The 230,686-nt window shown below is 37.1% G+C and carries 175 protein-coding genes, 3 tRNA genes and 1 pseudogene (2 of these 179 cut by a window edge); 69 read left to right on the top strand and 110 right to left on the bottom strand.

The window, feature by feature from the left end:
* A protein-coding gene (locus DKG80_RS09585) for a glycoside hydrolase family 28 protein (protein ID WP_162555788.1) crosses the window boundary here: on the bottom strand, positions 1-1,483 show its 5' portion. It extends 20 nt beyond the left edge of the window; the window shows 1,483 of its 1,503 coding nt (coding positions 1-1,483); its start codon is at positions 1,481-1,483; its stop codon lies beyond the left edge, outside the window.
* Between the two features lie 99 nt (positions 1,484-1,582).
* Positions 1,583-3,139 carry a sulfatase-like hydrolase/transferase gene (locus DKG80_RS09580; protein WP_109831108.1) on the bottom strand — a complete coding sequence of 519 codons (1,557 nt, stop codon included), beginning with the start codon at positions 3,137-3,139 and terminating at the stop codon, positions 1,583-1,585.
* 257 nt (positions 3,140-3,396) lie between these two features.
* Between DKG80_RS09580 and DKG80_RS09575 the strand changes: the two genes are divergently transcribed.
* Complete coding sequence (locus DKG80_RS09575) at positions 3,397-4,971, top strand: tetratricopeptide repeat protein (protein WP_162555787.1); 1,575 nt, start codon at positions 3,397-3,399, stop codon at positions 4,969-4,971.
* Positions 4,972-5,152: 181 nt separating this feature from the next.
* Here DKG80_RS09575 and DKG80_RS09570 read toward each other — a convergent pair whose 3' ends face one another.
* Entirely contained in the window at positions 5,153-8,272 is a 3,120-nt protein-coding gene (locus tag DKG80_RS09570; protein WP_109831106.1) for a T9SS type A sorting domain-containing protein, read from the bottom strand.
* A 538-nt stretch (positions 8,273-8,810) separates the two neighbouring features.
* Here DKG80_RS09570 and DKG80_RS09565 point away from each other — a divergent pair.
* Positions 8,811-9,782: a GSCFA domain-containing protein gene (locus tag DKG80_RS09565; RefSeq protein WP_109831105.1), complete on the top strand. Its 972-nt coding sequence runs from the start codon at positions 8,811-8,813 to the stop codon at positions 9,780-9,782.
* An 86-nt stretch (positions 9,783-9,868) separates the two neighbouring features.
* Here DKG80_RS09565 and DKG80_RS09560 read toward each other — a convergent pair whose 3' ends face one another.
* Positions 9,869-12,262, bottom strand: a complete 2,394-nt coding sequence (locus DKG80_RS09560; RefSeq protein WP_162555786.1) for a TonB-dependent receptor plug domain-containing protein — start codon at positions 12,260-12,262, stop codon at positions 9,869-9,871.
* 151 nt (positions 12,263-12,413) lie between these two features.
* Between DKG80_RS09560 and DKG80_RS09555 the strand changes: the two genes are divergently transcribed.
* Positions 12,414-13,388: a YheT family hydrolase gene (locus DKG80_RS09555; protein ID WP_109831103.1), complete on the top strand. Its 975-nt coding sequence runs from the start codon at positions 12,414-12,416 to the stop codon at positions 13,386-13,388.
* Positions 13,389-13,402: 14 nt separating this feature from the next.
* Here DKG80_RS09555 and DKG80_RS09550 read toward each other — a convergent pair whose 3' ends face one another.
* Together DKG80_RS09550 and DKG80_RS09545 are read right to left on the bottom strand one after the other, a co-directional pair.
* A complete protein-coding gene (locus tag DKG80_RS09550; protein WP_109831102.1) occupies positions 13,403-14,185 on the bottom strand; it encodes a porin family protein in 783 nt (260 codons plus the stop codon).
* A gap of 91 nt (positions 14,186-14,276) precedes the next feature.
* Positions 14,277-15,584, bottom strand: a complete 1,308-nt coding sequence (locus DKG80_RS09545; RefSeq protein WP_109831158.1) for a sugar MFS transporter — start codon at positions 15,582-15,584, stop codon at positions 14,277-14,279.
* A 177-nt stretch (positions 15,585-15,761) separates the two neighbouring features.
* On the opposite strand from DKG80_RS09545, the gene DKG80_RS09540 reads away from it, so the two are divergent.
* The 3 genes from DKG80_RS09540 to DKG80_RS09530 all read left to right on the top strand — a co-directional run bounded on the left by DKG80_RS09540 (position 15,762) and on the right by DKG80_RS09530 (position 18,387).
* Positions 15,762-16,253 (top strand): KdsC family phosphatase, encoded by a 492-nt coding sequence (locus DKG80_RS09540; RefSeq protein WP_109831101.1) that lies wholly within the window; start codon positions 15,762-15,764, stop codon positions 16,251-16,253.
* 208 nt (positions 16,254-16,461) lie between these two features.
* Positions 16,462-17,334 (top strand): succinate--CoA ligase subunit alpha, encoded by an 873-nt coding sequence (gene sucD / locus DKG80_RS09535; protein ID WP_109831100.1) that lies wholly within the window; start codon positions 16,462-16,464, stop codon positions 17,332-17,334.
* A gap of 201 nt (positions 17,335-17,535) precedes the next feature.
* Positions 17,536-18,387, top strand: a complete 852-nt coding sequence (locus tag DKG80_RS09530; protein ID WP_109831099.1) for a hypothetical protein — start codon at positions 17,536-17,538, stop codon at positions 18,385-18,387.
* Positions 18,388-18,564: 177 nt separating this feature from the next.
* Here DKG80_RS09530 and DKG80_RS09525 read toward each other — a convergent pair whose 3' ends face one another.
* The 4 genes from DKG80_RS09525 to aspS all read right to left on the bottom strand — a co-directional run bounded on the left by DKG80_RS09525 (position 18,565) and on the right by aspS (position 22,279).
* Positions 18,565-18,957, bottom strand: coding sequence for a DUF2721 domain-containing protein (locus tag DKG80_RS09525; RefSeq protein ID WP_109831098.1), 393 nt, complete (start codon positions 18,955-18,957; stop codon positions 18,565-18,567).
* Position 18,958: 1 nt separating this feature from the next.
* On the bottom strand, positions 18,959-19,318 hold the full coding sequence (locus DKG80_RS09520) for a response regulator (protein ID WP_109831097.1): 360 nt from the start codon (positions 19,316-19,318) through the stop codon (positions 18,959-18,961).
* 80 nt (positions 19,319-19,398) lie between these two features.
* On the bottom strand, positions 19,399-20,511 hold the full coding sequence (locus tag DKG80_RS09515) for a BamA/TamA family outer membrane protein (protein ID WP_109831096.1): 1,113 nt from the start codon (positions 20,509-20,511) through the stop codon (positions 19,399-19,401).
* 16 nt (positions 20,512-20,527) lie between these two features.
* On the bottom strand, positions 20,528-22,279 hold the full coding sequence (gene aspS, locus DKG80_RS09510; protein ID WP_109831095.1) for an aspartate--tRNA ligase: 1,752 nt from the start codon (positions 22,277-22,279) through the stop codon (positions 20,528-20,530).
* Between the two features lie 166 nt (positions 22,280-22,445).
* Between aspS and DKG80_RS09505 the strand changes: the two genes are divergently transcribed.
* The gene (locus DKG80_RS09505) at positions 22,446-23,492 is read left to right on the top strand and encodes a bestrophin family protein (protein WP_109831094.1); all 1,047 of its coding nucleotides are present in this window, start codon (positions 22,446-22,448) and stop codon (positions 23,490-23,492) included.
* A 17-nt stretch (positions 23,493-23,509) separates the two neighbouring features.
* On the opposite strand, the gene DKG80_RS09500 is transcribed toward DKG80_RS09505, so the two are convergent.
* The 6 genes from DKG80_RS09500 to DKG80_RS09475 form a co-directional block, all read right to left on the bottom strand.
* Positions 23,510-24,685 carry a CobW family GTP-binding protein gene (locus DKG80_RS09500; RefSeq protein WP_262509897.1) on the bottom strand — a complete coding sequence of 392 codons (1,176 nt, stop codon included), beginning with the start codon at positions 24,683-24,685 and terminating at the stop codon, positions 23,510-23,512.
* Between the two features lie 165 nt (positions 24,686-24,850).
* The gene (locus DKG80_RS09495; RefSeq protein ID WP_109831092.1) at positions 24,851-26,905 is read right to left on the bottom strand and encodes a M48 family metalloprotease; all 2,055 of its coding nucleotides are present in this window, start codon (positions 26,903-26,905) and stop codon (positions 24,851-24,853) included.
* 278 nt (positions 26,906-27,183) lie between these two features.
* The gene (locus DKG80_RS09490) at positions 27,184-27,582 is read right to left on the bottom strand and encodes an acyl-CoA thioesterase (RefSeq protein ID WP_109831091.1); all 399 of its coding nucleotides are present in this window, start codon (positions 27,580-27,582) and stop codon (positions 27,184-27,186) included.
* Between the two features lie 176 nt (positions 27,583-27,758).
* Positions 27,759-28,412 carry a hypothetical protein gene (locus DKG80_RS09485; protein ID WP_162555785.1) on the bottom strand — a complete coding sequence of 218 codons (654 nt, stop codon included), beginning with the start codon at positions 28,410-28,412 and terminating at the stop codon, positions 27,759-27,761.
* 90 nt (positions 28,413-28,502) lie between these two features.
* Positions 28,503-29,387, bottom strand: a complete 885-nt coding sequence (locus DKG80_RS09480; protein WP_162555784.1) for a histidine kinase — start codon at positions 29,385-29,387, stop codon at positions 28,503-28,505.
* Between the two features lie 224 nt (positions 29,388-29,611).
* Positions 29,612-30,769 (bottom strand): aspartyl protease family protein, encoded by a 1,158-nt coding sequence (locus DKG80_RS09475; protein ID WP_162555783.1) that lies wholly within the window; start codon positions 30,767-30,769, stop codon positions 29,612-29,614.
* A 316-nt stretch (positions 30,770-31,085) separates the two neighbouring features.
* Between DKG80_RS09475 and DKG80_RS09470 the strand changes: the two genes are divergently transcribed.
* From DKG80_RS09470 to DKG80_RS09460, 3 genes are read left to right on the top strand one after another with little or no spacing between them, the layout of a single operon-like run.
* The gene (locus DKG80_RS09470) at positions 31,086-32,867 is read left to right on the top strand and encodes a multicopper oxidase family protein (RefSeq protein WP_109831087.1); all 1,782 of its coding nucleotides are present in this window, start codon (positions 31,086-31,088) and stop codon (positions 32,865-32,867) included.
* Between the two features lie 28 nt (positions 32,868-32,895).
* Entirely contained in the window at positions 32,896-34,371 is a 1,476-nt protein-coding gene (locus DKG80_RS09465) for a tyrosinase family protein (RefSeq protein WP_162555782.1), read from the top strand.
* A 5-nt stretch (positions 34,372-34,376) separates the two neighbouring features.
* Positions 34,377-34,688 (top strand): hypothetical protein, encoded by a 312-nt coding sequence (locus DKG80_RS09460; protein ID WP_109831085.1) that lies wholly within the window; start codon positions 34,377-34,379, stop codon positions 34,686-34,688.
* A gap of 153 nt (positions 34,689-34,841) precedes the next feature.
* Here DKG80_RS09460 and DKG80_RS09455 read toward each other — a convergent pair whose 3' ends face one another.
* Positions 34,842-35,846, bottom strand: coding sequence for a carboxylesterase family protein (locus tag DKG80_RS09455; RefSeq protein ID WP_109831084.1), 1,005 nt, complete (start codon positions 35,844-35,846; stop codon positions 34,842-34,844).
* Between the two features lie 696 nt (positions 35,847-36,542).
* Here DKG80_RS09455 and DKG80_RS09445 point away from each other — a divergent pair.
* Positions 36,543-37,154, top strand: coding sequence for a hypothetical protein (locus DKG80_RS09445; RefSeq protein ID WP_109831082.1), 612 nt, complete (start codon positions 36,543-36,545; stop codon positions 37,152-37,154).
* 79 nt (positions 37,155-37,233) lie between these two features.
* On the opposite strand, the gene DKG80_RS09440 is transcribed toward DKG80_RS09445, so the two are convergent.
* Together DKG80_RS09440 and DKG80_RS09435 are read right to left on the bottom strand one after the other, a co-directional pair.
* Positions 37,234-38,772 carry a T9SS type A sorting domain-containing protein gene (locus DKG80_RS09440; protein WP_109831081.1) on the bottom strand — a complete coding sequence of 513 codons (1,539 nt, stop codon included), beginning with the start codon at positions 38,770-38,772 and terminating at the stop codon, positions 37,234-37,236.
* 215 nt (positions 38,773-38,987) lie between these two features.
* Positions 38,988-40,094 (bottom strand): adenylate/guanylate cyclase domain-containing protein, encoded by a 1,107-nt coding sequence (locus DKG80_RS09435; protein WP_109831080.1) that lies wholly within the window; start codon positions 40,092-40,094, stop codon positions 38,988-38,990.
* 251 nt (positions 40,095-40,345) lie between these two features.
* Between DKG80_RS09435 and DKG80_RS09430 the strand changes: the two genes are divergently transcribed.
* Both DKG80_RS09430 and uxuA read left to right on the top strand, forming a co-directional pair.
* Positions 40,346-41,161: an SDR family oxidoreductase gene (locus tag DKG80_RS09430; RefSeq protein WP_109831079.1), complete on the top strand. Its 816-nt coding sequence runs from the start codon at positions 40,346-40,348 to the stop codon at positions 41,159-41,161.
* Between the two features lie 12 nt (positions 41,162-41,173).
* On the top strand, positions 41,174-42,367 hold the full coding sequence (gene uxuA / locus DKG80_RS09425) for a mannonate dehydratase (protein WP_109831078.1): 1,194 nt from the start codon (positions 41,174-41,176) through the stop codon (positions 42,365-42,367).
* Between the two features lie 112 nt (positions 42,368-42,479).
* Here the strand turns inward: uxuA and DKG80_RS09420 are convergent, their stop codons facing one another.
* From DKG80_RS09420 to DKG80_RS09400, 5 genes are all read right to left on the bottom strand, one after another.
* Positions 42,480-43,844: a DUF3526 domain-containing protein gene (locus tag DKG80_RS09420; protein WP_109831077.1), complete on the bottom strand. Its 1,365-nt coding sequence runs from the start codon at positions 43,842-43,844 to the stop codon at positions 42,480-42,482.
* A 2-nt stretch (positions 43,845-43,846) separates the two neighbouring features.
* The gene (locus DKG80_RS09415; protein ID WP_109831076.1) at positions 43,847-45,289 is read right to left on the bottom strand and encodes an ABC transporter permease; all 1,443 of its coding nucleotides are present in this window, start codon (positions 45,287-45,289) and stop codon (positions 43,847-43,849) included.
* 4 nt (positions 45,290-45,293) lie between these two features.
* Positions 45,294-47,807, bottom strand: a complete 2,514-nt coding sequence (locus DKG80_RS09410) for a TonB-dependent siderophore receptor (protein WP_109831075.1) — start codon at positions 47,805-47,807, stop codon at positions 45,294-45,296.
* A gap of 46 nt (positions 47,808-47,853) precedes the next feature.
* A complete protein-coding gene (locus DKG80_RS09405) occupies positions 47,854-48,546 on the bottom strand; it encodes an ABC transporter ATP-binding protein (RefSeq protein WP_109831074.1) in 693 nt (230 codons plus the stop codon).
* Between the two features lie 501 nt (positions 48,547-49,047).
* Positions 49,048-49,362: a hypothetical protein gene (locus DKG80_RS09400; RefSeq protein WP_109831073.1), complete on the bottom strand. Its 315-nt coding sequence runs from the start codon at positions 49,360-49,362 to the stop codon at positions 49,048-49,050.
* Positions 49,363-50,023: 661 nt separating this feature from the next.
* Here DKG80_RS09400 and DKG80_RS09390 point away from each other — a divergent pair.
* The 9 genes from DKG80_RS09390 (at position 50,024) to DKG80_RS09350 (ending at position 59,120) form a co-directional block, all read left to right on the top strand.
* Positions 50,024-50,392, top strand: coding sequence for a hypothetical protein (locus DKG80_RS09390; RefSeq protein WP_109831071.1), 369 nt, complete (start codon positions 50,024-50,026; stop codon positions 50,390-50,392).
* A 475-nt stretch (positions 50,393-50,867) separates the two neighbouring features.
* Positions 50,868-52,589 (top strand): T9SS type A sorting domain-containing protein, encoded by a 1,722-nt coding sequence (locus DKG80_RS09385; protein ID WP_109831070.1) that lies wholly within the window; start codon positions 50,868-50,870, stop codon positions 52,587-52,589.
* Between the two features lie 697 nt (positions 52,590-53,286).
* A complete protein-coding gene (locus DKG80_RS09380; protein ID WP_109831069.1) occupies positions 53,287-54,576 on the top strand; it encodes a hypothetical protein in 1,290 nt (429 codons plus the stop codon).
* Positions 54,576-55,106: a hypothetical protein gene (locus DKG80_RS09375; RefSeq protein WP_109831068.1), complete on the top strand. Its 531-nt coding sequence runs from the start codon at positions 54,576-54,578 to the stop codon at positions 55,104-55,106. Before DKG80_RS09380 ends, DKG80_RS09375 begins: the two co-directional genes overlap by 1 nt.
* 20 nt (positions 55,107-55,126) lie before the next feature.
* Positions 55,127-55,348, top strand: a complete 222-nt coding sequence (locus DKG80_RS09370) for a fibronectin type III domain-containing protein (RefSeq protein ID WP_109831067.1) — start codon at positions 55,127-55,129, stop codon at positions 55,346-55,348.
* 87 nt (positions 55,349-55,435) lie between these two features.
* Positions 55,436-56,716: a DUF1565 domain-containing protein gene (locus tag DKG80_RS09365; RefSeq protein ID WP_109831066.1), complete on the top strand. Its 1,281-nt coding sequence runs from the start codon at positions 55,436-55,438 to the stop codon at positions 56,714-56,716.
* On the top strand, positions 56,716-57,219 hold the full coding sequence (locus DKG80_RS09360; RefSeq protein WP_109831065.1) for a hypothetical protein: 504 nt from the start codon (positions 56,716-56,718) through the stop codon (positions 57,217-57,219). The genes DKG80_RS09365 and DKG80_RS09360 overlap by 1 nt, the downstream gene beginning before the upstream one ends.
* A 75-nt stretch (positions 57,220-57,294) precedes the next feature.
* Positions 57,295-58,626: a hypothetical protein gene (locus tag DKG80_RS09355; RefSeq protein ID WP_109831064.1), complete on the top strand. Its 1,332-nt coding sequence runs from the start codon at positions 57,295-57,297 to the stop codon at positions 58,624-58,626.
* A 29-nt stretch (positions 58,627-58,655) separates the two neighbouring features.
* On the top strand, positions 58,656-59,120 hold the full coding sequence (locus DKG80_RS09350; protein ID WP_109831063.1) for a hypothetical protein: 465 nt from the start codon (positions 58,656-58,658) through the stop codon (positions 59,118-59,120).
* A gap of 108 nt (positions 59,121-59,228) precedes the next feature.
* Here the strand turns inward: DKG80_RS09350 and DKG80_RS09345 are convergent.
* Positions 59,229-59,302, bottom strand: a tRNA-Ile gene (locus DKG80_RS09345).
* A gap of 77 nt (positions 59,303-59,379) precedes the next feature.
* On the opposite strand from DKG80_RS09345, the gene DKG80_RS09340 reads away from it, so the two are divergent.
* Together DKG80_RS09340 and DKG80_RS21360 are read left to right on the top strand one after the other, a co-directional pair.
* On the top strand, positions 59,380-60,003 hold the full coding sequence (locus DKG80_RS09340; protein ID WP_162555781.1) for an HAD family hydrolase: 624 nt from the start codon (positions 59,380-59,382) through the stop codon (positions 60,001-60,003).
* A 79-nt stretch (positions 60,004-60,082) separates the two neighbouring features.
* Positions 60,083-60,847: pseudogene (locus DKG80_RS21360) on the top strand (site-2 protease family protein); the annotation flags it as partial.
* A 395-nt stretch (positions 60,848-61,242) separates the two neighbouring features.
* Here the strand turns inward: DKG80_RS21360 and bshB1 are convergent.
* The 3 genes from bshB1 to trxB form a co-directional block, all read right to left on the bottom strand.
* On the bottom strand, positions 61,243-61,959 hold the full coding sequence (gene bshB1 / locus DKG80_RS09330; RefSeq protein ID WP_109831061.1) for a bacillithiol biosynthesis deacetylase BshB1: 717 nt from the start codon (positions 61,957-61,959) through the stop codon (positions 61,243-61,245).
* Between the two features lie 110 nt (positions 61,960-62,069).
* Positions 62,070-63,092: a peptidoglycan DD-metalloendopeptidase family protein gene (locus DKG80_RS09325; protein ID WP_109831060.1), complete on the bottom strand. Its 1,023-nt coding sequence runs from the start codon at positions 63,090-63,092 to the stop codon at positions 62,070-62,072.
* Positions 63,093-63,112: 20 nt separating this feature from the next.
* Positions 63,113-64,060 carry a thioredoxin-disulfide reductase gene (trxB, locus tag DKG80_RS09320; RefSeq protein WP_109831059.1) on the bottom strand — a complete coding sequence of 316 codons (948 nt, stop codon included), beginning with the start codon at positions 64,058-64,060 and terminating at the stop codon, positions 63,113-63,115.
* A 403-nt stretch (positions 64,061-64,463) separates the two neighbouring features.
* Between trxB and DKG80_RS09315 the strand changes: the two genes are divergently transcribed.
* On the top strand, positions 64,464-66,074 hold the full coding sequence (locus DKG80_RS09315) for a sodium/sugar symporter (RefSeq protein WP_109831058.1): 1,611 nt from the start codon (positions 64,464-64,466) through the stop codon (positions 66,072-66,074).
* A gap of 84 nt (positions 66,075-66,158) precedes the next feature.
* On the opposite strand, the gene DKG80_RS09310 is transcribed toward DKG80_RS09315, so the two are convergent.
* Together DKG80_RS09310 and DKG80_RS09305 are read right to left on the bottom strand one after the other, a co-directional pair.
* Positions 66,159-67,166 (bottom strand): sugar kinase, encoded by a 1,008-nt coding sequence (locus tag DKG80_RS09310; RefSeq protein WP_109831057.1) that lies wholly within the window; start codon positions 67,164-67,166, stop codon positions 66,159-66,161.
* 107 nt (positions 67,167-67,273) lie between these two features.
* Positions 67,274-69,058 (bottom strand): SLC13 family permease, encoded by a 1,785-nt coding sequence (locus DKG80_RS09305; RefSeq protein WP_162555779.1) that lies wholly within the window; start codon positions 69,056-69,058, stop codon positions 67,274-67,276.
* Positions 69,059-69,218: 160 nt separating this feature from the next.
* Here DKG80_RS09305 and epsC point away from each other — a divergent pair, with 160 nt between their 5' ends.
* Both epsC and cysM read left to right on the top strand, forming a co-directional pair.
* A complete protein-coding gene (gene epsC, locus DKG80_RS09300) occupies positions 69,219-70,025 on the top strand; it encodes a serine O-acetyltransferase EpsC (protein WP_109831055.1) in 807 nt (268 codons plus the stop codon).
* 2 nt (positions 70,026-70,027) lie between these two features.
* The gene (gene cysM / locus DKG80_RS09295; RefSeq protein ID WP_109831054.1) at positions 70,028-70,921 is read left to right on the top strand and encodes a cysteine synthase CysM; all 894 of its coding nucleotides are present in this window, start codon (positions 70,028-70,030) and stop codon (positions 70,919-70,921) included.
* Between the two features lie 344 nt (positions 70,922-71,265).
* Here cysM and DKG80_RS09290 read toward each other — a convergent pair whose 3' ends face one another.
* Positions 71,266-72,510, bottom strand: coding sequence for a molybdopterin molybdotransferase MoeA (locus tag DKG80_RS09290; RefSeq protein WP_245906985.1), 1,245 nt, complete (start codon positions 72,508-72,510; stop codon positions 71,266-71,268).
* A 10-nt stretch (positions 72,511-72,520) separates the two neighbouring features.
* Here DKG80_RS09290 and moaC point away from each other — a divergent pair, with 10 nt between their 5' ends.
* From moaC to DKG80_RS09270, 4 genes are all read left to right on the top strand, one after another.
* Positions 72,521-73,000: a cyclic pyranopterin monophosphate synthase MoaC gene (moaC, locus tag DKG80_RS09285; protein ID WP_109831157.1), complete on the top strand. Its 480-nt coding sequence runs from the start codon at positions 72,521-72,523 to the stop codon at positions 72,998-73,000.
* Positions 72,993-74,138 carry an NTP transferase domain-containing protein gene (locus DKG80_RS21300; protein WP_221409094.1) on the top strand — a complete coding sequence of 382 codons (1,146 nt, stop codon included), beginning with the start codon at positions 72,993-72,995 and terminating at the stop codon, positions 74,136-74,138. Before moaC ends, DKG80_RS21300 begins: the two co-directional genes overlap by 8 nt.
* A gap of 102 nt (positions 74,139-74,240) precedes the next feature.
* Positions 74,241-77,888, top strand: coding sequence for a T9SS type B sorting domain-containing protein (locus tag DKG80_RS09275; protein ID WP_109831052.1), 3,648 nt, complete (start codon positions 74,241-74,243; stop codon positions 77,886-77,888).
* Entirely contained in the window at positions 77,888-79,327 is a 1,440-nt protein-coding gene (locus DKG80_RS09270) for a type IX secretion system membrane protein PorP/SprF (protein ID WP_162555778.1), read from the top strand. Before DKG80_RS09275 ends, DKG80_RS09270 begins: the two co-directional genes overlap by 1 nt.
* Here DKG80_RS09270 and DKG80_RS21135 read toward each other — a convergent pair.
* Positions 79,312-79,572, bottom strand: a complete 261-nt coding sequence (locus tag DKG80_RS21135; protein ID WP_162555777.1) for a hypothetical protein — start codon at positions 79,570-79,572, stop codon at positions 79,312-79,314. The genes DKG80_RS09270 and DKG80_RS21135 overlap by 16 nt on opposite strands.
* A gap of 1,492 nt (positions 79,573-81,064) precedes the next feature.
* Between DKG80_RS21135 and DKG80_RS21130 the strand changes: the two genes are divergently transcribed.
* The 4 genes from DKG80_RS21130 to DKG80_RS09250 all read left to right on the top strand — a co-directional run bounded on the left by DKG80_RS21130 (position 81,065) and on the right by DKG80_RS09250 (position 85,994).
* A complete protein-coding gene (locus DKG80_RS21130) occupies positions 81,065-81,232 on the top strand; it encodes a hypothetical protein (RefSeq protein ID WP_162555776.1) in 168 nt (55 codons plus the stop codon).
* Between the two features lie 90 nt (positions 81,233-81,322).
* Positions 81,323-82,582 carry a tetratricopeptide repeat protein gene (locus tag DKG80_RS09260; RefSeq protein WP_109831049.1) on the top strand — a complete coding sequence of 420 codons (1,260 nt, stop codon included), beginning with the start codon at positions 81,323-81,325 and terminating at the stop codon, positions 82,580-82,582.
* Positions 82,583-82,645: 63 nt separating this feature from the next.
* The gene (locus DKG80_RS09255; protein ID WP_109831048.1) at positions 82,646-83,884 is read left to right on the top strand and encodes a tetratricopeptide repeat protein; all 1,239 of its coding nucleotides are present in this window, start codon (positions 82,646-82,648) and stop codon (positions 83,882-83,884) included.
* 1,135 nt (positions 83,885-85,019) lie between these two features.
* The gene (locus tag DKG80_RS09250) at positions 85,020-85,994 is read left to right on the top strand and encodes a hypothetical protein (protein ID WP_109831047.1); all 975 of its coding nucleotides are present in this window, start codon (positions 85,020-85,022) and stop codon (positions 85,992-85,994) included.
* A gap of 467 nt (positions 85,995-86,461) precedes the next feature.
* On the opposite strand, the gene DKG80_RS09245 is transcribed toward DKG80_RS09250, so the two are convergent.
* Positions 86,462-87,448: a hypothetical protein gene (locus DKG80_RS09245; RefSeq protein ID WP_109831046.1), complete on the bottom strand. Its 987-nt coding sequence runs from the start codon at positions 87,446-87,448 to the stop codon at positions 86,462-86,464.
* A gap of 184 nt (positions 87,449-87,632) precedes the next feature.
* Here DKG80_RS09245 and DKG80_RS09240 point away from each other — a divergent pair, with 184 nt between their 5' ends.
* Together DKG80_RS09240 and DKG80_RS09235 are read left to right on the top strand one after the other, a co-directional pair.
* Complete coding sequence (locus DKG80_RS09240) at positions 87,633-89,270, top strand: ABC-F family ATP-binding cassette domain-containing protein (protein WP_109831045.1); 1,638 nt, start codon at positions 87,633-87,635, stop codon at positions 89,268-89,270.
* A gap of 86 nt (positions 89,271-89,356) precedes the next feature.
* Entirely contained in the window at positions 89,357-90,526 is a 1,170-nt protein-coding gene (locus DKG80_RS09235) for a sensor histidine kinase (RefSeq protein ID WP_109831044.1), read from the top strand.
* A gap of 59 nt (positions 90,527-90,585) precedes the next feature.
* Here the strand turns inward: DKG80_RS09235 and DKG80_RS09230 are convergent, their stop codons facing one another.
* The 7 genes from DKG80_RS09230 to DKG80_RS09200 form a co-directional block, all read right to left on the bottom strand.
* Positions 90,586-91,863 (bottom strand): glycoside hydrolase family 117 protein, encoded by a 1,278-nt coding sequence (locus tag DKG80_RS09230; RefSeq protein ID WP_109831043.1) that lies wholly within the window; start codon positions 91,861-91,863, stop codon positions 90,586-90,588.
* A 21-nt stretch (positions 91,864-91,884) separates the two neighbouring features.
* A complete protein-coding gene (locus DKG80_RS09225) occupies positions 91,885-92,967 on the bottom strand; it encodes a nucleoside hydrolase-like domain-containing protein (protein ID WP_109831042.1) in 1,083 nt (360 codons plus the stop codon).
* Positions 92,968-92,994: 27 nt separating this feature from the next.
* The gene (locus DKG80_RS09220) at positions 92,995-95,538 is read right to left on the bottom strand and encodes a glycoside hydrolase family 2 TIM barrel-domain containing protein (RefSeq protein WP_221409093.1); all 2,544 of its coding nucleotides are present in this window, start codon (positions 95,536-95,538) and stop codon (positions 92,995-92,997) included.
* Positions 95,539-95,821: 283 nt separating this feature from the next.
* On the bottom strand, positions 95,822-96,502 hold the full coding sequence (gene elbB / locus DKG80_RS09215) for an isoprenoid biosynthesis glyoxalase ElbB (protein WP_109831041.1): 681 nt from the start codon (positions 96,500-96,502) through the stop codon (positions 95,822-95,824).
* A gap of 140 nt (positions 96,503-96,642) precedes the next feature.
* Complete coding sequence (gene mnmE / locus DKG80_RS09210) at positions 96,643-98,010, bottom strand: tRNA uridine-5-carboxymethylaminomethyl(34) synthesis GTPase MnmE (RefSeq protein ID WP_109831040.1); 1,368 nt, start codon at positions 98,008-98,010, stop codon at positions 96,643-96,645.
* A gap of 65 nt (positions 98,011-98,075) precedes the next feature.
* Positions 98,076-100,016, bottom strand: coding sequence for a threonine--tRNA ligase (gene thrS, locus DKG80_RS09205; protein ID WP_109831039.1), 1,941 nt, complete (start codon positions 100,014-100,016; stop codon positions 98,076-98,078).
* On the bottom strand, positions 100,016-101,098 hold the full coding sequence (locus DKG80_RS09200) for a tetratricopeptide repeat protein (protein ID WP_109831038.1): 1,083 nt from the start codon (positions 101,096-101,098) through the stop codon (positions 100,016-100,018). Before DKG80_RS09200 ends, thrS begins: the two co-directional genes overlap by 1 nt.
* Positions 101,099-101,494: 396 nt before the next feature.
* Between DKG80_RS09200 and DKG80_RS09195 the strand changes: the two genes are divergently transcribed.
* The 5 genes from DKG80_RS09195 (at position 101,495) to DKG80_RS09175 (ending at position 106,254) form a co-directional block, all read left to right on the top strand.
* Positions 101,495-102,073, top strand: a complete 579-nt coding sequence (locus tag DKG80_RS09195) for a SiaB family protein kinase (RefSeq protein ID WP_109831037.1) — start codon at positions 101,495-101,497, stop codon at positions 102,071-102,073.
* A gap of 95 nt (positions 102,074-102,168) precedes the next feature.
* Entirely contained in the window at positions 102,169-102,741 is a 573-nt protein-coding gene (locus DKG80_RS09190; protein ID WP_109831036.1) for a hypothetical protein, read from the top strand.
* A gap of 34 nt (positions 102,742-102,775) precedes the next feature.
* Positions 102,776-104,680, top strand: coding sequence for a sensor histidine kinase (locus tag DKG80_RS09185; RefSeq protein WP_109831035.1), 1,905 nt, complete (start codon positions 102,776-102,778; stop codon positions 104,678-104,680).
* A gap of 23 nt (positions 104,681-104,703) precedes the next feature.
* Positions 104,704-105,981 carry a response regulator gene (locus tag DKG80_RS09180; RefSeq protein WP_109831034.1) on the top strand — a complete coding sequence of 426 codons (1,278 nt, stop codon included), beginning with the start codon at positions 104,704-104,706 and terminating at the stop codon, positions 105,979-105,981.
* Positions 105,982-106,014: 33 nt separating this feature from the next.
* Entirely contained in the window at positions 106,015-106,254 is a 240-nt protein-coding gene (locus DKG80_RS09175) for a hypothetical protein (RefSeq protein WP_109831033.1), read from the top strand.
* A gap of 210 nt (positions 106,255-106,464) precedes the next feature.
* Here DKG80_RS09175 and DKG80_RS09170 read toward each other — a convergent pair whose 3' ends face one another.
* The 3 genes from DKG80_RS09170 to DKG80_RS09160 form a co-directional block, all read right to left on the bottom strand.
* A complete protein-coding gene (locus DKG80_RS09170) occupies positions 106,465-108,264 on the bottom strand; it encodes an acyl-CoA dehydrogenase (protein WP_109831032.1) in 1,800 nt (599 codons plus the stop codon).
* 106 nt (positions 108,265-108,370) lie between these two features.
* Positions 108,371-109,486, bottom strand: a complete 1,116-nt coding sequence (locus DKG80_RS09165; protein WP_109831031.1) for a TonB family protein — start codon at positions 109,484-109,486, stop codon at positions 108,371-108,373.
* On the bottom strand, positions 109,476-110,024 hold the full coding sequence (locus tag DKG80_RS09160; protein ID WP_245906984.1) for an RNA polymerase sigma factor: 549 nt from the start codon (positions 110,022-110,024) through the stop codon (positions 109,476-109,478). Before DKG80_RS09160 ends, DKG80_RS09165 begins: the two co-directional genes overlap by 11 nt.
* 101 nt (positions 110,025-110,125) lie before the next feature.
* Here DKG80_RS09160 and DKG80_RS09155 point away from each other — a divergent pair, with 101 nt between their 5' ends.
* From DKG80_RS09155 to DKG80_RS09145, 3 genes are all read left to right on the top strand, one after another.
* The gene (locus DKG80_RS09155) at positions 110,126-112,036 is read left to right on the top strand and encodes a vWA domain-containing protein (protein WP_109831153.1); all 1,911 of its coding nucleotides are present in this window, start codon (positions 110,126-110,128) and stop codon (positions 112,034-112,036) included.
* 94 nt (positions 112,037-112,130) lie between these two features.
* A tRNA-Asp gene (locus DKG80_RS09150) sits at positions 112,131-112,204 on the top strand.
* 48 nt (positions 112,205-112,252) lie between these two features.
* Positions 112,253-112,326: transfer RNA gene (locus DKG80_RS09145), tRNA-Asp, on the top strand.
* Positions 112,327-112,367: 41 nt separating this feature from the next.
* On the opposite strand, the gene DKG80_RS09140 is transcribed toward DKG80_RS09145, so the two are convergent.
* The gene (locus DKG80_RS09140; protein WP_109831030.1) at positions 112,368-113,243 is read right to left on the bottom strand and encodes a hypothetical protein; all 876 of its coding nucleotides are present in this window, start codon (positions 113,241-113,243) and stop codon (positions 112,368-112,370) included.
* An 89-nt stretch (positions 113,244-113,332) separates the two neighbouring features.
* Between DKG80_RS09140 and DKG80_RS09135 the strand changes: the two genes are divergently transcribed.
* Positions 113,333-115,357: a M13 family metallopeptidase gene (locus DKG80_RS09135; RefSeq protein WP_109831029.1), complete on the top strand. Its 2,025-nt coding sequence runs from the start codon at positions 113,333-113,335 to the stop codon at positions 115,355-115,357.
* Between the two features lie 78 nt (positions 115,358-115,435).
* On the opposite strand, the gene DKG80_RS09130 is transcribed toward DKG80_RS09135, so the two are convergent.
* Positions 115,436-115,963 carry a glutathione peroxidase gene (locus DKG80_RS09130; protein ID WP_221409092.1) on the bottom strand — a complete coding sequence of 176 codons (528 nt, stop codon included), beginning with the start codon at positions 115,961-115,963 and terminating at the stop codon, positions 115,436-115,438.
* A 213-nt stretch (positions 115,964-116,176) separates the two neighbouring features.
* On the opposite strand from DKG80_RS09130, the gene DKG80_RS09125 reads away from it, so the two are divergent.
* Positions 116,177-116,662, top strand: coding sequence for a thioredoxin family protein (locus DKG80_RS09125; RefSeq protein ID WP_109831027.1), 486 nt, complete (start codon positions 116,177-116,179; stop codon positions 116,660-116,662).
* Between the two features lie 79 nt (positions 116,663-116,741).
* A complete protein-coding gene (locus tag DKG80_RS09120; RefSeq protein ID WP_109831026.1) occupies positions 116,742-118,130 on the top strand; it encodes a sodium-dependent transporter in 1,389 nt (462 codons plus the stop codon).
* Positions 118,131-118,465: 335 nt separating this feature from the next.
* Here DKG80_RS09120 and DKG80_RS09115 read toward each other — a convergent pair whose 3' ends face one another.
* The 9 genes from DKG80_RS09115 to hemA form a co-directional block, all read right to left on the bottom strand.
* Positions 118,466-120,982, bottom strand: a complete 2,517-nt coding sequence (locus DKG80_RS09115; protein ID WP_109831025.1) for a DUF3857 domain-containing protein — start codon at positions 120,980-120,982, stop codon at positions 118,466-118,468.
* Positions 120,983-121,287: 305 nt separating this feature from the next.
* The gene (locus DKG80_RS09110) at positions 121,288-122,538 is read right to left on the bottom strand and encodes an outer membrane beta-barrel protein (RefSeq protein ID WP_109831024.1); all 1,251 of its coding nucleotides are present in this window, start codon (positions 122,536-122,538) and stop codon (positions 121,288-121,290) included.
* Between the two features lie 468 nt (positions 122,539-123,006).
* A complete protein-coding gene (locus tag DKG80_RS09105; RefSeq protein ID WP_109831023.1) occupies positions 123,007-123,726 on the bottom strand; it encodes a cytochrome c3 family protein in 720 nt (239 codons plus the stop codon).
* A 14-nt stretch (positions 123,727-123,740) separates the two neighbouring features.
* Positions 123,741-126,335 carry a cytochrome c biogenesis protein CcsA gene (ccsA, locus tag DKG80_RS09100; protein WP_109831022.1) on the bottom strand — a complete coding sequence of 865 codons (2,595 nt, stop codon included), beginning with the start codon at positions 126,333-126,335 and terminating at the stop codon, positions 123,741-123,743.
* A gap of 141 nt (positions 126,336-126,476) precedes the next feature.
* The gene (locus DKG80_RS09095; protein WP_109831021.1) at positions 126,477-127,538 is read right to left on the bottom strand and encodes a ferredoxin--NADP reductase; all 1,062 of its coding nucleotides are present in this window, start codon (positions 127,536-127,538) and stop codon (positions 126,477-126,479) included.
* A gap of 32 nt (positions 127,539-127,570) precedes the next feature.
* Positions 127,571-128,047: a hypothetical protein gene (locus tag DKG80_RS09090; RefSeq protein WP_109831020.1), complete on the bottom strand. Its 477-nt coding sequence runs from the start codon at positions 128,045-128,047 to the stop codon at positions 127,571-127,573.
* 171 nt (positions 128,048-128,218) lie between these two features.
* The gene (locus DKG80_RS09085; protein ID WP_109831019.1) at positions 128,219-129,049 is read right to left on the bottom strand and encodes a c-type heme family protein; all 831 of its coding nucleotides are present in this window, start codon (positions 129,047-129,049) and stop codon (positions 128,219-128,221) included.
* 196 nt (positions 129,050-129,245) lie between these two features.
* Entirely contained in the window at positions 129,246-129,719 is a 474-nt protein-coding gene (locus tag DKG80_RS09080; protein ID WP_245906983.1) for a globin family protein, read from the bottom strand.
* 12 nt (positions 129,720-129,731) lie between these two features.
* Positions 129,732-130,988: a glutamyl-tRNA reductase gene (gene hemA / locus DKG80_RS09075; RefSeq protein WP_109831018.1), complete on the bottom strand. Its 1,257-nt coding sequence runs from the start codon at positions 130,986-130,988 to the stop codon at positions 129,732-129,734.
* Between the two features lie 1,128 nt (positions 130,989-132,116).
* On the opposite strand from hemA, the gene DKG80_RS09070 reads away from it, so the two are divergent.
* From DKG80_RS09070 to DKG80_RS09055, 4 genes are all read left to right on the top strand, one after another.
* Positions 132,117-132,917 carry a helix-turn-helix domain-containing protein gene (locus DKG80_RS09070; protein ID WP_109831017.1) on the top strand — a complete coding sequence of 267 codons (801 nt, stop codon included), beginning with the start codon at positions 132,117-132,119 and terminating at the stop codon, positions 132,915-132,917.
* Positions 132,918-133,313: 396 nt separating this feature from the next.
* Entirely contained in the window at positions 133,314-136,376 is a 3,063-nt protein-coding gene (locus DKG80_RS09065; protein ID WP_109831016.1) for a choice-of-anchor tandem repeat GloVer-containing protein, read from the top strand.
* Between the two features lie 408 nt (positions 136,377-136,784).
* Entirely contained in the window at positions 136,785-139,145 is a 2,361-nt protein-coding gene (locus DKG80_RS09060) for a DUF2339 domain-containing protein (protein WP_109831015.1), read from the top strand.
* Complete coding sequence (locus DKG80_RS09055) at positions 139,129-140,355, top strand: hypothetical protein (RefSeq protein WP_162555774.1); 1,227 nt, start codon at positions 139,129-139,131, stop codon at positions 140,353-140,355. Before DKG80_RS09060 ends, DKG80_RS09055 begins: the two co-directional genes overlap by 17 nt.
* On the opposite strand, the gene pflA is transcribed toward DKG80_RS09055, so the two are convergent.
* Positions 140,356-141,105: a pyruvate formate-lyase-activating protein gene (gene pflA, locus DKG80_RS09050; RefSeq protein ID WP_109831013.1), complete on the bottom strand. Its 750-nt coding sequence runs from the start codon at positions 141,103-141,105 to the stop codon at positions 140,356-140,358.
* Positions 141,106-141,302: 197 nt separating this feature from the next.
* Positions 141,303-143,633 (bottom strand): formate C-acetyltransferase, encoded by a 2,331-nt coding sequence (gene pflB, locus DKG80_RS09045; protein ID WP_394342226.1) that lies wholly within the window; start codon positions 143,631-143,633, stop codon positions 141,303-141,305.
* Positions 143,634-143,842: 209 nt separating this feature from the next.
* Between pflB and DKG80_RS09035 the strand changes: the two genes are divergently transcribed.
* Entirely contained in the window at positions 143,843-145,129 is a 1,287-nt protein-coding gene (locus tag DKG80_RS09035) for an L-lactate MFS transporter (protein ID WP_109831010.1), read from the top strand.
* A 191-nt stretch (positions 145,130-145,320) separates the two neighbouring features.
* Entirely contained in the window at positions 145,321-146,115 is a 795-nt protein-coding gene (locus DKG80_RS09030) for an SGNH/GDSL hydrolase family protein (RefSeq protein WP_109831009.1), read from the top strand.
* Between the two features lie 3 nt (positions 146,116-146,118).
* On the opposite strand, the gene corA is transcribed toward DKG80_RS09030, so the two are convergent.
* Positions 146,119-147,090, bottom strand: a complete 972-nt coding sequence (corA, locus tag DKG80_RS09025; protein ID WP_109831008.1) for a magnesium/cobalt transporter CorA — start codon at positions 147,088-147,090, stop codon at positions 146,119-146,121.
* A gap of 258 nt (positions 147,091-147,348) precedes the next feature.
* On the opposite strand from corA, the gene DKG80_RS09020 reads away from it, so the two are divergent.
* Entirely contained in the window at positions 147,349-148,752 is a 1,404-nt protein-coding gene (locus DKG80_RS09020; RefSeq protein ID WP_109831007.1) for an Ig-like domain-containing protein, read from the top strand.
* Between the two features lie 19 nt (positions 148,753-148,771).
* Here the strand turns inward: DKG80_RS09020 and DKG80_RS09015 are convergent, their stop codons facing one another.
* From DKG80_RS09015 to DKG80_RS09000, 4 genes are all read right to left on the bottom strand, one after another.
* Positions 148,772-149,539 carry a type III pantothenate kinase gene (locus tag DKG80_RS09015; protein WP_109831006.1) on the bottom strand — a complete coding sequence of 256 codons (768 nt, stop codon included), beginning with the start codon at positions 149,537-149,539 and terminating at the stop codon, positions 148,772-148,774.
* A gap of 4 nt (positions 149,540-149,543) precedes the next feature.
* Positions 149,544-150,575, bottom strand: coding sequence for a zinc-binding dehydrogenase (locus DKG80_RS09010; RefSeq protein WP_109831005.1), 1,032 nt, complete (start codon positions 150,573-150,575; stop codon positions 149,544-149,546).
* A gap of 252 nt (positions 150,576-150,827) precedes the next feature.
* Complete coding sequence (locus tag DKG80_RS09005; protein WP_109831004.1) at positions 150,828-151,121, bottom strand: type II toxin-antitoxin system RelE/ParE family toxin; 294 nt, start codon at positions 151,119-151,121, stop codon at positions 150,828-150,830.
* Positions 151,121-151,360, bottom strand: a complete 240-nt coding sequence (locus DKG80_RS09000) for a hypothetical protein (RefSeq protein WP_109831151.1) — start codon at positions 151,358-151,360, stop codon at positions 151,121-151,123. The genes DKG80_RS09005 and DKG80_RS09000 overlap by 1 nt, the downstream gene beginning before the upstream one ends.
* A 720-nt stretch (positions 151,361-152,080) precedes the next feature.
* On the opposite strand from DKG80_RS09000, the gene DKG80_RS08995 reads away from it, so the two are divergent.
* On the top strand, positions 152,081-152,752 hold the full coding sequence (locus DKG80_RS08995) for a metallophosphoesterase (protein WP_109831003.1): 672 nt from the start codon (positions 152,081-152,083) through the stop codon (positions 152,750-152,752).
* Between the two features lie 40 nt (positions 152,753-152,792).
* Here the strand turns inward: DKG80_RS08995 and DKG80_RS08990 are convergent, their stop codons facing one another.
* Positions 152,793-153,596 (bottom strand): hypothetical protein, encoded by an 804-nt coding sequence (locus tag DKG80_RS08990; protein ID WP_109831002.1) that lies wholly within the window; start codon positions 153,594-153,596, stop codon positions 152,793-152,795.
* Positions 153,597-153,768: 172 nt separating this feature from the next.
* Here DKG80_RS08990 and DKG80_RS08985 point away from each other — a divergent pair, with 172 nt between their 5' ends.
* Positions 153,769-155,451 (top strand): hypothetical protein, encoded by a 1,683-nt coding sequence (locus tag DKG80_RS08985; protein WP_109831001.1) that lies wholly within the window; start codon positions 153,769-153,771, stop codon positions 155,449-155,451.
* A gap of 60 nt (positions 155,452-155,511) precedes the next feature.
* Here DKG80_RS08985 and DKG80_RS08980 read toward each other — a convergent pair whose 3' ends face one another.
* The 11 genes from DKG80_RS08980 to DKG80_RS08930 form a co-directional block, all read right to left on the bottom strand.
* On the bottom strand, positions 155,512-155,916 hold the full coding sequence (locus tag DKG80_RS08980) for a GNAT family N-acetyltransferase (RefSeq protein WP_109831000.1): 405 nt from the start codon (positions 155,914-155,916) through the stop codon (positions 155,512-155,514).
* 179 nt (positions 155,917-156,095) lie between these two features.
* Entirely contained in the window at positions 156,096-157,016 is a 921-nt protein-coding gene (locus tag DKG80_RS08975) for a formylglycine-generating enzyme family protein (RefSeq protein WP_109830999.1), read from the bottom strand.
* Between the two features lie 83 nt (positions 157,017-157,099).
* Positions 157,100-157,450 (bottom strand): hypothetical protein, encoded by a 351-nt coding sequence (locus DKG80_RS08970; RefSeq protein ID WP_109830998.1) that lies wholly within the window; start codon positions 157,448-157,450, stop codon positions 157,100-157,102.
* Entirely contained in the window at positions 157,450-158,010 is a 561-nt protein-coding gene (locus DKG80_RS08965) for an RNA polymerase sigma factor (RefSeq protein WP_109830997.1), read from the bottom strand. The genes DKG80_RS08970 and DKG80_RS08965 overlap by 1 nt, the downstream gene beginning before the upstream one ends.
* 3 nt (positions 158,011-158,013) lie before the next feature.
* On the bottom strand, positions 158,014-158,409 hold the full coding sequence (locus DKG80_RS08960) for a DUF6249 domain-containing protein (protein WP_109830996.1): 396 nt from the start codon (positions 158,407-158,409) through the stop codon (positions 158,014-158,016).
* A gap of 93 nt (positions 158,410-158,502) precedes the next feature.
* A complete protein-coding gene (locus DKG80_RS08955) occupies positions 158,503-159,204 on the bottom strand; it encodes an L-rhamnose mutarotase (RefSeq protein ID WP_109830995.1) in 702 nt (233 codons plus the stop codon).
* A gap of 135 nt (positions 159,205-159,339) precedes the next feature.
* Complete coding sequence (fucP, locus tag DKG80_RS08950; protein ID WP_109830994.1) at positions 159,340-160,596, bottom strand: L-fucose:H+ symporter permease; 1,257 nt, start codon at positions 160,594-160,596, stop codon at positions 159,340-159,342.
* 146 nt (positions 160,597-160,742) lie between these two features.
* Positions 160,743-161,765: a zinc-binding alcohol dehydrogenase family protein gene (locus tag DKG80_RS08945; protein WP_109830993.1), complete on the bottom strand. Its 1,023-nt coding sequence runs from the start codon at positions 161,763-161,765 to the stop codon at positions 160,743-160,745.
* 121 nt (positions 161,766-161,886) lie between these two features.
* The gene (locus DKG80_RS08940; RefSeq protein WP_109830992.1) at positions 161,887-162,831 is read right to left on the bottom strand and encodes an aldo/keto reductase; all 945 of its coding nucleotides are present in this window, start codon (positions 162,829-162,831) and stop codon (positions 161,887-161,889) included.
* Between the two features lie 58 nt (positions 162,832-162,889).
* Positions 162,890-163,651, bottom strand: coding sequence for an SDR family NAD(P)-dependent oxidoreductase (locus DKG80_RS08935; protein ID WP_109830991.1), 762 nt, complete (start codon positions 163,649-163,651; stop codon positions 162,890-162,892).
* Position 163,652: 1 nt separating this feature from the next.
* On the bottom strand, positions 163,653-164,735 hold the full coding sequence (locus DKG80_RS08930; RefSeq protein WP_109830990.1) for a mandelate racemase/muconate lactonizing enzyme family protein: 1,083 nt from the start codon (positions 164,733-164,735) through the stop codon (positions 163,653-163,655).
* A gap of 247 nt (positions 164,736-164,982) precedes the next feature.
* On the opposite strand from DKG80_RS08930, the gene DKG80_RS08925 reads away from it, so the two are divergent.
* Positions 164,983-165,834 carry an AraC family transcriptional regulator gene (locus DKG80_RS08925; protein ID WP_109830989.1) on the top strand — a complete coding sequence of 284 codons (852 nt, stop codon included), beginning with the start codon at positions 164,983-164,985 and terminating at the stop codon, positions 165,832-165,834.
* A gap of 81 nt (positions 165,835-165,915) precedes the next feature.
* On the opposite strand, the gene DKG80_RS08920 is transcribed toward DKG80_RS08925, so the two are convergent.
* From DKG80_RS08920 to DKG80_RS08845, 15 genes are all read right to left on the bottom strand, one after another.
* A complete protein-coding gene (locus tag DKG80_RS08920) occupies positions 165,916-167,751 on the bottom strand; it encodes a sulfatase-like hydrolase/transferase (RefSeq protein ID WP_109831150.1) in 1,836 nt (611 codons plus the stop codon).
* Positions 167,752-167,961: 210 nt separating this feature from the next.
* Positions 167,962-169,221: a competence/damage-inducible protein A gene (locus tag DKG80_RS08915; RefSeq protein ID WP_109830988.1), complete on the bottom strand. Its 1,260-nt coding sequence runs from the start codon at positions 169,219-169,221 to the stop codon at positions 167,962-167,964.
* 156 nt (positions 169,222-169,377) lie between these two features.
* Complete coding sequence (gene tsf, locus DKG80_RS08910; protein ID WP_109830987.1) at positions 169,378-170,208, bottom strand: translation elongation factor Ts; 831 nt, start codon at positions 170,206-170,208, stop codon at positions 169,378-169,380.
* 188 nt (positions 170,209-170,396) lie between these two features.
* Positions 170,397-171,167, bottom strand: a complete 771-nt coding sequence (rpsB, locus tag DKG80_RS08905) for a 30S ribosomal protein S2 (protein ID WP_109830986.1) — start codon at positions 171,165-171,167, stop codon at positions 170,397-170,399.
* Between the two features lie 29 nt (positions 171,168-171,196).
* Complete coding sequence (rpsI, locus tag DKG80_RS08900; protein WP_109830985.1) at positions 171,197-171,583, bottom strand: 30S ribosomal protein S9; 387 nt, start codon at positions 171,581-171,583, stop codon at positions 171,197-171,199.
* A gap of 5 nt (positions 171,584-171,588) precedes the next feature.
* Complete coding sequence (gene rplM, locus DKG80_RS08895; protein ID WP_109830984.1) at positions 171,589-172,032, bottom strand: 50S ribosomal protein L13; 444 nt, start codon at positions 172,030-172,032, stop codon at positions 171,589-171,591.
* Between the two features lie 257 nt (positions 172,033-172,289).
* Entirely contained in the window at positions 172,290-173,312 is a 1,023-nt protein-coding gene (locus DKG80_RS08885) for a hypothetical protein (protein ID WP_109830982.1), read from the bottom strand.
* Positions 173,313-173,348: 36 nt separating this feature from the next.
* On the bottom strand, positions 173,349-174,668 hold the full coding sequence (locus DKG80_RS08880; RefSeq protein ID WP_221409091.1) for a RagB/SusD family nutrient uptake outer membrane protein: 1,320 nt from the start codon (positions 174,666-174,668) through the stop codon (positions 173,349-173,351).
* A 14-nt stretch (positions 174,669-174,682) separates the two neighbouring features.
* Entirely contained in the window at positions 174,683-177,946 is a 3,264-nt protein-coding gene (locus DKG80_RS08875; protein ID WP_109830981.1) for a SusC/RagA family TonB-linked outer membrane protein, read from the bottom strand.
* Positions 177,947-177,954: 8 nt separating this feature from the next.
* Positions 177,955-180,465 (bottom strand): zinc-dependent metalloprotease, encoded by a 2,511-nt coding sequence (locus DKG80_RS08870; RefSeq protein ID WP_109830980.1) that lies wholly within the window; start codon positions 180,463-180,465, stop codon positions 177,955-177,957.
* Between the two features lie 90 nt (positions 180,466-180,555).
* The gene (locus tag DKG80_RS08865) at positions 180,556-182,184 is read right to left on the bottom strand and encodes a sensor histidine kinase (protein ID WP_109830979.1); all 1,629 of its coding nucleotides are present in this window, start codon (positions 182,182-182,184) and stop codon (positions 180,556-180,558) included.
* A gap of 54 nt (positions 182,185-182,238) precedes the next feature.
* Positions 182,239-183,012 carry a LytR/AlgR family response regulator transcription factor gene (locus DKG80_RS08860; protein ID WP_221409090.1) on the bottom strand — a complete coding sequence of 258 codons (774 nt, stop codon included), beginning with the start codon at positions 183,010-183,012 and terminating at the stop codon, positions 182,239-182,241.
* Between the two features lie 183 nt (positions 183,013-183,195).
* Positions 183,196-183,912, bottom strand: coding sequence for an RluA family pseudouridine synthase (locus tag DKG80_RS08855; RefSeq protein WP_109830977.1), 717 nt, complete (start codon positions 183,910-183,912; stop codon positions 183,196-183,198).
* Between the two features lie 607 nt (positions 183,913-184,519).
* Positions 184,520-186,529 carry an oxidoreductase gene (locus tag DKG80_RS08850; RefSeq protein WP_109830976.1) on the bottom strand — a complete coding sequence of 670 codons (2,010 nt, stop codon included), beginning with the start codon at positions 186,527-186,529 and terminating at the stop codon, positions 184,520-184,522.
* 70 nt (positions 186,530-186,599) lie between these two features.
* Positions 186,600-187,481: a DMT family transporter gene (locus DKG80_RS08845; RefSeq protein WP_109830975.1), complete on the bottom strand. Its 882-nt coding sequence runs from the start codon at positions 187,479-187,481 to the stop codon at positions 186,600-186,602.
* A gap of 198 nt (positions 187,482-187,679) precedes the next feature.
* Between DKG80_RS08845 and DKG80_RS08840 the strand changes: the two genes are divergently transcribed.
* On the top strand, positions 187,680-189,266 hold the full coding sequence (locus DKG80_RS08840) for a PAS domain-containing sensor histidine kinase (protein WP_109830974.1): 1,587 nt from the start codon (positions 187,680-187,682) through the stop codon (positions 189,264-189,266).
* 192 nt (positions 189,267-189,458) lie between these two features.
* On the top strand, positions 189,459-190,574 hold the full coding sequence (locus tag DKG80_RS08835) for a carboxypeptidase-like regulatory domain-containing protein (protein ID WP_109830973.1): 1,116 nt from the start codon (positions 189,459-189,461) through the stop codon (positions 190,572-190,574).
* A gap of 8 nt (positions 190,575-190,582) precedes the next feature.
* Here DKG80_RS08835 and DKG80_RS08830 read toward each other — a convergent pair whose 3' ends face one another.
* From DKG80_RS08830 to nhaC, 3 genes are all read right to left on the bottom strand, one after another.
* Positions 190,583-193,381 carry a PD-(D/E)XK nuclease family protein gene (locus DKG80_RS08830; RefSeq protein ID WP_109830972.1) on the bottom strand — a complete coding sequence of 933 codons (2,799 nt, stop codon included), beginning with the start codon at positions 193,379-193,381 and terminating at the stop codon, positions 190,583-190,585.
* 39 nt (positions 193,382-193,420) lie between these two features.
* Entirely contained in the window at positions 193,421-193,999 is a 579-nt protein-coding gene (locus tag DKG80_RS08825; RefSeq protein ID WP_109830971.1) for a 3'-5' exonuclease, read from the bottom strand.
* Between the two features lie 92 nt (positions 194,000-194,091).
* Positions 194,092-195,546 carry a Na+/H+ antiporter NhaC gene (nhaC, locus tag DKG80_RS08820; RefSeq protein WP_109830970.1) on the bottom strand — a complete coding sequence of 485 codons (1,455 nt, stop codon included), beginning with the start codon at positions 195,544-195,546 and terminating at the stop codon, positions 194,092-194,094.
* Positions 195,547-195,711: 165 nt separating this feature from the next.
* Between nhaC and DKG80_RS08815 the strand changes: the two genes are divergently transcribed.
* Positions 195,712-196,662: an aldo/keto reductase gene (locus DKG80_RS08815; protein ID WP_109830969.1), complete on the top strand. Its 951-nt coding sequence runs from the start codon at positions 195,712-195,714 to the stop codon at positions 196,660-196,662.
* Positions 196,663-196,735: 73 nt separating this feature from the next.
* Here DKG80_RS08815 and DKG80_RS08810 read toward each other — a convergent pair whose 3' ends face one another.
* Complete coding sequence (locus DKG80_RS08810; protein WP_162555773.1) at positions 196,736-197,995, bottom strand: glycosyl hydrolase family 28-related protein; 1,260 nt, start codon at positions 197,993-197,995, stop codon at positions 196,736-196,738.
* Between the two features lie 294 nt (positions 197,996-198,289).
* Here DKG80_RS08810 and DKG80_RS08805 point away from each other — a divergent pair, with 294 nt between their 5' ends.
* Both DKG80_RS08805 and DKG80_RS08800 read left to right on the top strand, forming a co-directional pair.
* Positions 198,290-200,815, top strand: coding sequence for a glycogen/starch/alpha-glucan phosphorylase (locus DKG80_RS08805; RefSeq protein WP_109830967.1), 2,526 nt, complete (start codon positions 198,290-198,292; stop codon positions 200,813-200,815).
* Between the two features lie 245 nt (positions 200,816-201,060).
* On the top strand, positions 201,061-201,564 hold the full coding sequence (locus DKG80_RS08800; RefSeq protein WP_109830966.1) for a DUF4442 domain-containing protein: 504 nt from the start codon (positions 201,061-201,063) through the stop codon (positions 201,562-201,564).
* A gap of 435 nt (positions 201,565-201,999) precedes the next feature.
* Here the strand turns inward: DKG80_RS08800 and DKG80_RS08795 are convergent, their stop codons facing one another.
* From DKG80_RS08795 to DKG80_RS08765, 7 genes are all read right to left on the bottom strand, one after another.
* A complete protein-coding gene (locus tag DKG80_RS08795) occupies positions 202,000-202,341 on the bottom strand; it encodes an L-rhamnose mutarotase (protein ID WP_109830965.1) in 342 nt (113 codons plus the stop codon).
* A complete protein-coding gene (gene fucP, locus DKG80_RS08790) occupies positions 202,341-203,654 on the bottom strand; it encodes an L-fucose:H+ symporter permease (protein ID WP_109830964.1) in 1,314 nt (437 codons plus the stop codon). The genes DKG80_RS08795 and fucP (DKG80_RS08790) overlap by 1 nt, the downstream gene beginning before the upstream one ends.
* A gap of 33 nt (positions 203,655-203,687) precedes the next feature.
* Complete coding sequence (locus tag DKG80_RS08785) at positions 203,688-204,482, bottom strand: SDR family oxidoreductase (protein WP_109830963.1); 795 nt, start codon at positions 204,480-204,482, stop codon at positions 203,688-203,690.
* Between the two features lie 7 nt (positions 204,483-204,489).
* Positions 204,490-205,320 carry an amidohydrolase family protein gene (locus DKG80_RS08780; RefSeq protein WP_109830962.1) on the bottom strand — a complete coding sequence of 277 codons (831 nt, stop codon included), beginning with the start codon at positions 205,318-205,320 and terminating at the stop codon, positions 204,490-204,492.
* The gene (locus DKG80_RS08775) at positions 205,320-206,756 is read right to left on the bottom strand and encodes a tagaturonate reductase (RefSeq protein WP_109830961.1); all 1,437 of its coding nucleotides are present in this window, start codon (positions 206,754-206,756) and stop codon (positions 205,320-205,322) included. Before DKG80_RS08775 ends, DKG80_RS08780 begins: the two co-directional genes overlap by 1 nt.
* 348 nt (positions 206,757-207,104) lie before the next feature.
* The gene (locus DKG80_RS08770) at positions 207,105-208,757 is read right to left on the bottom strand and encodes a UxaA family hydrolase (RefSeq protein ID WP_109830960.1); all 1,653 of its coding nucleotides are present in this window, start codon (positions 208,755-208,757) and stop codon (positions 207,105-207,107) included.
* A 19-nt stretch (positions 208,758-208,776) separates the two neighbouring features.
* Positions 208,777-209,790 (bottom strand): zinc-binding alcohol dehydrogenase family protein, encoded by a 1,014-nt coding sequence (locus DKG80_RS08765; RefSeq protein WP_109830959.1) that lies wholly within the window; start codon positions 209,788-209,790, stop codon positions 208,777-208,779.
* A gap of 315 nt (positions 209,791-210,105) precedes the next feature.
* Between DKG80_RS08765 and DKG80_RS08760 the strand changes: the two genes are divergently transcribed.
* Positions 210,106-213,288, top strand: coding sequence for a caspase family protein (locus DKG80_RS08760; protein ID WP_109830958.1), 3,183 nt, complete (start codon positions 210,106-210,108; stop codon positions 213,286-213,288).
* 40 nt (positions 213,289-213,328) lie between these two features.
* On the opposite strand, the gene DKG80_RS08755 is transcribed toward DKG80_RS08760, so the two are convergent.
* From DKG80_RS08755 to lpdA, 7 genes are all read right to left on the bottom strand, one after another.
* Positions 213,329-214,348, bottom strand: a complete 1,020-nt coding sequence (locus DKG80_RS08755; RefSeq protein WP_109830957.1) for an alpha/beta hydrolase — start codon at positions 214,346-214,348, stop codon at positions 213,329-213,331.
* Positions 214,349-214,417: 69 nt separating this feature from the next.
* Positions 214,418-215,095 carry an NAD-dependent epimerase/dehydratase family protein gene (locus tag DKG80_RS08750; RefSeq protein WP_109830956.1) on the bottom strand — a complete coding sequence of 226 codons (678 nt, stop codon included), beginning with the start codon at positions 215,093-215,095 and terminating at the stop codon, positions 214,418-214,420.
* Between the two features lie 205 nt (positions 215,096-215,300).
* The gene (locus tag DKG80_RS08745; protein WP_109830955.1) at positions 215,301-216,080 is read right to left on the bottom strand and encodes an SDR family NAD(P)-dependent oxidoreductase; all 780 of its coding nucleotides are present in this window, start codon (positions 216,078-216,080) and stop codon (positions 215,301-215,303) included.
* Between the two features lie 48 nt (positions 216,081-216,128).
* Positions 216,129-216,656, bottom strand: coding sequence for a TetR/AcrR family transcriptional regulator (locus DKG80_RS08740; RefSeq protein WP_109830954.1), 528 nt, complete (start codon positions 216,654-216,656; stop codon positions 216,129-216,131).
* A gap of 147 nt (positions 216,657-216,803) precedes the next feature.
* The gene (locus tag DKG80_RS08735) at positions 216,804-217,142 is read right to left on the bottom strand and encodes a T9SS type A sorting domain-containing protein (RefSeq protein ID WP_109830953.1); all 339 of its coding nucleotides are present in this window, start codon (positions 217,140-217,142) and stop codon (positions 216,804-216,806) included.
* Positions 217,143-217,698: 556 nt separating this feature from the next.
* Positions 217,699-218,037 carry a hypothetical protein gene (locus DKG80_RS08730; RefSeq protein ID WP_109830952.1) on the bottom strand — a complete coding sequence of 113 codons (339 nt, stop codon included), beginning with the start codon at positions 218,035-218,037 and terminating at the stop codon, positions 217,699-217,701.
* A gap of 298 nt (positions 218,038-218,335) precedes the next feature.
* Positions 218,336-219,730: a dihydrolipoyl dehydrogenase gene (gene lpdA, locus DKG80_RS08725; RefSeq protein WP_109830951.1), complete on the bottom strand. Its 1,395-nt coding sequence runs from the start codon at positions 219,728-219,730 to the stop codon at positions 218,336-218,338.
* A 258-nt stretch (positions 219,731-219,988) separates the two neighbouring features.
* Here lpdA and fabG point away from each other — a divergent pair, with 258 nt between their 5' ends.
* Both fabG and DKG80_RS08715 read left to right on the top strand, forming a co-directional pair.
* Entirely contained in the window at positions 219,989-220,735 is a 747-nt protein-coding gene (gene fabG, locus DKG80_RS08720; RefSeq protein WP_109830950.1) for a 3-oxoacyl-[acyl-carrier-protein] reductase, read from the top strand.
* A 62-nt stretch (positions 220,736-220,797) separates the two neighbouring features.
* The gene (locus DKG80_RS08715) at positions 220,798-222,909 is read left to right on the top strand and encodes a hypothetical protein (RefSeq protein ID WP_221409089.1); all 2,112 of its coding nucleotides are present in this window, start codon (positions 220,798-220,800) and stop codon (positions 222,907-222,909) included.
* A gap of 204 nt (positions 222,910-223,113) precedes the next feature.
* Here DKG80_RS08715 and DKG80_RS08710 read toward each other — a convergent pair whose 3' ends face one another.
* Both DKG80_RS08710 and pruA read right to left on the bottom strand, forming a co-directional pair.
* Positions 223,114-223,455, bottom strand: coding sequence for a hypothetical protein (locus DKG80_RS08710; protein ID WP_109830948.1), 342 nt, complete (start codon positions 223,453-223,455; stop codon positions 223,114-223,116).
* Positions 223,456-223,648: 193 nt separating this feature from the next.
* Positions 223,649-225,274 (bottom strand): L-glutamate gamma-semialdehyde dehydrogenase, encoded by a 1,626-nt coding sequence (pruA, locus tag DKG80_RS08705; protein ID WP_109830947.1) that lies wholly within the window; start codon positions 225,272-225,274, stop codon positions 223,649-223,651.
* Between the two features lie 229 nt (positions 225,275-225,503).
* On the opposite strand from pruA, the gene DKG80_RS08700 reads away from it, so the two are divergent.
* Positions 225,504-226,415 carry a dimethylarginine dimethylaminohydrolase family protein gene (locus DKG80_RS08700; RefSeq protein ID WP_162555770.1) on the top strand — a complete coding sequence of 304 codons (912 nt, stop codon included), beginning with the start codon at positions 225,504-225,506 and terminating at the stop codon, positions 226,413-226,415.
* 1 nt (position 226,416) lies between these two features.
* Positions 226,417-227,358, top strand: coding sequence for a citrulline utilization hydrolase CtlX (gene ctlX, locus DKG80_RS08695; RefSeq protein ID WP_109830945.1), 942 nt, complete (start codon positions 226,417-226,419; stop codon positions 227,356-227,358).
* Between the two features lie 703 nt (positions 227,359-228,061).
* Here ctlX and rocD read toward each other — a convergent pair.
* Complete coding sequence (gene rocD, locus DKG80_RS08690) at positions 228,062-229,306, bottom strand: ornithine--oxo-acid transaminase (RefSeq protein WP_109830944.1); 1,245 nt, start codon at positions 229,304-229,306, stop codon at positions 228,062-228,064.
* Between the two features lie 96 nt (positions 229,307-229,402).
* On the opposite strand from rocD, the gene DKG80_RS08685 reads away from it, so the two are divergent.
* Positions 229,403-229,858 carry an Lrp/AsnC family transcriptional regulator gene (locus DKG80_RS08685; RefSeq protein ID WP_109830943.1) on the top strand — a complete coding sequence of 152 codons (456 nt, stop codon included), beginning with the start codon at positions 229,403-229,405 and terminating at the stop codon, positions 229,856-229,858.
* 138 nt (positions 229,859-229,996) lie between these two features.
* Here the strand turns inward: DKG80_RS08685 and DKG80_RS08680 are convergent, their stop codons facing one another.
* On the bottom strand, positions 229,997-230,686 hold the 3' portion of the coding sequence (locus DKG80_RS08680; protein ID WP_109830942.1) for a TIGR00266 family protein. It continues 99 nt past the right edge of the window; only the last 690 of its 789 coding nucleotides appear in the window; its start codon lies beyond the right edge, outside the window; its stop codon occupies positions 229,997-229,999.

Raw genomic sequence — 230,686 nt, 5'->3', positions numbered from 1 at the left:
CCTTACTTCTATCTCCTTGGACTTCTATTAACCTCTCTACTTCTCCATTAGCATTCACTGAATTAAAGTGAAGTTTCGTACTGTTCTTGATTACAATTCCTGACTTTGCTTCTGATCTGATATCAAATTTGATATTTGAAAAGTCACTTTTTATCACATCATCCATCACTATAGCTTGTCTATCATCGTGATTTCTCAAGGTCATCCTAACATTCTTCATTTTTAATCCTTTGACATGACGCAGATACATTCCGTAGGATGGTAATACCCCAAAGAATAATTGCTCAGGGTAGCGGGCTTCATCTTCCAATACTTCCTTGTCTCTTACTCCTAGATCTCCAAAGCCTGTAAAAGAGAAATTTATATTCTCCAGTGTCACATCTTCTATGTAATGCCCTGGCAATCCTGTGAACATAACCCCTTCTGTAGGAGGGTCTATTCGACCTGTCAATCTGGCTTCAATATTTCTGAAGGTAACATTCTTGATTTGTCCCACTGGCCGACCTTCTGGTTTTGCATCAGCTTTATATACCTGTCTAATGGACTCTGAGTAGTCTCGACCTCTATTTCCTAACCTTAGAAAGATCGGGCCTGCACAGTTATATAATTTAATATTCGAGATTTCAACGTTTTCAATTATAGCTCCATCTACTGCAAGCAGTTTAATAGCACCATGTCTACTATCAAAGAACTGACAGTTCTCTACTTTGATATTTCTAAAACCGGTCTTTGAGGCTGTTCCAAACTTCAGTGAGGCCCAGTAGCTACTTACAGTACAGTTGGCCACATAAAAATTCTCCGTCATGCGATCTACACTGCTCTTCAAACAAATTGCATCATCCTCTACCTGAAGGTTGCAATCAGTTATCCTTACATTACTACAGCCGTCGAAGTTCATCCCATCGTTATTTCGGTTTTCTTTATTGTATAGCGCAGTATGATGAATATTGATAGAATCACATTCCCTGAAGTAAACACACCATGAACCTGAATTTTTAATGATCATATTATCAAATTCAATATTGGTACACTCTTCTATCCTAAACAGCTTAGGACGTTCCTTACTATGCTTAAAGAAATACCCACGACCATTTAATTCTGTTCTAGGATGACCGATGAACTTGATATTTTTTTCTCCTTTGGCATAAAACAAACACTTTGAAAAGCGAGGCTCTTCAGTTGCTATTGGAACTGCAGCATAGTCCTCCAGTGAAGTAGAACCGAATAGCTCCGACCGAGCTTCCATTTGGATGGTGACATTACTTTTTAGAAATAAAGTTCCTGTCGTAAATGTCCCTTTAGGTATAATAACTCTTCCGCCACCATTAGCGGAACATGCATCTATCGTTGCTTGAATAGCTTCAGTACTTGGAACTTCGTGTGACCGCTTAGCGCCATAGTCAAGAATATTGAAAGCCTTCTCTTCTGCTTTTGTTAAGAAAGTAATCAATACTACTAATAGAGTGATATATATATATTTCACTTTAATACTTATTTGCTTGAGTGACATATGCATTTGGCATATCTTTTCTCTTATCAATATTTCGTAAGGAATGTTTAGAATAAACTACTATTGTACTTGCTAAAAATACTCCCAGAAGTCCACTTCAGATCTTTTAGCATCAGGTACATCTCCTAACTCCTTGGCTCTAGATTTCATTTCCTTGCGCATTTCATCGACTTTCTCTTCATACTCTGGAAGAAAAGCGAGATTGATCGTTTCCCAAGGGTCGTCTTTTATATTAAACAACTGTGTGACTCTTGAGCCAGCTATATGTGCTTCTCTAGCATAATTCTTTGGAATAGGAGCTCTCACGTATTCTATGAGTTTAAAATCTCCTCTTCTATAGGCTCTTTGCACTTGTTGATAGGCATGATAGGTATAGCTCCTTACAGCTTTAGATTCACCATTTATTATTGGAACTAAGCTTTTACCAGTAACGCTTTTTGGGGTAGTCACTCCTGCAAGTTCACATAGTGTCGGCATGATATCGTAGTTATATACTAATGCATCTACTCTCCTACCTTTGTGACCTTTTTCAATCAAACCTCCTGATAAAATAAAGGGGATATGAATTCCGTCTTCATCGTAGACGCTTTGCTTACCAATCAACCCATGATTCCCAACTGCTAGCCCACTGTCTCCTGCCATGACTATGATCGTATTTTCGTACTGACCACTTTCTTTAAGTGCTTTGATCACACTACCTATCTGAGCATCTAAGTGTGTAATGATTGCATAGTAGTCAGAAAGGTGTTGTCTTGCTACTTGTTGAGTCCTTGGCCAGGGTGCTAGTTTCTCATCACGGAGATACATATGTCCATTGTCAAAAGGATGAACTTGCATATGCGAAGGAGGCAATGCAATTTCATTTTCTGGATACATGTCTTTGTACTTTTGAGGTGCCTGTCGAGGATCGTGTGGCGTAGGAAATGCCAAATACATAAAGAAGGGCTGCTTTTTGTTTTCATAATTTGAAATGAAAGTAGAGGCTTCACCTGCTAAAACTTCTGATACATGAGGGCCTGTTTTCTCTGTGGCAGTCGGTCCTCGTTTGTCACTCTTAATCAATGGTCTTTTTATCACTTCTCCATTCTCATTATACTCTAGCAAATAGCACTCTGATCTTTTGTACTTCCCATCTGCTTTCCAATCGCTATAAGGCATCCGATATTGATCTGTCAGATAGGCTGGCTTTCCCGAAACCTTGGCTCCATCATCAAATGACCTTGCTAATGATTCAAAATCGTTGTGCCATTTGCCAACATGATAGGAAAAATATCCAGCTTCCTTGAATGCCTCTCCCATAGTTTTATGCTCTGTAGGAATAGTTCTTCCTTGTCCCTCTCCTAACTGAAAAAGATTTCTTCCTGTCTGCAACATTGATCTACTAGGAATGCAGGTAGCTCCAGTGAATGCGCCTTGTAAATAAGCATTCGTAAAAGCGATACCTTCAGCAGCTAATTGATCTAAATTTGGAGTAAAGACGGCTTGACCTCCTAGGGCATGTACGCCTGTATATCTATGATCATCAGTGTAGATCATTATGACATTTGGCTTTACAGTTTTCTTAGCTTGAACTTGTGATGTTGTTACTACTACAATTAGCATTAGCATGCTTATTCTTATCATTCTCATATAGTATTCGTTGATTATTCCATCAAGCTTAACTTACCCTATTAGTTTCTAATCAGTTAAGTAACCCGCATTTGTAAATACCTGAATAGCAACAATCCATCTTCTAATAAGCTTGCATTTGATCAGTTCAAAAGTCAAAAAACAAAGGACAAACTCTGCTATATTCAACAACATAAGAACTATACACAAGTACAACCTCACCACATATAAACTATATTCACCATACTCTATCTGAGCCCAAACTGCGATTTGTACACATGTGCTGTAAAGTAAGACTACATATTCTCTTGATTTTTGCTACTCTCCTTGCGTGTAGCTTAAAAAGCTGGGCATCTACCTCGTACAGTTTTGATACTACAGTTTATCTCAAAAAACGATATGTAGATTATGGTTTTTTCCTATCAAGAAGGAATAATCTTGAAGGTCAGCAGTTCTTTATCAATGGTGCCGAATTCTTTTTGGATAAAGGAGATACAGCCTCCTACCTTAGGTGTAGAATAGAGCTATCCGATCTAAAGAGACGAGCTGGGGATTTTAATGGTGCATTCGATGTCCTTTCCGAAATCGAGCATGATGCCATTAGATCAACAGACTATATGGTTCAGATGAAGCTTCTCATCAAATATGGTGTAATGTATGGCGTTTTTGGTCAGGATAGTCTTTCGCTTTCTTACTTACAGAAGTGTCTTGATATAGCTAAATCAAAGGGCCGACCAAAAGATCTTTTACAACCTCACCTTTCGATCGCTCAGCAGTATATCAGCATGAATGAATATGACTTTGCTTTAAAGCATCTTGATTCTTGCTATTTACTATCTCCCAATACCAAACGCTTGCATTATGTTGATTGCTATTATGGTCATATTTATCTCTCTAAAGGTGACACTTACAAGGCTAAAATTTATTTAAGAGACTTGGTGAAGCATTTTGAAAAAAACAAACCTGCTTTTATAGTGTTGGTTTATGACTACATGGGGGATCTTAAAAATGCATTGAACGAAACGGATAGTGCAGTATACTTTTGGAATCAATCTATTGAGGCTATTGATACACTGAACGCTTACAAAGAGAGGAAGCCACGAGTCCTTGAAAAGCTAGCTTTTACCTACTCCCAACATGGACAGTATAAAACCGCTCTTGAATACATGAGTATGAGTAAGCGTATTTCAGATACACTATTCACCACTCAGAGTAAACAAAATAAGGAGCTATTCGAAATCAAAAGCAAATTCAAAAGGACTCTCTCAAGAAAAGATATACAGATAGCTGCTCAGCAAAACCTCATCGAAGAGCAAGACAAACAGAGCTTTAGACTACAATTGATCATCGGAATATTGATTTTAGTTTCTACAATCGTCTTCGTCTTCTATAGATTAAGAATCAAAATGCGTCAAATGATCTTGGAACAAGAAAAAAAGGATGAAGTACTAGAGATCAAGACCAAAGAGCTTACTGTCAACACGCTACAGCTTATTGAGAAAGAAAAGTCAATCAATGAATTATTAGAGTTGGTCAAAGAAAAGGCTCCAGAATTATATGTTTCAATCAGGAACAGAACCCGACAAAACGATCAAAAGATTTGGGAGGACTTTCATCGTAGATTTACTCAAACTAATACCACATTCTATGATAAGCTTCTAAAGACACACCCCTCTCTTACACAGAATGACCTTAAGCACTGCGCTCTAATAAAACTGAAATTTGACAGTAAAGAGATGTCTCATATTTTGGGTATTTCGGTTCATAGCGTCCATATGTCTAGATCTAGGATTCGAAAGAAGATGGGAATGGAGCGAGCGGAAAGTTTGAGTAATTATCTCGAAAAGATTTAACCCTAAACTATCTATATCATAGAGTTACGAAACAAGACAACCGCACTTAAATGATATTGGATGAGTAAAATATTGCTTAGTGAAAGGATGGAGTAGTTCAATTGCGGTTATTGTCACTCATCAAAAATTCGACAACTAGTCTTCACTGATAAGTGAAAACTAGTGTCAAATATTTACTGTATTATTTAATCATCAACTGCTTATTTACTGCATTACCATTAGTAATGAACTTTACTAGATACATCCCTTTATTGAGAGAGCTCAAATCAATCTGATCAACTGATGATGATTGATAGACTTTCTCTTCATACATTAATCTGCCGTTGACACTGTACACAGCGACTGTAGCTTGGTCTACTTCAGTTCCCCATTTTAGATTAATGATTCCTCTTGATGGATTAGGATATACTACAATTTCAATCTCTGATAGAGTTGTCGAAATACTTTCAATAGACCGTGCAGAAGAAGCTCCATTAATTTTGAATTTCTGCCAATCCGATGCTCCTGGACTGGTGCAGAGCATATTATTTCTTACGTATTGATCATTGTTCCCTTTCAAAGCATAGACATCATTACCATGGTCTTCCATGACAAATTTTTCCCAAGCTCCTATTGTAGTACGTGTACATGTCAATTCTTTTGTACCATTCTCTGAACTTACATATAGACCATTACTTCCTTTAAAAGCAACTGTACCGTCCCCATTATCGATAATTTCAAATAGTTCAGTAGATCCAGCAGAAGTTGCATTACAGTTTAGAACATCTGGGTTAGCAGAACTGATGTAGTTAAAGCTGCCTTGGTTCTGAAATGAATATAGTACCACCGATGGTGTGACATCAAAAAATACAGACTCATAATCAATGTTAGAATTAAAATCACTACCTACAGGTCTTATCGCAATGCCAAGCTTATAATCGTTTCCTACTGCCCAATCAATTGATTGAGTAACGGTTAAGGTAGCAGAACCAGACCCAGCATTGACAGTTAGTTTATCATTAGCTAACCAAGTACCTGAAGGAGCATTGACAATAGCAAATAATTCCAATTGTTGAGAAGCTGTATAATCGATTGTAACCTCGACGCTTTCTCCAGTCTTGACCGAGGTAGGTGCACTGCTAAAAGCTACGGTGCCACTTGGTGCTGCTGACACTATATCAAATAGTGCTGAAGTATAATCCAAATTGGAACCAAAGTTCCCTCCTACTGGCCTGAGGGAAATACCCAATTTATAATCTGTATCCAGTGCCAAAGGCGTAGACTGTGGGACGGAGATGGTCACATTACCTGTCCCTGCATTGACAGTTTGTTTGACACTGCTGATCCAGTTTCCTGAAGGGTCATTTACTGCTACTACGATCTCATTCTGAGCCGACGTTTCATAGGCGATTTGTACATTAAATGTTGCTCCAGTAACTACAGACTGAGGAGCATTTGAAATCGCTACGGTGTTGGCTCCAGGAGTATTATCAACAGGAGTCCAATCAGCTCCTGGAACCCATTTTGTCCCACCTCGCTCATATGCTCCAATGTCGGGTGCCGACCCTTTGAAACCGTCGGTATATCCCGGAATAACTTTACCTGCATCTACAAGGTATGAACCATTTGATGGCTCAAAGTTGAGAGCTGCTGGATTAATGAAAGGGTTGTTGGCATTGATAATATTTTCAGACTGGATATCAGTCCCATACCATGGCCCTACACTTGCATAGTTATTTATCAAGACTACATCGTCAAGAGTAAAACCATTTTCCCAACGTCCCATTCCTTCTAAAGCGTCGTAAATGGAATTATTGTATATATCAAGCCCCCAATTGTCCCAATTGATCTGGATACCTGACCAAGAAATTTTGTAGACTACGTTGTTATACACCTTGTATCCTTTACTATGGTTATCAAGATAAATACCGGCTACCTTGTACCCCGCATGTGGCGCTGCAGTAGAACTATGAAACCAGTTGTGATGAATCTCCGAGTTTTTATAATCATCGTTTCCTACGGTATAAAACACTCCTCCATCAGCATTGACTTTCATTACATCATATACATTGTTATAAGCCACAGTAGCATTTGATCCACTTGTATATATACCACTTCTACCACCACCACTGATCGTGTTGTATTCTACTACAGTACCTGGACAGCTTGACCTAACTGGCTCCGCATGATTACCAATTGTGTTGAAGTTTCTTATTACATTATTACGAATCGTGTTGTCTGACGACCCTTTCCATGCAGCCAACATTGAAATACCATTGGACGTACCGTTTTCTATCAGGTTTCTTTCAATAAGTGTATTACTCCCTTCTATAGTAATAGCTCCACGGCTGATCTGTGCATTGGTATTGTCTAGCTCATCCAAAATGGGAATACCGTGTCGAACCGTAGAGTTTCGGACAACATTATAGTCTCCATCTATCAATATGATTCCTCCAAATGTTTCAACCCCATCCAATACTATGTAGTCTTTCTTGATGTTAAAGGTGTATAAACGTGCTCTATATTCACATTTACCTGAAGCCGGATTGACACTACCTGGAGCCTTAAAATAGACCTCTTGGTTAGCTGCATCGTAATAATATTCTCGTGCAATATCTAAAGCATCTTTACTGTTAAAGAGGTAAAAAATCCCTTTATGACCATTTCTAGTGACGGTAGGGTTATGGACGCTAAATGGCCATTTTGAAATATCTACTGCTGGAAAGTCAATTCTTGACGTGGTAGCGTTTGTTATCTTTCGAGTAAAACTAGCACCTGAATGACCTCCCAAGTACCACATATAACCATCACTCCAGTCAAAATTAGGTATGCCTGAGTAGTTAATATGTGATGCAGAACCTCCCGTGATGTAATTGGCATTTGGAGTATATGGGTCATTGTCTGCGTTATTTGGCCAACGAGCGATATCCATCATATCTCCATCATAAAACAAAGCATTATCTTCGATACCAAGTGACATGGTCACATTCGCTTTGAAGATTCCGTTACCTGTTGAAGTCCAGCTATTAATTTCGTTAACTGCTGAAATAACGACCTTCTCTCCACTAGCTGCTTTGAAAGTAATTGGATTTCCTGAAGTACCATCATTCGCTGGCGTAACCGTTTCACGATACGTTCCTGCATGAATAATTACTACGTCTCCTGCTACGGCTACATTAGCGGCTTTTTGGATAGTGAGGTATGGACTGGAAGAAGTCCCCGAATTGGTGTCATTCCCATTTTTTGAAACATGAATCTCAGCGGCTGACACCGCTCCACTGAGTCCCAAACACATAATAAGGCTGAGTACTAGTCTTAGCATAGTTAATAATTATAGTTAATAAATCATCTTACTGGCACCCTTCATCTAATACTCTGCACGACGCTTAGATGAAAAGAATGAAGAACTCTAAATGATGCTTACATGAATTAAATAGTCCCTAGAATATAGGATATCTACTTCTGAGGTAAGTAGGGTCAATGAACCATTAAGATCTGCACTAAGGTTCGATTCTTGAACTCTACCTGATATAGATACTAATTAATCACACAAACAAAATCTAGGAATCCTTGAATTTGCCATTCGGAATTTAGGACTAATCCATTCTCAGAAACAAATTTCAAGCTGGGCAGAGAGCAGTTTTTAGAATATATACCTCTTGATTGAAATACTATGTACCCGTAGGTTCTTACTTAACAATAGGGTGGAAGCGTAAATTTTACGCAGAAACATAAGTAACTATAAAAGAAGTCTTTAATCAAAATTCAAATCTTCAGTCTGTTCCTAGCTAAGTAGTGAAGAGGTTTGAAAACCATCAATAAAAAAGTAACTTATAAAACAAGACTAAATTATTAATAATATGATTCCTTTCAGAACAGAGCTACATATCGATCCTAATCCAGATAAAATCGAGTATAACTCCAAGATCCTTTCAATTGGCTCCCAATTTTCGAATCTAATGATGAGCCAATTTTGCAAGTATAAGTTTCAAGTGAACTCAAACCCTTACGGAACAATTTACAACCCTATATCTATATTCAATCTTATCAAAACTAGCGTATACAATAGCCATATTAATCAATCACTTGTTACAGCGAACGAAGGCGTATGGAATCATTTTGACTTTCATTACCAGAGTCGAGCTCATACGCAAGCCGAACTAATGAGTAACCTTGAAGAGCGCATAGCCGATACTCACGACTACATGATGCAGACTGGTTTTCTTTTCATTACTATGGGTTCAGCCTATGTATTTAAGAGAAGAAAAGACGGGCACATTGTTGCCAATTGTCACAGAGCTTCTGCACAAGAGTTTGATAAGTCTTTGTTGACTCCTTCTGACATTGTAGATGGTTTTAGGAGTATCTATAATTCACTTAACCATGTAAAAAATATTATTCTAGTAGTGAGTCCAGTAATGCATTCTCGAGATTCTTTGACTTTAAATGAGGTAAGTAAATCTGTATTAAGACTAGCTTGTCACTTGATCATGGCAGAGTTTCCTTACGTAAAGTATTTTCCTGCATATGAGTTCCTAACTAGTGATCTTAGAGATTATCGCTATTATCAAAATGACTTAATGCACCCTTCAGAATCGGCTATGGAGTACATCCTTAGTAAATTCGTAGAGGCTTACATGCATGATGAGAGTAAAGAGTGTATTCAAGAGGTAGAAAGTATTATTGAGGCGCTGAACGCAAAACCTTACAATCCTCAAAGTGAAGAATACAAGAACTTTATTCAGGAAGCTATCCTGCGTATTGATAGGTTATCTGATAAAATGAATCTCTCCGAATGGACTAATACGCTAAAGGAAAAATTAGAAGCCTAATTACATTCTACTTCTAAAAAACAAAGATTATTTATTGATAATGGCACTGTAACATTTTCATAACCTCTAAATTGAAAGGCTTTAAATCAAAATTGATATCTCGCACTAAGTATTCCATTAACTCCTGCTGCGCTTATTCCTGAAGAGTAAGGACGATAATGTGTATCCATTAAGTTTTCTAATGCTGCAGTCACACTCCAGCTATCCGTAAACCGATATGCAGCACGAATGTTAAGCGTATACCATGATAGTGCTCCATCAACTGTATACAGGTGAGTCTTTTCTTGTTCTGAAGGCGCTAAGTCATCAAATTCTTTTTTAGCCTGAAAATGAGAATAAAACTCTGCTCTCAACTTATTACGTTGCCAAGTAATGGCTGCCTTGCCAAACATTGGGTAAGCATGTCTAAGCGGTACTTTTTCGACTTCATCCATTCCTTCACAAACATTGATCCGTCCTTCAAAGCCTAAGTTTTGATTAAAAGCAGCATTAAGACCTATTGAATACCCCCATACATATGCCTCTCCAGCATTATCTAAAGCTGACATGGCAAACTTATCATTGTCAAACATTATTGAATCCTGACCATTGAGAGAGAATGGTCTTCGAACCATTGCATTTTTCAAATCTGAATAATAAACATTTCCTTCAATTCGCAGGGCGTCTCCCACTACCCAGTCTACTCCTACTTCATAGTTATAGCTTTGTTCTGGTTTTAGATCTTCATTTGGAACTACTACGCTACCTCCATCGACTTCAAATACCTTACCCATATCATCTACATTTGGAGCTCGAAACCCTGAGGAGAATAGCAATCTAAAATCAAGGTTTGATGATGGGCTTACCACGACTCCAGCTGATCCACTGAGCGCTTGATTACTTTGGTTGATTTCGTAAAACGGCAAACTCATACCTTCGGTATCCAAGAAGAGTTCATTAAGTGTTACATATGTATAACGAGCACCTGCATTGAAAGCAAAGTATCGACTTGTCCGTTGATTGTACTGAGCATACAAAGCTGCAGAGCTATAATCACTACCTCCATTCGGGTAACGCGAATCAGTATCTGTTTTATTTCTCGTTATTATGTTTTCCCGAAAAGCAATAGATGTCACTTCATTTAGAAGAGCTTCTCCACCATAAAATAATCGACCTTGTAGTCCCAGTTTTTTTTCTGCATCTACATTAAGTGAATACACATCCACTTTCTCCTCCCTATGCCGTAAACTCTCCGATTGATATTTACGATCATGTCTCGATTCATCTACCATTTGGTTGGACAATGTAATTTTCAAGGTATTGAATGCGGGATTTACACTTGTATTTATATAAGAAAGTGCATTGAGAAGCATAAATTGTGGACCATAGTACCATTCCGCATTGATCAGTTCGCCAGTCTCACTATTTCGTTGCAGCAAACGATCATACCTCGGCACATCAGAACTATTGGAATAGTAAGTCAACAATTGAAACTCTGAATGTCTACCCATTTTGTAGGATAATTTGTTCATAGCATTGATTTGCCCATAGCCCGAAAACTTCTGAATATTTTCATCTGAATTTTGGACAAACACATCTTGATTACCAACGCGATCGATATACTTATACCTCTTTCCATAATCAGGAAATTTCCCCGTTCTATTTGCTCCCATTCTAAGGTCGTCAAACTGGCTAACTGTAATGCTTGTTACATTACTAATATTCTTTCCAGACAGTTGTAAAGAAGCTGAACCTGTTCGTTCATCATTAGCAGATGCGAATCGCAACATAGCAGACCCTCCAACGATCAATTTACCTTCTGAAGAATAATTAGTTTCCAAAGTCTTGAAATGCATTACACCGCCCAGCGCATCACTACCATACAGTGTAGAACTTGGACCGAAAATAACATCTGTCGATTCAAGCGAATTTGGATCTAGCGTAATGATGTTATGGAGATTCCCACTTCTATAAATCGCATTATTTATTCTAACCCCATCTAATACTATCAATACTGAGTTAGCTGAAAAGCCTCTGATCATTGGGCTCCCTCCTCCCATTTGACTCTTTTGGATAAAAACTTGTCCTGTCTGTCCCAGCATGTCAGCTGAAGTTTGAGGATTTCGCACCATTACATGTCGCCCTCCAATCTGAACAATTTCATTGGGAACATCTCTTTTATCTTGCAACCACCTATTTGCAGTAATCTGTACTTCATCTATTTCAATGACTTTCTCAGTCATATAAACCACTCTCTCTTGATTAATATCAGAAACAGAAAGGCTTTTAGTTTCATAACCGGGATGACTAAGGACAAATTGATTAACATCTTTGATCTTGCGCATTGAGATCTGTCCGTTATCGTCAGTAAGAAGAGGTTCTTCTTGATTCTTAATCAGTATGGATACATTAGAAATAGGTCGGTGAGTGAGTCCTTCTTTTATGGTTAAAATCTGAGCTTCAGCTATTGCACACACTCCTACCAACCAACAAAATAACATTGCAACCCTCGAGTTCAGAATCATGCCGTGAAATAAGCAAAAACTAAGCCATTAAAGCAGGTTATTACAATCAAATTGAAATTACTATGATCAAAGACTCTGAATTACTTAGAATATTTATTTTTATAAAATTATTTTTTGTCAATACTAAATGCCGATCATCAACTTTTCTTCTTACGGTGATTTCCTATATCCATTGCGAAATGGGCATTGGGAAACTATTATTCCTTCTGTATTTGGAAAGAAATTTGATCTCAATTACGATAGAGAAAGAATAGAAACTCCTGATGATGATTTTCTAGACCTAGATTGGGTTTATAACCAAAGCGAAAAGCTTGTAATCATTTCTCACGGACTAGAAGGGAGCTCTAATAGACCTTATGTACGAAGTATGGCCAAATATATGAGTGATCAAGGCTACGATGTCTGTGCTTGGAATTATCGCTCGTGCAGTGGCGACATGAATCGCCAGCTAAGGCTTTACCATCATGGTGTGACCGATGATCTTGAAACTGTCATCAAACATTGTGTAGATACCAGAAGATACAAAAAAATAGCGCTTATTGGATTCTCAATGGGCGGCAGCACTACATTAAAATACATCGGAGAACAAGGTACGAGCTACCCAAAACAACTTGTCGCTGCTGCTACTTTTAGTGTACCTTGTCACTTGTGGGATAGCGCTCTTGAGCTAACTTCTTGGAGAAATACATTTTACAGGAAAAGGTTTTTGAAAAAACTAATTGATAAAATCAAAAGAAAAAGCGAGCAGTTTCCTGGATATATTGACACCACAGATATTGACAAGATTAAATCATTTGGGATTTTTGATGAACGCTTTACAGCTCCTCTACATGGATTCAAAAGTGCAAGACATTTCTACAAAGACAGCAGCTCAGACCTATACTATAACAGTATCAAAATACCAAGCTTGATTGTCAACGCACTCAATGACCCTATGCTGGGAGAAAGATGTTTCCCTATAGAACAATGTAGGGATCATCAATTTTTGTTTCTGGAAATGCCTAAGTCTGGCGGGCATGTTGGTTTTAGTAGGAGGTTCAAAAAACACAATTGGATGGACATCAGAGCCCATCAATTTATTTCAGAGTTTATGGAAGAATAGAATAGTATTTCAAATCATTCCTCAGTTTTCTTACGTATTGAGCCAAACGAGAATAAATACCCAACCACTATACCAGCATTAATTTTTTTAGACACATTAGGAACTCCGGTAGAAAAATCCCCTGAATCAAAAACGTCCGAAATACTATAACCACCATTAATTTCTAACATTAAAGTTCCAAAATCAAAATCATAGTAAGCCCCCACTCCTCCCTTGAGACCATAATCGATTTTTCTATCTCGGTCTTCATCAAATGCAATAAAATCATCAGATGCAGTAGCTGGATCACCCAAATCATTTGTTGTTTGATAAACTAGTTGATATGGTAATATACGAGTTGATTCTGTTCTAAACTCTCTAAATTCTACTAGTCCGTCAGGGTCGGCGTCTATTTTGCTTTTAATCATATACCCAACAAAACAGCCTGCATTTGCAAAAAAATGAAGTCTCTCTTTTCCGGAATATACATGTACCAACATTGGTAGCTCTATATAGTCCAACTGTGTCACATGATTGGCAATACCTACTTCATCTGAAAATTTCTGCGACCACCCTTTCTGGATATAACTCAGTCCAAACTGTACCCCAATATGTTCTTCCATGAAATTCATCATTGTCAACCCGAACTGATATCCTGGTGTAAATCGTTCATCAATCTGAATTACATCAAATGAACTAAAGATATTGGCCGAACCAAAAGATGCCCCTGCATTTACACCAATATATGTTTTACTCTGTCCATATGATATTTGTACTGCTGAAACTAAAAAAATAATAAGAAAGAGTGCTCTTTTCATCTGTCAATATTCGTATTCAGCAGTAACATGAGCTTAGCTAAGTTCAAAGCACACTACACAAGCTGAATTTTGATGACGCTAAATTATGAAATCATTTCTTTTCTAGTCCTAACTTATGCCCCCATACTGCAAAATATAAAATCACCACATAGCATGGGATCAATATCCAATACGCCCCTCTTGCCGCAATTGATTCTGCTTGTTCGACTCCCTGACGCATCAATTCATCATTATTTAAATCTTCTATCTTGCCGTAAAGTGGAGGAATAATAGCACCTCCTGATATTCCCATGATCAATAATGCCGATCCTGTCTTTGTAAACTTACCTAGACCATCAATGGCTAAAGGCCATACTGCAGGCCAAACCAAAGCATTAGCAATACCTAAAGCAGCTACGAAAAGAACTGATGTAAATCCCTCAGTCATCAAAATGCCGATAGACAATAAAATTCCTAGAATTGCACTTAATTTCAACGCTGTTCCTTGACTAAGGAACTTAGGTATTAGTACCACACCAAGTAAATAAGTAAGAATCATCGCCCCAAGGGTGAAGGAAGTAAAAAACTTTGCATTATCTAACCCTAATGTAATTCCATACTTGATAATTGAATCTCCAGCTATTACTTCTGCACCTACATAGACAAATAGGGTTAGAACGCCTAGCCACAAATGAGGAAATTGAAAAATACTGGTTTTAGTTGTTTCTCCGACAACCACATCCTCTCCTGGCTCATCTATATCTGGAAGAGGCACGAAACGTATTAGAATAGCTAAAACAAGCAAAATCACAGCCATTAGTATATAAGGCATAACTACGCTTCCTGCCATTTCATTCAGCATCGACTGTTGCTCCTGCTCATTAGCAACAGACAATAAGTCCATCTTACTTTCAATCCCATCAAGCAATAAAGCTCCAAAAATCAATGAGCCTAAGGCTCCCGCTGCCTTATTACAAATCCCCATGATTGAAATTCTACTAGCTGCACTTTCTATTGGCCCCATGATCGTAACATATGGATTGACTGCTGTCTGCAACAATGTCATTCCAGCTCCTTGAATAAATATCCCGGTTAAAAACACAAAGTAAGTTCTAGATGAAGCTGCTGGAATAAAAACCAATGCCCCCAAAGTCATCAATAGTAAGCCTAGTGACATTCCTTTCTTGTATCCGATTTTTTTCAAAATAGCTGCTGAAGGCAAAGCCATAACACTAAAAGATATGTATGAAGCAGATGCTACTAGAAAAGACTCTGCAGAAGTCAGTTCACAGATAGATTTCATGAACGGTATCAATGCCCCATTTACCCAAGTGATAAAACCGAAAATGGCAAACAAGCCACCAATGATAACTATGGACAGAGTTGGGTTATTAGCATCTGACTGAGATGTATTTGGCATAACAAGATCTACTTTTTCAGTCACGCAATATAAGGCAGGCCTCTTGGTTACACAAAACGATCTCAGATGAGACAAAAACACTGACAAAAAACACAATTTCACATGTCATATTTTGTTAATCGAATAATAGCATGACTGAAGTTCTACTAATGAAAATATTAGCATATCATTGCTCACATGAACACAGACCACATAAAATTCCTAGTACTAGACGTAGATGGTACGATGACTGACGGCAGAATTAATGTTCTCTCTGATGGAAGCGTTTTCAAACAATTTCATGCAAAAGATGGGTTAGGCATCAAAATGCTAATCAAAAAAGGAATAGACGTAGGCATTATTAGTCATGGTACTGCTCCAGAAGCCATCGAAGCTAGAGCAAAAGTTTTAGGTGTAAAATATGTATATGCTGGACTTAGAGAAAAGGACGAAGTTTTGAGTGAGTGGTTAGGAGAAAAAGGGATCAAATTCAATGAAGTAGCATATATAGGTGACGACCTCAATGACCTTCCTGTAATGAATAAAGTTTCAATTTCAGCTTGTCCATCTAATGCCTCCGATGAAGTAATCTCTTTTGTAGATGTAGTTCTTAAAAAAGAAGGAGGAATGGGCTGTATAAGAGAATTTATAGATAGGTATATGGGGATTACTTACTTGGGTTTTCAATAATTAATTCACGCTTAATAGTATTCTGACGGCTCTATTTATGAATTAGATTCTTAATTATGATCATCTACTTCATACATTAGAATAGACTGGTATGAAACGGTAATCTCAATTTATTAAAACAAACCGACAAAAAGGCTTCCTTCCAACTGCTGCAGCTATCTTGCAATCGCCATTTATTCTTCTATTTTTGTGCCAAAATTGAAACACGATGAGCGTATTAGTTAACAAAGATTCTAAGATTATCGTCCAAGGTTTCACTGGTACTGAAGGTACATTTCACGCCTCGCAAATGATCGAGTATGGCAGTAATGTCGTAGGTGGTGTAACTCCGGGAAAAGGTGGACAAACACATTTGGACAAGCCAGTATTCAATACTGTGAAGGATGCTGTTGAGCAAGTTGATGCTAACGTATCTATTATTTTCGTTCCGCCAGCATTTGCTGCTGACGCGATCATGGAAGCTGCTGATGCAGGTATCAAAGTGATAATTGCTATCACAGAGGGGATTCCTGTGAAAGATATGATAGCTGCTAAAAACTATTTAAAAGGTAAAGATGTAACTCTTATAGGACCAAACTGCCCTGGAGTAATTACTCCTGGTGAAGCTAAAGTTGGTATTATGCCAGGTTTTGTTTTTAAGTCAGGAAAAGTAGGTATAGTGTCTAAATCTGGTACTTTAACATACGAAGCTGCTGATCAAGTTGTAAAAGCTGGATTGGGTATCTCAACTGCAATCGGTATAGGTGGTGACCCTATCATCGGAACTTCAACAAAGCAAGCAGTAGAGCTATTGATGAAAGATCCGGAAACTGAAGCTATCGTTATGATTGGTGAAATCGGAGGTAGCTATGAAGCTGAAGCAGCAAAATGGATCCAAGAACAAGGTAACCCTAAACCAGTTGTGGGTTTTATTGCTGGACAAACAGCCCCTAAAGGTAAAAGAATGGGACATGCAGGTGCTATTATCGGAGGCGCTGATGATACTGCTGAAGCTAAAATGAGAATCATGAAAGAATGTGGTCTTCATGTAGTAGAAACCCCAGCTGAAATCGGAGAGACTATTGCAAAAGCTTTAGCTTAATAGCTAATAATATAGAAGTTAAAAACATTTTTAAACCCTGGCTTGGTAATACCAAAAGTCAGGGTTTTTTATTTCCCAACAACTAAACAAGTCTTTATATAATATTAATTAGTAATTATATATTCATATTTTTACACCTCCATCCCATCCTGCTTATTATTTACTAACTAATTATTCATATACAATAAACCATAATCAGCTATGATTACAAAAATCAAGTCATGCCTTAATCTGACATTTCTTTCACTAATTTTATCATTGACAATTGTAACTTCATCTTGTGATACAGCAGAAGACAAACTAGACGAAGCGACTCAAAACGGAGAAGAAGGAGAAGGAAACTCTGAAGATGATAGCTCTTCTGAAGATGAAAATGGAGAAAGCTCAGGTAATGACGAAGATGACTCTAAAGCCTCTAGTATCAAGTATGGTGAAGATTTTATAGTCTTTGAGCCTCAAGTTACAGATTCTGAACTTGGTAATTGGGTTTACCGAAAAAAAGGAGATCCTGAATACTTTGATGGAAGTCCACTAGCACCGATCAATGATGACTATTTTGAATTTGAAGGGAATAAAAGTAGAGGTGGAAAAGAGGACTCTCCACTAGTTTTCAAGTTCACCGCACCAAAATCAGGTAATTTCTACTTTGCAGCCAGATTACTGCAAAACTTTGAAGAAGGTGATCATGATGATTATTGTAATGACATTTATGTCAAAATGGAAGGTGATTTTACATCTGCAACAGATTTTACAACTGATCAACTAAAGATCTTTCATAAATTTTATGGCCGAGGAAACAATAAACCTCTAGCTAACAGAGCCTTAGGAACTATGAGAAACTTAGAAATTAAAGGTAAACATGCTTTAGCAATTTATAATTTTAAAGAAGGTGAAGAATACACGTTGACGATTGCTGGAAGATCCAAAAATGCATGTATCGACTACTTTTTGTTTCACCATGAATCTCTCAAGCTAAACAGAAACATATCAAAGGTAAAAAAAGCCGATATGGCAGAAGTCTTACCAGAAGAATATAGACCTGATACTAAATAAGAGTCATAATTCATTAAAAGAACCTATGAGATTAGGCTTAATAAAACTCTAATCCCATAGGTTTTTTTATTAGAGAACGAATATTACACTAAACAATACCGTTGTTCGCTAAAAAGTTAAAAACAGCAAATTGAGTCTTTTAAAAAAGAACCAATTGTTGATATTAGGATATCGCTATTAATCCTCCATGTCACTCAACTCGAGATTAAGTGCTTTCGTTGAAATCTGGATTTCCCACAGAGAAAATATAAGAGATATGAGTAAAGAGAAAAGACTCAATCCAAAAAACACCTCTGCTACCATCTCCTTCTCTAAATAAAGAGCAAGCATGCATAGCACGGTAAGAACAAAACTCACCACTCCAAAAGCCTGCATTCTACGAGTAAGATTGAGTCGAAGTCTTAAATTCTTGATTTGGTCAACTACTATCGTTTTATCAGGGTCTGACTTATACTTTGCATGAAGACCACGCACTAAAGTAGCTAACGCCAAAAACCTATTGGTATAAGCTAGCATCAATAATGTAATGGCAGGAAACAAAAGTGCCGGTGTGGAAATGGCTAGCTCCACCTTAATTCTTTTCGATCAAGGCAATTAACTTCTCTGCATCCCAAGGTTTTCCGATGCTACCGTCCAAGTTGTAGGACTTGATAGCATGACGAATAATTTCATCATTTACATATTCAGAAATGATAATCCTTACTAAATGAGGGTATTTTTCTACTACGTGCTCCATCATTTGAACACCTGTCATACCAGGCATTCTATGATCCGCCACTAAAATATCTACAGGTTCGTTGGCAAGTATCTCTAATCCCTCCTCTGCACTACCTGCCGTAATTACTTTATACCTTCTTTTGAAAGCTATTCTAAATACATTCAGGTTAGCAACCTCGTCATCTACATAAAGTAGCGTCTTCTTGTCCGCCATAGTGGTAATGTGGTGTTAATCTCTCTATTATAACTGGTGCTTCTAAATTACACAAAATAATCATACTAGAACTAGATATATCAAAATGCCTCTCTAACGGATAGGTAAAAAGCCATGCCACCTTCGTCTGAAAACCCAAGATCCATTCTTACATTCATTTTCTGACCTTTGATTGCCTGAAACCTCCCCCCTAGTCCATAGACTATTCGTGTATTTTCAATGTTAAAATTTTGAAATTTATCAAATACTTGACCTGCTCCTGCCCATATCACTCCACCTAATCTCCAAAAAAGCTCTTGGCGACCTTCAACTTGAAAAAACATAGCTTGACGATCACGATACAAGTTTTTATGCCCTATACCTCGCAACCTTCGATTCCCTGCTATTCGGTTCAGCTTATAAAATGGAATATCATCCCCTGAGGTCAATTCTGATTTAAATTGAAACGCGAGTATGTTTTTAGGACCAAGAAATTTAAAATATTGTCTGTAATCAATTAAGTACTGCTGATAGTTATATTCACTACCGACAGCTTCACTAAATGCTGTAAACCCAACATTGATAAGTTTACCTTTCGTTGGATAAAGAATATCATTTCGCGTGTCAAATTGCAAAGCTGGACCGAAACCAATAGTACGTCCCCCTTTGATTCCTCGAGGAGAATCTGTTGCTAATAAACTATCAGTATCATATTTGGTGATATTGTTAAACTGAATATCATAGTAAACCCCTAAAAACAAGTTTTTAGACTGAGGTCTAGTGTACCTCCCATCGAGCCTGAAAAACCGATCTGTATAGGTATCTTCCACGTCTGCATCTGTCTCTGGACCAATACCAAAATATTTATCTGGGAAATCAAAATAGCGCATGGTAGAAAAGACATTATCACCATTCTTAAAATAGTAATCAGCATCTATTACAGCTTGTATCTGTTTATTGAGTGTATATATGAACGCTGGTGTAAGTGATGAATTTCTTTTAATTCCATCATCTATTTTGTCTTCAAACACAAAGAATGCTACTCCACCAAACTCACCTCTAGTTTCTGGTGAATATCCTAAAGCGGGATAAAAAGCGAAGTTTTTACTATTGACTTGGGTAGAATCAGACTGCCTAGAAACAGAATCAGCCTTCTGACCAAAGCTGTATCGTACTAGCAGCAAAGTGATCAGAAGGCTAAATAATAATTTCATAAGCTCCAAAAGGGTATTAATCTACTCTCAAATCAATACCTAGTTCCACTAACTGCTCTGAAGCAATCTGCGATGGAGACTCAATCATGACGTCTCTGGCAGAAGTATTTTTAGGGAATGCAATAAAGTCTCGAATCGAGTCAGATCCTCCAAACAAAGAACATAAACGATCGAAACCAAAAGCTATACCTCCATGCGGTGGTGCTCCATATTCGAACGCATCCATCAAGAACCCAAATTGCTCTCTCGCTTCTTCATCTGAGAATCCAAGATGTTTAAACATTAATGCTTGTGTTTCCTTATCATGAATTCTGATAGATCCTCCTCCGATCTCCACTCCATTAATAACCAAATCGTAAGCGTTAGCTTTCACTTTACCTGGTTCTGTATCTAGCATCGGAATTTCGTCCAATTTCGGAGATGTAAATGGATGATGCATTGCATGATATCTTTCTGACTCTTCATCCCATTCTAATAGTGGAAAGTCTAATACCCAAAGAGGTTTGAAATCTTTAGGGTCTTTTAAATTCAACAAATCTCCCATATGTAGCCTTAACTCACATAGCTGCTTTCTAGTCTTATCAGCCTCTCCTGAAAGAACAAGAATAAGATCTCCAGCTTCTGCTCCCATTTTGTCAGCCCAAGCTTTTAAATCTTCTTGAGAGTAGAATTTGTCCACAGATGATTTGAAAGTACCGTCAGCGTTACACTTTACATAAACAAGTCCTTTGGCTCCTATTTGTGGTCTCTTCACAAAATCCGTCAAAGCATCAACTTGCTTTCTCGTCCAATCAGCACATCCTTTTGCACAAATACCAACTACTAATTCAGCTTGATCAAAGACATTGAAACCTTTGTTTTGTGCTAAGTCATTCAACTCAACAAATTTCATATCAAATCTTACATCAGGTTTGTCTGATCCATAGTATTTGATAGCATCATCATACTGCATATGAACAAACTCTCCTACTTCCGTGTCTATTACTGCCTTGAATAAATGCCTTGTTAAACCTTCAAAGATCTCTAGAATATCTTCTCTGGTCACGAATGACATTTCGCAGTCTATTTGCGTAAACTCTGGTTGTCTATCGGCCCTTAAATCTTCATCTCTGAAACACTTTACTATCTGGAAATATCTATCAAACCCAGAAACCATTAAAAGTTGTTTAAATGTCTGTGGAGACTGTGGTAAAGCATAAAACTCTCCCTTATTTACCCTAGATGGAACAATAAAATCCCTTGCTCCTTCAGGAGTAGACTTGATCAAAACAGGAGTTTCTACTTCCATAAAACTCTGCCCAGATAAATAGCTTCTAGTTTCTTGAAGCATCTTGTGACGAAGCATTAACTTCTCTCTAACCTCTTCTCTTCTCAAGTCAAGGTATCTATATTTCATTCGAAGCTCCTCCCCACCGTCAGTTTCATTCTCTATAGTAAAAGGAGGTGTTTTCGCTTCATTTAAAATCTCCAACTCCGAAACTTTTATTTCTATTTCACCCGTAGGGATTTTATCATTCTTAGCATATCTCTCTACGACCTCTCCAGAAGCTTTCAGTACAAACTCTCTACCAGTACCTTTAGCAATCTCTAAGACTTCAGCAGCAGTAGATCCTTCTTCGAAAATCAACTGAGTCACCCCATATCTGTCTCTAAGGTCTATCCAAACCATTCCACCTTTATCTCGAGTCTTTTGTACCCATCCACAAAGTGTCACTTGTTTACTAGCATCGGCCAACCTTAGTTCGCCACAAGTATGAGTTCTTAGCATTGTACTGTTGTGTTGTATCTGTATTTAAATTGAGGCGCAAATGTAGACTTTTTTATACAAGAATTTATTTTTCATTTGTTTAACATCTTCAATACCACAATCTAACTAACTAGTTAACTAGATTACTGTACAAATAATTCCAACTCGTTTATTTTAGCACCTGATTATGTACACACAGCGCAGATATCCCTTCAAAGGATTATTAAGATGGACGAAAAGAGAACTTATTTTCTTTACTGTTTTTACTACCGTCACTACATTTCTTTATGAAGTCCTCAATCTAAAATGGCTCCAGATTCCTTTAACTCCTGTAGGGTTGATAGGTACTGCGGTGGCATTTATGATTGGTTTCCAAAACAATGCTGCCTATGATAGAATTTGGGAAGCAAGAAAAATATGGGGCGGAATAGTGAACACTTCTAGATCACTAATCATCATGGTAAAAGATAGTTTGTATTTAAACCATAAGAATCTGTCTGGAGATGAAAAAAGTATCATAAGAGTAATTACCAACAGGCACATAGCTTGGTTGACAGCCTTACGATATGCAATGAGAACCAAAAAACCTTGGGAAACTTCATATGATAATTTGAAGAAAAAAGGATTTGATATGATGGTTCCAGAGCATGAAGAACATTTGGAAGATCAGATAAAAACGCATCTTTCTGAAGAAGAATATCAATATGTCATGTCTAAAGAAAACAAACCCAATGCTATCATCAGTTTACAATCAAAGCACCTAAGACAATTAACTGATGATAGAAAATTGTGGGATTTCACTTTCTTAAACCTTCAACAGATACTCAACGAATTAACAACTCTGCAAGGAAAAACAGAACGAATTAAGAACTTTCCATACCCAAAGCAATATGGAAGTGTCGGCTATCACTTTGTACACATATTCATGTGGCTTCTTCCATTAGCTATTATTCCTACTTTCGCTAATATGGCTTCTAAACTGGTGGAATCTCATCCGATGATCATGGAGTACTTTGTATGGTTCAATATTCCATTCACAGTAGCGGTAATCTGGGTATTCAATACTATGCTTAGAATTGGCTTGGCTGGTGAAAACCCTTTCGAAGGTTCTCCCAACGATGTCCCAATATCAAATATCTCAAGAAGTATCACCAGAGACATACTTCAGATAATTGATGAGGATGAATCTGAAATCCCAAAGCCTTTCGAAAACATCAATAACATACAGATGTAAAGAGTAGAAATAGTCTATTAACTAACCACTTTCACGAGCTTTTTAGGCCATGGATCTGGAAATTGATAGCCATTCTTCCAAAGATCAAGTTCTTCATCTGTAAGAAAGCAGGCCTTAAGAGCGTCAGTAAATCGATCTACTTGTCCCTTTCCTCCTATTACCGTAAGGTCACAGTGACGATCTCCGAATCGGCCTGTTTCCTTGGCTAATAACTCCTTGAGTTGTTCTATTTCAAAATCCGAAATCCCATGATCTTCATCTTCTACTACACCTGCCCTCCATGAACCTATTAACTCTAAGCTAATACTCCCTGCAGCTTGATTCCAAAGTAGAGAATGCTTGTCTCTTGTACAAAGCCAGAAAAAACCTTTGCTTCGATAAATCCGCTTATCTAGATAATTATGACAGGCATCCCAAAGTCTTTGAGGGTGAAAAGGGCGATCATCTTTAATCACTCTAGTTGCCAAATCGTATGGACGATCTTTGTCTTCCTCTTCCTCTAATACAGGCTTGAGTTCTGTTACTAACTTACTCACCTTATGATAATTGTACTCCTCAAGATCAAACAATGATTCAATGGTCAGTTTACCAAACTGTACTGAATGCGTTGACACGTATGGATTGATTTGCTGTACATACCCAGCTATGGTTGGAAGCTTACCTTCTTCTATTCGATCAGATTTAGTCAATAAAAGATGGCTACAAAACAGTATTTGCTCGACAAGCAGGTTGACTGTGTCTCGCTTGGATTCCGCCATATTCTTTTGCATAGCAGGTATTAGCCCCTTCCCATATTCATAGTCGTGAGACAGCATTAGACTATCTACCAATGCAAATACACCTGTCAACTTTACCTGATTCTTATTCTTAAAATATTCTATCAGCGGCATAGGGTGACAACTTCCCGAAGTTTCTATGATAATCAGCTCTGGTTCTTGTCGAGATATAAGCTTATTTAAAGCTAGATCCAGTTTTTTAATACCTTGTTTACTACTAAGCACACAGGAATGGATAGACTCCATGATCTGCTCATTCTCTTCTACGATGCTCATTCCTCCTATCAGCTCGCCATCGACATCAAGTTCGCTCATATCATTGACGATGGCACAAATAGGAATCTCTTTCTTCTTAGATTGAGCCAATAGTTTTCTAAAAAGGGTAGTCTTTCCTGAACCTAAGAATCCGTTAAGGATAACTACTGGAATACGATAAGGGGAGTCAACTGTGTTTTGTCGGGTAGTATCGATGATGCTAGAATTTATATTGATAATTCAGCCTCAAAACTAATTCCGAATACATTTCAATGAATAATGAATCTAAAATAATAATTACCAACCCTTATCTAGGTTTTGATTGTACTACCCTACTTTATCAAAAAGGCTCTTCTGATATTCTAACAACCCTTTTTTCTTGATAAAATAACTTCTGGACAAAATGTAGTTGTAGTTATGAATTGCAGCAAAAAGAACTTCTAGATTTGAATCAATATATTGTTCGTCACGGAAGTAACGCAGATCATTTTCAATAAAAGCTTTGAAATTGGATTCTATATCTGGAGTAATTTCTTCTTTGTAATCCTCATTATTTAAAATAATCTCTATCTCATCTTTGAGTTTGTTCTCTCGATGACTCAGTGCACCGAAATTGGCTACTATTTGATCAAATGGAGTATTCATTTGGATAAATTCCAAATCATTCATCATACTATTAGTCAACTCATATTTCTCATCAATTACTTTATCATAGTCAAAAAATGACTCATATAAAGAGGTAAGTAATTGACTATCTCCATACTCTTTTTCGAGCTTAAGAAAGTAACTGTAAATATGCTGATCATTAATTTTTATTAATGCCTGTAGTTTTTCGAATTTAACCTCAAGTTCTTTTGCAATGGTTTTTGCATTCTTTCTACGGTATTTCCTACCATCATAATCAAAGGACTTAACATCGATATTCTTAGAAGCAATCTGCTTAAGGGTTTCAATATCACCTTTCATTGAAATACTCGTATAAACCAGATCTATTACATCTTGAGAAAACAGATCTTCTATCGCTTTATCTGTAGTCTCCTGTTTTGTAAGGTCTATTGGGATAGGGTTCTTATCATCATAATAACCATTGTACAACTTAGAAAAAGAGTTTGAGTCGAGTTGCTGTTTATATTCTTCTTTAAACCTCTGATCATCAATATTGATTTTCTCTTCTTTATATTGAACTGTACTAAATATTAAATCGGTTAGCTGCTCATTGCGCAAGGACCAATCTTTAAACAATGAAGTAGCAGGAGACCAATCAATTGAAGTTGCCTTTAATATAGTTTTTTCAAGCCTATCAACTCGATCTTCTGTACTTGGGTGTGAAGCCCATTGATCTTCAATAATGAGTTTTGATTTGTTATACCGATTTTCGTCCTGAAGAGTCACATTAGGAAAGCCATTCTCTATCTTAATTTCATACTCAGAAGCCATAAAACTCATAACAGATTCATGATTCTGATATAAATTGAAAGCCTTGTAATTATCCGAAATCTTCCCGTCATAAAAAGACAGTACGGATTGATATGCATGTTCTGCAAAAGACAATCTCATTAGAGAAGACTTCAAAGGTTCATATCCTGTGACACTAGCGGCTATTTCATCTGCATGAAACTCCATTTCTCTCGACAAGGCCATGTAGCTCTTGTTTACTACACTATAAAGTTGTTTAAGAATCCATTGTATGACTCCTACTATTTTCACTGCCAAGAACACAAATATGAAGAAATAACCACTGACACTTGCCCATCCCTGTATAGCTTTATCATATGAGTCATTTTCATATAGCATATTGAATATTACTTGATTCACATTATACACAAAGCTTCCTACTTTCATGGTTCGCTGTGAAAAGTGCCCAAATTCATGTGCAAGAATTGCTTTCAACTCAGATTTGGAAACACTGTTAACAAGACCTATTCCAATCATCAAGTTTTTCTTAACTGGGAAAAACATACTCCAAAAGCTAGAATCATAAAATACAGATGCATTAACATCTGCAGATAAATATACACGCTTGGGAAAACGTGTATCAACTCTCTGAACTATGTCATCTATCATAGCAAATAACTCAGGCTCATCTGACCTTTTTATTTCTAGAAGATGTGACCTATCTACCTTATTGGTTTTAAAAATAAATTTGACTAGAAAAACTAAAACCAATATTCCTAAACTTGCCAATCCTACTCCTAATGCGAGAGTAACGAACTTAGGGATTTCAATCACAAGTGCTATTCCTCCTGTTACACAGGCTACAGTTAAGACTAATGCTAGTAGAAACAATAAAATGTAGGTAATAGCAAATAAAGCTATGGCAAGAATCGATCTTGTTGTTTGGGCTTTAAATTCGGCGGTTAGTTTTACCTCAGACGCTGACATAGTGATTAGATTAAAAATTTAAAAAAAAGAAAATTAATACCTCACCACTGATTTTGCAATATTGATACACTTTGATCTTATCCCTGAGTAGTTATAGTTGATTAAAAGGCAGTTACCTATTATTGAATGTAACTCTTATTCTACTTTTTGCTATCCAAAGATACTTATAGGAAATTTCTGTCAACTCGACTTAGCATTAGCTTAATAGTCAACGAAAGAACGAAACAATCATATCTCTTTTCAAATCATTTTCAATCTTTAACCATCCAAAAATCAATTTATGCCTTCTCTTTTTCTAATCTGTCTTTGACATATTCTACTTGAGTCTTTCCATGAGGTTTAGGATGTCCTGCTTCATCAAGGCTTACCATTACTATTTTATCGACTGTTAGAATTGTTTCTCTGGTCATTTTATTTCTGACTTCGGACCGGAGTGTCAAAGAAGTACTGCCAAACTTGACCACTTCTATGCCTATCTCGATGATTTCTCCTTCCTTGGCACTAGAGCGAAATTCTATCTCACTGATAAACTTGGTAACTGTTCTTGGGTTTTCTAATTGGATAATTGCATACAGAGCCGCCTCTTCGTCTATCCATTCTAATAACCGTCCTCCAAACAAACTTTTATTTGGATTTAAGTCTTCTGGTTTTACCCATTTGCGTGTATGAAAATTCATGCTTTTAACTTTATAGTGAAATGAAAATTTTTAAGTTTCTGTTAATAGAAACCTCACCCACTTATACGTAATACAGGCACAAATTCCTTATCAATTTATTCGATTAGATTATAGACTCACAAGTAATAAAAGGTCTAAAATTCTATAGACTTAGGATTGGCTGAAATAAGAAATAGTTAATCGAGAGTGTAAGTATCAATATCTTCGTATCTGTAATATTCATGCTGATGAATACCATCTCCGGTATCTTCGAATCGAAGTAAATCTATCCAAGGTCCTTTGTAGTCCTTTTGTAAAAAATTTGGAAGGATCTTTCTTAAAGTAGCAGTCGTCTCGCCAGAAGCTGCGAAAGCTTGGGACCAGTTATTTTTATAATATGCTTCCTCAGTATCTGGATCTATCAAGGTTAGATCTAGACATAATACACCTTCTCCAATATCATCGATCTCCACTTCGATCTCAAGCCCTCCTACCTGCTCAGATACATGCTCTGCAATCAAAGTTGCGATTTCTATCAAAGGTTTGTCTTTGTCAATTATCTCATAGCGATCTATGACATGTGTAAACAAATATTCGTTTTCTAGGTAATGATTAGTATATAGTGGCAAAATATACTTTTCATCTCCACTCTGCTGAAATCTAAATTGCTTTATAACTACATTCTCTTCTGTAGATTCTACTATCTCTAATTCCTCAATTTCTTTAGATAAATTGGCTTCGTCTACCATCTCAACAGTAGGCTTAGTGCTATTAAAATAATTATTACAACTGTAGAGACTGACTAATAGTATAATGACTAGTGGTTTTGATAGCGGCTTAAGAATTGTCATGAAATACAAACTTTGAGTGACTATTATTGATTATCGAGGGATAAGACATCAAATAATTTCTTGGACCGGTAGGGTGTCCCTATTGTTAAGTTATTTGTTGTCAATATAAAGATCTTTCGATACGTTTTGTATTACTTCATCCAACTTTTGAGCACTTTGATCTATTAACTCAAATAATTCTTCCTTAGAGGTGGGATCATCTGTAGCGTTGTACAAATTAACTGCTCCTAAAATGTTCGCTAATGGTGCCCTTACTATATGTGAATTCATAAAGGCATACTTTTCTATTTGCTTATTTTTTTCTTTCACATCCGCTACCTGCCCTGCTACTTTTTCCTCTAAATCAAGCTTTACATGATTCAATTGTTTATTCAAGCTATTAGCTTCTTCTCTTTTCTTTTGCTGATCAAGGTAATACTGGCCGATTAATCTATACATCATTATGTATGACATATAATTGGCCAATAAGAAGATAATACCTCCTATGGCAAACGCTATATAGCGAGCTTCTATATAGTATTTTTCTCCTATGGTAACATACCCAAAGTAAGCATTGACAAAAACTGCGATAAGAGTTATTAAAAGCCATATCAACGATGCCCTTAGACTGGCAAGAAAAATACTCAGCATAGGTATCAAAGGCATCCAATAGATAAGAGTATGAAAAAACTTAGGATTACTAAAAAAATGAAGCTGTATTAAGAGAAAAAATAAGAATACCATAGCCTGACCGTACCAATAGGTATTAGAACTATACCTTACCAATATGGCTAGTATAGAATTCAATATTAAAAAGGTCCCCAATAGCATTGGGTTACCTGTATTGAAATCAACAATGAGTTCCATGAGCAACATCAAAAAGTTGACTGCTGTCACTATGTAGATTGTTTGCCGACGTGTACGCATGGCAAACTCAAGGTCAAAGTTTTGTTTTTGGTGGATAGAAAACTGAGTTATTATTTCACTGTCTATCATAAATGGGCGTCTTCACGATACTTTACAACATATATTCTTCTGGTACAAATGGATTAGAATTCACTTTTGCAAAGCAAAAGAAAAGCTTATCATGCTGAAACTTTAAAACGAAATTATATGAATGATATTTTACCCTCACTGAAAGGGTAGAAAGGAAGGTCTAGACCTATTCTTTTCATAGGAGGAAGATAAATTCCAGACAGATGATAACCTAATACAAAAAATTACTCTAATATTAACTGAGGAAGTAACTGCTTCTTAGTCAGAGTAACGGTTCTTTTCTTACCGTTTTCTAATATCTCAATGTCTACCTTATTTGTTTTAAAATCTTTGCTTTGATTCTCCCAAATAGAGCATAGTTGTTCGTCAGTTAAATCGGTCAATTCTATACCATTTATTGATAGAATATCGGAGTTCAAGTCAATAGGTTGATTTAATCTATGGTCATTCCACGTATTATAAAAGACAACTTTGTTTTTGATATAGTTAGGAGCGAAAGTGTATTCATATACTTTCAGCGAGCCATTTTTAAATTCATCTACAGGCTTCAAATAAAACAGTTCATTGGTCCAATCTAGAGTCACCAGATAGTTGTCAAAAAACTTATTCCCTAAAAGTTTTGCATGATTTTCACTAAATGCAATCACCTGATTGTGTACCTGAATATTATTTACTTCGATATCTTCTATGTAGGCGTAGTTTTTTACTTTCAAGTTCTTACCACTTGCTGTAAATGAAGACACCGTTGCCTGTGTACTCTGGATTTGAGTATTTGTTTTAAGCTTATCAAACGTCTTCAAATCAGATGATATAAAACCAGATGAACCTGTATCAAACTTGTATTTGGCTTTAACATCATTGAGTGCTACCTCTATTCTGGCACCACCATGTTTCCCTGAATTAGTTTCAAACACCACCGCGTCTTGAATATCAAAAGCGTCTATTTTGTCCGATACTCTTAGTACTCTGTTCTTATAGTCGATCTGCCATTTTGCTTTTCTCATTAAATTATTTCCGATAATGCCTGAAACACTTTGGCCACAACCCCAAACTTGCTCAAAAGGTGAATGATCAAACACTTGAGCACCTATGTTGGTAAACTCTACACCTGCGATAGAAAGGCTCTCTATAGATACAAACTCGGTAACAAGCTTGTTTTTTTGAGCATCTGATACTTTTTGACTGTGATTGTTTGATTTGACACTTATCTCTGACATCAGACCATCATCAATGCTAGTCAAGTCATTGCCAGTATCGAATATGAAATTGTAATTACGACCATCTATTTGTACCTCGATGATAATTGTATTGTTTTGGTAATAAAATGGAATTTCTGTCAAGAAATCTTCCTGCTTCACTTCTCCTTGTTTTAGCGTTTTCATCTGCTTCATGGATGAACATGAGACGAGTAAAATGAACAAAAAGGAAATTGGATATATCGTATTTTTCATAAAGGATCAGAACATGAATCACATCTACTTTTAGCTGTGTATCAACACAATACTAATAGTCTAAACCTCTAAATACAAACAGAACTATAGGCATCAATGGTTTTCTATTCTATCCTTGATTCAAGAATCATAAATACAATCATCTATATTAAGTAATTGTTAACAGCTGAGAAATCAAGATACTGTACTTCATTATTGATTGGGAAATTCCTAGTTTTAAATAGAGTACTCACCAATCCAACTTAATATGCCAACTATCTACCAATGGCGCCTTTGCGCTTTTATCTCTATTATTCTCTTCTCAGGATGTATCGAAACGAACCAGTCGTTTAAAACACTAGAGCTAGAAAAGACCCAAATACTAAAAGATCTAGCCAACCGATCAGATCTCAGTAAGACGTTAAAAAATTCAAAAACTGACACTCTATCTCTCGAATCAGTTTCTGGTAGTGTTTATGAATATTTTCAAAACCCTACAGAAACAATAGCTATTGATAGTGTATTGAATACTGAGTTGAATATTGGATACTCTGATCAGTATATATGGAATGTAAATCAGTCAAAAATGCTCAAGGTACGATTGAGAAACTATAATGGGTTATTAGTACCTCCTACATTTAGAATCAAACCTGGAGACCTCCTACGAGTCAAACTAAACAACAATCTACCTGTATTGACAGATAATGTATCTTGTGATCCATTCGGTCACAAGCATGGTGATTTTGCTGATTCTTGCAATCAAAAAAATCCTGCGACCTTTAATACAACTAATCTCCACACCCATGGTTTACATGTAAGCCCAAAGGATAGTAGTGACAATGTACTGGTACATATTGCACCTACATGTGATTTCCAAAACCATATATTACTACCCGATAATCATCCGCAAGGTACATTTTGGTATCATGCGCACGTACATGGCTCTACGGCTGTACAAGTATCTTCTGGTATGGCAGGTGCAATTATCATTGAAGGAGGCTTAGATACTTTGGCTGAGATTAAAGCTGCTGAAGAAAAGATCTTTGTTTTACAGCAAATTCCATACACCTATGATTCTGCAAATAATGTATATTCAGTAGAAGACTTCGACGCATCCTTTGGCCCGGGGACTTGGGCTAAGGGGGTTGAAGAAAATGGTTGGAGAACCACTATCAACGGTCAAACATATCCTATCATCCAAATGAAGTCTGGCGAAGTACAACGATGGAGGTTCATCCATGCTGGGGTCAGAGAGTCGCTTGAATTACAACTAGAAGGGCATACCATGCACGAGATAGCGTTAGATGGTATTAGCTTAGGCCGAATGGAGTCCAAGGACAGTATCCAGATGGAACCTGGTTATCGATCTGATGTACTAGTCAAAGCGAATCTAGTATCCGAAAGTGACACTGTCTTTTTGATCGATAGAGAGGCTCCTAAAGATGCTTCTCTTTTACAAGAATATGAAAGCCCTAAGGTTTTGGCAATAGTTATCATATCACCTGAAGTGAATGATATGCCTCTACCTACCAGCAATCAATTGAAACCATACGCTCCCTTTAAATCCATCTCCAGCAATGAACTAGAGCCTCCTATACAGAAGGTGTGGTTTAATATAGATATCAATAGCAGCCCTACTTGTTTCACGGTCAATGATCAGCCTTTCAGTATGGACAACCCTCCTAGAAAGCTGCTCTTGAACTCTGCCAATGAATGGATAGTGACCTCTAATTTTGTAAATCACCCTTTCCATATTCATGTCAATAGTTTTGAAATATTCAAAATAAAGAAGGCCAATGGTACAATTCAGGAATTTGATCCTCCGATATGGAAAGATACTTATCTGATCATGCAAAATGATTCTGTGCACATGAGATCACGATATGAAAACTTCGATGGAGAATTCGTATTACACTGCCATATTCTGGATCATGAAGATCAAGGGATGATGGAATTGGTAAAAATCGTTAAGAGCGAAGACGTTTTATCTTCCATTAATCAAAAAGAATTATTGACCAGTGGGATCGCCTTCTGTGGCCCTACTCAATAAAAACAACTCACTAAATATCCACCTTATCATGAATCAAATCCACAAATGGGTACTATCGGGTATCATCATCTGCTCTTTAGTATTAGTAGCTAATGCCCAAGTAACACGAAAAAACATAGATCAACTAACACCAGAGGAACTGGGAGCGTATGAGCATGCAATACAACTGCTGAGAGATCGAAGTGCAAAAAACCCATACCTACTCGACGGGTATGCCTGGCAAGCATGGGTACATAATAAAAACAGAGTATCTGTACCAAAGAAAAATACCTTGAAGCAGGGAAAAATGAATCCTACTAGGTTCTATGAAAAAGCTGCTTCTCAGACGTACTCAGATGGAACCTATGGCTACCCAGGCATGTGTGAGCATGGCAAGGATATCTTCCTTGTGTGGCATAGAGCACAGTTCTATTACTTCGAACAGATTCTACAAAACACTGATCCAGAAGGTACTATAGTAGACAGTAAAGGCAATAAGTATCCTACAAAAGACATAGGCGTACCGTATTGGAATTTCACCCAAAAACCAAGTGGAAAGAAGTTTCCGAAAGCTTATGAAAACAAAAAATCTGTTCTATTTCATGAAGGAAGAAACCTCGAAAACAATCCCGAATACAAAGAGTTTACTTCCCCTGAGCTATTAGCCAGTTTATTAGACGAGCCTGATTGGCCCACATTTGGTGGATATGTCAATGCCACTAATGGAGGCTACGGAACTTTCGAAGCTCAAATGCATAACCCCATGCATACTCCGTTTATCGGTGGAGATATGACTTATCCATCTAGAGCCGCTTACGACCCTATTTTCTATTCCTTTCATTCATACATAGATTATGTTTTTGAAGCATGGATCGAGCGACATGGTACAGACGACATTACTTCTACTGACTATTTTTTAAGAGCAGAACAACCACAAGAATTTAATTTACCAGATTTCAATCCCGGTATGGGTGATCGCCCCAATATGGGACAAGCAAAACTGTATTTCGATATCAAAAAGCTAGGGTACCAGTTCAAGAGTGAACCAGATGATACCATATACACTAAACAGCAAATTGAAACTTTCCTTCAAGACGAAAACGGAATGCCTTTAGAGTTAGCCAAAAGTGACTTAAGTCCCTATTACAAGCTTTTTTATGAAGGAGTGTCTAGAAAACCAGAAGCAACTGTAGGCAAACTCATTACCAACGATGTCACTGTAAAACCAGCGAGTAAAAAGCAACCTTACCTATATACCTATACAGAACCTAATGCATCTTCGTCCTACCAAATAGACTTATATATGCACCCTAAAAAGGTTAAAGCAGAAATATCATCAGAAAAATTTCGTAAGAAGTATTTCGTAGCAACATCTACAGCTTGGCTAGACCCTGAGCATCACCATGGAAGTAATGGTATGATGGATCACAAACTCAACGTAGACCTTACCAAGGTCATGAACGACCTCGATAAGAATTTTGACAAACAAGCTTTTCAACTAACTATAAACCACACTAAACTATAATTGCCATGAGCGTATATTTCGATCCAGATATCAAAAACATCTTTGCACCCTATGTACAACCCATGTTAGAAGTTTCTATCGCTACTGATCAGGGTACTTTCAGTTTGGACCTGAGCAACTACGAATCCGTATGTAGACTAAGCCAACGCATCAAGATTGCTATAGAGGGGTATATGCCTGGTAAAGAAACTGCCCACCCAATGCCTCCTGGGAATAACCCTTTGCCAGACAGAGATATTCAAAAATACAATGATTGGTTAGATGCTGGCATGCCTGAAAAAGAAGGTGCAGAAACGTTTGAAGGAGTAATAGTATAAATTCCACGATCAAGATCGAAAAGCAATCTTGAAGACTAGATACAAAAAGAGTGTCTATTGATATTGAAAACTATTTATCAATTAGACGCTCTTTTAATTAATGGTCTTAGTAAAGAATTAATTCTGTAAAGTCAGCATATTTTTTTAGCGTGATCACCCCTTCCTCTGACTAAACAGCCATTTGAAAAGATAGTCTTGTTTGAGGGCTGTGGTCATGACGTAATGACAATCGTCACCGCAATCATATGCGTACTCTGAATAAAAGTACTTTTTATTATTACCTATTGCTGTTTCGATAGCTGCGTCTGTCAGGCTAAACTCTTGATCATCATACCAGTGTGTATAAACAGGACTATATCCCTTACTCTGTAATCTACTAAACATCATTCTTGATGTTTTTGCACCTCCTACTTTGTCATCTTGATGAATAAACTCCCATATTGGGATATTTTTGAAGGTGTCATTGTCAATATTGGAAAGCACTTCTTGAAATCTAGAATTGTTAACAGACAGTGACTGTGCAAATGGCACAATGGCCGCCAGTCTTTCTTTCATCTGAGTAGCGATATACCAAGTAGCCCCACCTCCCATAGAATGACCCGTTAGGTAGATTCTATTTTCATCTATGTTAGGATAGTCCGCCAATAGAGTAGTTAAAAGCTTTTCTATAAAATCAATAGACTCCTCACCTGCCCAACCATCATTATATTCAAAGTGTTTGGTCCATAGTCCATTATTGAGATTGGGCGCGACGACGTAGGCTGGATATTGTTTTTGATTTTCTTTTTCTATCCAAGCCAGTGCCATGTAGCCCGTCTTTGAATCATTGAGAAATTCAGCTTCGGATTTTAGGTAATACTCTGTACCATGTAGAGCGATAATCAAAGGGTATTTTTGATCAGAAAGAATATCGGCGCCTTTTGGTTGAAAGAAACTATAAGGAAAAGATGCTCCTGTCAAATCGTGTAAGAAGTGCTGCTTAGTAAATTCGTAGTTGAAATCTTCCTCATCGATCGTTTCTCCATCATCATCTGTCTCTACTTCGTCTATGGTTTCTTCAACCGTTATCTCCTCGATGGTTTCCTCATCTCCTTTTGAACATGAGAATAAAAAGAACAAGAGAATGTATATCTGAAAATAAACAATAGCTGTTTTCATGTATGGTGCAATGAGGATAAAACCCTATTCAATTTCCTTATAGTATGAAGGTGCAATTCTAAACTAATTACCAAAAGATCTAAACCTCTTTTATTTATACATTGAATTAAGAAATAGTTAAGCAAAAGCAATTCTCTAGAAAGTCACTTCATTTCCATTGGCTAGTAAATAGACAACTATATGAAGGATTAAGTAATAAAAAGACAACTCCAAGAAGGACTAAAACCAATCCTGTCTACTCTTCATAGGACTAAGCAGAGCTCTGTAAAGTACAATTAGGATTAATGAGTTCATTGTAAACTCATATTAGTATTAGTGTTAAACCTGTCAACTTATTTAAGGAGGTTTTGCAAATAGCCCTTGAGTCTCTGCAAACTTCCCTGATTCTATTGCACAGCATGCTTTGAGTATTGCATAGGTACCTTAACAGTCTGCACAGTGCTCCAAACGCTCTGCATAGGCCTTCGAATACTATGCACAACTATCTCAAACGTCTGCACACACGGCCCAATGCTCTGCACAGACATCTCAAATGACTGCACAGATACCTTGAGGCACTGCATAGATATCTTTAGACGCTGCACATGATTTTCATCATTATGCATAGATTATTAAACCGTTATATTTAAATTTCAGCCATTATTAAATCAATATTTTTAAAAAAGTATGCAACAATCGCAAATTAACCGCCTTGAAATGTTCGAGGCTACAAACCTGTATCTAGACCATAATGCCGCTATTTGGAACGCTATCCCTATCCTTACTAAATACAAAACGGCTTTGAATCAAGTTATCGAGGGCATCAAGCAAAATGCGTTGGATCAAGATTCTGCTCAAATAACTATCGGAGGGTCAATCAGGGAACTAAAACAAGTCATAGCTGATAAAATGGATATTTTGGATGATTCACTTGAGGCTTATGCAGACGATATGAATGACTCTGAGTTACTTGCCCAAGCTTCTAATTCTAAGTCAGACTATTTCAGATTGTCACATGAAGAATTCGAAACTAAGACCAAAAATGTAATTGGTCTACTTGAGAAAAATGTGGACGCTATGGCGGATTACGGAATGACGGTAGAGCAAATCGAGGATGTAAAAACTAACTTCAATTCTTTTCAGGAAAAACGTGGTATGCCTAGGGCCTATCAGATTGCTTCTAGAATCGCTACCCAAAGCTTGGAAGAGCTATTTGAGGAAGGTAACAAAGCCTTGACTAGATTGGACAAGGTAATGTCGAGGTTCCGTAGATCAAATGTAACTTTCTACATAGGCTACGAAGCTGCACGTCATATCGTGAAGAGCTAAACCTCAAGGTTAAAATCATATTGAAAAAAGCACTCTCATTCGAGTGCTTTTTTCATATCATGTAATCAGTGATTATTCATCACCGAACTATCAACTTCTTGATCGTTGATTTCCCAGCCGTATAGACTTTCACTAGATATATGCCTGCTTTCAGATTTCTAGTATCTATAGACAATTGTCCCTCTGAAATTGAACGCTTATAAACTTCTCTTCCTTGAAAGTCTGAAAGTGAAACTTCCGCATTGTCAACCAGTCCTTGTACTAGTACCTTCACATATCCTTCTGCGGGGTTGGGAGCCAAACTAAAATCAACATTGGCTTCTGTCGATTCAACTTCACTCAATGCTGTCAATCTGAAATTACTTACTGGAATCAAAGCCCACTGTGTCCAGTTGCCATTCCATGATGATGGCTTCTGGATGATATCACTATAATTGGCACTAGTCTCAGGACGGAAATAATCTCCCGTAGCTCTGTTCTCTAAGTAAAAATATCCTCCCGAAGAAGAGACTATTTTCCATTGGGTCCAGCTACCGCTGTATGAAGTTGGTTTCTGAACTAGCACACTATTTTCAGTATCATCTATTGGTCTAAAATACATGCCATTGCTTACATTCTTAAAATAGAAGTAGCCATTATCAGTATTGATTTTTTCCCATTGGGTAGAAGCGCCATTCCATGTAGAAGGTACCAATTCCAAAGGAGTGTTTTCCGCGTTTCCTGACGTACGAACTTTCTTACCCGTTTCTCTATTTACTAGAAAATACTTAGTCGAACCACCGCTAGGATTATCTATCAGTTTGTAAGTATGTATCCAGTCCACATACATCGTATTGATGTTATTGTTGGACAGGTCATTTGGATTGGCTATTCCTCCAGTCCATGCCTCATCGGCAGTCCATAGGTCCCAGATGATGTTCAAACTTCTGGTAAATACCTTAGTGGACTGAACACTACCTACCTCTTGACCATTGATATAGAAAGAAACATTATGTTCGTCCTTCCAATAGCATCCCAACGTTTGATAAGTTTCATTCCACTTTTTACCCTTGGCAGGATTGCTATTGGGTAAATTTCGAGTATCAACTCTTGGCATATGCGCTCTCTCTGTCACGCCATTTTTGACAATGAAGTATTGAGAATACATTTCATAGGCACGGTCTGCGTCTCCAGGCCACGATGGTTTAGAGTTGTGCTCACAGATATCAATTTCATCTCGGTCATCTATATCCCCATTGTTCAGCCAATAAGTGCTAAACGCAGAAATATGCGCAGTTATCATACTGCATTCCGTATACATTGGGAAGGTTATTCTTTCCTTGGACATCACTCGTGATGTCTGAAACCACCTCGATGAACCAGAGTCATGAGTAGCTTTGATCCACAAGTTACCACCTGATACTCCTGAATTTCCTGAGACCATCTGCACTGGCTCACCATAGTTCCACAAAGGCTTCGTCCATTTAGTACCATCCCAAGTATCAAACTCATCAGAAAGGTTTTCAACCTTTTGCCATTTTTTACCAGAAGGAGGATTGGGTTGTGCGATGACATTAGACACACATAGAGCGGCTACAGCTATAAGCATAGCCGCTTTTAGGGTATTAAGTTTAATCATAATAAAAATTTTATAGTTAATCCATAAATCTCTATAGATGAAGTACTTAATCCTTATTAACAGACTAGATTAGAACTGGTCAAACTCTTGTTCAATACTCAATTTCTTCAACAGACACGGGGTAGTCTTTGACAATTCAAGGGGCATTTTGTACAACGGCCTATACCCTATACGAATAACTAATCAAAAAAATCCCCACTCACTACCCAAATGATCTAAACAGAGTATTGATCAGCCATAGCATCGTACAACTTGACTTTTTGCGTCTTACCTTTCAATGAAAGCTCCCCTAAGAAATGATAGCTAATTGCTTTTCGATTTGGCAAAGCATGAAGTAAATCCTCAGTAAAAATAAGGTCAGTCTTATATTGGTTGCAAAGCCCTTGCACTCTGGCAGTAGTATTAAGAACATCCCCAGTATAGATCACTTCTTTCTTCAATGCTCCTATCTCTCCAGTAGTAACTTCTCCTAGATGAATCGCCGCTTTGAATTCTGGGATCAGTCCAAATTTGGTTTTAAAATCTAAACGCTTCGCAGATATACTTTCTCTGATTTTTTGAAAACAAAGTAAACAGTTGCTGTTCTCCACTCCTCTCTCTTCCATCCACGTTATCACTACCTCATCCCCTATATATTGGTAAACTTCACCATGCGTATTGATGATGGCGTCAGACATCGAATCATAATAAGCCTGCAACAGCTGGAAATACTTTTCATTTCCCAATGATTCAGCGATAGAAGTAGAACTTTTCATATCCAAAAACATGAAGATCCTACGTTCCTTTTTCGGCTTATGATATTTACCTGTGAAGAAATTGAAGAGCACTTGATAGCCTAAGTTTTCACTAATAGCCGCATAGAGTAGACTCAGCATCAACTGAAAGCACAACTGAACGATAGTATTCAAAAGCACTATACTTCCCATAAACCGAGTTGTCTTTTCCACTACTTGTGAATCAAAAGGATTGGTGCCCAATTCAATGCTCGTTGCCAGCATAAAGGCCACAACGATGATAAAACACATCAGGATCGTATAAATCAGAAACTTATAAAGTACCTTTTTACCTAGGCTAAATTGTGTCAATCTATTCTCAAGTACCACTAGTTCAATAACTCCTACAAGCATACCTACAATCAGAAGAGCGAAAGAAGCAAATACAAAGACTGGTAGAGTTAAAGTAATAGATTCCTCTGGGTAAACATTTTGATACCCAGTAGATACAGACTCGGTAAATAGAAATATCCAACCCGTAATCAGCCAGATGATGCCAAATGGGAAGGTCCGACTTAGATTTCGATAAAACTTGGGACTAAAGTTCAATGGGTGAATAAGTAATTTGAATTATTTGTAATCTTAAGATAGACAATCTTTAAAAAGTTAATCCCTTTTTAACTGGTAGATTGAAACTAGCTTATTGGTACCAAAATATTTCGATATCAGAACCAGGTTTAGATTACGTAGTCTCATGATCCCGCGTTATACAGGAATTGGCAATCTTCTATCTTTCAGTTAATTTTGAGTTGCGTTAACGTACACCATAGCGTTAACATTGCTAAAAAAAATAAAAAGATATGAAGGATAAAGTAGCTGTAGTCACAGGAGGATCAGGCGTACTGTGCAGCGTCATGGCTAAACACCTTTCCCTACAAGGATTTAAAATAGCTCTAATTGGGAGAACACTTTCAAAGCTCGAAAATGTAGCCAATGAAATCAAAGAAACTGGTGGGACCGTACTAGCTATCGCTGCTGATGTTCTAGATAAAGATGCCTTACTCAGTGCACACCAGAGTATTAAAAGTGAGCTTGGTACTTGCGATGTTCTCATCAATGGTGCTGGAGGCAACCATCCCGATGCTACTACTTCCATGACCGAGTTTGATTCAACAACTAATGAAGGAAAAGGATTCTTCGATTTGGATCACAAAGCTGTTGGAGGAGTATTTGACTTAAACTTCCTCGGCACATTCCTTCCTTCCCAAATCTTCGGAAAAGATATGATTGGCAAAGAAGGCTGTTCCATCATCAATCTATCATCCATGAGTGCCTATTCACCGATGACTAAAGTAATGGCTTATAGTGCTGCTAAAGCCGCCATATCCAACTTCACAGAATGGATGGCAGTACACTTCGCTTCTGCAGGTATCAGAGTGAATGCCATAGCTCCGGGATTCTTTTTAACGGATCAAAATAGAGCATTGCTTACTAACTCTGACGGAAGCCTTACTGATAGAGGCAATACCATTCTAAGTCAAACTCCGATGAAACGATTTGGTAAACCTGAAGAACTAGTTGGAACATTGGAATGGTTAATAGATGATTCTTCAACATTTATAACTGGTATAGTAGTACCAGTCGATGGAGGGTTCAATGCATTTAGTGGAGTATAAGAGTTAAAAAAGATGAGATTAGAGCAAACATGGAGGTGGTATGGTCCTAATGATTATGTATCACTCGAGGATGTGAAACAAGCAGGTGCAACAGGTATTGTCACTGCACTTCACCATATCCCAAATGGGGAGGTATGGACCATCGATGAGATTAAGGAAAGAAAGTCAATTATCGAGTCTGAAGGTCTTACTTGGAGTGTAGTAGAAAGTGTACCAGTTCATGAAGATATCAAGCGCCAAACTGGTGACTACAAGCTATATATTGAAAACTATAAGCAGACTATCCGAAACTTGGGAGCCTGCGGAATAGATACTGTCTGCTACAACTTCATGCCTGTAGTAGACTGGACTAGAACCAATCTAGACTATCCCTTCGAAGATGGATCGACATGTCTGGGATATAGCAAGCTTGACATGGCAGTATTTGAACTGCATCTACTGAAGCGTCCCGGAGCATCAGCGACTTATTCTGAAGAGGAACAAGAAGAAGCTAGGAAACGCTTCGAAAGCATGAATGATGCGCAAAGAAAAAACATCGTGGACAGCATTATCGCTGGACTTCCTGGAGCAGAGGAAGGATATTCTTTAGATGAATTTCAGAGTATCTTAGATACATATGACAACATTGATGTCAAGAAGATGAAGGAGCATTTGTTCTATTTCTTAAATGAAATTACACCTGCTGCTGAAGAAGCTGGAGTGAGACTATGCATTCATCCTGATGATCCTCCATTTTTCATATTAGGACTTCCAAGGGTAATGAGTACTGAGCAGGATGTCGTGGACCTATTTGATGCTGTGCCTAATGTTCACTGCGGATTGACCTTCTGTACCGGATCTTTTGGAGTCAGAGCTGATAATGATCTCTCTGGAATGGTCAAGAGACTTGGGGATAGAATTCACTTCATCCATCTTAGAGCTACTAAACGAGATGAAAAGGGCAATTTTCATGAAGCGGATCATTTGGACGGTGATGTAGATATGTACGCAGTCATGAAAGCTCTGGTAGAAGAGCAGGAGAACAGGAATACTGATGGTAGATTAGATCTAAGAATGCCATTCAGACCTGATCATGGGCATCGCATGCTCAATGACTTAAAAAACCCAGGAAACCCAGGATATACGGCTATTGGACGTCTTAGAGGTTTGGCTGAATTGAGAGGTTTAGAACTTGGGATAAGAAGGTCAAAGGCTGATCACAAATAATTCTGGCAATCATGAAAGAATCATAATCTATCCGAGATTGGATCAGGTTATGATTCTTTCCGAATTATCATTCTATTGATCCAGTAGAGTTTAAAGTTTCACTTTTAGACGTTTAATCATTGGCAATTGAAACAAAGTTTCTTCTATACATAAAGGCTGACAACCCAATGAAAAACAGTATTACCGACGCTAAAGGTAGAAGACCTGTCCATGAAAAAGATTGATTCCTTCCTTCATAAAATTTCGGCTTGAACTTCTCCCATTCTACATCATCTGCAGTAGACTCTGAGAATATCTTTGGATAAAAATAGAGCCTCGTATCTTCGTGAAACTTATTGGTACGTTCAAGAAAGCTCATATGATCAACTAAACTAGTCTCAGCAAGCTCATTAAATGTAAGCAATGCATACATAGACGGGAAGAATTGACCGATTTGCTTACTCATTTCTTCACGTTCTATAATCTTAGAAGCCATAGCTTTACTTTCCTCAACAGATTCATCGTCACCGAGATGCTGCATCGCGTAATACCATAACCAATTGAACCCCTCTTCTGGTGGGAAGCCAAAAGACTCAAACTGTGGATAGCTCTTATAGAACTTTACCAAGGTTTCCCTTTTATTAGTGTCCCACTTTTGATGGTACCCATCTCTTTGCTTGATCATCGTAGTCAATGCCTCCGGAACTGGGTATCTATTCGTGACAGCATTGTTAACTACAGCAGGTAATAACACTACCAGCATCAGCCAAAAGAATAATAATACTACGGCATTGAAACTTGAATTTCTCTTTAAACAAATGACCCAAAAACAAATTGCAAACCAAAATACTTGATACAAAACACCAATCATATAAAAGGCAAAAAACGCCTCATTCCATGGAATGTCTAATACTAAGCTGGCTGCAATAAATAGAAAGCTCATCACTGCTAGTAGGGAAATCAATCTTACAAGTAGCTTAGATAATAGGAACTTCAATTTTGACTGTACCGTTACACTGACCATTTTCCAAGTACCAGACTCCTCTTCCTCTGACAAAAGATTATAAGTAAACGCTATAATCAAAAGAGGAAAAACGTAGACAAGAATGAAACTAAAGTCTAGATTTCCAAAAAGTAACTTTGTAGGATTAACTAGATCTGTATCATACTTCTGCCCTTCCAGAGCAAGTATTTTTACACTTTGTATACTTGGATTGAGATCATTCTGACCAATAGAAAGTGCTACTAACGGACTTTGCTTTTTGACTAATGAAAACTTCAAATAGTACAGAAGCAAACCAAGGTCGTCGCCATGAAACTCAATATTTCTAGCAATATGTCCTTCTTGCTTCTCTACTACATGAGATATTCTCTCTCTTTGGTCATTTAAGAATTGCCTTCCAGTAATGATACTAATTAAACCCAAAAGCAAAATCAAGATGAGACCGAATTGAAACGTTCGGGTTCTCAAAAATTGTTTGATCATTAATTGATTCATAACTAAAGCGCAGTTGATTTTCTAGACAAGTACAAAATGACCCAAACGGCTAAAACAAGCCATATTAAAAGAGATACTATCGAGATAAGCTCATTCTCCAATGAATGTTGAATATTCTGGAATTGGTGTTTAAAATCAGGAAAAGCCTTCCACTCTGATTTATCTACTACGTATACTTTTCCCTCCGAACCACTTACTCTTTTTGGGCTGATATATTTAATCTGAAGCTCATTCATCTTTTGAGCTAAGCTGTACCTGTAGTCTTCGGCCTGGTTTTGAAAGTCGACATAAGATTCAAAATCAGTTCCGCATAAGGTCATTGATAGATTCTTAATGGCGAGATATGGGTTTAACAATATCAGCGATCTAGTTAGTTGATTTTGATCTCTATATATTGAAACAAGTTGTTGTTGGTGCTCATTAAATATACTAGCACTTATTTTCTCCCCTTCACGCATGACTAAACCTCCATAGTTGAATGAAAGCTGACTTATTGAGTCTACGTTATTGGCTCTCAATACTGAGTCTCTTAGAGCTGCGAAATGCTCATCATTAGGATCATGACTGTCACCGTATTGTATTATTTCTTCCTCAATTGCCGCACGAAATTCTAGCTTACTCGGAGATGGGTGAAAGTACGTACCCAAAGCTTGAGAAGCTCTTGGCAATATCACAATCATGAATAACCATAGACCTAGTAACTTTATTAAGGCAGACTTGGAAGATTGGCTTCTTGCTGATACTGATATAGTGAGTAAGCTTAGTACAAATGAAAAGACAATATATGAAAGAGATAAAAACGACAGCCTCACCCACTGATCATCAACTGAGTGTTCTTCTAGAATGAGCAAAATAGCTGTAACAACTAAAAACGGAATTACAAACAGACAGGAGATCCCAAATAGTCCAATAGACCGACCAAACAAGATCTCTTTCCAACTTGCTCCTTGTGTCAAAAGTACTTTGAGGGTTCCATTTTCTCTATCAGAAACGATAGATGCATAACCAAGAAAAAAGATAATAAGAGGTAAAATCATTTGAAGAATCATTCCCATACTCAATTCTCCAAAACGCAAGAGTCCTGTAGAAAAACCAGCCTCAGAGAAATTGGCTACATTTTGCCTATGAGCTTCAAGAAAGACTGCATTTCCGGTATAACTCTCGATACCAAAATCAAAAACACTTAACGGATGCTTCAATCTGAAAGCAAAGGTTCCAAAATGCGCCATTCTATGAGGGTGCTTATCAGGGTTTCCTTCCCAACTCTCTCGTGCTTTTTCTTGATGATCAATTCTAAAATGATTTTGATCGTGATAGCCTACTCCGCTATATACAGCGTATACGAGAAGCACCACCATTATTCCCATTAGTAAGAATATACCTTTGGATTTAAAGGTACTCACCCAAAACTGTCTGGCAATCAACAGAAGTACTTCTCTACGCATGGATTTAAAATTTATATGTTACAGTCATTAAATAGTTTCTTGGAGCGCCTGGAGCCAATCTGTATTGGTTCAATCCTCCACTCCAATATTTCTCACCAGTTAAGTTGTTAACCTTAAGAGTTAGCTGCAAGTCAGAATTGTTGGGTCTATAATATAGTGCTCCATCTAGAACAGTGTAAGCTGGTAACTTTACTCGATCATCTGCTCCGTAGAAATACCAAGTATATTTATCTCCACTATATTGAGCTCCCAGACCGATACCAAATCCTTCTAGTATTGTTTCTATGAAATCATACTTACCCCAGAAGTTGGCAGTATGAATAGCTGAACCACCAGTTCTTTCACCGATCAGATTCTCATCAAAATGATTTTCGATGGTAGCATCTACATAACCATAAGAAGCGATTAACTGAAGATTTCGTAAAACATATCCTGACACATCAAATTCAAAACCTTGACTTTGAATCTCACCTGTAGCCTCCAAGGTATTGATATCGTAAGCATTCTCACCAATGATGATATTCTCCTTATTGATGCGATAGGCTGAGAAATTAGCTTGAAGTATACCGTTCAAAAACAGTCCTTTAAACCCTACTTCCTTCAATTCACTTTGAATAGGATCAAACTGGTTAGGAGAATCTAGTATGCCGAAATCCCAGAAAAATCCTTCAGTAGCAGGAGACAAGGAAACAGTATTACTTTGTGCTTGTACCCCTCTAAGATAAGTAGCATAAGCACTGATATTTTTTGTTACTTCATAGGTAAACCCAATTCTTGGAATGAAAGAACCATTGGTACGTTTCTTTTCGGCACTTCCACCTATATCATAGATATCCTCAAACCACTCATATCGCAAATTCAACAACGTTGAAAACTTACCTATTTTAAACTGGTCTTGGATGTACGCACCATGTGAAGTAGTCAAATTCGCAGGTATTGTAGCTACTGCAGTTACATAATCCTGAGTAAGCCTAGTCCCATTATCTGGGTTTTCTAAATCAAAGAAAGGAACATTTGATACAGGAACAGTCACTCCATTCACTGTTTCAAATTGGTAGGCATCTGGATTAGATGGGTCATAAGAACCAGCAGTACCGTCTGTTTTCAAATAACGACGAGCATCAGTTCTACCACCTCTCTTAGTACGTCTCCATTTGTTTAAATCATACCCGATTAGAACTTTGTTAGTGATAGCCCCGCTTTCAAAATCGAAATTGAGATAAGCGCTTAAATTATCTGTATCCCAAAACTGTTGACGCTCATTGTATCTCATCGCTATCAAGGTAGGAATTGGATTTCCCAAACTATCTACTACTGCACTATTGGTAGTTCTATGCTCTGCCAAATCTTCTTTCCATGTCTGTTTCATGTAAGAAGCGTTAAAACCAATATTTCTAGTAATGGCCTTGGTAAAGTTTGTCATGATCATAAACTGCTCTGAAGCATAATAGTCACTTGACGCACCCACATTCATAGATATAGGTGTACTGTTTAAGTCAAAATTACCTGTACCATCTATGCTGCCTAGTGTAGGCTGACCTCTATCTAAGTTTCCTACTTCATTACTATAAATTATCTCTGTATTCAAAGCAGTCGTTTCATTAGGAACATAGCTGATAGATGGAGACAAGAGTAATGCGTTGTTTTGCACTACATCACGAAAGGACTGTGCTTCTTGAAAGCCTGCATTGAAACGATACAACAGTGTTTTAGATTCGTTCAAAGGCCCTGTCATATCGGCCGTGGCTCTGATAGTTGAAAAACTTCCAGCAGAAATAGATACTTCTCTCTTATCCTCTGCCAAAGGCTTTTTAGTCACCATATTGACTGTTCCTCCCGGATCTACACTCGAGAAAGTAACAGAAGATGGCCCTTTGATTACTTCTACCCTTTCGATATTCGATGTGATAGGCTGTAAAAAGTAGTATTGTCTAGTACGCATACCATTGATAACTTGACCTTCTTCTGACTGTGTCAGTCCTCTAATGTTGAAATGATTGTAACTACCTGTTGAAGTCACACTACTCACAGCCTTCACCGCATCTGCTATTTGAAATGCCTGACGATCACTGATTAATTCCTTGGTAATCGTAGAAATAGCCTGTGGCATCTCTCTGTTTTCAATGGCCATTTTAGAAGCTGAGAATGAATACGCACTGTTATAATCCGTTCTAGATCTACCTACTACCTCTACCGACTGTAGTTGTATCGCATCTTCTTCAAGACTTATTTTACCTAGGTTATATGAATCTAGCTTTCCAAAGTCGAACGATTGGGTTTGTAACTTGAAACCTATAAACCTAAACTGAACTTCATATTGACCTTTTTCTAGAAGCGATATCTCGAAGTTACCATCGTAATCAGTTATGGTTCGCTTATTTTCTGATCCATTAGATGCAGAAACGACAACACCGACTATCGCTTCTCCATTTTGACCTACCACCGTTCCATTTACTTTGATCTGAGCAAAAGAACTATTAGCTATTACTAGAAAAGCTAGTATATAGAGATATTTCATATTTATAATAATTGAGTTAATTCGTTGCGAGAGCAACATTTAATTGTCAAACCGTTTTTAGGTAGAGTTCCTGCATTTCGTTGGCATTGATATCTTTAGTATCATTGGTATAAACCAACTCTCCTTTTTTCATTATCCCTATTCTATTGCCAACATTTATTGCGTTGAAAATATCATGGGTAGCCATAAAAATAGATTTCCCATCAGCAGCTAACTCTTTACAGATGGTCGTAAACTCATTGGTGGCATGTGGGTCCAATCCAGAGGTAGGCTCATCCATAAAAATAGCCTTAGCATCCTTAGAAAGAGCTATAGCAATACCTACTTTCTGACGCATACCTTTGGAGTACTCTGATAGTTTTTTATGATGATCTTCTTCTTTTAAGCCTGCTTTGGTAAGTAGTTCAGTCAACTTTACTTTACTATGTTGGTGCCCTGACAGCTGACTAAAAAATTTAAGATTTTCAAATCCATTCATGTTGCCATAGAGCTGTACCACTTCAGGAATGTAAGCGATCATCTGATTCGTGACACCACTAGAATCAACAGGTACTCCGTCAATTGATACTATTCCACTAGTAGGTTGAATGAAGCCCAAGAATAGATTTATGGTAGTGGTCTTGCCTGCTCCGTTTTGACCTAAAAGACAAAACACTTCTCCAGGAGCAACAGATAGGTTCAAATCAGACAAAGCCAACTGATCACCGTATTTTTTTGATAAATTTCTTGCTTCTAACATCTTGAAAGAAGGTTTTGTAATTATTAAATATTGGAACAAACCGTATAACTATTCCCTTTATAAAATCTGAAACTCAAATTGATATTAAGCCCATATGGCCAAACATCAGAGATCGAATTTTGATTTTTAATACTAGAAAGAATAGTTATCAGGCAACAACAAACCAACTATAGAAACAATACCTCTTATTCCTCAATTGGATTGACAGCCGCGAAGGTACAAAGCTTTTTTACTTACGCAACATTGTTGCATTAACTATTTGTAATAATTACAAATAGTTAATGCAACACGGAAATAACAACAAAAACTAATGATTACCCGCTTTAAAAATTATTTTCTATGGCTTACAAATCTATTTGAAGAACAATATTTTAAACACCAGTAAAAACAAACAATTATACACTCAGACAATTCAATAACCAGGCTACGTTTACACAGCAAAATATAGACTGGTTATTTTCAGCCATTTATTATTATATACCTGTACCGAGAAATACTGTATCAAGTAGTTTTTGGATAAGACTGGTCTGAACAATGCCTGACAACCCAATTATTTACCCTCATCATCTCATCCCTAATCATAAACAAAAACAACGGACTCATGTCCATATATATGATTTTGGCGCTCAATGCTTGATCAATATCATTTTGAATAAAATCAGGCACTTGTTCTAGTAGTTTCCTTTCCTTTTCTCTAAGGAGCACCGTCCAAAATAGAACCTTTCCTTGACAACAAGATTCTTTTTGTAGCTTAGATATTTCAGATAAAATATGCCTATGCTCTATTAGCATCTGCTTGAGCATTTCAGTATTCATAAAATTATTGATTATTGAATATTTTGATTTCAACCCCTCTCCATATCACTGCTTTTCTATAGCGAGAACTCAATCAAGAGTAGTTTAGCGTAATAGCATATAGGTTTAACTTTTTCTCAATGCTCTGACTCTTCCTTTCAGTGATTCAAACCTATAGCCATCAACATAAATCGAGATTAGAATTCAATCTTCTAGTTGCTAGTCAAGTCTCGTTGGAATAATCTGGGGAATTAGTTTTTGGGCTATGTATTTTCAACCGTTCTAGTTTCTGATCATTGAATTTCAATAAGAGTATTGAAGATTTAATAATAGATTGCCTACAGCGTACGATTTCTTCCCAGATAGCTTCATGTACTCTTATATTATAGGTATCTCCTCTAAAGGGCCTTATAATCGTATCATAATAAACATCTGATAATTGAGATATTTTTCTCCTTTTCAAACCAAGGCTGAAAATCTCTAAATTCAAGAATTCAATCGTTTTTTTCGGCAACCTGAACCTGCCGCTACCAATTTTATCTACTCCCATCTCCAAAACAACTCCGTTTATCGACTCAAATGGTCTAAACAACTAAAAGGCATTGCCTACATTTCTACACTTCCCTATATTCAAGTAGAAATACATAGCTAATATGGAGACATATTTCTATTTAACCAAAAAATGAAGAAAAATATCTCAAATTATAAAAAAAGGATAATCACTTTCCTTGAAAGTCAGAAGATCACCAAGAGGGCCTTTTATTCAGAAACAGGGATTTCAAATGGCACTCTTGATAAAAATACTGGTGTCAGCGAACCAGTCTTAGAAAGGTTCTTTAAAGCATACCCATTTGTTAATCCATCTTGGGTCATTACTGGACAAGGGAACATGGTACTAAATTCGGAAAATGGCATAGTCCAAGAACCAGAAGGTGAATATGGTAACGCTGATCATACTATTGAAGAGATGAAAAAACTCTTGGAAGAATATCGCTATTTGGTTGATCACTTGAAAACGGAATTAGAACAGTGTAAAAACAGTAAATCTTAAGCAATTAAGAACTAATCTGTAAAAGACCACTGACTTCTCTCCTATCTAGTATCTCAATATTTAACAATAACTACACTCATATTACTGAAAAATGTGAGTTTTACTACAACAGTGGCAGATTCAATCAAAACGCTAATAACCTTAACTATTTTCGTTTGACGTGCCAATCCAGTGCTCTTTCTGCCAACAGCATCAAAATCAAGGATCTCGAACAACAAAATAACAGCTAATTAATATTTTACAAACACTGTTATTTAACAGATTAATTCACTCAAAAAATCAAACTTTTTTCACTTAAAAACCTCCACCATGACCAACAAACCTATTTAAGGCAAAAAAGAACTCCTAAAACTGCTAGCAGACAGTATTTTAGACTATTTTGCCAGCCCGCATGGAAACAGCAATGTGATACATGCACTATTCAACAACTGGCTATTTTCATTATTTTACAAAGTTAAAATCAGTTTAAAATCGTATGAATTTAAGATTTACCTTAAAAAATGATCTGCCACTATTTCAGCAGAAGCTATCTTCTCTATTATTTCAATATTTGACCAATAAGCTAGCTCTAGTAAAAGTTCTGGTGTTAGTTTTTTTCACTTCATTTTCTTTTCATATTTCTGCAAACCAGCTTACCTCAGCAGCAATAGATAGAGATGAATTAGAGACAGTAAATAAAGTCGACCTATTAGCGGTAGCTAATACAGCTCCAACCTTTACTTCTACAGCTATAACAAGTGTAAAAGCTGGAAATGAATACAACTACAAAATCACCATAAATGACACAGATGGAGACTTTGACAGCTATTCCGCACCTACCTTGCCTAACTGGCTATCATTGAATGTATCAACAATCGTTAGTACCCTAGCTGGTAATGGCACGGCTGGCTCTACTGACGGAACAGGTTCATCAGCGCAATTCAATGCTCCAATAAGCGTAGTAGTAGATGACTCCGGAAATCTATTTGTATCGGACAGCAAATCACACCTGATAAGAAAAGTAACTGCTAATGGAGAAGTCTCCACTTTTGCAGGCAGTGGAGTAGCAGGCAGTACAGATGGTACAGGTACAGCAGCTGAATTCAATACCCCTAGAGGTCTTGCCATAGATGCTTCTGGAAATTTATACGTATCTGAAACTGGTAATCATAGAATACGAAAGATAACTCCTGCTGGAGTTGTTACTACGTTTGCAGGTAGCACGATTGGGTATAAAGATGACACAGGCACAGATGCTCAGTTCTTCTCACCTAGTGGATTGGCTTTTGATAAATCTGGCAATTTGTATGTAGGAGATCAAGAAAACAACCGTGTAAGAAAAATAACTCCAGCTGGAGTAGTTACCACTCATGCAGGTTCAGGTGTAGAGGGATATCAAGACGGTGCAGCTTCTACTGCCCAATTCAATGAGCCGTATGGAATAGCAGTAGACGAGTCTGGAAATGTTTTTGTGAGCGACCGGCTAAATCACTGCATCAGAAAAATAAATACCTCAGGAGATGTATCAACTTTTGCTGGAGATGGTACCTCAGGCTACCTAGATGGCACTGGCACAAGTGCAAAATTCGCCTCTCCCTTTGAGATTGCACTGGATAAGTCAGGCAACATCTATGTAACCGAATTCACAAACAGACGAATCAGAAAAATTACATCAGCCGGAGTAGTTTCTACACTTGCCGGCAGTGGAGGATCTGGCTCAACTGATGGAGTAGCAGGCTCTGCAGAATTTATATTCCCTGCAGGGATTGATGTGGATGCTTCAGGTAATGTATATGTAGCAGATTTTTCCGATCATACAGTACGACAGATCTCGAAAGAAGCAACTTTAACAGGCACTCCAACAGTGGACAACATTGGTTCACATGACGTTGTTTTAAAAATATCAGACACAAATGGAGGTACCTCCGAGCAGAGTTTTACCATTGAAGTATTGGAAATAACCTATATAGCAGAAGACGATTTCAACGATATTTCGGTCTATCCTAACCCATTAATCGAAGGAAAGACCATTGTCAGTTTTGACAAGGTCTTCTCTGGAAAAATATCTGTACTAAATATCCATGGGCAGAAAATACAGAGCTCAGCGTTCACTGGAGAAAAAATAGAAATAGACTTATCCAAGCAAGCTGATGGCGTTTACTTTATTAAGATATCCTCCTTCGATGAGACAATACAGATCAAAGTTCTGAAACAATAGATCTAGTGATTTGAAGTTCGAGTGAGTATTTTGATAAGTTGAATTTACTATTGAAATATGTGCCTCAAATCAAATATTTCCAATCTCACAAGCATGTTGAAATGAGAACAAATACACTGCTTCATATTTCAACATGCTTATAGCCAGAAAAACGCTTAGGTAGCGAAAATTTGAATCTCACAAAAAAATAGCAACACTAGAAGACAACAATTCTAAAATATCTCTTAAGAGTTAATAGATCAAAACTTCTTTGAGTATTAGTATCAAAAAACTAACACTTAGTTTTTCCTTTCCATTGAGACAATTTTTAAGATTTTTTTATAGTTTACAAGCTCAAGTTATCTTTTAACCATATAATCTTCTAATGAAAAATTTAATGATCCTACCAAAGCACAATTCAACAAGTGCCAGCAAAAAGACTTGTTGCAACTATAGTTTAATAGCCACCAATTCTACCACACCTTTTCTACCTCACACAATATCCAATAGGTCAATTCTAGAAAATACAACCCTCAGTTCTGAGTGTTCCTTTTCTGTCTGTGAGCATTTCATTCATCAATCACTACAGATTGACCACACTTAGCATAGTACAAAATCAAGCCTCCTTCCTAAGATTATATTGGACATCAATATTTTAAAAGCCAATCAATATCACCTACAGATTTTTTTTTAAATTCTAATTAATAAATAAAGCAATATGCCACATCGATTCAGTAAAGGGCTAGATCTTATTCTAGATCCAACGGGTGAAACTCCTTTAAGCGATCATGTTTTCATTGACGGAGAAAATGGCAATGACGCCACCACAGATGGTACCAATCCAAACACACCTTACAAGACAATCAATGCCGCTTTGACATTGGCTCAAGCTAATACAACTAGATTTATAATTTTAGAAGGAGAATATTTTGAAACTGGCTGGGAAAGTCATCAAGTTGTATTTATCGCAGACGGCCAAGTAGTTGTCAGAGGAACAGGAACAAACCGACTTTTCGATACTCACTACTACTTTGTCTGCGATGGGATTACATTCAAGGACTTTGAATACGCATATCGCAGCCATACCAATGGCTCTAGGTATCCAATTTTTACGAACTGTAAATTTATCAATGCTCCTATTTCAGGAAAACGAGGAGCTAATGTGCTAAGTGTAACTTTTGATAACTGCCTATTCATTAACAGTGAAATTGATCTACCAGATGCCACTGAAACTAGAAATATATCTTTATTAGGACATAAGTACTATGTATCGGGAGACTACAACTGCATTTACATCAATTCTCCATTAAAAAAAAATCAAACGCATATCCAATCTTGCTACTTTGATGAGAATAGCTCTTTAGAAGTGGCTTCGTCAGGCAGGACTTTGATAAACAACAATATCAGATCATCCATCACTATAGATGACACTACTTATACCGATTTAGAGTCAGCCATAGAAACAGTTTCAAGCAAGTTTAACAAATGCTTCTCTGAAGATCCTTTGATGATCAATCCTAACGGAATGAATTTCAATATTCAGAGAAATAGTCCTAATGCATTTAAAGGTCTTCCTTCTACAGCCCTTCCTTTTAATGAAAATATAGGTGGATCAAAAATCATTGATCAAACTTGGCACCAAGGAGTGAGTGAATTAGACATTGCAATATCTAACCACCCAAACTTATCCATAAATGGACTAGGTGAAATAGTCAATAATAGCGGCTCAGACCAATGGCTGAACCTACCAGAGGTAGATTTGGGAGGAACGACTTATTTAGGCACATTCATCAAAGACGGATTTACTAATCCAAAGCAGATAAGGCTATTTCTAAACTGGGCATTTGCTGATAGAATATATCAACCAGACTTTAAAGAATTCAAATGGAATATATCTCCAAGTACTGATTTGTCAGGAAAGTCAAATGCAGAACTAGAATTCGATAGACGAAATTTTTCTAAGGTTCCAGCCAATTATTATAAAGTCAGACTATTGATCAAAGGATAATGGGTTGGACTGGCATATCGCACATAAATGACTCTAACAAGGTCATTAAAAATTCAACAGGTGTATCAAAGATCAATGATTCTTCAGTAGTAACTAAAGGCTTTACAAGCTTATCAGTTATCAACAATACCCATGTAGTCACCAAAGGTTTTTCCGGTATTTCACTTGAAAGAAAAAAAGAGGATACGGTACTCAAATCTTTTTCAGGACTATCAACAGTATTTGTAGCGAATCTACTTGTCAACATAGTAAATGAAAATGGCTTATTACACCCTGCTCAAATAGAAATCTACAAAGCAGAGGCATTGCTATTTTCCAAATTTACTGAGAATGGAATAATGACTTTTGCGCTTCCTGAAGCTGGAGAATATAAAATCAAAATTACTGATAGTGATATAAAAATGAGCATCCACTATGATGGAGCAAACAACATTGCTGAGACATATACCTATCTAAACAAAACAATAGTTTACCGAGTCAAGGATCCCACTCAGGACACATACTCAGGAGAATTGGCAATACATATTTAGAATCAATAGATTAAAAAGTAATGAGAAATTGGAAACTAGGGTTGTTAAGCGGAAATAACCCAAACAAGATTAAAAACTTAAGAGCAACCTCCATCACACTAGACCAAATAGAACTTACTTGGGAAGGTCTTGATGGATTATCATTTGAAATACAACGAAAAATTGATGATGAGAATTGGAGCACAATTGGCACTACTGCTGTAAACGAAAAGACTTTCTCGGATACTACTTTCAAAGATTAAAACAACAAAACTCTACATAAGTATTGTTTCAACATTCCTTCCAGCCTTACCAGTTAAATTCAAATTGATAAAAAAACCTGAAACAAAATGATAAATGGATTTAAAGAAGGGATAGATAAAATTACTGGAATCCCTTTCTCAGACACATACTTTGTATGTAACAAAATTGGTAATGACTCTACTGCGGATGGCAGTCCACAATTACCTTACAAGACTATCAAGAGAGCTTTAGCAAATTCGCCTAATGGCCATACCGGCATCATAGCAACTGGACGGTATGAAGAACATGACCTTTCTAGCCCAGTTGTCAATGGAAGCATCAAACTCAAAGCAGATGGGATGGTAATATTATCTGGAAACAGCTCTCAAAAGCTGGTAGAAAATGCAAGGTTATTAGACTTTGAAGGAATACACTTTTTGGGCTACGAAAGAATAAGATTATCAGCATACCTCCCATCACTAAGAAGTGTCAACTGCAGGTATGAAAACACCTATCTTTACGAAACAACAAATGGCAACGCTTCGATAGGATTTAATATTACAGGAAATGTTTTTTTAAACACCCCTGTACTACTGAGTAATAAAAGTCATTCACCAAAAGTAGTAACACTAAATCAGTTTCATAATTCACCATTGAGTATTGAAAATACGTCTACTAATAACCCTTCAGGAACCAGATATAGCCTATTAAATAATTACTTCAACTCCAACTCTAACCTTACAATATTAGGCTCTGAGATAGGAGCACCTAAAATTTCACACTGCTGTTTTTATGGATGTAACATAGACGATATGGGAACACCTAGGGCTAATAATTATTTTCCAAATTGTTTTGATACCGATCCTTTATTTAAGGGAGATCCTTTTCAATATGAACATAATATTGTCGAATCAAACTCACCTCTACTTCTATCTGGGTTGAACCACTCCAATATTGGAAATGTTTCGGAAGGCTTTCTTCTCAATGACACTTCTAGTGAATGGGGAATATCCCCAGATCTAGCAACTAACAACAGCTATATAGACGGCTCACTAACTATCACAGATAACCAACAAGCCTCTAGAAGAGAGAGTCAGGTATTATCTTTTGGAAGAAGAGTTAATCCCGTTATTGATTTCAATGCTCTTTTGGACTTTGAAAATAATGTCCCCGACTCTAACACCAATGATTTTCATATCATCTATGAAGCTCAGTGGGCAGTGCAAGACGGTATACTAAATGGAGAATGGAAAAAATTTATTGCAGGAATGACACCAATGCTCGATGGAACAGGGAAAAGCACTGGTGAAGATGGATTTGATTGGGCTACCGCAGTGAAAATTGATATGTGGTTTCTTAAGGTTGCAAATGACTTAATTAACTTATAATGCCATACTTTGGACTAAGCATTTCCACACCCTCTATTAAATCAAAGAATAACGGTTTATCAATAAGGGTTGACTCAGTCAAGTCTAGAAATTATGGACTTTCAGTTAAAACAGACTCTGTTAGATCAATAAATTATGGACTTTCAGTTAAGATAGATTCTGTCAAATCAAAAAACTATGGCCTAGCTATTACTATACCTTTCGATCTGATAGTTAGAATTATCAACGGGGTTGGTTCCAGTATAGATACGCGTCTAGAGCTATATCAAGGAAGTCAATTATTAGACTCTAAAGAATCAGTTAATGGAATAGTAAAATTCCCCCTAGGCAAGGCGGGTTTTTATCAGATTAAGGCAATTAACAGTGATTTTAAAATGATCATCTCTTATGACGGAATAAACACTCTTAGTGAGACATACAGTTTTTTAAACAAAACAATTGTGTATCGAATCATGAACCAAAGCCAAAATTGCTATTCAAAAGAATTAACAATTCGAGTATAAGACACTTACACTATCAAAGCTTCTAGACAGAATCAGAAGCGCTTGATTTAAGTCAAACAACTAACAATAAATAAAATGAATGAATTTAGTATAGGTAAAGATTTAGATACAGACCCGAGTGGTGCAACACCTTTAGGTAATCATTTTTTCGTTTCTAAAAGCGGTAATGATTTAACTGGTGATGGCTCTATGGACAATCCCTGGCTAACTTTAGATAGAGCATGGTCATTTATAAGTATTAATTTACTTAGAAATCAAACTGTAATTATTGGAGAAGGAGAATATACACCATCTCAAATGTCTGGACATGCCTCCAATGTAGGAACTCGACATATAGGAGACGGAGAAGTAATATTTAAGGGAGACCAATTAAGTTCATTGGGAGGTACGCAACAATATTGGACCTTCTTCGAGAGCATTGTTTTTGACAATTGGGACTATCTTTTTAATAAAACTGGAAATGGCAACATCAACTGCAGTTTTCAAAATTGCGAATTCAGAAACCTTAAAATGACACTTAGAAAAGGAACAAGTTCAAATAATTTATCATTTACAAATTTAAAGATTATAAACAGCATAATAGATTGCTCTGACGAGTCTTTCAACTTATCGCAAAATATTGAAAAGGTTCATAAAGACATCTTATCTATAAATTCAACTTTTGCCTCTGGTAAGGCTATAATAAATGGCTATTTTGATTCTGGTTCTAAACTAATTGAGAATAATCAAGATGGGAATTTCAATACATTTGACAACAGTAGTCACTGCATTATCGAATGTCCTATAACATATCAATCCGACACATACTCTGATCTATCGGCTTTAAAATCAGCATTTCCAAATTTATTACCCTTCAGTACAAGTTCCCCAATACTCTTTAAAGGTGACCCTAACAAAAGAGAGTTTGTTGTACACTCCAACTCTCCGGCTATAGGACAAGGAATAGGAGGCTCCAACATTGCTAATGTCAGTGAAGGAATTTTGTTAAATGAATCAACTGCTCCTGAACCTGATTTATCTATTGGTCAAGACTGGGTAAATTCAGAAATGAAGGTATCAAATGGATATCAAGAAGGTAGAACTGAATATACTTTTGATATTGGTTTTTTAGTAAAAAGCCCTATAGTCAGACTCAATGCCATTTTAGACTTCATGAATAATGTGCCAGATTCGGATAATTCGAAAGTAAATCCAAATAGACTAGAATTTGAAGCACAATGGGCTGGTAATGATGGTGTATTCAATGGCTCTTGGAGAACTTTCAGATATGGCACCAAAATGCAATTAGATGGCACTGGAAGGTCTACTGGCGAATCTGGTTTTCTACCTATAGGACTTCAAGATATTGTTTTAAGAAGCATAAAAATTGCTTTAGTGGTTAGAAATGATTTTGATGATTCTTTCTAAAACTTACTTATTCAATTTAAACATCAACTATGAATAGTATTAATGGAATCAGTATCGAATACGAACCTGATCGATCAAAAGTCTCAGGATTTAGTTTAGAGCATAGCACTCTTGATTCTAGGATGTTTGGTTTCAGTATCGAATATGACAGTCCCAATGATAAAGTATATGGTTTCAGTATCGAACACTCTTTCGATCTAATGGTTAGAATTACCGATGGGGTTGGTTCCAGTATAGATACTCGTCTAGAGCTATATCAAGGAAGTCAATTATTAGAAGCTAAAGAATCAATCAATGGGACAGTATCTTTTACCTTAAACAAAGCAGGTATCTATAAAATTAAAGCCATCAACAGTGATACAACGAAACTAATTACTTATGATGGTAAAAATAAAATATTTAATACTTACACACTATTCAATAAAACAATGGTATATAGGATAAAAGTCAAAGGTGAAGACACCTATTCAAAGGAATTGATTCTAAAAATTTAAAAATATCTCGTTTTAAAAAACAATCATAAAGCTTGTATTAATAATACAGGTTGATATGAGTTAAAAACAAAAAGCCTCTTTACTTAAAGTAAAGAGGCTTTTTAAAAGTGGGCCCACCTGGGCTCGAACCAGGGACTTTCTGATTATGAGTCAGATACTCTAACCAACTGAGTTATAGGCCCTTCAAAATTGTCAATAAGACCGCCTTGAATTTGGGAGTGCAATATTACATATTTGCCTTTTATTACACAACACACTCGTGAATATAAACACTATAATTTTCGACCTTGGGGGCGTAATCATTGATCTTGATGAAGAAGCTACGGTCAAAGCATTGACGCAACTATCTGATCTTCCGTCAACTCAGGTTTTAGAAGCCTATCAATCAGCACTTGTTTTTAAAGAGTATGAAAAGGGACTTATTTCTTCAGATAAATTCAGATCAGAAATTAGGTTCCTATTAAAATCTACAAATAGCGACTCTCAGGTTGATTTTGCATGGAATGCAATGTTGGGTAATATCCCTATTGAACGACTGAACCTTATGAGTAGACTTAGAAAAAATTATCAAGTGATGGTTCTGAGCAACACGAATGCTATTCACGAAAGGGCATTCAACAAAATCATCGAGAATGTTTCTGGGAAAAAAAACTTAAATGACTTCGCTGATAAAGTTTTTTTCTCTCATGAATTGAATCTAAGAAAACCAGATATTGAGATCTACGAAAAAATAATTGAAATATCAGATATTAATCCTAATAGAGCTATTTTTCTTGATGACAAACTCGAAAACTTAAAAGGCGCAGAAAAGGCAGGTTTAAACACATTCCATATTCCCAATCCTAATAAAACATTAGACATTGAGCAGTACATCCAACAATAGGAACCAAAAACGAATTCTCCTTCAAATTGGTCTCTTTATAATCACTCTTATCACAACGACTTTAGCAGGTGCAGAATGGATGACTGGCAAACTTTTACTCTTTGGAGAAAGAAAGCTCAATTGGGTTGATTTTTGGAATGGCTTGTTCTTTTCTATCCCTTTTTTAAGTATTCTAACAGTACATGAGTTCGGACATTATTTCACTGCTAAATACCATAAGGTCCGTGTTACCCTGCCTTTCTATATCCCGCTTTGGCTTGGATTCTTAGGAGGTCCATCGATAGGTACAATGGGTGCTCTTATCAAAATCAAAGAGCATATTATAGATCGTAAGAAATACTTCGATATCGGTATTTCGGGACCACTAGCTGGTTTTGTTTTAGCTGTAGCTATTTTAGCATACGGTTTTTGCACTTTACCAAAAAAAGACTACGTATTCAATATTCATCCTGATTATAAAACTTTTGGAGAAAATTTTGAAGACTACGTTTATACTTACGAATACAATGATGCTCTTTATGAACAAAGTTATAACAGTACCAGAAAGGCCGACTCATTAAGTCATCGTTTAGAACATGGCCACTCTCATAATTGGGGGTTTCCTGAATATGAAAAAAGAGAAAGTTTCGAAACCTATTCAATGGGTACTACTATACTCTTTGAGTGGATGAAGGCAATTTTTGCTGACCCAGAAAAAGTCCCTAATAACTTTGAAATAATGCATTACCCTTGGCTTTTCGCAGGGTTTTTAGCTCTTTTTTTCACATCTCTCAACCTGATCCCTATAGGCCAGTTAGATGGTGGTCATATTTTGTATGGTCTTATAGGTGCTCAAAATCATAAATACGCCTCGAGGATCATTTTTGTACTTTTCCTATACTTCGCCGGTCTAGGTATGTATAAACCTTGGACAATAGTCAATGAATTTCCCTATGCAATCCTTTACATTGGGTTTCTGTATTTGTGTTTTTATCGGTTCTCTCCATTAATGAGAGACCGTTGGATGTATGCACTCGGAATATTTACAGCTCAGATAATAACTTGTTTTGTTTCCCCTAATGCTGAGGGATATACAGGTTGGTTAGTATTTGGATTTGTCATTGGTAGATTCTTAGGAATCTACCATCCCCCCGTATTAATTGATAGACCTCTAGATATTAAAAGAAAAATATTAGGGTGGTTTGCACTTTTTGTTTTCGTAATTTCATTCAGTCCCCAACCATTTAAAATTGTTAATATTCAGAGAAGCGAAGTCAAATCTGAAAGACCCAGCATTCTATCTTTGGTAAAACCTTCTCCGAAGTCTGAGCGAATCGACATACCATACTCTCTTGCCCTTCCTTCTAAGAAATCCATAAATCTAGAAGATGAAATCAAAGTATCAGCTGACTGACCATCCGGATCAAAAAACTGTGATTTGAAAGCCTTTATAGATTCTACTTTGACATCCCAATAATCAGTGATATCCACAACAAAATCAGGTTCTATCCAATCTGTTTGAATATAATGATAGAGGTTTCTTGCTCTCCAAATCTCCTGTGATTCACCTTCTATATAAGTTTCTAATTTTTTAAGCCCTGATAGAAACAAAGCCTTTTTGACGATTTCAGCTCCTTTTCCATGATCTGGATGACGATCTCTAACAGCATTTGCTAGGATAATCTCTGGTTGATACTGCCTTATTTTTTCTACTACCTTAATTACATGTTCATCATCCACTTTGAAGAACACATCTTGAAAACAAAGATTCTCTCGTATAGACAAACCAAGAATTTTCGAAGAAGCCTTTGCTTCATCCATCCTAATTTCTGGAGTACCACGAGTCCCCATTTCTCCTTTTGTAAAATCAACTATTCCAACTTTTTTGCCTTGAGCTATTAAACTGGCAATAGTCCCACTACAAGATAGCTCCGCGTCATCAGGATGAGCAGCAAATACTAATACATCTAGTTTCATCAGTTAAAATTTTATTCAGTTTAAAAAACTGTTATTCTCAAAGAACAAAGCAACTCTTCACCCTCTATTTAAACATATGGTCTAACTCGTTTTGTTAAAAAACGTTGCACCTATGTAATTCTTAATCTTTGACCTATTCTCAATATAGAAGTTCTTCTAATTCCATTCAATCGACAAATCTTATTAATAGAAATACCGTAGCGATAAGCTATACCACTGAGTGTGTCCCCAGACCTAACTCGATGAAAACGGATCTTTCTAGCTTCCTTCAAATAAGAAAAGGTATTAGGCGTAATTTCTAAAGTATCCGCTTTAATAGTTAATGCTTCATAATCAAAAATCTCTTCTGGATCTATCGCATTCCCCTCGTAACGTATTTCATAGTGAAGATGAGGCCCAGTACTTCGTCCTGTATTTCCTCCCAAACCAACAGCTTCTCCTGCCTTAATAATATCTCCAACTTTTACAGCCCTTTTACTTAAATGACCATACAAAGTTTCTAACCCATTGTAGTGCCTTACCAAAACGTAATGACCATAACCACGGTAATTGTACTTAGATATTCTAACAACTCCATCAAAAGAGGCCCTTACCGAATCTCCCACTACTAGTCTAAAATCATCCCCATAATGCCACTTCCATCTCCTCAATCCAAATGGCGAGGTTACTTCTATCTTTTCTAGTGGTAAACTCCATGCTAGGTTTGGCTTCTCAAATATCAACGGAAGCCGAAGAGTGTCTTTGAACTTTTCTCCATCAATATGGTAAGGATTAACATCTGTCGAACTCCATGTACTATAATATTCCTTTAAAGTAACCCATACAGAATCTATAAATATTTGCTCAGCTACCTCTATAGGAACCTCGTAGGATAATACTATCTGAGCGGTATCTGCCTGCTCCTTAAGAAGCGCTTCTAGTTCTTTTTGCTCTTTCCATTCAAGACTATCAAGATATAGGTCATCTATCACAAAAAGCCCCTTAACATCAATAATGATACTATCTTCTTCCTGATTAGCTTTTATTCTTTTGTTTTTAAACTTAAAAAAATCCCCGGAACGCTTCTTTTGCCCCGGGGATTCTAATGTAGCCCCAAGTACTATGAGGCATATCAGTATTATTAGTCGATACATCAATATCTTTTAATTTCGATTTATTGCGCCATTTCGAACTCTTTAGCTGCTAAAAATCTTTCAGCATCTAAGGCTCCCATACATCCAGATCCAGCAGCTGTTATAGCTTGTCTATACACTCTATCTGCAGCATCTCCTGTAACAAACACTCCTTCAACCTTAGTCTTAGAAGTTCCTGGCTCTACCAGAAGATATCCAGATTCATCTGTATCTAGATAATCCTTAAATATATCGGTATTTGGTTTATGACCTATTGCAACAAAGAACCCGCTTAACGGAATTTCGCTTTTTTCTCCACTCACATTATCTACTATTCTAATGCCAGTCACTTCATTTTCTCCAAGCACCTCTTCAGTAGAAGAGTTCCAATGAATTTCAATATTAGCTGCATTTTTTACTCTCTCCTGCATGATAGTAGAAGCTCTCATTTCATCTCTTCTAACAATCATATGTACTTTAGGACAAATGTTAGCCAAATAAAGTGCCTCCTCAGCAGCAGTATCTCCAGCTCCCACAACTGCTACATCTTTACCTTTGTAGAAGAAGCCATCACACACTGCACATGCTGATACTCCTTGATTCATCAATTTGGCTTCTGACTCAAGCCCTAAGTATTTTGCACTTGCTCCTGTAGATATTATAATAGCATCTGCTGTAATCTCATGTTTTTCATCTACCACAGCCTTGTGAGGATATCCTGAAAAATCTACTGAAGTGACTAATCCGTATCGAATATCTGTTCCAAAACGTTCTGCTTGTTTTTGCAAATCAACCATCATTGCTGGACCGTTAATACCTTCTGGATAACCCGGGAAATTCTCTACATCATTTGTAGTAGTTAGCTGTCCACCTGGCTCACCTCCTGTTACTAAAACTGGATTTAAACCTGCTCTAGACGCATAAATGGCGGCTGTGTAGCCTGCAGGCCCAGAGCCAATTATCAATACTTTTACCTTCTCTTCTGTCATGGTTGTTTCGCTAAAAAAATTATGAGGGCTCAAAATTAGTAATTTCAATAAGCTAGTTGCAATATCCAGTTACAAACTTGATGAAGTGAGGCCCAATAAACACTTTATCATAGTTGTAGTTCTAAACCAAAACACGAGCCAAAAAGTTGCTCAAGCTCATAGATAAAATTGATTATCTCATTTGTTTTTAAAACCATAGAACACGAAAATTGCATTTAACCGTAATTTTTACGTATTTAATATCAAAACGATTTCTTAGTTGATTGAAATTAAAACATTGTCTTTCCAAAAAAAAGTATCTTTGGTGACTTTCGAAAAGAGTGAGAAAAGTTTTCGGAGTACTTTAATTCACTCGAAGATTGGTATTGACTGTTACATTATAAACTAAACACGAGATTAAATTATGGATTTCTCAACCCTCGACTTTATTGTCTTTGGTGCCTACTGTGTGCTAATATTGGCTACAGGATTATTTGTATCGAGAGACAAAGATGGTCATGAAAAAAATTCAGAAGATTATTTTTTAGCCAGTAAATCATTGCCTTGGTGGGCAATTGGTGCGTCACTTATCGCTGCCAATATTTCCGCAGAACAGTTCATTGGTATGTCTGGTTCTGGTTTCGCACTAGGATTGGCAATTGCTTCTTATGAATGGATGGCTGCTATCACACTTCTGATTGTAGGTAAATTTTTCTTACCAATCTTCATTGATAAAGGATTATATACCATACCAGAATTCGTAGAAAAAAGATATAGCACCAATCTTAAAACCATACTAGCTGTATTCTGGATAGCACTGTATGTATTCGTAAACTTAAGCTCTGTACTTTATCTTGGCTCGCTTGCTCTTGAGACTATAATGGGTATTCCAATGATGTATGGGGTAATTGGACTTTCCTTATTTGCAGCTGCATACTCTCTTTATGGAGGTCTTTCCGCTGTAGCATGGACAGATGTCATACAAGTTGTATGTTTAGTAGCTGGTGGACTAATCACTACCTATTTAGCATTAAACGTTGTATCAGATGGTACTGGTGTGATGGCTGGCTTCCAGCAAATAATAGATGCGGCACCTGATAGGTTCCACATGATACTAAAAAAAGATAACCCACAATATTCCAACCTTCCTGGTATCTGGGTATTAGTTGGTGGTCTTTGGGTAGCGAATATTTACTACTGGGGATTCAATCAGTATATTATTCAAAGAACTCTTGCGGCTAAATCTCTAGAAGAGTCTCAAAAAGGTATTGCTTTAGCTGCATTCTTAAAGCTAATCATTCCTTTCATAGTGGTTGTTCCTGGTATTGCAGCTTATGTAATGATAAACGACCCTGAGATCATGGCGAGATTAGGAGAGGCAGGGTTACAAAATATGCCTGGAGAAGGAGCTTCTGATAAGGCATACCCATGGTTACTTCAACTACTACCTTCTGGATTGAAAGGTATTGCTTTTGCTGCATTAACGGCTGCAGTAGTTTCTTCATTGGCTTCAATGCTGAACTCTACTTCTACGATATTCACTATGGATATTTATAAACCATATATCAATAAAAATGCTAGTGAAGGACAGCTTGTAAATGTAGGACGTTTGACTGGAGTTGTTTCTTTAGTGATCGCATGTATTATGGCTCCATTATTGGGAGGTATCGATCAAGCCTTCCAATTTATTCAAGAGTACACAGGAATTGTTTCTCCTGGGATCTTAGGAGTTTTCTTACTTGGTCTATTTTATAAAAAATCTAATAATACTGCAGCTATCTGGGGAGCTATACTTTCTGTACCAATCGCGCTAGCATTCAAAGCGACTACTATGCCCTGGATGAATCAAATGGGTTTAACTGCAGTTGGTACTATGATCCTAATAATAATAATTAGTCATATCACCGGTAAAGGTGAGGATGATGAAAAAGGAATAGATGTAAGTGGCGGCATATTCAAAACAAATGCAACTTTCAATATTTGGGCATTTGTGATCTGTATTTTAACAGCAGTGCTGTATGCATTATTCTGGTAGTAATTACAGAAACTAAAAAATTAAAGCCCTTGCTGACTAGTCAGCAAGGGCTTTTTAATTCTTATGGATAGCCAGCTTACATTTTCATCTCTTTACTTCGTAAGATGAATCGCCAAAGGCAAGTCTCTCAACTTCCTCTGAACTCACATAATTAGCGTCTCCGGGAATCGAATGTTTTAGGCATGAAGCGGCTGTTGCGAATTCTAAGGCTTTCATTCTGTCTTCATATTTCAGATACCCATGAATGAATCCAGCCACAAAAGCATCTCCCCCACCGATTCTATCTACGATTGGATTGATATCATATTCTTTAGATTGATGAATCTTTTCACCATCAAAAAATACTGCACTTATTTCATTGTGACTAGCTCCGAACACCTTTCGTTTAGTCGAAACTATCTTTCTGAGCTTTGGCAGACGAATCATCATTTCTTTGTAGCCCCTGACTAAATCCGAATCATCTTTTGGAGGAGTGATATCAAACAAATGCTCGGCATCTCTTTCATTTCCGAATATGACATTTACAAACTGAAGCAACTCAGGCAATACTTCTTTGGCTGACTTTCCATACTTCCACAATGATGGTCTAAAATTAACATCACATGAGATCGTTATTCCTGCGTCACTAGCCTTCTTAGCTGCATATAAATACAAATCTGCAGCTTTTTGAGAAATGGCAGGAGAAATTCCTGTAAAATGAAACCAATTTGCCCCATTCAAAATCTTATCCCAATCAAAATCTAATGGTTCAGCCTCAGTCAATGATGAATTTTCTCGATCATATATGATTTCTGTTGGACGCTGTAATACTCCTTTTTCTACAAAATACAATCCAAGTCGATCTCCTCCATAAACCATACAGCTACTATCTATCCCATGTCTTCGAATCTCAGCCATAGCTCTCTTCCCTAGTTTATTTTGGGGTACTCTAGAGACAAAAGCAGGTTTCTCACCAAAATGAGCAAGTGAAGTAGCAACATTATATTCAGCGCCTCCAAACTCCATTTCAAGTGTATTAGTTTGAGCTATTCTATAATAGCCAGGCGGACTTAAGCGGAGTAACAACTCTCCGAAACAAACTATCTTATTCATCTATATGTTATTTGTTTTTGATTACTATCCTATTTTACTACGCTAAACTATCAGATTTCTAGCAATCAGAAGATTAGAAAATCTCAGGTTTAAGATGTTCAATAAGGTTAGTACACCCAGTACATATAGCAAATCACTACTAGTGCATAAATCAGGGTCATTGGTGTTCCTGCTTTAAGAAAATCTTTGAAAGTATATGATCCAGGACCATAAACCATCAAATTGGTCTGATAACTGATAGGCGTCAAAAACGAAGCCGATGCAGCAAATGCAATGGTCAAATAATAAGGAGCGCCTACAAGACCCTGAGACTGCACAAAGGCGTACACTATGGGAAATGCTATAGAAACAGCTGCGACATTCGTGATGAATGAAGTAAGCAATAGGGTCAAGAGAAAAATACCAATCAACGTAGCTACTTTACCATACGGAACAAATATCCCTAAAAATTGTTGTGCTATAATATCAGCAGTACCTGTATCGATCATGGCATTACCAAGAGTCAAAGCGGAAGCTAAAACCACAAACAGGCTAAAATTAGTACCTCGACTTACTTGTTGTTTTGGCACCAATCTCAGCCCCATTAATGCCAATACTATCACCAATAAAGACATAAAAAGGCTAAATACATTAAACAGCATCAGAGATAGGACTAACCCCAGAATAATTAAAAAACTTCGCTTCTTTAAAGGGTTATCACCATCAATTTGATCAATATCAGATACTACATAGAGATGCCTATCTTTGTTTTTATTCTTGTAAAACTGTTCACCAACCAACAACAAAAGCAAGTCACCGTGCTGCAAAGCTAAATCACCAATCTTACCAAAAATTTTCTCTCCGTTTCGATGAATACCAATAATAGCTGCATCGAATGCATCTCTAAAGCCATAATCCTTCACAGTACTTCCTGCCAATCCAGAATTAGCTGGTACAATAGCCTCTACTATATCTACCTTTTTACCTAGATTGTATTTGTTCTCATCTGAGATCAAAATAATACCACTATGATTTTTGACAAAATCAACAACATCTTCTGTGACTCCAGCAAAAAATAGGTGGTCATCCTTTTCGATTTTTTTATCTGGAGGAACTGGTGCAATTACCTTCTCACCTCTAACCAACTGCGCAAGGTATACATCCTTAAGATTTCTAAGACCTGCTTCTATTATACTCTTACCTATAAAATCAGAGTCTTCGTTAACCAAAGTTTCTACCAAATACTGTCTATCATCGTTCTTATAACCCTGATTTGGAGCTAGTCTATTGGGTAAAATCTTATATCCAATCGTAATTAAATAGATACAACCTACTATAGTCACAAGAATTCCAAGAGGCATAAAATCCGAAACTTGAAGCATCACCTCTCCTTTCTCTTCTAAATACCCATTCAAAACTAAATTGGTAGAAGTACCTATGACAGTAATCATCCCTCCTAAACTAGCTGCATAAGAAAGAGGAATGAGAAGTTTGGATGGACGAACGTTATTTTCCTTCGACCATTCTCTCACATGAGGGATCATCAAAGCCACTATTGGGGTATTATTCATGAAAGAAGAAAGTGCTGCTACACCAAAAGTCATTCTACTAAGAAAGTTCTGAGGCTTTTTGGTTTTAGAAAACAGCTTATCAAACCAATAGGTCAAATTAAAATTATCACTAATGGAAGATGTAATAAATATTAAAAGGAATATTGAAATTAAAGACTGATTCGAAAAACTATTGACAAAGTGCTGAGGAGTAATCACTTTGGTAACCATCAATATGAATACGGCACCAATAAACAATACCGGAGGTTTCCATTGTTCAAAGAATAAACCGACAATGACTGCCAACACCACAGCAATAACGATCCATTGCTGAATAGACTGATCTAATATCAAATTTTGCACGGCACAAAAATAGACCTTTAACCGAATCCGAAAAGCACTTATACAAATCATGACTAAAATCTTATTTTAGATTAGAGCTTTGGTTTATCATATTTGCACATTCTCTGTACGCAAGCAACCATCTTAACTGTTCGTCGTACGTGGAGTAAAGCAATCGAGAATGAAGGATTCACTATTAAAAAAACTACATCAAGCTCATAACATTCCTAAAGAACTACCTGGTGAAAAAGAGATCGATGATTTCATGATTAGCCTACTTCAGTTTTTGTTTCCGGAAAGGAATAATATACGTCTTACTACTGATGAGCAAATCATAGAGGAACACAAGAATCTCCGTGACATGTTCAGGAAATTATTATCTAAGACCAAATGTGACGATAATAAACGCCCTACAATCTGTGAATCATTCTTTAACCAACTAGAAGATATCTATGATGCCGCGATGGAAGACGCTCAAGCAATTCTAGAAGGAGATCCTGCGGCTGTAGATAAAAAAGAAGTGATCAGATCTTACCCAGGTTTTTTTGCTATCGCTATCTATAGAATCGCACATGTGATGCTAGAGCTTGGCATTCCTTATTTACCAAGAATAATGACGGAATACGCTCATTTCAGAACAGCAATCGACATTCACCCTGGAGCGAAAATTGGCAAACGTTTTTGCATAGATCATGGTACTGGTATTGTCATTGGTGAAACCACTATCATTGGAGATAATGTAAAAATCTATCAAGGTGTGACTTTGGGAGCACTAAGCATCAAAAAAGGAATGGCTCGAACTAAACGGCATCCTACTATCGATGATAATGTAGTTATCTATGCTAATGCAACAATTCTTGGAGGAGAAACCAATATTGGAGCCAATAGCATCGTAGGAGGTAATGTCTGGATCACACAAAGTGTACCCGACAATTCACGAGTGTATTACGAGAAAAAAGAAAATATCTTGATCAAAGAAAGCATATAATCATGCCAGCAAAAAACATCAGCCAACTTATTGGCAATACCCCATTAGTAAGAATAAATCTTCCTGAAATTCCAGATCACATCGAAGTATATGGAAAACTCGAAGGCAATAACCCTGGTGGAAGTGTCAAAGACCGACCTGCTTTCTACATGATCAATGAGGCGCTAAAAAGAGGTGATATTAATACTGATACTAAACTGGTAGAAGCTACCAGTGGTAATACAGGTATCGCACTTGCGATGGTAGCGACATCATTGGGTATAGATTTGACCTTAATCATGCCTGAAAACTCTACACAAGAGCGTATCGATACCATGAAAGCTTATGGAGCAACAGTTATTTTAACCAAAGCCGAAGGAACAATTGAGCTCTCTAGGACGCTTGCTGAAGAAATGGTAGAGAAAGAAGGCTATGTCATGCTCAATCAGTTTGGCAACCCTGACAACTTCAAGGCTCACTATGAGACCACTGGTCCAGAAATCTGGAGAGACACTGAAGGAAAAGTAACTCACTTTGTTAGTAGTATGGGTACTACGGGAACAATCATGGGGAACTCTATGTATCTCAAAGAACAGAACCCAAACGTTAAAATAGTAGGTCTTCAGCCTAAAGAAGGAGATAGCATTCCTGGAATTAGAAAATGGTCACCCGAATTCTTACCTGCCATATATGATGACAATCGTGTAGACGAAATCAGATATGTCAGCAGTCAACAAGCAACAGAATTAACAAGACGACTTGCCTTGGAAGCAGGAATACTTGCTGGGATGAGCAGTGGCGGAGCTATGACAGCTGTATTACAGATAGTTAAGGAACTCGGTGATCAGCCTGCCACCATAGTATCTATAGTATGTGACCGAGGAGATAGATATCTAAGTTCAGGATTGTTTTCTTAAAAGCTACGACCCTTCGATGCATTAGTATATCAAATAGTCTTTGCCCTACGATAAAAAATAATCTGCACGCATACAATAATTAAAGTTTGAGATCAGTTTCTATGATGTCTTTGATTTTTTAAACCGAAATCAGAGTTCCTGAAACACCTATTCGTGATTAAGCTCATTCGAAGGAAAGTCCTTCGTCTATTGTTCATTTATCTCGATTTGTATGCACTACATTAAAAAACACCTGAAACTATTGGTTTCTCTAACCTTATATTTGTTCGGAATGAGCCTTCTAGGATGTGAACCTCAATCCTTTTTGATCAGAGACAAGCCTTCGCCTGTATTCTGGGCTAGACTCAAGTAAAGGAATAATAATCAAACAACTCTCCTTTGGGAAAATCGGTTCTTCCTTTAGGCAAGTAAAGAAACCCGTCACTTTGAGACAGGTTAGCTATATCTCCAGAACCGTTACCCACTTGGGGAGTAGCTACTATTTGACCTGATTCATTATGATCAATACTAACCTGCAAGAAATATCCTAAGTCCGGTTTGAAGCTAAAATCTTTTGACAGAATTGCTTTTAGAGGTTTCGATTGAGTACCTAGACATACTTCTAACCACTCCATAAAATAAACTCTAAAGCACATAATCGTCGAAATCGGATTCCCTGGAAAGGCAAATACAGGAATACGGTCTTCATAGACTCCAAACCAAAAAGGCTTACCTGGACGCTGAGCCAGTCTATGAAACTTCTTTTCAACACCCAACTCGTCTAACACTTTTGGCAAATAATCCGCCTTACCTTTAGACACTCCACCACTCATCAAAATCACATCGAATTCTAACAAGATTACCTTTATCTTATCCAGTAAACTTTGTTTGTCATCCGGTAAATGAAACAATTCATTTTGGATGCCCTGTCTATTTAATTCTGCCTGTATAGTGATTACATTCGACTTTCTAATCTGATGAGGAAGTGGCTCTTCATTTACTTCTACCAGCTCGTCCCCTGTTGAAATTATGGCTACTTTAGGAGTTTTGAGAACTTCTACTTCACTCTTACCGACACTAGCTAAAATGGAAACTATTGCAGAATCAATCAAGATTCCTTTAGCGAGTAGGAACTGTCCTTGCTTTTCGTCAGAACCTTGTTTATGGATGTTTTTCCATTGAAAAGCACTTTCATCCAAGACTTTGACCATCTTCTCTCCACCCTTTTCATAAAACTCCAAATCCTCATACCGTACTACTACATCACAGCCATTGGCTATAATGGCTCCTGTCATGATTTCAAGTGCATAAGATGGTTCTTTTAACTCATGAGCAGGCTCTCCTGCCAACTGAGTCCCTTGAACTAGAAACTCTCTTTGGCCCTGTGCATAACTATTGAAGCTAAATGCTATTCCATCCATCGTGACTCTATCAAAAGGTGGAAAATCTCTATCTGCTAAAACATCCTCTGCCAAGACTCTACCTGTGCAGTTTGAAACGGATACTTTTTCAGTTCCCCAATTAGGGCGGAGTGATCCAATAATATTTTGCGCCTCTTCTACAGTGATCATGATGTTGTTCTCTAATTTTGATGCAATAATACTACTCATCTGGTCAACAATGGAAAACGAACTTACTCATATCAAGTCGGACAATACTCCTGGAATGGTCGACGTATCTCCCAAAAAGGTAACTCTTCGTACTGCATGCGCAAAGAGTATTGTCTTAGTCAGTGAAGAAATAGCTGCTCAATTTACAGGAGACGATATCATCTCTAAAAAAGGCCCAGTTTTCCAAACCGCTATCATAGCAGGTACAATGGGAGCAAAAAAAACTGGAGAATTAATCCCACTTTGTCACCCTATAGGACTAGAAAGTTGTGATTTTGAAATAGAACTCAAGGGAACAGAAATTCATATCAAATGTACCTGTACAGTACAATCCAAAACGGGTGTAGAAATGGAAGCACTAACAGGAGCTAGTACTGCTGCACTGACTATTTATGACATGTGTAAGGCTATGTCTCATGGAATAATCATTAAAGAAACCAAACTAATCTCCAAAACAGGAGGTAAAAAAGACTACCACCTCAATGAGTAAAAAACATCAGAAACACGCCAAGTTAACCAAGCCTGATCTTGGGTATTTTGCAAGAAATGAAATCTCTATCTTAGGTGCGCCTTGTGGAGAAATTCAAAGGTTTGCTATTGAAATCTCATACCGACTGGGAGATGATTATAAGATAGCGTTCATTGACGCAGATCACAAAAGTGTAGAGGATGAATCTAATTTGGCAGGAAGCAGTCTAGCCAAAGGAATGAACCTTGAGTTCATAGATAAAATTGACTTCGCCCGAATAGACACGCTTGAAGAGCAAAACGACTTTAATACCCGCCAGACTTTCAACTCTCAAGACTTAGTCATAGTCAACGGAAACCACTTCAAAGCCAATCAGCAGATTATAATCTTAGACTCAAGAAAACCTCTCAATAAAAAACTCGACAAACTAACGAATGTAATAGCCATAATATCCGAACCAAATATTGAGGTCCCAAAATACCTAAAGGATCACCTTAGGAATTCTACTGCTATTCCTCGTTTTGATGTAGAAGACTTAGAAGGTATAGCTGAATTCATTGACACCATGATGGTAAGTCGAGTTCCTGAACTGAATGGGCTGGTACTATCTGGCGGAAAAAGCCAAAGAATGATGCGTGATAAAACTGTCATCGAATATCACGGCAAGGAACAGAAGGATTACATGCTTGACATAATGACACCTTTAGTTTCTACTGCTTTTCTATCCATTCGGGAAGATCAAAAGCGGGATGAAGTATCCAATGAAATCACTGATAAATTCATAGGCCTAGGCCCGTATGGTGCCATTTTATCTGCTTTCATGAGTAATCCTAATAGAGCTTGGCTAGTTACAGCAGCAGATCAACCATTCTTGAGTAAATCAACCTTAGAGTTCTTAATCGAACAACGCAACCCCTCTAAAGTTGCCACAGCTTTCTACAATCCCGAAACTGATTTCCCAGAACCATTGGTGACTATTTGGGAACCAAGAGCCTACCCTATCATGCTCAACTATCTTAGCCAAGGCTATTCGTGCCCACGAAAAGTATTAATTAACTCAGAAATCGAACTTGTAAAACTTGAAGACGCCAGTGTACTGGACAATGTAAATACTCCTGAGCAATATGAAGCCGCTATTGAAAGACTAAAATCCGAATAACAACAATAATGTGATGTTATTTATTTGCTTCTGAAAGTAATGTCTATAATTTAGCGAGTACCAATCAATTAGCCTAATTCTTCATCACCCAGCATATCATCTATGGACCTAAGGTTACTAATATTCTATTTACTAATTCCATTCTCTGTTTTATCACAAGGGACTCCCCCTCTTGACCAGCCATTCGTGGAAAATGTTTCGATCTGTGGTGCAGATAGAGTTACCCTTCATGCTCGTTCGGCATATCGCGACCCTCAACTAACCTTTATATGGTATGACGAAGAATTAAATCCTATAGGAATAGAAATAGGTGCTAATGGAGTAAGTGAACATATCACTGATTCTTTAATTGAGAATCAAAAATTCTTTGTTTCAGTAGAACTAAACGGAAGATCTAGTGATCCTATCCAAATCCAAGTGACAGTGGAAAAAACAGCTTCAGTTTTAGAGCATAGCAGAATTCAACTTTGTGGCAGTGTAGTTCTACATGGGCTAGTTTCACCTAATGGAGAACCAATCGTTTCATACCAATGGCAAAAGCTATCGTCGAAGGATGAAGATGAAGCTATATATCAAAACTTACCCGGAGAAAATAATCCAGATATTACTCTCACAGAATCTGGCTTCTACAGAATCAAGGCCACAATGGGTGATGGTTGTGTAGCTATATCTAAAGATGTCGAAGTCACTACCGAACTGGTAGCACCTGCTCTTCCTGAAGGTTCTTCGACTCATTGTTATACTGTAGGCGACCCGAAAGATGATTTGGCAAGCTATAAAAGTGAATGGTATAGAGTCGGAGTAACAACCGTCGAATGGTACTATTCCACAGACAATGGTGTGACGTACACTCAAATGCTTTCAACAGACCCTTCTCCTAAAATTCCCAAACCTGCAAGTATCATTGATACCGATGAGACTCACTACTATCGACTCATTGTTACTGAACAGAACTGTTCAGACCAAAAAGACTTTGAAATCACTTGGCAAGCCAAGCCTAGAGGAACTATTCAGCATATCAATACTTCCACAAGCGATTTCTTTTACTGTGAAACCTACCCTGCCAATGAACGCACTTTAGAAGCAATCTCCCTAGACAATGTAGAGGTATCTTGGTATAGATTTTTAAACACCGAATTTGATTTAGATTTTATTAAAAACTTAGGAAGAACCTCTGATGATATAGAAATATATAAGAAGTATCTAGAACTTATAGGAACAGGTAATCAGATCGAACTTGACAACGATATGGGAGGTCTAATAGTAGCAGAATTCACAGACCTTGACAATGGTTGTGTCGATTATTCCTCCAATACCATATTTGCAGACACCGCATTCCCTTTTGCGATTTTTTTACTTCCTCCTGACCCTAAAATTATCAACGCTGAATTCAATGGTGTATGTAAAGGGTTAACTGATCTTACCTTAGAATCTTGGGATAAAACACCTGAAGCCTACGAATGGCTTTATTCTCCTATATCTCCTCCCAACAATGTAGTCGGCAATGCTAACCAACTGCTCATAGATGGTATCAACAATGCCGGTAATGTACAAGGCTGGTACACACTAGAAGTAGTCAAAAATGGCTGTAGAAACAAATCAGATGAGTTTTACATTATAGAGTCTGAGCCGATAGAAGCTACTATTGAAACTACCAATACCCAATATTGCTTAGGTAGAGAGGTATTATTAGAATCAAAAGTGAAAGACCCCGGTTATATATATGAATGGTATTCAGGAACGACACTGTATGCTGGTGGCACATCATTTAAACCTACAGAAGCCAATGATTATGTCTTACAGATTAGAAACCTTTTTTGTACTACTACTTCCGCACCGGTCCAAGTCACCAGACTAGCCCAACCTAATGTTAGTTTTTCATCTCCTCCAAATCCTGACGATAGCCAATGTAAGTCTATCAATGGCACGCTAGCAATACCAAATAGCACAACTGATTACCAATGGTTTGTTTCACCTGACAGTTCCAGTTTCGCACCTATTGCTGATGAAACAAAACCCGATTATTTCATCAACGACATAGGCTTTTATTATATCAGGGCAATTGATGCAAATGGATGTATCTCTCTTTCTGACACACTTCATGTAGCGGATGTATTGGATGACAAGATGAACTTCGATACTGACGCCAATATTTGTAGCTCCACTGATCATGTAGCGCTATGGTTAGAAAACCCAAGAGAAGAAAATCAACAAGTATGGAAATACAGTAACAACAACACAGTGTTTGCAGATGCTAAAGACATTAATCACCTGACCTTTTATCAAGCGAAGGAGAATGGTTTCTATAAAGTGGATATCAAAGGTGATATATGTACACTGACCTCTCCCACTATAGAAGTGACCACAGCAAGTGTAGAGGCTGTGCCGTCCGTAATAGAAGGTAACAATGAAGCCTGCTCTGGTTCTCCTACAGAACTATCTAGCCAATATTCAAGCCTAACTTCTCAATATACTTGGCTATACTCAGTGGATAAAAGTGACTACACTCCTATCCAATCTGAAAAACAACGTAGCGTGTTCGTAGACCCTTCACAATTCCCAAGGCCTAACCCTAGCTCTAATAAAATCAACTTTTTGCTGGGAGTAAAAGAAGGAGGCTGTGCTACGATGTCAGACCCATTTGAGCTGACTGCTATCCGAAGACCTGAATTAGAAATCAGAAACACCTCTAACAATTCCACTGAAGATTTATTCGTCTGTGACCTAGCTAATACCAACTTGAGCTTGGAAGCATTTCAATTGTCTACCAATTCCAAACTTGATTACGAATGGAAGGTGTATGATCCATCTATTGAGAATTTCAAATCACTTGAAGATGCAAATGAAAAACAGTTTGACATTCCCGAATCGGGAGTCTATCAATGCTCTGGAACAGTGGTAAACTCTTCATGTAATGCCCTAAGTAACACAATAGAAATCACATCTCCACCCAACAAAGTCAATGGAGACTCTACGTATTGTTTTGGAGAAGACTTCACCATAGTAGCACACCAAGGCTATCTTAGTTCAGATACATACGAGTCATTTGATTACTCATGGTTTTACTCTGAAGACAATTTTACTTTCGTAAGAATAGACACCGTTAGAAGCTTTAAACTCTCATTACCATCAGGAAGTGATGGACTCAGTGGAGGTTATTTTTATTTCTTGGCACGATTCGGTTCGTGCGAAATCCAGTCAGACGTGTGGAAGGTATCCGAAGACCCTAACTCATTTGAGATTGACATATTAGGAAATAATTCACAGTTCAAAGACGAACCCTTTGAGTTGAATATAAATACCGACCAGCCTACCGTCGGTTTTGCAGAATGGTTCCCTGAGCAATACCTGATTACCTCCAATGGCAACAAAGGCATCTTCACGGTCCCTACTTCATACGAAGAAGATGAAATAACCCTATACGCTAGAGTCAATGGTACTGAAAACTGTAGTTCTGTACAGAAATTTTCAATCAACCTGTCTGACCCCAATGGACTATCCTTCTCTAAGATCATCTCTCCCAATAATGACGGACTCAATGACACCTTCCGAATCAAAGGGTTAAAACCAAGTACTAACCACCTCTATATTTTGGATAGCTGGGGGAATAAACTCTTTGAAGTCAATGACTATGACAATAGCCAGCTTCTATCTGACCAGCTAGTCAGAAGTGTAGACGAAGGCAATTACTATTATGTATTTAGCTTAGATGGAAAAGTATTCAAGGGCAGTTTTTACGTGAAGAAATGATGAGCAGAATACTTCTTTATACCCTAGCGATACTGACCAGTTTCATTCTGATTTTTTCAAGTCATGAATCAAAATGTCAAACTCAGCAAAGCCAGTTGATCGGTCATCAAGAAATGCTAGGCTATTTCAACCCTGCTATGATGGCTGCTGGTGAATATGCTCAGCTAAACCTATTCCATAGAAATCAATGGGCTGGCATCGGTCCTAAAAACAACATTCTTTACTTTTCACGTCCATTTCTCCCATCGAAGCACGACTTTTACCCTCTATCGTTAGGTTTTATATTTCAAAACGAAGACCTAGGTATCATCACCCGAAACGGAGTATCTGGATCTTTCTCAGTTTCGGTATTTAAGAATCGAACAGAGCAACTCAATCTTGGGTTGTTGATGGGAATGAATATCTCAGGGCTTAAACTCGATGATTTTGACCTAGTAGAGCTCTCCGATCCTGAAGTCATTAACATCGATCGACGACTAGCAGCTACCAACCGTCTTGGCCTGACTTACAACCGTGAAGGGTTCGAAATAGGAGTTTCTGCTGGCGCTACTGATTTCAAACATTATGCTGACCTTCACTCTTTTATCAGAAAGCCCATTTCATTGAGAAACCCGAAATATGTTGTTACTCCTATAGTGGTATATAGATCCAATCAAAATTTCGAACCTCAACTAGAGGCTCAATTACGCGGTACCTACGACAATTTGGTAAGTCTCACTGCAGGCTACAGGCAAGACTTCGGCATCGTATTCCAAATTGGCTTCTACATCAAAAGGTACCGAGCCCGAGGTTCGTATGGATTTGAAACACCTCAAGGAAACAGTAAAGAACTAGGCGTATCGAACGAAATATTGTTTTCTATTGATTGGGAGACGATTGATTCTAAAAAAAGAAAGCTAGCTATCGCCAAAAAAGCTGAACGGGATTCTATACGAATGGCCAAAAGAGATAGCATTAGAGACGCTAGAGCACTATTGGCTGCTGAAGCGAAACAAGACTCTGCTAATCAGATCATACCAGATTCGCTTGTCGTAGAAGAAGACGCTATCAATTTCGAGGACATACCTATGTTCCAAAAACCGATCCATGATAATACGCATGTGATCATGGACCATATTCACTTTGAGCGTGGACAGGACATTATCGCCCCTGAGTCATTTGAGCAACTGGATCAACTCTCCAAATACCTAAAACACCATCATCATTTTAGGATAGAAGTACAAGGTCACTCAGATAACAAAGGCTCTTTTGATGAGAATATGGATCTATCAGAGCGGAGAGCCAAAGCTGTAGCTAACTACATACTGAGTCGAGGGATTCAAGAAGAGCGTGTAGACATCAAAGGTTTTGGTCCTACTGTCCCTATCGCTCCGAATAACAATGATAAGAACAGGAAGCTAAACCGTCGTGTGGAGATTGTATTTCATACGATCGACTGATACGCATCCATATGATACCTTGACTTAGTATTTACACAATGCTCAGTGAAAGTATTGGAATGAAAAAACAAGACACCCGCACCCTGAGTTAGAGATCCCAAATAACCAATTCCTGCTATCGCAAAATTGATTTTTGGGATGACGGTATTATTGATTTCGAGAAAGTGCTCGTCATCCCAGAAATTACTAAGACCGATAGGTCGGGTAATTATCTGGGATCTCACACGAACTAATGAACTACTCATTTCTTTTTATTCATGCTACTGAACAGGTAACGGTGCCTTCCGAACGGAGGCTAAATAGAAAGCCGAGATGGAATGCGGCAGTCTGTTCACTGGACTGCTGCGGTTCTTTAGTAACTCATCTCACTCGTACAGATTGCTTCGTCATGCCTCCTCGCAATGGACGGAATCATTTGAAGTTTATGAAAAAAACAAGACACCCGCACCCTGAGTTAGAGATCCCAAATAACCAATTTCTGCTATCGCAAAATTGATTTTTGAGATGACGGTGTTATTGATTTAGATACGATGCTCGTCATCCCACAATACTGAACCAGAAAAAAACAAAAAAACAGCGTCACTGCGAATGGAAGCTCGATAGCTATCGAGATGGAATGCGGCAGCCTGTCCACTGGACTGCTGCGGTTCTTTAGTAACTCATCTCACTCGTACAGATTGCTTCGTCATGCCTCCTCGCAATGGACGGCGTTATTATTGAAGTTTATGAAAAAAACAAGACACCCGCACCCTGAGTTGGAGATCCCAAATAACCAATTCCTGCTATCGCAAAATTGTTTTTTGGGATGACGGTGTTATTGATTTAGATAGAATGCTCGTCATCCCACCATACTGAACCAGAAAAAAACAAAAAAACAGCGTCACTGCGAATGGAAGCTCGATAGCTATCGAGACGGAATGCGGCAGCCTGTCCACTGGACTGCTGCGGTTCTTTAGTAACTCATCTCACTCGTACAGATTGCTTCGTCATGCCTCCTCGCAATGGACGGCGTTATTATTGAAGTTTGTTAAAAAACATACACCCTCACCCTGAGTTAGAGATCCCAAATAACCAATTCCTGCTATCGCAAAATTGATTTTTGGGATGACGGTGTTATTGATTTCGAGAAAGTGTTCGTCATCCCAGAAATTACTAAGACCGATAGGTCGGGTAATTATCTGGGGTCTCACACTAACTAATGAACTACTCATTTCTTTTGATTCATGCTCCTGATCAGGTAACAGCATCATCCGAATGGAGGCTAAATAGAAAGCCGAGATGAAATACGGCAGTATGTTCACTGAACTGCTGCATGACATGAACAGATCACTTCACTCTGTTCGTGATGACGGGATAGCTTACGTCTACTTTGTACAAAAACGTCATGAATAACAAGAACAACTCCAATCACTAGCATCGAAACGTCTGCGAAATAACATAAAAATCGTTATACGTGAGTGCATTAAAAACAAAGCTCCAAGACTCGAGTCTTTTGACAACCTTATAGATAAAATTTCAACTCAATACTGAAGACTCAGGAGACAAAAAACCAAATACTGAAACGGGCATAAATCCAGCATACTAGATGCTAAAAAACATCTACAAACCGCTAATACACATAGTATAAGCAGAAATAGAGTGTAATAAGAAGAAATTTAAACCAACTATGAATTGATTTAAGGTTACAATAAAGAAGGCCTCCTAGGTTGGAGGATTTAACATTTAAATATTATAATCATGAAATCTTTTCTTAAATTGGTCGCATTATTAATTTTTCCAGTCATCTGTTTCGCATGTGCGGAGGATGAAATCCCAGCTAAAGATGAAAATCTTGATCAGGAGATCGTAAATCCGACAGCTAGTAAAGGTGGTAATAAAGCAAAAAGACCTTCTTCTATTAATTAGAAATGAATTTTGGAAGAGACGCAATTGTCTCTTCCGACTTTTGATAAGTCTAAGTAACTAATATTGTATACAACACTTAAACCAATACAAATGAACCTAAAACAACCGGCGCTTTTAATTTTAATTATTACAAGCACTTTAGTAGTGAGGGCTGAATTGTCGCAGTTTGAACAGCTAAAAGCTAAGGCGATGGCACTTGATTCTGCCCAACAATCAGTCATTTTATTGAATAATTATCTATCCAAAAATGATGAAGTAGAACAACATCAGCTTGCAGATTATTACTATCTGGTATCAGAACAATTTTTTAGTCAACGAGAGTATTTAAAAAGTTTATCGTTCATACTAAAGTCAAGAGAGTTAGTTCTAGAGCATGAAAATTCACTAGATCTCGAATATGAATTAGACCAGTTGTCAGCAGTTATTAATACTGAGATGAACAATTACACTGAGGCACAAAGACAGTTTGAACTTGCTTTGAACATTGCCGAAGCACAAGAAAACAAAGTCCGAATAGTATACTGTTTATTCAATATTGGCCTTTGCTTAAACAATCAGAAAAAATATGACGCTTCTACCAAGATTCTCTCAAAATGCAACGATATGGCTAAAGAACTTGGCATAAACGACATCGTATCGTCATCTCTAAACGAATTAGGATGGAATAGTGAGAAAAAAGGAAACTTAGAAAAAGCAGTACAGTTATACCATGAATCAGGACAAGTACCTGATATAAGTGAAGAAAATATTGCTATATCTAAACTCAATATTGGAAATATTAGATTGATTCAAGGGAGGTACAATGAGGCTATTGAATTATATAGAAAAGCTGAGAATCTTATAGATGAAACATATTTGTATACTTATATTCCTCTATCAAATGGTATAGGTAAATGCTATTATCAAGTAGGACTTTATGACTCAGCTTTGACTTATCTTGAAAAGGCTTTCCATCTAAATATTCCTACGCCCAATGTAATGGCTAATCGCCCCATAGAGTTGAAAGAATCTTTTGAATACCTTGAATTAGTTGCCAAAGCGAAAAATAACGAGAACTTGTTGGTGGATAAGGGGATTATGCAAAAGATGGCTAGGTATAACGCTAACCTAATAGCCAATCTAGAAGAACTTAAAAAAATTAATATCCAGCTGACCGTTCAGGATCACGAAAAGGAAGTAGAAAATAAGAAACTAGAAAAAAGCAACCAAAAATGGATTACCATTGCTATTGGACTGTTGACTTTGATTTTCGTTTCTATCGTACTGATACGCTACTACACGAGAAAGAAAAGAAATACATACAAGTCTCTAATAAAAGAAATAGACGAGACTTTGATTAATCATGCGTGAGCAGTATAAATTCATTCGATAAGTCTAAGCAGTGACTATTGCCTAACAAATAAACGGATACAAATGAATCTAAAACTCCCCCTACTGTTACTATTTACCTTAACCATCTCGCTGGCTGTACAAGCAGATTCATCAACTTTTGAAAAGCTAAAAGCAGAAGCTGTAGCGCTAGATTCGGCCCAACTATCAATAGCATTGTTAAATGACTACCTTTCCAAAAACCCTGTAGTAGATCAACCCGAACTTGCTGAATATTATTACTTGATAGCCAAACAATTTTATTATCAGCAGGAATACTTAAAGAGCTTAACATATGGGGTCAAATCAAGAGCGATAACTCTGGAAAACGACAACATGAAAGATCTCGAATATAAAACTGCACAGCTCTCAGGTTTGAATAATTTGGAGATGAACAACATCACTGAGGCTCAGAAGCTGTTTGAATATGCATTAGCTATAGCTGAAGAACAGGGCAGCCAAGTTCGTGTGGTATATTGTTTATACAATCTTGGTATCTGCCTCAGAAGTCAGAAGAAACACGATGAATGCACAAAGAGTCTTTTAAGATGCAACTATCTGGCGAAAGAACTTGGTATAAGCGACATAGTTTCATTATCTCTCAATGAACTAGGTCGAAATAGTAAAGACAAAGGGGATTTAGAAAAAGCAGCTCAGCTATACTATGAATCAGGACAAGTCCCAGATATAAGTGAGGAGAATATCGCTATATCCAAACTCAATATTGGAAATATTAGATTGATTCAGCAGAGGTATAAAGAAGCTTTAGAATTGTATATCAGTGCAGAGAAGCGTGTTGATCAGGAATATCTATATACTTATATTCCTCTCTTAAACAGTATAGGAAGGTGCTATTATCACCTTGGAGACTATGACTCTTCTTTGATATACCTAGACAAAGCTTTGCACCTCAATCTTCCTAGCACTTCGACCAAATCTCAACACACCGTTGAATTGACTGAGTCTTTAGAGTATCTCAAACTAATAGCAATTGCCAAAAATGACCAGCGCCGATTGGCTGAATTAGAAAACATTGAACAAATAACTGGTTTGAATACTGACCTTGGAAAAGCCAATGCTCAGCTAATTATAAAAGACCATGAAAAAGGAGTTCATAATTCGGAGCTAGAAAAGAGTCTACAAAAATGGATCATAGCTGCTGTGGCATTGGTATTATTAATATTGATTTCGATCGTACTGATACGCTTATACACCCGAAAGAAAAGAAAGGCATACAAGTCTCTAATAAAAGAAATAGACGAGACTTTGATTAATCATGCTTGAGTTTGTACTAATACCTAGCTCTCTTGTTAGCTAAAAACGATTAACAGCTGTCTTTCATGATCTATTTACCCTTTGATAGAAGGCTGTGATTTGAATCTGAACATGAACTATTGTGCCATTCCTCTTCTAGATTGACATATTCGTGTCAAAGAATAAATTCTACCACTAAAAAATCATTTCTACCAGTATAGGAACGAGTTCTACCACCTTAAGAATGAATTATTCCATATCAGGAATTAGTTCTACCACTTCATGAATGAGTTATTCCATCAAAAAATGAATTCTACCACCTGACGAATGAGTTATTCCATGTCGGGAATGAATTATTCCAGGAATAAATAGCTGGTGGATCGTCTAGGTGTGTTTCAGTAACTAAGAGACGATCTATTTTCACTAAAATGTGCCTCAAACTCTAAAAAACATTGAGTTTGAGCTTAAATACCTTCACTAAACCTAGAATACCTAATTCCATTAGTAGAATAGAACGGATTAATACTTGAATATGCGTCTAAGAGATGAGGTTATGGAAGGTTTTATAGATCCCCCTTTAATCTGTCTGTATACTAGAAGATAATATTATGCAACCATGTATTTGAAAATAAAGCTTAATCGAATTATCTCTTATCGAAAATAAAGCTATGCTATAGACACCTAGCTAGCATTTTTTTTTGAACGTCACATCTATTTTAAGTAATCTTGTATCCAAGAATATTCTGGATTAATTCTTTTATTAATACAGGTCTGACATTTATCTAAAAACATCTAACTACTATGCAAGCGATATCTATTTCTAACCTTCATTATTATTCTTCTCTTTTATTCGCGGTAAAACCTAGATTCTGCCAATCATTCGTCGAGAAAACCATACAACTCAATAGTGTATTGACAAACTGTGTACACCACAAAACAGTAAGCGCTATTAAATCCCACTCAGAAGTTGACCTATAAAAACAGTTCATACGATTTAAGCAAATAGAATCAATTCTTCACAGCTTATAAGTGAGATTAAAATAACTCATCAAAGTACTATAGAACTGAAGTATTCATCTAACTATCAGCACTCTATCCTAAGACAAGAAACTGAATCATCTTTAGATAAAAGAAAATTAATTAGAAACATTTAAAACAAATAAAAATGAAAATTAACCGCTTAAAACGCAAGATTAACTTAACTCTTCTAACCTTTATCCTATCATTCTCGGCTCTTTTTTACTCATGCGATGACACATGTGAATGTGAAGAAATTCAGAAAGCTTTAACTACAGAACTCGATAATGATTCTCAAGAAAGTGACTTGCAAATCTCGTTTAAGGAGGGAGAAACTATCGCCAATGAAAAAAGTGGAACTATTCTTATCCCTTTAAAATTGGTTGGGACAAGTACTGAAGAAGTCTCTGTAACCTATCAGGCTACAGGAACTGCAGATTTCATAAAAGATGTCACTCCTTTGACTAGCACTACTTTTGTTATTCCTAAAGGAGCTACTGCTTATAATGTAGAGATGCTAATTGTAGAAGACGGAGTAAGAGAACTAGAAAACGAAACCCTTACTCTTGAAATTATAAGCGTTAGTTCTGGAGGTAGTATTGGTGCTCGCAATAAACACGACTTAACTATTACCCCTCTTGAGCCTATTGTTGTAGGATTTAATAAAAGTTCAATATCAAAAGATTGCGGTGCAAGATGGATACCTAGAAATGATTGGCGAGTATCAGGATGGGGAATTGAATATACTATTAACCTTTCACAAGAATCCCCTAAAGATATTTATTTAATCATCCGTTCTGAAAATTCACTAAGTGGAATGCATTATAACCCTCATCAGGAGTCATGGTATGATTCAGATTATACGTCGGATTATTCAACAGGTCTATTTACCAATGAATACACAATAGAATCTGGAATAATTGAAGGACAGCTAAGAACTTATACTACTGTGAGCTGTGATGATGATCCATTTTCAGATAAGATGCAGTTATTAGAGGTTGGTTTTAAGTACGAGCCAGTAGATGATATTAATATTGAAATTGATGAAAACTTCAAAACACTATCTATATACTCTCCAGAATCAGAGTCTGAATTTGAGCCTGAACCTAGTCCTGAACTTTAAAAATTAATTTTAGTCTCAAACTAAATTTATAGTAAGAGATAAATAGGTTGTCTCAGAAATAGAAATTAAACAAGTACAAGTGATAACTAATGCGTTACATTTTGCTCAACTTATTTTTTATTTCTGAGACAGTTTTTTTTACTCATTAGTGTATTAACGAGCTGAACACAAACCTTGAAACAAGCAGCTTCTTTGATAAGGTCTTTTTCAAGTCCCTGCTAGTCCGAGCATGGATGTGAAGTGAAGGCTAGTTCGAGTTTGCAACTCGGACTTTACGTTATAAAAGATACGAAATTTAAATGACTGCATGGATGATATTGATACGAGCTACAAACTCGCACCAGCGCAGATGTATGCCTACAGACATGAAAAGTGGCAACCTGTTTTTAGAAAACAACACCCCTCTAAAACAAATTACCACTTTACTTTACGTCGTGCTCTGAGAAAGCACTGACCCTTGAGACAACCTACTTTAGATCAATAATCAAATTGTCCAATTCAGTACTTAGGCTGTTGTCAAGATATTGAAACCTAGTCACTTCATTTAGTATTAAAATACTATCAGTTGCAGCTCGTTTTGCTGAATAGAAGCTCTTACCATTTGCCAAATAGTTCAAATTAAAGTCTTTATCGATTTCAATTGACCAATTATTTTCTACATCCAGATTGATTTCCGTACCTACGACGGAGTATTCATTCAATGAATAAAATTTGACCCCACCTGCTAAGGATTCACTTCCTTTTTGCGCTACTCCAATCCTAGATATCAATTTGTTTTGTGATGGAACTACATATAAAGCGAGAGTGAATAAATACTTTTCTCCGTCTCGAACATCTGATGCGTCAAAGTAATTAACAAACCTATAATCAGCTCTTGAGGCTGCATTTGTAAAATTCTCTTTGACATCCACTGAAAAAGCTACAGGTACAGCTGTTTCAACCCCCATGTGTGTCATTTTCAGAATCAAATTTGCAGGTTTATCATCCAATGTTGATCTAGTCACTTTGAGTCTTCCATCAGTAATAGCTGTGGTAGTGGTTTCTTCATTCACCAACCAATTAGCTGACAGTTCGGAATCGAAAGTCTCATAAAAGCTACCGACAACTTCTACTTCTGAAAAATCAAACGTATCATGAATAGAACCGTCTTCACTTACTTCAGCAGCTAGGCTGTATACACCTTTCTCATCTGGTGCATTCCAAGTATTGGAAATACCTGACTCCGAACTAAAAGAACCACCGTCGGCGGTCCATTTTACAGAGACCGAATCTTGATGTTTGTTCAATCCCAATCGCACTTTGTGCGCCGCACCGTAGACTGTTTTTTCTGGTAAGTTTTCTGCTATACTTACCTCTAAATCTACTTCTGTTTCTGTCTCTTCTACTTGACTTTCGTCTTCACAAGCCAATAGAATGGTAATTAATAATAGGAATAATAGTCTTTGAATCTTCATACAATTAAAATGTTAGATTATTAATAAAGCCGGCAATTTAGTAGAATCGAAATCCCGCCTATTACTCATCTTGACAAATGACATTTACTCCCCCTATTACTCTATAATAAAGCCAGTGTAAGCGTAAGTCAACCACTACAGGTTCAAGCCTTTTCCTTAGATTCGCAGGTCTAAAGCAAAGACTATGATTTCTGTAGATAATCTTGCCGTGGAGTTCAGCGGCTCGACTCTTTTTAGTGATGTATCGTTCAATGTCAATCCTACGGACAAAATCGCCCTAATGGGTAAAAATGGGGCTGGTAAATCAACTATGATGAAGATCATCGCTGGTGTACAAAAACCTACTAAGGGAAAAATCAGTGCGCCAAAGGATGCGAAGATTGCTTATTTACCTCAGCACTTATTGACAGAAGACAATTGTACGGTCTTCGAAGAGGCGGCTAAGGCTTTCCAATACGTCTATGAAATGCGAGACGAAATGGACCGACTCAATAAGGAACTGGAGACTCGTACGGACTATGAGAGCAAAGAGTACATGGGAATCATCGAAAAGGTGTCTGAGCTAGGTGAGAAATATTACATCCTAGAAGAGGTCAACTATGATGCTGAGGTGGAAAAGGCTCTGAAAGGTTTGGGATTCACTCAAGAAGATATGAATCGTCAGACGAGTGAATTCAGTGGTGGATGGAGAATGAGAATAGAGCTTGCAAAAATTCTGCTTCAAAAACCAGACTTGATCCTACTAGATGAGCCGACTAACCATATCGATATTGAGTCTGTGATCTGGCTTGAAGACTTCTTGGTCAACAAGGCGGATGCTGTTATAGTGATATCCCACGATAGGGCGTTCATCGACAACATCACCAACCGTACGATCGAGGTGACGATGGGGCGTATATATGATTACAAGGCCAATTATTCCCAATACCTTACACTTCGCGAAGAACGTCGGGCTTCTCAGCTCAAAGCTTATCAGGAGCAGCAAAAAATGATCGCTGACAACAGGGCTTTCATAGAAAAATTCAAAGGGACATATTCTAAGACCAATCAGGTAGCGTCTAGGGAAAGGATGCTTTCAAAGCTCCAAATCATAGAAATCGATGAGGTGGATACTTCAGCATTGAAGCTTCGCTTCCCTCCTGCTCCTAGATCTGGTGACTATCCTGTGATCGTCAAAGATGTCTCTAAGTCGTATGGTGATCATGTCGTCTTCGAAAATGCTAACATGACAATCTCTAGAGGCGAAAAAGTATCGTTCGTCGGTAGAAATGGTGAGGGTAAATCTACTATGGTGAAATCCATCCTCAAGGAAATCGAAGTGGAGGGTGATTGCCAATTAGGGCACAATGTGAAAGTCGGGTATTTCGCTCAAAATCAAGCTTCATTACTTAATTCTGAAAAGACGGTCTTCGAGACTGTTGATGAAGTGGCTGAAGGAGATATTCGTAAACAAGTCAAAAACATCCTTGGTGGGTTTATGTTTCAGGGTGATGACATCGACAAGAAAGTCGGGGTACTCTCTGGAGGGGAGAGAACGAGATTGGCTATGGTCAAACTGCTACTAGAACCTGTCAACTTATTGATCCTTGATGAACCTACTAATCACCTTGATCTAAAGTCTAAAGATGTATTAAAAGAGGCTTTGAAGGCTTTTGATGGGACGCTGATATTGGTCTCTCATGATAGAGACTTTTTGCGAGGGTTGTCGGAGAAAGTATTTGAGTTCAAAGAAAAACGAGTGGTAGAGCATTTTGAGACGATCGATGCATTTTTGGAGAGAAATCGAATCAAGAGTATTGCTGAAATAAACATGATGAAATAAGTCATTGTGACATATATCGGTTCTGTCAGTTTTTTTGTATAACTTCATCATATCCATCCACCTGTATATTGGATCAATATACATTTATGAAAACCAACGAAAGACGACTAACTGAAGTAGCCGACCATGGCTTATTGCTTGAAGAACTTGAATTTACAAAGTCACAACTTGCACACAAAAACTTACTATTCACTAGCATTACCGAAGCTACATTAGCTGGCTACTGGACTTGGGACATCGTTAACGATTCTCTTTATATCAGTCCTCACATGAAAGAGGTATTGGGTTACTCTGATGATGAATTGGAAAATAGTATGGATACTATTAATACTCTGATGCACCCTGATGATGTTCCCCATTCGTGGTCGTCGATGGAAAAACATCTCAAATCTAACGGAGAGACACCTTTTGAAGTAGAAGTTAGGTTTCGAAAAAAGGACAATTCGATTATCTGGGTAATCTGTAAAGGTGAAATAGTCGAAAGAGAAGAGAATGGCAGCCCGACACTGATGGTAGGCTGTCATGTAGATATCACCGAGCTTCAAAAAGCAAGAGACTATCAAAAATATGTTGAAAAACTAGAACTCAAAAACAAAGAACTAGAGCAGTTTGCCTATCTGGCATCTCATGACTTACAAGAGCCACTCAGTACCATCAAAGGTTTCATCAATCTACTGAAAGGTAAACTCAAAGAGTCAGAAGATGAGGAGATACAGATGTATCTGGATTACATTCAGTCTAGCTCTTCCCGTATGTCTGACATGATCAATGGAATACTTGAATACTCTAGAATAGGCAAAGAATCAGTCATAAAACGGGTGGACTTGAATGAATTGGTTACCTACTTAATTTCAGATCTTCATGGCTTAGTAAAATCAAAAAAAGCCAATATTAAATTCAATAACTTACCTATTCTACGAGGCTATGATTTCGAATTGAGAATCGTCTTTCAAAACTTAATCTGTAATGCGATAAAATTCTGTAGAACTAGCCCTCAGATAAACATTAGTGCTGAACAACTAGATAAGCACTGGCAATTCACCATTTCTGACAATGGGATAGGCATCGCTGAAGAAGACAGGGAAAAGATTTTCTTTCTGTATAAACGGCTAAATCAGCGAAAGGAATTCAAAGGACATGGTCTCGGACTGGCTCATTGTCACAAAATAGTAACCGAACTCCATAGTGGTAAAATTTGGGTAGAGTCTAATGATCTAGGCGGGTCTGATTTTAAGTTTACTCTTCCTATATGCTAATTAGAAATAAGGAGAAGGATGATCAATTTCCTCCTTCCCCTATTCGGTTGTTGTAGTAATTATAATCCTAACAAGGCTTTATTTTCTTCTGAGATTCTTTTGCGTTGCTTTTGAGTCAAGGCCTGTCTGTAATACACATCAGGTTTGTGATTGACTCTATGATGCTTCATCTGTGGATCATGAATATCTCTGCTTAGATCACAATCAAACCTTACTAGTTTTGAATTGAACTTGCTCCATTCTCCTGTGTAGTTAATAAAGTGTGCAAGTCCCCAGGTGATCCCTCTACCATCCTTGGTATCAGTAAATGCATCTGGCACAAATGGTGCTGCGGCATAAGGCATCAACTCTGTAATAGAAGCTATCTCGAAGTTTACCCAGTCTTCTGCGTACTGAATGGTATTATGCTCAGGTCCATCTTTATAGACTAAAGCAGCTACTCCTCCCTTGTATGGAAACAATGAAGTCTCATGTCCAGAGGTAATTAAAGGGTTCAAAGGATGCTTCTCAAATGGCCCTAGCGGGTTGTCTGCTATGGCCAACCCTTGCATTCTGATCCAATCACCTTTTTGACCAAAATCAGACTTGTAATAAATGTAAATCTTGCCATCATGTACGAGTGGATATGGATCGTGAATAGAGAACTGATCCCAAGCTCCTTCGCCTCCGTTAGGAATTACGATTTCATTGTGCGGAGTCCAAGGTCCATCGGGGGAATCTGCATAAGACACTGCCACAGGACAATCGTCTCCACGCTTGCCACTTGCCTCCATGAAACCTTGGTAGTATAAATAGTACTTTCCTTTCCACTCCAGGATATCAGTAGTCGTCACAGACCTCCACCCTACTAATGGTTTTTCTGGTCTTTTAATAGCCACTCCTTGTTCTTCCCAGTTAAAGCCGTCTGTGGAAGTAGCATACCAGATTTCGGATAAATCCCAGTCAGAAGAAGGGATAGTATCATTGCATTTAGCAGCTCCTTGAGGTGGTGTAGGTGTATTTCTATAAGTATACCACACATAGTATTTCCCATCATGTAACAATATCTTAGAAGGGTCTCTACGAGTGATCGTCCCATCGTGTCCATTGTAATCAAAACCTTTGAGCTCGGTGTATTTGAACTGGCTAAACAGTTCGTTTTTGTCAGGTCTTGGAGATTCATAGTCAGTATAAATACGATCCATAGACGCACTTAGTGCAAAATCAGGCTTCTCCTCAGGCATGATTTGAGGAAAAACTCCTGTTTCTTTAGCAGTCTCTTCTACTCCACTTTCACCTCCTTGCTTACATCCCCATATTAGCGTGAGCATGCTCAACATTATTGCGATTCTTTTCATATATGTAGTTTTTCAATAATTCTATTTTCTTTCGATTCTCCCTCTAGGGGCAATATAATAGTCGCTTTCTATAGCATCTACTTTACCAGCTGCTGCATTAGACCTTCTCAGTATCTCGTGACGGATTAGTTCAGCATGACTAGCAAAGGCTTCTTCGTTCCGTTTTTCTACTTCCGGCATATTGAGTCCATTCCCAGCCAAATCATCTAAAGACACTCCATAATCTCCTATTAAAACCCAGTAGGTAGCACAGTCTGAATCATCAACTCTCTCTTTTTTGAATTTTCCTTCGGCAAATATTTTTCCTAGATGACTTGCTTTAAACTGATCATAATAGTCACTTCCTTTCTGAGCATTTTCTACTATTCCAAACTGTCCAATGGCTCCACATTCGTAGAATTTGATCAGTCCATTCAGTGCCTGAACCTTCATATAGTCACAGGCTATAGGATCTCCCACGCAGTTATGAGTTAGTTCGGGGTTCTCCATAGTACCCGTATGATAATTTGAACTAGACCAATGGGATATAAATCTCACTTTAGACAAGACATTATGTTTATTTTGGTCTAAGCAATATTTCACAAAAAGGGCCTGCTCAGTCAATGGCCCCCAACACAATACATTAATGATTTCCTTCGACTTCTTTACTTCCTTGTACAAAGCCAGAATACTTGGGTAGTCTTTTAGGTTTACATCCTCCTTGGGATCAAAATTGTTTCCTTGACCTTTGATAGATGATTCTATAAAACGGAAGTCTGATTGATACCCTCCTATATGCTTTTTGAGATTGGGTAGATCTGAACTATATGCTTTACCAAAAAATTCTGAAGCCCATATTCCTTGATCTGAAGTTTCTTTGTTCCAAGCATGAACTGTGCTAGCCATGACAATAGCTCTGGTATCGAAAAGGTTTGACATCAGCAGATAACTTGCTATTGCTGAGATATCATCTGGATCATTTATCCCGTCACCTCCATCACTGATTACCCATACCTTTGGCTTTTGAGCATTGGCAACCAATACCACTAGCATAAAGCAAATTGTGACAAGCCTTTTCATCATATTCGATTGGTAGATCAGTAAAACAAGAAGGGAGTTTTTCATATGAAAAACTCCCTTCTTTATTCAATATTATTTCGTTTGGATCGTCACAGTTTGATCTGCAAACCCATCAGCCTTGGCTGTGATAGTAATCGTTCCAGCTTCCTTAGTGGATTGAACAATTGCCAATGCTCTACCTTTTGATGTTACAAGATTATTAGCCTGAAAATCTTGATGGTTTGTCCAAGCTCCGTTGTCTACTCCTAACAATTTAGCTGGTCCAGATACTTCAAACTCGACTTTAACGTCTTCAGTTTTGACCGCAATGCCATCAGCGTCTACCAACTGTACTACTAGGTGAGACACATCGTATGCATCTGCTTTGAGATCTGTTTCTTCTGCAACTAAAGATAAAGCAGCAGGCTTACCAGCAGATTTCAATTCAGCAGTAGCTTCTGTGTCTCCTAGTACAGCTCTAGCTGTCAATGTCCCTTCCTTGAATGGAACAATCCATCTCATGATTCGATCCTCGCTTGTTGACATGCTTCGAAAGCCAAGTGATTTACCATTTAATAACAACTCTACTGTAGAGTAATTAGAAACCACTTCAACTAATACTTGCTCACCTTCTTCGTAGTTCCAGTGGAAGTTAGCTTTAGCTGTATTCCATTTGGTAGATCTCTTCTTACACACTGGGAATCCACTGTAATTATCCGCTTTGAAATCTGATCCTTTCAATGGCATAGTACCAATGGAAACATGCGGCTCATCATTCCAAATACTTTTGAAGTAGTTATATCCTTGAACTTCAAATCCTGCAAGATCAAGCATATCACCCCAAGCACTCTTCTCTGGCCATTTGTTGTGTCGCTCTCCTATATAATCTATTCCTGTCCACATAAACATACTGAATACACCCGGGTACTCTAATACTTGCTTCCAGTCATCCCAAGTACCTGGACATTCATTGATAGTAGTATGTGATTCAGGGAAATACTTCTGTGACCAAGGAAAGATGACATTTCTATAGCTATATCCTGCTATGTCAACAGCATCTGCATATCCACTTACATGACTAATTTGAGGAATGATCAAGTTAGCCGTAGTTGGACGAGTTGTATCTAGTTCTTTGATCCAATCATTCAAGTCTTTTGCCGTTTTAGCCAACTCATACTCTCCTTTAGGTTGTGCATCAAAACGCTCTTTCAACTCTTCTGGAGAGTATAAAGGTGCTTTGCCAAAGAATCCGTTGCTCTTTCTAGGATCTTCAGGATCATCAAAAAATCCTGTAGCTAACCAGTAGTTTTTATAAGCCCACTCGATTTCGTTACCAATGCTCCATTGAACTACTGAAGGATGATTTCTATCTCTAAGAACAGTTCTCTTCAAGTCTATCTCAGCCCACTCTGTAAAATGCTCTGCATATCCTCTTGTGATGTAATCGATTTGACGATCGTTCATATTGAGACGCTTATCCTTAGCATAAGTGATCTCATCAAATATCTCATTCTGAACCAAGAACCCCATCTCATCACATAGGTTAAGAAACTCTTCTGAAAATGGGTTGTGAGAAGTACGAATAGCATTCACACCGCCACCTTTCAGTTTTTGAAGTCTTCTTCTCCAAACCCCTTCAGGAACGGCTACTCCAACTAGTCCACCGTCATGATGAATACAAACACCTTTCATCAAAGTATTCTTTCCATTCAAATAAAACCCTTCGTTCTTTACGAATTCTATGGTTCTGATCCCAAACGGAGTTTCATATTGATCCAAAACTTGACCAGTTTGAGAAATAGTTGTGATAGCCTTGTACATATTCGGCGTATCTATATCCCATCTCTTAGGATTTGCGACTGTTAAAACCTGCTTCACCTCTTTTAAAGAAGCAGCTTCAAGGTCAATAGTTTCAATAGTAGAAGCTACTGTTGCTCCGCTATTGTCAATAATTTCAGTTTTCAACTCTACAGATTTGGCATCTGCATTCTCGTTTTCTACTTTGATCGCAATATCAACTTTGGCAGACTCATCAGTAATCTCTGGAGTAGTTAAGAATGTTCCCCAAATAGGAATATGAACTTTATCCAAAGTGATGAGTTTTACATTTCTGTATATACCAGATCCTGCATACCATCTACTATCTGCAAATCTTGTACGATCTACATGTACAGTAAGTACATTTTCAGATCCGTCAGTTGTTAATAGGTCAGTAAGGTTGAATTTAACTGGTGAGTATCCATATGGATTGAATCCAAGTTTTTTACCGTTCAACCAGAAAGTCGCTCTGTTATAAACACCATCAAATAAAACAAACGTGCTTTTTTCTTCAGGTGAAGCTGGTGTCTTGAAATGTTTCTGATATACTCCTACTCCTCCTGGAAGATAACCAACGCATCCCTCTAGCGTGGAGTCAAATGGCATTTCTACACTCCAGTCATGTGGCAAACGAATGTCTCTCCACTCGGTGTCTGTCAACGGAACATTTGAAGGGGGTAGTGTATCTTCTACTAATGTAAATTTCCAATCAAAGTTAAAGTCTATTTCTCTACTAAACTCAACCTTTGTCTCTTGTGTACAGGCACTAATCAGAGCTACTCCAATTAACACCATAATAAGCGTCTTTGCTATCCTCATTTCTTTGATCTTATCATTTTCTCAAATACATCAATGCGAAGTATCCAGAATAAAACTTAAGCTACTAATACCGTACAAAGCTAGATGAGTGTCTAGCTGTGTACAGAAACATATTATCAAAGAAAGAGGGGTATTGTCTCTTCAGGCTGTTTTCAGACTAAACACAGACTCTATACACACTGAACAATAACCCAACAAAGGATAAAGCTAAGATCAAATCACAACCCCACTCTAACGAGCACTATCTCTACAGTCTCTTCTATAAAGCTTAGCAAAATACTGTCTAAATGAGTTCTACAGTTGCTTTGATTGCTTGGGCGATATTGTTTCTAACTTGTAATGGAGAGGCCTCCATCATATAACATGGAGCCGTTACTATTTTATTTGTTTGATCGATTGCTATCTCTTCTATAGTCTTAGCTACTGTTACAGCTCCTAATGATTCCATACCTTCACTGATCGCATCAATTTCATATGGTGTAGGCTCCGCAGATGTACCAACTGTCAAGGAAGCTTCAATACCGCTTCCTGATAAAGCTTGAGCTATGACTGTTGGTCCCATACAAAGTCCACAGATTGGTTTTTTAGCTTTGGTAAAATCATTGATCACTCTTTTGACCTCAGAATCCAATTCACCATCAGATCCAGAAATTGCCCATTGATTTAAATTCTTAGCTACCCCAAACCCTCCTGGAATCACTAATAAGTCGGCTCCATCAGCAGTCAACTCTTTAAGATCAACAACAGACCCTCGCGCAATTCGAGCAGATTCCACCAAGACGTTACGTGTTTCGTCCATTTCTTCACCAGTAATATGGTTCACCACGTGATACTGGCTTTTGTTAGGAGCATAACATTGATAATCTACTCCATTCTCTTCAAGTGCTAATAATGCAAAAACTGATTCATGGATTTCTGATCCATCGTATACTCCACTTCCTGCTAGAATTACTGCGGCTTTCATAAGGTTTATTTTTGATTTGATTAATTCAAATTAAATCAGTTTATGATATAGACCAACTCATAGCGTGAAAAACATATCGCAACGCTCTTTATCCTTTCAGTTAAAAAAGTGGTGTAAGAAATACAAAAACAGAAGAGTTATTACTTCCCGATACAAAACTTACTAAATATGTTGTCCAGCAAATCATCTGTTGTAATCTCTCCCGTAATCTCTCCTAAATAATGTAAGGAATGGCGTATATCCTGAGCAAGGAAGTCGTTGGACACCTGCAAATCAATTCCTTTCAAAACATCATGTAGCGCATTCTGAGTATTTACCAGACTCTGGTAATGCCTAGCATTAGTAACAACTACATTTCCTGCTTTGAAATTGTCCATTTGGCTCTTCTGCCAAATACGATCTTTTAAAACTTCAACTTGTTTGTTATGCTTTGCAGCTATAGAAATAAATTCATCGTCCTCAATCAACGAATTTGGAATTGAATCTACTTTATCAGATTTATTTCCAACTAGGATGTAGGGCTTATTACGGTCTATTAGTTTTTGTTCGGTTTCCTTAATCTCCTCAATTGCTTCAGTAGACAAATCGAACAAGTACATGATTAACGCAGCTTCGTCCATCTTTTGTTCAGCGCGTTCTACTCCTATGGCTTCTATATGATCAGCTGTTTCACGCAGACCCGCGGTATCTATAAATCTAAATTTTACACCACGTATATTTAATTCATCTTCTATGATATCACGAGTTGTACCTGCTATATCCGAAACAATAGCTTTTTCTTCTTCAAGTAAAGCGTTGAGCAGTGTAGACTTTCCAGCATTAGGCTTCCCCACAATCACAACCGGCACCCCATTCTTGATAACATTACCCAACTGAAAACTATCAATGAGCTTTACTAAGACTATATCGATATTCTTTATCAACTCCTTTAACTCATCACGACTAGCGAATTCTACATCCTCTTCAGAGAAATCAAGCTCTAACTCAATCATAGATGCAAAGTGAACTAGCTTCTCTCGAAGAACCTTTATTTCCCCCGAGATACCTCCTCTCATTTGGTTCAACGCAGCGGCATGCGCGGACTCATTTTCAGATGCTATTAAATCAGCTACGGCCTCCGCTTGAGCTAGATCAAAACGACCATTTATGTAAGCCCTCTGTGTAAACTCACCTGGACCTGCCAACCTAGCTCCATTCTTAACAAATAGTTGGAGTATTCGATTTATGATGTACTGAGAACCATGACAAGATATTTCGATACTATCTTCTTTGGTAAATGAATGTGGGTTTTTAAATAAGGTTACTAATACTTCATCAATAATCTCTTCATCATCTACAATATTACCAAAATGAACAGTATGCGATTTCTGCTCAGCTAAGTCCTTTCCATCAAAAACCTTATTCGTCAAATTATAGCTATCTGGACCTGACAGTCTAATTACAGCTATCGCTCCAACTCCTGGAGCAGTGGCTAAGGCTATTATTGTATCTAAATTCCTTTCTATCATATATCGGAAACAAAAATAGCGAGAAGTATTCTCCTCGCTATTCATTTAATATTTTAGCATTTACTTTAACCTACTGAGGCAGCTTCTTTAAATAGTTTTATAAACTCATCTTGAGTAAAACTACCTAAATCACCTTCTCCATGCTTTCGGGCACTTACCTTACCTTCTGCCGCTTCTTTCTCTCCCACAATTAACATGTAAGGAATTTTACCTGTTTCTGCATCTCTAATCTTACGACCAATTTTTTCATCTCTATGATCAATAAAACCTCTAATGTCATAATCTTCCATTTTCGCATATACTTCATTAGCATAGTCTGCATATTTCTCTGAGATAGGAAGAATAGCAATCTGATCAGGAGTCAACCAAAGAGGGAAATTACCGCCACAATGTTCAGTCAACACGGCTACAAATCTCTCTAAAGATCCGAAAGGTGCTCTATGAATCATTACAGGTCTGTGCTTTTGATTATCTGACCCTGTGTATTCTAACTCAAAACGTTCAGGAAGATTGTAATCAACTTGAATGGTACCTAGTTGCCAGCTTCTACCTAAGGCATCTTTAACCATAAAATCCAACTTAGGACCATAGAAAGCAGCTTCACCAAGCTCCGTCACAGTATTAAGACCTTTTTCCTCTGTCGCTTCAATAATAGCTTTTTCGGCTTTAGCCCAATTCTCATCAGTACCAATATATTTTTGAGTATTTTCAGGGTCTCGCAACGAAATCTGAGCCGTAAAATCATCAAAGCCCAGAGCTCCAAAAACATAAAGAACAAGATCAATCACTTTCAAAAACTCATCTTTCACTTGCTCTGGCATACAGAAGATGTGAGCATCATCCTGAGTAAATCCTCTTACACGAGTTAACCCATGTAATTCACCACTTTGTTCGTACCTATATACTGTACCGAACTCTGTAAGCCTCAAAGGCAAATCTTTGTAAGACTTTGGAGTACTATTGTAAATTTCACAGTGATGAGGACAATTCATTGGTTTTAGAATGAACTCCTCTCCTTCGTGAGGCGTACTAATAGGCTGAAAAGAATCCTCACCATATTTTTCGTAATGTCCTGACGTGACATACAAATCCTTGTGACCAATATGTGGTGTCACTACAGGTTTATACCCTGCTTTAAGCTGAACTTTTTTCAAGAAAGTCTCAAGCCTATCTTTGAGCATCGCTCCTTTAGGCATCCAAAGTGGCAGACCATGCCCTACTTTTTCAGAAAAAGTAAAAAGCTCTAGCTCCTTTCCTAGTTTTCTATGATCCCTTTTTTTAGCCTCTTCTAATAATTCTAAATATTCTTTAAGTTCCTTCGCTTTAGGAAAAGTGATCGCATATAAACGAGTCAATTGTTTGTTATTCTCATCACCTTTCCAATAAGCTCCAGCTACATTTAGGATTTTAGCCGCCTTAATGAAACCTGTATGAGGAATATGAGGGCCTTTACACAGGTCTGTGAATTCACCTTGTTTATAAAACGTGATATCTCCGTCTTCGAGCCTATCAATCAGATCTAATTTATACTCATCGCCCTTCTCCGTGAAGTATTTTATAGCATCAGCCTTGGACACTTCCGAACGTTCGTAAACATTCTTTTGCTTGGCCAATTCGAGCATCTTCTTTTCTATTATATCAAGGTTTTCGGTATCAAAATCGTGATCGCCAAAATCAATATCGTAGTAAAACCCAGCATCAATAGCCGGACCGATACCTAATTTAATCCCTGGATATAAAGCTTCTAAAGCTTCTGCCATTAAGTGTGCAGAAGAGTGCCAATAGGTAGATTTACCATCAGCATCATTCCAGGTAAGTAATTTCACTTCTGCATCTGTATCGATAGCTCTTGAAGCATCCCAAACTTCTCCATTGACCTCTGCCGCCAGTACATTTCTTGCTAAACCCTCACTGATAGACAATGCCACATCCATTCCAGACGATCCTTTTGGCAATTCTTTCACACTACCATCTGGCAATGTGACTTTGATATTTGACTCACTCATTAATTTGAAATTTCTCTAACATCGAGAGACGGCACTTCCAACAACTGAAGGGACTCTTTCTGTTCTTTAATTTTGCGCAAATATGCAATTTTTCCGTAGACTTTAGAAAGTCCTAACCGAGCTTCTTCATTCAAGGAATCTATTGATAAAACCTTCTCATAATACTGTACACTACTACTAAAATACCCTTTATCATTAAAGTAGTCTGCCTTACTACACAGCCCATATAAATTCATAGAATCCACTTGTAATAACATGTCTGAATAAAAATATACAGAGTCAAGATTATTAAGACCTTTATAATGTTTAATCAATTTCATACCTGACCTGACATCTCCATTCACTAAACCATCTTCTAAAAGTCTCACCCCCAAACTATTCTCTTTTGTACCGATAATTTTTGAACCCAAGGAATAAAAATAGTCCTTAGACAAATATTGCTTATCTAATCTATCATATAATTCTACGGCCCTATCCAAATCCCCCTTATGAAGGTACAGATATACTAATTCCTTTATAGATCTCATGTCCAAAGAATCTTCTTCAAATGACAATTCATAATACTTCAGTGCCGATAGTGAATCTTTTAACGCTAAATAAACCTTTGCCTTCTGGGAAGTTATATCCTTATTCTCTGGATCTAAATAAATACAACGGTTCATATAATCCATAGCCAACTCGTTTCTGTTAGTATTAGCAAAAATGAGAGCTAAATAAGCTAGTACTTGCGGATACTCTTCAAAATCTGATATTGATTTGAAAACTCTTTCAGCTTTCAAATATTCTTTCTTCTCCAACAATCGTTCACCAACTACTTTTAAAACAGTAGTTGAATTTTTATTCCTGACAAAAACATTCTCTAAATACTCTAAAGTAAGCTTTTCAATAGCCAAGGAGCCTAATTGTCTTACGGTTTCAAATTCATTTTCACTAACAATTGGCTTATTACCATATTTAGAACCATCTAATTTTACATCCGAAACCTCATACTGAGACCTTTTAATACCGCATGAACTTAGGAAAAGGAATACACATATAAATAATCCAAAAAATAACCTTGTTAAACTATTTAAAAAAGACATATAAGAATATCAACTATTAGAAATTTACGAGCTTCCATCAGTAAAATCCAAAACTCCAAAAGTGTAGGTAAATCACTTAGAACCTCGCCCTAAACAGTAAATAATACCCAAAACAAACACTAAAACTTGGAAGTGTAGGTAATTATTGGTAAAATTCGCAATTAAACACGAATTGATAGAGTTCGCTCGTGTTTATAGGTTAATTTGAAGAATATTCACTTGTCTTAGTCCTAAGATAGTCCCATAAACCACCCTAGAATACTCTTTATTCGACCATCTTTGAAAAGTACAATTTATTTTTACTCAAAGAAAAACAATTGATTAAGCATAAATTACTCGGTTAGAAACAACAGATAGTATAATATTACAATTCGGTTCACCAAGTAGAGGATCAAAATGGATTTACTGAAAAAATACAAAAACGTATATGATTCTAACATTGTATTGATGTACAAAGGGGAAGTAACATTTGACTTGGTTACTTCTATCATCGAGACGCTAGAAGAAAGAATCGGAGAGATAGAGCAAGACAGAATTATAAAGAAAAAATTCTATGGTGCCGCGACTGAATGCATTCAAAACCTTTATCATCATATGGATGAGGTTTCTGAAGATCAAAAAATAAGTACTTATGATTCAAAGGCTGGACTTTTGATGGTAACGGCAAGAAAAAATTTCTTTAACATAATGACGGGAAATTTCATCCCCAACAACAAAATCAACATAATCAAAGGAAAGATCGATAATATTAATTCGTTAGATAAAGAAGGATTAAAAAAATTATACAAAGAGATACTTTATAATGGTGAATTCTCTGATAAAGGTACTGCTGGATTAGGCTTTGTAGAGATTGCAAGAAAAACCAGCCAAAAGCTAGCTTATGAATTCCATACGATTAATGATGAATACTCTTATTTCACACTTCAAATCAGAGTACCTCGTCAAAGAAAAACAGACAAGGAGCTTGCAGCGTAGCTGTATAACGAAAACAGGATTGGCTATCCATGAAAGGAAAGAAAGAACACAACATACTTTTGAGAAATCTAAGTGTTGTCTAATTTTAAGATAGGATGAAGGAACTTTACCACGAGGAGCAAAAGATACTTTCTGATTATGTAGGAAAGGTGAAGAATAAAGATCTAAGCATGGACGATGCAGTAAATATTGCTGTCAATTATAAAGACTTGCTGGATCAGAGTAAAGTAATAACAAGAATCAGTGATCGACTACAGAAAAAACTAGACCACGCTAACCAAAAAATTAAAAATCAGAATTCTGAAATTCAAAAGAAAAACTCTGAACTAGAAGTTACCATTAATAAGCTCGACAAAATGACTGTGGGCAAAAAAGCTTCTAGACTCTTGTTTGTAGTATTTATTGTTCTTTTCATCACAGAACAACTTTTCATTGAACCAATTATTGAAGATGTCAGTAGTCTTCATCTTAGTGAAGAAATGGGTAAATATTTTGGCATAGGTATCTTACTTTTGTTAGCCCTTTTATTGAAGTTTTTTGAATCTAGTATTGAAAAGCACTTCTTAAAGCAGATTAAAAAGAAAATTTTAAACCCAAACCCCATCTCTAGCTCACAAATGGGAGTAAAGGATAAAGTAGTTTCACCAATATCTAAAGCCAAGGCATAGTAATAGTAGTACTCCAATCTAAAAATATTGCGTCATGAAAAAGGACAACCTTATACGATCATATACTCTGGCAGTAATATTGATCATAATTGCCCTAATTATCGGTCAGTTCTTAGTTCAGGACACTATAGGAGTGAATAAAAATGACTCCAGACTTGTCAAACTTTCTCAGCGTCAATCTACTATAAGTGAACAACTTTCTAAGAATGCCCTTCTTATAAACACCAAAAGAATAGCCGCTAGTGAGAGAAATTTTAACCTTGTTAAAAAGCGAATCAAAAGCCATTTAACGGAATTTGAAAAAATTCAACGGGCTCTTAAAAAAGGCGATCCAACTTATGGCATTACGAAAGTTCAAAACTCTGAAGACATTTTACTTCTACTAGATGAAGCTGAAATTCCTTACAAGGAGATATTAAACGCTTCGAAGGAACTTTTAAAAGTTTCTTTTGATGACCCGATTGAAATTAAAAATGAGAATATTTCACAAGCTATTGCTAGTATCATAGGTCAAGAAAGACATTTTAGTAGAGTAATGAGTGAAATTGCAGATACTTTCGAAGAAGAGACTCATGAAAGAAAAGCTGGATCATCCTTTGCGGGATATTTTATTACTGCAAGTATTATTGGGATATTACTGTTACAGGCTGCATTTATATTCAGACCATCTATAAATCTTGCTTACAAAAACTTCATGACTGCTAATGAAGCCTTTATGAAATTAAAAAAGTCTGAGGAAGGTCTTAGAAAAAGTGCTGAGAAACAACTAGAGGTAAATGAAAAACTCATTATGTCTCAAAGGGCACTTGAGCAGAGAAATAAAAAACTGAAATTATCTGAGCAACAAATTCTTAAAAGTTCGAGAAAGCAAATTGAAGTTAACGAAAAGCTGATTCGAGTACAGGATGAATTGAGAAAAGCTTACGAAAAAGTAAAGTATTCAGAAGAACGAATGAGAGGGATTGCAGAAGAGCAACTTGAGGCTACGGAAAAGCTAATGATCACTGAGAATCAACTAAAACAAGCCCTTGAACATGAGCGTAGCAGTAAAGATGAACTTCACAACACACTCGAGAACCTTAAAAGTACTCAATCACAGTTAGTGCAATCCGAAAAAATGGCCTCGCTTGGCCAGTTAACGGCAGGTATTGCGCATGAAATCAATAATCCTATTAACTTCGTTTATAATGGTATCGATACCTTAAAGGTATCTCTTGACGATTTAATGGAAATCATATTAAAATATGACTCTCTTGACGCTGCCGAAAATTTAGCAGAGGCAAGAAGAGAAATTGAAGACTTAAAAGAGGAACTTGGTTATGAAGACCTAGTTGGTGATGTCAAAGAACTTGTAACTGACATCAAAAAAGGAGCCGTAAGAACTATAGAAATCGTAAAAGGTTTAAGAGTATTCTCTAGACTGGATGAGGAAGAAATGAAGCCAGCCAATATGAATGATGCTCTTGATGCTACTCTCATTCTATTGAAAAACAAGACGAAAAACATTGTAGAAATTAAAAAATTCTATGATAATGATTTAAAAGAAATAAACTGTTTCCCAGGACAGCTTAATCAAGTATTTATGAATATTTTAAGTAATGCTATTCAAGCTATGCCTGAGGAGAAAAAGGATAAGGAAATCCAGTTATATACTGAAAGCCAAGAGCAACATGTACTTATAAAAATAAAAGACAACGGTAAAGGAATGTCAGAGCAAGTCAAACGACGAATTTTCGAACCATTCTTTACTACTAAACCGGTTGGTATAGGTACAGGTCTTGGAATGTCTATTTCATTTGGTATTATCGAAAAACATGGTGGTAATATTTTTGTAAATAGTGAAGAAGGAAAAGGAACAGAGTTCTCAATTTTGATACCTAAGCATTTGGCAGACAAACCTACAGCTCCAGATGCGCAAGGGTCAAAACAACAAGCATAACTAACCGCTAGGATTAACAATCGATGGAGCAGAACCAAACAGTGGCGGCAGCGCCTGTAAAGGACAAAAAGAAATATACCATTCTATATGTGGATGATGAGGAAAGTAACTTGAGAATTTTCCGAATGGCTTTCAAGAGAGAATATCATGTCTTGACTGCCATGGGTGGTAAAGAGGCAATAGAAATACTCAGGCAAAATGATGTTCAGTGCCTAATTACTGACCAGAAAATGCCTGAAATGACTGGTACAGAGTTGCTAGAGCGAGTCCTTCCTGAGTTTCCAGATGTAATCAGAATGATTCTTACAGGCTTTGCCGATATTGAGGCAATAGTAAAAGCTGTAAACAAATGTGGAATATACAAATACATTACTAAGCCTTGGGATAAAGGTGAAATGAAATTAACTATTGACAAGGCTCTGGAAGCATACGAATTAAAGAGTGATAAAGTCAATCTAATTAAAGAACTAGAACTTGCCAATAGTGGACTAGAAGAAAAGGTGGCTCTTAGAACTAAAGAGCTAGCAGAGGTAAACAAACGCTTGATGGATAGTATTAAGTATGCCATGACTATCCAAAGTGCTATGCTTATTTCTCCTGACACCATTAAGGAAGCTTTTTCAGACTATTTTGTTATGTTCAAGCCTCTAGATATTGTAAGTGGAGACTTCTATTGGTTTGCGCAAATGTATGATGGAGATAAACCTCTATCGGTAATGGCATGTGTAGATTGTACTGGACATGGTGTAGCGGGTGCTTTGATGAGTATGATTGGGGAATCATTACTCAACCAAATTGTATATGAATACCAAGTTTCTGATCCAGCTGAAATTATTGAAAATCTTGATATAGGTGTTCAAGAAATGTTGAACCAATCTGAAGGTAACAATCATCATGGAATGGATGCCAGCATTATAGTTGTAGATCATGAAAATGAAGAAGTTCTATTTTCTGGAGCTCGACAAAATTTAATGTATTCTCATGGGAGTGAACTTAAGTCAATTAAAGGAGAGAGAGTTTCAATTGGTGGTTTTGCAGAGCAAAAAAGAATTTACAAAAAACATGTACTAGAATATAAATCTGGAGAAACTCAATTTTACATGACATCTGACGGATTTCCTGATCAGTTTGGAGGCCCTGACGTTAAAAAATACACAATGGCAAGACTTGTTAAGACTTTGGAAGGCAATTTGGACAAACCATTTAATGAGCAGCAGGAATTACTAGAGCAGGCGTTTGACGAGTGGAAGGGTAGCGAAAAACAGACCGACGACATTATGGTCATGGGCATTAAATTATAAATGCTAATTTTGCATTAAATACGAGGAGGCAGCATGAAGATCAAGATAGTGACATTACAAGCCTGGTGTAACAAAAATATTACACCATTAGCATGGCAACGCATTGTCATCAAAGTACTACCTTCATTAAGAGAAAAGGGATTTGAATTAGAAGAATTGGAAAACCCTGACCCTAATAGATATTTTGATGAAGAAGAATTTAAGCTCTTTTCAGAGACTTTAAGTTCCGTTTATCAAATAACATTCCCTAAAGAAGAAATTGAAAACATTTAAACCTTGAGCTTTCAAGGTTTTTCTTTTATGAAACGATTCCTAACTATTTACCTTTTAATTGCATTCACTAGTATTGTTACTAGTTGTCAGAGCTCTTTATTTTCTCATAAGACTAAAGTGGCAAAACCCAAGAAAAGGTTTTTTCCTTATAAACATTCTAGGGATCGGTTTAAGAAAAACACTAAAACAGCAAGGTATTCTCTTCATTGATCAAATAATATGATCTTCATTCAGATCTAACAACAATTTATCCGAGCTGTTTAATCTTGCGATAATTGATTCTGCTTTTGGCAATTCATATTCAAAATAGAAACGCATAGTATAGAGTTTACTCTCGTAAAAAGTATCTTGCCTATTCTCATTAACAGCTATTTGTGCAGGAATAGCCTGTAGTAACCATTGCCACCCAATTGCTACAATTCCAAACAATTCTAAATAGAGAGTAGCATCCATTAAAAACACCTCCTTTTTTTCTTTCATTGCCATAGTAGAAAGTTTCATGGTGGTATTCTGTAACCTAAAAAGAACATCATTAAGTCTTTCTCCATACTTGGAAAGTTCAATCACTTCTAGCTTAGTTTTCTTAATGGTTTTAGATACCTCTTCAGTAAAAGCACGAAACGCAATTCCTCCTCCCATTACAATTTTACGTCCCAATAAATCCAAAGCATGAATTCCTGTGGCCCCTTCATGAATAGAATGAATTTTCATTTCTCTATAAAATTGCTCTAGTGGGTGATCTTTACAATAGCCGGCAAAACCTGATATTTGCATAGCTTCCGAAGTTGATTTCACACCAGCCTCACTTGGAAAAGTCTTTGCTACTGGAGTCAATAAATCTAGGGTTAATCTATATATTTCTTTTATCTCCTCTCGTCCCGCTTTGGCCATATCATAATAATAGGCACATTGCATCAACAAAGATAAAGAACCTTCCATCATAGCTTTTTGAGACAAGAGCATACGTTTTACATCAGAATGCTCAATTAACTTTCTTTGTGAAGAGTCTTTATTCTTATCATCAGGCAAAGTCACTTGAAGTCTTTCTTGCGCATATTGAAGAGACGAGTAATATGCCGCTGACGCAATAGATGTTGCTCCTAGCCCCACTCCAATCCTAGCCACATTCATGTGTTGAAGAATAACCTTTAAGCCTTTTCCTTGTTCACCTATCAGATAACCAAAACATTCTTTTTGATGACCAAATATAATAGACACCATAGGAAGCCCTTTGCTCCCCATTTTCTTAGAGAGCGAACTAACTTGGACACCATTTGCATTATTCAATTCTTCAGAGTCCAACCTGTTTTGAGGTACTAAGAACAAAGAAAGTCCTTTTTCTCCCTCGTCTAAGCCTTTGATTCTTGCCAAAACCAAATGAATAACATTCTTTACGCCATCATGATCACCTGCTGAAATGTATACCTTCTCTCCTTTTAAGGAAAAAACCTGCCCCTCATCGTCCAAAGGTTCTGCCAATGTCTCAACACCTGCTAGAGAGTTACCTACTTCTGGTTCTGTAATAGCCATAGCACCTTGCCACTCACCGCTATGAAGTTTAGGTATGATCTGTTTTTTGAGATATTCGGTACCATGATCTTCAATGATACGTACAACTCCAGCTGACAAATATGGATACACGCTAGCACTATAATTTGCAGCCCCAAATACGAATTGATTAATACTTGAAACCATCATCGGCAACTGTTGCCCTCCATTCAATTCAGACCCTGTAGCTGATATCCATCCTCCATCACCAAAACTTTTCATAATTTTTGAAACTTGGGGATGCACCTTTACAGAACCATTCTCAATAATGGGCTCTTGTTGATCCATCTCGACCATATAAGGTCTAAGTTCCTCATCAGCAAAATCTTCGGCTATATCTAATAATTTTTTCACACTTTCTTTGTTATGCTTTCGATAAAGCTCCAGATCTAACAATGAACTAAAGTCAAAGACTTCTTTGAGTAGAAAATCCAGATTTTTGCGTGAATGGTATTGGGACATAGGTCTGTCAGTTTTAAGAATATATTGGAAGTATATTAATGATCAGGAATAATAAGACAATAATAGAATGATGATAAATGCTATTCAAATATAGAAACGGAAAACTCTAATCTGGAAGTGTAAACACTATAGAATATTGAACAGTCATATCTATTGGATCTCCATTAACAGTACCTGACTTCCAACCTTCTAGCTTTTTCACAACCCTTATTGCTTCTTCGTCACAACCATAACCTATTCCTGAAATCACTTCAATAGATTTAATCTTTCCATTCTTTTTAACGACAAATCCTAACACAACAGTCCCTTCTATGTTGTTTTTTAAGGCCTCTTCGGGGTAGTTCATTTCCTTAGCAATGCGCTTTATATAATTATTAGAAATAGGAGTTGGTGATTCCGTTTTTAATTCGATCTGAGCTTGACGCAATTTGACAGTACTTACCTTTCTACTTTTATTACTTGATTGGTCTAATGATGATACTGCAACTATCTCCTCTTTCTTTTGCTGATCCGTAAAGTCAACCACAACAACTTCTTCAAGTACATCCTCTTCAAAACCTGTATCGATATACTCAGACTCATCTAAAACAGTAAAAGAAGGAGTTTCTTGCTCTATTACAGGTTCTTCTAACTGCAATTCTTGTACCTCTCTCTTCGCAACAGGTTGACCTGAAGTAAAATCTATCACTTTACTTTCCTCTTTTGTGAATTCTTTTCTTCTTTCGCTACTAACATCTTGACTCTTTTTTTGTTTCGGGTTGGAGGGTTTCTCATCAATCCTCAAAGGGTCCTGCTGTGTATTTTTATATTGAGACACATCAGAAATAGAGTCATCCAATGCAAGTGGTTTCTCTTTTTCTACTTCAACTCTATTCTCTTGAGCTAATTCATTGGAAACTAACAGTGGTGAAAAATAGTAAGCTAAATAAACGGATGTAATTAATAAGGAAATACCGGCAGCAATAACTATTTTTCGAACGATACCTAAAGATTCTGGTGTTGTTCTTTTTAAAAGGGTGTGACGAAGATCGTTTATATCTTCAATAAGATTCTCTGCACCTACCTGCTCAAACCCATCCATCGCATCTTGACAAAACTCACACTCTAGCAAATGCTTTTCTATATAATGACATTCTTTATCCGACAGATCACCATTCAAATATGCCTGAATTAAATCTGCGTTCAAATGAGTATTTCGATATTTATCCTGATCAATTGACATTCTGCTCCATGCAATTTTTCAAATTCCTCTTTCCATTTTGTATATAGCTTTTTACCTTTTTTATTTCATAACCCGAAATAGCAACAACTTGAGCGTATGACTTTTCCTCTAAGTAAAACGCCTTTATACACTGTTTTTGTTCATGATTTAGTTCTTCTAAACACTTATCCAGTTTAGAATAAGTTACTTCACTATCGTCTTTATATTCATGATGCGGAAGAAGCGAATATTCCATATTCTCAACTAAAGAATCTTCCACCCTTTGATGTTTCTGAGTGCGTATCTGCATCAAACAATAATTTCTAGTCAACACATGAAGCCAACTCTTAAAGTTGGAAACTTCATGTTTTAACAATTCCACTATTAGTTTTTCAAATATCTGACTGACCGCATCTCTACTTGCTTCACGATGCTTAAGGTATTTAAGACATACACCGTAGACTAGATGCATATATCGTTGATATAAAACACCTAAGACCTCTAATGAAGAAGAAGCTTTGTATTTTTCTATTAAGTCTTGATCAGATAAGTTTTCCAAATAGAGAAATGTAGATGCGAAATGGAATTTATGAAAAAAAAGAAAAATAATTTATGGAATTCTAGCACTGGTTGCATCATGAAGAAAAAACTTTAGAAATCATGAATGCCAAAATCACAATTCTTACACTATTTGTAATGTCAGTTGTACTTCAAAGTAACACTAGTCTAATTACAATCACAGGTACAATCACAGACGAAAACAATACTCCACTTGTGGGAGTAACTGTTTCCGCTAAAAAAGCTCGCAATAAAACAATATCTGGATTGAATGGAAAATATAACATTAAGGTTCAACCTGATGATTTACTTAGGTTTGAATTTATAGGTTTTGACACTCAAGAAATCAAGGTAAAAAAACGGTCTAAAATCGACGTCTCAATGAGATGCCTCATCCAAGAAGAACTTGAAGAGGTTGTTATACTAGACGAAACAAATCAGCAAACAAAAGAAATAACTGGAGCTGTTTTGAGAAGCTCTCCAAAACAGGCTAGAAAATTAATGGTTAATAAAGCAGAGAAGATGAGTTTTACTATATCTGCACCTTCATATTATGAGTACGAATCCGATATCATTGATTTCAATACCGAAGAATATGATCTCATAAAAGAAAACGGATTCAAATCACCAGAATCAGCTCCGCTATCCACTTTTAGTATAGATGTTGACAATGCTTCTTATTCAAATGTTCGTAGAATGATTGAAAATGGGCAAAAGCCATACATTGATGCTGTTAGAATAGAAGAAATGATCAATTACTTCAGTTATGATTATGAAGACCCTACTGGAACCACACCTTTTTCAGTTAACACAGAGGTATCTACAGCACCTTGGAATTCAAAACATCGACTGGTTCATATTGGTATCCAAGGTAAAAAACTAGACATCAACACAAAGGTCAATTCAAATCTAGTATTCTTAATAGATGTATCAGGATCTATGAGTAGTCAAAACAAACTACCTCTCTTAAAATCATCTATGAAGACTTTAGTCAATAATCTTTCTTCTAATGACCGAGTAGCTATAGTGGTATATGCAGGAGCTGCAGGTCTTGCACTTCCATCTACTCCAGCTGATCGGAAAGAAATTATATTCAGTGCTTTAGACAAACTATCTGCAGGAGGTTCTACAGCTGGTGGGGCAGGCATCGAATTAGCGTATAAAGTAGCCAATGAAAACCTAATAAAAGGCGGCAATAACAGAGTAATTCTAGCGACTGATGGAGACTTCAATACTGGTTCATCATCCAATTCAGAAATGGTCAGATTAATTGAAGAAAAGCGCAACACAGGCATCTACTTGACTATTACTGGGTTTGGAATGGGCAATTACAAAGACTCTAAAATGGAGCAAATAAGCAATGCTGGCAATGGGAATTACTTCTATATAGATAGTTATAAAGAAGCTACAAAGGTATTCGGAGAAGAGATGCAAGCTACTCTATTCACTATCGCCAAAGATGTCAAGATTCAAGTGGAGTTCAACCCTAACGTAGTCCAAGCATACAGACTAATTGGATACGAAAATCGTAAGTTAAACGATGAAGATTTTAATAACGACAATATTGATGCTGGCGAACTTGGTGCTGGACACTCTGTAACAGCACTCTATGAAATCATCCCAGCAGGTATAGAGTCAACATTCATTAAAAACGTAGATAAGCTTAAATACCAAAACACTAAGACTATCTCCACTGATAGTAACGAAATATTGACTGTCAAATTAAGGTATAAACCAATAAATTCAGATAAAAGCAAGCTAATCTCAAAAGCAGTTGTTAATCACATCATCCCTCTGATAGAGACCTCAAATAATTTTAGGTTCTCAGCGAGCGTCGCTGAATTTGGAATGATTTTGAGAAACTCAGAGTATAAACAAACAGCCGAGTTGTCAGAAGCACTAAAATTAGCTATGAATTCAAAGGGGCATGATGAATTAGGCTATAGACAAGAATTTATAGGTCTAATAAAAAGCTATGCATTTATAGAAGGTAAATCTCTGACACAGAGATAGAATGACATCAACTTATATTTTTCAATAAAAATATCCTAACGTAGGTATTGCATTTAAGATCAAGACTACTACTTTTGCATCGCAATTGAGCAACGGAGTGGTAGTTCAGCTGGTTAGAATGTCTGCCTGTCACGCAGAAGGTCGCGGGTTCGAATCCCGTCCATTCCGCAAAGCCCTTTAAAAAATGAAGGGCTTTTTTATTCTCAATTGCAATCTGGAGTGGTAGTTCAGCTGGTTAGAATGTCTGCCTGTCACGCAGAAGGTCGCGGGTTCGAATCCCGTCCATTCCGCAAAAGCCCTTTTAAATAAAGTTTAAAAGGGCTTTTTTTATCTAATTTTTCATCTTCTTTTGAACCTTATCTCTTATTCCGAAGAATTCATATTGAAGCTCTGTACCTGTCTTTTCATCTAACCTAAAACCATTCGTTTTCTTATCATACAACACTTCAAAGTACTGCTCAGACATTTCTGCAGAAATAAGAATGTCCGTCCTACTTACACCATCATAAAAGGTCAACTTCAATGGCTGCAAAATAGGAACTTCAAAAACATTAAAATCATTTATATGCAGCTCGCCTATCTTTCCTCTATTATTGATTTTAATTACATCCTTAGTTTTTTGAAATCGAGTTCTATAAATCAAAACTTTACCTTTCACTCTTGATAATACTGGATCCGGGTCTTGATAATTTCTCAGGTTATAGTAACGAACAACGTGCGATATTTCTTTAGGGCTATGTTTATACTTAGGATCATTTAGATAGGCCATTGACTCCGAATCCTCAGAAAACAACAATCTAAAACTCGCTCCGCGAGCGTCCATCATATCTTTTCTATCATACGAATCCCAGATTTTAACCATCTGCCCTCCTTTCAGAGCAAACATTTTATCCGTAGTGTGAGTAGTGAAAAGACTCACTGCCCCTACCTGTTCTCTTTCTGTAAATATGTATTCATAACCTTCCTTTGCATCAGGGTCTTTAACCATGAAATAGCTCAATTCCTTAGAGTTATTCCAATATCCTAAAATAGAATCTGGGTGCACCAAAATATTATCAGAATCATCGGCCATTTTCAATTCTATCCCATCAGTATATTGCCACATTTTCATGAATGCTATTCGGCGCCCATCCTTCATTATTAAAGTATCCTGTCCATATGCATGTACTGACATGAATATTGTCAGTATAAAAACTAGTTTTTTCATACTATTCGATTAACTAAATCTATCCATTTCAAAGAATGATATATCATTCACTAAATTACGGTCTTGAACAACAATGCAACTTATATAAAATGAAAAATTTCCTTCTTATTATTCTTTGTATCGGAGCTGCAGCATGCTCCTCTACAAAGGAAAATGTCCCCACGCTAAAATCCGGTATTTTATTGCAGTATATGGATACTACTGTACGCCCTGGAGATAACTTCACGGCATATGTAAATGGTTCTTGGGTAAAAGAAACTAAAATTCCCGCAGACAAATCTTCATTTGGCATATTCAATATTTTGAGAGATGAATCCGAGGAAAATGTTAAAACAATCATTGAAGAATCTTCAAAGGGAGATTTCGAAAAAGGATCAGATGAACAAAAAGTGGGAGACTTATATAACTCCTATATGAATGTAGATCTGAGAAACAAACTTGGATTGGCTCCGATAAAGCCTTTGTTCGAAAAAATTGATCAAATCTCAAATTATGACGACTTGGCGGTTTATATGGCATACGCGAATAAATATGGTTTTTCTGTCCCATTTCACGTATTCATATACCAAGATTTCAAAATCCCTACAGAACATGCGATCTATACTTATCAAGGAGGGCTAGGTCTTCCTGATAGAGAATATTATCTGAAAGAAGATGATAGATCAATTGAAATCAAAGAAAAGTATGTTGAGCATATAGCCAAAATGTTGGAGTTGGCTGAACTTCCATCCCCAACTGAATCTGCAGAGAAGATTATGGGTATCGAAACTGCTCTTGCAGAAAAACACTACACTAAGGAAGCTTCTCGAGACTACGTCGGACTATACAATAAAGTAGATGTATCAGCTTTAGATACTATCATGTCAAAATTCAACTGGAAGGCATATTTCACAGAAGTCGGAATTCCTGACCAAAAAGAATTAGTGGTATTGATGTTAGACTATATCCAAGCTTTAGACAACATCATTTTTAGTACTGATATTGAGTCATGGAAAACTTATTTGAAGTGGAGTGCTTTAAACGAGACTGCTTCTAGACTCACTACTGCGTTAGACGAACAAAACTTTAGTTTCTACAGTAAAGAACTAAGGGGAGTAGAGGAGCAAAAACCTATGTGGCGAAGAGGTGTTGGTGTAGTCAATGGATCTTTAGGAGAAGTTATCGGGAAAGTATATGTGGACAGATATTTCCCTCCTGCAGCTAAGAGTCGCATGGAAGAGTTAGTTAAAAACTTACTTAAAGCCTATGAATTAAGTATCAATGACTTGGACTGGATGAGTGATTCTACGAAAGCTAAAGCTTTGGATAAACTCAGCAAGTTCACGTACAAGATCGGCTATCCAAACAAATGGAAAGATTATTCAAAAATGGACATAGATGCTGAAGACTTTTTTGGCAATAGAATGAGAGTATCTCTTTTCGACTATGATGAACAACTCGATAAATTAGGTAAACCTGTAGATCGTGAAGAATGGGGTATGACTCCTCAAACCGTAAATGCATACTACAGTCCTAGCAAAAACGAGATTGTATTCCCTGCAGCTATTTTACAGCCACCATTCTTTGATATGGAAGCTGATGACGCGGTTAATTACGGAGCAATTGGAGCGATAATTGGTCACGAGATTGGTCATGGATTTGATGACAAAGGTAGTACGTTTGACGGTGATGGAGCTTTGAATAACTGGTGGACAGAAGAAGACAGAGCAGAGTTTGAAGCTAGAACTGGAAAGCTTGTTGGTCAATACAATGACTATGAAGTATTGCCAGGTGTTAATGTTAACGGTGAATTTACACTGGGTGAAAACATTGGTGACCTTGGAGGTTTGACTATTACTTACAAAGCTTATAAGGCTAGTTTAAATGGCGCTGAAGGCAAAGTAATGGATGGATTCACTGCAGATCAAAGACTATTCATTGGATATGCTCAAGCTTGGAGAGGAAAATCTAGAGATGAGGCTCTAAGAACTCAAGTAGCTACTGACCCTCATTCACCAAGAGACTTCCGAGTGAATGGTATCGTTAAAAACGTTCCAGCTTTTTATGAAGCATTTAACATAAAAGAAACTGACAGCCTATATTTAGCTCCTGAGGATAGAGTAAAAATATGGTAAGAGTATCCTTCCACAAACAAAAAGAGCTACTCTGGTCATGCCAGAGTAGCTCTTTTTGTTTAAGCTGATTCCTAATGATTACAAAAGAGATACAATCTCTTCATCCAATGGCTTTACTCCAGAAGGAAAGTATTTGATGAGATCACCATTCTCGTCAATCAAAAACTTATTGAAATTCCACTTCACTTGATAATCACCTATTCCATTTTGAGTCTTAGAAGTCAAGAAAGAATAAATTGGATGTTGTCCCTCTCCTTTTACCTCTATTATTTGAGTCATAGGAAAAGTGACACCGTAATTTTTCTTACAAAAATCTTGAATCAGATTCTCACTATCAAGCTCCTGCCCCGCAAACTGATCACAAGGAAACCCAACAACAATTAATTTATCTCCATACTGCTCATATAACTTCTGAAGATCTGAATACTGTTTAGTATATCCACATTTAGATGCTACATTGACTACAAGAATTTTCTTACCTTTAAAATCATTGAAGTTGATCTTCTGATCACTATTTAAAGCTTCAATTGAGAAACTGTGAAAATTATCTCCTGACCCGTACAACGCGGCTAATAGTATTGCGAGAGACGCTAGTAAAGTTTTCATCATATTAAGTTTGTTTTCAAGAGTGCAACGTTACTGTCAGCACTTTAGTTCTATCGCAACAAATATAAGTCTCGTTAAGACATTTATAAGTTCAAAAATTTAGTAGAAGAGAAAACAAGTAAGAACTGAATCAAAAAAAGTCATATTTATGTAAGTCGTACTATACGATTGTAAGGAAATAGTAAAGTTGATGTTCTTGACTAATTGCCATAGATGAAGAAGTTTATATTTATATTGATCTGCTTTCCCTTCGGTTTGGTTGCTCAGCTCAAAGACCTCACTTTTGAAGAAATAGAGCTTTTGAGATCAAATGAATCAAGACCTATTGCAGTCTTTCTTTATTCTGATTGGTGTAAGTATTGTCATTACATGAAGACTACAACTTTAAGAGACGAAGAAGTAATCAGGCTACTAAATGAAAAATACTATTTCTCGTTTCTAAACGTCGAAGATGATAGAGATATTCACTTCAATGGCTTTTATTCAGACTATATACCTACTGGTAGAGAAGCGGAAGTTTATCAACTCAATAAAGTACTGACCTCAATTAGTAAAAATTACCCCTACCCTACCTTCTTAATCTTTGATTCATCAATGAAAATCATCTTTCAATATGAAGGCTTTATAGACCATCGAACCCTAGCATACTCGCTAAAACACCTTACAAAACCTCAAAAAGGAGAAAATACAGTAGAATAGCTGTCATATACCCTTTATTGAAGCACTTGGTATTTTATCCTCCTAACCTATCTTAGCGGTTTGAATCAAAAAAAATATTATGTCAAGAGGTAATTTCAGCAATAAACTAGGCTTTATCATGGCAGCTGCGGGTTCCGCAGTTGGACTGGGAAACATTTGGAAGTTTCCATATGAAGTCGGTATAGGCGGTGGTGCTGCGTTCCTTTTGATGTACTTGGCTTTCTGTTTCATTCTATGTTTCCCTGTAATGGTAGCTGAAATCTCCATTGGTAGAAAAACCCAACGAAACGCTGTGGGAGCCTTCAGGGCCTTAGGTTTTGCCAAATGGTCTATTATTGGCAAAATGGGAGTGGCTAGTGGGGTACTCATTTTATCCTTTTACAATGTAGTAGCTGGCTGGGCGTTTGGATATTTCATAGAAATGCTTTTTGGTAATTTTGATATTAGTAACCATTTCGGAGAGTATATAGGTTTAGAAGGTACACATGCCATTAAAGTGGTAGGCTACACTATTATCTTTATGATTTCTACTTCCATGATCGTATCCAAAGGTATTTCAGGAGGAATTGAAAAAGCGGCTCGAACCTTGATGCCGTTACTGGTAATCATCATAGTTTCATTGATCTTGTATTCTCTTACACTACCTAATGCTATGAAAGGTATCGAGTTCTACCTTGTTCCGGACTTTAGTAAGATCAATTTCGAAGTAGTTTACACAGCATTAAGTCATGCGTTTTTCTCTCTTTCTCTAGGAATGGGTGCACTAATTACATACGGTAGCTACGTCTCTAAACAAGACAACATTCTTTCTTCTGCTGCATTAATTACATTGGCAGACGTAGGCATTGCATTTATTGCTGGATTAATGATATTCCCTTTTGTATTTTCTCAAAATATCGATCCTCAAGAGGGACCTGGCTTAGTATTCGTAGCGCTACCTAAAGTTTTTGCTTCGTTAGGAGCGTTTTGGGGACAAGCTATCGGTTCATTATTTTTCTTATTACTTTCTTTCGCAGCACTTACTTCTACAGTTTCTCTTCTAGAAGTGCCTGTTTCTTATGTAGTGGATGAACACAAAATGAATAGAACTAAAGCTGTGTGGCTTACTTCTTTAGTCATTTTTATTATTGGAATACCTTCACTTCTCTCTCAAGGAGCATCTAACTTCTTTACCTCGTTTATTTGGTATGGAGGCGCTGACAAGGCTAAAGACTTCTTAACCCTCGTTGAAGACATTGGAATTAATACTTTCCTTCCATTGGGAGGTTTATTGACTTCGATTTTTACCGCCTATGTGTGGAAAACTAAAAATCTATCTGAAGAAATAGCTCAGGGTAACTCCAAGTATAATGGATCGCTACTAATGAAGCTTATAGATACAGCGATAGTATACATATGTCCTGTGGTACTTAGTGGTCTTTTCATTCTTATCGTCCTCAGTAAATTTTTCGGAATTCATATCGTATAAATTCCAATGACCATTACTATAGGCTACAGTGCTTGTAGACAAAAAGACCTTCAGTCCTGTAACTACTGAAGGTCTTTTAAAATAAATATTCATCAACGCTTTGTACAGAAATATTATTCTATATTTTTGAATTCAAAATACATTAACTTTAAAAGAGTTAATCTAAGTAGCTTACAAAATTACTTCGTACAACTTCTCACTGGTGAGAAGGATTTTTTAAAAGATCTCCGAACTAGTGAAAGTGTTTCTGCTAACGCCCCCTACCACGGGGCGTTTTTTTGCTATACGTTAAAAAAATCTAACCTAATTTTTACAGCTATTATTTAGATCAAAATTTAAGGTGTTACCATTTTACAAAAAGTACTCTTCACTCTTTCTGAAATATTGAAATATGGTATCCAAATAACTGCGGCTATAAAGGATTTAAAAATCGTCTTTATTAATTCAGAATCATCAAAGAATGATTGATCCGTAAATATCATCTGAGCGAATAGCGCATCAACGATTGGTCCAAATAGACTTAATGTGTAAAATATAGTAATAAGACGTGGTAAGCTTGTTCTCCTTCGATAATACTGAATCAGCACAAGTACACTAAATATGAGTAATAGATGGTTGTAGATAATCTCAGCTCCTAAAAACACTAAAGAGCTTACTTTATCATAATCTTCATTATTATAAAATGCTATCCAAGTTGACTGCCTATAATACTCTCCTGTATATAAATCTTTAAATAAAATAAAAGGACTCAAAGTCACTCCAATCGCTGGAAATACCAACCAACCTCCAATAGCTTTATTCTCTGCAAACTCCCACTTTTCAGGATTATATGTTCGGTTTAACTTTAGAGCTCCGTAGACTCCAAAAATGAGGGTGACTACTACTAAAATAATAGATATCCAACTGATCTTATCTACTGAATCTTCAGTAACTGCTGTTGATTGAGTTACGTAGAACGAAAGTTCATTCTTGATACTTTCATGTTTAGCAAGAAAGTCGGCAACTGAATCTGCCTCAATGTATTCCTTAGTCAAAATATATTCGTTCTTCACATTAAAGGCATCTCCAAAATCACTAACCTCATATTTATACTCAAAACCATCTCCAATTACTGTCTTCTTATCTACAGTAACATTCCATTGTTCAGGCAGTTGGACATACGAGTTTTGTACAAATCGAAAAGGAGTCCCTAAGTAATATGGCATACTCCTATCAGAGGTCTTGGGATAATTTAATTCAGTCTTCAGAACCAATGGATACACCTCTCCATAAATTGAAGAACTGTCAGCATTGGGTTTCCAGTATTCTGGAATATGATAGCTTTCTATTATTTGGAACTTGTTATCTAAACCACGTGAAAAATCTTCAAACCTTATTTCATCTCTTGTTTTTATAGAAGAATATAGATTGCTGTAGTAATTGAGGTATTCTTTCTGAATGGACTCTAAAGAGTTATTAGCAAAATAGGACCTCATGTTATCGGCTTTAGCCCCATAATACTCAGACCTAATAGCCAATTCGGCACTACCTCCAATCTCCTCTAATGTAATAGTTTCATTAATAATTACCTCATTTTTCATATACTGAGGTAACAAAGTCAGTCCTTTCTCTCCACGTTTAACTTTTAAACCGTAAGTATAATTGGGGAACCAAATTTCATCGATTGACCCTCCTTGACTAGATATCGTTGGATCGACGAAATACTCCTTATCTTGAAAACTAAAAGTCACGACACAGTGATCAAAAACTGAAATACCCGGCAGCTTACTATTCATTGAATGTTTAGCTGTTGTATTCACTAATAATGGATAAGCTTCTACTCCTTCCTTTCTCAATAAAGCCACTAGCAACAGACTCTTGTCTTTGCAATCACCATACTTTTGTTTGTATACTTTATCTGGTGAGTTTGGCTTGTAAGCTCCAATACCACCTTCAAAACCAAGATATCTAATATCATCCTGAACCTTACGAATGATTGTTAGTAACCTATCTTTCCTATTTGAACCTTCAACATAGTCGATGGAAATATTTGACAAACTGGAAACAGGGTATTCATATAGAGGCAATGCCCAATTGACTATATCTTTCCAAGATCTGACATTCGATATTGAGACATGTTTTTGTTCGTCATACCATGCAGGTACATTGTTATCGTAAATTAATGTCTCCAAAGCTGCTATATCCCAGATATACTCATATCCAAGATTGGATATTTTAAGCTCAGGTTTTGACATTCCTTCATTTAAAACATACTTCAAGTCTTTCTTATCCTTTGTAATTATTCGCTTATATATTCTACTAACTGGAACATTGAATTGAAAATATAAATCAGTAGAGTAAATACCATTTTTGATAGGATTGTACCCTCTTAAGGAATAAGAATAATCCAGAATATCGCCTACTCTGACATCTGTTAAATTAACAACAGCTGATAGAGAACCGTCATATAGGGACCTTTCTAAACTTTTCTCTCTTTGCAATACTTCTACCTTAGAGCTGCGCGTTTTATCTATCCATTTCCCCTCTCTATAAACTCTAATTTTGTGTAATGTTAGCTGTTCATAGGTAGGATCAAAACTGATGTTGATAGTTGACATTTCTTGAACTCCTTCAGAACTCAAAAGCTTAATTCGATATTCAATAAAATCTTCTTCTTCTGATAAATAATATTGCTGATCTACTAACAAGTATTGGTATCCTCCTACACCTTCTTCAGGCTGGTGATCAATAAACTCAAGATCATTTACCCAATTTGGTATTTTAGCTATTTTAACTTTATCACTTCCAAGAGATGAGTAAAAAGCCAATAGTAAGTAAAAAAGAGAAATATTCGAAAATGTGCGTGCAGACATACTTTTGTTTGATTAATTAGAAATGTAATTATAGCTCGAAATACACTTTTGTGGAAATCACATTATCTGGTATCTCGTTACACTAAATGTCTATCTGTAATACTATAGTCACAGAATAGCTTATAGGTAATTATTATAAATTTGAAGTGTTTTTGATATATTATTCTAATAAAATATAGCCTATGTCTACTACTTCTTTTTAAGATAAAACAAGCTAGAGCAAATTGTACTCACTCCCTAAAATTCAATGCTTTCTATAATTATGCTTAAATCAAGAGTAGATATCTAAATCCAATTGGTAATAATCAAAACAATTTCCATCCAAAAATGATTGATGTAGAACTGTATTCACCTGACCAAGAAGAATCATCTTTCAAAATTTGCCTTGTTGACTGATAACGCAATTCAACGGAAAACTTCTTTTTTATTTGCCCTCCAACACCTAAAGCTAGGTTAGGTTGAGACAGTAGATTGAAAGATTTAAAAGTAGATCCGTCAGACCTTACAATATCCACTGAAGAATCTAGGTGAAAATCCATTACATACAGAGCATTAACAAAAAGACTATTCTTTTCAGAAAGAAACATCCTATATCTAAAACCAACTGGTACCTCTAAAGAAGAATAATTAACATCTAATAAATAAGACCCTCCAGTAACTCTATTTGTCTCTTCATATACATCGGCACCGTAGTATCTATATGTTGGTTCTATCAACACACTCCATTTTTTATTGTTAAAAGGCATAACTAGCCCCCCTTCAAGTCCTACCCTAAAATTGGCTGTAGATCCAAATTCATGATCAAATAAATTATCAACACTACTGCTGATTTTAAAAGAATTTAAACTTATACCAGGTGTAAGCACCAAATTAAGATCAGCAGAATTGTTCTTTTTTTTAGTTTTTATTTGATAATTCGGATCATAACAAACATTAAACTCCTCAAAAAATTTCTCTAATTTTTTTCTAGTATAATCTATACGAGTGAAGGACGTGACTTCTTTATTCAAGCAATTAAAATTGACAAATAGCTGTGAATGAAAATAATTATTTACTCCAATAGAATATTCATACTTAAAGCCATGAAGGGTTTTTTCTATCTTATATCGCTTATGAATAAGCTGAATGTACTCATCTCCCTTTTTATAAAAAAATCTATTTACTCCTTCTCCATAATACTGATACAATGATCCACTACCTTCGACCAAAACTCTTAGTAAAACCGTTTTATTTTCAAACTCAGGCTCTTTAACCTTACTCAACTTTTCTAGATAATCACTTGACATGTCCATTTCAACTGAAGCACGTACAAATTTCACACCGTCTAAAATCGCAAAGCTTTGAATTTCACTAATCCTTTTCTTTAGTACATCTCCCTTAATAGTTTCTCTGTACTCAAATAATTCAGGGTTTCTCTCCCATCCTTTATCTTTAATAAGGCATTCTACTTTAGTACCAGAATTATCAATAAAATATCCATTTACAAAAGAAACTTGTGAATATAGATTTGTAGTAGAAAGGGCAATAAGTAGGATTAGTATTAGACTTTTTTTCATAATTGATTAAGCTAACTGTTGAATAATTAATGATTTTAACATGATCGATACCCCCATTTAGTTTTAATAGAAATATTAATCCACAACTAGTAAATCATTTCTCTCAAACTGATTTTTAATTGAAGCAGCAAAACTAGAAATACCACTCTAAAACTCAACTTTTACTAACAAAAGAAAACAAAAAGTAATAAGCTTTAATATTGAATAATTCTCTACGTATGAGTAGAGTAAACACTGAAGCCATATTCCTTTAAAGAAAGTGAAATCAAGATTTTGGAAGTGTTTTACTTTAAAACAGTGTCACAGTCAGCATTTTATTGATAAACAGAAGAAAAAAGAGACAAAATCAGGATTTTGAAGACGAATAATTGTCAAATCGAGCTTCAGTGAAGATTTCCAAATGACCCAAGTTGTAAACGCCCGCAAGGTAAAACCCTACGGACGTTACAGTAGCAATCGCTTAGTTAGTTATTTCTTCTTTTTCTTCTTCATTTCCCAATATTCTTCCTCAGTGAGCGGTTTGTACTTTTTCTTATCGGAGTATGGTGTTTCACCACCATCAAAATACTCTCGGACCACAGTTAATGGTATCGTATCTTTCATGCTTTCTGCCACATGCATAATATGGTTTCCATGAAAATCATGGCATTGTAAACAGGTACTCCATTTTTCCTCTTTGATAAGCTGAGCATGGGAAATTTCCAGAGGATCATCACTGAGAGATGTTTCACTATGACAGCTCTGACAATAACCAATGTTAGTCTGAGTGATGCGAACACCATTGTGTTCATTGTGACATGATTCACACTCCGTCACGCCTATTTCTTTTCTAGCTTCAGAGAACCTTGTCTCCTCAAATCTATGCAGGGGATGACGGTCATTAGGGCGATCGTGACAATCAAGGCATTTGGTATTGTCTACATTCTCTGTACCAAAATCTGCCTTAGACTTACGCATCCCAAACGTAAACATTACATTGGCTGTAAGCTGCTGCATGGTAGTACCCTTAGCAGGTGTATGGCATGATTCGCAACTTAAGTCCTCGTGTCCTGTGTTAAGAGGTCCTTTGGATAGAAAGTCTTCTCCTGACGGAACAGATAATACTACCCAGGCTACTACAGTGGCCAATATACCAACTCCAAACCCAATCCATTGTCTTTGTCTTCTTCTACTGATACTAAATCCCATATTTTCTGAATTTGCTAATTCAACATTTCTCTATTCACTCTCATACTTGCAGCAATATGAGGATGCATCTCTGATATTTTTGTTTTTCGACTATTCTCATGCTCGACAATCATCGGTACTAGTTCTTCCTCTACAGCAGCTTGTTTCACCCTTCTCACTACTGCTATCATTACACCCATTACCATAATGACGGTTCCCATCCATACCAACCCTATGAAAGGCATTTCCTTTGCCTTGATCGTTATCCAATCTCTCTGTGAAGCTCTCAATAACCCAGTTACAGTACCTGTAGCGACATCAATTCTGTCTACTACCATTTCAATTCCTAAAGTTGTATTTTGCTCAGGATAGATTCTAGCCCCCTGTTGGGTGATGAGATAGATTGGATTTAGTTCGTATTGGTGGTTTCCATCTATCAGAGAAAAAGTAGATGCTAAGGCAAAATTCTTGTCATCTGTAGGTACACCTAGGACGTCTTTTATTGGCTCTGTTCCTTGATAGGCTATCTTCACACCCATGTACTCTACAGTATCACCTATCTGCCATTGTCTTGCCTCGGGCTGTGACCATTCTACCTTTTGTTTATCAGGGAAATTCGTAACATGTAAATAAATATCCTTGTTCCAATAAGAGTTCACATCAGGAGATGCAATTACACCCATTGTAGGGTTGTTCTGCATTCTTGGCTCTAATACTGTCTTGTCTCCATTCTTATCGATCTCTATAGCATAGTAGATATTCTCCGTATTTACTTTAATGGTATCTCCTTTCAGAAAAGGTCGGTAATTACGTTTTAGAACTTTAATATCATCATAGTTAGTAGAGAAAAGAGCATCTCGATCGATTCTATATTTGCGATCAGCTGTTTCTACTTTGGATGCCAAATAGGTGACTTTACAATCTCCTAAAACTTTGGTTTGATTTCTATTCAAAAGAGCATTCTGCTGAATGGTATGAATGGGTAACGAACTATCCGGAGCATTAATAGTAAGATTTTGAGAGATCATCTTTGAATATGCTCCGGAGAACACAAAACCCAAGATCATCAACGAAAACCCCAAATGCGCATATGAGCCTCCTAAACTCCAGTCAGATCGCTTAAACTCTTGATAAATAATGTATCCACATACGCTCAAACCATAAATAGCAGATATTACAAGAATAATAAACTGCCAACCGTGCACCATGGTCAAGGCTATAACTATAGAGCTTAAGACAAGTGTAATTGTTAATGGAATAAACAAAGCGTTTTCTAAGGATTTACCTTGCTCCACTTTACCCCAATAAACAATTTGAGCAGTCCCCATCACTAGCCCAAAGGCTACTGCGAACCAAAGTTGGAATTTGTTATAGAAAGCTACTGGATCAGCTGGAGGAGCCATGTTGAGATCAAACCCTAGCGTTTCTGATATAGCGGAGAAAACGGGGATTGAAGTAGGAATTAATACTTGAAATGCCGACAAACACATAACGGATATACCTGCAACTATCCAGAACTTTACGGTTTTGGGATCTACATTTTCATCTTTTTGAACTTGATAAACTTTATACCTTTTGGCTAGAACAAAAACTGAAATACCAATAGTTGCTAACAAGAAAATTAACAACTGTCCAGACAAACCTAAATCAGTAAAAGAGTGTACGCTACTATCTCCTAAGATTCCACTTCTGGTGAGAAATGTAGAATAAACAACCAAAACAAATCCTGTAATCGTGAGGATGGTTGTATAATATAGACCTTGTCCTTTTTTCTTGAATATGGTCATACCGTGTAATGCGCCCAAGAGCACAAGCCATGGAATAAGAATAGCATTTTCAACAGGGTCCCAATTCCAATAGCCTCCAAAATTGAGGGTTTCATAAGCCCAATAGGCTCCCATCATAATACCAAGTCCCAATACGGCTACACTTAACCCTGTCCATATACTAGCTTTGGGCAGCCATCCTGTATAATCTCTCTGAGACAATCCCGCCATAGCGAAAGCAAAAGGTATAAGTGATAATCCAAATCCAAGAAAAATTATTGGAGGGTGAATCACCATCCATATATTTTGTAATAATGGATTGAGACCAGTTCCATCTTCAGGAACATAGTTTGGATCGATCTGATATATGGGATCATCTATTAGGTCTTTGAGTAATGAAAATGCCGAACTGCCTATTTTAATATCATCTACATAGATGCCTAATATCATCGTGAGCAAGAAACCCTGTACAATAGTCAATACTATCATCACTCCTGCTTCTCGAATTCTTGCTGTTTGAATAACAGCAAGGCCCAATAAGGAATTCCAAAATATCCAAACTAAAAAGCTACCTTCCTGCCCTTCCCAGAAGCATGAAATCACATAATAAACAGGAAGCGATCTGGAAGAGTGTTTCCAAGCATAGTGATACTCAAAATGATGATTGTATATAATGAGAAATAAGGATATAGCTGCTCCCAGTACCGTCAATACATGTACTCCATATGCATATCTAGCCATCCTCTCCCAATGAACGGATTCATCGGTGGACGAGCGTAGCGAAGCATAATAACTAATACCAGCTACTAGCGCTCCTACCCAAGCAATGAGTATTGATATATGTCCGAGTTCTCCTAAAGGCATTTTTTTTTTTGAGATTTGAAATCTCGAAAGCGACTAATTTTCTTTGAAGTCTGTCATCTAGAGTGATAGCGAAACATCTTTTTCTTTTGGTAGACTTTCGCTATCACCCAAAGTGACGCGTCTGTTTTTAAGGCTTATTACTCAAGCATACTTTATCACCACTCCATTTGTAATGGGTTTACAAATACATGGAAGTATGATATTGTTTTCCACCTCTTTTTTTGTCAAGACGTGTCCCTTTCTCATGAATACCTCCCCTGATACTTTCTCTGCTTTGCAGCTTCCACAGATACCGTCCATACAGACGTAGGGAAGCTTGATTTTCTCATCCAATGCAGCGTCAAGTATATATTTGTTTGCTTTGACGGGAACTGGGTATTTCTTTCCTTTCAATTCAATGACGACTTCTCGATTCTCCAAAAACGCACCTACTGCCTGCATCTCTTGAGCAGACGGCACTGGTGGAGCAGAGAATTTTTCTATATTGATATTTTCTTCAGGCACTCCTGCCATTTTCAAACCTTCTTCCGCCTCTACCATCATACCTGATGGTCCACAGATGAAGCACTCAGTTTGTCCAAATGGGAACTTTGGAACTTTATTTAAAAGCTCAGGCACTTGAGATCTTTCCACTCGACCTTTGTAGCAGTCTTCAAAGTCTCCAGGCTCTTCTAGAATATGAATGAGATTAAGTCTTTCTTTATATTCCTCAGCGATCGCATTCAACTCTTCATTAAAAATAATTGACTCTACGTCTCTATTTCCATAGAAAAGTGATACCGTACTTTTAGGTTCCTTGTAAATGATCGACTTGAGAATGGACATCAATGGGGTGATGCCACTCCCTGCGCCGAACAACACAACATGTCTTTTGATTTTAGGGTCGGGAGCCAATTTAAATTCTCCCATAGGGTGTAAGACTTTCATCTTGTCCCCAACTTTGACGGTATTAAATACGTGATTTGATACTTTTCCGTCTTTAATTCTTTTAACGGTAATACTGATGGTTTTATCGACCTTAGGAGCACTATTCAGAGAATAACATCGGCGCTCTACTTCACCCTCTACATCTACAAGGATGGTTAGAAACTGACCTGATATGTATTTCAGTTTACCGAAAAACGGTTGTTTAAAATGTATACTGACAGCGTCTTCGGTCTCTTTGATGACGTCTACGACTTTCAGTGTTGATACTCTTTCCATTTAGTTTTTGATTTAGCAGTAATAGAATTGAATTATTCGTAGTAGAAGACTACCCATACATGGTAAACTGTCACGAACGTCACGAAGAATGAAAAAGCTACGTGCAGGATCATCCAGCCTTTGAATACTAATTGAGAGGTACTTTGAAGCAAGTCCAGATTGACTAACCCTAGAAGGAAATTACCAAAAAAAGTAATACTCAATAGAAATAGGTAAGCATACCCCAGTTCCATAGAATGGATATAAAAAAGTAGTGGTGTAAAGGCTCCCAACCAATTGTGAATATTCTTAAAAATATATGACAGCTCCTCCCATTTTGGCACTACCCTTACTAGACTTAGCAGCCATTGAAACAAGATGACAATAGAAAGCCCTAGACCGGACCATCGTCTGTACATCTGATCTTCCTGTAGCTCATGCAACATTAACCATCTTAAGTCCAATACCTCCTGTAGGACGTAAGCAGCAAATAACACAAAGCCAATGATTAAAAACTTATACTTTCCCATTTTGCCGATTTAGCAGCCCAACAACATGAGTCATTAGACTTTAGAGTTTTGATTTATAAAGCCAATAAATAAGGTCAAAAGACCACGAACCTATCAGAGTTTTGAAGTACACAACGTGTGTAAATTAGGCGTACCCTCTCGCGAGCGCACGCCTGTTACTAAATCAAAACTTTAGATCTTCAAGATTCCTTTCAATGTCTGCTCTGCAGCTAGTTCATTCACACTATCTAAGAACACCTCCGGTGCAGGGATAGAGTATCCAGCCTTAGCAGGAAACTCTCCCACTGCTGGCACACCACCTTCAGTAAATGACTTAGACTTACCGATATATGTATCTAATGTAGCCGCAGCTCCATCTCTATAGGCCATGATCATACCTTGTAGTTCTTCGAATGAAACTGAATCAGACGGATAAGTCCATGTGGTAGCACCTTGAATATCTCCTAATACCCAATCAGTTTTCATAGTCTCTGGGTGATCATTGTGACAATTTACACATGGAGCAGCTGAGGCAAAATCAGGGAACATCGCTGTATATAACTGAGCTTCTTCATCATAGAAGAACTTAGGTAGAGAATCTTTTCTCATCTCAGCGAATAGTTCTGCTTGCTTACCTGTGAACTTATTTGATTTTCTAATAGGGAAATCTGATCCTAGGTATAGACCTAACGGAACTTCACCTTTCTTACGGATATCACCTGCAATTCCTCTTAAGAACAATGCAGGTAATGGACCTGCTTCCATTTCGTCTTTTTCCCAGTCTTCATGAAACTTAAGACCGTTTTTCTTTCCCGCTCCGACGATGGCTTTAGTATATAACGTTCTTGCAACGTCATTTTCTTTCGCTACGATTTCGAAGGCTTCGTTGATTGAATAAGACTTACCAGGTGCAGCTGCCTCTGAAGTCTCTTCTGGTAAAGGGGCACACGCTTGAAGCAACGCGACCATCATAACAGCGTAAATTACCGAGGTAATGATGAATTTTGCATGTTTAGTTTGCATAGTACAGTGTTTGTTAGAATTTGAACAATAGTATTATGGAGCGGTGTTCCTGATATCATAGGTAAGGTAAAGGCCTTCCTTTCCATAAATGTTTTTGGCTTAGTTGTGTTAGTTATCCTATAAGTGAATAGTGAAAAGATGAATACTCAGCTCGTCCACTATTCACAAGATCTTTCTGAGTCGTAGACTCAGTTCATTACGCCTCTACAGTAGCAGCTGCATCTTTCATTGTAGTAGCCAATACAGTATATACAGCTACCCAAGCATCTTTTACTTCGTCATTCCACGCATCTCCAAGACCGCCTTCTAAAGTAGCTAATAGAGCAGCAGCAACTGTGTCGTACATCGAATCAGTCACCCCATATCCTACGTGTCTCTTTCCTAGATCTTGAACCACTGGAACCAAAGCTCCTAAATCATCAAGCCCTTTGACAGCAGCAGCTAACATGGTCATCAGCTTGTTACCCTGCTCCTTGATATCACCTTTGAAAAGTGGTTTCAATTCAGGATCCAACTCAAACAACTTATTATAAAAAATCTCTGCAGCCTGAGGCGCAATAGGTGCTACTAAGGCAAACGTACTTTGTACCAATTCTTTTTGCTTGGCAGTGATTGGACCTTCTTCTACTTTCTCTTTTTTCTTTCCGAATAGTGAACTCAATAGACTCATTTCAATTTTGATTTATGATTTAACTTGTTTTTTATATTCGATATTAAAAAGCTCATTGAGGGTTTCACTGAGCTCGGATGGTTCTTGATCTCTTAGACAAGCGGTTTTCATACTCATTACAGGGAGGTCTACAATTTTCTGTAGCATCCTTTTGGTCACTTCTTCTACCAAACCTTTTTCCTCCTCATTCATTTTCTTCAGCATAGATGCCATCGTCTGTGTCCTCAATTCTTCAAGAGTAGTCTTAAACCTTTTGACACTATCACTGAATATTAAATCTTCTGTCCATGTCATATATTCAGAAATAGACTCTCGGATCAATTCTTCAACTTTAGGAATTTCTTCTTCTCGTCTTCTCATTACATGATCGATCAGTTTTCCTAGTTTGTCTACGTTGTAGAGAGCTATTTCTAATTGTTCGACTTTTGGATCTACTGACCTAGGTGATGATACGTCTATTACTGCCTTCACTGCAGTATCTTCAAAATGTGATGGGTAGTATACTGGGGATTCGCATGTCACAGTCGAATAGACCACATCAAACTCGTCTATCATAGACCTGTGCATATCGAATGGAATTACAGACATATCACACTCCTCCGCTAGCTTTTCAGCCTTAGACATAGTTCTGTTAGTAATGAATATGTTTGAGTATCCCTTTTTGTGTAAGTGACGGCAAATATCACTGCCCATTTGTCCTGCACCTACCACTAGTATTTTAGCATCCAGTGGGGCCAAATCATCCTTTTCTAGTACGTTAACTGCATTATACGACACTGAGGCTGCACCACTTTTAAAGGCAGTTTCTTGGTTGACGGCTTTATGACAGAAAAACACCTTGTGCATAAGCCTATTGAGTAAGGTAGCCGCCATTCCCGCATCTAATGATGATTGATAGGCTTGTTTTACCTGCCCAAAGATTTGAATATCACCAAGGATTTGAGATTTGAGACCTATAGACACACGATAGAGGTGCTCTATGGCATCTCTATCGTAATATGTATAAAAAGATGAACGAAAATCTTTTGCTGAGAGTGCTTTGAAACTAGCCCAAAGCTTGATCAGAGCTTCATTGAGATCATTCTCGTGGAAATAATAAATTTCTGCACGATTACATGTGACCAAGATCATTGACTCATTGATACTGAGTACTTCGCTTAGTTTAATGTATAAACCTTCAACTTCTATTGCTGATAAGCTGAACTTTTCGCGGATACTTACTCCTGCCAGCTCATGAGTAATCGAAATTGCTCTGAATTTTTTCTCCATTGATTACTGCGTTTTTGATTTAGTAACAAACCAATAAGAGAGTCCTCTTACTAGCTTTTATTCAAACAGTTATCTATGGGTGCAATACAAAAGTAGATTACCTACCACCTAAGAAATAGAGTATTTTTCAGAGAGATAGTTGTTTTTCAAACATAACAAAATATGTTATAAAACATAGAAATATGTTATTATGATTGATTTAATAAAATGAAGGCAGTTTTAGAAGTTTCATAGAATTATTCTAAATAAACAATATCAAACTCAAGAAAATTCCATATTCAGTACTAAATTCATAATCAAACACTCGACTACTAATGACAGTATTAGTTGATAATAGCTCATATCACTTCTGAGAAGTGATTCTTCTTCTACATACACTAAATAAACTCCTTTATTCAGTATTGTTGAATGGTCACTATATAGTTACGACACCTAAGTAGGTCTAAAGATGAATAATCATTTACCTAAATAAAACCTCCGAACAAAAAGTAAAAAGTGTAAATCGTTTTATGGCACACTATCCATCAGAAAAAAATATGCGACCCCTACCTACCTCGCATATATGCGACCCCTTCACAGTGCGCATAAAATAAATTTGAGCTTTTTAAATTATGCGACCCCTATTGACCTCGCATATATGCGTACCCTAAACACCTCGCATATATGCGACCCCTTGATAGCACGCATAAATTACATTCATTACAAAGTTTCAAAACATAAATCGGGTTAACACAACCATTTGCTTTACTACTTACAATTCAATAATTATCTAATTGCAGTATCAACATACTTTATTAGCTCATTTTTCAACTTATAGACTCTCACTGAAATTCTAAAATTTGATAGATATCGCTTTCTTTTTCTCATCACAAGATTGCATGTTTGCAGTCTTAGTTAACCAGCGTGAGTTTTTCCTCTCCCCATCACGCGATCAATTTCATTAAACCCAAATTCTGGATTAGATTTTCTTTTTGAATATCTAATAAGCAATGAAGCGGAAACCATTGGTGGTTTTAGCATACTGTAGTTAGTATGCTGAAGTCACTATTCTTATTCAAAGCGATTTTAGATTAATTAGGATTTCTAATACAGAAGGTCGGCTAATAACTAAACCCTAAATCAGCAGCTATGGAAAACATGATCATCAAGCACCTGAAACCTAAAAAGTTCAATAGATACATAGAACGTTTTACGCTTGTACAAGTAAAGAATTACGATGTTAATAGCTTGCTCATTGCTCCTTTACCTTTTCATGCGTGGATTATCCCTTTGAATAAATTGGGATTCTACTGCGATGATCATTTTTTCGACAAACCGATTATTCAAAATGTAAGTCTATCTTCTTCCAACTATAAGATGTTAAAAGGCACTGAAATGCTAATTATTAGATTCTTTGCATCTTGCTATTACCCATTTTGGAGGTTTAACATCAAAAACTACAGATCGGTCCTTGATTTTTTTCCTGATCAAATGAACTGCGACGACCCTAAATATCTAGAGGTATCCTCATCCCAAGTTTATGATTATCTAGAAACGAATTTCTCTCAGGGAAGAGCAGAAAAAATAAGCATAATAAAAGACCTCTATCATTACGTGCTTAACACTCCTACAGAGTCTACACTAGAAACTTTTTGTGACGATAGAAAAATAAGCTACATGTCACTTTATCGTTTGATTAAAGACAAACTAAATACGAGTCCTATAAAGTTCTTTAGACTCTGCAAGTTTAGAGTGGCTAATTATCACATTTTTCATACTTGCAATAACCTTACTGATATAGGCCATCATTCAGGGTACTACGACCAACCTCATTTTGTTAAGGAATTCAAGCATTTTGTTGGCTTCACACCAAAAGAGTATACCCAGACTATTAAGCAAAGTCAGATCTATTCTTCCTCTTCTTTCTCTAATTTCTCCTTACTTTTTTAGACCTGTAAGAAATCTACAATTTTTTGGCGAATCCATAGTATAGCTTTGTGTCGATTTAATAATGGAGATAAATTTTGACGATTAGCATACAACATAAAGTATCTGATCATCAAAGCTTAGCCATCTTTTACTAAAAAGATTTTTACACAAATAAAAAATCAAAAATGACACTGAGCTATAACCTACATAAACGTAAAAACAGGGCTAAAACTATATAAGAATAAAGCCCTTTAAAATTCTCAATTACTTCAAACTTGGCAGTAAAAAAGTATGAAGTGATCTGTTCTTATATAAAGAACTAAATGCCAATACAGTCATTACAATGACGCTGATACAGATAAACTTGATCCTCTATATCCCTCTAACACTTTCACAACGATTTAAAGATCTAGTTAAATGAAGAAAATAATACTTTTAGCAGCTTTAACCATACTAGCATATGGGCTTAATGCCCAAGTGACTGAACTATGGGGAACTTTCCATTCAGGTTATACCCAAGGAGCAGTATTCAAGCTCGATACTAAAAAGGATTTCCAACACATCATAAATATACCTAATGAAGGAAATAGTTCATCGAGCAGTTTGACTGAGGTCAGCGAAGGTATATTCTACGGGATGACGAGACAAGGTGGTAGCTCGAACAAAGGAGTCATCTTTAGCTACAATGAGACTGACTCAAAGTACGAAGTACTCTATAGTTTTAATGGGTCAGATGGCCAGGAGCCCTACGGTTCTTTGACTTATGCTAGTGATGGATTGCTATACGGTGTTACTTCTAGAGGGGGAGCCCATGGTGCAGGTGTTATTTTCTCATATGATACAGAAGAAAATATTTATCAAGTGCTATACCACTGTACTGTTGACATACCCTACCCTGCGGGAACATTGCTAGAAGGAAGAGATAGAAAGCTGTATGGCACTACCCAGTCTTACTATGTAGATGCTTTTAGCCAAGGATCCATTTTCAGCTTTGACCCTACGACTAAATCCCTTACTCAACTATATAGACTTACAGGCAAGGATGGTGAAGACCCATCTGGAGCATTAATAGAAGGAAGTGACGGTTTACTATATGGAACGACATTTTCTGGTGGCAACTCTGATAATGGGGTAATATTCAGTTTAAAAATATCTGATGGCACCTACACAAAACTTCATGATCTAAATGAAACAGACGGTAGTAATCCGACAGGAGCACTTACATTGGCGACTGATGGGAATCTATACGGAGCGGCCTACGCTGGAGGCGAAAATGGAGATGGTGTATTATTCAAATACGACCTTTCTTCAGAAATTTTCACAGCTATACATCACTTTGAAAGATATGTTAATGGAAAGACTCCTATTGGGTCTTTGATAGAAAGAGCCAATGGCAAATTATATGGCCTTACTTCAAACGGATCAACTTATAAACGGGGATACAGAGGTGTTTTGTTTAGCTATGACCTGAACGAAGCCAAATTTAAAGTCGAATATTCTTTTCTTTCAGAACGAGAATTGTCTCAAGGCTCTTTCACTAAAGGTAAAAATGGCAAGCTATATGCAATCACCTCTAAAAGTGACGAATCGGGTTTCGGAATGATTTACAGCTATGATCCATCTACTTCGCATTACACATCCTTGTATAAACTATCTAGCCCTTGGGGTAATGGCCCTACAGGATATTTAATCCAAGCAAAAGATGGTATGCTCTATGGGGTAACAAGTAATGGCGGAGCGAATCATTGTGGTGTAATCTTTAGAATTAACCCTTCCGACAATAGCTATACAAAGCTTTATGATTTTGAGTCTAAAACAGGAAAACTTCCTAGTGGATCACTATTAGAAGGGAATAATGGCTCTCTGTATGGTATTACCAGAACTGGAGGCAATGGAAACAATAGTGATAGAGAAGAAGGAGGAGGAGTAATTTTCGAATATAATTTGAACGACAATAGCTATACTGTTCTTCACCATTTTGATAAGTCTATTGGGGAAGTGCCCGTTGGTTCTCTTATTAAGGCAAGTGATGGTAAGCTTTATGGAACTACAACTCGCGGAGGTGAAATTGAGATGGGTGTTATATATAGTTATGACCTCAATGGAGCAGGCTATAGCAAGTTAGCCGACTTCAATACAATAAGAAGTTCTGTAGGATTAAGTGCCTTGGTAGAAGGGGATGATCATTTGTTATATGGAACAACAGCTGTATTCGCCGATTTGTTCAGCTTCAACCCAATGACAAATGAACTAATCAAGCGTCATGAATTTAGCCATAAGGATGATGGCGAAAATACTCCTGTCACTACATTGCTCAAAGCTAAAGATGGAAAGTTATACGGTACCACAATGAGAGGCGGAAGCAAAGATAAAGGAGTCATATTTAGCTATAATCCAGTCAATCATAAGTATACTAAACTCTATGACTTTAATGGAGTCAATGGAGAAGGTCCCAATGGAAAATTACAAGAAGATCAAGAAGGTATCCTATATGGCATGACCAAAAGAGGAGGTGCTTATGATTCTGGAGTAATATTTAGATTTAATACCTCTGACAATAGCCTCACTAAAGTTCATGATTTTAAAGAAAATAAATACCCCAATAGTGTAAACTCGTTAGGAACCTTGCTTAGAGTCATAAAGTGTGAACCTGAGCTCGATATGCGTAGTCTACCTGATCAAACTGTAGATTGTAATTTCGAAGGCCCAACACTGAATGATGACTGCTTAGGAAAGTTGACCAATCCTGAAGCTAATGAATGGATTTTTGAAGAAGGGGTTAGTAAGGATATTATTTGGACTTATAACGATGTGTCCGGGTATAACATCCAAGCAACTCAGTCCATAACGTTTGATGATGTGAAAGCACCAGTTCCTACACTAAAAGAGTTACCTCAAATAGTATCAGGTACTGACGTATTAGAGTCGGACATAACTATACCGACTGCTACTGATGATTGTAGTTCCAATATCACGGTCACTCACGATATAGAATTCCCGATCACAGAAAGCGTTAAGATTAACTGGACTTTTGATGACAATCATGGTAACAGATCCTCACAAACTCAGAATGTAACCATTCAACTATCTCCAAACCCTAAACCAACACCTACCCCTGAACCGAAACCTAAACCAAGTCCAAAACCTGAACCGACACCCGAGCCTGAACCAGAGCCAAGTCCGGAACCTGATCCGGAACCAACTCCAGAGCCAGAACCCAACCCTGAACCTATTTCATCAGATGAAAATGATGTACTATCCGTTAAGGATGAGGAAGGAAATGATTTCATAGTATATCCTAATCCTGCTTCTGGTCATATAACTATCAAAAGTACGAGCCATCAATTAATCAAAATACTAAGTCTAGATGGAGTGGTACAATTGTCAACTTATAAAAAGACGATAGATATCAGTGCCTTATCTAATGGTGTCTACCTGATTATGCATGATGGCAGATATACTCGACTGATCAAAGAATAGTTAGTTGCTCATTCAAACCAGAGATGGTTTAAAGTATCTTTATATCAATTACAGCGATCTGTTTCGTCAAGAATAATCTTAATGAAACAGATCGCTCATTTTCCTTTCTTGATTGCGGGTTCTTTTTGAATTCACTGAGCTACAAACTGTTGCTCATTTGTGTATAAAATCAAGATTAGCTTCAATTTACGTATTTCTTATTTTGTATTCAGCTACGCACTACCTAGTGCTCAGAGAGTTATTTCAATAATCTAATCTATCAAGTACTATTTGTTTTTTCAGTGTATAATTAGGAGCTATGTACAGTAGTGTCTACACTTGAGGATTGAAAGTCATTATCATTACAATGATTTTGTGGTTAGCTTGATGAGCCAACCAAATCAGTTAACATAACAATGTAGTCGCATCATGGATTTTATTATTATCCTATTATTGGTTGTCATCTTGATTCTAGTAGGTGACTTAAAGAATAAAATAAGGAAAATTTCTAGTGAACTCTCCGACTTAAAAACTCAGAAGTCTACAAAAGAAATCAACGTCTCTTCTAGCTCTGAAAGCTCGAAACAGACCGAGATAGAGCATCAAAAAACAGAACAAAAACCTATACCAGAAATCGTTTCGCCTGCTCTTGAACCAAAAGCTGTAGAAATACAAGAAGCTAAATCTACCCCTCAAAAAGCTGTACCTAAGAAAAGAAAGCCTGCAGTTTCTAATCCAAGTCTAGGTTTTAATTTTTCTTGGAGTAAGTTCTTAGCTAAGAATCCAGATCTTGAAAAATTCATAGGAGAAAATCTACTGAGTAAAATCGGAATAGTAATCTTCGTAATTGGCATGGGGTTCCTAGTGAAACTAGGAATAGATAGTAACGTGATCACTGAAGGAATGAGAGTAGCCATCGGTGTAGCTATTGGTGGAGGGATGATTACCCTGGCCCACTATATGCGTAAATCTTTTGCCAAATTCAGTTCTGTTCTCATAGGAGGAGCATTAGCCGTACTTTATTTTAGTATAGCGCTAGCCTTTCACCAGTATCATCTAATCAATCAAACTGCTGCATTCCTTATCATGGTATTCATCACCTCATTTGGGGTGCTACTTTCATTAGCTTATAATCGATCTACATTGGCTGTGTTAGCCATTATTGGAGGGTTTGGAACTCCTTTCTTTGTGAGTAATGGGTCTGGAAATATTAGTGCGTTTTTTGCTTACATTTTGATTTTAGATATCGGAATGCTAATCTTAGTGTATTTCAAGAAATGGAATATCATTAATTACATTGCTTTTTGTTTTACTTTTATTCTATTCATCGGAGTCTTCTATTCAAAGTTTTTGGGTAATGAGGAAGAGCTTCGAATTACGATGTTTGCTAACCTTACTTGTTACTACATCATCTTCTTTTTGATGAGCATTGTTTACAATGTCCGAAACAAAAAAACTTTCAAATTCCCTGAAATCAGCATGCTGTTTGCCAATACTGCTTTTTATTTCGGGTTTGGAATTCAAATATTAAATGGTCTACAACATGGAATGTACAATGGACTTTTTACTCTTCTACTAGCGATTCTCAACTTTGGATTTGCTTACAGGCTCTATTCACGCAAGGATGTAGATCGAAACTTGGTATTTATGTTGATCGGGCTTGTTCTTTCCTTTGTGAGTTTGATTGCTCCTATACAATTGGAAGGTAACTACATTACTCTTTTCTGGGCTGTTGAATCTTGTCTCTTACTTTGGCTGTCAGAGAAGTCTGGTATTAAACTGATAAGAGTATCGTCTATAATCATATCCATCCTTATGGCCATTAGTTTACTCATGGACTGGAACATCTATTACATAGATATATCGGATTACAATGAGTTAGCTCCAGTCATTAACAAAGGCTTCTTGACTACTCTAGTTTGCTTGGCCTCATTGATCATTGGTGTTTCTATATCTAATAAAGATTTTGAAACCGAATTAAAGGGCTATCCTCTCACATGGAAATCCATTATAAACAGGATTGCAGCAGTTGTTATATTTTATTTCGGATTTCTTTTAGAGTTTGATTATCAATTTAAAGCATTCGGATTTTCAGAAACATTAGCCTCAATATTGCTTGGTGTGTATAATTATGCATTCATTACTGCAATTATACTAGTCCATAAAAAATCTGACAAACTGGTGAGTCGCAATTCCGCAGGTATCGCAGCCATCGTCGGAATACTATTGTATCCTACTTACTATCTGGAAAGAACTATTGCCTCAAGAGACTTTAATTTGCTAAATCAGGACATAGCCACAGGTTTCTACTGGCATTATGTTTTACTTGCGTCAGTTATTTATTTGGTAGTATTCATTACGCAAGAAGTACACAAGGCCTACAAATTATCTTCTAAAAACGGAGCAAAATACCTTTACATCTTGTCTTTTCTAGCAGTATTGATCGGAACTGCAGAAATCACACATTTAGCAATGATTACACAGCAAAACTCTGGTAATGAAGAATACCTGGTGTTTGATACCATTATGAGATCGGTATTCCCTGTCGTCTGGGGAATAATAGCTACGGCATTGATTATTGTAGGTATGAAATATAAACTCAAGGCATTGCGTATAGCTTCACTTGTATTGTTTGGCATTACTACATTGAAACTTTTCTTCTTTGATCTCAATGGGAATTCTACAGGAAAAATCATTTCATTTATTTTCCTTGGAGCCATTCTTTTGACAGTATCATTTTTATATCAAAAACTTAAATTCCTAATAACAGATGATGAAGACAATAATTAATCTTTCTGTTCTCCTATCTATAAGTGCCATATCTTATGCTCAATCATTCAGATATAGTGCAGATATTCCATCTGTAGATTCGACCGGTTATTATAAAATCGAACTATCACCTGAATTAATTGGTATCAGTAGCGAAATGCTTTCGGATGTAAGAATTTATAAAGAAGGTGGAGAGGAGATTCCCTTTGTCAGGGATCGAGAATCCAATAAGGTGAGCGATTCGAGATTTATAGAGTATAAAATAATTAGTAAAAAAAATACTCCTGAGGTAAGTAGCCAATACATAGTACTCAACAAGGGGAAGAATAAAATTGACAAAATCAGCTTCAAAGTCAGAAACACTGATGTAAAGAAACGGGCTAGATTAAGTGGAAGTGATAACCAGTCGGATTGGTATGTCATCAAAAACGATTATTGGCTGAATAATCTAAAAAACCGCTATTCAACTACACAACTATATACAATTAGCTTCCCACTCAGTAACTACAAATATTTCAAGCTTGAAATAGATGATGAAAATAGTCTTCCAATTGATATTCAGAAAATAGGTTTTTATGAAAGTTTTGAAAGAGATGGAGAGGTATCATTCATTTCTGAGAAAGTAGTCAATAGCAAAGACTCGCTTAAGTCTTCTTATTTTAATGTATCATTCGATGACACCGTTTATTTTGAGAATCTACGTTTAAAGATAGATGGGCCTGAATTTTACCAAAGAGACGTATCTATTTCTGCTGAACAATTAGTGTCGACTTCAGAATCATACTTTAGTACTATTGTAAATAGTACGGTGTCATCTGATAAAAAAAATGAATTCAACATCGGGGCTATCAAAACCAAAAACTTAAGAATTAGGGTTTACAACAAGGATAACCAACCGCTATCCATTACAGGTATAGATGCTTCTTATTTCAAGCAATTCCTTATTGTGAAACTTGATCCGCGATCATCCTATTCCATCAAAGTAGGAAACAACGAATTGTACAAGCCTCAGTATGATATCGAGCAATTTAAAAATAACCTACCTAAGCCTATCAGTACTCTTGTTCACGGGGAGCTAACTCTAAATAATAATCCAAAACCTCAATCTACTGACAGTGACAACAAGAATCAGGTTTATCTCATTTGGGCTATCATATTATTAGTTGGCGGAGTTTTGATTAGAGTCTCTATAAAGATGATTAATGAGTTGAATGCTAAGAATAAAGGCTAATTAATTCACCACCACATCCCTAAAATACTGTTCGTATATATCCTTGGCGAAAGCTATTTGCTCAGGGGTATTTTGTGGAGTGTTGGGTAATTGATACTCCATTCCCATGAGTTCCCATTTGTGTACACCGAGCTTGTGATATGGCTGTATCTCTACTTTTTGAAGCTGTGTATAGTCTTGAAAATGCTGCCCCAGTCTATGAAGCGCTTCTAGTTGGTCTGACAAGTCTGGTACTAATACATATCTCAACCAAAATTGCTTTTGATTGGCTTCCAAGTATTCCGCAAACTTCAACGTATTTTCATTGGTTCTGCCTGTAATCTTCTCATGCTGATCAGAATCAATGTGCTTGACATCTAAGAGCACTAAGTCAACGTACTGTAGCATTTCTTCTACGTAATGATTGAGAATATGCCCGTTAGTATCAAGACAAATGTGCATCCCCTCCTCTTTGAGTCTCTTCATGAGAGGAATAAGTTTTTTGGCTTGTAGACATGGTTCACCTCCTGAAAAAGTGATTCCTCCTCCATTAGAGAAATAGGATTTCATGTGAGTAGCTTCTTTGAAGAGATCATCAATGTGTGTTTTATCTCCTGCATCACAGTCGAATGTATCTGCATTACCACAATAGAGGCATCGAAATTCACAACCTTGAAGAAAGACTACCATCCGAATCCCTGGCCCATCATAGGTACCGAAAGACTCAATACTGTGTACATTGAGTGTCTTTGTGTCTTGTAATGTTTGCATGTTGATTGGGGAATAGTTGATGATTGATAGTCGATAGTGATCTTGCTTTGGTCTATAAGTTTTTATCGATGGACTTTCGACTAATTACTAGGTAATTAAAAAAGGCTGACAAGCCGTCCGCTCACCAGCCCTTGATTACTACTGATATTAATTTGAAATCGCTTTTGGTACAGAAAAGCGACTAGGAATTTTCTACATCACATCTTGTCAAAGAAGCTTCTAGAAATAACTTCTAACTGCTGGTCTCTGGTCAGTCTTACAAAGTTCACAGCATAGCCTGAAACTCGGATGGTCAACTGTGGATATTCCTCTGGATGCTCCATTGCTTTGTAAAGTGTCTCTCGACTTAGCACATTGACATTCAAGTGATGTGCTCCTCTAGTGAAGTATCCATCCATGACTGCCGTTAAGTTATTGACACGAGTCTGATCATCGTTTCCGAGTGTTTTTGGTATCAGAGACATTGTATTTGAGATACCATCCTGCGCAGATTCATATTTCAACTTAGCCACAGAGTTCAGAGAAGCAATCGCACCGTGAGTATCACGTCCGTGCATAGGGTTAGCTCCTGGTGCAAATGCTACGCCTTTAGCTCTACCATCTGGAGTAGCACCCGTTTTCTTACCGTATGACACATTAGATGTGATGGTCAATACTGACATGGTTGGTTCAGCATTTTTATAAGTAGGATACTCTGCTAACTGGTCATTGAAATGAGAAGTGATACCAGTAGCTAATTCATCTACTCGATCGTCATCATTTCCATAGCATGGGAACTCCCCTTCTATCTTAAAGTCTACAGCCAATCCATCTTCATTTCGTATTGGAGTCACTTTAGCATGCTTGATGGCAGATAGTGAATCTGCTACAATAGACAGCCCTGCTATGCCATAGGCAACGTTGATTTTGGGATCTGTATCTACCAGCGCCAACTGAGCTCTTTCATAGTAGTATTTATCATGCATGAAATGAATGATATTCATCGAGTCTACGTACACTCTTGCAATTTCCTTCATTGCTATTTTGAAGTTGCCCATGACTTCTTCGAAATCCAAGACTTCGTTTTTCAACGCAGGAATACCTGCTACAACTTCAGTACCTGTGTTTTCACATTTACCCGCATTGATGGCTAACAGCAGAGTCTTAGCCAGATTGCATCTCGCTCCGAAGAATTGTATTTGCTTACCTATTTCCTGATAAGATACACAGCAAGCGATACCATAGTCATCTGATCCACGAACTTTTCTCATTAGATCATCATTCTCATACTGAATAGAAGAAGTGTCGACCGAGACCTTAGCACAAAACTTCTTAAATCCTTCGGGTAAGCTTGGTGACCAAAGAACCGTCAAGTTTGGCTCTGGAGATGGCCCTAAGTTGTATAAAGTCTGTAAGTATCTGAATGAAGTTTTGGTGACTTTGTGTCCTCCACAGTGATCCATTCCGCCTATGGCTTCAGTCACCCAAGTAGGATCACCAGCGAATATCTCTTCATAAGCAGCCATTCTCAAGTGACGAACCATTCTTAGTTTCATCACTAGCTGATCAATGTACTCTTGAGCCTCAGACTCTGTAATAATACCAGCTTTGATATCTCTCTCGATGTAAATATCCAAGAAAGTCGAAGTATTACCTAGAGACATGGCAGCACCATCTTGCTCCTTTACTGCGGCTAAGTAAGCCATGTATACCCACTGCACGGCCTCTCTGGCGTTTGCAGCAGGACGCTTTAGATCAAGACCATATCGCTCACCAAGATTGATCATTTCTTTTAGTGCGATAATTTGATCAGAGATTTCTTCTCTTAGGCGAATCTTGTAATCGTCCATAGGGCTATCCATGTTTTCAAGATCAGCCTTCTTAAACTCGATCAATTTATCCGCACCATACAGCGCTAATCTTCTATAGTCTCCAATGATTCTACCTCTGGCATAGTTATCAGGAAGTCCTGTAAGAAAACCTAATGATCTGTATTTTCTAATCTCAGAAGTATAAGCTGAGAAGACTCCATCGTTGTGAGATTTAGTATATTGGAATATCTCTTTCACCTTAGGATCTAGCTCTATTCCGTGTTCATTACATGCTTTCTCTACTACTCTCGGTCCTCCGTATGGTTTAATTGCTCTTTTCAGCAATTCGTCTGTTTGTAGACCTACAATTTTTTCATGTGGTTCGCTGATGTAGCCAGCAGCATGTGAGTTGATTCGTGATATAGTGGATGGATCGATGGACCTTACACCATTGTTGGCCAATTCTTCTTTAACGGCCTGCTTACAGATGTCAAAAAGAAGCTCAGTGTCTTCAGTGGCTGGTTGAAGAAACGATGCGTCCCCGTCATATGGAGTCATGTTCTTCATTACAAAATCTCTAACGTCTATGGTGTCATTCCAAACACCTGCGACGAAAGGTTCTACGTCGTTTTCAATATCAGTAATCATGTTGTCAAATAATTTTGATTTCTGATTGCAAATTCGTCTAGCATCACGACGATCTGTAGGACGGGTATCATAGTGAATCATGATTGGCATCATTCTCACTTTTATGGTTTTACGAGTCTTTTGGGATCGGAATGAGAACTGCTTCGACAATGATTCAAAAAGAGATCATAGCGAAGGAGGCACGACTAACGCAAGCTGTAATTTGGACACTTCGACACTAGCAGATTGCCAGATTGTACTCGCTGATGACGCCAGTTTTTCTGAACTCAATCAATCATTAAATATCAAACCATACTGATATGAATAAAATAAAAAACCGTTGGCTCATCGCCGCATCGGCAGTCGGCATTCACATGTCTATCGGAGCAGTTTATGCATATAGCGTACTGAAAAAGCCCCTTTTGGAAGAAGTAGGCTGGGAGTTCAAAGAGACGGCATGGGCATTTAGCATTGCTATATTATTCTTGGGATTGTCGGCAGCCTTTTTGGGACGTAAAGTCGAAAGAATGGGACCTAGAAAAAGTGGTATGCTTTCGGCATCATTCTATGGTACAGGTCTACTCATAGCAGGATTAGCTGTGATGCTACAAAATGTCTATGTATTCTATCTTGGGTATGGTGTAATCGGCGGTATTGGTCTCGGAGTCGGCTATATCTGTCCAGTTTCTACATTAGTAAAATGGTTCCCCGACAGACGAGGATTGGCGACAGGACTTGCTATCATGGGATTCGGTTTTGGTGCACTGATAGCTAGTAGTATTATCCAATATCTGATTAGCACAGTTGGTATTTCGTCAATGTTCTTGGTACTAGGAATATCTTACTTTATAATCATGATGAGTTCTGCACAATACCTTTCTCCACCTCCAGAAGGCTGGGTTCCTAAGGGCTTTGAAGAGAATGGTACAGATAGCGGTAAAAAGAAGATCAAAACTGATCTGGCTCAGTTAACTTCTATCGAGGCACTGAGAACGCCAAGGTTCTATTTCCTATGGACTATGCTGTTCATCAATATTACTTGTGGTATAGCTGTGATCTCTGTAGCCTCCCCACTATCGCAAGAAATCGCTGGATTGACACCTATGGCAGCAGCAGCGATGGTAGGTGCAATGGGATTATTTAATGGACTAGGCCGAATCGGCTGGGCAAGTTTCTCTGATGTCATAGGACGCCCCATGACTTATACAGCCTTCTTTGTGATCCAAATTATTCTATTCTTCTTGCTTCCTCAGACCACCAATGCCTTGGCATTCCAAGCCATCGTATTCTTGATATTGACATGCTATGGAGGTGGTTTTTCTTCGATTCCAGCTTATATAGGTGACGTCTTTGGTACTAAAAACTTATCAGCAATTCATGGTAATATTTTGACCGCTTGGGCTGCTGCTGGATTGGTAGGACCTCAATTGGCTGCATATGCTAGAGAGGCATCAGGTAGCTATGCTGGTACACTATACATATTTGCTGGACTGTTTGTAATTGCTTTGGCAGTATCCGTGGTCATCCAGTTCAATATCAAGGCGATCAAGAAACAAAATGAATCAGGAAAAATCACTACTGGGACCCCAAAGCTGGCGGTCAGCTAAAGAAACATTCATACTTATTGCATAGGGCTTAATAACAATTGTGAATTAAAGTAGCGCTCATTCGTCGTTGATGAATGGGCGTTTTTGTTTTTAGCTTCCTTAACCAAGTAGTGCTGTGAAGCATACTCTAATTCCCTAATTGGCAATCTATTATTGACAACCCAACAATAGCGATACCCGTCCTATTAATCATGAGTGATGAATTGATATACAGACTATCTTCAAATCTTCTAGCCTTTTGCGTACTTGCCGTGATGATAGGGTGTGACTCTGATGTTGACTCCTCACCTGTCGGTACTTCTACTTATACCGATACTAGCATACAGACGGAACCTGATACAGACGAAGAACGCGAAACCAGTGATGACGACAATGCTAATCCAGAGAGTAATGAAATCACTACCTATTTAGCACTGGGAGATTCTTACACAATAGGTGAAGGAGTAATTGAATCTGAAAGGTGGCCAATCCAACTTACCTCTGATCTAGAAATCAAGCTGAATACAACGATCAAAACCAAGATACTGGCTCAAACTGGTTGGACAACAAGCGATCTCATTTTTGCAATGAATCAAGAACAAGACCTCTCCGATACGACTTTCACTTATGTATCACTTCTCATTGGTGTCAATAATCAGTTTCAAGGCTTATCCTTCTCTCTGATGGAGGATGAGTTTCAGGAGCTTCTTGATAGAGCTATTACGCTAAGTGGAAATAATAAAGATAATGTATTCGTGCTGTCGATACCCGACTATGGCGTCACTAGCTTGGGACAATCATTTGGAGGATCTACTATTACCTCTGAGTTAATGACTTATAATAATCATATCAAAGAAACTTGCTCTTCCAATGGAATTGAATTTGTGAATATTACTACGGTATCAAATATTATGTCTGATGACCAATTCACAAGTGATGGGTTACATCCTAATGGATATGTATATGGACTTTGGGTAGATGAAGTTCTTGAGACTGTCCCTTTCTAGCTTTTACATCCAACCTTTTTTCTTCAACACTGCATATATAGCTATAGCTGTCACGGACATAGTAGCTAGAATGGTAAAGTATCCATATCTCCAATGAAGCTCTGGCATCTCGTCGAAATTCATTCCATATACTCCTGCGATAAATGTGACAGGGATAAAAATGGCTGAAAGAATCGTCAGTGCTTTCATGATTTGATTCATTTCATTGTTTTGATTGGTATTGTGCATGTCCATCAAGTCTCGCAACATGTCTCGTGAAGTATCACAAAAGGATAGAATGTACTTCACAGAGTCTTCTAAATCATGCAAGTATGGCTGATTTTTAGCTGGTAAAAACTGCTTTCCTTCTGCCTTCATGGTATTGATGGCCTCCCATAGGGGTATGGTAATTCTTCTAATGAGGTTGACATCGCGTTTGACAGAGATAACTTCTTTCATGACATCAAAGGATGTATTCTGTAGCAAACGGTCTTCCATATCGTCTATTGTAGACCTTAGCTTTTCGCATATTCTGGTATAGTTGGAAATAACAGCATTGAGGATTTGATAAAAGAGATAATCTACTGCATTTCCCCTGATTAGACCTCTGGCATATCTTATTCTATTTCTTAGTTCATCGAATACATCTCCTGGTAGTCCTTCTTGAAATGTAATTAACACGTGCTCTCCTAATACGATACTAATCTTCTCTTCGACTATCTTTCCTTCATCGGCCTGAGTGAGCATGTTGGCGGAAAAGAATACATAGTTTTTGAACAACTCGAATTTTGGTAACTGCTCGACGGAAAGTATATCTTCAAGTATCAAAGGGTGGATTCCGTAATTTTCAGTGAGTGCTTTGACCACCTCATTATCAAAACCTTCAATATCCACCCAAGACACTTGTGGATTCTGTGTTAGGTCTTTGATTTCATCTGGCGAAATATGATCTTGAAAACTGTATTCCTTAGAGTCGTATTGTGTTAAAGTAATCATTCGTGTAGTTTATGATTCTATAGCTCCGAAATCACCTTCTTTTTTGAAAGCTCTGCAAGATAACTGTAAAGCCCAAATCAAAGTATAATTGATTTTTCAATTCCATCCTGAGACTCTCTTTAAAAAACATCTAAGCAAGGTATTTTTTGAATTCAAAAATCAAATACACCCTATTAATAATAGATAATCTTCCTGCTCATATACCTACTCTTATCTTGATTTACAGTCTAATCCACTTCAGAACTAAGACTAATAATCATGATACGATTTTCATCTACTCTATTATCGTTTGTCCTGCTTCTTTTCAATTTTCAAACTCTCTCTCAAGACACTCCGGGTATTGAATATGGGGATCGATTTATAGTATTTGATGCTGACATTACGCTTTCTGACCTTGGCAGCGACGAGAATCACCCTTGGGTGCTTAGAAAAAAAGATGACTCTAAATATTATGCGGGTAAGGAAATCGAACCTGTCGGTGGTGATTACCTAGAATTTACTGGGAACAACATGAATAGTGGGCCAGCTAAATCACCTCTACAGTATACCTTCACATGTCATCAAACAGGAGACTATCGTTTGGCCATGAGGATGTACCAGCCTCTATCTGACAAGGAGCATGATGATAAACGAAATGATGTTTGGGTAAGACTTGAAGGAAACTATACCTCTGCTTGTGCATACACAAAGGAGGTACTAGAACAGGATAGGAAGTTTTGGGGACGAGGTGTACGAGAATGGGGCACTTGTTATTACTTGGAATCGAATATTGGTGAACAGAAACATGTCAAAACCCAAGTGATTTATCACTTGACTAAGGGTGAACAATATACATTTACCATGTCTGGTCGAGCTCAAGGTACAAGCATCGATTATATCATTTTATTTGATCCTCAATTGGACTTGAAGGCTAATAATGAAGATCTTGCCAAAGTCAATCCCCCGCTATACAGGCCTGGAGGCATAGTAAAATACGCTCAACTTGTTGGTAAAATCAAAATCAACAAAAGTGCTACTTTCTTGAGCAAAATAGGTGAAAGCAAGTCACTCGACTTTGAAGTTATTCCTTCTACTGCTAAGAATAAATCGTTGACTTGGAAATCGAGTAATGAAGATGTGGTCAAAGTGAATAAGAAGGGAAAAATTACTGGGGTATCGAATGGCAAAGCAACCATAACTGCGACTTCTGTAGAAAACAATTCCATTCAAGCTTCGACTCTGGTGGAGGTAGGAAAATACATCGAAACCTTTGATGACTTTCAATCTATCGATATGTCCAGTAAAGTATATTCTGGTGACAACGGATTTGCGTGGATATTGCAGGCAAAAGAGGCTTCTCAAATAAATGGCAATGGTGCTATTCTATTCAATAAAGGCATCACTGGACTTCAGGCTTCTCAAATCCCTAATGGAATCAAGAGCTTTAATGTCAAAGTCAAGAACCTATGGAATCCTAAGATAGAGCGAGAAATTCAACTATTGATCAATGGAGAAGTAGTAGGAGCTATCAAGAAAACTTCTAATGAAACTTATGTATTCTCAGTAGACGACATCAATGTAGAGGGCAACTTTGATTTAGCTATAAAGAATGTCAGCACATCAGAAGCCAAAAGTGGCTTGGTAATCTTGGATGATTTGACTTGGACTCCTTACAATGAATAAGCCTCGGCTGCTGAAAATCTTACCTAAGCTTTTCAGCAGCCACTAGCAGTCCATTCAGAGTCAAATGAACATCGATTTCATCAAATACATCGTGCAGTGGTTCGAAGACAAACGACAGCCCACCAGTAGCAATTACTTTAGGTGGATGAGCATGATGCTTCTTTGTTTCATTGACCATATGTCTGACCAATCCTACATACCCTTGCATGATACCAGATTGCATGGCACTGATCGTATCTGTGCCTACTACGCTATTTGGAATCTCAAGCGGTATCTCTGGAAGCTTGGCAGTATTAGCGGACAACGATTTCATAGCTGTCCTTACACCGGGAGCGATGGCTACGCCCATCATATTTCCTTGATCATTAATGCTTGTAAATGTTAGTGCCGTACCAAAATCCACTACTATTGTGTTTTGACCAAAACGATCAAACGCTCCCACCGCATTACAAACCAAATCCGATCCTATTTGATATGGGTTGATAACATCTCCCAAAGCTAGCTTTTCGATATTCTCTGGATGGATGACAACTACTGAAAGCCCGACAAGGCTCTCAAAAACATTTTGGATAATCTGAGTTAAATCTGGCACTACACTACTCAAAGCGATGGATTCTACCGACTCGATCTCAAAAGCATTTTCAAGAAAAAGATTCTTTACTATTTCATTGAAAGCTGCCTCTGGACGATTTCTTTGAGAAGGCGTACGCCAGTGATGAATCCAAGATTCTCCATCATAGACACCTATGACGATGTCGGTATTACCAATGTCTATTCCTATTCTCATCGCCTTACTTCGCAGCGTGTTCAGTCTTGACCACTACTTTACCTACCGACTGCCCTGTTTGGAATATTTTGATGGCGTCGTGCATCTGATCAAATTCATAGGTCTGCCCTACATAAGGTTTACCCAAATCCAGCTTAGCCATTTCTTGAAGCATCTCAGCCATCACATCTACTTTTTCATACAACCAAATCAGGTTAAATCCCATCACAGAGCGGTTTTCTTGGATCATCTGCTGTGGGTCTAATTTAGGTCTGGTCAAAAACTTCCAAAGCAATTTCAAAACATTTGGCTTCTTTCCTGGAGATGCAAATTGTGACGCTCCTACAACTACCATTCTACCTTGTGGTGCCAATTGATCATATCCTGCTTTGAAGATTTTACCTCCTATGGTCTCTACGATCAGATTCAGCTCACGATCTCCTAAGGCATCTTTCAAATCCTCTCCAAATTTATCACTGCGGACGATCTTGGCGTCGAATCCTTCTCTCTCTAGTACTTCCAATTTACGCTCACTACCTACTGTGCCAATGGTAAAAGCACCGTAATTTTTGGCGATTCTATTGGCCAAAATACCCACTCCTCCTGCACCACTATGGATCAGTACATTGGATCCTTTTTGCATAGCTCCTAAATATACCAATGCGTAGTAAGCTGTCATTCCCTGCACTAGAAATGAAGCGCCTTCTTCATAAGTCCAACTGTCGGGTAGAGCTACGACATGTGGCTCATCAATATTGACATAGTCTGCATAGCCTCCGAATCTAGTGACTGCCATCACTCTATCTCCTACTTTGAACTTAGAGACATCCTCTCCTACAGCAGCTACTTCACCTGCAAACTCTAATCCGGGCACAAAACTTCCCTTGGGAGTAGCTGAATAGAGGCCATGAATAGCAAAAACATCCGCGAAGTTGAGCCCAATAGCATGAACTTTGACTTGTATATTGTTCCCTTCTGGAGTTAAAATTTCTTCTTGGACGATTTTGAGATCTTCTGTAGACCCCGCCTTATTCATTCGATACGCTTTACGCTGCATAGTTATTCAGATTTTAGGCTGCAAAGATGGGAAATAACCTCTGAATCCAAGAATTGAATGCTGTGGTTTCAATGAGACAATTAATACATAGGACTTACGGAAAGAAAAAAACAGAGCTAACAAGTTTTTTCTTCTTTACCGCACTCCTTACAGCACGTAAAGCCCGAGGGACAAACTCGAACTAGCGATTGCTTTACACAGTATGTTCTTACTAGCTGGTATTATTAGGATATCTTCATGGTTTTCGAGTGACTATTTACTTTCCAAAACTTCTGGGGACTGCCTTGTACTTACTATGTCTACTACACTGATAGTATCTCCTTTTTGTTTATAGAGAACTTTATAATGACGAACTACTATTCTTCGATACTTGGGGTTGATCTCATCTAACTGATATTGTTTACTAAAATGAATCGTTTTAGGACTTTGAAGTAAATCTGATTTTATGTTTTTCGCTACTTGTAAGGACTTCTCTTTATAATAATTGTAGATGTCTTTTAAAGCTAATTTGGCTTGATCCGCCCAAACGATTTTGAACTTATCCATTACCAATTTTCTGACTCTCGCTCTAGGTCTTCTTGTGTAGTATATGACCCTGAAGACAACTGCTTTTCTGCCTCTTCTAGGCGATCATTATACATTTGTTTAGTCAATGGCTTACCTGATACTGTATAGCCAACTATCATTTCTTGGTCTAATATCTGATCTATTTTTTCGATTAATGATTCTTTAGTTACATTCATTATTTTTTGCATCAAATCCCATTTCGCTGTTTGTAAACTCATAATGACTACCATTTTATCCGAATTCAAAGATAGCGATTTAACTACTTTTTTGATTCACTAACGTTGCAATGGCCTTTTTAAATAACTTTCTGCTAGTATGTTGTAGCAGCTAATTCCTTAGTCACGCATTGCCTTATCGCTAAACGCGCCATTGAAGCAAACTGATGGAAAGAAAAAAACCGATCAACAAGTTTTTTCTTCTTCACCGCACTCCTTACAGCACGTAAAGCCCGAGGGACAATTTCGACCTGCCATTGCTTTACACAGTATGTTCTGACTAGCTAGGGAAGTCAACCCAAAGCAGGACTAAATCCTAGCCTGTCTACTGCACATAGGATTATGTACATCCTTGTAAAGTACAATTAGGATTAACGAGTAAGAATGTAAACTCATATTAGTATTAGTGTAAAACCTGTCAACTTTTTTCAGGCCCCCTCACCATAAATAATCTCCTCCGCGGCGGAGGAAGGTTTTTACTGGTGACAAAAGCTCGCTCCGCAGCGGAGGAAGCTTTTTACGCGTGACAGAAGCATGCTCCGCGGCGGAGGAAGCTTTTTACGCCAAACAAAACGTTGCTCCGCGGCGGAGGAACGTTTTTACGCTGAACAATTGGTCGCTCCGCTGCGGAGGAGGTTATTTCACATTTCATCTGATCAATTATCTATTTGATTCTTTACACTTCATTGTACTTTTGCGATTACACAGTATTTAGAAAAATTTATGTCTAGACAATTAGCTATTTGTGATGTGCATGGCTGCACAAAGTCTTTTCGCCGCTTAGTCGAAGAAGTGATGCAACTTCAATCTGATGATACGCTCTACCTTTTGGGAGACTATGTGGATCGTGGACCTGATTCCAAGGGTACAATCGACTATATCGAAGAGCTTCGTCGTCATTTCAATATCAAAGCTCTCATGGGCAATCATGATCTAATGATGCTAGAGGCTCTTGAGAACAAGAGTAAATATGATCACTGGTTTAAAAATGGAGGAAAAGAATCCTTAGCCAGTTTTGGTACTGATGACATTAATAAAATCCCTGATTCCTATTGGGAATTCTTCAAATCCCTAGATCTATTCTACGAAACGGAAAACGCATTCTTGGTACATGCAGGGTTTAACTTCGACATACCGTTCAGAGAAGACGAAACTGCAATGCTATGGACGAGGGATGAACATGTAGATCTACAACAGACCAATGGCAAAAAAGTCATTCATGGTCATACTCCCAAGCAAGTAATGCAGATCATTGATGATATCAGACTCGACCTTGACAATATCTGTATAGATGCTGGATGCGTATTTGATGTGAAAGGTGGTGTATCTATGGGACACCTCACCTGCCTTGATCTTGAGACTATGAAATTAGAATATATAGAGAGGGTTGACTAACTCTCTCTTCTCTCCGAAGTCAATTATAGCATTACGTATACTATAGCTTTTTTCGAGAGAATGCATAGGTTAGACCAAAGCCATAATAAGTATCAGTATCCGTTTCGAAAAGAGCTCCTCTATGCTGATTATTGAAAGAGAATGTGAACTTGTCATAAGTAAGTAACCATCTCGAACCAGCAGTAATTGATCCTCCAGTACCTCCTCCTAATATTACTGCCCAGGCTATTCCTACTTTGTCAAATTGTAAAACCATTTCTGAAGTGAACCCAATATTATAATTATACCCCCTAGGGTTTAAATCAGTTTCGAACTCAAAATAGATCTCATCATCATCAGTTACGAGTTGACCATTTTCAGGATAATCTACTACATCCTTTCTAAACTGGTTATACTTTCCATTTTCGTAAAGAGCGGTCATCTTAACTCCAATTATCCTCCACTCAAACATCCCTGCGGGGATGTTAACAGCAAATTCACCTGTAAGTCCTCCTCCTAAAAAGTACTTGTGCCCTCCTGGAACTTGATTTCGCGATATTGCATCGATACTCCCTCCATGAAGGAATCCACCTCCAGCGATCTTATACCATCTATGATTTTCTGCCAGATGATAAGTCATCGACCCCATCTGCTGCGACTTGAATTTGTTTGAGACGGGTTGCTGAGAGTGATTATACTTCCCTGTGATATATTGAACTCTTTCCTTCTCCCCTTCTTTATCAACTGGTTTTTGGAGGACATCAGTATCATGTGAAAAGTTACCTACTCCATAATGGGTACTAACACAGCTACTAAAAAATATTATAATGAATACAGACAGTAAGGCAATTATTTGTCTCAACATCGGTTAATCTAAAGTAGGTTTCACAATGACTAAAGTCGCAATAATGAAACATAATGCTTCATTATAAAAATTATGATTCTGTTTTTTTATGAGGGTAATATAATATTTTCGGGTCTTTACACTGAATCTGTATTTTATCCTTAAACAAACGGTATTGAACTAAACTAGTACTATGAAAAAGATATGTGTGCTGCTTTCATTATTGACAGTAACAGGACTAAATCATCTGCAAGCTCAAGATACAGTAGAAGAAGATCCCTTCGCTGATTACTCTTATCTCTGGGAGAAACCTGAAAAGAAAAAGAAGAAAAAGAAAAAGTCTAAAACTGAGCCTGTTGCTATTGATAGCTTGGTGAGTGAGGCTGGTGCTGATTCTACTCAATTTGAAACTATCACTGAGTCGGTAGCTGATAGTTTGACTCAGGACATGGCTACATTAGCGGCTGATCAGGCTGCTCAAGATTCTCTTAATCAAATCGCTAAAGATGAAAAGCGTGCCGAACGCCAAGAGAAAGTGAGTGGCAAAAAGGATCCAGAGGACTTTAGAGCTGGTCTTCCTCCGCTTAATTCTAGTGGCTCTATCAACGGTGGCGTCACTTACTCTACTATCGATGGCAAAGCTTATGTAGGTATGAATATCGCTCCTGAGTTCAGCATAGGCAAAGTAGGTGTCGGCTTGGATGTACCTATTCTTTATGGACTCGATGACAACAAAGTCCGAACAGAAATGTTCACCGACGGAGTGGGTGTCTTAAGGGTCATAAGATATGTGAGATACGGTCAACAGAAAATCGACCCAGTATATGTCAAAGTAGGAGAGCTCACAGGTCTATCTATTGGCTATGGAGGCCTAGTCAATAATTACTCCAATAGCACCAGCTATGAGAAAAGGAAAATAGGTCTTCATTATGATGTTAATTACAAAGGCTGGGGAGGTATAGAAGGTATGTATTCTGATTTTGATGCATCGTCTATGAACTTGTTGGCGATTAGACCTTATGTCAAACCTCTCAGATGGCTTCCTACTCCCATCATACGTACACTCGAAGTAGGTGCTACATACATTCAAGATAGAGATCAAACTACTCTACCTGGCAGTTCTTCAGATGATCCGCAGAAATATGTTTTGACTAAAGATGGTGTCGGAGCTTTAGGTTTTGACGCTGGCATGACTCTTTTCAGAATACCTTTCATGCAGGTAGATTTATTTGCGAACTATTCCATGTTGAACCTTGAAACCCAAGCGTTAGAAGAAACTTTGAGTTTAGTTAGTGTCGATGATTCTTCATTCCCTTCTCCTAATGAATTCAAGAAAGGAACAGGCGCCAGTGTAGGCATGAACTTTAGATTTCATTTCATTGCAGATCTACTAAGTACAGATGTACGAATCGAAAGGCTAACTTATAGTGACTTCTACATGCCTCAGTTTTTCGATGCATCCTATGAACTCAACAAGGACAATAAGATTTTGACTTCTACTTTAGCCGAAAAACAACAAGGTATCTATGGAAGTTTGACAGGGCATATCCTCAAAATCGTAAGCCTAGGGGGAAGCTTGATGTTACCTGATGACATCAGCGAATCTTCACCGGCGACAGTAACTCTTCATGCTGACGTGGATAGACTTGCTAACAAGTTTTCTATCCATGCTAACTATTTCAAGGGTGGATTGACAGATTTAAATGATGCTTTCAAGCTTGATGATAATTCACTGGCTAAAGTGAGGTTTGCTTACCACATGAACAAGTTTATGGTCATGGGAGTAGATTACTTCTGGACATTTACTCCTACTGATGATGGGTACAAAGCTACGAGATATGTATCTCCATTCTTCGGAGTGAGTATCCCTCTTTAAGCCTTAGCTTAAACTACAAAGTACAGTAACTAGGTCACTTGAAGCAACCTAGTTACTGTACTATATTTTCTCCATGACTACATAACCAATTCCTCCTTTTTCAAAGGTTTCTTCGGTCTCCTGCATCCCAAATCTTTTGTAGTATTCAGTTTTATCTACTCTGGCATTACACCAGACTCTACGTACATTTCTGCTCTCAGCCATCTCAAAAACATAATTCAACAGTTCTGTTCCAAAGCCCTGACCTTGGCACTCTACTAAAGTGGCAAACTTTCTGAATTGCATTTCATTGCCGACAAAGAACAATGAAATAATAGATACCAACTTAGACTCTCGAAACAATCCAAAGTGTTCTCCTATTTGATCATTCGGCACCTTGACATAGTCAAATGGCTTATCTGACCACATGACCTTGTGACGAATGGGCCAAGTCTCTTCTGGTGAAATGCCTTGTATACTATTCATGATTAGTGATTGACAAGAAAAGTCTTGAAGGCTTTAGCTATTATTCAAGATTACAATAGCTAAAGCTGGACAAGAATTTTCCTTAATTAGGGCTTATTGAGAAACTCACCCATGCTCAAAATAAAAGATTTCTCTACTTTCTTGAGTCTGAGAATTATCCCAATAGATTAACCTCTTGACTAAAGGGCACATCTAAACCCTGTATTAAACAAAGAAGTATCGTCTGAGTTTTGAGCTCTGAAAGTAGTCGTGAAACTTAGATCCCTAGCTTGATCGAACATAAATGAACCTCCTCTGGTGCTTTTCACATTCTGCTGAGCTGGTGGTGAAGCTGTATTTCCAGGATATGGTTCAAACACGTTGGCACACCACTGCCAAACATTACCTCCCATATCGGTTAGACCTGAGGGGTGTTTTCCAAATGCACCTACTGGTGAGGTTCTCAAGTAACCATCCAATGCCTCTGGATTCGGCCCCGGCTCTCCTTGATAGGTATTTGCCATATAAGTTCCTCCCATGATCACTTCATCTCCCCAAGCATATTTGCCCGTCTGTTTGCCTCCATTCTTGGCGGCGTACTCCCATTCAAATTCTGTTGGCAACCTCTTTCCTACCCACTTTGCGTATGCCATAGCATCATTCCATGAAACGTGAGTTACGGGGTGATTATCTTCTGCTTTGGGCTGATCTGGGCCTAAAGGGAATTCCCAAGTCGTACCCTTGAGCAACTGCCAATTACCAATTTGAAAATCAAAGACTCCTGAGTCACCATACTTCTCCGCATCGGTCTTGTGACCAGTCGCTTGAATGAACTTTCTGAATTGTGCCACTGTCACTAAGTTGATATCCAAGTAGAATGGAGCTATTTCCATTTCGAACATAGGAGACTCTAGTGGTTGTCCGTTATCAGATCCAATAGTGATTTTTCCTCCTTCAAAGTAAACCATGCCAGACTTGTCTACTTCTGTGTTGAGAGCTTTGTCTACGGTCTTAGTAGTTACTTCTTTTTGTTCTTTTACCTCTGGCTTTTTATCAGCCTGCTTCTTTCCTGAGCAAGCAACAAGCAATAGGAATATGCCTGCATAGATGGTGTTTTTCATAGTCTTATATTTTGGAGATGCTAATCTGGAAAGATTTTAGCACAATTCTTTGATAGCTCCAGAAAACACAAAACTCTCAACACCTATTTCTTACTCGCTAAGAGTCGTATGACTTTGCCAGATTGATAAAATATTGATACAGCTCCTAGACCTATCAGTAATCCATAGATAGAAGATATCAGTTCTTCAGTACCTAGAGAAGGCATCTCCTCTCCCAATCGAGCTCCAGCGATAGATGTCAGAGTAAAAAGTATGCCTACTATTCCGATCGATACCACCAGTGACAGTACAGACTGGAAGATATTCTTTTCGCGGAGTATATGCCACCCTGCTTTTTGTATTTCTATTCTATGCATGACCTTTTGAGTGAAGTCTTCACTTGGTGAATCATCAGACTTCATTCCCTTAAGCATTGATATTAATTTCTCATCCATTATAGAATACTCTTTAGTTCGTCTTTCAATAAATCTTCCAACACTTTATTGAGCGCCTTACGAGCTCTGTTTAAGTGTACTTTCACGTTACTTTCTTTTTCCGTCATGATTACGGCTACTTCCTTGACAGACATTTCTTCAAGATAATATAAAGACAGTACTAGTGCATATCTTTCGTTGAGTCTATCTAGGGCTTGTCGCAAATACCCTCGTTGTTCTTCTTGCTTTAGTGCAAAGAATCCATCTGGTAAATCACTCTCTCCTACTGACTGATGTTCGTCAATATCGTCCGTCTGAATTCTACTTTTTTTTATCGTATTCAACGAAAGGTTGTACGCTATGCGATACAACCAAGTCGAGAACTTTGATTCAGATTTGAACGTGTCCAGCTTCTGAAAAGCCTTCAAGAAAGTATCTTGAGCGATTTCCTCCGCTGTCTCTGCGTTTTTACAGACTTTGAGACAGATCGAATAGACAAGGCCCTTGTGTCGATCGATCAAAGCTGCAAACGCCTGATGATTGCCTCTTAATACTTGCGTAATGAGATGACGATCTTCCATCTCTTATTGATCCTGCTCTTCTTTCTGCTTCTTACGACCTACGATGATGTAGTGTAATATAAAAGCCATACCTACAAAAAAGGCAATGGATGCTCCCATTGTAACGCCTGAATTGAAACCATGAATATTTTTGAATAAGTTACCTACAAAAAGTCCCAGCCCTACTCCAGCAGCGATCATCCCTTTTTGTAAGCCGTCAGTTCTATCTACTTTTCTATTCTTAGACTCTGCTTCTAGTCTATAGATTTCTGTAAGATCCATTCCTTTCTCTATCATCGCCATTCTCTCACGAGACTTGTTCTTATGATAGTTAAAGAAAATGATGCCCAGCACTATCGCTGGCAAGATAAAAATGGCAAATATTCCAACGAAGGGGATTAAATGTTCTGCGTTTTCCATGACTGTAAAAGTTAATGAATTATTGATTCATCTTCTTTGACATGGAGCGTTCGGAAAAGGTAACAGTGGTATTAGAAAAAAATTGAATTGATTTCAAACTTCGTTCATAGTTTTCCACTTCTCTTGGATGGAGCTATTCGGATCTGTTCGCTGAAACTTAGCAACGAACTCTTGCCATTCGCTTTCGCGAGGCATTGCTTGCCATCTTGGACCTACTTCTTCAAGATCAAAATTGGGAATAGTATCCATGATTAAAATCGCCTGACTTTCATATAGATATATCTCCATATCCTTGACACCAATAGTCTTCATGTTATTGGTAATTTCAGGCCAAGCCATCCCAATACTGTGCACACGCTTGTACTCTGCCATAAGCTCTGGTTCTTGTTCCAAAAGCAATGTCCATACAAACCGTTTATGATCTCCAACATCAGTTTTGAGCTGTCCTTCTTTAGATGAGTGAACATGCTTCTGATTAAACTCATAAATTCTTTCTAATGCTTGATCATGTTTCAATACTTCGAGTCCACTTGCTTTTAATTGCTTCTGAACCGAACCAAACTGCGCATTCTTTTCTAGTACAGCGAATAACTGCTGACTATTAAGATCAGATGAAGCATCTATAATTAGAAAGTAATCATTCTCGATATTGTATGCTTTCAGAGACCATACTCCATCAGTTTTAGTCTCTCTGCTATTTTTCCACTTTTCAGAAGTGAAAAAGCTTTTCACTTCTGTACTATCTGACTGGAAGAAATAAGTGAATCTATGAAAGTTAGAGTGTGTATTATCCATTGTCGTACTGATTATGAAATTCCCTCTATTGTTACAAAATGATTGAGTACTTAATTTCAAATATTCATTCTTATTGCACTTGAGACAATAGAACTCAGCTGTATCCTTGAACTACCTTGAAAATATACTAACGTTCTAACTTATTTTAACCTTGTGCCCCTTCACGGCGAAAAACAGCAAGTAAACATAGCAGATCAATGGAATGATAAAGGAGAATTTAATTCCAATCGTATCGGAGATATAGCCCATCATTGGCGGTACTATGGCTCCCCCAACTATTCCTAACAAAAATACTGACGATCCTGTCTTGGTATATTCCTTAAGGTCAGCCATACTCAAACTAAATATAATCGGATAGATGATCGAAGTAAAGAATCCTACTACTGACAAACAGGCTAAAGAGAAATAACCATTGGTGAGTATTGCCAAAGTCACCATCACAAAAGCACTGATACTACAGAATGCCAATACGTTTTGTGGCTTGAATCTTTTCAAAATATAAACTCCTAACAGTCTACCCAATAACACCAATCCCATGAAAGCAGTAATGAACTGTGCTGACTTTTGTTCGGTGAGTTCAGGTATATTGAACCACTTCGCATATCGTATAATGAAGCTGACAATACCTACTTCCGCACCTACATAAAAGAACTCAGCTCCTACTCCGTACAATGTGTGTTTAAACTTGAATATATCAACCAGGCGTTTCTTATCTCCTCCTTGTTCATCCTCTATTTTGGGTAACTGAATGAAAACAACTACCAAAGCAATCACTACTAGAATACCTCCAAGAATCAAATAGGGAGGCTTGACCAAGTCTGCTTCTCCAGACAAGAATGTCTCTAATTGGGCAGGGGAAAATGCATCTATGGTAGACTGTGGGACATCAACTTCGTGTAAGAAAAGTAATGCTGCTAAAGCCGGCGCAATAGTAGCTCCTACCGAACCTATTGCTGCAGCCATACTTAATCTACTCGAAGCTCCTTCAGGACTTCCTAATTTGGCTACATACGGTGATGCTGTCACTTCCAATATTGCAAATCCAGCTGCCATTACAAATAGTGCCATCAAGAAAAATGGATAAATACGAGTCTCGGCTGCTGGGTAAAACAGAAACGCTCCGAATGCTGCCACCAATAGACCAGTAATCATTCCCATTCTGTACCCTTTCTTTTGGATATACCATCCTGCGGGTAATGCTACAATAAAGTACGCCCCAAAAAATGCTGACTGCACCAAAGACGACTGAAAGTCAGTCAACTGACAGGCTCTTTTTAAATGAGGGATAAGCACATCATTAATATTTCTACTCAGGTTCCAGAAGAACATTAGGGCCATCACTATGATGAGAGGTACTAAGTATTTTGCGTTGCTATCTTTTTTAGTCTCCATTTATTCTGAGAGTTTCTTAATTAATAATCATTTATTCTATCCCTTATGGTTGTCCTGACGTCAGGAAGGATCTTTCTATATGCGACTATGTTTCCTTCCAAAACGCGATGCTTCCTTCGTCAGCATTACGACTTTATATTATAATATCACCTGTAATCAATGATTGCCTTGACCAAGTCACCGCCATAATCATATAACTTCTGGAATTGCTCGGGTACATCATCGAAGTCCATTCGATGAGTCACGTAGGATTCTGGATTGATTTTACCTGCCTCTATTAAGCGAATGATTCTACTAAAATCACCACTCATCGCTGCACGACTAGCTTTAAGAGTTAATTCCTTTTTATGAAAATAAGGATCATTAAAAACCACATCTCCTTGGAACAAACCAATGAATACGACTGTACCTCCAGCAGCTACATACTTGAAAGTGTTTAGCATTGATTTAGGATTTCCTGTTGCATCCAGGACTACAGTTGGTAGGTCTCCATCCAAGAGCTTCATTAAATCCTCTTCGATTTGATCCGACACCAATACCATGTCTTTGACTTGAGTAATTTCTTGTGCTTTCTTCAGTTTGCCTGCTTCAATATCCATCACTATAACTCTAGCTCCTGTCAACTGCGCAAACTGAATGGTTCCTAACCCTATTGGTCCAGCTCCAATTACTAGTACGATATCATCATGTTTGATATCTGCTCTATCTACCGCATGACATCCTATCGCTAATGGTTCGATTAGTGCCAACTGATCATCTGATAATTTATTGGATGGATGAAGAAACTGAGCTGGGATCACCATTTGCTCTTGCATTCCTCCATCTACATGTACCCCTAGTACTCTCAGGTGTTCACCACAGTTAGTCAACCCTCTTCGTACTGCCTGACCGATCTTTTCATTGTAATAGGGCTCTACTGAACATCGGTCACCTACCTTGACATTATTCACTTCCTGACCGATAGCCAGCACTTCCACAGCCAACTCATGTCCTAAAACCCTAGGATACTCAAAAAAAGGCTGCTGTCCTTTGAAGGCATGTAGATCTGTCCCACATACACCCATTTTATTGATTTGGACGAGTGCATCACCTGCTGCCAAAACCTGTTCCGGCTGATTGGCATCATACTTTTCCCAACTTCCCGGTTCTTTAAGTCTAATTACTCTCATTTTTCTTTATTGTTTGGAGTATCTCATTAAGTCATGACTATTAGGAAGTGATAGAACTTCTCAGCTTATCTATTTGTTCAATACCTATATAAAAACCTTCATTCTCTAGCATGACATTAGATTATTCGGTCTCACCAAGTATTAAATCCGTAACCTCCTCAAAAGTCTCTTCGTCCAACTTTCCCAACTTCCAGTCTGAAATAGTTGACTGAATTTGCTCTAGGTTTCTAGCCCCCATCACTACACGGTCTGCCTCTTTAATTGAGAATAAATAGCGCTGTGCTAAAGTCGCTAGAGGCATATCCAATCTATCCGCAATGGCTTTTACTTTCGTAGCATTCGCCAAATCTGATTCCGTAATCCATTCGCCATCTACTCCATCTTTCAGGTATTGCTCATATCTATTTCCTAACAATGAAAAGTGTAGCGCAGATGCCGCATAATAAGCTATCCCTTCTTCTTGGAATTGTTGAACCTGTCCTTCAAATGCTGACAGATTACATGCATCCATCTTTAAAAAACCTGATACCACATCAAAGTTCTCTTTCTTGACATAAGGCATGAAAGTTGCATTTGGATTCCCTCCTACGCCTAGTCGCTTTACCAGTCCTGCTGCTTTAAATTCCTTCAAGGTATCGATAGCCCTTTCTATTTGATCAGAAGGCACTAGTTGAGGTTCATGCAAAAACAGTAGATCAATGCTTTCCAAACCCAATGTTTCAAGACTATTGTCTAAGCTGTTTTTCATTCCCTCTTCCGAGTAATCAAGTTTTATTTCGAAAGCATCTTTTCCTTTCAGACGGCCTATTTTAGTACTGACAAAAGGCTTTTCTCCTTTCCACTGTTTCAAGGCTTGACCAACATATATTTCCGAATTGGCATAAGATGGTGCTGTATCCAATACTGAAATTCCATTTTCGAATGCATAAAGTAAAGCTTCTACTGATTCTCCAGCATCTACTTTTCCCCAAACTCCACCAAGTCCAGATGTGCCATATACTAGTCTACTGCCTCCGTCAAAGGCTTCACTGATTTGATAATCTTCTATGTATGTTGGTCTATTCATTTTCTACTTTTGCGTTAAAATCCTCCTTTCCTCTTCAAAGGAGGAATTAAATGGGCAACTAAAAATTAACAGTTGCCCCACCATCCACTGGCAATACTACTCCTGTGATATATCTTGCTCCTTCTGAGCTTAAGAAGACTGCAGCATTACCGATATCACTAGTCTGACCAAAACAGTCCATTGCTATTCTATTGGTGATTTGCTGTTTACGATGTGAGTCTTGATTAATAGCGTTTAGGAACATATTGGATTCAATCCACCCTGGTGCTATTGCGTTGACACGAACATTACTCGTAGAATACTCCGTCACTAAAGCATTTACTAAACCTGTCAACGCCGTTTTAGATGTACCATAAGCTACTACCTTATCAATACCAAATAGTCCAGCCATAGAACCTATCATGACGATGGAGCCACTCTTTCTCTCCAACATATACTTTGCACACTCACGAGTCAAGGCAAATACGCTCATCACATTAGTTTGAAGGATACGCTCAAAGTCTTCATCAGTAGTTTCCTGAGCCATTGCCTTGTGATGAATACCTGCGTTATTGACCAATATATCAATAGCACCTTCCTTCTTTTCTATGTCCTCTACCAAAGAGGGAATACCTGCTTTATCAGTGATATCATTGACTCTATAAGTAGCGTTTTCACCTAGCTCGTCTATAGCTTCTTTTAAAACCTCTTCTCTACGTCCAGTGATTACGACCTTAGCGCCTGCTTCCACCATAGCTTTTGCAATACCTAAGCCAATACCAGTTCCTCCTCCTGTAACTAGGGCAAGCTTCCCTTCTAATGAAAATACATTGAGTCCCATATTACTTTATCTCAGTTAGTTTGTCTTCAATAAAGTTAAAACCCCAGCCTGGTAATTCATGTGGAATAGCATATCCATCTTTTACTACCATAGGGTTATCAATTAACGGATCTACCCAGTCAAATGACTCTGCTCCGACACCATTTGGAATAGTACACAATAGCGGTACATCGTAATCTTTATAATAATGTGGCAAGACTGGTAAGTGGAAACTATGTGCTAGTGCAGCACTTTCTCTCCAAGCTTCTACACCACCGATTCGTAATATATCTGGCTGCCAAATATCTAATGCATTTCTTGTCACAAGCTCTCTCAACGGCAACGTATCAAATTCTCTTTCTCCCATTGCCAGAGAGATCCCTGTTTGGTTTTTCAGAATTTGATATGCTTGAAAATCTTGGTGATTTACTGGTTCCTCAAACCAATGGATATTAATATCTTTAGCTGCATTAGAAAGCTTTACTGCTGATGGTAAATCCATTCCTTGATTGGCATCCATCATGATATCTACCTTATCACCTACAGCTTCCCTTACTTTTTTAAGTCTTTCTAGATCGGTACTGACTTTTGGAGAGCCTACCTTGATTTTCACTGCTTTAAAACCTCGATCTGCATAGCCTGTAACTTCCTCTATCAACTCATCGATCGTATATGATATCCAGCCTCCACTGCCGTAGATATTTACTTTCTCCTTAGTTACTCCTAAAAGTCTATGTATTGGTTGCCCTTGTGATTTACCCCATGCATCCCACATTGCAATATTCACAGCTGCTTGAGACCATCTTAGTAATCCTTGATTTCCAAAATATTCGAATTGATCTTCAAGCTTTTGATATACTAATCCCGTTTCATTGGCTTTAAACCCTTTGATGGCTGGAATTACATCTTTTAATGCGCCGATAATGGCATTTGGAGAATACTGGAAAGACAAAAGATAAGATTCTCCAATAATACCGTTTTCCAACTGTATCCTCATCACAACAAAGGAAATCTCAGTCAAGGTATGCGTAGCATCAGAAATCGGTTTTTTCAACTCGGAAGAAGCCTTGTAGATTTTGACATCTCTTATAGCCAGATCATTCATAGCAATTTCATTAATAATTGTAGGACAAAGGTCTTATCAAGAGTCTGAGATTCGATACAGCATACAGCACTTCTTATGTACTATTTTGACTATTTAGTTATTGATTTAGTGTTAATAAACTAATAATTGTCAACTTGACTTATCTTTCCTCTTAATCTATTCTTGAAACATTCACTTTATACTACCCTAACCATAAGCAAATGGGTATGGTCAAGACCTCTCTATAATCAAGACTTAAAATAATAATATGAAAGCACACTTAAGAGAAGTCACTACAGCGCCTGACCGATCTTTTAAGGTCAAGGTATATGAAGATAAAGAATTCCAAGCCGAATGGCACTTTCACCCTCAATATGAATTGACCTATATGATACAAAGTACGGGCATTCGATATGTGGGTGATTCGATGCACCCTTTTGAAAAAGGGGACTTAGTATTGGTGGGAAGAAACGTCCCTCACTCTTGGAAGACCATTGATACTAAAAGTGAACACGTAAAATGCGTCATTATTCAATGGGATGAGTCCTTACTGAAAGACTGGCTGGAAAAACCTGAACTAACAGCAATCAAAGCATTACTGCAAAAATCATCTCATGGAGTAGCTTTTGATATTGGTACTGCTCTTTCTTTAGAAGAATCATTCGCCTCAATCATTAAGCAAAACCCCTTCGATCGATTACTTACTTTCTTGGATATATTAAACACGCTTGCTACAAAAGCTTCAACTGAATTACTGGCAGGTCCAGGATTTGGGAAAGCATTATCATCAAAAGAAAGCCACCGTGTCAATGTCATCAATAACTATATCAAGGACAACATCCTTGAACAGCATTCGCTAGAAGACCTTTCAGAACAGCTTGCACTAAGTAAAGAAGCCTTTTGTAGGTTCTTTAAAAAGACTTTTGACAAAACATTTACGAACTATGTCAATGAATACAAAGTCACTATTGCCAGCAAAATGCTAATCGAGACAGATCTATCTGTATCAGAGATAGGTTATCGTTCTGGCTTCAATAACCTTTCCTTCTTCCATAGACAGTTCAATAAGTATAAAGACATGTCTCCAAAATCTTATAGACAGCAGTATCAAAGAATATGAGGTTGCTAATAAGAAACCTCATATAAAACAGAACCTCTCTCGTGTCACTATGGGTGACATATTTACCGTGTATAGCACAGCTTAATAATTTACCGGAGGAATCAAGCCTACAGGTATATCCAATTTCTTATCATCAGATCCAGATGCAAAATTACTCAACGCGTAGCTATTAGGCTTAGTCCAATCACATTCGACTCTACCATCACCTAGCACTATCCTCCCCAACTTATTTCTAAACCAATCAGCCAAATCTCTATACTCTTGTTCATTGGCTACATTCTCCTTTTCTAAAGGATCCTTTCGAAGATCGTACAAGGCTAAATCAGCCTTAGGTCTATCACATGTCAGTGCCCACATAATGTCTTTGTTGAGGTCTTCAGTATAAGCTACATCCCAGCGATCACGTGTTCGCATACTAAAAGCAAAATCTTTGTTTCTCATATAGGCACGATGTCCACATACTACGTTGACCTCTCCTATGATATACTCACGTTTAGTTTCTTCTGGTTTTTCAATTACTCTCGATAAATCATACCCATCTAAATAACTAAACTTCTGCTGTTCAATATCTACGCCTGCAGCTGATAGCATCGTAGGTACAAAATCTACGAACTCTACCATATCAGTCACCACTCTTCCTTCGGGAAACTTCTCTTTATTTGACGCTACTATAATTGCTGCGTTATGGACAGACTGCTTCCAAGGCCCAAACTTCGCCATAATGCCTTGTTCACCGAGATGCCAACCATGATCACCTACAGTAAAAACAATCAGGTACTCTTGATTGTTTTTCTTACAGTACTGCTTAAATGCCTCAACGGACTCTCCAATCAATGCATCTCCATATGCACAGAAGGCGTAATAATCTCGAATAGCTTGTAGTTTCTCTGCATTTGTCATTTGATCCGTCTTACACTCATTGTAAAGCGTCACTAACTGTGGAGGAAAATTCGACAGTTCATCGGTACTAAATTCTGGGATGTTATACTTTTTCTTCTTGAACTTATCTCTGAACTCCTTTGGTGGGAGTACCGGAGTATGGGGTAGATGAAAACCCAAATTGATCATAAGTGGCTTGTGACTATCTGCTCCTCTAACTTCTTTTCCCGCCAAAGTTTTGAAATCCTGATCTTGATTGGCTAAATAGTTTTTGAGTTCTTCAACTATATAACCATCCACCGTTTTACCTGCAGGCATAGGATTCTCTCCTCCTAATATTAACCCTGTGTTTATGCGAGTGTAGGCTCTTAAAATATTAAAGTCCTTTTCTACTTTGGTTTTAATTTCCTTATCCTCCTGAGGTATTTCACCATCATCTTTCAATGTCAAATAGGTAAACTTTGTTCCGTCCGGGTATAATGCAGTCTCTTTTAGTTGATGCAAAGTCAATATTCCTTCAGGAAATGAATACTTCGCCCCTGCTCCGAAAATATCTCCAAAACCTCGTTGCTGTAAATCTCGAGAAAAATTGATTGTATGATCATAGAACCCTTTATCTCCGTCCTTGTGCCTAATTCCCCAACCTGTCTTTCCAAATACAGCCGTACCATATCCTTCCTCTCTTAAAGTCTGAGAAACTGTCGGTTTCACATGACCTGCTGTCTGATGTGATTTAAATTTATAATGCCCACTACGAAACGGATATCTTCCAGACTGCATAGAACTACGAGACGGTGTGCACATAGGAGAATTACAATAGGCATTCGTGAACAATGTTCCCTCTTTACATAATTCATTTATATTAGGAGACAATACGTAACCTAAAGGACTCTCACTCTTCCCTGTAGTCACTTCATTGTAATACTCTATTGCATCAGCTCTGTGATCATCTGTTATTACCCAAAGGATATTGGGTTTCTTCTGTGCTGATAAATTGAACCCCAAAACCAGCAATAGAATAGTTAATATTTTTTTCATAATGGCACTTTTCATTCAGATACAAATTATGCTTCCGAATCCTAAAGTACCATATCAGCCTACATTCATTGAGATAGTTTTGTGTCGATTTAGGAAATGTTGAGACATTATTCAGTTAGTTCTATAAATTAGAATAAAGGAATAATTTCTTTTTTAAAAGCACCTAATACCAGTCTATATAGAGTCTAAATGAAAATTCAACGATGAGTATTACTTATGAGTATCACCTGACAATACTAAACGTACAAAGTCCAGAGCGTGAGTAGCAGTTGCTTCAATATTAAGTTGACGAGTACCAACAAGGTTGAGTTTGTGTGTAAATACTTTCTTACCATAGGCTAAACCTAACCAGACGGTACCTACAGGTTTCTCTTCTGAACCTCCTCCTGGCCCAGCTATACCAGTAGTTGCAACGGCAATATCAACCCCTAGTTTCTTCTGAGCATTAAGTGCCATTTCTGTCGCTGTTTCTTCACTAACTGCCCCATAAGCTTCCAGTGTCTTTGGTTTTATACCTAATATATCTTTCTTAATATCATTATGATAAGACACGATCGAACCTCTATAATACTCAGAACTACCTGCCACAGAAGTAATCTTATGTGCTAAAAATCCTCCTGAACAACTCTCCGCTGTACCAATAGTAAGCCCCTTAGACTTCAAGGTTTCTCCTATTGCATCTTCGATTTCCATATCACCAAACCCAAACACATACTTTTGAATAATTGGAAGAACTTTTTTGACCTGCTTTTCCATTTCTAGCTCTAGACCATATTTATCCTCTCCAATACCTGTTAACCTCAATCTTACCTGACCTTTCCTCGGTAAATAGGCTAGTGACAAAAAATGTGGTAATGCATCTTCCCAATCCGCAATCATCTCTGATAACCATGATTCTCCTATTCCAATCGTCCTGATCACTTTATGATGAATTACTGGTAATCTAAACTTCTCCTTAATCTTTGGAATCACAGACCGTTCAACCATGGCTTTCATCTCAAATGGTACTCCAGGCATCGACACAACTACCTTCCCTTTGTAATTAAACCACATACCAGGTGCAGTACCTCTATCATTTGTAATTTTTACACAACCTTTAGGTAAATATGCCTGCCCCCTGTTAAGGTCGGTCAGTTCCTTATTGTACTTCTTGAATATCTCTTCTACATCCAGCAGTGCACTAGTATTCAACTCTAGAGGCATCTGAAAATATTCTGACAGAGTATGCTTAGTCAAATCATCCTTTGTTGGACCTAACCCACCTGTTAATAAGATAATATCAGCACGATTTAGAGACTCATCCATAGCCTGTTTTATGTCTTCAGCCGTATCTGAAATTGAATACTTGCGCTTTACTCTCACCCCGATTTCATCTAATCGTTCACTAATCCATTGGCTATTAGTATCTACAATCTGCCCATAAAGTATTTCATCTCCGATGGTGATAATGTCAGCTAGTACTTGTTTCATTTAAGAGAAGTTTATCGAATTAAATTATTAAGGTTGACTAAGCTAAAGACGAGGTTCCTTAAACTTCGTTTCGTTAGTCAATAGAAATATTCTGGTACAAAAAAACCCATTCCGACAAGGTCGAAATGGGTTTTCAATTTAGATATATCTAATCGATTATCCGATGTTGATTCTCTTGAATTCAGCAACGGTTAAACCTTTAGAAACACCATCCAAGTATTGAGAAATACTTTGTTTGTTGTCTTTTACAAATGCTTGGCTTAATAGAGTGTTCTCTTTGTAGAACTTATTCAATTTACCCATAGCGATTTTTTCAAGCATAGCTTCAGGCTTTCCTTCTTGTCTCGCTTGTTCTTTTCCGATTTCGATCTCTTTCTCAACTACAGAAGCATCTACTCCATCTTTATCAAGAGCAACAGGGTTCATAGCAGCAATTTGCATAGCTACATCTTTACCAGCTTCTACTACATCAGTACCGTTAGTGTTTTTCAAAGAAACTAGAACTCCAAGTTTTCCTCCCATGTGTACGTAAGGTACGATTACTTCGCCTTCCATTACCTCATAAGCGATAACGTCAAGTTTCTCACCGATCTTACCAGTCATGTCAACAATCTTCTCAGCGAAAGTTAAATCACCTGCTTTTAAAGCTTTCAAAGCTTCGATATCAGCTGGCTTATTTTCGAAAGCTGCAGTAGCGATCTCTTCGCCTAAAGCTACGAAATCAGCGTTTTTAGCCACGAAATCAGTTTCGCAAGTGAAAGCTACAGCTACACCAGTAGTTTGGTCAGCGTTAGTTTTAACAAAAACAACACCTTCAGTAGTTTCTCTGTCAGCTCTAGCTGCAGATACTTTTTGACCTTTTTTTCTTAGAACTTGAATTGCTGCGTCGAAATCACCATCAGTCTCAACCAATGCTTTCTTACAGTCCATCATTCCAGCTCCGGTCATTTTTCGAAGCTCGTTTACTTCTTTAGCAGAAATTGACATTTGTATATTCTTTTAGATTTTTCTTGTTAAAGTTTGATTCATCACAGTGTCAAATCGAAAACAGAATTGGTATTTTAAATACCAACATTATCATCCATTGGACTCCATGTAAACAAAAATTGAACACTGCCACGACTTAGTCATCGTTACAGTGTTCAACATTATATTATCATACTATAAAGTACTCGTTATTCAGCTTTCTCAGCGGCTGGAGTGTCTACAGCAGCTTTTTCAGCAGCTCCTTCTTTCTCCTTTTGCTCATCTCTATCCTTTTTGCGCTCAGCTAATGCCTCTTCTACTTGAGAACCGATGAATTTCATCAATAACTCAATAGACTTGTAAGCATCATCGTTTGCTGGGATAGGGAAATCAACTTGATTTGGATCAGAGTTAGTATCTACTAATGCAAATACTGGAATGTTAAGCTTTTGTGCTTCTTTGATCGCAATATGCTCTCTTTTGATATCCACTACGAATAATGCAGCTGGAAGTCTAGTCAATTCAGAGATACCACCTAGTACTCTTTCTAACTTCACCTTCTCTCTGCTGATCATTAGTCTTTCTCTCTTAGCAAGTGCTTTGAAAGAATCCTCTTTCATCATCTTATCGATAGAAGACATTTTCTTTAATGACTTACGAATAGTAGCGAAGTTGGTCAACATACCACCTAACCATCTATCAGTTACGTAAGGCATTCTCAATTTTTGAGCTTCAGTAGAAACGATCTCTCTCGCTTGCTTTTTTGTAGCAACGAACATCACTTTTCTTCCTGATTTTACGATCTGCTTGAGTGCGTTTGACGCTTCTTCGAGGCACTCTAGCGTTTTATGTAGATCAATGATATGGATACCGTTTTTCTCCATAAAGATGTACGGTGCCATTCTTGGATCCCACTTTCTCGTCATGTGTCCGAAATGAACACCAGCGTCAAGTAAGTCTTTATGCTCTAATTTGGCCATTTAACTTGTGTATATATAATAATTGAATATTAACGCTTGCTGAACTGGAACGCTCTTCTTGCTTTTCTTCTACCTGGCTTCTTACGCTCAACCATTCTAGGGTCTCTTGTAAGGAATCCTTCTTTCTTCAAAGGAGGTCTGTGCTCAGGGTTGATTTCTGTCAAAGCTCTAGAGATAGCCAATCTGATTGCCTCAGCTTGACCTTTCATTCCTCCTCCTTGTACGTTGACTTTAATATCAAAATTTCCGTCTTCTTCAACTAGTACTAGTGGTTGCTTAACGATAGTTTGGTAAATCTCGAATGGGAAATACTCTTTCAAATCCCTGTTGTTTACCTTCACTTCACCTTTACCAGAACCTAAATAAAGTCTAGCAACAGATGTTTTTCTTCTTCCAATGGTATTTACTACTTCCATTCAGATTATAGTTTTACTTCTTTAGGAGTTTGCGCCTCATGCTTGTGCTCTGCACCTTCGTACGCAAACAAATTATTGAACAAGGCTCTTCCTAATCTGTTCTTTGGAAGCATACCTCTTACTGCTCTCTCTACTAGGATAGTAGAAGACTTAGCCATTACCTCATTAGGAGTTTGGATTCTTTGACCTCCTGGATATCCAGTGTGTCTTACCAATTCCTTATCAGTCCATTTCTTACCAGTCATCTTAATCTTGTCACAGTTAACAACGATTACGTTATCACCACAATCAACGTTTGGAGTATAACCTGGCTTATGTTTTCCTCGGATCATCTTAGCTACTTCACTAGCCAATCTCCCCAATACTTTTCCTTCAGCATCAACGACTACCCAGTTCTTTTCCGCTGTAGTACTGTTGACTGTTGCTGTTTTATAACTTACTGAATCCACTTTATATAACGATTTTTATAGTCAAAATCCAACGCCCTCCGAAAAGGGGACACAAAATTAGACTTTTAATATTTGAAAACAAAACTGTGCCACTAATTACTTCACTAGAAACGCTGATTATCATTTCAGAACAATTTGTATTTCAACAAATTGACGTAAATAGACTGCTGCTAATACAAAACCACTTGCTTATAAAAGCTAAAAAGGCAGCCTTTGTACTCAAAAGGCTGCCTCCAAAAACAACTATCGATTAAATTTTACTCAAAGTAGGTGTAGGTCTTACTAACGGTAGCCAAACCATCAAAATAAGTATAGTTGGCTGATATAGGATATCCATCTTCGTTGTATTCATACACAATATCATCATCTGATAATGTACCTGAAATAGGATTGTTTTCATTCACAGACTGTATACCTATGTTTATGTCAGCATATGCAGATGGATAAAGTGGTTTAAAAGGATTCCTTTTATCATCATATGTTGCAACAGACTCTTGATTAGAGTTTATTTCCTTTACTACGTTTCCACTTTCTATTGTAAATTCATCACTTGATTTAAAATTGTCATCTGTTAGATCAGTTCTTTCCGATTTTAATAGCAATCCAATAGCATCATATGTATACACATAGGTATATGTCAACTCATCGTTTAATGTATATTCTGAACTAATAATCTGACCAACCGTATTGTAAGTGTAAATAGTACTTCCTAAATCATCCCCACTTTCGGTTTTCTCTTCTACTACTTGATTTTTATCATCGTAGACGAATGTTGTTTTAGTTTTAGTCTCTTCACCAAATAAGACTGTACTTTTATTAGTCTCAATTACAAAACCCGACTCGTCAGAATACTTATACGTGGTTGTAGAATTTCCTCTAAATGGGTCTTCTACTGTATATGTATCCAATTTTGAACCACTACCAACTTCACCTCTTATTGTTACTGTAACGTTGTAAGACTTTATTTCACCGTTTTCGGCAGTTACTTTGAATTCAATTGACTCGCCATCTACAAAATCTATCACACTTCCAGATGCAGGCTCTACCGTTGCGTTTTCAGAAACTGTTACTGTAACAGTTTTACCTGTAACATCAGTACCAAAAGGTACGCTGACAGAAATATCATCTCCAAATTCATAATTGACAGGATCCGCATCACCGAAATCAATTTCGAAAGACTCAATGGTGTTTAAGTTTGACTTGCTAGGCTCATCTTCTGTGCAAGCTATGAATCCTAAGGTTAAGGCAATTAAAACCAATACTGACTTGATTATTCTCATAATGCTAATTTTTATGTTTAAAAACTGTTTAATAGGTTATAGGTCTGGATTGTTAATTATGGCGTCCTGAGGAAATGGCAAAGTATACCGTTCATCATTTTGCTCTAACACATAAGTAGTCCCATCAAACAATCTTGTAATTTTCTTTTGAGTAGTTCTTCTCAAGTCATTCCAGCGATGCCCTTCTAAAGCAAATTCGCGTTGACGTTCTATGAGAATTTCTTGTATTAAGTCATCTGCATTGAGTGGTTCGACTCTATTTTTATAGGCTTCCAAGCCGGCAGGAGTGTATCTATTTTCTAGGAGCTGGTACAGGTACCCTTTACTTAAATTCAAGTTTTGATCCCCTCCAAGTCTGGCATATGATTCCGCCAAAATCATGTAGAGTTCCGCAGTTCTAAAGGTGCATTTAAAATTATCAAGAGTACCTTTTTTGGAACTATAATTTCCATCTGAATTTTCTTTGAAATAGTTAGAAAACCTTTTGTCTTCTAACTGATCATAATTAGTGATCAATTCATCAGAAACGTGAGCATTTTGAATAATGTCTAATGAGACAACTAGATCTAATGCCAGTATGGACTCTATAGAATTATATTCAGATGACATGATTGATTCATCAACATTTAAATCCATCAAATCTGGCTTTATAGCTAACGCTTCTAAGGCTAGATCAATAGATTGTTGCCATTTCTTTTGAAAAAGAAAAACCCTTGCCTTGAAACTCTTAATGGCTACAAGGGAGAATCGATAATTAAACCCTATCTCTTGTTGTTCAATGTTTAATCGTTTTTCAGATTCCTCTATGTCGCTTATAATTAACTTGTAAACTTCCTCTATGGACTCTTTAGCAAATCTCCTTTCAGAATCATACTCTGTAACGATAGGAACACCTTCATCTGATATTGCGTTAGATTCATCGTAAGGCTTTCCATATAAATTTACTAAATCAAAATACTGAAGAGCTCTTAAGGCATAAGCCTCTCCTACTAATTGATCAATATCTTCTTGATCTCCAGTTATCTCTTTCTCGTTCTGTATTACATGATTGGTATAAAAGATGACCGTGTAAAAAACAGCATAAGGAAAATCAATAGTATTTAAATTAGGATTTAAATCATTCCAAGTATAGATATCCTGATATTGATCTACTCCTAACTCATCTCCATTTAAAGTGATTTCATCAGCCCTATAAGTAGTTAATATCTTATGTTGTTTAGGGAATGAATATGCCGCTGTCAAAAAGCTTCTATACTCCTCTACCGATTTAGGAATAACCAATCCAACTGGTTCTATATCCAAATAATCATCACAGCTAATCATTAGTACTCCTATAATCCAACTAATTTGTGCCATCTTTTTCATCATAATTAAAACGATACCTTTAAACCTGTAGAAATCATTCGAGGAATCGGCTGTGCATATTGACTACCGTAAGTTTCTGGATCAAAGAAGTTTTCAATCTTCGTACCAAAAACAAATAAGTTTCTTCCCTCAACAAAAACCCTAGCTGAAGAAATATTAAGTTTTTTAAGTGCTTGATTAGGTAGATTATACCCTAATCGAATGCTATTAATTCTGACATATGAGATTTCCTTAATCCAAATATCAAAATGATCGTAAGTGTTTCCTACGTCAAATGAGTTAAACCATCTATATACCAGCTCAGTATCAAACCCTCTTGATTTTCTCCCTATCAATCCTGGTAAACTACCTTCACCAGCAGAAAGAATTTCAGTACTATAGTTTAACCGAGGGCTAGTTACTGTCATATTATATGATGGTAATCTCCGCACTAGTTGTTTGAAGCTAAAATTGGCAGATATTTGTAAATCAAATGGGCCGTAACGAAATGTGTTATTCAATCCTCCAGTAAACTTAGGAGCAGCATCACCTATATAAGTATATAAATTTCTATGTTCTTCTCTAGTCAGCTGACTTCCATCCGTACCTTCAGCTAAATTGTAAAACTCAACAGCAGTTAAAGTTCTTCCATCTTTTTTAAACAAGGGTAAGCCATTACTATCTACCCCATCTGTCTTGATTGCAAAAACAGCATCTGCACCATATCCCTTTCTTGAAGGGGTAAATTCTTCTTCCCTTATTTCTATTTGATTGACTTTACTCTTATTGGATGAGATGTTAAAAGCTGTAGACCACCGAAAACGTTTATTAGATACATTGACAGTATTTAAAACAATCTCGAATCCTCTGTTACTAATTGTCGCCCAATTAGTATTGATAAAGTTAAAACCTGATTCTAATGGCACAGATCTAAATCCAATGATATCTGTACTCTTACGATAATAATAATCACTAGTAAGAAATACTCTATTCCCCCATAGCCCAAGATCAAATCCTAGATTGATAGAAGTGGTTTTTTCCCATCTTAAATCGGCATTTGGTGCGCCTGTGGTTCTAATAACCTCCTCTTCTATCCCTGGTAAAACACTCTCTGTATTAAAAGTCCCTATTACAAAAGGGGATGTAGTTTTATCGATATTTCCTTGTATCCCATACGATACTCTGAATTTTAGAATATCTAAATAACTACTACTAAAAAAACTCTCGTTTGATAGCGTCCAAGCACCTGCAACAGACCAGATTGGCAGATACCTGAATTTTGGATTTACTCCAAACAGATTGGATCCATCATATCTTAAACTGCTGTATATCGAATACTTACTACTATATATATATGATAGAGTCCCAAAAAAAGAAGTAAAAGCATCATGTGCCACAAACTTTTGATATTGTTTAAAACCAGAATTCGTTAATACTAAATCATTAGTGATTGGAATTGATGTCAAAGTATTAGGATTAAACCCAAATGCTTTATTATCTATATCTGTATTAGTTCTTTCTCTAAACTCAGTCCCTATTAGTATATCAACATCGTGTCTATCGAAAAACAACTGCCCATAGTTTGCTGTAGTTTTCCAAGTATATTGAAAGGCATTAGAGTTTGAGTTCTGAATAATTCCTCCTTTGGGCAGGTAAAACAAATCCTCTCCAGATGAATCTGTGTACTTAGACCTTAATTCAAATTTTCTAGTGAAATAACTATTCTCATCTGAGAACTGCTCTGACCTTTCATTGTCAAACTGAAGTCCTAGCTGAGTAGATAATCTTAAACCTATATTCGTTCGTAAATCAAGATTAAAAATTGACTTAAACGAATTTGCAATTAACTCATTACTTGTATTTTGCCTTTCTTCGAGTACATTATAGTCAAGATCAACATCAGAAATCTCAGTAAGGTCTGGATCATAAATGAAATCACCATTCTCGTCCCGTAATCCTAAATATGGGTTTACATTTCTCACATATGCCGCTGGACTGGTTATAGCATCTCTTTCCCTTAAATAAGAGTAGGTTTTATTTTGACTTCCAAATAATGCTGCTCCAAATTTTAAATAGTTGTTAAGAGAATAGGTATTCTTAACGGTAAGGTTAAACCTCCTTTTGCCAGCTCCTATAGTTGCTGCTTGTTCATCATAATAACCAGCTGAGAAGTAATACACATTTTTGTCATTCCCTCCTGACATGCTCAAACCATATTGCTGATTAATTGTTGTTCGATATAGCTCTTCTCCCCAATTGGTATTCGTTGTTCTAAGTTTATTAATGGCGGCTTGGGCTTCTGGACTTAAACCTGAAAAACCTTTTTCAGCTAAATCGTCATACTCTCCCAATGAATTGAGTATCCGAGCTACTTCCCCTCTTTCTGATTGATAGTCTAAATCTGGTCTACTTGCTAAGAAAAGCTCAAAATCTACTTTTTGAGATGAATTCATTAAATTGAGCTTACTAAAATCCGGGCGTTGAGTGATAAAAGTAGCTGCGTTGATATTAATCCTATTTTTCCCTTTTTCACCTGTCTTTGTAGTTATTACGATAACGCCGTTTGCTGCTCTGGCACCATATATCGAGGTAGCTGCTGCATCTTTCAATACTGTTATACTTTCTATATCATCTGGGTTGATACCTGCAATTGGGTACGTTTTCAGCTGATCAATATTATCTTTATCAGTAAAATCGCTGGGTACTTGATTACCGTCAAGCGGTATTCCATCCAATACCCAAAGAGGGTCTGAAGATCCATTCAAAGTTGCTGTACCTCTAATCCTGATTTTAGCAGGTGCTCCTGGGGCTCCATTGGTTGGTTGTACCCAAACACCTGCTAACTGACCAGCAAGCATTTGATCTACGTCTGCCACTCCTACTTGCTTGATATCCTTAGCCTCCACTTTGACATAAGATGAAGTTGCTTTTCGCAAAGTAGTCTCTTGATATCCAGTGGTAACAATCTCATCCAGCATTTGTACTGATAGCTTAAGAGAGATCTTTAAATCATTAGTCTGCTGGTCGATTTTAATTGTTTGTGTTTCATATCCTGTAAATGAAACGATCAGATTTTTTGCTTGCTCAGGGACTTCAAATGAAAACTTTCCATCAATATCCGTCAGTCCTCCAACTACTGAACGCTCCTGTTCTACTGCTGTAAGAGACACGTATACAGAAGCACCTATAATAGGTTCTTGATTCTCAATATCAATTACCTGACCGCTTACTTGCTTTTGAGCAAAAGCAGCTATCGGAAAGAGTAGGAATATGTAGATCAGATGCTTCATCATATCTCTTATTTTTCTAGGTTGTATTTAATTCTTGCCAACAAGTCACCATAGTGCTCTCTGGTGGCTCTATCCCCTTTTTTCTTATTTTTTTCTAAAAATTTCATGACGCGCTCTAGCTCCGCACGTTTACCAGATGCCTCATCCGACACCCTAGGAATATAGCTGTAATGCACATTCTTAAAATGGCGATGAGAGCAACTCAGTGTTTTTTCATGTGTTTTCTTAAGTAGCTTTATTCTATCAATAGTCAATACGTCTACATAATTTTTTTGAGTCATACGCTCATATATTGATAAAGAGTGCTGAGATGGGTTCTTAAAAACAGCTTCGAATAGTGCATCATAAATATCATGAGCTGTAAATACCTTCTGTCCTTCCTTGTATAATACTTGATTATCAACCAGCCTCATCATTCTATTTGTTTTAAGAAGACTATACATCACTTCCTCTTGATATGCTCTCATAAGTGACACAGGAGAATAGTATCTCTTACCATCAGGGGCATCTCTTACTGCATACACTTTATTGATTAATTCAGGTGTAAAAAGCCAATTCTGGGGTAGTACAGCGTTATCAATCAAATACTTTAAAGATTTTTCTTGAATTTCAGTAGGTACAGGAACATAGCTATCCTTACCATCTCCATAGACTGAGTTATTGAGGTACACACCACCTATGTTAGCCATGACATGGCCTGTATAAAGAAGCCACTGATCGATCACTCCTTTGTAAAGCTTAGAGGCTTCGTAATAACTTTTCCCTTCCTCTTCAGTCCAATTAATGATCTCAGGTACTATTCTTTTCAAATTCAGTAATCCATACTGACTAGCTAATACTGCATCATTACCCAAATCTTCCGATTGTGCACGAGGATCTATGATTCCGTTACCTTGCTGAGGTCCGTAGAAATACAATGGATCATCTTCATGAGCTCTTAACCATTGATTGAGTACATCTACCTCTTCTTGTGGTGTTTTAGTATCTAACCACCTATAACCCCAAGCAATCGCATATAAATCATATACACCGATTTCTGGGTGAAGCTCTTTTATTGAGTCACCAGGTTGCGCCACATAGTTGTATCTCGCATAATCCATGATGGATGCAGATGTTCCTGCCATTTTTTCTGTAAAAGTTGGAGAACGCAGAGAATCAACTGGATAACTATAAGAAGCACCCATATTGTGCGCTAATCCAAAAGTATGCCCCACTTCATGAGAAGAAACGAACCTTATTGCCTCTCCCATATATTCATCCGAAAACTTATTAGCTCTTGCATTTGGATCTATAGGGCCTGTTTGTATTCTGATCCATTTATGCAGAGTCTTCATGACATTATGCCACCAAATAATATCTGCTTCCAATATCTCACCACTTCGGGGGTCAATTATAGAAGGCCCCATGGCATTTTGTTGATTTGATGCTGCATAGGTAATCACAGAGTACCTTACGTCATCAATATCAAAATCTTGATCATCAACATCTGGTATCTTAACCTGAATTGCATTTTTGAACCCTGCTTCTTCAAATGCCAAATTCCAATCTAATACACCTTTTTTGATGTATGATTTCCAATTGGAGGGTGTTGCGGGGTCTATATAATAGACAATGGGTTTCTTAGGCTCTACCAACTGACCTGCCTTATATTTTTCAATATCTTCTTCTCGAGGTTCCAATCTCCACCTTGTCAATAAGCGTCTATTTTCAACACTATGTTGCTCATCTGAAAAGTAATCCATTGGAATACTGAAGTAACCTATCCTATCATCTGCAAACCTCGGTTTCATTATTTGAGATGGTAAACGGACTATATTGACAGTAATACCGATTGTCAAAGGCATCGCTGGCCCACCTCCTTCTGTAACAGAGGTCGTCATCAAGGACTTCACTACAACATTTTCGGGAAAAGACTTGACGGATTCTATTTTCGATAACTTCGACTTGATACTCCCGCCTAAACCTGTGCTAGAAAGTAAGTCTGTAAAACTCTTCTCTCTTCCATCAAAAACTTTATTGACTTTAATAACAACCGACGTCGAGTCATCATTTTGACAGGCTATCTCGAATTCTTCTATGACCGATTCACTATAATTCTTCTTGACAGATAGAGTAATCAAATCCTCTTCAGGTGATTTCACTGCGGGATTTAAGGTCTTAACCCATACCTTCTTCATTAAGGTATCTTTATAAAAACGAATGAGCTTATTTTCATAAGCCATTCCTTTATTTAGCCCATGACCGTTTAGTGCATGAGGTACACTAGAGATTTTATTGACTATCAGTATGTCTTGAGCCAGTAAGGAGTCTGGGATTTCAAAATAGATGTCTTCCTTTAGTTGATACACACTGAAAAGACCTTTTTTCACCTGGCCTTCATCCATTAATTTCTTGTAAGAAAACTCATCGCTAGTACTATCAACTGATGTAGTGTCTTTTTCTTCCTTCGCTTGTGAATAGCCATCATAAGCAAAGAGTAGAAAAAACAGTACAACCCAACATCTCAAATAACTCCTCATACTTTTTATGATTTGATACAAACTTATAATTGCATCTTACCAACAAAAAAAAATTAGGACTGAGTGATCAAATTTTGGGAGTGAAATAATCTATTTTGGGAGTAAAGGCAAGTAACAGATAAACTTACTGTCGGCTATTTCCGTCCTAAAAGAATCTCCATAATAGTTGTAGACGTTTTTCAGATAGTCCAAACCTATCTGATGACTCTCTGTTTCCTTTTCGATTCTAGGGTTATAGTTATTGGATACGACTATTTGCTCAGCTTCAACTGTAACATCAATGTACAATGGGCTTTTCTTTGTAATCTGATTGTGTTTTATGGCATTTTCAACCAAAGTTTCCAAAGCCAAAAAGGGGATAAAAATATGCGTAGAATCACGATGATTTTCATTTGAAATCGAGACCTTTAGACTACTCTTGAACCTAACTTGTTGTAAAAAAATATAGGTTTCTAAAAAATCGATTTCCTCTTTTAAAGTGATTAGATTTTTTTCTGGGTCTTTTAGAAGGTATCTGTAAACTTCAGATAACTTAAGTACAAAATCCTGAGAAAGCACTGGGTTAGAGTCAATAAGTATGACTAAAGAGTTGAGGGTATTGAATAAAAAATGTGGGTTTATTACTTTTTTCAACCTTTTCAGTTGAAGAACAGCATTTTCTCGCTGATACTGTTCATTCATCAGTTTGAGTTGCTCTTTTTCTCGTTCGTAGAGTAAATTCCTATTGAACTCATTCTTCAACTGTAATCTAGATAGTCCTAATATGACAATAAAAGTGAGCAAGGTCAACCCACTAATCCAATAAAAATAACGTTTGACTGAAAGGATAGATTCTTGTTTGTTGATCTCAACAGGAAAACTAATGACATGAATTATCTGTCTTTCACTTGCAGCATTTAGCACATCGTAATACCTAATTACATCTAGAGCTAAAAACTCTGACAGTACTTGAGTACTTAATAACTTCTGAAGCGATGGAAAAGGTTCTTTTTCTAACTCTCTCGCTCTGTGAAATACCTGATCAGATGTAACTTCTTTAAAATAAGAATCTAAACGCTGACCTATATACTTAGATTCTGGATGAAATAGACAAATACCGCTTTCATCAAAAAGCACGTCATATCCACTTGCTGTAGGATACCGATAAGAATATTTCTTCCAAAAACCTATAAGATCAATATCATAACCAAAAACTAACACCTTATCAGGCAAAATTTCTTTAATAAGAATCTTGCGCTCAAAAATAGAATCTTGGTCTCTAACTATTTCACTCACCAATGTATCTGTATGTAGCCCTACGTGAGAAATGAGATTTAAAACTTGGCTCTCTGAATCAGTCTCTGAAAATTGAGAAAAAATCTTCTTGGTTCCTGTTTGAACATCTCGTACATATGCCCAACTGCTTACTATGTTATCATGAGCTAGGCTAAACTCACTTACCATTGCCAATTTTGAAAGTATTTCTTTGTCATCTGGCCTTGCAGCACTATCCAAAACACTGCGAGCGTGTATAGCATATGCGTCCAATTCATCTAGTAGAGAAGTAAGAGTGTTTTTCTGAGAAATCAATCTCTGTCTCATTACTTGTCCAGTAAGGTCTTTGGTTACATCTGTAATCCTATTAGCAATCAAATAATCAATTGCAAAGAATAATAAAATCAAGAAAACACTTACATTAAAGAAAAACCAGTGATTCTTTATCTCCCTTAAAAATTTCATTTGAACATTAAGATTTCGATACCTCTCATATTGGTGATTCCCAATTGACTTGATTTAAGCATTCAACCACTCTTTGAATGCATTTACATTTTTAGAGCTCACAATTATAGATTCCTCTGACAAAGCTGGTATATTCAATATGACACTGACTCTGCTTCCACTATATTTTGAAATCGATTTGATTGCAGCATGATTAATGATATACTTTCTATTAACCCTAAAAAATTTTCTAGTTGACAGTGTTTCTTCCAAGTTGGTAATTGTATCATCATACAAAAAACACTCTCCCAAGTTATTGAACAAATACAAGTATTTACCATCTGCCATAAAACAAGCTATATCATCAATATTCAGAGAAATAAATTGATCCCCCTTACCTACCAAAAACCTTTCTTGTCTTTTTCTGTTGACTTGTCGCTCTTCCCATTTAGTCAATAGTTTTTCAATATTATCAGTCTGTTGTTTTACGGATATACCAAGTGTGGTGTATTTTTCTAAAGCAGCGTTGAGCTTTTCGTAATTGTAAGGTTTCAATAAATAGTCAACAGCATAATAGTCGAAAGACTGTATGGCATATTGGTCGTAGGCTGTTGTAAAAATGATTGGAATCTTAATTTTAAGTGAGTCAAATACTTCAAAACTCCTTCCATCACCTAAGTGAATATCACTAAAAATAAGATCACAAGTATTGACTTTAAACCATTCAATAGCTTCTTTTTTACTGTCTAAAACACTTAGAACTTCGATCTCAAATGGGCTCTTATTGAGTAATTGAACAAGAAATTCAGCTCCTAACTCCTCATCTTCGATGATTACTACCTGCATCATATCGACAATTTAAGTTTCTATTACAATAAGGGGAGGCAACTAGGAAAGGAAAAAGAAAAATCTGAATATCAAAACACTAAAAATCAAAGATAATTGCTTCTTTCAAACGAACAAGTTTCAATATAACAGCCATCCAGTAAAAATCTAATGTTTACTTAAACATTCTAAGTCAAAAGTGATTCTTCATCTATCGTACTTCTCAAGTTTTCCAATGATCATTTGAATATCTTTTGGATAATCACTCTCTATTTTCACCGTATTACCATTGAGATCTTTAAACTCTAATGAATAGGCATGCAATGCTACTCTATCAAATAAAGGTCGTTCTTCTCTTTCTCTTGATGGCTTGTACTTCTTTTTAAAACTTGAAAGGAATACTGGTTCTCCTCCATATTGCCCATCTCCTACTATCGGATATTCTATATAAGCTAAATGTACTCTTATTTGATGGCGACGTCCAGTAACTGGTTTTGCTTCTACTATTGTATAATGTCCAAACTCTTGATATGTTCTAAATAGCGTCTCTGCTTCTTTGCCTTGACGATTGTCGACCCGAACCTTTCCTGAGCCTCCTATCTTCAATGGTAAATCAACTTTGATCACATCATCCATGAACCGACCTGCTACCAAAGCATGATAAACTTTCTGAACAGATCTATCTTCAAATTGCAAAGCTGCATGACGATAGGCTTCCTCAGTCTTGGCAATTAATAAAGTCCCAGATGTCTCTTTATCTAAACGATGACAGACAAACCCGTCTCCAAACTGTTCCTTATACAAAGACAAAATGTTATAAGGGTCATTTCGATCTTCCAATGTAGAGACGAAAGGAGGTTTGTTAATAGCTACAAAACTATCATCTTCATATACTACTAAAGACTTTATATCAATTCTCTTCAAAACTTTCTATTCAAAAATGGATTGGCAAATAAAATAAAGAAAGTGGCTAGATGTACTATAGTCATTTTATAGTGTCAGAAATTAAACCCGCTTTATGTATTAGAGGCTTTAGTTTTCTCCAATATCACAGAATAATTCAACCCCATTTAGGCAAATTTAATTTATGCACACTATATGGGGTATGCATATATGCAAGGGTCTTAGGGTGTGCATATATGCATAGTAGGTAGGGTGTGCATAATTTTTTCTGATGGGTAGAATACTATAAAACGATTTACACTTTTTTACTTGGAAATATTAATAGGTAGATGATTATTCATCTTTAAGCCTTGTATTGTAACTCCATAGTGAAAGTTCAAGAACAATTGAGGAATTTTAACAAAGAGACCAAGTACCATTATAGTCAATGTTAAAACCTAGTAAAGCGATTGGCTTGAAGTTTTCTAAACTTGGAATAAATTTTTTAATGGATATAGCCGGTTAAATACATTCGAGTCTGACTTGTGCAATAGAGGCTTATCAGTTCAAGTAGGTCTACTTGAGCTTTCAAAATGAAAATCTTGATGAGAACTAATGGAAACTGGAAAAAAGAATAGAAAATTTATAATTAGATAGACAGTGCAAGTTTAGTAGCTTGATCAATGGCTCTTTTAGCATCTAGATCTCCTGCTTGATAAGCTCCTCCTATCACATGACAATTCAAACCTTTACTTTTTAATTCCGCTGCTAGTTGATTGTTAGAGAATTGCCCAGTACACAAGACAATAGTATCTGCTGGTACGAATGAAGACTCGTCCCCCATTTTTATGTTTATACCATTCTCAGTGATAGACTCATAACTTACACCAGATATCATTTTCACTCCACGCTTTTTAAGTTCAGTTCTATGAATCCAACCAGTTGTCTTACCAAGACCTTTGCCCATTTTACTTGACTTGCGCTGAAGCATAGTAATCTCTCGTTTTGGTTGGTGATCCACCATTTCCCCATTAAGTCCTCCACGAAACTTACCATTTAGCTCTACCCCCCATTTATTAAGGAATCCATCTTCATTTTGCTGATGACTTAGATACAGTGCTACATCAAAGCCAATCCCTCCAGCTCCAAGAATAACAACCTTCTCTCCGACCAGGACTTTATTTTGCAACACGTCAATATAGGAAACCACATTGTGTGAGTCTACTCCTGAGATAGCTGGAGTTCGAGGATAAACACCCGTAGCAACTACAATTTCATCAAATCCTATTAAATCATTAGCCGATACTTTTTGGTTGAGCTTCACATTCACTTCACTTATCTCAAGTTGTTTATTAAAGTACCGGATAGTTTCATAAAACTCTTCTTTACCGGGGACTTTCTTCGCTATATTAAACTGACCTCCAATTTCTGCCTGGGCATCAAATAAGGTAACTTCATGCCCTCTCGATTTTGCATTGATTGCAAAAGACAATCCTGCTGGACCAGCCCCCACTACAGCAATCTTTTTAGCAGTTTGGACAGCTTCTATATTCATTATCGTTTCATGACAAGCTCTAGGATTTACTAAGCAACTCGCAACTTTTTGTTCAAAAACATGATCAAGACAGGCTTGATTACATGCGATACAGGTATTTATTTCATCTTCCTTTTGCTCATACGATTTTTTTACGATTTCTGGATCTGCCAAAAATGGTCTCGCCATTGACACCATATCCGCATGGCCTGCAGATAATATTTCTTCCGCTTTTTGAGGCGCATTGATTCGATTGGTAGTTACAAGAGGAATTGACACCTCCTTTTTCATCTTGGCCGTGATTTCTGTAAATGCACCTCTAGGTACCATTGTTCCTATTGTAGGAACTCGAGCTTCATGCCAACCAATCCCAGTATTAATTATATTAACTCCATCAGCTTCAAGAGCTTTAGCTAGAATCACAATCTCCTCCCAACTACTCCCTCTCGGGATTAAGTCAAGCATTGACAGTCTGAATATTATAATAAAATCATGCCCTACTTTTTCTCTTATCCCTCTTACTATTTCTAATGGAAATTGTATTCTATTTTCATAACTGCCACCCCATCGATCTTCACGCATGTTTGTATGCTCTACTAGAAACTGATTAATCAAATAGCCTTCAGACCCCATTACTTCCACCCCATCATACCCAGCTTCTTTGGCTAGTATTGCACACCTTATGAAGTCCTTAATTGTGTTTTCCACTCCTCTATTCGATAATGCAAATGGTTTGAATGGTGTAATCGGAGACTTAATTGCAGACGGTGCTACATTGAATGGATGATATCCATACCGTCCAGCATGCAAAATTTGCATGCAAATTTTCCCTTCGTATGAGTGTACAGCTTTTGTAATCAGTTGATGTTGTTTTATATGACTTTTTCGCGTTAAACGCGATGAAAATGGTTTGACCCATCCTTGTCTATTGGGAGATATACCGCCAGTTACGATTAACCCTACTTGCCCTTTAGCTCTTTCAGCGTAGAAAGCTGCTAACCTCTCATAGCCTCCCTTTTGCTCTTCAAGACCTGTATGCATTGACCCCATCAACACACGATTCTTAAGCACTGTAAATCCTAAATCTAGAGGAGTGAAAATGTGAGGGTATTTTGTATGCTTCATAATTGGGTAGCCTTATCCCTCTATAAGTTACCCAATTCAACTCAACCTTGAAAGGTATCAAACATTAAGATCACTTCTTAGACACGAACCAAATCCCTAAAATGACAAGACTTGTCCCTGCCGCTTGAAGCCAAGAAAATGACTCCCCCAATAAAAAATAAGCTAGTAGAATAGTAGATATTGGCCCAAGACTTCCAATAATAGAGAAATTAGGAGCACCAATAATTTTAATGGCATAAGAGACCAAATAAGAGGGAATAATGGTTGAAAGTATAGCCATCGCTGAGCTATACCAATACACTTCAGTAGGGTAGTTCAAAAGTTGCGAATCTATATCCATAGCAAAGTGTGCGGATACACAAATACAGGATATTATCATTGCCAAAGATGTGAACATAGTAGCACCAAACTTAGGAATCAGCCAGCCACTTCCTACCAAATATCCAGCATAGCAAGTTGCACTTAAGAATATAAGTCCTCCTCCAATCCATACTGCATCACCTTCAATTTGCAGATCTCCATAAAATGAAACAAGTATGCCCAAATAAGTTATGAGAATAGCAATGAGCTGAGTGGAGTTAATTTTAGTTCTGAGAAAAATGGCCGAAAACACTACTACAAGTGTGGGGTAAACAAAAAGAATTATTCTTTCCAGCCCTGCCTTGATGTATTCCAAACCTAAAAAATCAAAGTAGCTAGCCAAATAGTATCCTACAAACCCAAAAAAGACCAACCATAAATAATCCTTTGAAGATACTCTTGGTCTCTTTGTTTGAAACAGCCTAATAGCAACTATGATGTAAATAGGAAGAGCAAATATCATTCTTAGCAACAATAAAGTAACTGGCTCCACTTCATATTGATAAGCAAGCTTGACCATTACTGCCTTTGCAGAAAACATTACGACACCTACTATGGCTAAGGCTACTCCTAGATTTTTTGACTGGGTCATTGAATTATATAGATAATTAATTAAACTATACTTTGATTTTTCACCAAAACGAGCAGCAATTTAAACGATCTACCTGCCTTACAGGAGGTTAATTGACAATAAGATGATATTGAAGTAGGTTTGCCTGCGTAAATTTGATTAGGAGTTTTATTTACATTTTCAACCAACCCAACCAGTTAAAAGAATCATTAAGTTTATATGGACATAATAATGTCAACTGAGTCACTATTAGGCATGTGTCTGATAGTTGGATCGATATCCACGTTTTTTGACAAAAGATATAACCTCGATAAATCTCCTTCGACTGGTGATTGGGATGAGATCTTAAATGAAAATGAAAAACTGAAACTCATTTTATCAACATCTCACAAGGAGGCTAAAATGGCTAGTTGGTTCTGGGATGTGGAGAAAAATGAAATATCATGGTCTACAGAAATGTACGAAATATTCGAACTTTCCAAGGAAATTGGACCATCAATAGATTCTATTCGAGACTTAATAATTAATGAGGATCAAAGTGATTATGACGATGCTATCCAAAAAAGCATTTCGAAAAGTGGACCAATACCGACACGAATTCAATATAGAATTAAAACCAAATCAGGAATTCTCAAACACATTTCTGCTAAAGGATCAGTCATTAGAGACTCAGATGGAAATGCATCTAAAATTATCGGAACCGTTCAAGACATTACGAATCAGTCTGAAGCAGCTGAATATCTAAACCAAACTAAAAATAACTACGAACTATTAACAGAAACTCTACCATTAGGAATCTATAGAGCGAAAATAGATACTGGCAAAATACTCTTTGTTAATGAGACAATGCTAGAACTATTTGGTGCTTCAAGTGAAGAAGAATTTTTATGTCTTAGTACTCCCTCTCTGTACAAAGACTCCGAAGACAGACAAAAATTTCTTAGTGAGTTACGGAGTAAAAAAAGACTACTCGATTATAGGGTTGAGCTTTGTAGACAAGATGGATCTTCTTTTGTAGCAGAAATAAACTGCCTTGAAAAAGACGGAGAGATACACGGAATCATACATGACTCTAGTATCAAATCACAGATAGAAAGTGAAAAAAACGAACTCATTGGTACCCTTAAGTCCCAAAATGACGATTTAGAAAAGTTCGCTTATATCATTTCTCACAACCTAAGAAGCCCTTTAGCTAACATAATGGGGCTAACTCAATTAATTGATAAAGATTCATTGAGCAACCAAAACAAAGAGGTTATTGAGTTACTTGGAGTATCTACCAATAATTTAGATCTCATTATTAAAGATCTAAATCACATAGTATCTATTAGAGAAAGCAAGAACAACCATTATGAACTAATTCAAATTGGTAAGATTGTCGACCAAATAATTGAAAATCATAGTGAAGAAATTATCTCTAAACAGATTCAAATCAACTCTAATATTTCAACAAACGATCAAATCCACTGTATATCTGGATTTATTGATGGAATTTTAGAAAACCTGATTGATAATGCCATTAAGTTTTATGACGTTGAAAAAGGTAGGCGATCTATTCATATCTCATTTGAAAAGAAAGCAAACACTTATGATATAAAAGTAGAAGACAATGGTGTCGGTTTTGAAGCCAAACAAAACACTGAAAGATTGTTTAAACTATACGAAAAGTTTGATTCTGATTTGCCAGGACGTGGAGTAGGTCTTTATAAAACATATAATCAGGTGAATGTCTTGAAAGGTAAGATCAGTGTATGCAGTAAAAGGCTAAAAGGAACTTCAATACACATAGAGCTGCCCAGATATTAGCCCTATTGAAATAATACAAATGGCAGTGTTTTAATTGCACTATTCCAATATTAGCTATCGTTTTTCGACGAACCCCCTGCCATCCTTCGATCAATAGGCTTCTAAATTCTGGGAACTTTTTTTCAGCCCCTCTACCTTTGAAGTAGATAATTTCCTGTAATACAGATAGTTTATCATACTTTAAAAAGACTTATGAAGAATTTGTTTCTTTCTATAGCATTAGTGGTATCGAGTCTCAGAGTTGCTACTGCCAATACCCCAGTTCTAGTTACTGGGTATGTAATGGATGCCCAAACTCACGAACCTCTTCCATTTGCTAATGTTATCTATGCTCACATAGGTACTACTACTAACTTCGATGGAGAATTCGTATTACTAATTGACAACCCTGACCAAGAACATGAACTACTGGTCAAATTCATTGGGTACGAATCACAGTCTATACCACTATCTAAAAACATGAATGATATTCATATTCAGATGAAACAGTCTACGGAATTTCTGGATGACATAGAGGTATATTCTGCGGAACTTATTATGAAAGATGTAAATAACTTTCACCAGATCAATTACGAATACGGTGACCAGCTAATGAAAACATACTATAAGGAATCTGTAAATACACCAAATGAATGCGCTTACTTGGCGGAAGGAATTTTTGACATCTATCTTCCAACGATTTACAGTAAGGAAAAATCTATTGTAGAAGCTAAAAAGACCAGACGCAAAGAATTTCTTTCTTTAGATTCTCTTGGTATCCCTATGTTCAACGGACACGCCAGTGACATGATACAAAGCGCGACTCGCAGAGAAGACAGCTTCTTGAATAAAGACAATATGAATAACTATGTGTACTCAAAAGAAAGTATCACTAATTATGACGGAAAAGAAGTCTTCATACTAAAGTTTGAACCTAGAAACAAAAAAGGGAATACACGAGGAACACTATATGTAGACTCAGAAACGAAAGCAGTCATTAAAGCAGAATATTTCCCTGTCATTGACAATCAAATTTTCTGGACCAATGTAAAATGGACAGAAGAGTACGTCCATATTGATGGAACTTGGTATATTCATACAGTTTCTTATTCTGGGACATGGGATCACTACGGACAGACATATTCTTATAAAGCTCTGCTAGTAGTCACTGACTTTGACACGGTATCTGAAGCACCTCAGATGACCAATGCTCTACATGATGATGCTATATTTTTTCATGAAGCTACTGGATTCTCAGAGAACTTCTGGGATGATCACAACTATGTAAAACTTACTCTCAAAGAAAAAAATGCTTTAGTAATGGAATAAACACTCTTTTATTCCTTGAAACATAGCGCAGCGTATGGACAATAAGAACATTTCTTTTCATCATCGGTCTGTACAAAATCTACACTAGGGTCAAATATTTCGCTTAATAGAGAGATTAACCCTTCCTTATATTCATCAAGATAATCTCGTGCGTCAAAGACCACTTTCTTTGTAGACCTGTCCAAGATCTCTACAGAAAAATCTTTCTTAAATAAGTCTGAACTATTAAATAAACCTGGTTGAATTGCTATAGAAGTATCATTGTTTTCAGAATACAATAGAGCATAATAAAACAATTGAAAAACAGCCTTATTTCTTTTATCATCTTTAGGATCAAATAAAGAATCTAAACCATAAAATTCTCTACTATCCTTTCCAGACTTATAATCTAGTATCCTAATTCGCCCTTGATATTCATCTACTCGATCTATTATTCCTTTTAGCCCCACATGATGCCCACCTGTGAGATTCAACTTAAGTTCAATTTCCCAATCTGTACGCTCAAGTCCAACAATAGTGAATGGTGAATACTGTTGATCATGTTTGATAATCTGCTCCATGAACTTCTTAAGCACCTCATATACTACTTGTTGCCTTCCTAACACTTTAGATTCATCATCTAGAGATAATCGATTGGACAAAAAAGACTCTCTGAGTGCCCCCTCAATATCAAGGCTTTCCAAATCTTTAGATTCAATAAGATCCTTACCCTTATATAGATATTCCATAGCATGATGTAGTAAATTCCCTAGTAAAGCAGGGTCTACATCTTCCTTAATTTCGTCTGGCTCAAAAAGGTTCTTTACATACTTAAAACAAAACCTCATGGGACACTCCAAATATGTACTTAGTGCAGACGGTGATAATTTTTTATAGCCTTCCTCAATTGTATACTTCATTAACTCCGACATGACTTCATCATCTTTGACGACTGTGATTTCTTTCGGCCTCTTAACATCCACCTTATTAACCACTAACTCCTCAGAAATTTTCAGCCCAGATTCATGTTGTATCTGCTTTACATATCTACTTAGTTCTCCATTGTGATTGAACTCGGAGATATTATTATAATAAAACTCAATTTTATTAGCATCCTGTAGTAATCTATAAAACAGATAAGACTGCATCGCATCATTATTCTCGACGACAGGAAGATCAAACGCTTTTCGGATATTATATGGAATAAAAGAACTGTTGGAAGAGTCCGAAGGCCATGCACCTTCATTCATACCTATTACGATCACATTTTCAAATGACAAATTCCTAGTCTCCAAAACTCCCATGACCTGTATATCCCTTTGGGTATCTCCTATCAATGGAATTTTTATAGTAGCGCCTAACTTCTTAAAAAGCTTGATAAAGGAAGCCATTTCAAACTTCACATTACTCTCTGACAATGCCATCGATATATGCTTTAACATCTTATGTAGCAGCTGTCTTGCAGATTTGTCTAATTCATTTAAATCATCAACAGACATATCCTTCAGCATCACAATCATAGAGTCTAATAAACTCTGTACATCAATATCTGACTGAATAACAGACTCAGATTTAGGAATTATCTTTTTTACTGCATCTATGCTATGATAAAACAAGTTTTCCTTAAGCACTTTCGCCTGAAAATCATCAACCACCTCACCATCAACCTCTAGTAAGTCGGCATATTGTAATATCTCATTGATTGAGTCAATATGTAAATATTTTTTTTGGGATGCTTCAGATACTAGGTTCAACAACTGACCAAAAAGTAGGCAAACCCTAGATCTATCAAGTGACCAACCAGCTGTTACATTAACTTTAGCATCCATTGGAGGGAAATACTCAATCAATGAAGGCAATAGACTATCATCAGTCACCACCACAAGTGTGTTCTTGAGTTGTCCTAAATTATACTTTTCAGTGATTGATTGGGTTGCACTCATCACCTGCCCCATCCCAAAAGGAGCTGCAATTACCTTTACTGAGGTATCTCTTTTTGTGATCTTATTGACCGCATCCCGATGAATAGATTTTTGTAGAATCGGGTCATTAGCATATTGTTGAAAAAAAACTCCTGCCTCCTGAACTTTACTATTAAGATAATACTCGTCAATATCCCAGAATATATCACAAGTTGGTTCTAATAAATGAGTCTTTATGATCTTTTCCTCCGCTTTGGTCAATGCGTTGAAACCTGCAAACCAAACATCCTTTCTAGAATAATTACTATTGGCAAATTCGCGAAAAGCTATTCCCTTATAAATGGCGGAACGTTGATCCAGCTCCTTAATAAACGATTCATATAAAGGTTTCAAAACTTGCCAAGTCTTGATAAATTCTTGTTGTTTTTTATTTGGTGTAGGTAAGAATCCCTTCCAAAATTGTTGAATCACTTTTTTATCATGGTCAGACATAAAGCTAAAAGACTCCTCCAACTCTTTCTGTGACTGAACAATACGAAAAATGTGACTTGGATCTACCAAATAATTATCAATATCATTGAAGTCTTTCAATATCATTTCTCCCCAAGAAAAGAAGGAGTCAAATGACTCGGCATACTCATTTAGCCGTGTGTAAACACTGTATAGAATAAGGTTAAGTTGCAAATCATCCAATACCGTTTTTGATTGCTGAGCTAGGACATACTCTTCTAAGGAAAAAATTTGAGGAGACCATATAGGCTGATTATAGACCTTTGATAGTTCTTGAGCAAAATAGACTCCAGCTCTTTTATTGGGAAAAACAATAGTTAATTGGTCGCAATTAGTACCATAATTTTCTTGACACTTAGTTGCTAATGAGGCTAGAAAGCCAGATGATTTAGGCATTTTGGGTATTAAAAATTTCGGAGATAAAAGGTAGGTAAACTAAACTTCTAGCGATAGAAGTCTTTCGTAAACTTCAATACAAATCCAGGCATCTGTCGCTGCATAGCTTATCTGAGCTTCTGTCAATACTTCATTCTCCCAGTTTGAAACTTGCTGACTTTTTGAGATTCTTCCTTTTAAGAACATCCCTGCAAAATTTCGAGCTCCTATACTTTCAAACTCAAGTTCTTTAGCCATAACATTCAAATCAACAAAACCAGATGGTTCAAAATCCTTTAGCTTTTGAAGATCTTTAATATCATCATGTATACCTATGCCTGCTATAGCCACAGACGGGTTTTGAAAAAGTTCGACCATTTCATTGGTAAAACCTGTTTCCAGTAACCTGAATAGAAATGCCCTTTCTTTTGTAGCTAGTTGTAGAAGTGCAACTGGAAAAACTTGCCCTTTTTTAAAAGCGGGTTTGGTTTCAGTATCAAAACCGATTAACTCATGTTTGGACAAATACTCAATAGCCGCCGCAACATCCTCCACTTTATCAATCAAGCAGATTTCACCTTCAAACTTGATCAATGGTAATGCATTAACTTCCTCCTTTGTAATTTTCCTTACTTCCATCAATCCTCTTTTCTTCAAAGTCTAGCTACTATCGGCATCTTTAAATATAAGATACTTCTAACAATTATTAAATAACTACTCCAGCAAACAATTCAACTGGCTACTTCATCAGCGTTCAATCGGCGAATTTTAAAATTCAAATACCCAAAGGCAATAGTCATCAATGGGCTAATTATATTAAAAAAACAGTATGGAATAAATGCACCTGTAGTTACACCTAAAACTCCTGCGTGATAAGCTCCACATGTATTCCATGGTACCAATACCGATGTCACGGTACCACTGTCCTCAAGAGTTCGACTTAAATTCTCAGGAGCCAATCCCTGATTTCTATATTTATCTGCATACATCCTTCCTGGAACAACGATAGCGAGGTATTGATCTGAGGCTGTGAAATTGAAAAAAGTACATGTTCCAGCAGTGGCTGCAATCAAACTTCCTGTACTTTTAATTCCACTCATTAATGTAGTCACGATTTTGCGCAGCATTCCAGTACCTTCCATTACACCGCCAAATATAATTGCAGAGATAATTAACCAGACTGTATTTAACATACCGTACATTCCTCCGGAACTCAATAAATCATTTACCATCTCGTTAGATGTAGTCACTGCAATTCCTCCATATACTGACTTCATGGCACCTACAAACATAGCTTCCCACCCTCCGGAATTAAGGCCACTCACTTCTTGTAATATTGGTTTTTGAAATAGAATAGCTACTAAAATAGCTAAAATACTACCTACGAATAATGAAGGCAGTGCGGGTACCTTTTTTGCAATCATTACCACTACTATAATTGGCACAACAAACAGACCTAAATTGATATTAAACTTTTCATCAATTATGGATAGAACTTCCAATGTATATGTGGCATCCACATTAGTTTCAGCTGTAAGACCTAAGACTATAAAAATTATCAGTGTTACTACAATACTCGGAATCGTAGTAAGTGACATGTATTTAATATGAGTGAATAGATCTGTACCAGCCATAGCTGGTGCTAGATTAGTCGTATCTGATAATGGAGACATTTTATCACCAAAATAAGCTCCTGATAAAATTGCTCCAGCAACCATTCCTGTATGAATCCCCATTGTCTGCCCTATTCCTATAAGTGCTACTCCTACTGTAGCAGCTGTAGTCCAAGAACTACCAGTGGCTACCGAAACTACTGCACAGACCACGCATGCAGCTGCTAAGAAGAAATCAGGATTCAACATCAATATCCCATAGTAAATCATGGCAGGTACGATCCCACTGACCAACCAGCTACCAGAAATAGCTCCAATCATAAGAAGTATCAAAATAGAAGGCATCGTAGAGTTAATACTTTTTAACATCCCCGCTTGTACCTCATCCCAAGAAAATCCTCTTAGCATTGCTATAATAACAGCTACAGCAGCAGAAACTAGTAGTACGATTTGATTGGATCCGTCTAACGCAGCATCTCCAAAAACGAAGACGTTAAAACTCAGGAATGCGGTCAAAAAAAGGATAGGTAGGATGGCTTCTATTAAGGTGAAATCTTCTTTTTCACTTGTCATATATGTATTTGCCTTTTGATAAGGGCGAAAGTTATAAAAAAAAGCGCAGCCATTTTATCCTAAGTCCATATTTTGAACCTGTAATTGTTTCTGTAGGGATAAAATTCGTTGTTGATTTGTAACTCAAAATTTTAAATTGCTGGTTCAACTACGAAAGACATTAATATGAGAACACTGACATTTGATAATGGTGATCAAATGCCGATCCTAGGACTTGGTACATGGAAATCTGCTCCAGGAGAGGTATACGAGGCAGTATTAGAGGCGATCAAAATAGGCTATAGACACATCGATTGTGCATATATCTATGGCAACGAAAATGAAGTAGGTGATGCTATTCAAGAAGCCATAAAAACCGGTTTGGTGGCGAGAGAAGATCTATGGATTACTTCTAAACTTTGGAATTCTTTTCACAAAAAAGAAGATGTTGAAGAAGGTATGAATAGAAGTTTAAAAGCTCTTAAACTTGATTATTTAGACTTATACTTAATTCATTGGCCAGTGGCTATGAAGTCTAGAATAGACTTACCTTCTAGTGGTGCTGACTTTATTTCATTAGAAGAAATCCCTTTAATTGAAACTTGGAATGAGTTGATAGAATTAAAGAAAACAGGTAAAATAAAACATATTGGTGTTAGTAATTTCAGTAAAAGTAAAATTGAAGAAATCACTAAACTTTCTGGTATAAAACCTGAAATGAACCAATTTGAAAGACATGCTTATAACCAACAACCTGAATTGGTAGATTATTGCCTGAGTGAAGGTATTAAGGTTACTTGTTACTCTCCATTAGGCTCTGCAGATAGACCCGCGAGAGTAAAGAGAGATGACGAACCAGCTCTTCTTCAAAATGAAAAAGTTAAAGCTATAGCAGAGACCAATGGCATTTCTGTGGCTCAAGCATTGATTGCTTGGACTATTGCCAAGGGATTAGTTGTTATTCCTAAATCTACCAATCCTGAAAGGCTAAAACAAAACTTAGATAGTAAAGACATTACTCTTTCTACCGAAGACATCGCTACAATTGACAGCTTAGATTTAGGTCATAGATACATTGACGGACAGTTTTGGGCACAAGAAGGCTCTCCATATACTGTGGAATCTATTTGGTCATAGAGTTTAAATGATTAAAAACGGCAGACTTGACAGTCTGCTGTTTTTAATCCTTACTTAGATTGTACTAATAGTATTATTTACACTGATACTTCATATTCCTAGTTACATATATGCGCTGATCTGGAAAGCCATTAGACTCAATAACTGATTCTTTACTAACATTTATTTTTGGGCCATAAATATTCAAAATCGGTGCAATAGAAGGACCAGAAAACATTGCAGTGTATTGTTTATTTCCTTCAGGTTTTGCAACGTCAGGTCTGATATCACATGGCAAATACCTAAAAAACTTATACTTGACCATAGCTTGTTTTTCAGAGCTGGTTGCTTTTACATTCCTTATAGAGGTAGATGGATCTAGCTTACCTTCGACGAAACCTTTACTGCGTAAATTGTCATTTAAGAATTGTTTCTCAATACTAACTGCAGTTGCCGACCCTTTAGCTATGACATCTTTTATTTTGATAATTCCATTTTCGGATAATCTAGGATTTAGTACTACTCCTGCATAACCACTTTCATTAGCTACTCTTTTAGCAACCACATTATCTACACGAACATGCCTCATAAGGAATGGCTCTACATTCAGCCAAGGCTCAATGCCTAAGGTTGTTCCACCTACGGCCGACACATTGTCTATGTATAAATTATCTCCAGTTGATATTTTTACCAAGTTCAACCAATACTGTAATCCTTCACCAGAAACATTCTTTACCACTCCATTTCTTACTTTTAGGATTTTCCCTTTGTAAACAGAAGCTAGAATGCTTATTGGACTTAGTACCATACCATCACATAATACCTTCATGTTACTAACAGAAAAATTCTGAGCATTGAAAACAGTTACCGCCTTTCCTTTGTGATTATCAGCCTCTGAGAGGTTGACTGTAAAACTGCCCCCCATTCCAGTTATGCTCATATCATCATATATTTGATCGCCTTTAATCCCTATATAAAACACTGAATATTCAGAATGCTGCCCTTGTCTATTGAGATAACCTTCACGCCTAGGTTTAATTACAGTTCCTGGTTCAATTTGCAGGTGGACGCCAGGTTTTAATCTAACTTCAGAAAAAGTATATTTTCCTTTTTGAATATAGACGGCACCGCCATTTCTAGCTGCTACAAAATCAATTGCCTTCTGCAACAACGGTGAATCATCTGTATCAAAATCATTATCTATTTTATAATCCTTTTTAAAATTGACCAATAGATAATGATTGAGTGGTGTCTTGTAATAGTCATTTTCATCAAAGGATTGACCTTTGACGTATGGCTGGCATATCAATATGAACAATGCGCCTAACCATAAAGTAATAGTTCGTCTTGTCATACCATTCATCATTCAGTAGTTACTAAGTATCCTTTAAGTGTCCAATTAAAATGAGTCACATTGGTACAGTCATTGATCACTGACACTTAAACGATCATTTGAAGATAGGTAATGATTAATCATCTTAAAAAAATTCAATTAGATATTTGAATTCCCCCCTCATACTGGACATAAGCTCTTTCTTATCAGATGTTTTTTGAAAAATTCAGCCCTTTCCGTCACTAAGATTTTATTAATGTCTTGTATCTTGAATAGGATTAAATAAATCTCAAACCTTAAATTTTAAATACCAACATGGCCAAAACTTCACCAAAAAGAACTCATGTAGAGAATGACAGAACTGGTCTCGATAAAGAGACGGTCAAAAGAGCATATTTAGATCACTTATTTTGTATGCAAAGTAAAGTACCGTCATCCGCAACAAAATGGGATGAATATATGGCGCTGTCATATACTATAAGAGATAGAATTATGCAGCGGTGGTTACATGCCTTGCAAGACTTTAAAAAGAAAGACCCTAGAACTGTTTCCTATTTATCTGCAGAATTTCTTCTTGGACCTCATCTAGAAAACAACCTGATAAACTTAGGACAAAAAGAAAATTTCCGTGAGGCAATGGATGAATTAGGACTTGATCTTGAAAAAATGATTGATCAAGAAGTTGAGCCTGGGTTAGGTAATGGAGGCTTAGGCAGATTGGCTGCATGCTTTCTTGACTCTATGGCATCACTTGATATTCCTGCGATTGGGTACGGAATCAGATACGAATTTGGAATATTCGATCAGCGTATTCAAGACGGTTGGCAAGTAGAAGGAACCGATAAATGGCTAAAATTTGGCAACCCTTGGGAAGTACCTGTGTACCAATCTAGTGTCCATGTGAAGTTTGGAGGAAAAACGAGAGTATGGTATGATGAGAAGAGTAATTATAGAGTAAGTTGGGATGCTGATCAAGAAGTATTAGCAATTCCATATGACACACCTATCACTGGATATAAATCAGATAATGCTGTAATTCTAAGGCTCTGGAAAGCGGAAGCCGACCAAAGCTTTGACTTTCAATCCTTTAACGAAGGTGACTTCTTTGGTGCCGTAGAGAATAAAGTTATCTCTGAAAATATTACTAAAGTTCTTTACCCCAACGACTCCAAAATTAGCGGTAAAGAATTACGATTAATGCAGCAATTTTTCTTTGTTTCAGCTACACTGCAAGATGTAATTAGGTTCCATAAAAAGGTTCGAAAAACTCCTATTACAGTTTTCCATGAGAAAATGACAATGCAACTCAATGATACTCACCCGTCTATTGCTGTAGCAGAAATGATGAGACTACTAATTGATGAAAACGATGTCAGTTGGGACGAAGCATGGGAAGTTACACGCAAAACCTTCGCGTACACAAACCATACTTTACTTCCTGAAGCGTTAGAAAAATGGTCGATGCCTTTGTTTGGCAAACTGCTCCCTAGACATCTTGAAATTATTCTTGAGATCAACTATCATTTCTTGAACTCCATCCGAAAAAAATTCCCCAACGATGAAGGCAAGATTTCTAGAATGTCGATCATCGATGAAGCTGGTGAAAAGTACATTCGAATGGCGCACTTAGCTATTGTAGGATCGTATGCAGTAAACGGCGTAGCAGCACTACATACCGAATTATTAATTTCTGAGGTATTGAAAGACTTCTATGAAATGTACCCAGAAAAATTCTCGAATAAGACGAATGGAGTAACACCAAGAAGATGGATGGTAGCTTCAAATCCTGATTTGGCAGCAGTAATTGCCAGTAAAATAGGTTCAGAGTGGATCAAAGATCTGACAAAACTGAAGGAGATTGAACAATACGCTGACAACAAGAAGTTCAAAAAAGACTGGCAAGAAGCGAAACTTAGTGCAAAACAGAAACTTGCTGATAAAATCAAAAACAAATATGGAATTGAATTAAATGTGAATTCAATATTTGACATTCAGGTGAAAAGAATTCATGAATACAAACGTCAACATTTGAATGTCCTACATATTATCACTCTATACAACCGTATAAAAGAAAATCCTAATATTGACATAGTACCTAGAACATTCATTTTTGGTGGTAAGGCAGCTCCAGGATACTTCATGGCTAAGCTTATTATTAAGTTGATTAATTCAGTGGCTGAAGTAGTAAACCACGACCCTGATGTGAATGGTAGGCTTAAAGTTGTTTTTCTTCCAAACTATAGTGTGAAAAACAGTCAATCGGTATATCCAGCAGCTGATCTTTCGGAGCAGATTTCTACTGCAGGAAAAGAAGCTTCTGGTACTGGAAATATGAAGTTTACAATGAATGGGGCTTTGACCATTGGTACTCTTGATGGTGCGAACATCGAAATACGTGAAGAGGTAGGCGAAGAGAACTTTTTCCTGTTTGGATTAGATGCAAAACAGGTTTATGAGTTAAAAGCTAGTAACTACATACCTCTTCACCATTACGATGTCAATCATGAACTACAAAAGGTATTGAACATGATATACACCGGCTATTTTAGTCCACAACAACCGAATCTATTCCACCCTATAGTGGATAATTTAAAATACAGTGATGAATATGTATTAATGGCTGATTATCAAAGTTATATTGAGTGCCAAGATCGAGTAGCTGAAGCTTATAGAGATCAAGATGCTTGGACTAAAATGTCAATTCTCAATGTAGCTAGATCTGGTAAATTTTCTAGTGACCGAACTATTCGAGAATATTGTGATGACATCTGGAAAATCGACCCATACAAAGTAAAGTTACCTGAACATATCGAAGAAGCCGGAGCAATCATGATGTGTTAATGGGAGATTTTTGAGCCGTTTAAAAAGCGTCATGCGTTTCATGACGCTTTTCAAAAACGGAATGCAACAGTAGGTTATATGTGAATAACTCTCAATTCACCTTGGCCCAGAATGACGTTCGCCAACTTAAGGGGTAGAGGGTTTCTTCAAGATTTTAAACTCTACCCAAGAGGTTAAGAAATTAAACCCAAAGGGCTATCCAGAGAATAAAGGGTTTATCAACCAGATATTTAGTATCTTCTAGCATGACTATGAGACAACTGAACCCTAAGCAATCAGCTTTTCATCGAAGGATGATCAATCCTTTTATTTTTCGCTCTTTCTTACTCACAAAGATTCCTCTTGGATTTCTATGTGGCATGAAGTTAACTCATCTTGACACTACGAAAAGTGTCTCAACTGTCCCTTTTAAGTGGCTCAACTTCAACCCTTTTAAATCTATGTATTTCGCTGTACAGAGCATGGCTGCCGAGATATCTACTGGAGTAATGGCTATTATGGCTAGCATTGGATATAATCCGAGTGTGGCAGTAATCGTCACAGGGTTCAAAGCAAAATTTCACAAACAGGCCAAAGACCGTGTATTTTTTATTTGTGAAGATGGTGAAAAGCTATTTTCTGCAGTTAATAAGGCCATAGAAACAAAACAAGGTATAGAAGTCACTATTCACACTACAGGAAGAACTTCAGATGGTACTATAGTTTCAGAATTTGACTTTACTTGGTCATTCAAAGAGCGAAACAGATAAGAAGCTGACTTAGATTAAGATTCTATTCTAAACCTTTGCAAAATCTACTCCTATCACACTCAATCAAACCTTTGCCATCAAGCTAGCCAAGCTCTAACATTTTTCCATTACTAGAAAATACAGACTATCTCGAGAATCTACGCGACGATAATAAGATAGTATGCTTTTTATTCTTTCTTGTGAGATCAAATAAATAGAGATGAGTAGTTTCTTTTAACAGAACTGTGATTGGGAAACAAGAAATTTAATCGTGCGAAATACATTAATATAAAAAAGGCTCACCGCCTTTGCGAATGAGCCCTTATCTAATTAACCTAACCTAAATATTTTTGTTCCTGCAACTGGAACTGCTACAAAACAGTTAAAGTTTTATTAAAAAACCAAAAAGTGAGTGTAAAAAAATATGACAAAAGTCATTTTCCGTAGCGTGTTCGATCACAGTTGAAAAATTTTATTCATCGGCACCCATTTTTCTCCTGGTGCAGCCCATGGGATTGGTAATTGAAAAGTATTCATCAACTCCTCCCACTCTTGAACTTTTGGATTATTTGCATCCATTTCAGCCTTCTTAGTAGGATCGAAAGTCTCATCTACTTCCATAATCATAAACAGTCTATTTCCAGTTCTGTAGATCTGCATATCCGTGATTCCGGCACTAGTAATACTTTCTGTAATCTCAGGCCATGCATTTCCCGGCGCATGGTATTCTTCGTATTTAGCGATTAACTCTGGATCATCTTTAAGATCCAGAGCTAAACAAAATCTTTGTGTACTCATTAATTTTCTCCTTTTAATTTAGTAACATATAGTCCATATAATCCAACCATAGCTATACAGATCATAGGCATGATAAAAGAGAATTTCACCTCTGGAACCCCCATGATTAGAGTATCACTTAATCCAGATCCGCCTGCGTCAATTATTAATCCTTGCATAGGAGGAAATATAGCTCCTCCAACAATAGCCATTACTAGGAAAGCTGATCCTACTTTAGCCTCATCTCCCATATCCTTTAAGGCAATTCCGTAAATCGTAGGGAACATTATAGACATAAATAATGAAATACAAACCAAAGAAATCAAACCAGGCATACCAGGAGTGACAATCGCTCCAAAACAACATGCAATAGCACAAGCTGCAAATGCAGATAATAATTTAGGGGCTTTGATCTTACTTAGTAAAGCTGTTCCTAAGAATCTACCAGCTAAGAAAATCCCCATCGCTAACATATTCCAATAAGTAGCTACTAACTCTTTCCCTTCAGATAGATTCAAATATTCTACATATTGAAAAATTGCAGTCCAGCACATGATTTGTGCCCCTACATAAAACATCTGAGCCAATACACCTGGAAAGAAAGCTTTTCTAGCAAAAACCTTTTGAATAGATTCTTTAAAGGTTAAGCTCACGTGTTCTTGTCCAGCAGGCAGCTTCATAATTATAAACACAACCATAATCACGAGTACAACTGCTCCAATGGCTAAATAAGGTACACTAATAATACCTAAGTCTGCCGTTTTAATTGCAGCTTTCTCTGCTGCATCCAATACAGCATAAGTAGTCTCATCGTAATCAGCCGACTTAATTTTATCAAGTACTACAAACTGAGCTACTGTCATTCCTGTTAAAGACCCAATAGGGTTAAATGACTGAGCTAAATTCAATCGTTGAGTAGCAGTTTCCTGATCACCTAGAGATAATACAAGTGGATTTGCTGTTGTTTCAAGTAACGCTAAACCACATGTAATTACGTAAAGTGAGATCAAGAAAAATGGATAACTCTCCAAAGAAGATGCTGGAAAAAATAAAAACGCACCAGTAGCATACAATCCTAAACCTAGAATAATTCCTGATTTGTAGCTTTTCCATCTGATAAATAAAGCAGCAGGAATAGCCATACAGCCATATCCAAAGTAAAATGCAAATTGAACTAGGTAGGCTTCAAACCAACTTAGCTCAGGCATTACTTTCTTAAAGGCTGTTACCATTGGATTAGTTACATCATTAGCAAATCCCCAAAGGGCAAATAATGAAGTAATAACAATAAAGGGAAGTATTATATCCTTCGCTACGATTACTCTCTTTTTCATAATTTAAGTCTTATCTATTTAGTTGATTGAGTTTTACTGAGCAGGAAGTAATGCTCTATCTAAGTGAACATATCCGCCATCTACGAAAATATGTTGCCCTGTAGTATGAGCCGCCTTATCAGAAATCGTAAATAAGATTTGATTTGCAATTTCCATAGGCTCTGTCATTCTGTTTTCAAATGGGATTTTCTCTTTGATAGAGTTAAGCTTTTCTTCACCATTGTCCAAAGTCTTAATCCACTCGTCGTAAGCAGGAGTCCAACTTTCAGCTATAATCAGAGCATTCACTCTGATACCATCATTGATCAGGTCTACTGCCCATTCTCTAGTCAATGCCAAAACACCACCTTTAGCAGCAGCATATCCAGAAGTACCACCTTGTCCAGTATAGCCTACTTTAGACCCCACATTCATGATACTTCCTTTTGATTCCTTCAAATATGGAAGACACTCTTTCACCATCACAAAATAGCTCACCATATTTAGTTTCAAAGAATACATGAAATCATCCACCGATGAATCTAGACCAGCACCATCGTTTACCCCTACATTATTGATTAATGCATCGATTTTACCGTATTTATCAATGATTAGCTTTACTGCTGCTTCAATCTGCTTAGGTTCTGTCATATCTGTCTTCACAAATATAGAATCTACTCCTTTGTCTTGAAACTCTTGTGCATATGCAATTCCTCTATCATTTCTATCTACCAATACTGGTATAGCTCCTTCTGCAGCTATGGCTTGCACGATAGTCTCTCCGATACTACCTTTCATACCAGCACTACCAGTTACTACTATCACCTTATCTTTAAGTCCTAAGTCCATATCTATATTATTTTATGCCGTAGAATTCTGCGGCGTTTAGTCCAAATATTTTATTCTGATCCTCCTCAGCATATGAAGAAAAATACTGATCTACGATCCCTTTAATCTCAGAGTATTCTCCACCTAACAAACATACTGGCCAGTCTGATCCATACATTATTCGATTTTTACCAAATGCTTCTACAATTACATCCATATAAGGAGTAAAATCCTTTTGGCTCCAATTGTTCCAATCAGCTTCAGTGACCATACCTGAAATTTTACACATGACATTGTCAAATGACGAAAGCAGTTGAATTTTCTCCTTCCAACCATCGAGCTTACCATCCTTGATGTAAGGTTTAGCAATATGATCTACAACAAATTTCTGCTTTGGGTGTCTTCTAACGGTCTCTATAGCAGCATCCAACTGACTAGGAAAAATCAAAATATCATATGTCAATCCATAATCTTTCAACAAAGAAAGACCTCTCTGAAAATCTTCCCCTAACATGAAGTTCGGGTCTGGTTCATCCTGAACCACATGTCGAACACCTACTAGTTTTTCGTACTGAGCAAAATGAGAAAGTCTCTCATTTAGATTTTCGGAACGTAAATCCACCCAACCTACTACTGCTTTGATGAAGTCATTGGATTGAGCTAGATCAAGCAAAAACTCAGTTTCAGCTTCTGTCTGATCAGCCTGTACTGCTACAGTACCTTCCAATCCTGTCTGAGCCAAAAGAGATTTCAGATCTGCTGGTCCAAAGTCTTGTCTGATCACAGACATTTCGTCATTGATCCATGAGTGCTTCTCAGGGTTGTAGTTCCAAAAGTGATTATGTGAATCTAATCGCATTACCCTAATAGGTTTTGAATACCATCTCCTAGGATAACTGCTAAGTTTTCTGCAACTGCGTCTGTTAAACCGGTGATTTTATTTAAATCTTGTCCCCAAAAAGACTCATTCCCCAAGAATGACTCTGCAACTGACTTCAATGATGCTACATCAGTATATTCAGACCAAGCAGAAGCTGCAAACTCTAGAACTGAAGCATCATCATTTAATGCGATTTCTTTACCTCCTACATTACCTTTATAGAATGCAATTAAAGCAGATAAAGATATTACCAACTTCTGAGGAAGCTCTCCTTTTAAATCAACGTATTGAGTCAATGATGGTAATACTCTAGTCTTGAACTTAGATACTGAGTTCAAAGAGATACTCATCAATGCATGCTTCAAGTATGGATTTCTAAACCTATCGATTACATCCGCTGAGAACGATTCTAGTTCCTCCTTTGAAAGATCTAGTGTAGGTACAATTTCTTTATATATAGCGTCTTTGATCCACTCACCTACTACTTCATGTTCTACAGACTCTCTTACATACTCTATTCCATATAGGTAAGCTACTGGTACCATAGTAGTATGCGCCCCATTTAGAATTCTCACCTTACGAGTTCTATATGGAGCCATGTCATCAGTAAAGATTACATTCAACCCACACTTCTCCGAAGGAAATTCATCTTTCACCGATTGAGGTCCTTCGATGACCCATAGGTGGAACTGTTCCCCTTCTACCACTATATTATCCTTGTAACCAATCTCTTTCGTAATTTCTTCGATCTTAGTCTTAGGGTATCCTGGTACAATTCGGTCTACTAATGTATTGGTGAAAATATTATGTTCTTCGACCCAAGTTTTAAACTCTGTAGATAAGCCCCATTCTTCGGCATACTGAAGAATGATTCTCTTCAGATTATCACCATTTCTATCTATCAACTCACATGGAATGAAAATCAAGCCTTTGTCAGTTGCACCAGCAAAAGCATCAAACCTTTTCTTTAATAGTACAGTCAACTTAGCAGGAAAACTGCTAGGAGGAGCATCATTAATAGTATTATTTTCATGGTAAGCAATACCCGCCTCAGTCGTATTAGATATTACAAACCTTAATTCTGGATTTTCAGCAATAGCTAAGTACTCTTCGAACTGAGTATATGGATCCAATCCTCTCTGGATGCAATCCACTACTTCATACTCCTTTACTGCCTCTCCATTTTTTATCCCATTTAATAGGACAGTGTAAAGACCATCTTGATCGTTGATCATTTTGATCATGCCTCTATCAATTGGCTGAACAGCTACGACTCCCCCATCAAAGTCAGCTTCTTTGTTCATTTTATCAATCATCCAGTCAGCAAATGCTCTTAGAAAGTTACCTTCTCCAAATTGTAAAATACGCTCAGTACGAGCTGGTGCGGAATGAGTATTTCTGCTTAATTGTTCCATTATAATTTCTTATGCTTATTAGTCTGATCATATTAAAGAATCTTAATGGTCCTAAACCTCAAGCCGCTAAGACTCCCTTTTCTCAGAAAACGTTTATTTATTTTAAAATAAGGGTCTCGTCGGACAAGGAACTGACAGTAGCAAAAAACAGCTCCTCGCCGACTTGACTAACCTTAATAAGTTTTTAATCACAAGGTGACAGACCTTTGTGATTAATTCCCCGACTCTTCAAATCGGAAAATTTGATTTATCTGTTTGTCATTAGAAACTTAGTCTAACCCATCTCGAAAAGTTTCTAAAAAACCAATTAAGATTTTAGCCTAATCAGTTATTCGAATGACATTCATTTTAAAGAGAAATATCTCTCTTCCATGGAATAAAATCATCATGACCAAGTCTAGTAGCATTAGTAACTTCCTCACCACTAGCCACTTTTATAATATATTCTAATAACTCTTCTCCTTTCGTTTGGATAGTGTCTTCACCACTTATTACTGTACCGGCGTTGAAGTCTATCACATCGCTCATTTTTTCCGAAAGCTTGTTATTACTAGATAGCTTTATTACAGGTACAACTGGATTTCCTGTAGGGGTTCCTAGTCCTGTCGTGAATACGACCACGTTACATCCAGATCCTGCTAAACCAGTAGTACTTTCGACATCATTACCAGGAGTACATAATAGATTCAGACCCGGTTTAGTCACTGGTTCGGTATAATCTAACACTTCCACTACAGGTGAAGTACCACCTTTCTTCGCTGCACCTGCAGACTTCATAGCATCAGTAATAAGTCCATCCTTAATATTTCCTGGAGAAGGGTTGCTTTCGAAGCCTGATCCTACTGCTATTGCTTTATCACCATAGGCTTTCATCAATCCTGCAAACTTTTCTGCATCTTCTTCATTCACACATCTGTCAATCAACTCTTGCTCGACTCCGTTCAACTCTGGGAATTCGGCCAATACAGGTGAACCTCCCAATGCAGCTAATAAGTCAGATGCATATCCCAATGAAGGATTAGCAGAAATACCAGAAAACCCATCAGAACCTCCACATTCTAAGCCAAGTACAAGCTTACTTATTGGTGCAGGTTTACGTTCAATCTTATTCGCTTCCTGAAGCCCCATAAAAGTCATCTTCACTGCACCTTCTATAAATGACCTTTCGCTTTTAGATTGTTGCTGCTCAAAAATATGAAGAGGCTTAGAAAAATTAGGATCTTTTTTCTTTATCGCATCTTGTAACACCTGAATCTGAGCATTTTGACATCCAAGACTCAAAACAGTTGCTCCAGCTACATTAGGGTTTGTCAAGTAACCAGCCAATAGATTACAAAGAACTATAGAATCCGCTCTAGTTCCTCCACATCCACCTTCATGTCTTAGAATCTTGATACCATCTACATTAGGGAAAATTCTGCTCTTAATGATTTCTTCTTTTGTGCGGATAATATCCGTATTGAGAATATCATCTTCAGAACCACCATTTTTCATTACTTCAACTAATGCCTGAGTATCTACTGCAAAATCTTTCTCGGTCTCATACCCCAGGGATTCAGTCAAAGCAGCCTTTAATACATCAAGATTTCTATTTTCACAGAAAGTTAAAGCAAATACGATCCAGTAGTTACCTGTGCCGACTTTCCCATCAGCTCTATGGTATCCATTAAAAGTCCTTCCCTCATACTTAGACACGTCTGGACCTATCCAATGAGGTTTCTCCTTTTTACCAGAATATTCTGCGGAAGCATGCTTCAAGTTATCTGTAGTAATAGCAGCACCCATAGGGATATCTTTCATTGCTTTACCTACCAAGACACCGTACATGAATATTTCATCACCTGCCTTATAATCGTTCAATGCGAACTTGTGCTTTGCTTGAATATCTTCTACAAGAGTCAGCGTTTTTCCTGCTACACTTACTTCTTCTCCTTTATTTAGATCCTGAATCGCAACGATGATATTGTCACGTGAATCTATTTGTGCATATCGATTGGACACTTTTTTAGTATTTTATTCTTTAAAAATTAACAGTTGCTTTTATAACTCCTGTTTCTGGTTTTAGCCAACTATCAAAATTCTCAATCATCTCAGTCATATCAACATTGTGCGTTATAAATGAGCTAGTTGGGAACGCTCCACTATTCAAAACATTAACTACGTGTTCGAAATCCTCTATCGTGGCATTTCTACTACACATTATTGTAGTTTCTTTCGCATGAATTTTAGGATGCAAGAATGTCAACTCTCCCTTGGACAACCCTACTAAAACGTATCTGCCTCCATGAGCCATATAATCTGGACCTGCTTCTAATGCTCCCTTGTGACCTGTGGCATCAAACACTGCTGTAGCCAGATCACCACCAGTAATTTCTGATACTTTCTCTACAGGATTATCTGTTACATTAACTATGTAGTCAACTCCTATTTCTTCCTTAGCATACTTAAGTCTATCATCATTCATATCTAGAGCAATTACTTTAGCTCCAGCTACTTGAGCCAATTTCATCATGCCGATACCTATAGGACCACAACCGATTACTACCACAGTTTCTCCCTCTTGAACATCTGCTCTACGAATCGCGTGAGCTCCGATGGCCAAAGGCTCTACAATTGCCATTTCATCATCAGAGAGATTTCCAGCTGGAAGTAAAATATTAGCTGGTACACTTATTTGCTCCTGCATCCCACCATCACCATGCACTCCTAACACAGTAATATTAGTACAACAGTTAGTTTTTCCAGCTCTACAAGCTACACACTTACCACAGCTCACATATGGCATGACAATCACATTATCACCAGCCTTGATACCTTGGGGATTTTCATCAATCTCTAATACTGTAGATGCTAATTCGTGACCTAAAATCCTAGGGTATGTAAAGAATGCTTGATTCCCGGCATAAGCGTGCAAATCCGTTCCACAAATACCTACCTTGTTGATTTTCAACAATGCTTCACCTTCTTTTCTTACCGGAGCTTCCTTCTCTTTTAATTCGAACTTGCCCGGTTCTTCGCACACTATGTACTTCATATCTTATTCTGTCTTATCAATTGACAATTAGTTCTAATACCTTAAACACAAATGTGGCAAATTGACACAGAAACATCTTGAGCAAACGCTTGCGCAAATACAGAACTCAAACTGCGACATAGCAGACTTCTATTTAGTAAATCCCAAAAGAAACCTTTTAAATAAATTCAGTCTCTGAGGAAACGTATAAATAGGAGCTATGAAGCGATAACAGTTTAGATTGAACACCAAAGGTTTTATATGCTAATATTGTACAATTAATATGCCTGTAAGAGTCTATCATTTTATTCATCTTTATAAAACTAACTTAGATTCATGAAACTTCAATCTCTACTTGTATTACTGATTCTTATTGTTAATCAGTGTTTTTCACAAAGCTTTAAAACAGTTATTCAACGAGGACATGAAGCAGCTCTTACCACAGTTGCATATTCTAATGATGGAAAACTAATTGCAACTGGAAGCAAAGATCAGTCTATCATACTTTGGGAAGTAGTTTCAGGCCGTCAACTAAGAAGCTTCACAGGTCATACTAAAACAATTTCTGACATCATCTTTCATCCTTCTCAAGAAGTTCTAATAAGTGCAGCCTACGATAAGAAAGTTATTTTTTGGGACTACATAACAGGGAAAAAAAAGAAGGAAATATTTACCGATTTCTGGATCAACTCTATCTCTATTTCTTCCGATGGAACTAAACTTTTATTAGGTGGTAATAACAGGATGGCACAGTTGATTGAAATCGAAAGTCAAAAACTAATTCAAGAATTTAAAGTAAACAAGACACAGTACGGTGTCCAAGTTGCATTCAAAAATGAGCAAGAAATAATTATTGGTCAGGACAATGGTCTACTCATTACCTATGATATATCTTCAGGCATACCAACTGACACTATTAGAAATATAACCCCGAGTAGCTGTGGTGGATGTTGGGCTCACTTTGACATAAAAAGAGATAGTATTTTATATGCATCTAAAAGTGGATTTCAGACATTAACGGGTAAGCAGAATACACAACTTTCCAATAAAAAGATTGAAAGTCTAAAATCTGTAGGACTATCTAAGAAACATTACTTTTTGAACTATGAAAAGCAGGTAAAGGTTTTTGATTTTCAAAACAATAATAATGCTACTTTTCAACACGGTGAAGAAGTAATTAATGATGCTTCGTTTAACCCAGATGGCTCACAATTAGTAACGGTGTCAAATGATCAAACCGCTAAAATTTGGAATGTTAAGACTAATGAACTGATTACCAAATTACAGGGTTACCAATCTGCACAAACTAACCGAGGACTTCCTTTCGAAAAGAACTCATATTTGCACTCACACATTAATCGATATCTGGCTTTAAAAAACAAAAGACTGATTAGCCCAGATGAAAAATGGATGATTATAGGTCATCAGCCTGACGGAGCTTACTTAATGAGTTTGGAAACTGGCAGAATTGCTCAGCTTCTGGGTGAACACTATATTGTAAGCTATGTTTTCACTTCAGATAGCCGCCATATTATTACTGGAGACATAAAAGGTAATGTGGTTTTGTGGGAGGTCAATACAGGTAAAAAAGTAATGAGCTTTGAAGGGCATAGAGAAATTGTATTTGATATAGCTATAAGTAAAAATAAACAACTTTTAGCCACAGGTAGTTGGGAAGGATCGGCAATACTGTGGAACCTAGAAACAGGGGAGTTAATCAAACGATATCCATTTGATCAAAACTCACCATTTGTATTATCATTCGCTCACAAAGACAATTACTTACTCATTGGAGGATTGGGTAAAACCTTTCAACTTATTGAGCTTGACTCTGGCCTTCCGGCTAAGAAATTTGTGGGACACACTGATATAGTCAATTCATTACAAGTCAAAGGCTCTGAGTTTATTAGTAGCTCTTCTGATGGAACTGTGAAGATTTGGAATACAAATACTGGATTGATCGAAAGAAAATTAAAAGGTCACACTGGGCCTATTAATCAAGTGATATACGATAATCATGACCAGTACATTATAACGGGAGGAAAAGACAAAAATATTGTTCTTTGGAATGCAAAAACTTTCGAAGAAATAAGAAAATTTCAAGGTCATGAAGGTGAAATCACTGGAATTCAACTTATCCAAGATGACCGGATTTTAGTGTCTAGCAGTTTAGATGGCACAACTCGATTTTGGGATCTTGAAAAAGGCATCGAATTATTTAGCCACATTGTCTTTGACAAAAATAATTGGCTCAGTAAGACTTCTTCCGGCTACTTTGACGCAACACAATTCGCAAAAAAATATGTCTATTTCGTTGAAGGCTTAGAGACTTATGGGTTAGATCAATTTTTCGAAAAGTACTATCAACCAGATATTTTAAGAAAGTCTCTTACTGAAGGAACCAAAACATTTCAAAATAATTATCTCAAAAATCAACTTAAAGAGTCTCCCCCACCAAAAGTAGAAATCGTATCACCTAAACCTAGAGAATCTACTGACCGTGAATCTATTGAGGTAATAGTGAAAATAACAAATATGGGTCAAGGCATAGATGAATTAAGAGTTATGCATAATGGCAAACGTATTTCCACAATCGATAATGTATCTTTTGATAATGTAAAACCTGGGAAATCGATTTATGAAAGTATAAAACTCAACCTTGTTTCAGGAAACAATAAAGTAACTATTTCAGCTTTCAATACTGATCGTATAGAATCTAAAAACACTCAAATTGAAGTCATACGCAAGTCAAAAATTGAAGAAATTACTTGTCACGTAGTTTGTATTGGAATCAATAAATACCGAAACCCTACCCTCAATCTAAACTACGCAAAAAATGATGCTGAGAGTTTTAAAAAGACCATCAAGGAAAAAGGAAAGAATCTATTTGATCATATCAATTATTACTCAGTGTATGACAACGATGCTTCCAAAGCAAACATTCTAAAAACTCTTGATTTAGTAGCTTCTAGAGCCAAACCTCAAGACGTACTTTATTTTTACTATGCAGGTCACGGATCTGCTATTGATGGAGAATTTTTCTTTGTACCGACAGAAAATGTTCGACTATACGACCTTAAGAAATTAAAAACCTATGCGCTTAATGCTAAAACCATACAAAATAAGCTTGCTGAAATTCCAGCTTTGAAACAATTAGTAATTATAGACGCCTGTCAGTCTGGGACCTCTGCTGATCAGTTTGCCTCCAGAGGTGCTGAAGAAGAGAAAGCTATGGCTCAATTATCACGAAGTTCTGGTGTACATGTTTTAGCAGCCTCTGGTAGTGAGCAATTTGCCAGTGAATTTGACGAATTGGGTCATGGACTATTCACCTATGTTTTATTAGAGGCCTTGAGTGGAAAAGCAGACGGAGCTCCTAAGGATGGCAAGGTCACAATTTATGAATTAAAATCATTCATAGATGATCAAGTTCCAGAATACTCTCAAAAATATAAAAGCAAGCCTCAGTTCCCCGTAACTTATTCTCAAGGACAAGATTTCCCAATTGTAATAGAATAGTCGTATCTGCATCCCATTGTGGCATGGAATAAAACTTTATCTACAGCTCCTGTTCATTAGAATCATCAATAAACCTCGCTTTATTCGCTAACCTACTAGAATACTGCTTCATTATAAAGTCAGATATCCAAAATTGCACACTATCTTTTTGTTCTTTAGTTGCTCCACGAAAAGCATGATTCATTCCTTGTACTGCATGAAATTCACTTTTGATTCCTAAACTAACCAAACCAGCTTGAAGTGCCCTACTCTGTTTTATTGGTACTAGAATATCTTCATCTCCATGAATGATCAGCATTGGAGGAACATCTTTACTCAGATAAGTCAAAGGTGAAAATTTCAAAGCAAAATTCATGGCCTTAGCAGTATCTAATTCAGGGTCAAAGCCGAATACTCTTTTTGGAATATCTAGTTGCTTTTGAATTGGTTCGGGAAACTTCTGAATAAACTTGCTTACAGAATCTATAGTTGGTGATTTATATAAATTATACAAGTCTGTTGGACCGTAAATATCAACAACATATTTCAAATTAGGCTTTGACTTACGAAGTCCATAATTGATCGGATCAGCAAAAGCATTCAGCATGGCGATCTGACCACCTGCAGACTCCCCCATCAACCCAAAATTATCGAGGTCAAGGTTTAGGCTATCTGCATTATTCTCAATCCATTTAATTACGTCATAACCATCTCGTATACAATCAGGGAAAGGTGAATACCCCTCTTTGGCAAGCGTATATTCTGCACTTACTACTGTATATCCATTGGCACGTAGACGATTAAATGCACCATTGAACTTATTGGTATTTACAGACCCTTTTATACCAGTTACCCAAGCTCCACCATGAAAATATAGAATCACAGGAGATTTGGCGAATTTTTGACTTGTGGGATAATATATATCCAGAAAAAGATCCTTTTTATAAGAAACTTGAAAGTCTACCTTTCCATATAATAATGGAGCTTTATTAGAAATAAGGAAATACAGTACAACGGCTATTGCAGTTACTAAAACAGCAATAGTAAACACAAAAAAACGTTGAATAATTGACTTAGTCATTTCTAATTTCAGCTGTTGTTATTAAACATGAAAACGCTGATACTTTCTCACTTGTTTCTGCTTTTATCTTTATTTAACCCTAGAAACATCAATAATATCTTTAGGCTGTAAAATATCCTGATCATACCCTTGAAAGGTAACGTTGATCATAGCTTGACCAAGCTGAGTAGTAGTAATAACAGCTTCTGGTTTGATCTTCCTATACAGCTTGATAGCCCACATGAAATAGTCATAAAAGAATTGATAAAGCTTGGTTTTTGATTTAATTCCTTTTAACGGAATAATAATACCAGGTCTAAACATATATGCACCCTTAAACCCTTTCCTCATAAGGTTATTTTCAGTTTTACCCTTCACTCTAGCCCACATTACCTTACCTTGTTCTGACGAATCAGTGCCTTCTCCAGACACATAGGTGATCACCATATCCGGATTTAATTCATATAGTATATTTGCTAAAGCCATGGTATACTCATAAGTAATCTCGGTATACTTTTCTTCAGACTTTCCTGCGACGCTTACTCCCATACATAGATAAGCGGCATCGTACTCTTTCAGTAAGCCTTTATATCCAGAATAATCTTTAAAATTACTTATAAGAAGCTCTTTCAGCTTCGGATCACTTTCACCTACTAGTGAACGACTCAGTACCAATACTTCGTCAATACCATCATGTTCAAGGCACTCCAGCATCACAGCCTTACCGACCATACCTGTAGCTCCTGTTATTAATACTTTCTTTCCCATAGCGATTAAGTTTCTACTAAGATCGTCATTTTACATTAACCTCATGGCAATATCATATTGAGATTAATTTCACACAATTAAGAATAGAGCTATAATATTTACTCGTCAAAAATCCCGAAACTTTAGAGTAAAAAGTTTTCAATGAGTAGTATACTTATATACTCGTGTTTAAACCCTTATTGCAAAACGATTAAAAAACTGTATTTTATTTTATCTCCTGCATTTTCCTCATCTGCTTTAAAACCATTTTTTTAGGAGTAAATGGAATGGTACTCATTAGTAACTTTTGAGAAAATCTAACTCCAGAAATTACATCCAGTTTACCAGTAAGCATACCATTATATCCATCTTTAGCCACAGAAGAGGCGGTAGCCAATTTATCAAATAGACTCGTTTTATCCATTCCAGAAGTAGCTCCAAATTCTGTTTCAGTAGCACCTGGTAACAAAGCTGTCACAGTAACTTTCGTATCACTTAATTCCTCAGCTAGAGCATTACTAAAAGATGTAACGTAGGCTTTAGTTGCGAAATATACCGCTTGCAAAGGGCCAGGTAATAAACTTGCAGTAGAAGAAACATTAAGAATTCGACCTTGATTTCTTTTTACCATGTCGGGTAAAAACAACCTAGTCAGTGCAGTCAAAGTTGTAATATTTAAATTAATCATAGACAGGTCTTGTTCCCATGGTCGTTCATGAAATTTACCCACTCCTCCAAAACCAGCATTATTAATCAAATAATCTATATAAACTCCCCATTCTCTGACCTGATTGTATACTTCATTTGCAGAGTTGATCTGAGACAAATCTTTAGCTATAACCCTTACCTCTACATCGTATTGATTTTCTAATTCTACTTTCAAGGATTGAAGTTTATCAATGCTTCTTGCAACTACTATTAAATCCCCTTTTTGCTGAGCATGAAGTTTAGCAAACTCTCTACCTAACCCTGTTGACGCTCCTGTAATTAACGCTGTATTTTTCATGTTTATTTAATTATATGTAAGTACTTACTTACATGTGTGACACAAAATTTATATGTTGTATTTTCTATACAAAAATTCAATCTGTGAATCTATGTTGAAGCCTTCTTGTAAATAGAACCTGGTAGCTAGACCATCTATTAGAACCATCAAGTTAACCGCTTCTTCTTCTGGTTCTTCGTATCCTAACTTATTAAAGGCATTCCGTAAAGCGACCTTTAAAGATTCCATCTTATTTTCTCCGTACCTTTCCAACTCCCATTTTAGTTTATACTGGAGTTTCCAAAAGGCACCTTCCTTTTCATCTCCTGCCATTGCATCCTTAATTTGGAAAGTTTTCCTGAGTACTTCTTTAGGTTCTGTTTCAAGAACAATATCAGCGAACATCAGCTTGGCTTTCTCCTCTCCTTTTTGAATGATTGCTTCTAAAAGTCCTTCCTTGTTTTTAAAGTGTCTAAAAATTAACCCTTCAGAAACGTTAGCTTTCTTAGCTACCCTACTAGTGGAAGTAGCTTTGAACCCTTCCTCTGCGAATAATTCTAATGCTGCGCTTAATATATTTTCTTGCTTCTCAGTCATAGTAAGTAATCACTTACATGTGCAAATATATATAACACGGTTTACTTCGAAAACAGAATGAGAGTTTATGGATATTGATTAGAGCAAAAAAAACGGGTTCGATCAAAATCGAACCCGTAACATATGATGATGATAAGACTAAATTCTTTAGTTAACTATTGTCTTCTCTACTGAATAACCCGCAGAAGATACTTCGTAAGAATATTCCCCAGCTGGGAGAGCAGACAAATCAAATCTTTTCAACATAAGGTTCGCATCCTTGATTCTCTTAGAATAAACCGCTGAACCGTTAGTATCATAAATTTTGATTTTAACAACATTGGTACTCATGTTCTCGAATCCAACTAATACTTTACCACTTTTCTGCTGCTCTATTACTACATCCAATGCGGCAGTTTTTGTCTCATCTAACTTTCCTGTCTTAGCGAAAGCCGAAACTGAAACTAGTGTTAGAATTGCGATTAAAGTGCTTTTAATTGTTTTCATCTTATGCTGTTGTTTGTATCGTTGTTAATTGATTACAGTACAATTTTACGGCAGTTATGCAGGCTAGTAAATCTATTCGCGGTGGAATGTAGAATATGCCGGGTGAATTGTATAAATAATTAGGTGAACTGAAGGATGAATATTTCATTAAACGTCAATTTGACGTTTTACTGCAAAAAGACATAAAGAAAGAGGCTGGATGTCAATTTCTACAGAATCAACATTTAATATTGACTCAATACTTTCCTATACAAACACTTACAAATCCCATAGTATATCGATAGTGTTTAAGGATAGAGATATGAAAGAATCTATCGCCTTTTCTATTTTCACTTCTTACCATATTCTATTCAGAAATAAAATGAGCACATATAGATGTCAGTTTACCTCAAATAGATCTAGGTATATTAGGGTAAAGAAGATCTAAATGAAATAAAGCATCTTAACCCAAAGGGCTATCACTTAGGGATTAAGTTCAGTATGCATCTATACAAAAACGAACAGCCCGACTTGCGCCGAGCTGCTCAGTAGTATGATGATGATAAGACTAAATTCTTTAATTATTAAATGTCTTTTCTACAGAATAATCAGAAATTGAAACTTCGTAAGAATACTCCCCTGAAGGAAGAGAAGACACATCAAATCTTTTAAGAACTAAATCAGCTTTCTTTAATCTTTCAGAATACACTGCTGATCCAGCCTCATTAAAGATTTTAATTTTCACAACGTCCGAACTGAAATTTTCGAACCCAACCAAGACTTTACCGCTCTTCTGTTGCTCAATAACTACATCTAATGCTGTAGTTTTTGTCTCATCTAATTTACCAGTCTTTGCAAATACTGATGTAGATACGAGAACTAATACTGCTATTAAAGTGCTTTTGAATGCTTTCATGTTACGTTGTGTTTGTTGTTGTTTATTAATGATTACAATGCAAACATAGAGCAGCCTTACAGCCTGTTAAAGTTCATGTCGGTGGAGTGAGGAATAAGTTGGGTGAAATTCACAAAAATTTAGGTGAACTGACATTAGATTTTTCTTTTAACCGTAAAAAAGACGTTTTAACTTTTAGTAAGTATAAAAATGAGTCGAAGCTAATTCAAACATACACTTTCAATTACTTCTTAATCAAAAAAGCCTCGAATTGGACAAATACCAAATCGAGGCTTTCTAAAGAACTTCTTGCTAAATTTTATAAATGGATAGCTTCATCGTATGCATCCTCTACGGCATCCTTAATCGCCTCCGACATCGTAGGGTGTGGATGAATTGCTTTAAGAATTTCGTGACCTGTAGTTTCTAGTTTTCTAGCAGTAACTGCTTCAGCTATCATCTCTGTGACATTAGCACCAATTAAGTGACAACCTAACCACTCATCGTACTTCTTATCGAAAATAACCTTTACAAACCCTTCTGCACTTCCACCAGCTTGTGCTTTACCACTAGCAGAGAAAGGAAATTTACCTACTCTAATGTCATATCCAGCCTCTTTAGCAGCCTTCTCAGTCATACCAACTGAAGCTACCTCAGGAGAACAATATGTACAACCTGGAATATTTCCGTAATCCAATGGTTCTGGACTCATCCCAGCAATCTTCTCTACACAGATGATAGCTTCTGCAGAAGAAACGTGAGCTAAAGCTGGTCCATGAACAATATCACCAATTGCGTAAATACCTGGTATATTAGTCTTGTAGTAATCATCTACAACTACCTTACCTTTATCTGTCATTACTCCAGTTTCTTCCAGACCAATACCTTCTAAGTTTGGAGAAATTCCAACTGCTGCCAAAACAACATCACATTCGATAGTTTCTTCACCTTTAGCTGTTTTTACTGTTACTACACAACCGTCGCCACTTGTGTCCACATTAGTCACTTCAGACTTAGTCATGATTTTTACTCCAGACTTTTCAAAAGATCTCTTCAGTGCTTTAGATATATCTTCATCTTCTACTGGAACTATATTTGGCATAAACTCTACTACAGTCACCTCAGTACCTATAGAATTGTAGAAATTAGCAAATTCAATACCAATAGCTCCTGAACCAACAACTACTAATTTTTTTGGTTGCTTTGGTAGCGTCATTGCTTCTCTGTAACCTATGATTTTCTTACCATCAATTGGAAGAGCTGGAAGCTCTCTAGATCTAGCACCTGTTGCCAATATCACGTGATCTGCCTGATAAGTCTCTTCTTTACCGTCCTCACCGGTCACAACTACAGACTTATATTTATCCAATCTACCAAAGCCAGTGAGAACGTCCACTTTATTCTTTTTCAATAAGAAAGTAACTCCTTTAGACATAGTATCAGCTACGCCTCTAGATCTTTTGACCATTCCATCGAAATCAGCCTCAGGCGCTCCTACTTTAATACCATAATCCTCTGCATGCGAAATGTAATCAAAAACCTGAGCACTTTTCAACAGCGCTTTAGTAGGGATACATCCCCAATTCAAGCAGATCCCGCCTAGCTCAGCCTTTTCTACTACTGCTACTTTCTTCCCAAGTTGAGAAGCTCTGATAGCTGCCACATATCCTCCAGGACCGCTACCTACTACTATGATATCGTATTTACTTGCCATATTAAATTACTTTCAATTTGATCGTTACCGAACATCGTGAGATCGGATTAGGGACGCAAATTTAACCGCTTTGGTTTCAGAAAAAAACTTAACTACATGGAGCCGAAAGTAAAAGACTCTTAAAGCTGAATGTAAACAACCTCTTGATGCAAAATTTCAAAAATCTATTAAAATCAATCCCTGATTCAATAAAGCTCTTAATTTTGGAGGCATATTAAAAATCTGAGTTTTAGTTAACTGTATTAATAGTAACAAAAAATGAAATTATTAGAAGGAAAGAATGCGTTGATTACTGGTGCTTCAAAAGGCATAGGTAGAGCTATCGCATTAAAATATGCTGAACAAGGTGCTAACGTAGCATTTACTTACTTGTCAAGTGTAGAAAAGGGTGAGGCTCTTGTTAAGGAGTTGGAAGCATTCGGTGTAAAAGCTAAAGGTTTCAGATCTGACGCCTCTGATTTCTCAGCTGCTGAGGAATTAATCAATGGTGTAGTTTCTGAATTTGGAAGCCTTAACATATTAGTTAACAATGCTGGTATCACACAGGATACTCTTCTAATGAGAATGTCAGAAGAACAATGGGATAAGGTAATTAATGTAAACTTAAAATCTTGTTTCAATACTGTAAAAGCAGCTACTAGAACATTAATGAAACAAAAAGCTGGATCTATAATCAACATTTCTTCTGTAGTTGGAGTGAGAGGAAATGCCGGGCAAGCAAATTACTCAGCTTCTAAGGCTGGAATTATTGGTTTTACTAAATCAGTAGCACTTGAACTAGGGTCACGAGGAATTAGGAGCAATGCTGTGGCTCCAGGATTTATCGAAACCGAAATGACTGAAGTTTTAGATGAAAAAACCGTTCAAGGATGGAGAGATTCTATCCCTATGAAAAGAGGTGGAAAACCAGAAGAAGTGGCAGATTGCTGTGTATTTTTAGGCAGTGATCAATCAACATACATTTCTGGTCAAGTAATCAATGTTTGTGGTGCAATGTTGACCTAAATCTTTCGATTAATCACGATTTATGAAGCAATCTGAAACAATTGAGTCTTTTAGATTGCTTCATGAAATTTCACCCAGTTAGGAATCAAAAACTTTCAATATTGCCAATATTTAACTTCGATTACAGTCCTGCATACCTTGCATTAATAACGCTCATAAGTGTGGGAGTTTCATATTTACTGTATTCGAAAAAACATCCTTGGCCTAAATGGCTCAATTGGACATTATTTGGCTTGAGAGTCATACTCCTTTTCTTTATTATGGTGTTGTTGCTCAATCCAATGATGAAGCAATTCCAAAATAACATTGAAAGACCCTTATTTGTTTTCGCTATTGATGACTCTCAGTCTATGACTAACGGAGATCAAGAACAGCTCAACAGTGTTGTAACATCCATAGAGACCATTCGTCAAAAAATGTATGCCAGAGGGATGGACATATCCTTGGAAATGCTTTCTGGAAAAGAATCAAATCTGAATCAAGTTCAATTTCAGAACCAAGAAACAAACCTTAATAATTGGTTACAAAACCTAGACGCACAATATGAAGATAAGAATGTCGCTTCCCTAATACTGATTTCAGATGGCATTTATAACAAAGGAGCATCTCCAGATTACTTCCCCTATAAACTCCCCATTAATGTAATAGGAGTTGGTGACACTATCCAACCTACAGATATTGTTCTAAAGAATGTATTGTATAATAAAGTAGCTTATCAAGACAATAAGTTTCCCGTAATCGCAGAAGTAGCCAATTATGGTTTCAAAGGTAATACCACAAGAATTGACATTAAAAAAGCTGGTAAAACCATCAAAAGCAAAGTCATTAAGTTTACAAAAGAAACAGCTCTTCAAAGGGTAGAATTTGAAATAGAAGCTCTTAAAGCTGGATTAATGGGACTATCAATTGAAGTTGCTCCATTAGGCAATGAAGAAATAACAGAAAACAATTTTCAGAGACTTTTTATTGAAATCGTAAAAGGGAAACCTAAAATAGTAATTGCAGCACCGGCACCACACCCAGACATCAAAGCGTTGGCTGCTGTCATCGAGCAAAACCAAAATTTTCAATTAGAAACTTGGATACCGCATGTAAAAGAACCAAAGTCAAAAGAAGGTTTTGACCTTGCAATTATTCATAACCCATACGATCGATACAATAAGACTCTAAAACTTATTGAGACATTAAAAAAGCAAAAAACACCTATGCTATTTGTATTAGGAAATCGATCATACATAAAAACCATAAACAAGATGGAGCCTTTGATCAACATTACTCAAAAGAGAAGTCAACATGATCAAGTAACTGGTTCAGTCAATCAAGCTTTCAGCAAATTTGAAATCGACCCTAATGAATTTAAAATCTATCAGAGCTTTCCTCCAATATCAGTTCCGTATGGCGAGTACTCTGTACCAATAGGGCACGAAGCTCTATTATTTCAAAATGTAGGTTCAATAGAAACCAGACGGCCGTTGTTTTTTATAGGTGAGTCAAATAGCTTAAAATCAGGTGTACTATATGGAGAAGGTATTTGGAAATGGAGGATGCAAGAATTTGCTATAAATAATGACACAAGAGCATTTGACGGTTTGTTTATGAAAGCTATCAAATATTTGTCGACCAAAGAAAATCGAAAGAAACTAAGAGCATACACTACCAAAGAAGAGTTTGCTAGTAACGAAGCCATAGAATTCAAAGCGGAACTCTACAATGAATTGTATGAACGCATTTACGGCACAGAAATAAAATTCACCGTGACAGGACCTAATGCTTTTGAAAGAGAATACATATTCACTCCTTCTTCTAGAGTATCAAAATTAGAAATCACTGATCTGAAAGAAGGAATATATAACTACGAGGCTACAGCTACGGTCAATAATAAAAAGGAAAGAGTAAAAGGAGTATTTAGCGTAAAAGAAATCAGACTGGAAAGTTTAAACCGAGTATCAAACTTTAATCTGCTAAGAAGCATTGCCAAAAACAACCAAGGGTCATTTTATACTTCTGCAAACATTAATGATTTACAGCATGCGCTAATGAATAAAGAATTCCCAAATCGCATTTCCTCAAATGAAGAAATTCTATCTGTGATAAACATTAAATGGTTACTTGCTCTAATCATTCTATTAGCAACGATAGAATGGCTCGTAAGAAAATATCAGGGAGGATATTAATCAAGCCTTACTAACAACTAATAACCCTTGAAAGAAGGTAATAAAAAATCAGCTGTGGCAGCAAACTCAACAAGTCTCAACAGCCTTTTTGTTATTGTCTAATATGAACTACACATTTTGACCTGATAGTGAATAGTAGAAAAACAAAAGGCCAGCTCAAAAGTGTGAGCTAGCCTTTTATTTTTTTATAAATATTCTAAATTCTTACTTAGTTATTGTTTTTTCTACCGCATAATCAGCAATAGAAACTTCATATGAATAATCACCTTCTGGTAATAAAGAAACATCAAATCTCTTAAGCATTAAAGTTGCCTTCTTTACTCTTTCAGAATAAACCGCGTTTCCTTCTTCGTCATAAATTTTGATCTTCACTATATCTGAACCAAATTTCTCGAAGCCAACAATAACTTTCCCACTTCTCTGCTGCTCAATCACTACATCGATAGCAGCTGTTTTAGTCTCGTCCAATAACTTTCCTGTTTTAGCAAAAACTGAAGTAGAGGCGAATAGTACTACGGCGATTAATAAGCTTTTCAAAGTGTTCATCGTTTTATTGTTTGTGTTGTTGTTTTGTTTTCGATTACAATGCAAACTTAGGATGACACCCGATCGTGGTAAACTCTATATCGGTGGATTGAAGAATAAAGAAGGTGAACTGTTAGAAAAAAATGGTGAATTGAATTTAGAAAAAAGCCATAAACGTATTTTAGACGTTTATGGCTTTAAAAACTCTAAAGACCTATCCCATAAAAGGATACCTATAGTCAATAGGAGAATTAAAGTTCTCCTTGATATTTCTAGGAGAAGTCCATCTAAGTAAGTTCATCATAGAACCCGCTTTATCATTGGTACCAGAAGCTCTACCTCCACCAAATGGCTGCTGACCTACAACAGCTCCTGTAGGCTTATCATTTACATAAAAGTTACCAGCTGCCTGACTTAGTTCTCTAGTAGTGTAAGATATCACTTCTCGATCTTTAGCAAATATTGCTCCAGTCAAAGCATAAGAAGATGTCGTATCTACTAATTGCAAGACTTTATCATACTCTTTTTCATCGTAGATATATACTGTAAGTACAGGGCCAAAAATCTCCTCTTTCATGGTTACAAATTGAGGATCTTTAGCAAGAACAACAGTAGGCTCAATAAAGTAGCCAATGGACTTATCACATTTACCTCCAAATATAATTTCAGCATCAGTACTTGATTTCACCATCTCAATATAACCTTCAATCTTATCGAAAGCACGTTCATCAATTACAGCATTTATGAAGTTTGAAAAATCTTCTGGGGAACCCATTTTTACTGTTTTTAAATCTTCTGCTAGATACTTATTTATTTCATCCCAAAGCGTAGCTGGTATATATGCTCTAGAAGCCGCACTACACTTTTGACCTTGAAATTCAAATGCTCCACGAATCATCGCCGTAGATACTGCCTTCGGATCAGCAGACTGATGAGCTAAAATAAAATCCTTTCCTCCAGTTTCTCCTACAATTCTAGGGTATGATTTATACACATCTAATTTACTTCCAATTGTTTTCCAAAGATCCTTGAAAACTTGTGTACTACCAGTAAAATGCAGTCCTGCAAAATCTGCATGGTTAAAAACTATATCTCCGACTTCCGGTCCGTCTGCATACACTAAGTTAATCACTCCTTTTGGCAATCCAGCCTCAATAAGTACCTCCATAATAACTGCTGCAGAATAAATCTGTGAGTCCGCAGGCTTCCATATCACAGTATTCCCCATCATTGCAGGAGCTGTTGGTAAATTACCTGCTATTGCTGTGAAATTAAATGGAGTCACTGCGAATACAAAGCCATCAAGAGGACGGTAATCCATCCTATTCCATGTCTCTGAAGATGACAGTGGCTGATCTGCATAAATTAGCTCCATAAAATGGCAGTTAAAGCGAAGAAAATCAATCAACTCACAAGCAGAATCAATTTCCGCCTGATAGATATTCTTTGATTGACACAGCATCGTTGCTGCATTAATTTTATCTCTATATGGACCAGATATTAAATCCGCAGCCCGTAAGAAAATTGCAGCTCTATCTGTATGAGACATATTGGCCCAGCTTTTTTTTGCTTTTGTCGCAGCCTCAATTGCCTTAGTTGCATGACTAGCATTTCCTTTGTTATAATGACCAATGATAGTCGCATGCTCAAAAGGAGGATTAATGGAAACTTTTTCCTCAGTAAAAACCTCTTCTCCTCCTATATACATAGGTATATCTGAAACTTCGCTTTTCTGCTTTTCAAATTCCAACTTAACTGATTCTCTCTCTGAACTTCCGACAGAGTAATCCAATACTGGCTCGTTGACCGGAGCCGGCACGGTGAATATTCCGTTTGACATAACTGTAATGATTAGTCTGCAAATCTATGAAACGCGCCGTTTGATCAAACAGTTTTAGAGTATTAATATATTTTTTAATAACAATATTTATTTGGGCATACCCAAAATATTATAAGTCTAAAAAAAGTTAACAACCCTTGAAAAATTAAAAAATGCTTTTACCTTCGTCCTAGTTTCATTGGCTATTAGTTAAGGGGAAAAAGCTAAATGACAATCAATAAATATGTCAATGAACTTAAATATAACTGATGAATCATCGCAGCTAAAAGCTGTGATACTTGGCTTGGGTATGGACATGGGAAATGTACCAACACTGAGCGAAACTTATGATGCAACATCATATCAGAGCGTAGTTAATTCTGACTACCCTAGTGAACACACAGTCTCAAAAGAACTCAATACAATAAACTCTATTTTAGATAGTTACAAAATAGAAGTATATAGACCCGAGAATTTATCCGATACTAATCAAGTATATGCAAGAGATTTAGGTTTCGTAATTGGGGACACTTATTTCCTACCAAATATCATAGAAGATAGAAGTCATGAACAAGATGCGCTTGACAAAATATTAAATTTAATTTCGCCTAAAAAGACAATACGCTTATCTAAAGAATCTAGAGTAGAGGGAGGGGATGTTATAGTATGGAAAGATCATGTTTTCATAGGCTATTCAAAAGAGCCTGATTTTAGTAAATTCAAAACAAGCAGAACAAATAATATTGCTTTAAAAGAAATTAATAATAACATCAATAATTACACTTTAAAAAAGATAGAACTTAACAAGTCAGACACAAACCCTAACATCAATACTTTGCATCTGGACTGCTGTTTTCAACCTATCGGAGAGAACAGTTGCATTATTGGCCCTTCAGGTTTCAAGAACAAAGAGGACGTAGATTATATCATTGACTATTTCGGGAAAGAGAATTGTATTTTTCTAAATGAAGAGCAAACTTCCTCCATGAACTCTAACGTATTTTCTATTAGTAAAAACATCATTATCAGTGATATAAGATTTTATAAACTGAATAAAGAACTAGAAAAAAGAGGTTTTAAAGTAGAAAAAGTAGACTACAGTTCTATTTCCAAAATGGGAGGACTTTTCAGGTGTACCACCCTACCATTAATCCGAGAATAAAATGCATAAACATCTAACAAACAACATCTTGATGATTCGTCCTTGTCAATTTAGAAAAAATGAAGAGACAGCGATAAACAATTATTACCAACAATCATCAGACCTGGCACCATCCCAAGTGAGAGTAGAAGCCATTAAAGAGTTTGATCAAATGGTTGATACATTAATACATAACGGTATAAATGTAATAGTAACACAAGACACTTTCAAAACAGATACTCCAGATTCAATCTTTCCGAATAACTGGATTTCTTTTCATGAAGATGGCACCGTGGGATTGTTTCCAATGTTTGCTGAAAATCGTAGATTAGAAAGAAGGTCCGATATTCTTGAGAGACTTCAAAAAGAGGGATTCCATCTTTCCAAAGTAATTGACATGACGACTTGGGAAACGAATGAAATTTTCTTAGAGGGAACCGGTAGTTTAGTACTTGACCGTAAAAACAAAGTAGCTTTTGCAGCGCTATCTGAAAGAACTCAAGTACCTGCTTTGTATGATTTTGAAAAACAATTTGGTTACAAGGTTTTTGCCTTCAACGCGAACCAAAGCGTATTAGGTGAAAGAAAACCTATTTACCATACCAATGTCATGATGTGTATGGGCGACACTTTTTGTGTAATCTGTCTAGACTGCATTGATGAAGAGAGCGAAAGAAGAATGGTAGTAAACAAATTGAAAGAAATGAATAAAGAAATTATAGAATTGACAGAAATACAACTAGAACGATTCGCAGGAAATATGCTCCAAATAAAAAACAACAAAGAAGATAAAATCTTAATTATGTCAGAATCTGCACATAAAGCTCTTGACCAAGATCAAATAAACCAACTTTTAAAGCACAATCATAGAATCATATCTAGTCCTTTAGACACGATAGAGCATAACGGTGGAGGTAGTGCCAGATGTATGATTGCTGAAGTTTTTCTTCCTTTAAACAATTAATAAGGTGACCAACCTATCACCTTACTAAAACGAAAAATTAGACTATCACTTTATCATCTAGCTCAGAAACAAGAAACGGAGCCGGCAAAACACGACCGACTCCAGTTGCTATTAATTAAGGGTTTCTTTATTTGGCTTAAGGCTGAAATAGTTATCATCGATCAAGTCTATTAATTTCTACTCCTATCTATTTACCTACACTCGCTGCCATACACACTCTTGAGGCTTTTTAACTTCACTTAAGAATAGCTGAACGCTAAAAAACAAAGAACTATCATTCTTGAATTGGGTTTTAGTGAATACAATTGTTAGATATAAACAAAGCTCTTTACTCAGAGTATGACACTCCATTCAAAAACATCTAATTATTGAGAGTTGGATGAACTCCTATCAGATTCATAGTTCTAAACATTAAACTTGAAGAAACGAAAGAATATCGAAAAGACTTAAGCATTACAATACAATAATAGAAGTGTTTTTAGACTTAATCAAACCGTGTAACGATCCTCGAAACAAAACATATGAAACACTGTTAAATCCCATATTGAAACTACTTTTCACTTGTTCTGATAAGGACTAAGATTATTATTCAAAATTCTTTTTTTACAAAAATTAGAAAAAAAAGGCTGTCTGAAAAAACCAGACAACCCAAACCCTAAAACCACCTTATAAACTAAGGCCATTTTCAACTAAACTTTTAAAATCAAGCTTCTATTGTAGAAGTTTGAAATTTCATAATACTTTCTTCAATCAAGTCTAGAGATGCATCCATTTCCTCCTTAGTAATACATAGAGGCGGAGCAAATCTGATCTTATTTCCATGAGTTGGCTTAGCCAATAAACCTTTACTCATTAAATCCACGCATATATTCCAAGCTACATCTGACTCTTCTCCTGAGTTAATTACTATAGCATTCAACAACCCTTTCCCTCTTACTTCTGTGATTAAGTCCGTTTTTGATGCGATATCAGCGATTCTCTTTCTAAACAATTCACCCATCTGTATAGCATTCTGCATCATGCTTTCTTCTTGAACCACTTTCAACGCTTCTACAGCTACTGCACATCCTAATGGACTACCTCCGTAAGTTGATCCGTGCTGACCTGGTTTAATTACATCCATAACTTCATTAGATGTCAGCACTGCTGAAACTGGCACTGTACCACCTGATAGTGCTTTTCCGAGAAGAACCATATCAGGTTTCACATCGTAATTTTCCATACATAGCATCTTGCCTGTACGTCCAATCCCAGTTTGAATTTCATCCGCAACTAGTATTACATTATTCTCTTTACATAGATGCCCTACCTGTTTCATATAACGATCATCAGGAACTACCACCCCGGCTTCTCCTTGTATCGGCTCGATGATCAATGCTGCTACATTTTTATCCTGAAGAGCTATTTGAAGAGATTCGATATTATTATACTCGACTTGCCCAATACCATTCATGTAAGGACCAAAACCTCCTTTACTATCTGGATCGTCTGATGCCGAAATAACTGCTAAGGTTCTTCCATGAAAATTACCACTAGCGAATAGAATTACTGCCTCCCCTTCTTCGACACCTTTCTTGTCATAAGCCCATTTCCTACAAATTTTCATTGCAGTCTCTACTGCCTCAGCTCCAGTGTTCATAGGAAGAATTTTATCAAAGCCAAATACTGAAGTAATATACTCGGCGTATGAACTAAACTGATCATTATGAAAAGCTCTCGAGGTAAGTGTTAATCGCTGAGCCTGTTCAGTCAAAGCATCAACTATTCTTGGGTGACAGTGCCCTTGATTTACTGCAGAATAAGCCGACAAGAAATCAAAATACTCTTTTCCTTCAATATCCCATACCTTAGCGCCTTTCCCTTTAGAAAGTACTACAGGTAAAGGATGATAGTTGTGAGCACTAAATTTAGATTCCTGACTAATAAATTCTGAAGTGATATTTGACATGAATTCAGTTATAACAATTTAATTATGACGCAAATAAGAATAATAAAATGTCAATTTAAAAATTAAACTGCCTTTTTAACTTTAATTTTGACCAATATGAAGAAAGAACTAGATCAAATTGACAAAAACATATTAAATAAACTCTCAGAAGACGCCCGAATGCCCTATTCAGGTCTTGCTAACGACCTTAAAGTATCAAACACCCTTGTTCATCAGCGAGTTAACAACTTAATAGAGCATGGTGTATTGGAAAAATTTTCCCCAGTAATCAATGAAAGAAAGCTTGGTTATGAATGGTCAGCCTTCACAGGATTGACATTAAAAGAAGACTCAAGTAGCGAATCAATAGTAGAAGAGCTCAGAAAGATCCCTAACGTCACAGAATGCTACTACATATCTGGGCAATACACATTGTTCGTTAGAATAGTTGCTCGAAGTAATGAAGAGATGCGAAGTATACTTTACGATCAAATTGATCACATAAAGGGCATTTCTAAAACTGAATCAATAATTGATTTTGGCTGTGCATTTAGGAGAAACATCCCTCTTTAACCGCAATTCAGTTAATCTTCGGATTTACGCCCTAAATCCACAAAGCGAACTTGAATAACACCCTAAAATTCTCCGTCCTTATAGACAGATCTTCCTTTACCAGTACAAAGGGCACTATTCAACTACGCTCTGATGTACTTAATCGCCATCAATTAGCCTACCCAAACCTCCTAAAACAGAACCTTCTCCTTGAGAAGAACCTCCAGCCTTAGGTGCACTTTCTATTATTCTATCGGCAAGTCTTGAGAATGGCATACTCTGTAAATACACTTTCCCTACACCTCTGACAGTAGCCAAAAAAAGACCTTCTCCTCCAAAAAACATTGACTTTAGATTACCCGCTCTTTCTATGCTGTAATCAAGACCTGGTGTAAACCCAACAATACACCCCGTATCTATTTTTAAAGTTTCTCCATTAAGCTCTTTTTCCACTACAGTACCTCCTGCATGCATAAATGCCATCCCGTCTCCTTTTATGCTTTGAAGTATAAAACCTTCTCCTCCAAAGAAGCCTGACCCTAATTTTTGTGTAAAAGCAATTGAAATTTGAGTTCCTTTAGCCGCACATAAAAATGCATCTTTCTGACACAATATCTCACCACCTAACTGTTGAAGATTCAATGGGACTATTTTACCAGGATAAGGAGCGGCAAAAGATACTTGTTGCTTCTGATGACCCTGATTAGTAAAATGAGTCAAAAACATTGATTCTCCAGTCAACATTCTTTTACCAGCACTCATTAATTTCCCAAAGATTCCTTGATCTGGCTGTGAACCATCTCCCATTTTGGCTTCAAAATAAATATCTCCATCCATCCAATTCATAGC

The organism is Reichenbachiella versicolor, from assembly GCF_003171675.1.
GTDB classification, from domain to species: domain Bacteria; phylum Bacteroidota; class Bacteroidia; order Cytophagales; family Cyclobacteriaceae; genus Reichenbachiella; species Reichenbachiella versicolor.
Note: the sequence above shows the minus strand (reverse complement) of the source record. Positions and strands in the feature narration are given on the sequence as shown.

Excerpts from the sequence above, each read along its gene's own strand:
- DKG80_RS09580 (WP_109831108.1), bottom strand. The coding sequence starts at position 3,139 with ATGAGAATGATAAGAATAAGCATGCTAATGCTAATTGTAGTAGTAACA.
- DKG80_RS09575 (WP_162555787.1), top strand. The coding sequence starts at position 3,397 with ATGTGCTGTAAAGTAAGACTACATATTCTCTTGATTTTTGCTACTCTC.
- DKG80_RS09570 (WP_109831106.1), bottom strand. The coding sequence starts at position 8,272 with ATGCTAAGACTAGTACTCAGCCTTATTATGTGTTTGGGACTCAGTGGA.
- DKG80_RS09565 (WP_109831105.1), top strand. The coding sequence starts at position 8,811 with ATGATTCCTTTCAGAACAGAGCTACATATCGATCCTAATCCAGATAAA.
- DKG80_RS09560 (WP_162555786.1), bottom strand. The coding sequence starts at position 12,262 with ATGTTATTTTGTTGGTTGGTAGGAGTGTGTGCAATAGCTGAAGCTCAG.
- DKG80_RS09555 (WP_109831103.1), top strand. The coding sequence starts at position 12,414 with ATGCCGATCATCAACTTTTCTTCTTACGGTGATTTCCTATATCCATTG.
- DKG80_RS09550 (WP_109831102.1), bottom strand. The coding sequence starts at position 14,185 with ATGAAAAGAGCACTCTTTCTTATTATTTTTTTAGTTTCAGCAGTACAA.
- DKG80_RS09545 (WP_109831158.1), bottom strand. The coding sequence starts at position 15,584 with ATGCCAAATACATCTCAGTCAGATGCTAATAACCCAACTCTGTCCATA.
- DKG80_RS09540 (WP_109831101.1), top strand. The coding sequence starts at position 15,762 with ATGAACACAGACCACATAAAATTCCTAGTACTAGACGTAGATGGTACG.
- sucD (WP_109831100.1), top strand. The coding sequence starts at position 16,462 with ATGAGCGTATTAGTTAACAAAGATTCTAAGATTATCGTCCAAGGTTTC.
- DKG80_RS09530 (WP_109831099.1), top strand. The coding sequence starts at position 17,536 with ATGATTACAAAAATCAAGTCATGCCTTAATCTGACATTTCTTTCACTA.
- DKG80_RS09520 (WP_109831097.1), bottom strand. The coding sequence starts at position 19,318 with ATGGCGGACAAGAAGACGCTACTTTATGTAGATGACGAGGTTGCTAAC.
- DKG80_RS09515 (WP_109831096.1), bottom strand. The coding sequence starts at position 20,511 with ATGAAATTATTATTTAGCCTTCTGATCACTTTGCTGCTAGTACGATAC.
- aspS (WP_109831095.1), bottom strand. The coding sequence starts at position 22,279 with ATGCTAAGAACTCATACTTGTGGCGAACTAAGGTTGGCCGATGCTAGT.
- DKG80_RS09505 (WP_109831094.1), top strand. The coding sequence starts at position 22,446 with ATGTACACACAGCGCAGATATCCCTTCAAAGGATTATTAAGATGGACG.
- DKG80_RS09495 (WP_109831092.1), bottom strand. The coding sequence starts at position 26,905 with ATGTCAGCGTCTGAGGTAAAACTAACCGCCGAATTTAAAGCCCAAACA.
- DKG80_RS09490 (WP_109831091.1), bottom strand. The coding sequence starts at position 27,582 with ATGAATTTTCATACACGCAAATGGGTAAAACCAGAAGACTTAAATCCA.
- DKG80_RS09485 (WP_162555785.1), bottom strand. The coding sequence starts at position 28,412 with ATGACAATTCTTAAGCCGCTATCAAAACCACTAGTCATTATACTATTA.
- DKG80_RS09480 (WP_162555784.1), bottom strand. The coding sequence starts at position 29,387 with ATGATAGACAGTGAAATAATAACTCAGTTTTCTATCCACCAAAAACAA.
- DKG80_RS09475 (WP_162555783.1), bottom strand. The coding sequence starts at position 30,769 with ATGAAAACGCTAAAACAAGGAGAAGTGAAGCAGGAAGATTTCTTGACA.
- DKG80_RS09470 (WP_109831087.1), top strand. The coding sequence starts at position 31,086 with ATGCCAACTATCTACCAATGGCGCCTTTGCGCTTTTATCTCTATTATT.
- DKG80_RS09465 (WP_162555782.1), top strand. The coding sequence starts at position 32,896 with ATGAATCAAATCCACAAATGGGTACTATCGGGTATCATCATCTGCTCT.
- DKG80_RS09460 (WP_109831085.1), top strand. The coding sequence starts at position 34,377 with ATGAGCGTATATTTCGATCCAGATATCAAAAACATCTTTGCACCCTAT.
- DKG80_RS09455 (WP_109831084.1), bottom strand. The coding sequence starts at position 35,846 with ATGAAAACAGCTATTGTTTATTTTCAGATATACATTCTCTTGTTCTTT.
- DKG80_RS09445 (WP_109831082.1), top strand. The coding sequence starts at position 36,543 with ATGTTCGAGGCTACAAACCTGTATCTAGACCATAATGCCGCTATTTGG.
- DKG80_RS09440 (WP_109831081.1), bottom strand. The coding sequence starts at position 38,772 with ATGATTAAACTTAATACCCTAAAAGCGGCTATGCTTATAGCTGTAGCC.
- DKG80_RS09430 (WP_109831079.1), top strand. The coding sequence starts at position 40,346 with ATGAAGGATAAAGTAGCTGTAGTCACAGGAGGATCAGGCGTACTGTGC.
- uxuA (WP_109831078.1), top strand. The coding sequence starts at position 41,174 with ATGAGATTAGAGCAAACATGGAGGTGGTATGGTCCTAATGATTATGTA.
- DKG80_RS09420 (WP_109831077.1), bottom strand. The coding sequence starts at position 43,844 with ATGAATCAATTAATGATCAAACAATTTTTGAGAACCCGAACGTTTCAA.
- DKG80_RS09415 (WP_109831076.1), bottom strand. The coding sequence starts at position 45,289 with ATGCGTAGAGAAGTACTTCTGTTGATTGCCAGACAGTTTTGGGTGAGT.
- DKG80_RS09410 (WP_109831075.1), bottom strand. The coding sequence starts at position 47,807 with ATGAAATATCTCTATATACTAGCTTTTCTAGTAATAGCTAATAGTTCT.
- DKG80_RS09405 (WP_109831074.1), bottom strand. The coding sequence starts at position 48,546 with ATGTTAGAAGCAAGAAATTTATCAAAAAAATACGGTGATCAGTTGGCT.
- DKG80_RS09400 (WP_109831073.1), bottom strand. The coding sequence starts at position 49,362 with ATGAATACTGAAATGCTCAAGCAGATGCTAATAGAGCATAGGCATATT.
- DKG80_RS09390 (WP_109831071.1), top strand. The coding sequence starts at position 50,024 with ATGAAGAAAAATATCTCAAATTATAAAAAAAGGATAATCACTTTCCTT.
- DKG80_RS09385 (WP_109831070.1), top strand. The coding sequence starts at position 50,868 with ATGAATTTAAGATTTACCTTAAAAAATGATCTGCCACTATTTCAGCAG.
- DKG80_RS09380 (WP_109831069.1), top strand. The coding sequence starts at position 53,287 with ATGCCACATCGATTCAGTAAAGGGCTAGATCTTATTCTAGATCCAACG.
- DKG80_RS09375 (WP_109831068.1), top strand. The coding sequence starts at position 54,576 with ATGGGTTGGACTGGCATATCGCACATAAATGACTCTAACAAGGTCATT.
- DKG80_RS09370 (WP_109831067.1), top strand. The coding sequence starts at position 55,127 with ATGAGAAATTGGAAACTAGGGTTGTTAAGCGGAAATAACCCAAACAAG.
- DKG80_RS09365 (WP_109831066.1), top strand. The coding sequence starts at position 55,436 with ATGATAAATGGATTTAAAGAAGGGATAGATAAAATTACTGGAATCCCT.
- DKG80_RS09360 (WP_109831065.1), top strand. The coding sequence starts at position 56,716 with ATGCCATACTTTGGACTAAGCATTTCCACACCCTCTATTAAATCAAAG.
- DKG80_RS09355 (WP_109831064.1), top strand. The coding sequence starts at position 57,295 with ATGAATGAATTTAGTATAGGTAAAGATTTAGATACAGACCCGAGTGGT.
- DKG80_RS09350 (WP_109831063.1), top strand. The coding sequence starts at position 58,656 with ATGAATAGTATTAATGGAATCAGTATCGAATACGAACCTGATCGATCA.
- bshB1 (WP_109831061.1), bottom strand. The coding sequence starts at position 61,959 with ATGAAACTAGATGTATTAGTATTTGCTGCTCATCCTGATGACGCGGAG.
- DKG80_RS09325 (WP_109831060.1), bottom strand. The coding sequence starts at position 63,092 with ATGTATCGACTAATAATACTGATATGCCTCATAGTACTTGGGGCTACA.
- trxB (WP_109831059.1), bottom strand. The coding sequence starts at position 64,060 with ATGACAGAAGAGAAGGTAAAAGTATTGATAATTGGCTCTGGGCCTGCA.
- DKG80_RS09315 (WP_109831058.1), top strand. The coding sequence starts at position 64,464 with ATGGATTTCTCAACCCTCGACTTTATTGTCTTTGGTGCCTACTGTGTG.
- DKG80_RS09310 (WP_109831057.1), bottom strand. The coding sequence starts at position 67,166 with ATGAATAAGATAGTTTGTTTCGGAGAGTTGTTACTCCGCTTAAGTCCG.
- epsC (WP_109831055.1), top strand. The coding sequence starts at position 69,219 with ATGAAGGATTCACTATTAAAAAAACTACATCAAGCTCATAACATTCCT.
- cysM (WP_109831054.1), top strand. The coding sequence starts at position 70,028 with ATGCCAGCAAAAAACATCAGCCAACTTATTGGCAATACCCCATTAGTA.
- DKG80_RS09290 (WP_245906985.1), bottom strand. The coding sequence starts at position 72,510 with ATGAGTAGTATTATTGCATCAAAATTAGAGAACAACATCATGATCACT.
- moaC (WP_109831157.1), top strand. The coding sequence starts at position 72,521 with ATGGAAAACGAACTTACTCATATCAAGTCGGACAATACTCCTGGAATG.
- DKG80_RS21300 (WP_221409094.1), top strand. The coding sequence starts at position 72,993 with ATGAGTAAAAAACATCAGAAACACGCCAAGTTAACCAAGCCTGATCTT.
- DKG80_RS09275 (WP_109831052.1), top strand. The coding sequence starts at position 74,241 with ATGGACCTAAGGTTACTAATATTCTATTTACTAATTCCATTCTCTGTT.
- DKG80_RS09270 (WP_162555778.1), top strand. The coding sequence starts at position 77,888 with ATGAGCAGAATACTTCTTTATACCCTAGCGATACTGACCAGTTTCATT.
- DKG80_RS21135 (WP_162555777.1), bottom strand. The coding sequence starts at position 79,572 with ATGAGTAGTTCATTAGTTCGTGTGAGATCCCAGATAATTACCCGACCT.
- DKG80_RS21130 (WP_162555776.1), top strand. The coding sequence starts at position 81,065 with ATGAAATCTTTTCTTAAATTGGTCGCATTATTAATTTTTCCAGTCATC.
- DKG80_RS09260 (WP_109831049.1), top strand. The coding sequence starts at position 81,323 with ATGAACCTAAAACAACCGGCGCTTTTAATTTTAATTATTACAAGCACT.
- DKG80_RS09255 (WP_109831048.1), top strand. The coding sequence starts at position 82,646 with ATGAATCTAAAACTCCCCCTACTGTTACTATTTACCTTAACCATCTCG.
- DKG80_RS09250 (WP_109831047.1), top strand. The coding sequence starts at position 85,020 with ATGAAAATTAACCGCTTAAAACGCAAGATTAACTTAACTCTTCTAACC.
- DKG80_RS09245 (WP_109831046.1), bottom strand. The coding sequence starts at position 87,448 with ATGAAGATTCAAAGACTATTATTCCTATTATTAATTACCATTCTATTG.
- DKG80_RS09240 (WP_109831045.1), top strand. The coding sequence starts at position 87,633 with ATGATTTCTGTAGATAATCTTGCCGTGGAGTTCAGCGGCTCGACTCTT.
- DKG80_RS09235 (WP_109831044.1), top strand. The coding sequence starts at position 89,357 with ATGAAAACCAACGAAAGACGACTAACTGAAGTAGCCGACCATGGCTTA.
- DKG80_RS09230 (WP_109831043.1), bottom strand. The coding sequence starts at position 91,863 with ATGAAAAGAATCGCAATAATGTTGAGCATGCTCACGCTAATATGGGGA.
- DKG80_RS09225 (WP_109831042.1), bottom strand. The coding sequence starts at position 92,967 with ATGAAAAACTCCCTTCTTGTTTTACTGATCTACCAATCGAATATGATG.
- DKG80_RS09220 (WP_221409093.1), bottom strand. The coding sequence starts at position 95,538 with ATGAGGATAGCAAAGACGCTTATTATGGTGTTAATTGGAGTAGCTCTG.
- elbB (WP_109831041.1), bottom strand. The coding sequence starts at position 96,502 with ATGAAAGCCGCAGTAATTCTAGCAGGAAGTGGAGTATACGATGGATCA.
- mnmE (WP_109831040.1), bottom strand. The coding sequence starts at position 98,010 with ATGATAGAAAGGAATTTAGATACAATAATAGCCTTAGCCACTGCTCCA.
- thrS (WP_109831039.1), bottom strand. The coding sequence starts at position 100,016 with ATGAGTGAGTCAAATATCAAAGTCACATTGCCAGATGGTAGTGTGAAA.
- DKG80_RS09200 (WP_109831038.1), bottom strand. The coding sequence starts at position 101,098 with ATGTCTTTTTTAAATAGTTTAACAAGGTTATTTTTTGGATTATTTATA.
- DKG80_RS09195 (WP_109831037.1), top strand. The coding sequence starts at position 101,495 with ATGGATTTACTGAAAAAATACAAAAACGTATATGATTCTAACATTGTA.
- DKG80_RS09190 (WP_109831036.1), top strand. The coding sequence starts at position 102,169 with ATGAAGGAACTTTACCACGAGGAGCAAAAGATACTTTCTGATTATGTA.
- DKG80_RS09185 (WP_109831035.1), top strand. The coding sequence starts at position 102,776 with ATGAAAAAGGACAACCTTATACGATCATATACTCTGGCAGTAATATTG.
- DKG80_RS09180 (WP_109831034.1), top strand. The coding sequence starts at position 104,704 with ATGGAGCAGAACCAAACAGTGGCGGCAGCGCCTGTAAAGGACAAAAAG.
- DKG80_RS09175 (WP_109831033.1), top strand. The coding sequence starts at position 106,015 with ATGAAGATCAAGATAGTGACATTACAAGCCTGGTGTAACAAAAATATT.
- DKG80_RS09170 (WP_109831032.1), bottom strand. The coding sequence starts at position 108,264 with ATGTCCCAATACCATTCACGCAAAAATCTGGATTTTCTACTCAAAGAA.
- DKG80_RS09165 (WP_109831031.1), bottom strand. The coding sequence starts at position 109,486 with ATGTCAATTGATCAGGATAAATATCGAAATACTCATTTGAACGCAGAT.
- DKG80_RS09155 (WP_109831153.1), top strand. The coding sequence starts at position 110,126 with ATGAATGCCAAAATCACAATTCTTACACTATTTGTAATGTCAGTTGTA.
- DKG80_RS09140 (WP_109831030.1), bottom strand. The coding sequence starts at position 113,243 with ATGAAAAAACTAGTTTTTATACTGACAATATTCATGTCAGTACATGCA.
- DKG80_RS09135 (WP_109831029.1), top strand. The coding sequence starts at position 113,333 with ATGAAAAATTTCCTTCTTATTATTCTTTGTATCGGAGCTGCAGCATGC.
- DKG80_RS09130 (WP_221409092.1), bottom strand. The coding sequence starts at position 115,963 with ATGAAAACTTTACTAGCGTCTCTCGCAATACTATTAGCCGCGTTGTAC.
- DKG80_RS09125 (WP_109831027.1), top strand. The coding sequence starts at position 116,177 with ATGAAGAAGTTTATATTTATATTGATCTGCTTTCCCTTCGGTTTGGTT.
- DKG80_RS09120 (WP_109831026.1), top strand. The coding sequence starts at position 116,742 with ATGTCAAGAGGTAATTTCAGCAATAAACTAGGCTTTATCATGGCAGCT.
- DKG80_RS09115 (WP_109831025.1), bottom strand. The coding sequence starts at position 120,982 with ATGTCTGCACGCACATTTTCGAATATTTCTCTTTTTTACTTACTATTG.
- DKG80_RS09110 (WP_109831024.1), bottom strand. The coding sequence starts at position 122,538 with ATGAAAAAAAGTCTAATACTAATCCTACTTATTGCCCTTTCTACTACA.
- DKG80_RS09105 (WP_109831023.1), bottom strand. The coding sequence starts at position 123,726 with ATGGGATTTAGTATCAGTAGAAGAAGACAAAGACAATGGATTGGGTTT.
- ccsA (WP_109831022.1), bottom strand. The coding sequence starts at position 126,335 with ATGCCTTTAGGAGAACTCGGACATATATCAATACTCATTGCTTGGGTA.
- DKG80_RS09095 (WP_109831021.1), bottom strand. The coding sequence starts at position 127,538 with ATGGAAAGAGTATCAACACTGAAAGTCGTAGACGTCATCAAAGAGACC.
- DKG80_RS09090 (WP_109831020.1), bottom strand. The coding sequence starts at position 128,047 with ATGGGAAAGTATAAGTTTTTAATCATTGGCTTTGTGTTATTTGCTGCT.
- DKG80_RS09085 (WP_109831019.1), bottom strand. The coding sequence starts at position 129,049 with ATGCAAACTAAACATGCAAAATTCATCATTACCTCGGTAATTTACGCT.
- DKG80_RS09080 (WP_245906983.1), bottom strand. The coding sequence starts at position 129,719 with ATGAGTCTATTGAGTTCACTATTCGGAAAGAAAAAAGAGAAAGTAGAA.
- hemA (WP_109831018.1), bottom strand. The coding sequence starts at position 130,988 with ATGGAGAAAAAATTCAGAGCAATTTCGATTACTCATGAGCTGGCAGGA.
- DKG80_RS09070 (WP_109831017.1), top strand. The coding sequence starts at position 132,117 with ATGGAAAACATGATCATCAAGCACCTGAAACCTAAAAAGTTCAATAGA.
- DKG80_RS09065 (WP_109831016.1), top strand. The coding sequence starts at position 133,314 with ATGAAGAAAATAATACTTTTAGCAGCTTTAACCATACTAGCATATGGG.
- DKG80_RS09060 (WP_109831015.1), top strand. The coding sequence starts at position 136,785 with ATGGATTTTATTATTATCCTATTATTGGTTGTCATCTTGATTCTAGTA.
- DKG80_RS09055 (WP_162555774.1), top strand. The coding sequence starts at position 139,129 with ATGAAGACAATAATTAATCTTTCTGTTCTCCTATCTATAAGTGCCATA.
- pflA (WP_109831013.1), bottom strand. The coding sequence starts at position 141,105 with ATGCAAACATTACAAGACACAAAGACACTCAATGTACACAGTATTGAG.
- pflB (WP_394342226.1), bottom strand. The coding sequence starts at position 143,633 with ATGCCAATCATGATTCACTATGATACCCGTCCTACAGATCGTCGTGAT.
- DKG80_RS09035 (WP_109831010.1), top strand. The coding sequence starts at position 143,843 with ATGAATAAAATAAAAAACCGTTGGCTCATCGCCGCATCGGCAGTCGGC.
- DKG80_RS09030 (WP_109831009.1), top strand. The coding sequence starts at position 145,321 with ATGAGTGATGAATTGATATACAGACTATCTTCAAATCTTCTAGCCTTT.
- corA (WP_109831008.1), bottom strand. The coding sequence starts at position 147,090 with ATGATTACTTTAACACAATACGACTCTAAGGAATACAGTTTTCAAGAT.
- DKG80_RS09020 (WP_109831007.1), top strand. The coding sequence starts at position 147,349 with ATGATACGATTTTCATCTACTCTATTATCGTTTGTCCTGCTTCTTTTC.
- DKG80_RS09015 (WP_109831006.1), bottom strand. The coding sequence starts at position 149,539 with ATGAGAATAGGAATAGACATTGGTAATACCGACATCGTCATAGGTGTC.
- DKG80_RS09010 (WP_109831005.1), bottom strand. The coding sequence starts at position 150,575 with ATGCAGCGTAAAGCGTATCGAATGAATAAGGCGGGGTCTACAGAAGAT.
- DKG80_RS09005 (WP_109831004.1), bottom strand. The coding sequence starts at position 151,121 with ATGGATAAGTTCAAAATCGTTTGGGCGGATCAAGCCAAATTAGCTTTA.
- DKG80_RS09000 (WP_109831151.1), bottom strand. The coding sequence starts at position 151,360 with ATGAGTTTACAAACAGCGAAATGGGATTTGATGCAAAAAATAATGAAT.
- DKG80_RS08995 (WP_109831003.1), top strand. The coding sequence starts at position 152,081 with ATGTCTAGACAATTAGCTATTTGTGATGTGCATGGCTGCACAAAGTCT.
- DKG80_RS08990 (WP_109831002.1), bottom strand. The coding sequence starts at position 153,596 with ATGTTGAGACAAATAATTGCCTTACTGTCTGTATTCATTATAATATTT.
- DKG80_RS08985 (WP_109831001.1), top strand. The coding sequence starts at position 153,769 with ATGAAAAAGATATGTGTGCTGCTTTCATTATTGACAGTAACAGGACTA.
- DKG80_RS08980 (WP_109831000.1), bottom strand. The coding sequence starts at position 155,916 with ATGAATAGTATACAAGGCATTTCACCAGAAGAGACTTGGCCCATTCGT.
- DKG80_RS08975 (WP_109830999.1), bottom strand. The coding sequence starts at position 157,016 with ATGAAAAACACCATCTATGCAGGCATATTCCTATTGCTTGTTGCTTGC.
- DKG80_RS08970 (WP_109830998.1), bottom strand. The coding sequence starts at position 157,450 with ATGGATGAGAAATTAATATCAATGCTTAAGGGAATGAAGTCTGATGAT.
- DKG80_RS08965 (WP_109830997.1), bottom strand. The coding sequence starts at position 158,010 with ATGGAAGATCGTCATCTCATTACGCAAGTATTAAGAGGCAATCATCAG.
- DKG80_RS08960 (WP_109830996.1), bottom strand. The coding sequence starts at position 158,409 with ATGGAAAACGCAGAACATTTAATCCCCTTCGTTGGAATATTTGCCATT.
- DKG80_RS08955 (WP_109830995.1), bottom strand. The coding sequence starts at position 159,204 with ATGGATAATACACACTCTAACTTTCATAGATTCACTTATTTCTTCCAG.
- fucP (WP_109830994.1), bottom strand. The coding sequence starts at position 160,596 with ATGGAGACTAAAAAAGATAGCAACGCAAAATACTTAGTACCTCTCATC.
- DKG80_RS08945 (WP_109830993.1), bottom strand. The coding sequence starts at position 161,765 with ATGAGAGTAATTAGACTTAAAGAACCGGGAAGTTGGGAAAAGTATGAT.
- DKG80_RS08940 (WP_109830992.1), bottom strand. The coding sequence starts at position 162,831 with ATGAATAGACCAACATACATAGAAGATTATCAAATCAGTGAAGCCTTT.
- DKG80_RS08935 (WP_109830991.1), bottom strand. The coding sequence starts at position 163,651 with ATGGGACTCAATGTATTTTCATTAGAAGGGAAGCTTGCCCTAGTTACA.
- DKG80_RS08930 (WP_109830990.1), bottom strand. The coding sequence starts at position 164,735 with ATGAATGATCTGGCTATAAGAGATGTCAAAATCTACAAGGCTTCTTCC.
- DKG80_RS08925 (WP_109830989.1), top strand. The coding sequence starts at position 164,983 with ATGAAAGCACACTTAAGAGAAGTCACTACAGCGCCTGACCGATCTTTT.
- DKG80_RS08920 (WP_109831150.1), bottom strand. The coding sequence starts at position 167,751 with ATGAAAAAAATATTAACTATTCTATTGCTGGTTTTGGGGTTCAATTTA.
- DKG80_RS08915 (WP_109830988.1), bottom strand. The coding sequence starts at position 169,221 with ATGAAACAAGTACTAGCTGACATTATCACCATCGGAGATGAAATACTT.
- tsf (WP_109830987.1), bottom strand. The coding sequence starts at position 170,208 with ATGTCAATTTCTGCTAAAGAAGTAAACGAGCTTCGAAAAATGACCGGA.
- rpsB (WP_109830986.1), bottom strand. The coding sequence starts at position 171,167 with ATGGCCAAATTAGAGCATAAAGACTTACTTGACGCTGGTGTTCATTTC.
- rpsI (WP_109830985.1), bottom strand. The coding sequence starts at position 171,583 with ATGGAAGTAGTAAATACCATTGGAAGAAGAAAAACATCTGTTGCTAGA.
- DKG80_RS08885 (WP_109830982.1), bottom strand. The coding sequence starts at position 173,312 with ATGAGAATAATCAAGTCAGTATTGGTTTTAATTGCCTTAACCTTAGGA.
- DKG80_RS08880 (WP_221409091.1), bottom strand. The coding sequence starts at position 174,668 with ATGGCACAAATTAGTTGGATTATAGGAGTACTAATGATTAGCTGTGAT.
- DKG80_RS08875 (WP_109830981.1), bottom strand. The coding sequence starts at position 177,946 with ATGAAGCATCTGATCTACATATTCCTACTCTTTCCGATAGCTGCTTTT.
- DKG80_RS08870 (WP_109830980.1), bottom strand. The coding sequence starts at position 180,465 with ATGAGGAGTTATTTGAGATGTTGGGTTGTACTGTTTTTTCTACTCTTT.
- DKG80_RS08865 (WP_109830979.1), bottom strand. The coding sequence starts at position 182,184 with ATGAAATTTTTAAGGGAGATAAAGAATCACTGGTTTTTCTTTAATGTA.
- DKG80_RS08860 (WP_221409090.1), bottom strand. The coding sequence starts at position 183,012 with ATGATGCAGGTAGTAATCATCGAAGATGAGGAGTTAGGAGCTGAATTT.
- DKG80_RS08850 (WP_109830976.1), bottom strand. The coding sequence starts at position 186,529 with ATGAAGCATACAAAATACCCTCACATTTTCACTCCTCTAGATTTAGGA.
- DKG80_RS08845 (WP_109830975.1), bottom strand. The coding sequence starts at position 187,481 with ATGACCCAGTCAAAAAATCTAGGAGTAGCCTTAGCCATAGTAGGTGTC.
- DKG80_RS08840 (WP_109830974.1), top strand. The coding sequence starts at position 187,680 with ATGGACATAATAATGTCAACTGAGTCACTATTAGGCATGTGTCTGATA.
- DKG80_RS08835 (WP_109830973.1), top strand. The coding sequence starts at position 189,459 with ATGAAGAATTTGTTTCTTTCTATAGCATTAGTGGTATCGAGTCTCAGA.
- DKG80_RS08830 (WP_109830972.1), bottom strand. The coding sequence starts at position 193,381 with ATGCCTAAATCATCTGGCTTTCTAGCCTCATTAGCAACTAAGTGTCAA.
- DKG80_RS08825 (WP_109830971.1), bottom strand. The coding sequence starts at position 193,999 with ATGGAAGTAAGGAAAATTACAAAGGAGGAAGTTAATGCATTACCATTG.
- nhaC (WP_109830970.1), bottom strand. The coding sequence starts at position 195,546 with ATGACAAGTGAAAAAGAAGATTTCACCTTAATAGAAGCCATCCTACCT.
- DKG80_RS08815 (WP_109830969.1), top strand. The coding sequence starts at position 195,712 with ATGAGAACACTGACATTTGATAATGGTGATCAAATGCCGATCCTAGGA.
- DKG80_RS08810 (WP_162555773.1), bottom strand. The coding sequence starts at position 197,995 with ATGACAAGACGAACTATTACTTTATGGTTAGGCGCATTGTTCATATTG.
- DKG80_RS08805 (WP_109830967.1), top strand. The coding sequence starts at position 198,290 with ATGGCCAAAACTTCACCAAAAAGAACTCATGTAGAGAATGACAGAACT.
- DKG80_RS08800 (WP_109830966.1), top strand. The coding sequence starts at position 201,061 with ATGACTATGAGACAACTGAACCCTAAGCAATCAGCTTTTCATCGAAGG.
- DKG80_RS08795 (WP_109830965.1), bottom strand. The coding sequence starts at position 202,341 with ATGAGTACACAAAGATTTTGTTTAGCTCTGGATCTTAAAGATGATCCA.
- fucP (WP_109830964.1), bottom strand. The coding sequence starts at position 203,654 with ATGAAAAAGAGAGTAATCGTAGCGAAGGATATAATACTTCCCTTTATT.
- DKG80_RS08785 (WP_109830963.1), bottom strand. The coding sequence starts at position 204,482 with ATGGACTTAGGACTTAAAGATAAGGTGATAGTAGTAACTGGTAGTGCT.
- DKG80_RS08780 (WP_109830962.1), bottom strand. The coding sequence starts at position 205,320 with ATGCGATTAGATTCACATAATCACTTTTGGAACTACAACCCTGAGAAG.
- DKG80_RS08775 (WP_109830961.1), bottom strand. The coding sequence starts at position 206,756 with ATGGAACAATTAAGCAGAAATACTCATTCCGCACCAGCTCGTACTGAG.
- DKG80_RS08765 (WP_109830959.1), bottom strand. The coding sequence starts at position 209,790 with ATGAAGTACATAGTGTGCGAAGAACCGGGCAAGTTCGAATTAAAAGAG.
- DKG80_RS08760 (WP_109830958.1), top strand. The coding sequence starts at position 210,106 with ATGAAACTTCAATCTCTACTTGTATTACTGATTCTTATTGTTAATCAG.
- DKG80_RS08755 (WP_109830957.1), bottom strand. The coding sequence starts at position 214,348 with ATGACTAAGTCAATTATTCAACGTTTTTTTGTGTTTACTATTGCTGTT.
- DKG80_RS08750 (WP_109830956.1), bottom strand. The coding sequence starts at position 215,095 with ATGGGAAAGAAAGTATTAATAACAGGAGCTACAGGTATGGTCGGTAAG.
- DKG80_RS08745 (WP_109830955.1), bottom strand. The coding sequence starts at position 216,080 with ATGAAAAATACAGCGTTAATTACAGGAGCGTCAACAGGGTTAGGTAGA.
- DKG80_RS08740 (WP_109830954.1), bottom strand. The coding sequence starts at position 216,656 with ATGACTGAGAAGCAAGAAAATATATTAAGCGCAGCATTAGAATTATTC.
- DKG80_RS08735 (WP_109830953.1), bottom strand. The coding sequence starts at position 217,142 with ATGAAAACAATTAAAAGCACTTTAATCGCAATTCTAACACTAGTTTCA.
- DKG80_RS08730 (WP_109830952.1), bottom strand. The coding sequence starts at position 218,037 with ATGAAAGCATTCAAAAGCACTTTAATAGCAGTATTAGTTCTCGTATCT.
- lpdA (WP_109830951.1), bottom strand. The coding sequence starts at position 219,730 with ATGGCAAGTAAATACGATATCATAGTAGTAGGTAGCGGTCCTGGAGGA.
- fabG (WP_109830950.1), top strand. The coding sequence starts at position 219,989 with ATGAAATTATTAGAAGGAAAGAATGCGTTGATTACTGGTGCTTCAAAA.
- DKG80_RS08715 (WP_221409089.1), top strand. The coding sequence starts at position 220,798 with ATGAAATTTCACCCAGTTAGGAATCAAAAACTTTCAATATTGCCAATA.
- DKG80_RS08710 (WP_109830948.1), bottom strand. The coding sequence starts at position 223,455 with ATGAACACTTTGAAAAGCTTATTAATCGCCGTAGTACTATTCGCCTCT.
- pruA (WP_109830947.1), bottom strand. The coding sequence starts at position 225,274 with ATGTCAAACGGAATATTCACCGTGCCGGCTCCGGTCAACGAGCCAGTA.
- DKG80_RS08700 (WP_162555770.1), top strand. The coding sequence starts at position 225,504 with ATGAACTTAAATATAACTGATGAATCATCGCAGCTAAAAGCTGTGATA.
- ctlX (WP_109830945.1), top strand. The coding sequence starts at position 226,417 with ATGCATAAACATCTAACAAACAACATCTTGATGATTCGTCCTTGTCAA.
- rocD (WP_109830944.1), bottom strand. The coding sequence starts at position 229,306 with ATGTCAAATATCACTTCAGAATTTATTAGTCAGGAATCTAAATTTAGT.
- DKG80_RS08685 (WP_109830943.1), top strand. The coding sequence starts at position 229,403 with ATGAAGAAAGAACTAGATCAAATTGACAAAAACATATTAAATAAACTC.